The following is a 230,686-nucleotide window of genomic DNA, read 5'->3' on the forward strand; positions in this document are numbered from 1 at the left end:
GGTCAAGCTTGTCTGTCGCTGTTCGTTTTCGCCGCTCCATCGCCCGCACATCGCTGACCGGAGTCAGCCGGGTGGCACCCGCGCTGGTCGCGGTTGCCGCCGGTTCGCTGATCGCGGCCGGCACCGCGTACGCGGCACCGCCCGCCGCGGCACCACTGCCCTCGGCGAGTGAGCCGGTACCGGTCAGCGACGGCGAATACAGCTACCTCGCGACACGTGGCGTGACGAAGAACCTGGCCTCGATGAAGGCCCCCGAAGCGATCGCCTCGCTGCCGGTGCCCGCCCAGTACCGCCCCGCGAACATGGCGATGGCCGCACAGTTCGACCAGGCACTGTCCGCGGCGCTGAAGTCGCCCGGGGGCTGCCTGCAGGTCGTCGTGGACCCGCGCGCGAAATCCGGGAACCTCTTCAATTACGGCTTCTTCCCGGTCGCGGGGAAGTACTGTTCCTGACCCCGCCGGCTGGGTCGACGGCTCGACGCCCCGGGTCGCTACAGTGTGCTCGTGACTGAACGCACTCTCGTACTCATCAAGCCCGACGGCGTCGAGCGCGCCCTGATCGGCGACATCCTCGCCCGCATCGAGCGCAAGGGTCTGCGCATCGCGGCGCTGGAACTGAAGACCGCCTCGCTCGAGGTGGCCCAGGGCCATTACGCCGAGCATGAGGGCAAGCCCTTCTACCAGTCCCTCCTGGACTTCATCACCTCCGGCCCGCTGGTCGCGGCGGTGCTCGAAGGTGACCGGGCGATCGCCGCATTCCGGCAGATCGCAGGCGGTACGGACCCCGTCGAGAAGGCGACGCCCGGCACCATTCGCGGGGATTTCGCGCTGAGCACACAGAACAATCTGGTGCACGGATCCGACTCGCCGGAATCTGCGGCACGGGAAATCGCGCTCTGGTTCCCTGACCTGGGCGTCTGACACTCTCCGTCTTCCCGAGCCCGATCGCCGCGTCACGACAATGATGCATTGGATGCGGCGATCGAACCCGGGTGTGGGATACTTGCACAGTTGTCGGTGACACACTTTTGCCGCCGACGACACGATGACAGTCCGGCATTGGGTAATCCCCGAGTACTACGACTTCCCCATCGAAGTGCGGCTGCTGTGGGCAGCCGGACATGCCGATGGCGTGGATGTCGCGGCCGGATCAGGACATCGACAAACCGCAAGGCGTCACGCCGTGCTCCGGAGATCGTTCCGGAACGCGGTCGGACGCGAAGACCACATAACACCGGTCATCGACCGGAACACAGAGTGAAGCCCTCGCGTGGCCGCGTCAGCCCGACGCGCCCGGGGGCTCGAGGAGACTGAGTGACCGACAACGGGTCGCCGGTTGACGCAAACGCTGCGTCGGCACCGGCAGAAGAATTCCCCAGCAGACTTCGCGTGCACGCCCTGGCCCGGACCCTGGGCCTGACCAGCCGTCAGGTGCTCGAGCACCTCGCGGAACTGGGCGTCGAGACGCGCAGTCCGCAGTCCAGCATCGACCGTGAGGTCGCACAGGCCGTGGCGACGCGGGTCCGGGGTGACGCCGAGAGTGTCACCGAGGGACAGGCCGTTTCCGCCGAGGCCGACGGTGCCACGGACCACGACGCGTCCGCCGACGATCAGACGGAATCCGCTGACGCGGGTTCCGAGGCCGTCGTCGTGGCGGAGACCCATGTGGTCGAGGCGCCGACCCCGAGCGAGACGGCCGATGTGCCCGACGCCGGGATGCCCACGCTGTTCTCCGCCGTGGAAGAGGCGCAGCCCCAGCAGATCGCCCCGGCGGCCGAGGAGGTCGCGGGTCCGCTGTTCATCCAGCCGCAGACCGTGGAACCCGCCGCTCGGCCCTCCCGGACACGTCGCGCGACGTCCGACGACGACGGTGCGAAGGGACCTGCCGAGGACGGCGCGGACAAGCGGACCGACGACGCGGCGTCGACGGACACCTCCGCCGAGGACGAGTCCGGCGCCGACGACGACGGCACCGACGGCGAACGCAGCTCGCGGCGTCGTCGCCGCGGACGTCGCGGTCGTGGCCGCGGGCGTGGCGACCAGGGCGACTCAGGTGACGATTCGTCCGATGAGAACGGCTCCGCCAAGGACGACGGCGACGAGCAGTCGGGGACGAAGAACGACGACCAGCAGTCCGGCAAGAAGAACAAGGGCGGCAAGAACGGCGGCTCCGAGCAGGACGACAAGGCCGCCAAGGGCGACGACTCGGACGGCAACGGTTCCGACGGCGACGATTCGGATTCCGACGATGACGGCAACGATCAGTCGTCGTCCCGGCGCAGGCGGCGGCGTCGGCGTCGCAAGGGCGGCTCGGATTCGGACGACTCGTCGCCCGATGATCCACCGAACACCGTCGTGCACGAGCGGGAACCGCGCAGCAAGCGCGCCCGGGACGAGGTGCAGGGCATCTCAGGCTCGACGCGTCTCGAGGCGAAGCGGCAGCGGCGTCGTGACGGTCGTGACGCGGGGCGTCGGCGTCCGCCGATTCTGAGCGAGTCGGAATTCCTGGCGCGCCGCGAGGCCGTCGACCGTGTCATGGTCGTGCGCGAGCGTAGCGCGAACAGCAAGATCGCGATCGACGGAGACGGTGCCACCGACGGCGCCACGCACGTCGAGGACTACACGCAGGTCGCCGTCCTCGAGGACGGCGTGCTGGTCGAGCATTTCGTGACCACCGAGACCTCGTCGTCGATGGTCGGCAACATCTACCTCGGACGCGTGCAGAACGTGCTGCCCGGCATGGAGGCGGCCTTCGTCGACATCGGCCGTGGGCGCAACGGTGTGCTGTACGCGGGTGAGGTCAACTGGGATGCCGCGGGTCTGGACGGCGGTTCCCGGAAGATCGAGCAGGCGCTGAAGCCGGGCGACAACGTCCTGGTGCAGGTCAGCAAAGACCCGGTGGGCCACAAGGGTGCGCGTCTGACCACGCAGATCTCACTGGCCGGCCGCTACCTGGTGTACGTGCCGGGCGGTTCCTCCACCGGCATCAGCAGGAAACTTCCCGATGTCGAGCGCAAGCGACTCAAGGGCATCCTGTCGAAGCTGGTGCCCGACGACGCGGGTGTCATCATCCGCACCGCGTCCGAAGGGGTGAGCGCCGAGGAACTGGGCGCCGATATCGCCCGTCTCGAAGGACAGTGGAAAGAGATCGACGCCGCCGTCGCCAAGGCGAAGAGCGGGTCGGGAACCGGGCCGCAGTCGCTGTACGAGGAGCCGGACCTGCTCGTGCGAGTGGTCCGCGACCTGTTCAACGAAGACTTCAAGAAACTGGTCGTCGAGGGCAACAAGGCCTGGAATCTGGTCGAACGCTACATCAAGGCTGTGGCACCGGATCTGATGGATCGCGTCGAACAGTTCAGCAAGCCGAACGCCGATGCGCCGGATTCCTTTGTCGTGCATCGCATCGACGAACAGCTCGCCAAGGCCCTCGACCGGAAGGTGTGGCTGCCGTCGGGCGGCACGCTGATCATCGAGCACACCGAGGCAATGACCGTCATCGACGTCAACACCGGCAAGTTCACCGGGTCGGGCGGCAACCTCGAGGAAACCGTCACGCGGAACAATCTGGAGGCGGCCGAGGAGATCGTGCGCCAGATGCGGCTGCGTGACCTCGGCGGCATGATCATCGTCGACTTCATCGACATGGTCCTCGAGTCCAACCGGGATCTCGTGCTCCGGCGACTCACCGAGGCACTGGGGCGTGACCGCACACGTCATCAGGTCTCCGAGGTCACCTCACTGGGACTGGTGCAGATGACGCGAAAGCGTCTCGGCACCGGACTGCTCGAGGCGTTCTCGACCACATGCTCGCATTGCGCGGGTCGCGGGATCATCGTGCACGCCAACCCGGTCGAGGTCCGTCAGGACGATTCGTCGAACTCCGACGGTGGCGGTTCCCGTCGGTCGCGACGCAACCGGCGGAAGTCGGAGGCACCTGCCGCCGACAACACTGCGAAGCCCGCGCACAACCCGGCCGAGCACCCGATGTTCCGTGCCATGGCAGCCCACTCTCACGAGGACGAGGACGGCGACCACACGCACGAAACCGACGGCGAGCATGCCACCGCGGGTGACAAGCGCGCCGACGCCGGACAGCGCAACAGCAACCGCAAGCGCGGCGACGCGGAGCAGGGGAACGCCGGCGAGACGAAGCGAGACGATTCCGCCGATGAGCCCGAGGTCGCCGAGGCGGTCACCGCCGAGGACGCTCCGGCGGAGCCGGCCACCGCGGGCGCGACCGAAGCCGCGGAGGCCGAAGCCGTCGCAGAGACCGTGACACCGTCCGTCGAGTCCGAAGCCGGCACGGCAGCCGAGACCGCCGGTGCCGGCACATCGGCCGCGGCTGAACCGAAACGCCGTCGGCGTGCGGTCCGCCGCGCCGCCGCGGCGCCGGCGACCGAATCCGCCACGGACTCCGCGGTGGATGCCGAGCCGACCGCGCCGGTGACCACCTTCGGACCGGTGACCACCGTGACGTCGGTCGAGGCCGTCGTCGCAGTGCGTCGTCGGCCTCGGCGACGGACCGCGGGACGACCGGCCGGACCACCGCCCGGGGACGAGTGATCGCACGGTTGTGATTCGGCCCGCAACCCGCAGGTCGGATGCCATCCGACCGGTTTGACCCGACCGGTCACGGTCCCGTAACCTTGAACGGTCGCCTTCCGCGGAGGAGTCGTGCTGTGTCGAAAGACGCGCACGAACCCCGTCGGCAGGCATCTGGTGTGATCCGCAGTGACTCCCCGCCCGAGTGCAGGGTTACCGTGCGGTCCGCGCCAGGAGCAGCACCACCCACCACCCCCGGTGCCACAGCAGCGCCGTGGGTCCGACAGACGAGTTAAAGAGGACAGCTTCGATGGCAACGTACGCGATCGTCAAGACCGGCGGTAAGCAGTACAAAGTCGCTGAGGGCGACATTGTGAAGGTCGAGAAGATCGACAGCGAACCGGGCGCCACCGTGAGCCTGCCGGTCGCTCTCGTCGTCGACGGTGCGAACCTCACCACCGACGCGGACAAGCTCGCGAAGATCTCGGTGACCGGTGAGGTCGTCGAGCACGTCAAGGGCCCGAAGATCCGCATCCACAAGTTCAAGAACAAGACCGGCTACCACAAGCGCCAGGGCCACCGTCAGAAGCTGACGGTCCTCAAGGTCACCGGTATCAAGTAAGTCGACTTCCGCACATACCTCAGGAGGACTGCAGAGATGGCACATAAGAAGGGCGCGTCCAGCTCGCGCAACGGTCGTGATTCCAACGCCCAGCGACTCGGCGTCAAGCGTTTCGGTGGTCAGCAGGTCCTCGCGGGCGAGATCCTGATCCGCCAGCGCGGCACCAAGTTCCACCCGGGCGTCAATGTCGGCCGCGGCGGCGACGACACCCTGTTCGCCCTGGCTGCCGGCTCGGTCGAGTTCGGCACCAAGCGCGGACGCAAGACCGTCAACATCGTTCCGGAGACCGCGTCGGTCTGACCGGTCCCGCGACGAATCCCGACGGATTCGCGCACAACACAGCTCACACAGGGCGGGCCAGGGTCATGATGTACCCAGGCCCGTCCTGTGTTTGTTTTCGGTAGTCATTCGTCAGGAGAGGAAGTAGCCCCGATGTCCCGGTTCGTCGATCGCGTGACCATCCATGTCGCGGCCGGCAACGGTGGGCACGGCTGTTCGTCGGTGCACCGCGAGAAGTTCAAGCCGCTCGGCGGGCCCGACGGCGGCAACGGTGGCAACGGTGGAGCGGTCACGCTCGTCGTGGACCCACAGGTGCACACCCTGTTGGACTTCCACTTCCGGCCGCACGCCAAGGCGGGCAACGGCAAACCGGGACAGGGCGACAATCGCGACGGCGCATCGGGGGAGGATCTGGTCCTCAAGGTCCCCGACGGCACGGTGGTGCTCGACGCCGACGGCTCGATCCTCGCCGACCTCGTCGGAGCGGGAACCACATTCGAGGCCGCCCAGGGTGGCCGCGGGGGTCTCGGCAACGCGGCTCTCGCCTCCAAGGCGCGCAAGGCCCCGGGCTTCGCGCTGCTCGGCGAAGAGGGACAGCACCGCGATCTCGTCCTCGAACTGAAGTCGGTCGCCGATGTCGGCCTCGTGGGCTTCCCGTCGGCGGGCAAATCCTCACTGGTGTCCGTACTCTCGGCGGCCAAACCGAAGATCGCGGACTATCCGTTCACCACGCTCGCACCCAACCTCGGAGTGGTGCAGACCGCCGGTGACGTCTTCACGATCGCCGATGTGCCGGGCCTCATCCCGGGTGCGTCCACGGGCCGCGGGTTGGGCCTGGAGTTCCTGCGTCATCTCGAACGCTGCGCCGTGCTGGCGCATGTGGTCGACTGCGCGACCCTGGAGCCGGGGCGTGATCCGGTGTCCGACATCGATGCGCTGGAGGCGGAACTGGCGGCGTACACGCCGGCGCTCGACGCCGACCACGGCCTCGGGGATCTGGCGTCGCGCCCGCGCGTGGTCATCCTGAACAAGATCGATGTGCCCGATGCCGCGGAGCTCGCCGATCTCGTGGAACCCGAACTGGCAGAACGTGGCTGGCCGGTGTTCCGGATCTCCGCGGTGGCTCATCAGGGCCTCAAGGAGCTGACGTTCGCGCTGGCGGACATGGTTGAGGAGTATCGCGAGAGCCATCCGAAGCCGCAGCCGAAGCGACAGATCATCCGGCCCAAGGCCATCGACGAGGCCGAGTTCTCGGTTGCGCCGGATCCGGACAACGAGGGCGGCTTCGTCGTCCGCGGTACCCGTCCGGAACGCTGGATCGCCCAGACGCAGTTCGACAACGACGAGGCCGTCGGTTACCTGGCGGATCGTCTGAATCGGCTCGGCGTCGAGGACGAGTTGGTGAAGCAGGGCGCACAGCCCGGCGCACCGGTCACCATCGGCGACGTCACCTTCGACTGGGAACCGATGACGCCGATGGGTGACGAGGTGCCGATCACGGGCCGCGGCACCGACATTCGGCTCGATCGCACCGAGCGCGTGGGTGCGGCGGAGCGCAAGGAGGCGCGTCGGTTGCGTCGCGGGCGCTTCGACGGCGACGAGTCGTGAGCGAGGTCCGGCAGCAGATCGCGCGCGCCCGCAGCATCGTCGTGAAGATCGGATCGTCGGCGCTGACGGACCTGCACGAGGGGCTGGACCGCGAACGACTCGATCGGCTCGCGGACGCACTGGAAGCCCGGATGCGTGCGGGCACCGATGTGATCGTGGTGTCCTCCGGTGCCATCGGCGCCGGTATCGCGCCGCTCGGTCTGAAGAAGCGTCCGACCGATCTGGCAACGAAACAGGCCGCGGCGAGCGTCGGCCAGCTGGTTCTCGCGCACGCGTGGGGAACGTCCTTTCATCGCTACGGGCGGGTCGTCGGGCAGGTCCTGCTGACGGCCTCGGACTTCTCGAACCGGGCACATCACGCGAATGCCCAACGCACACTTGACCGTTTGCGGTCGTTGCACGCCGTTGCCGTGGTCAACGAGAACGACACGGTGGCGACCAACGAGATCCGCTTCGGCGACAACGATCGCCTCGCGGCGCTCGTCGCCCATCTCGCGGGCGCCGACGCCCTCGTCCTGCTGTCCGACGTCGACGGGTTGTACGACGGCGATCCTCGACGTGTCGGACCGTCGGGGGAGCGGGCCCGGTTCATTCCCGAGGTGCGCGGTCCGGAGGATCTGGACGGGGTGATCGCCGGCTCGGGCGGCGCGCTGGGCACCGGCGGTATGGCCTCGAAGCTCGCCGCTGCCCGGTTGTCGGCCGACGGTGGCGTGCCGGTGCTCCTGGCCGCCGCCGCGGAGGCCGACCGTGCACTGGTCGATGCCTCGGTGGGAACCGTGTTCGCCGGACGTCCGGAACGCCTGTCCGCCAGACGATTCTGGGTTCGTCACGCCGCGGACGCGGCCGGCCGGATCGTGCTGGACGCAGGGGCGGTGGACGCCGTCGCGCGCAGGCGTCGCTCACTTCTCGCGGCCGGGATCATCGAGGTGCGTGGCACCTTCCATGACGGTGACGTCGTTGAGCTTCTCGACGGGGGAGACGTGGTTCGGGCACGTGGTGTGGTCGCCTATGACTCGGATGAGATCGCACGGATGGCCGGTCACTCGACCGGCGAACTGGCGCCGGACGCCCGCCGGCCGGTGATCCACGCGGACGACCTCGTCGCGCTCTGATCGCGCTTTTCCTTCCGCGACCTCACTTCGTACACGCGACCTCGACCGAAGTCGCGTCTACGAAGCGAGGTCGCGGGAACCACGCGGGTGTGTCACGGTAGACCAATGTCTGCGATCGAACGTCTTCGCCCCGAAGGGCTCGTCCACAGTCCCGCGTTCAGCCATGTCGCGGTGGTGCCGCCGGGCGCGACGACCATCTACGTCGGTGGCCAGAACGGAGTTGACGCCGAGGGAACGGTGATCGGCACCGGAGACATTGCGACCCAATCGGTTCGGGCTCTGGAGAATGCGATCACCGCACTGGCCGCCGCGGGTGCGACCGTGGCCGACGTGGTGCAGTGGACCGTTCTTTTCGTCGACGGTGTCGACATCAACGCCGCGTACGAGGCGATCGGCCCGATGCTTGCGTCGCCGACGCCACCGCTGGTGACGGCCGCCCGCGTCGCGGGTCTGGGCGTGCAGGGCGCACTGGTGGAAATCGCCGCCGTCGCGGCGGTCATGCGCTGATCGAACTCGTGCCGTCGAAGGTGTTCCGCTGATCGAGTAGTGCGAGGCGCAAGCCGAGCGCGTATCGAGATCAGGCGCAACCGATCTCGATACGCAACCTCGCTTCGCTCGGCCGCTACTCGATCGACGAATGGGTCGGTCGCTACTCGATCAGCGAATGTGTCGGCGGCTACTCGATCAACGAATGGGATACGGCTACTCGATCAACGATCGGGTTGCGCCAGAGCGGTCAGCACCGTGGAGGCGAGGTGATCGATCTTGAGGTCCGCCAGGTGATCGGCGCGGGTGGCACCGCGGTTGATGATCACCAGTGTCTTGCCGCTGCGGTGGGCGTGGCGTGCGAACCTGAGTCCGCTCATCACCGTCAGCGACGATCCGACCACCACGAGTGCGTCGGCATCGTCGACGAGATCGAATGACTGTTGCACAACGGATTTCGGCACGCTTTCGCCGAAGTAGACGATGTCCGGTTTGAGGATGCCACCACAGCCGTGGCAATCCGCGACGACGAAGTCCGCGGTGTCGTCGAAGACGGCGTCCGCATCGGGTGCCACCTCGATGGCGCCCCGGCCCCGGACACGTTCGCTGAATCCGGGATTGCGTTCTTCGAGGATCTCCGCGAGGCGATGCCGTGAGATGACGCCATGACAGGACAGGCAGCGGATTCTGCCGTAGCAGCCGTGGAGTTCGACGACACGGCGCGTGCCGGCCTTGGTGTGCAACATGTCGACGTTCTGGGTGATCACGCCGGACAGCTGTCCCTGGCGCTGCAGGGTGGTGAGTGCGTGATGGGCGGCATTGGGGCGCGCGGCGTCCATGTGACGCCACCCCAAGTGATTGCGTGCCCAGTAGTGGCGCCGGAAGTCCGGGGAGGACAGAAAGGTCTCCAACGTCATGGGCGTCCGGGCCGGCGCGTCCGGTGAGCGGTAGTCGGGGATGCCGGAGTCGGTGGATATTCCGGCTCCGGTCAGCGCGGCGATCCGGCGGCCCGCAAGCATGTCGCGCATCCGCTCGACACGGTCATCGAGATCGTCGTCGAGAGGGGTGCGTTCAGCCGGTCCGGAACCGATCTGTAGCCGTGTACGCACCGTCCCGAGGATAGTCGCGACTTCCCGAGTATCGCTGCGGCGACAGAGTCCCCGGAGGTCAGAGAGGTTTGTTCGCCCGGGCCGCGCCGTTGCCGGGGTGGGAGGCCGACGCCTCGGCGAACGCGGCGCATTCGGCGCATTCGGTGACGATCGGGTGCGTGCAGGAGAGAACGTGAACGAGAAACGCATCGACGCGCTCCAGCGCGGTCACCCTGTCGGCGATCCGATCACGATGCCCGGCCAAGAGTGCGATACGTCCGTCGCGGTCCGTCGTGGCGAGTTCCCCGATCTCGGCGAGCGACAAACCGGCTCGCTGGCACATCAGGATCAATCGTCCACCGGCCACGGTCTCGGGGTCGTAGTGGCGTCGTCCGCCGCGATCCCGGGGTGGACGCAGCACGCCGACATCGTCCCAGTGCCGGAGCACATGGGGTGCCACACCGATCTGTGCGGCGGCATCGCCGATTCGCATCGCGTCCTTTACTTCAGGTCGACCTGAAGTCCTATCGTAGCGCCATGTCACGCGACGAGCCCGCTGCCCCTGACGCAGCGCCGACGACCGAAACCGCCGCCGATGTGCGGCCGCTGGGGGTGGCCCTGTGCTGCCGCGCCGCCTCCGGGATGGTCACGGGTCATCTCCGTCCGCGCCGACCCGATCCGGGACAGATTGCCGCACTGCGTGATTCGGCCGCACCGTTGCCGACGCCACGGGTTTCGGTGCGGTTGGTCGCGCTCCCGCAGGTTCCGCGCGAGGTGTGGACCGCAACCATCGCGGAGGGTGTACGGCGGCCTGCGAAGATCCGTATGGGATTGCGTACCTTCGTGATCGAGCATCCGAAGGCGCGACTGCTGCTCGATCCGTCGATCGGTTCGCAGGTACGTGAGAGGGTGCTGGCTCCGATGTCCGGCCCGCTGCGACTGGCGGTGACCCCGTCGGCGGACGTCCTCAGTACCGTGGAGGCGTTGTATCGGGGCGGATTCGATCCTGCGGCATTCGATGTCGCGATCCACACCCACCTGCATTGGGATCACGTGAGCGGGCTGCTCGACATGCCGTCTCTGGGGTCGATCGTGCACCGGCGCGAGTGGTCGTGGGCGATGACGGGCGATCGTGCGAGGGCCGCGGGAGTCCGCCCGGCGATGCGTGGCCGCGACGTCGACCTGCGAGACCTTGACGGGCCTCCGGTTCTGACTTTTCCGCGCAGCCATGACGTTCTCGGCGACGGATCGGTCGTTCTGGTGGATCTGGCGGGGCATACGCCGGGGAGCGTCGGCGTGCTTCTGCACACCGATGACGGTTGGGTGCTGGTTGCCGGCGATGCGGTCTGGCATCACGTACAACTCGATCATTCCGCCCAGAAGTCCGCGTTCCCAGGACTTTTGGTGGACGAAGACCGGGAGGACACCTATCGGAGCATCCTGCGGCTGGTGGCGGCCGCCGGGCAGGTGCGGATCGTGCCCTCACACGATCATGACCTCGCAGCCCGGTGGGCCGCGAGGTCATGAAGAAGGTGAAGCCGGTACGTCAGGCGTTGCTGTGTTGCCCGGTCGGTCCCGGAACAGCGACCAGCGGGTAGACGCCGTTCTCGTCGTGCACCTCGGTGCCGACGACCGGGGGATTGAAGACGCACAGCATGCGCAGCTGGGTCTTCGCGGTCACGGTATGACGCTCGTGGCCGTTCAGCAGGTACATGGTGCCCGCGGCGAGAGGGTAGGTCTCGCCGGTCTCCCGGTCGAGCAGTTCACCCTCGCCCTCCACCAGCCAGACCGCCTCGATGTGGTTGGCGTAGTGGAATTCGTTCACCGAACCGGCGTTGATGGTCGTCTCATGGAAGGAGAACCCCACTCCGTCGCCACCGAGCACGATGCGCTTGGACACCCAATTGCCCTTGGGGTCGGCGACCTCGCGGTCGGTTCCGGTGATCTCTTCTGTGGTGCGGACGATCATCCGATCACCTCCTCAACTGATGCGGCCAGGATGGCAAGACCACGATCCAGATCGTGCTCCGTGATGGTCAGCGGCGGAAGAAGTTTCACGACCTCGTCCGACGGGCCGGATGTCTCGGCCAGCAGGCCCGACTCGAACGCCGATGCGCACACCTTGCTGGCGGCGGTCGCATCCTCGAACACGAGGCCGCGCACCATGCCGCGGCCACGCGTCGACACGCCCTCGTAGCGGTTGGCGAGCGAGGTGAAGGACTCGTTGATCTGCTCACCCTTGACGAGCGTCTGCTTCTGCAAGGTGTCGTCGGACCAGTACTCCTCCAGCGTGCGGGTCGCTGTCACGAACGCCGGGTTGTTGCCGCGGAACGTGCCGTTGTGCTCACCCGGGGTCCACACGTCGAGGTCGCTACGGAACAGCGTGAGCGCCAGCGGAAGTCCGTAGCCGCTGATCGACTTGGACAGGGTGACGATGTCCGGCGTGATGCCTGCCTCCTCGAAGGAGAAGAAGCCGCCGGTACGGCCGCAACCCATCTGCACGTCGTCGACGATCAGCAGAATGTCGCGACGGCGGCACAGCTCCTCCAGTGCGCGAAGCCATTCGACGCGAGCGACATTGACGCCGCCCTCACCCTGAACGGTCTCCACGATCACCGCGGCGGGGCGGTTGAGACCACTGCCGGAGTCGTCGAGGACGCGCTCGAACCACGCGAAGTCCTCCATGACGCCGCCGAAGTAGTTGTCGAACGGCATCGGGGTCGCGTGCACGAGCGGGATGCCCGCGCCGGCGCGCTTCATCGAGTTACCGGTCACCGACAGCGATCCCAGCGTCATGCCGTGGAAGGCATTGGTGAAGCTGATGATCGATTCGCGACCGGTCACCTTGCGGGCCAGCTTCAGTGCCGACTCGACGGCGTTGGTGCCGGTCGGGCCGGGGAACTGGATCTTGTAGTCGAGTCCGCGGGGCTCGAGGATCTTCGAGGTGAAGGCCTCGATGAACTTGCCCTTCGCCACGGTCGCCATGTCCAGACCGTGGGTGATGCCGTCGTTCTCGATGTAGTCGAGCAGCGCCGCCTTCATGATCGGGTTGTTGTGCCCGTAATTGAGCGAACCGGCGCCTGCGAAGAAGTCGAGGTACTCGCGCCCGTCCTGGTTGGTGATCCAGGAGCCGCTGGCACGGGTGAAGACGGTGGGCCAGCTACGGCAGTAGCTGCGCACCTCCGATTCACGGCGGGTGAAGATCGAATCGTCGATCTTTTCGTCGAGCAGTTGCATGTCACTCCCTCGATTGGCGAACAGTTGTGGTCGTCCGTCGATCCGGCGTGGTGCCGGGTGCGGGGCGCGCTACCGGTGCCCCCTTCGCCGGTTGCGCGTGCGCTCCGCGGATCAACGGATGATGCTGGGGTGCTGTGGGTTTCCGCGTCAGGCTGGTGATGCCGGTGGCTCGAGGAGGTAGAGGTCCTCGGGCTGGTGCGCATCGGGGAACACTGAAGCAGGGAACAACTCGCGGCGGCCGAAAGTCAGGCCGCGCGCTTGCGCCACCGACTCGAAGAGTCGTTGTGACGCAACGTTATCCGGGCTGATGGTGGTGTGCATGGAAGTCACGCCGTCGGGTGCGGTCCGGTCGAGCAGCTCGTGCAGCATGGAACCCGCGACGCCTCGTCCGCGGCAGGAGTCGTCGACCGCCACCTGCCACACCATCAGGACCGACGGGTCCTGCGGGCGCCGATATCCGGTGACGAAACCGACTGGCCGCCCCTCGATTTCGGCCACCACCGAGGTGTCGGCGAAGTCGTGACACCACAACACATAGGCATAACTCGAGTTGACGTCGAGAACTTTTGTGTCCGAGGCAATTTCCCAGATGCGAGCGCCGTCGGACGGGCTCGGCTGCCGGTAGTTGACCGTGGGCTGAGAAGTCGGGGTAGTGCTTGTTTGAGGCTGGCTCATGACCTTTTCGAGGCTAACAATGTGCCCTGTGGAAGTCATGCGGCTCCGGAAATAGGCCGTGAGAAACCGCTCCTAAGCCCTGCTCAGGACAAGTATGTGAGGCGGGTCACATTGTCGGTCGATTGCTCGAAGCCGCGTGTGCCGTCCGGACCTCTGTCGGCCACCGTACGCGAAGCAGACGTTTCCGGCGAGGCGAAATTCTCGGACTGCTCGTTCGGTCAGGTGTGGATCGGCCTCGTCGGCGTCACCTCTCCGGGGTGAGGAACAATGGGGTCATCATGAGCAGCACGCGCCGAACGGCGGAGACGTACGAACCTCGGAGGCCGCGCCGATGACCCGGGTCATCGCCGGTGAACTGCGCGGACGACGATTGCGTGTGCCGGATGACGGCACCCGTCCCACCTCGGACCGCGTTCGGGAGGCCATCTTCAACATGCTCGATGCCCGCGTCGACCTCGATGGCGCGCATGTGCTGGATCTGTATGCGGGCTCCGGGGCGCTCGGCATCGAGGCGCTGTCGCGCGGGGCCGGGCGGGCGGTCTTCGTCGACCTGCGGCGTAAGGCGACGTCGGTGATCGATGCGAATCTGCGCGATTCGGGCGTGGCCGGCCGGTCGTCGGTGCTCACGCGACCGGTGGGCACGTTTCTGTCCGAAGCGAGCCCCGAGGCCTTCGACGTGGTGTTCCTCGATCCGCCCTACGATGTCGGCAACGCGGCACTCGGCGCGGACCTGTCCGCACTGATCGCCGGGTGGCTCGCCGAGGACGGCCTGGTCGTGCTCGAACGCGGGACGCGGTCGGCGCCGACGGTCTGGCCCGACGGCCTCACTGCGACCATCGACAAGAAGTATGGCGACACACGTGTGGAGGTGGCATTCCATGACCGCTGATGCAGCCCCGATTCCGGGCCTGCGAATCGGAACCCTCGCGACTCGCCTGCCCTTCCTCTGCGCTCCCATGGCCGGTGGGCCGACGACCCCGGCTCTGGTGGCCGCGGTGAGCGACAGTGGGGGTCTGGGCATGCTGGCCGCCGGTTACCTCACCCCGGACGCACTGGCGGATCTGGTCGTCGATGTCGAGCAGCGGACCCGGAATCCCTACGGGGTCAACATCTTTCTGTCGGGTCCGGATGCCCTGGCCGGGGATTCCGGCTCGGTGGGAGAGGGACTCGAGCGCTACCGCGGCGAGTTGGCGGTCGATGCCGAACGGCGCGGCGCGGAACTCGGCGAGCCACGTTTCACCGACGAGGACGTCGACGCGAAGATCGCGATGCTGGCCGATCATCGGCCCGCGATCGTCACCTTCACCTTCGGGGATCCCGGGCGCGAGCGGATCGATCGCATTCACGACACGCTGGGTGTTCCGGTCGCCGTGACCGTGAGCAATACGGCGGAGGCGGCGGCCGCAGTCGCGTCCGGGGCCGACGCGCTTGTCGCCCAGGGGCGCGAGGCCGGTGGTCACCGCGGACTGTGGCGCGACGATCCCGACGCTCCCTATGGTGGAATCGCCCTTGCGGCAACCGAACTCGTCCGCGCCATCCGCGAGTCGGATATCCCGGTCGACCTCCCGGTCATCGCGGCGGGTGGAGTGATGGACGGTGCCGCGGCAGCCTCGATGATCGCGCTCGGAGCAGACGGTGTGCAGATGGGCACCGCGTTCCTGTGCGTCGACGAGGCGGGCACGTCGGCGCCGCACCGCCGGGCGATCCTGGAACGGCTCTACACCGACACCGTCGTCACGCGGGCCTTCTCCGGCAGGCCCGCACGTTCGCTGCGTAATGGCTTCACGCAACGCCATACGGATGCCCCCGCGCTCTATCCCCACATTCATCACATGACCAAGCCGCTGCGTGCCGCGGCTGCCGCCGCCGACGACCCGGACGGCATCAATCTCTGGGCGGGCACCGGGTGGCGAGCCGCGGAGACGGGCGGTACCGCCGACCTGATGAGGCGTCTGGAAGCGGAGTTCATCGACGCCGCGTGATGCTCCGTCGGTAGATTCGCGGCATGACCTCTGCCGTTTTCCCCGGTTCCTTCGATCCGTTCACCGTCGGCCATCGCTACATCGTCGAGCGGGCCGCCGCCCGGTTCGACGAGTTGGTGGTCACCGTGGTGGTCAATCCCAACAAGCACGGGCTCTTCGGCGTCGACGAGCGGATCGAGCTGATCCGCGAGGACTGCGCGGATCTGCCGAATGTGCGCGTCGACCGCTGGACCGGATTGCTCGTCGACTACCTGCAACGCGAAGGCATCGACACCATGGTGAAGGGGCTGCGTTCGGCGACGGACTTCGACTACGAGGTGCCGATGGCGCAGATGAATCGCGACCTCGCCGACGTCGAGACGCTGTTCCTGCTGACCGATCCGCGGTACGCCCACGTGTCGAGTTCGCTCGTCAAGGAGGTCGCGAAACTCGGCGGGGACGTCGAACCCTTCCTTTCGCCGCATATCTACCAGCGCCTGCAGGCGGAACTGGCAGGCGAACGTCGGGTCTGACCCGATCTGCGACACGCCACATCCGCTTCACTAGTCACAAGCGCAACATTGGGCACAATGGTCACAGATGTTTCACCGCCGAAGGCATGTGCCGGATTGGGGTAGCTGTGTACCGGGTTTTTGAAGCGCTCGACGAGTTGGTCGCCATCGTCGAAGAGGCGCGAAGTGTCCCGATGACCGCGGGCTGCGTCGTTCCACGCGGCGATGTCCTCGAATTGCTCGACGACATCAAGGACTCCATCCCGGGTGAGCTCGACGACGCCCAGGATGTACTCGACCAGCGTGATTCGATGCTGGATAACGCGCGCCAGCACGCGGACTCGGTCATCACCAAGTCCGACGAGGAGTCCGAGTCGGTCCTCGCCCACGCGCGCGCCGAGGCGGATCGCATCCTGTCCGAGGCGAAGGCCCAGGCCGACCGTATGGTCGACGAGGCGGGCAATCATGGTCGTCAGCTCGTCGACGAGGCCTCGGGAGAGGCGCATCGCATCTCCACGAGTGCCGCTCGCGAGTACGAGGCCGTCACCGGCCGGGCGCGCGCCGAGGCGCAGCGGACCATCGACAACGCCAACAACACCTACGACAAGTCGGTCGCCGACGGCATCGCCGAGCAGCAGCGCCTGGTGTCCGAGGCCGAGGTCGTCGCCGCCGCGAAGTCGGAGGCCGAGCGGATCATCGATGCTGCGCACGCCGAGGCCGATCGCCTGCGCGGCGATTGCGATGTGTACGTCGACGAGAAGCTCGCCCAGTTCGAGGAGACCCTCACCGGAACCCTGCGTTCGGTCAATCGTGGACGCCACCAGTTGCGTACCGGTGCCGGCATGCACGACTACGTCGAGTATCCGCGTGCCGCCGAGGAGCCGGGTGCTTCCCGTTCCACCGTGGGCGACCTGCGTGACCGAGTGGCCGATCAGGGGTCACCGCTGGCCGTGTGAGTGTCCGTTCTGTGACCACTACGGCGTATCGTGCAACGTGTGGCTGATCAGGCAATGACACATCACGAGGGGAAGGCGAAGCGCGAGAAGACCCGGCAGGCGGGTGATGCGGTCGCCGGAGCCGGTGACTCGCAAGGCCGTGACCTGCAGGCGCGCGACCCGTTCGTCCTCGATGTCCGGTCACTTGGGCGTCGTCCCGGCACGATGCAGGAGGTGCATCGGACGGTCGTCGCGCCCGAACGCATCGGCGTCGAGATGATCGGCATCCCGGCCGGCTCGGAGATCGACCTCGACCTTCGCCTCGAGTCCGTCAGTGAAGGCGTGCTGGTGACCGGCACCGTCAGTGGTGAGACCGAAGGGCAGTGTGCGCGCTGTCTCGAACCGGTCGACGGCACCGTGACGATCTTCCTCACCGAACTGTTCGCGTATCCGGACAGCGAGACGGAGCAGACCACCGACTCCGAGGACGTGCACCGCCTCGTCGACGATCGCATCGACCTCGAGCAGTCGATCATCGACGCCGTCGCGATGGAATTGCCGCTGTCGCCGCTGTGCTCCGACGACTGCCCGGGGTTGTGTTCCGAATGTGGTGTCCGCCTGGCGGTTGCGGAGCCGGATCACGGTCACGACATTATCGATCCCCGCTGGGCGGGTCTTCGGGAGAAATTCGGCGGCTCGTCGGAGGCATCCGCCGATCCGCAGAACCCGGAATCCCGAGGCGGTGACTGAGTACCCGTGACCGACAACGACATCGTGACGTCGGCGGACTCCGCCGCCCCTGCCGACCGGGGACGTTTCGCCGACCTGCTCGAGGCCATGCGTGCCTCACTCAGTGACGACCTGCTGACCTTGGCGCTGACCCATCGGTCCTACGCGTACGAGAACGGCGGCTTGCCGACCAACGAGCGGCTCGAGTTCCTGGGCGACTCGGTGCTCGGCGTCGTCATCACCGAACGTCTGTACCTGCGTTATCCCGAGAAATCCGAAGGCGAGCTCGCGAAGATCCGGGCCAGCGTGGTCAACATGCACGCACTCGCGGACGTCGCGCGCGGACTCGGTGACGGCGGACTGGGTCGGCACCTCTTCCTCGGACGTGGCGAGGAGATGACGGGCGGCCGGGACAAGGACAGCATTCTCGCCGACGGACTGGAATCGCTGTTCGGCGCTCTCTACCTCGACCACGGGCTCGATGAGTGCAAGGTCATCATTCTCGGCCTTTTCGACGAGATCATCGGGCGCGCAGGTCATCTCGGCGCCGGACTGGACTGGAAGACGTCGCTGCAGGAGTTGTCGGCGGAACTCGGCTTCGGGCCGCCGCACTATCAGATCACTTCGACGGGTCCCGACCACAACAAGGAGTTCACCGCGGTGGCCGTGGTGGCGGGGGAGAGTCTCGGTGACGGTTCCGGCCGCACCAAGAAGGAGGCCGAGCAGAAGGCGGCCTCGCTCGCGTGGAAAGCCCTGACCGAGCGGAACGAGGCGAAGCCTGCCGAGCAGGCCGATGTGAGCTGACGTGCCCGAACTCCCCGAGGTGGAGACCGTTCGTCGCGGTCTCGCCGAGCATGTGCAGGGCCGCCGGATCTCCGCGGTTGAGGTGCTGCACCCGCGAGCCGTGCGGAGGCAGCCCGGCGGCGCGCCCGATCTCATCGGACGGTTGGCGGACGGACAGATCACCGGCGTGCATCGACGCGGCAAATACCTGTGGCTCGACATCCTGCCCGCAACCGCGGTCGATGAGCGGGACGTGGTCCCGCTGGTCGTGCACCTGGGTATGAGCGGTCAGATGCTCATCTCCGAGGCCGGCGCGGAGGATCATGTTCATCTGCGAATTCGTGCGTCCCTCGACGACGGCAACGAACTGCGCTTCGTCGATCAGCGGACCTTCGGTGGATGGCACGTCGACGAGTACCGCCACCCCGACAATCCGGAAAGTTTTGGCGCGGTATCGCTTCCGGAAACCATCGCCCATATCGCGGCCGACCCCTTCGATCCGGTGTACGACGCCGCGGCGACCAATGCGGCCATCCGCCGCCGCGACACCGAGATCAAGCGGGCGCTGCTCGACCAAACGGTCATCTCCGGCGTCGGAAACATCTACGCCGACGAGGCGTTGTGGCGCAGCAAACTTCACGGCACCCGATCCACCGCGCGCCTCAGCCGCGCCAAGGTCGCCGAACTGCTCGACGACGTGACGGCGGTGATGGGGGAGGCGCTGGTCGTCGGGGGCACATCCTTCGACGATCTGTATGTGAACGTGAACGGACAGTCGGGATACTTCAGCAGAGAGTTGCATTCATATGGCCGGGAGGGACAGCCCTGCCACCGCTGCGGTGCTGTGGTAGTGCGTGAGCAATTTATGAATCGGTCTTCGCACTTCTGCCCGAACTGCCAGCGTCGACCACGATGATCTGTACTTGCGATCGTCGAGCGGATCAAGCTTATTTACCAAGCTTGCCTGGGTTGGCCGTGCGTACCTGGAAGGATAAGTCCATGCAGATCAAGACGCGGCAGCGAGTCCGCGACCTTGCCGAGGTCTACACACACTCCCGCGAGGTCAACGCGATGCTCGATCTGGTTCCCGGCATGTTCCCCAGCGACGAGGACCCGAGCAACACCGACCGTAAGTTCTTCGAGCCCGCCGCTGGGTCGGGCAACTTCCTCGAAGAGATTCTGGTCCGCAAGCTAGCCTTCGTTACGCGCGAGCGGCACCAGACCGGACAGCAGTACGAGCACCGCATCCTTCGTGCACTGGCGTCGATCTATGCCATCGACATCGACGCGGAGAACGTCGCCGAGTCCAAGGATCGGCTGCGCAGCGTCATCATCTCGCATCTGGACCAAGACCTGAACACGCGAGAGGTCACTGCTGGCTTCGCTGGCGCGGTCGGGGCCATCCTGTCGACGAACGTCGTTCAGGCCGACACCCTCGCCGGCCTGAACTCAATCGAATGGATCGACTACCGGCCCGGTCGCAACGGGACCTTCATCCGAGAGTGGTCCACCGTCGCCGGCGAGCAGGACCAGCTCGACCTGTTTGCCCTGCCCAAAATCGACACCAAACCGGTACCTTACGCGCTACTGCAGGCTAACCCTGAGCCGGTCACCGGCCAGGTCCAAAGGATCGGCGCATGAGTCGATTCAACCAGCACGTCCCCGACATCCTCGACTGTCTGGCTCAGCTGTCGAACGACGAGGTGCCGACTTCGCCGAGGTTGGCCCGCGCCATGCTCGACCTGTTGCCCGAGCACGTCTGGCACGAGCCGAACTATCGCTGGCTCGATCCGTTCAGCAAGTCAGGGGTGTTCCTGCGCGAGATCGCCACGCGACTATTCGGCGGTCTGGCTGACTGGGAACCCGACTTCCTTGCCCGCCGCGACCACATTTTCCGCAACATGCTCTACGGTACCGCGATCACCGAGATGACTGGGATTATCTCCCGCCGCAGTGTCTACTGCGCCGCTGACGCCTCCAGCAGTTTCAGCGTAGTCCGCTTCGATGACGCGCAGGCGAACATTCCGTACGTCCCGTCTAAGCACGATTTCAACAACGACGGGCGTTGTCGCCGGTGCAACGCTCCTGAAGACCTTGAGCGCGGTGACACCCGCGAGAACTACGCCTACTCATTCATCCATGGCACATACCCCACCCAGGAGATGACCCACATGCAGTTCGACGTGATCGTCGGCAACCCGCCATACCAGATCGACTCAGACGGAAACACCCGCACAATGCCGATTTATCAGAAGTTCGTCGAGCGGGCAATTGACCTCGATCCACGCTACGTCCTGATGATCACCCCGTCGCGCTGGTTCACCGGCGGTCTCGGTCTCGACGAGTTCCGCACCCGGATGATTGCCGACCGGCGCCTGTCGAAGCTGGTGGACAACCCAAAGGTCTTCGACTGCTTCCCGGGTGTGAAGATCCGAGGCGGCGTATCCTACTTCCTGTGGGACCGTCAGCATGACGGAGACTGCGAGTTCTCGACCCGCATTGACGGCAAGGTCATCTCCACGATGACCCGCGACATCAGAGACGGCGACGGTGTACTCCTTCGCGACAACCGCGCCGCCTCGATCGTCGAGAAGGTCACATGCGCAGACTACGAAACCGTCGACAAAGCATTTGCGCCACAGGTGCCCTTCGGTCTGCGCACCAACTACAAGCATTCCGCTAACGCGCCGTTCCCGGACAGCATCCCCCTCATCTACGGCAACAAAGTCGGATACGTCCGCACTGACCAGCTTGAGCGTCTGCACGACTGGGTCGACCGATGGAAGGTACTGATCCCGAAGGCTGGCAGCGGCGATACGCCACTGAACGACGAGGGGCAGATCGCCGATGTCGTCACGGGAGCACCGATCGCTGTCGCTCCTGGCTCCGCTTGCACCCAGACGTACCTGATCGCTGCCTCGTTCGACACTCGCAGTGAAGCAGAGAACTACGCGAACTACATGGCGACGAAGCTTTACCGCTTCCTCGTGCTCCAGCGGAAAGTCACCCAGGATCTCACGCCTGATCGTTTCAGCTTCGTCCCGATGCTCGATATGACCCGTGCCTGGACCGACGAGGACCTCTACAACCACTTCAAGCTCTCCGAAAACGAGCGCGCCTACATCGAGTCATCGATCAAGCCTCGCTCAGTGAATCTCTCTCTCGACTCGGCGATCCCGGCCAGTCACCTTCCCGGCGGAGAAAAGTACCGTCCCGGCAAGGTCGAGGACGACGAATGACCAACCGCATCTACGCCTACACCGTCGTCGGCAAGGACTCCGAGCCCTGGGAGCGCGCCGAGGGGTCCGCGCTGGTGACCGGCGAAGGCCTCGTCAAGGTGGGCCAGACCACTAAGGGCACCGCCCGCGCGCGTATCAAGCAGCAGCTGAACACCGCCTATCCCGGCCTCAAAGGCGTCGAGATACTCCTCGACGAGCCGGCAGAGCGCCCAGATGGCACCGAGTTCTCCGACCACGACGTCCATGCGGCGCTGGTCGCTGCGGGCGTCAACCGCACCGGCGGTGAATGGTTCGAGGCCGCCCTCGACGAAGTCAAGGCCGCCATTGCTGTGGTGCGATCGGGCATCGCCTACCAACCCAAGCGCAACCAGACCTTCGACATGCGCCCAGAGCAGCGCAACGCCGTCGAGATGACCGCCGAATACTTCCGTGACCATAAGGATGACAACAGGCCGCCCAAGTTCCTTTGGAACGCCAAGATGCGCTTCGGGAAGACCTTCGCCACCTATCAGCTGGCCAAGAAGATGGGCTTCAAACGCGTCCTCGTACTGACCTTCAAACCGGCTGTGGCCACTGCCTGGCACGACGACCTCATCTCGCACGTCGACTTTGACGGCTGGCTGTACGTCGACAAGACCACCGACCCTGCTGAGCGCGACGCTGCCGCGGACTACGACGGTCCTGTCGTGTGGTTTGCCTCGCTGCAGGATCTGGGCGGCCGCGACGCCGACGGCAATATCAAGGCACACAACGAGGTCATCCACCTCATCGACTGGGACACCATCGTCCTGGACGAATACCACTTCGGCGCCTGGCGCGATTCGGCCAAAGCCCTGTACGACCCCAGCGATGCCGCCGAGGCCGAGCTGGAAGAGCCCGACGACGAGGTCACGGAGGAGGAGATCGCCGACGAACTCAACGTCAGTGCCGATCACTACCTGTACTTGTCGGGCACACCGTTCCGGGCGATCACCGATGGCGAGTTCACCGAGGACGCGACCTTCAACTGGACCTACGTCGATGAGCAGCGCGAGAAGGCCAACTGGGCCGACCCACTCCACCGGAACCCGTACCTATCGCTGCCTGGCATGGAAATGTACGCCTACGACATTGGCACCGGCGCGGCCGAGTACGCCGACGACGGGGAGTTCGACGGCTTCAGCCTCAACGGGACGTTTGCCGCCACCAAGAACCCCGACGGTACATGCGCCTTCGACCGGCCCGACGAGGTCGCCGAGTTCCTGGAGATGCTGCGCGGCAAGCTAAGCGAGCAGATGAAGCTGCAAGTCCAGGTCCAGGACAAGCCGCCGTTCCCATACGAGGCTTACCGCTTCAAAGAGGCCGTCAAGCACGCAGTTTGGTACATTCCCACCGTCGCTTCCTGCTTCGCTATGGCCGACATGCTCGCTGCCCACCCGTACTTCTCCCAGTTCGAAATCGTTTCCGCCGCCGGCGACAAGGCCGGACAGGGCGCCGCTGCGCTGCCTCCCGTCGAGCGCGCCATCACCGACGTCAAGCGCGGCGACGGTGTCGGATCGATCACTTTGTCCTGCGGCAAGCTGATGACTGGCGTGACCGTGCGCGAGTGGGGCGCGATCCTTATGCTCCGATCGCTCAAGAGTCCCGAGTCCTACTTCCAGGCCGCCTTCCGCGTGCAGTCCCCGTGGGCCTACCGCGACGCCGAGGGCAACCTCGACGTGCTGAAACCGACCTGCTACGTCTTCGAGTTCGACCCCAATCGGGCGCTGAGCCTGGTTGCCGAATACGGCAGCAAGCTGGCCGCGACACGGGACACCACCACTTCGCAGGCGATAGGCGAGCTGATCAACTACCTGCCGATCTACGGCTTCACAGGCGGGGCCATGAAACAGCTCGATGCCAGCGCCGTGCTCGAATGGGCCACCGCCGGCGTCGGGGCCACGGCTCTGGCGAGTCGATGGAATTCCCCGTTGCTCGTTGACGTAAACGAGCGAACCCTGGCCGCGGTGCTCGACCGTCCCGACCTGATCGAGACGCTGGAGAACATCGAGGACTTCCGAGCGCTGGTAGACAACGCCGAGCTGGTCATCACCAATACCAAGGACCTCAGGAAGGCCAAGCGCGAACAGGGCGGCAAGCTCGACGGCGACCAGAAGAAGAAGCAGACCGAGACCGCCAACCAGCGCAAGGAGATCCGGAAGAAGCTGCAGAAGTTCCTCGCCAAGATCCCGGTGTTCATGTACGTCACCGACTTCCGCGAGGAAGCCCTCAGGGACGTCATCGAGTCGCTCGACTCAGACCTGTTCGAGCGCGTCACCGGCCTGACCGTCGAGGACTTCAAGGTGCTCAACGACATCGGACTGTTCAACGCCCAGCACCTCAACCACGCGATCTACCAATTCAAGCGCTTCGAGTCGGCGAGCCTGGACTACGCCCTGACGCCCGAGGAGCGCGAGCATCGCCGCACCCATGAGCAGATCGGTCTGTGGGACACAGTCGAGACGGGAAGCCCTTCGTGAGCGCCCAGGTCATCGCGGTCAACGTCCAGATCCCGTCCGCGACCACCGCGCCGGTGGTCGCGGATTTCACGACCCACGCGGTGCGCGTGGGCTACTTCCATCGCCGGGACTGGCAGAACCTCCCGGCGGACGACTGGAACACTCCCGGCGTCTACGTCCTGATGACGGCCGACGGCTCAGGCGTCGTCTACGTCGGCAAGTCGGTCAAGCTCAGGGGCCGGATCAGCACGCACCACAGCGACCCGCAGATCGCCTGGCAGCGCGCCCTGGTGGTCAAGCGCGATACGAGTCACGGCTTTACCAGCGCCGACGTCGGCTACCTAGAAGGCCGTCTGGCCGCCGAGCTGGCCGCGATCCCTGGCATCACCGTGCACCGCGGCAAGGAAGATCGCGACGACACCCTGCCCCGGCACATGGAGCTAAGCTTGGACGAGCTGCTCGGATCGATCCTGTCGGCAGTCCGCCTGGCCGGCCTCGACGTGCACAAGCCTGCGGACCTACCTGACGAGGACGAGGAAGCTGACGACAACGTCCACGGAACTGCCGAGGTCTCACTGCGTAGCGGCGCGACCCGTCGGCGGCGCCGAACAAAGAAGGCCAAGCTGCCGGAGCTGGTGGCCGCCGGGCTGATCAGCGCCGGCACCGAGCTGCATCTGAGTCAGGGCGGTACGAGCGCGACCGGCACCGTGTCCACCCAGGGTGAGATCGTGGTCGACGGCGTCGCGTACAGCTCTGTCAGCAAGGCCGCTCAGACAGCCCTCAACAGCGGCAGGGACCAGACGACACAAGTACTCTCCTCGAATGGCTGGACTACCTGGCGCATCGGTGGTCCGGCCGGGCCGGTGCTGGACTCATTGCGCGACCAGTACACCGAGATTCAGTAGCGCTAACCCACGATATGTAGACCAGCATTGGCGGACCACCGAGGCCTTGCCGCCGAGCGATCGTGGTGCGCTAGCTTGAAGCATGAACGCAACTGAAGGTGCGTAGTCCGGTTACTTCGAGCGATCCCTGAATGCCTATGGGCGAGAACATGAACCGTGCCGCCGGTGTGGTGCGATCATGCGTCGCGAGCAGTTCATGAATCGTTCGTCGTACTTCTGCCCGAGGTGTCAGCGACGATCCCGGTAGTGGTGGCGGGTGGCGATGGCGTCAGGTGTGGCGTTCGAGGCGGTAGTGCAGACGAAGCGCCCGGAATCGTCCCACCTTCAGTTCGTGATCGGTGCGGAGAACGCCTTCGTCGTCGACATACACCCGGAAGGACTCGCGCAGCGGCGGCTGTGCCGAGTACCACTGATCGCCGAACAGCACCGACACGTAGGCGCCGTCAGCGCCGAACCGCTGGGAACGGGACGTCAACGTCAGAGCTCCGTCCGGTTCGGCGCGCGGCGCGAGAAACACGTGGATATTGCCCAGTTCGAGTGGAAAAGCAACGGCGACGTGCGGCTGGCTCAGCCCCGGCAGCACGGCGGACCGGTAGAACCCGCTGTACACCGCGGAATCGTCGAGGCGGAGGCGCCGTAACCATGCCGCACCTTCTCGGCGTCCTGCCTCGTCGGTGACGATCCGGATCTCGCTCGACATGCCACGGCTCACCGACAACGGTTCAGTCGGCAACGCGAGTTGTTCGACGCGCCGTCCGAACAACGCTGCGACTGCCATCCCGCCGGGAGCGAACATCGGGTTCCATTGTGACCACACCTCCATCCGCCACGATCCGGTCCGTTCATAGAAGTCACGCACCGTCGGGTGTAGCTCTGCCGCACGGAAATCCGGGCCATCGAGGGCTGCCATGTCGTCGAACAGTCCTGCAGCCGGCGATGGGGAAGCCACGCTTCCGCGCTGCTCGTAGTCGTGCAGCCAGGCGTCGCCGACCGCATGCCTCACGTTGTGCGGTGCGGCCAGGAATGCGAACTCCGCTGTAGACGGGTCGATTCGCCGGCCGACAGCTCGCCACCACTGACGGCTCAAGGGATCCAGCACGTGCATCATCGATCGGCGGGTCACCGTGTCGCCTGGTCATGTCGGTACGTGGAGCTTGCCAATATGCGAACCATGCGCAGACTCTAGCGAGCGATGATTCACGAGTTTTCGGTACCTTACCGACGAGATCCGAGTAGGAAACCTACCGGCGGTACAGCATAGGCAGTCACCTTCTTTCTGCGTGACCCAACGCGGCATATGTCATCGGAAGGTCCCGTATCGGCGCTCAGTCCTTGTTGAGTGGAGCCCAGCCTCATTCGTCAGTAGCCTGTGGGCATGTCGAGTCCCGAGTGGGACAGGTCACGGGTTGCCGGTCACACCGTCAGCCCGTAACCCAGTTCATAGATCCCGCCTGTGAAGCACTGACCAGGCGCCGTCCGCATATAGCGGACTGAGTTCGGCTCCCGTGGGGAGGCTGGCCGTGGTGACCGGAAGAGCCATCTTCTGACCACTCACCTCGGAGTATTCAATGCCTTTCGCTCTGTACGCCCTTGCTCTTGCGGTATTCATCATGGGTACCTCGGAGTTCATGCTTGCGGGTCTGCTGCCCGAAATCGCCGCCGATCTCGACGTCACCGTCGGCACAGCCGGCCTGCTGACCTCTGCATTCGCAATCGGGATGGTCGTCGGCGCTCCGCTGATGGCCGCGTACGCTCGCAGGCTGCCGTCGCGGGCAGCGCTCGGTGGTTTCGTGATCTTGTTCGCTGCCTGTCATGGAATCGCAGCATTGACACCGGACTTCGCAGTACTCCTCGCCGTCCGCGTGCTCAGTGCTTTCGCCAATGCCGGTTTTCTCGCCGTCGGTCTGGCCGTGGCGACAAGCCTTGTGCCAGCCGACCAAAAGGTGCGCGCTCTCTCTATCTTGTTGTCCGGCACGACGATTGCCATGATTGCGGGTGTGCCCGCAGGAGCGTTGCTCGGTACCGCGGCAGGATGGCGCGCCACGTTCTGGGTCGTCGCACTGTTATGTGATCCTGCGGCTGTCGCAATCCTCTGCGGCGTCACAGAGAGTCGCACACGGTCGGAGGCTGCCGCCGAGGCGCCGAGGCTGCGCGCCGAACTCGATCAGCTGCGGTCGCGCCGTCTGATCATCGCAATGATTCTCGGATCGCTGGTTAACGGAGGAACCTTTGCGGCCTTCACCTTCTTGGCGCCGGTGATCACCGACGTCGCCGGATTGGGGGAGGTGTGGGTCCCCGTCACGCTTGTCGTGTTCGGGGCCGGGGCATTCGCGGGTGTTACAGCGGCAGGCCGTCTCTCTGATGCCCGGCCGGGGCTCGTACTTGCCATCGGCGGCCCGCTGCTCGTGGCGGGATGGATCCTGTTCGCGGTAGTGGCGTGGCAACCTGTACTGCTCCTGATCGTGGTCTTCGTTCAGGGAATTCTGGCGTTCGGTGTCGGGGGCACTCTGGTCGCACAGGTGTTGTACGCGGCCGCCGACGCTCCGACGATGTCGGGCTCCTACGCCACCGCCGCGCTCAATCTCGGGGCGGCGGGAGGCCCCGTGCTCGGTGCGCTTGGTCTGGCGACAGGCGCCGGAGACCTGGCGCCGGTGTGGGTTGCATTTGCTCTTACCGTCGTGGCACTCATCGTGTTGGCCCTGTCACGGAGGACGTTGTTCTCGACTCGATACCCGGCGAAAGAAATCTCCGGAAGGATGTCGAATATCGGGGACTCCACACGTGTAGGTGGTGAGCGCGGCACTCAGGCCGGGCCACGACGAAGGAGAACGCCATGACTCAGTACATGCTCAGCAACATCACCCCGGCCGGCCGGACACTCGAGCCCGCGCAGCTTGAGCAGGTGATCGCGAAGGTCACCGCGGTGACACAGGAGATGCGTTCCGCGGGCGTGTGGGTGTTCGCGATGCCCCTGGCCGATCCCTCGTCGGCGACCGTCGTCTCCAGTCAGGGCGGCGACGTGACGCTGGCCGACGGACCGTTCGCGGAACTCAAGGAGTACGTCGGCGGCGTGACCGTGATCGACGTGACGGACCTGGATGCGGCGATCGGCTGGGCGGGCAAGGTGTCCGAGGCAACCGGGCTCACGATCGAGGTCCGTCCTGCACCGACCTTCGGGGCCTGAGTGTCGGCGACGGACGATGCGCAGGCAGCCGTACTCCGGGCATTTCGTTCGGAGTACGGCCGGACCGTCGCCATTCTGATGCGGACCCTGGGCGATCTGGCGGCGGCGGAGGACGCGGTGCAGGACGCTTTCACGGCGGCAGCGGAAAACTGGCCGGCACAGGGGGTTCCGCCGAATCCGCAGGCGTGGATCGTCACCACCGCCCGCAACCGGGCGATCGATCGCATTCGCCGGTCGCAGACCGAGGAGCGGTTCGCGCCTCAGCTGGCCCCGGATCCTCTTGTGCGGCAGAGCGATGACGACGATGAGCTCCGCATGATCCTCCTGTGCGCACACCCGAGTCTCTCGCCGGAAACGCAAGTGGCGCTGACGCTCCGGTTCGTCGGCGGACTGACCGCGGAGGAAATAGCGCGAGCGTTCGGTGCGGCGGAGTCGACCATTGCGCAGCGCCTGTCCCGGGCGAAGCGGAAGATCAAGGATGCACGCATCGGATTGCCGGATCCCGGTGCGATAGGGGACCGGTTGGGTGTCGTACTCGCCGTCGTCTATGCGATCTACAACGAGGGCTACGTGACGACCTCCGGACCGCTCAGTCGGGTCGACCTCAGTCAGGAAGGTGTCCGCCTGGCCCGTCTGGTCGTCGCTCATTCCCGAGGTTCCGTCGAGGCGAAAGGTCTTCTGGCGCTGCTGCTTCTCCTGCAGGCGCGCCGCCCTGCGCGTATCGGTCCGGACGGCGATCTCATTCCCCTGCCCGAGCAGGATCGCCGGGCGTGGGATCGCGCCATGATCGCCGAAGGCCATGCGCTGGTACAGGAATGTCTCGCCGTGAACCGGCCGGGCCCATATCAGCTGCAGGCGGCCATCCAGGCGGTGCACTGCGACGCCGAGACGGCCGCGGGCACCGACTGGCGGCAGATCGTCGCGCTGTACGACATGCTGGCACCGATGGTGCCCACGTCCGCGGTCCGCACCGCCCGGCTCGTCGCGGTGTCGCACGTCGACGGTCCCGAAGCCGCACTGGCCGAGGCCGACCCCGAGTCGACGGACCGGTACGACATGGCGGTCCGAGCCGACCTCCTGGCGCGCACCGGGCGGAGCGACGAAGCACGGACGCTATTCCTTCATGCCGCGGATGCCGCGACCAACGACGCCGAGGCACGTCATCTGCGGAGACGTGCGCGGGCAGCGGAGTCGCTGCAGAAGTAGAGTTCGAATGATCATTCGGTGTACTTGACCGGAGTCGTGTAGCGCGTGACGTACCAGCAGGCCCGAGGGGTGCTCGGGTGGCGACGTGCCGAGCATCGGGAACAATTCCTGGTGCAGCGGGCTTATAGGTTCCACGCTGCCCGACGACCTGATGGAGAGTGAGTTTCACCGTGACGACCCCAGAAGCCACCGCCCACACCGAACTCTGGGTGGAGCGGACAGGTACCCGCCGATACACCGGGCACAGTTCCCGTGGTGCCGAAGTCCTCGTCGGATCGCAGGATGTCCCAGGGGTTTTCACGCCGGGTGAGTTGATGAAGATCGCGCTCGCGGCGTGCACCGGGATGTCGTCGGATCGCCCGCTGTCGCGCCGGCTGGGGGATGAGTACGACGCGACGATCCGCGTCAGCGGTGAGGCCGATCGCGAGAACGAGGTGTACCCGCGGCTGTCCGAGGTCCTGGAACTCGATCTGTCGGAGCTCGACGAGGCCGCTCAGGAGCGTCTGCTGATCGTCGTGCAGCGGGCCATCGATGCGGTGTGCACCGTCGGTCGCACGCTGAAGGCGGGCACCGAGGTAGATCTCCGCATCGAGAAGGAGTGACGAGATGTCCGGGAACGACGACGTCCGGCTGACCGCGCACGTCCACGGTCACGTGCAGGGTGTCGGATTCCGGTGGTGGACGCGGTCACGTGCCTTGGAGCTGGGACTGGTCGGCTCGGCGACGAACCTGTCCGACGGCCGAGTCCTCGTCGTGGCCGAGGGGTCGCCGGCGGCCACCGACTCCCTACTGGCCGCCCTACGTTCCGGCGACACCCCCGGACGTGTCGACCTGGTCGTCGAGCGGATCGATCCGGCGCGCGGCGGTCTGACCGGGTTCATCGAACGTTAGCTGCACGGTCAAGCGGGTGACCGGACGGCGTAACCGGAGCCGGTATGCGCCGATCCCGCCACCACGGTGAGTATTCTGTACCGTCGTGCACCTCAAATCGTTGACCCTGAAGGGCTTCAAGTCCTTCGCGTCGTCGACGACTCTGCGATTCGAGCCGGGGATCACCTGTGTGGTCGGCCCCAACGGCTCGGGTAAGTCGAATGTCGTCGACGCGCTGACCTGGGTCATGGGTGAGCAGGGAGCGAAGGCGCTGCGCGGCGGCAAGATGGAGGACGTCATCTTCGCCGGCACGTCCGGCCGCCCGCCCCTGGGCCGCGCCGAGGTCACGCTGACCATTGACAACTCCGACGGCGCGCTCCCCATCGAATACTCCGAGGTGTCGGTCACGCGCCGGATGTTCCGCGACGGGGCAGGCGAATACGAGATCAACGGCAACTCCTGTCGCCTGATGGATGTCCAGGAACTGCTGAGTGACTCCGGCATCGGCCGTGAGATGCACGTCATCGTCGGTCAGGGTCGGCTGGCCGCGATCCTGGAATCCCGCCCCGAGGACCGGCGCGCCTTCATCGAGGAGGCGGCGGGTGTCCTCAAACATCGCAAGCGCAAAGAGAAGGCCGTCCGCAAGCTCGACTCGATGCAGGCGAATCTTGCTCGCCTCACCGACCTGACCGGCGAGCTGCGCCGACAACTCAAACCGCTGGGCCGTCAGGCCGAAGTCGCGCGACGCGCCCAGACCATCCAGGCCGATCTTCGCGATGCACGACTGCGCCTGGCCGCCGACGATCTGGTCACCCGGCGCACGGAAATGGCCGAGCACACCGCCGTCGAGGACGAGGTGCGCGGCCAGCAGGACGAGGTCACCGCGAGCCTCGACCAGGTGACGACCGAACTCGACGAACACGAACGACTGCTGGCCGAGGTCACACCGGCGGCGGCCGCGGCGGGACAGACCTGGTTCAAGCTGTCGGCACTGGCCGAGCGGGTCGACGCCACCTGCCGCGTCGCCTCCGAGCGCGGACGGTATCTGTCCGAGGCCACCACGCAGACGTCCGGGCTCGATCCCGAGGTGCTCGATCGGCAGGCCGAGGAAGCCGCCCTGACCGAGGCCGAGCTGGCCGAGGCCGTCGACGTCGCCGCCGAATACCTGGAGGCGGCGAAGGGCGAACTGACGCGCTGCGAATCCGAGGCGGCCGCGGCCGAACAGGCACATATGGCCGCGGTACGGGCCGTGGCCGATCGCCGCGAGGGCTTGGCGCGTCTCGAAGGTCAGGTCGACAATCTGCGCACGAAGTCCGAGTCCGTCGACGCCGAGGCGGCGCGTCTGACCGCGGCCATCGCCGCCGCGACCCAGCGGGCCGAGGAGGCGCAGGCGCGTCAGGATGCGACCGCGAAGACCCTTGGCGAATACGAAGCCGCCGAACAGGGCCTCGACGAACATCACGAGCGGTCGGTGACCGCTCTCAATCAGTCGAACGAGCGGGTGGCCTCCCTGCAGGCCGGGCAGCGCGAGGCCGAGCAGCGCATCGCATCGCTCACCGCACGCATCGAGGCGCTGTCGGTGAGCCTCGAGCGCAACGACGGCGGTGCGTGGCTCATGGACCACGCGCCCGACGGCCTGCTCGCCCCGATGTCCGAATTGCTGACGGTCGCCGACGGCTTCGAGACCGCGATCGCCGGCGCGCTGGGCCCTGCCGTCGACGCGATCGTCACCGTCGACGGTCTGGCCGCGGTCCGCGCGCTCGATGCGCTCAAGTCGGGTGACGGTGGTCGGGCCGCCCTGATCCTCGGAGGCCTGCCCACCGGTGCCGCGGCACGCCCCGGCATCGCCCTGCCGGACGGTGCCCGCTGGGCGTCGACGGTCGTCGAATGCCCCGATTCCGTTCGTGGCGCGGTCGACGTCGTGCTGGCGAACACCGTCGTCGTCGACTCCGCGCAGCTTGGACTGGAACTGGCACGAGCCCACGGTGTGTCCACGGTGACGCTCGACGGTGACCGGATCGGCCCGGCGTCGGTCGAAGGCGGATCGTCGCGGCGGCCTTCCACGCTTGAGGTGCAGTCGGCGATCGACACCGCGACAACGGAACTGGCTGCCGCGCAACGGAAAGCCGAGGAAACGGCGGCTGCCCTCGACGGTGCACTGAGCGATCAGGTGGACAGGCGAGAGGTGGCCGAGGAGGCGTTGGCCGCGCTTCACGAGTCGGATGCCAGCGTGGGCGGAACCTACGAACAGATGGCACGACTCGGGCAGGAGATCCGGGCGGCGGAGGCCGAATCCGGCCGGCTTGCCCGACAGCGGGACAAGGCCGAAGAGGGCCGCGCCGAGATGCTTGAGAAACTCCGTGAACTCGAGGAACGCCTGCGGTACGCGAAGGACGAGACGGACACCGAACCCGCCGCCACCGGGGACGATCTGACCAGGAGCGCGGCCGCCGAGGCCGTCGCCGCCGCACGCGCCACCGAGATGGAGGCGCGCCTGTCGCTGCGCACCGCGGAGGAACGGCTGGCGTCGGTGCGTGGCAAGGCCGACTCGCTGCGCCGCGCCGCCCAGCGGGAGCGCGACGCGCGCGTACGCGCCGAAGAGCAGGATCGCGCACGCCGGCATGCCGCATCGGTCGCGACGGCCGTGGCGACCGCGGGCGCGAAGGTCTCCGAACGCCTGGCCGTCGCCGTGCAGGCCGCGCAGGCCGGCCGCGACGAACTCGAACAGGTGCGTGTGGAACGCAGCGCGGGCCTCGACGATCTGCGCACCCGTTCGGCCGAGCTCACCAACCGGCTCAACATGCTGCGCGACGCGGTGCACCGCGACGAGGTCGCGCGCGCCCAATCCGCCCTGCGCATCGAGCAACTCGAGGAACAGATCCTGGAGTCGTTCGCCATCGCACCCGACGACCTGATCGCCGAGTACGGTCCCGACGTGCCGATGCCGCCGTCGGCGCTGGAGGTCAGCGAGTACGAGCAGGCCAAGGAACGTGGCGAGAGTGTGGTGGCGCCGGCTCCGGTGCCGTATGACCGGGCGACCCAGGAGTCGCGCGCCAAGAAGGCACAGAAGGACCTCAACACCCTCGGCAAGGTGAACCCGCTCGCCCTCGAGGAGTTCGCGGCGCTGGAGGAGCGATACAACTTCCTGTCCGCGCAGTTGGAGGACGTCAAGGCGGCCCGCCGCGATCTGCTGGCCGTCGTCGAGGAGGTCGACGCGCGGATTCTGCAGGTCTTCACCGAGGCGTACGCCGACGTCGAGCGCGAGTTCACGCAGGTCTTCGAGACGCTGTTCCCCGGCGGCGAGGGACGACTGGTGCTGACCGACCCGAACGACATGCTGACCACCGGCATAGAGGTGGAGGCGCGGCCGCCGGGCAAGAAGGTGAAGAGGTTGTCGCTGCTGTCGGGCGGGGAGAAGTCACTGACCGCGGTCGCGATGCTGGTCGCGATCTTCCGTGCACGGCCGTCCCCGTTCTATGTCATGGACGAGGTCGAGGCCGCGCTCGACGACACGAACCTGCGCCGGCTCATCGCGCTCTTCGAGCAACTGCGGGAACGTTCGCAGTTGATCGTCATCACGCACCAGAAACCGACCATGCAGGTGGCCGACGCGCTCTACGGCGTGAGCATGCGCGGCGACGGCATCACCACCGTCATCTCACAGCGCCTCCGGGGCGTCGACATACCGGTCAGCGCGGAGACGGACGCCGGGTGACCTCCCGGAAACCACGTGCCTGGTAATCATGGTTCAAGAGCACGGATCCCGTTGACGGACGAATCCGGCACGTCATTCAGCACGCAACAACGACAGGGGCATCGTCAGTGAACACCGGAATCATCATCGGGATCGTCGTCGCGGTGGTCGTCCTCGTCGCTCTGCTGGCGATCGGCATCGTGTTGTCGCGCCGCCGCCGGATCTCCCTGTCCGGTGATCAGCAGAAGCCGATCGACGGTACGACGCCGCAGGTCGAGAAGTCCGGTGGCTACCAGGCGGGTTCCGGCTTCACCTTCAGCCAGGGCGGATCGGTCGCGACGGCCGAGCCGCCGTCGCGACCGCGCGAGGAGATCCGTCGCGACGCCACCGCGTCCGCACCGACGACCGAGCCCTCGACCGATGAGGGACAGGAACCGGAGGCGCCGGCACCCGAGGCTCCGGGTCCGAAGGGGCCCGAGCCGGTGTCCCCGGCACCGGACGGTGTCGGTCTGGACATTCCCGGGGCCCAGACGCCGGAACAGGCGGCGCCCCCGGTCGAGACGCCGATCGAGAAGCCCGCCGAGGAGCCGACCCCCGAACCGGTCGTCGAATCCGAGGCTCCGGCAGCCGAATCCGCACCGGTCCTCGACGAGATCGCCCCGACCGCCGGACGTCTCGGACGTCTGCGCGGCCGGTTGTCGCGGTCCCAGGGCGCCATCGGTAAGAGCGTTCTCGGACTGCTGGGGGCAGGCGACCTCGACGAGGACAGCTGGGAGGAGATCGAGGACACCCTGCTGATGGCCGATCTCGGCACCGCGACGACCACGGCTGTGGTCGACCGCCTGCGCGAGGAATTGGCGACCAACAGCGTGCGCTCCGCCGACGACGCGCGGGCACTGCTGCGCCGCGTGCTCATCGAGCAGTTGCATCCGGAACTCGACCGATCCGTGAAGGCACTGCCGCACGGTGATCGCCCCGCGGTGATCCTGGTCGTCGGCGTGAACGGCACCGGCAAGACCACCACCACCGGCAAGCTGGCCCGCGTTCTGGTGGCCGACGGTCGCCGCGTGCTGCTCGGAGCCGCCGACACCTTCCGGGCCGCTGCCGCCGACCAGCTGCAAACCTGGGGTGAGCGCGTGGGCGCCGACGTGGTGCGTGGCAAGGAACAGGCCGATCCGGCGTCGGTGGCCTTCGACGCCGTCGTCGCGGGCGTGGACAACGGCGTCGACGTCGTCATGGTCGACACCGCCGGACGACTGCACACCAAGACCGGGCTCATGGACGAGCTGGGCAAGGTGAAGCGGGTCGTCGAGAAGAAGGCGCCCGTCGACGAGGTGCTCCTGGTCCTCGACGCAACCGTCGGCCAGAACGGGCTCATGCAGGCGAAGGTCTTCGCCGAGGTCGTCGACATCACCGGCGTCGTGCTGACCAAGCTCGACGGCACCGCCAAGGGCGGCATCGTCTTCAACGTCCAGGAACAGCTCGGCGTTCCGGTCAAGCTGGTCGGCCTCGGCGAAGGTGCCGACGACCTCGCGCCCTTCGAGCCGGAAGCGTTCGTCGACGCGCTGCTCTGACGGCGCGGATCTCGATACGCCCTCGGCTGGCGCCTCGTGCTACTCGATCAGCGGTTTGGTCGGGCCTCCCGCTGATCGAGTAATCGGCGAGCGCAGCGAGTCGATGTATCGAGATCACCTGCCGCGTTCCTCCCGACGAACAGGCGCGTTACGAACCGGAAATACAAACCCGTCATCGGTTCACATGCCTGAAACGCTTGCGCACCACTGCCGAAACCGCAGGCCGCGAAAGTTTCTCCAGGCGCTGAGAGGTCGGCGCATTCGAGGAGGTTTCAACAGTGGTTTCGGCACTGCCATCCGAGGTCTTCGGATCGGTCGACGCGGGTAATACCGCCTGGGTCCTCATCAGCGCATCACTCGTGTTGCTGATGACTCCGGCCCTGGCGTTCTTCTACGGCGGACTCTCGCGCGGCAAATCCGTCCTGAACATGATGATGATGTCCTTCGGCTCGCTGGCGACGGTCAGCGTCGTGTACGTGCTGTGGGGCTTCTCGATGTCCTTCGGCAACACGGTGACCGGGAAGGACGACATCGCCGGTCTCTTCTCCAACCCGTTCGAGCTGTTCGGCTCCAACCAGTTGATGGAAACCGCCGGCGACGGCGACGCCACCAAGTACGTGATGTGGACCGGTGTCGACACCGGTGTGCCCGCGGTGGTCTTCCTCGCCTTCCAGCTGACCTTCGCGGTCCTCACTGTCGCGCTCATCTCGGGTGCGGTGGCCGAACGCGTGAAGTTCTCGACCTGGCTGGTCTTCTCCGTGCTCTGGGCGACCATCGTCTACTTCCCGCTCTCCCACATGGTCTGGGGCGGCGGACTGATGTCGGGTGCCGAAAAGGGCTTCGCCGCGTGGATGTTCGGCACCGAGGACGGAGCCGCGAAGGTGGCGCCGATCGACTTCGCGGGTGGCACCGTGGTGCACATCAACGCCGGTATGGCCGGCCTGGTGCTGGCGGTCCTGGTGGGCAAGCGGCTGGGCTTCGGACGCACTCCGTACCGTCCGCACAACATCCCGTTCGTGATGCTGGGCGCCGCGCTTCTGTGGTTCGGCTGGTTCGGCTTCAACGTCGGCTCCGAACTCGCCGCCGACATGACCGCGGGCAAGGTCTGGGTGAACACCACCGTCGCCACCGCGGCCGCGATGATCGGCTGGCTCGGCGTGGAATGGGTCCGCGACCGTCATCCCACGAGCGTCGGCGCGGCCTCGGGTATCGTCGCCGGTCTCGTCGCGATCACCCCGGCCTGTGGGGCGCTCACCCCGGTCGGCTCGATCATCCTCGGTATCGTGGCCGGTGTGCTCTCGGCGCTGGCGATCGGTCTGAAGAACCGCTTCGGCTATGACGATTCGCTCGACGTCGTCGGCGTGCACCTGGTGTCGGGCCTGTGGGGCACTGTGGCCATCGGTCTCCTCGCCGAGGAGAGCGGCCTGTTCTACGGACACGACTACAAGCAGTTCGTCGTGCAGCTCGTGATCGCACTGTTCGCCCTGGCCTTCACCGGTGTGCTGACCGCACTGATCGTCCTGGTGCTCAAGCCGCTGGGCTGGCGCGTCAGCGACGAGGACGAGCACAACGGCATCGATGAGGCCGAGCACGCGGAGACGGCATATGAGATGGCGTGAATCCCCGCAGACCGACAACTACGCTCAATCCTGTGGAGAGGGATAACCGATGAAGCTGATCACCGCAATTGTGAAGCCGTTCACGCTCGAGGACGTGAAGGCCGGACTCGAGCAGGCGGGCATCCTCGGCATGACCGTCAGTGAGGTCCAGGGCTACGGCCGCCAGAAGGGTCACACCGAGGTGTACCGCGGCGCCGAGTACTCGGTCGATTTCGTGCCGAAGGTGCGTGTCGAGGTCGTCGTCGATGACGGGGCCGTGGACAAGGTCGTCGATGTGATCGTCGAGGCCGCCCGCACCGGCAAGATCGGTGACGGGAAGGTGTGGGTGTCGCCGGTGGAGTCGGTGGTTCGCGTCCGCACCGGTGAGCGTGGCGCCGACGCGCTGTAGCGGCCCGTGCCCTTTCAGAATCCAGGACCCGGCCCCGCACCCGATCATTCGGGAGCGGGGCCGCGTTCTTCCGCGAACATTCCCCCTTCGGTCAACGGCCCGGCGGGCCACATCGAGAGCCATACCGCAGCAAGTGATCTGGCGGCTGCCCGCAAGCAGCTGCTGACTCGAGGGCGATCTGCCAAGCTCGATGCCGCCGGCCTGCGCCAGGTGCTGGTGGACCTGCATGAGTTCTGGCTGACGAACAAGGCGAACGAGCTCGGCATCGGCCCGCACAGCGGATTCGCGATCGTCGCGGTCGGCGGGCTTGGACGTGGCGAGCTGCTGCCGTTCTCCGACCTCGATCTCATTCTGCTGCACGATGATCGGGCACCCGAGAAGATCGCCGGGATCGCCGACGGTCTGTGGTACCCGCTGTGGGACGCCAACATTCCGCTCGACCACAGTGTGCGAACGGTGCCGCAAGCCCTCCAGGTGGCCGGTGAGGACGTCACTGCGGCGCTCGGGTTGCTCGAGGCCAGGCATATCGCCGGGGACGAGGATCTGTCGAAACTTCTCATCGGTGGCGTCCGCCAGCAGTGGCGGACCGACGTGCGCACGCGCTTCCCCGAGGTTCTGGCGAACGCGCGTGACCGGTGGCGTCGGGGCGGTGACATCGCGCATCGTGCCGAGCCGGATCTGAAGAACGGCCGTGGCGGTCTGCGTGACGTGCAGTTGCTCGGTGCGCTCGCGATCGCGCATCTCACCGACGGCACGGCCGGGCTGCGCGCCGATTCCCCCGGGGCCGGTCCCCATCAGGCGTATCAGCGGCTACTCGACGTCCGGACCGAACTCCACCGCATCGCGGGCCGGCCTCGTGAGCAGGTTCGTGCGCAGGACGCCGACGAGATCGGGGCGGCGCTGCACATCGGAGACCGGTTTGACCTGGCTCGCGTCATCAGTGATTCGGCGCGGACCATCTCGTATGCGATCGACGTCGGTCTCCGGACGGCGGGCAACGCCATCCCGCGCAGGGGACTGGCCAAGCTGCGTCGCTCACCGGTCCGCAGGCCGCTCGATGAGGGAGTAGTGGCCCACGACGGTGAGATCGTGTTGGCGCGCAATGCGATTCCGAGTAAAGACCCCGGTCTCATCCTGCGGGTGGCAGCGGCCTCGGCCCGCACCGGACTGCCGATCAGTGCGTCGACGCTGGGCAGACTGGCCGACTATGCACCCGAGCTGCGTGAACCGTGGCCCGCCGAGGCGCTCGGTGAGCTTCTCGTCCTTCTGGGGTCCGGACATCACATCGTCGATCCCATCGAGGCCCTGGACCGGACAGGACTGTGGGGCAGGCTGATTCCCGAATGGGGTGCGGTACGGGATCTTCCGCCGCGCGATGCCGTGCACACCTGGACGGTGGATCGGCACCTGGTGGAGACGGTGGCCGTCGCCGGTTCGCTGACCACCCGGGTGTCCCGGCCCGATCTGCTGCTCCTCGGTGCGCTCATGCACGACCTCGGCAAGGGGCGGGGGACCGACCACAGCATCGTCGGTGCCGAATTGGCCATCCAGATCGGCAACCGGCTCGGCTTGTGGCCGCAGGATGTCACCGTGCTCTCGGAGATGGTTCGGCATCACCTTCTGCTCCCGAAAATCGCCACCCGGCGTGACCTCGCCGATCCGGCCACCGCGGAGCACGTGGTGGCGGTTCTCGGTGGAAACCGGGTGCTGCTCGAGTTGTTGGCCGCGCTCGCCGAAGCGGATTCACTCGCCACCGGCCCCGGCGTGTGGGGTGAGTGGAAGGCGTCGCTCATCAATGAGCTGGTCCGTGCGTGCCGTCTGGTGATGGACGGGACGTCCGAGGAGCAGGCGGCCCGAGTACAGACATCGGTGAGGCCAGGACCGCTGGCGGCCGACGAGATCGCACTCGCCGAGAACGGAGCCTATTCGGTGGGGCTCGCGCCGACCGACGGGCCACACACCTTCCGCGTCACGATGGTCGCCCCGGACGAACCGGGCGTCCTCTCCCGGATGGCCGGCGTGCTGGCCCTGAACGGCTTGCGCGTGAATTCGGCTGTCGTGCAATCGCATGCGGAAAACGCCATCAACACCTTCATGGTCTCTCCGGCCTTCGGGCCACCGCCGCAGGAAAGCCTCATGCGCCAGCAGTTGATGGCCGCGACCGACGGCACGATGGACGTCATCGCCCGGCTGGACGCACGCGAATCGGGCGCCTCGATCCCGACCGCTGCCTCGGTCGATCCGATGGTCGGGAACTCACCATCGACGGGCAACCCACTCGAATCCGCACTGGACGCCTCGGGCCGGCCACGGTCGGCGGTGCCCGCCTTGTTCGCGGTCGCGCCCCCGCGGGTGATCTGGTCGGTCAGCGGAGACGAGACCCTCATGGAACTGCGCGCCGACGACCGGGTCGGACTGCTCAGCAGGGTGACGGCGGTGATCGAACACCACGGGGGACAGGTGCGCTGGGCGACAGTGAACACGCTCGGCAACACCGTGGTCGACACCGTTGGGTTGGTTTTGCCGGCGAGTCTGGATCGCGCGAGCCTGGCCGACGCGGTGCTGGCCGTGTGTCCGCCCGAACCACCCCGTACCGATGCCATCGACCAGGACGGCGGGAGCACCGGCTCCGGTCGGTCGGGGGTGCCGATCAGCTGACGGGCCGAGTCCGCATCGGTGCCTCCCGCCGTGACAGCGACCGGTGCGGTACAGGTACGCGGCGACGACATGGAAGACTGGGGGAATGTTCGATTCGCTTTCCGATCGGTTGGCCGGTGCGCTCAAGGACCTGCGCGGCAAGGGCCGACTCACCGATGCCGACATCGACCGCACCGCGCGCGAGATCCGGCTGGCTCTCCTCGAGGCCGACGTGTCGCTGCCCGTCGTGCGCGGCTTCATCGCCAAGATCAAGGAGCGCGCCAAGGGCGCCGAGGTCTCCGGCGCGCTGAACCCGGCACAGCAGGTCGTCAAGATCGTCAACGACGAACTCGTCGGCATTCTCGGCGGTGAGACCCGCCGGATCACCTACGCCAAGAAGCCGCCGACGGTCATCATGCTCGCCGGTCTCCAGGGTGCGGGTAAGACGACCCTGGCGGGCAAGCTGGCGCACTGGCTCAAGGGACAGGGACACACGCCCATGTTGGTGGCGTGCGACCTCCAGCGTCCCGGTGCGGTGTCGCAGCTGCAGATCGTCGGTGAGCGGGCGGGTGTCAAGGTCTTCGCGCCGCATCCGGGCACCAGCATCGGTGGCGAGGGTGCGCTCGGGGTGACCGCCGGCGATCCGGTCGACGTGGCCCGCGCCGGTGTCAGCGAGGCCGTCGATCAGCATTACGACGTCGTCATCATCGATACCGCGGGTCGCCTGGGCATCGATGAGGAACTGATGCGTCAGGCCTCCGACATCCGCGATGCCACCCAGCCGGACGAGGTCCTGTTCGTGGTCGACGCCATGATCGGTCAGGACGCCGTGACCACGGCGGAGGCCTTCGCCGACGGTGTCGACTTCACCGGCGTGGTGCTCACCAAACTCGACGGCGACGCCCGCGGCGGTGCCGCATTGTCGGTCCGTGAGGTCACCGGCCGACCGATCATGTTCGCGTCGTCGGGCGAGAAACTCGAAGATTTCGACGTCTTCCACCCGGACCGGATGGCCAGCCGCATCCTCGGCATGGGCGACGTGCTCTCGCTCATCGAGCAGGCCGAGCAGCACTGGGACGAGAAGCAGGCCGAGGCTGCCGCGCAGAAGATCACCCAGGGTGAGCTGACGCTGGAGGACTTCCTCGAGCAGATGCTGATGATCCGCAAGATGGGGCCCATCGGCAACATCCTCGGCATGCTGCCCGGCGCCGGTCAGATGAAGGATGCGCTGTCGCAGGTCGACGACAAACAACTCGACCGGGTGCAGGCCATCATCCGAGGCATGACACCCGCCGAACGTGACAACCCCAAGATCATCAACGCCTCGCGTCGTCTGCGGATCGCCAACGGTTCCGGTGTGGCGGTGAGCGAGGTCAATCAGCTGGTCGACCGGTTCTTCGAGGCCCGGAAGATGATGGCCCACATGTCCGGCCGCATGGGTATGGGCGGCGGCGGACGCAAGAACAACCGCAAGAAGGGCAAGGGCAAGAAGGGCAAGGGGCGCGGACCGACGCCGCCCAAGGCAGCGCGCGCCGGAATGGGGATGCCGGGCATGCCGGGTATGCCTGCGGGATTCCCGGACCTGTCGAATATGCCTGCGGGCCTCGACGAGCTGCCCCCCGGTCTCGAGGGCATCGACATCTCGCAGTTCCAGCAGCCGAAGAAGAAGTAACCGATGTCCGGCGACGACCAGCGAGAGCCGGGTGACGCGCAGGTCCGGCACTACGGTGGCCGCGATCCCTTCACCGACAACCGGATTGATCTGTGGGTCGTCGGTGAGCGCATCTCACGCGAGCCGGTAGCCGGGGCTGTCACGGTCGTCGATGACGGCTGGATCATTCCGGGGCTGGTCGACGCGCACAACCATGTCGGAATCGCGCCGGGCCTCGGCGTCACCATTGAACAGGCCCGCGAGGCCGCCCATGCCGATGCGCGGGCGGGCACACTCCTGATCCGTGAGGTCGGGTCGCCGCTGGACACCCATCCACTCGACGACGACGCCCGGTCGCCGCGGTTCATCCGATCCGGCAAGCACATCGCCCGCCCCAAGCGATATATGCGCGACTACGGCGTCGATCTCGACGATCCCGATCAGCTGGCCGCCGAGGTCACCCGGCAGGCGGAGGCCGGTGACGGCTGGGTGAAGCTCGTCGGTGACTGGATCGATCGCGATGCCGGCGATCTCGCACCCCTGTGGACGCGGACCCAGCTCGATGACGCGGTCGCCGCGGCCCATGCCGCCGGGGCACGCATCACCGCCCACGTGTTCGGCGAGGACGCGCTGCCCGACCTCATCGATGCGGGAGTGGATTGCATCGAACACGGCACCGGCCTCACCCCGGACCTGCTCGACCGCATGGTCGAACGGTCGATTGCCTTGGTGCCCACACTGATTCAGGTCGAGAACTTCCTCGGGATCGCCGACGGCGCCGACCGTTTCCCGACCTACCAGTCGCATATGCGTGCGCTGCACGGTTCGGCGCCCGCGGTGTTCGCGGCCGCGCGGGAAGCCGGTGTCGCGATGTTCGCGGGGACCGATGCCGGCGGATTCGTCGAGCACGGCCGGATCGTCGACGAGATCGATGCGATGGCCGCCGTGGGCTTCGGTGCCCGTGACGCCGTGTACGCGGCGAGTGTCGCCCCACGCGACTGGCTCGGTGCGGACGGGCTCGGTGACGGTGCACGAGCGGACTTCCTCGTCCTCGACAGCGATCCCGGGCGCGACCTCTCGGCACTGCGGCGTCCCCGTGCGGTGATCTGCTCGGGCATTGCCATCGCGTGAACATTCGCTGTCGAAGCACGCAATACCTGTCACCGGAACTTACCCACTGGTAAAGTGGCATCCGCGTTGCACAGGGTTCGATGACGTCGGCGGGCCGCGATGATCCTGATTATGCGGGTGATCGCGAGGCCGGCGTGTGCGAGGGCCGGACAGTTGTTCTCAAGGTCGGACACTCGGTGTGTGGTTGCCTTCGCGGGGTGGCAACCGCATGCCGAACCGGACCTCCGTGCGGTCGAATAGCGACGCCACACTCGATGGTCGAGTAGCGACGAGCCACGCGTGGAAACCTACGCCATAGTCGATGGTCGAGTAGCGACGAGCGAGCGCAGCGAGTCCGACGCGTATCGAGACCCGGCGCCGCGATCACCGTCCAGGTCTCGTCACCGGTTTTGGCTCCACACCCGCCGATCTGGCAGAATGGCACGTCGGTTCGTCGGAACCGGTCACGTACCGGCCGACGGTCACACCGAAACAGATCGCAAAACCGGGTCCACCATTCCGGGTGGGCCGCTGAATTGCGCCGTGACCACCTCAAGGACATAGAAAATGGCTGTCAAGATCAAGCTCACGCGGCTCGGCAAGATCCGCAACCCGCAGTACCGCATCGTCGTCGCCGACTCGCGCACCCGCCGCAACGGCCGGGTCATCGAGACCATCGGCAAGTATCACCCGAAGGAAGACCCCAGCTTCATCGAGGTTGATTCCGATCGCGCGCAGTACTGGCTGGGCGTCGGCGCACAGCCGACCGAGCCCGTCGCCGCCATCCTGAAGATCACCGGAGACTGGCAGAAGTTCAAGGGCCTGCCGGGCGCCGAGGGCACCCTGAAGACCGCGGAGCCCAAGCCGTCGAAGCTGGACCTGTTCAACGCCGCGCTGGCCGCCGCCGACAGCGAACCCGCGGCCGCTGCCACCACGCCGAAGAAGAAGGCAGCCAAGAAGGACGAGGCCGCCGAGGCAGAGGCGCCTGCTGCCGACGCCGAGAAGGCCGAGAAGCCTGCCGGTGACGACGACTCCGCCAAGGCGGACGCGTGAGCGCAGTCGTCGCCGACGCGGTCGAGCATCTCGTCCGCGGGATCGTCGCCAACCCCGACGACGTGCGTGTCGAGATGATCACCGGTCGTCGTGGCCGGCTCGTCGAGGTGCATGTGAATCCCGAGGACCTGGGCAAGGTCATCGGACGTAACGGACGCACCGCGACGGCCCTGCGCACCCTGGTCACCGGCATCGGTGGCCGTGGCATGCGCGTGGACATCGTCGACACCGACCGCTGAGTCGCTGCCGCCATGGATCTCGTGGTCGGCCGTGTGGTGAAGTCCCACGGCATCCGCGGTGAACTGGTCGTCGATGTCCGCACCGACGACCCGGACGCGCGTTTCGCGAAAGGCACTGTCCTGCGCGGCAAGCTGCCGAAGGGTGGCGGCGAAAAGAATTTCACGGTGACAGCCGCCCGGAATCACTCCGGGCGGCTGTTGCTGTCGCTGGCCGACGTCGCCAGCCGCGACGCGGCGGACGCCCTGCGCGGCACTCTCTTTCTCATCGACAGCGCCGATGTCGATTCCGGTTCCGACCCCGACGAGTTCTATGACCATGAGCTCGAAGGGCTTTCGGTGACGACCGTGGACGGCCGTGAGGTCGGGTCGGTCGAGTCGGTGCTGCATCTGCCCGGCGGCGAGGTGCTCGCCGTGCGCGCACCCGACGGCCGGGAAATCCTGGTGCCGTTCGTGACCCAGATCGTCCCGACCGTCGCGGCCGACGGCATCGTCATCGACCCGCCCGACGGCTTGCTCGACGTCGCCGAATGACCGGCCGCGACGGAGTGACCATGCGCATCGACGTCGTCTCGATCTTCCCCGAATACCTGGAGCCGTTGCGGGTTGCCTTGCTGGGCAAGGCAATCGACGCCGGGCGAATCAGTGTCGACGTCCACGACCTGCGTGACTGGACGCACGATGTGCACCGCAGCGTCGACGATTCGCCGTATGGCGGTGGCCCCGGCATGGTGATGAAGCCGGATGTCTGGGGACCGTGCCTCGATGAGGTGTGCCCGGACGACGCGCTGCTGGTGGTGCCCACACCCGCGGGTGTGCCCTTCACGCAGGAGACCGCGCACAGGTGGAGTGCCGAATCACATCTGGTGTTCGCATGCGGGCGCTATGAGGGCATCGACCAGCGGGTCTTCGATGACGCGGCCCGTCGTGTGCGCGTCGAGGAGGTATCACTCGGCGACTTCGTGCTGATCGGTGGGGAAGTAGCGACGATGGCGATGGTCGAGGCGACCGTCCGGCTGCTGCCCGGCGTGTTAGGGAATCCTCGCTCCCACCAAGAGGATTCATTCTCCGACGGGCTGCTGGAAGGCCCCAGCTACACGCGACCCGAAGTGTGGCGTGACCTCGCGGTACCACCCGTCCTGCTGTCCGGCGATCACGGTAAGGTGGCCGCGTGGCGGCACGAACAATCGCTGATCCGAACGGCGGAACGTCGACCCGACCTGCTCCCCGATGAACCGGACGCCCGCTGAAGGACTGCCGCTAGGGCCATCCGGGACTGGATGGCACCGGAGTGAATGCTGGTGTGGGGCCGGTGATGTCACCGGTCCAGCCGTTGGGAACTTCCTTCGGGCGTTTCGCAACGCACTCCTTGATGTATGAGATGTCCTCGGGTTCGCCCATGGAGATCCACCTGTAGTCGTTCGCGTACCAGTACCCGAACGGGGAACGCGACGGCGCACGGTGTGGTCCGGTCATGTTCGTCGGGGGCGGAGAGCCTGCTCGGGTGTACTCAATGATGTGATGTGAGGTGCGAATACCGACTGATGTCCACTTTTCCGATGGGTTGGAGCGCCGATTCAATGCCTGTCGGGTGTACTCGCAGATAATAGCCCGTGTCGTATTTCTGTTCCTTCTGTGCTGTTTAAGTCCAGAACTTGGTTAGGTATCCATGTATATGACGTTTGATAGTCCGGAACCGGGGCGGTCGCCTTGTCATCGTGCGTCGGCGCAGGCGGATGGACGGCATGAGGAGTGCAGGCATAAAGCGAAAATAAGCACGCCGCAGCGGCCAGTGTTAGTCTCGCCATCGTCGATCCTGGCCTTTGGCGGCTTCGGACGTATCTTTGTTCTCTAGCATATAGAGGTTCATAAAGTCGTTGTCATACGATCCGAGCGCTTTCTGTAAGTACATGATCGCTTGTTTTGGAATAGCTCCCACTGGTACTTCGCCAGACCGAACATCCTTTTCAAACTCGGGTGATTGAAGGGCGTCGTCGCGGAAAATGGCTCGAAAATCGGGATCAGATAGCAGGGTAGCGCCGTGTCTCGCCACATATCCCTCAAGCATGTTCATGAGATGCGAGCCTGGGGCCATACTGACCTGCAAATCTCGTTGGAGATTGGTCATCTCTGTAGGAGTGTCGATGCTTGACGGGTCCGGAGGGAGCCCGGTGATGTCGAGTTTCGTTCCCGGCGTCACCATTTCCAGCATGGCGCGTGCTGCGGGGCCGAGTCCCGGTATTGCGGCAACGGCAGACTTCGCCGAGTCGAAGAGGGCACCATTCTTCTCGTAATCCGCTGCGGCGGCGTACTGGCGATCGTTCAGGTCCTCGGCGATTTGTGCTTCCAGCCCGGCAGTCATAGCGCCATGAATACGCCCGACGTAACGGCCGAGGTCGGTGGCGGAGGGATCGCTGCCGAAGATCTCCTCCAACCGCGCTGTCTGTGCTCCGGCCATGGTGTTCATGATGCGGCCCGCAGTGGGGTCGGAGTCGAGAACCTGGAAGAGGTCCTTAAGCTGACTGCCGTTCTCCAGCATGCTCACTCCATTGGTAGGGAAGATGTGGTCCGGTGCTCCCGCGAGTTCGGCGGTATACGGAGACATTGCTTTCGCAAGAGTCTGTGCTAGTTCAGGATTCAGCGCACCCAGAGATGTCGTGGTGCCTCCGATGTCGACCAGTTCGTCCTTGTTCATGGACATGATGCGAGCCATCTCGCTGGCGACCTCTCCCGCACGAGTGCTGTCGGCAAGCTGGCCGGGTGTGCTGCCCGGCGGCGCCTCAGCGTTCGACATCCAATCGAACAGATTATGAATACCGTGATTGTTGGTGCCGTTCTTGTCGTCGGTCCAGTCGAAAGTCATGAGGCTCTTCATCGCGGCCGAGGCATCGTATGTGTGGCGGTTGCCGGCAGCGTCGTAGACGTCGGGCATCGCGCTTGCCACTTCCGGACCACCGTGACGGCCGGTGATGGTTGCATCGCGAACGGCGATGTGATCGTCTTCGGCGACATCGAGCATACGGTTCATGAGACCTTCGACATCGCGGTGGTGATGATCGTACTGTCCGGTGATACCAGCGAGTCCTCGCTGGTGTTCGCCGCTTGCGATCTCGCTCGCCCGGGCTATCAGCGCTCGATTGACATCACTCCCTAACCGCTGACCGCGATCGCCGGGCTCCAGGATGTCCATCATCGAATTGAGCTTGGCGAATGTGGGCAAATCGGTCCGATAGGAGTTCGGTATCGCACCGCGTGCATCGCCCTGCCGGACGCCCTCGGCGCCGGTGCCCGACCGGACTGCCGATTGTTCGAGGGGGTCGCGAATCGATGTCGGTAATTCGCCGAGTCCGCCACCCCGAAAGATGGCGGGTGTCTGGCCGCCGGCGGTGAGCGTTGGCGACAGGACGCCGGGTTCAACGGTTTGGTCCGTGCGGACGTGTGGGTTCCCGAGTGTGGTGATCCCGTCCGCGAGCGCGCGTTTCAAGGACTGATCGTGACCACCGAATTCCCGCATACCGTCAAGGCCGCGGCGGCCCATCTCGTCGTAAAAGCCTTTGAGGTAGTCGAACTGGCCCTTGGGGATAACCACGTCTTTTCCGGCCAGCAGTTCTTGTCGTTGTGCATCCGTGAGATGCGTGGCGTTCTTGAAACGGGTCATCTGTGCCGCTGTCGCGGTCCCGTGGCGATATCGGCTGCATCGCGTACTGCTTGACTCGACGACTAGCCGCTTGACTCCGGAGCGTTGGCTGACGCGGAGCTGAGGGCTCCAGTGAGTGCCGCTGCACCTGCGCGTTCGTCCTCGCCCATCTGGTCTGCCAGGGCCTGGAGGGAAATTGTTGCGTTGGCCGCCTCGTTCTGCCGGGCCACCCGCTCTGCGTTGACTGCCGCCTCGGCGGCGCTCCCGGCCTCGATTCCGGCCAGCTGAGAGCGGTAATCGCGCGTATCGGTGACGTGCCAGTCATCACCGACGGCATAGCCATCGGTTTCCAGGCCCAATGCTCTGGCCAGCGACGTGGATCGGTTGGGCGCGAGGGCGTTCGCCGTATTGCGGAGAATCGCGCCGGCGTGATCGATGTCGTGACCGATCTTGTTGATCTCGGTGTGATCGGATCGAGTGCGATCCTCGCACGCCCGTTGCGACTCGCCCTGCCACGCTCCCGAGCCCCCTGCATCTGCCGGTGCGCGGGCTGCGACGCTCGTCGACTTGGTGAGAGCACTGACTGCTTGCTCGAGCGCGTTGGCCTGCGCATAGAGACTGGAGAGATCCCATCGCGTGACTGTTGCGCGAGACGGCCGCGTCATCAGAAGGTCCCGATTGCGCGGAATCCGCTCGCCAGCGATTCTTCGGTGCGGATCACTTCGTTGCCTGCCTGGTGGCACGACGCGGCGACTTCTTCGAGTCGGCCGGGCGCCCGTTCCAGTATCACGTCGAGGACGACATCTTTGCCGTGGCAGGCGGCGCCGATGGCCGACGAGGGCATGGCGGTGGCACATGAATCGAATCCGGGTGACGCGGAAATCGACCGGATCAGCTCGGCGTGCACCGCGATCTTGGCTCCGACCTCGTGAATGGTACCGACTTCTGCTACTACGAAAACGTCGCCCACGACTACCTCCGAAATCTCACGGCACCAGCGTGATGTGTGCCGTGCTCTCTAAGACTTGCAAGCTCAGACGATGGTGCACTGCAGCATGTTTGGTGATCATCCTCTTCTCGTCGAGCTTGTCGATGATCCGCAGGAGGAGGTCCGTGAGGTCAGCAAACCAACGGCGATACGGCCAGTCAAGAGTCCACGACTGACAACCATTCATATGGGATACGGGGGTGAGTCGAATGGAGAGGTGATGGCTGCCGGAACTTGTCCGATAGGCGTACACGAGAACGGTTCCGCGGGATGTCGTGTGCCGTCCCGGATAGGATCTGAGCACCGGGAGGAGGGGACGTGTCGGATCGATGGTCGGACATGCTGGAGGAGTTGGGCCGGCAGAGCGCAGAACTGGCGAGATTCGGTGAGGCGCTGAATCGGGTCACCGCGCATGCGGTGAGTCGCGACAAGCTCATCTCCGTCGCCGTGGATGCTCGCGGACTACTGACCGAGCTGACTGTCGACCCTTTGGCCATGAGGCGCTATCGGGCGGACCAATTGTCCGCGGCCATCACCGAATTGGTCGCTGAAGCCGACCAGCGGTTGCAGGACAAGCGGAACGAGATCTTCACCGAGACCGTCCAACTGTCGCCAGGATATGCCGATGTTCGACCGGACGAGGGGGAGGCATGATGGCTGACACCACGGCCGGGCACCCGCAGATTCAGGCTCACCTCGGAGCGCTCACCGAGCTTTCCACACGTCTGGCGTCGGTCGATGACGCCGTGGCCGCACTGACCACAGATGTGTCGACGCTGTCGAGCGGGATCGACTCGGTCATCGGAGTCGATGGTGCCGCCCAGGTGTTCCGCGCCGGGTTCTTCGGTCGGATCGACGACGTCACCGCTGCTGCCGACCACGCAGCCGCAGCGGTCAACGAGCATCGTGCCCGCATCGACCGTGGTCTTCGCGATATCGGCTCCGCCGACGCGGATTCCGCTCTCCGCCTGGGTCCGTCCTGATGGGTTCCGAGGATGCTGCCGTGGAGGCTCTGGTCGCCGTGCCTCCTGATGTCAGGGCGTACGCGGAAGAGCTCGTTCCCGGAATATGGCCCACCGCAGACGTTTCGGGGCTACGGGCCGAAGCCGCACGCTGCCGCGAATTATCGGTGAGGGCAACTGAATTGGCTTTCGATGTGGACCGAGCGCATCAGGCGGTGCCCGCCGGTGAGGGTGCATTCGCCGACGTGATCGATCGCTCGCGTGCGCAACTGACCGGTCTATCAGGTGGCGACCTGGGCCAATTGTCCGGCCGTCTGGAGGCTGCTGCCGGCGCGCTCGAGCTTTACGCCGACGCGACGACCCGCGCCCACAACGAGATGGCGGTGATTGCCGCCATCGCGAATCGTGACCGGCTGCGCGCCGAGGTTCTGGCGTCGATCGGCGACAACTCCGCCCGTGTGCACGCCGCCGCGGCAGGCAGGCTCGCGCTGACCGCGGCCGGTGAGGACTACACCGATGAGGCAGGGCGATCCACTCGGGATCGCGACGATACGAATCCGCCCGCCGCCGCGACCAGCGGCATGATGCCCTTCGCGGCGATGGGTGCCCTTGCCGGTGCCGGCGTCATGGCGCACGCGTTGTCGCCGTCGCCTTCGTCCGATGGCGTATCCGCGCTGAGCGACGCCGATGTCGATTGGCTGCAACGCAGGGCCGCGCAACTCCAGGCCGCCCTGCCCGCATCGGTCGCCGGATCGGTTCGGATGGCAGTCGGTCTGGGTGTCGCCCAGGACGGCACGCGATCGGTGGTCATCGGGACGAGCGATCCGTATCCCTATGAACGTCAAGGGGTTTCACTGGCCGACTACGAATCGATGGCCGGTAACGGTCGGCCCCCGGAACTGGCGGTGACCGACCATCTGACCGCGCTCGGGTTGTCGACGCAGGCGGTGGCGGTCGCGACACCCACCACACCCGAGATCGCTGCCATGCTGTCCGACATCGGTGCAGAACTGTTTGCGCCACGCGAGGTGTACGGCGCCGACGGGACGTGGGGCGACATGCCACTCGGTGACCACTCGTGAACGGCGCCTGCTGATGTCGGCACGCATCAACCGCGTCGGCGGTGGTGTCGCCGAACTCGTCGAACGCGTACCCGACGCCGATCTGTCCGGTTGCCTCTACTTCCTGGCGATCGCCGTCCTGTCGACGGCCGACCTGGAGGACAGTCCCGAACTGTCGGCCGCACTTGACGAGTTTCGTGAACGTGACTCCGTTTCAGTGACGATGCGGCTACAGGTCACGGCACTGCTCACACAATATGAACAGCGGGCCTTCGCGGCCGGGCGCCGTGGTGAACTCGACGCCCGCGACCGAGTGTTTTTCCAAGCCCGTGCCCTGAACTGTGTGGCGCACGTCCTCGGCGCCGATCCCGTAGCCGGATCGTCGGTAGCTGCACGCGACCGCCTCCGCGAGGCGGCTTATGAGGGGGTTGTCGCGTTGCGTGGGACGGGCGTAATCGCCGACATCGTGGGACGGTACGTCGGATGACGGTAGGCCCGGAGCGTCACGTCGAATCGCTTGCTTGATTGAGCAGAGCTTCGACCGTACGGGCAATTGCACGGGCCCTGGTGCTCGTGTTCACTAGATGCAGCAGTCGGCAGGGGAGGGACTCATGGCAGCCGGTATCGGTGAGGTCAGTCGAAGGGCGGTGCGGCGATGACGCCTGAGATCAAAGCAATGCCGCAGTGGGGCGATCCGCTGTTGTGCACTCCTGGGGATGCGCAGGTTGTGAGCGATGCTCAGCGGTGGAATGCGCGGGCCGCGGCGGCTGAAGAAACGGCAGAAAAACTAACTGACGTTGCGCGCAAGGTTGACACCGTGGTGTTCAATAACTACTTCGGGAATGGGTGTAGTGAGGGTGAAGCGCTCTATCTCCAACTGTCGGAATTTCTGCACGGTGGGGGTGGGTGGCGCGAACAGGTTCTTAAGCATGCTGATGCGTGTAAGAAGTATGCTGAGCAATGTCGGATGGCTGGCCAACAATTGGCTGGAGTCGATAAAGGCAGCGCGCACAATGTGGGCGGTCGCTAGCCTCTCGGGTGTAGTAGCGCTCGCTGGCTGCACTGAAGCGGACGTTCAACAGTCTCAGCAGTCTACGCCGATCGTCGCGTCATCTACCGGTGTCAGGCAAACTGATGATGAAGGACGGCGCTTGCCGTTTACGACTTCGTTTGATCGTCGGTGGAACCCTGGCAACGATGGCTCAGCTTATGAGCCATGCACTGCCCTAAGTGACGATCAACTCCGTCGACTAGGTGTGGATCCGAAGAGCGCTGAGGACGCGGCGGTAGTGTCAGGTCAGACTGCACGAGGGTGCGACTGGCGTCTACTCGTCGGCGACAATGCGATCTCTCAGACAGTCGGCAATTCGGCATCCTTGGAGGTGCATAAAAATAAGCATCGCAACAACATGTTTTTCCCCGATCAATACATTGACGGCAGGCAAGTTGCTGTCTCTAAAGCAGCTTCTGGATTGTGTGCCACGTATGTTCAATCCGGAAAAGCTGGAGTGTATACGATAGCGAATGATTTCTCCTGGCCGCCTGGGCCGATTGAACCCGTGTGTGAGCGTGCGCTGGCCTTTACGCGAGCCACGATCGGAAAGATTCCCCGCTGATTCGCAGAATTGCATACCGGGTTGGCGAATACCTTCAACGCGAAAGAAAGGTGCGCAGTCGTGGGTGACGGTGGGAGTGGCGCTGGATCGACGAACTGGCTCGTAGCGTTCCAGACGATGCTCGCCAGGATCGCGTCGATGGAGCCGGGCCAGGCTTCGGCAGACGCCGCGGCTTTGACGGAGTTGATTAACGAGGCAAATGCCGCCGTCGATGGCATGCGGAAGATCGGCCAGGACGGTCTTCAGGGGTCGGCAGCAGTCAGCAGCGCGAGTGCCGCGCAGGGGCTCTTCTCGGCAATTCGGTCGACGGCCGCGTCGGCAGCTCCGGCGACCGGTGCGCTATCGAGCGCGTCGGCAGTGATGGGTGCGGCGAAAGCGCAAGAACCGGTAATCACGGCGCTGCAAAACGAAGCAATCTTGAACTCATCGATGATAGTCCCGGGTGCTAACGCCTTTGGTCCAGCTGCAGCGCTCGAGCGTGCGTCATCACTGATGACGACGACGTACAACGGTCCGATGAGTTCGGCAGCGGGGCAGGCTCCTTCGGCACCCGCGGGCTCGCTGGGCGCTGACTCCGCATCCGGTGGAGGTGGTGGTGCGCCGGGTGGCGTCGCGGCCGGAACCGGAACGGTCGGCGCGGGGACGACGGTTCACTCGACGAGCGGCGGCAGTTCGGACCTGGGCGACTACGGCGGTGGCGATGGCCCGTCAGGCGGCGGTGCTAAGTCGGGCGGCGATGGGAGTGGCCCGACTCCGATGTCCGCGACGGCAGCGGATGGCTCGGGACAATCGTCGGCGGGCGGAGCATCGAGCCCGGGGACGGGTGGCTCCGGCGACGGGGGAAGTGGCCTGACGCGCGGCGGACTCGGTGATCCGAACGGAACGACCGCAAACACCTCACAGGGGGCGACCCCGGGCGGCGTAGCACCGGCGGGCGCTCTCGGCGCTCCGGGGTCTGCGGCGGCGCGCGGCCTTGGCAGCGCGGTCGGTGGAGGCATCGGGGGCGGGGCTGGAGGTTCGGGTGCCGGGGGAAGCGGCGGCGGCATGGGCGGTCCGGCGGGACGGCTGTCGGGTGCGATTCCGGCACCGATGTCGCCAACAGGAACCTCTGCGACAGCCGGCCCAGCGGGTGCCACGTCTCCCGGACGAACGGGCACGGGCCCGGCGGGAGCGCCCCACGGCGCACGCGGCCGTGCCGAGGACAAGGAACACCGGTCGGCCCACTATCTCCACAGCCGAACCAACGGCGAGGAGATCGTCGGCGACCTACCGCTCGTCGGGCCGCCGGTGCTGGGGGACTGGGCGCCGCCTGAACCCAAGGCGCACGACAACGCGGACAAGCACGACAGCAAGAACCTCAAGCTGGACTGACCGGGGAGAACCTGCCTCGGGCATGCACACCGACGATTTCGTCGAAGGCGGGTTGGTCTGGCACAATAGTCGGGTTGCCTGGCGACGACGACCCGTGTTCGGGACGCGCGCCGTGGCCACAACCAATGACTCGGAGCATGAACCGGTCGAACCTCGTGTGTGAGCGTCCGATACGTCGGGCGAATCGTATACGCGGCCGCCAGGTTCCTCTGTCCACGCGAAACGCCAGATTGGACCCACCATTATGAACACCCTCGATTTCCTCGACAAGCAGTCGCTGCGCGACGACATCCCTGAGTTCGGCCCCGGCGACACCCTCGACGTGCACGTCAAGGTCATCGAGGGCAGCAAGGAGCGCGTCCAGGTGTTCAAGGGTGTCGTGATCCGTCGCCAGGGCGGCGGCGTGCGCGAGACCTTCACCGTGCGCAAGGTGTCCTTCGGCGTCGGCGTGGAGCGCACCTTCCCGGTGCACAGCCCGAACATCGCGAAGATCGACGTCCTCACCCGCGGTGACGTCCGTCGCGCCAAGCTCTACTACCTGCGTGATCTTCGTGGCAAGGCCGCCAAGATCAAGGAAAAGCGCTGACGCGTCTACCCTGACGACGTGGCCGACTCTCATTCCTCGGGCAACGACCCGGACTGGACCGTCGACGACGAGTCCCGCAGCACTTCAGATGTCACCGATCGCAACTCCGATCGTGACGATGTCGACGGTGAGCGACCTTGGCGGACCAAGGACGACGAGCCGGAGAAGCGCGGAGGTTCGATCCTCCGCGAGGTCGTCATCATCGTCGCCTGCGTCCTGCTGCTGACATGGCTTCTCCAGACGTTCGTCGGTCGGCAGTACGTGATTCCATCCGAATCGATGGAGCCGACGCTCCACGGCTGTGTTGGCTGCACCAACGACCGCATCGTCATCGACAAGCTGTCCTATCGCTTCGGCGATGTGAGCCCCGGTGACGTCGTGGTGTTCAAGGTTCCGGAGAGCTGGAACGAGGGTTGGATGTCGCCGCGATCCAGCAATCCCGTGGTGCACAAGCTGCAGGACGGGTTGTCGTGGTTCGGGTTCGCCCCGCCGGATGAGAACAACTACATCAAGCGGGTGATCGCCGTCGGCGGGCAGACCGTGGGTTGCAAGAACTCCGACAACGTCGGCGTGACCGTGAACGGGAAGCCGCTGAAAGAGCCGTACGTCGACATGGATCTGCAGCGAAAGAATCTCGCCGCAGGCGCAGTCGATCCGCAGGCGGTCACCGAGCGCGGCGAGCTCAACAGTTGCCTCGGTCCCGACTTCGGGCCCATCACGGTGCCCGACGGTCACGTCTGGGTCATGGGTGACAACCGCACCAATTCGTCGGACTCGCGGTATCACACACCGTCGCCGGCCGATCCCGACTTCCAGGCGAAGCAGTTCGACGGCACGGTCCCGGAGTCCGACATCCGCGGGAAGACCCGATTCATCATCTATCCCTTCTCGCGGATCGGTGGTGTGTCCTCGACCAATCCGCAGGGATGAGGTCGAGCACGTTGTCCGAGATCACCGAACAATGGTGCGGAGCGGAGCGGTGAGTCGCTGGCCGCCGCGGTCCCCGGTTCGCCGGGCAGCCAGTCTGCGCACCTTCGAATTCGCGTTGCACCGCAGCGGACTCGGTCCGGTCGCCGGCGTCGACGAGGCCGGACGAGGCGCGTGTGCGGGTCCGCTGGTCGTCGCGGCCTGCGTGCTCAAACCGACGCAGCTCTCCTCGCTGGCCGAACTCGATGACTCCAAGCGTCTCACCGAAGCCGCGCGTGAGTCGTTGTACACAGCGGTCACCAAGTACGCGGCGAGCTGGTCGTCGGTGATCATCCCGGCCGAGGAGATCGATCGCATCGGTATCCACGTGGCCAACATCGAAGGGATGCGTCGCGCCGTCGCCGGGCTCGACCTGCCGCCCGGCTACGTGCTCTCCGACGGCTTCGCGGTTCCCGGCCTGACCGTGCCATCGTTGCCGGTGATCGGTGGGGACGGCGCGGCGGCCTGCATCGCGGCCGCCAGCATCATCGCGAAGGTCACCCGAGACCGCATCATGGTGGCCATGGACGACGACCTTCCCGGCTACGACTTCGCAGTGCACAAGGGTTACTCCACCGCGCATCACATGTCGCGCCTCGACGTACACGGGCCGTCGCCGCAACACCGGATGTCCTACCGGAACGTCGCCGCACGTGCCGCCTCCGCCACCACACGACCACGATAGGCTTGCCAGATGAGTGCAGAGGATCTCGAAAAGTACGAAACCGAGATGGAACTCTCCCTGTACCGCGAGTACAAGGACATTGTCGGTCAGTTCACCTACGTCGTGGAGACCGAACGGCGCTTCTACCTCGCGAACTCCGTCGACCTCGTACCCCGCAACACCGACGGTGAGGTCTACTTCGAGCTCCGCATGAGCGATGCATGGGTGTGGGATATGTACCGCCCGGCGCGCTTCGTCAAGCAGGTCCGCGTCATCACCTTCAAGGACGTCAACATCGAAGAACTCGAGAAGCCGGAACTGCGGCTGCCGGACGAGCCGTGATCGGTCGCCCCGCGGTCCGTCCCTGACCGATCGTCGGTGGCCGACGGCCGTGTGCGTGCGGCACCGCGCGTGTCATTCGAGGGACGTAATTGTTGTCCACATGACTGCGGTTATCCACAGAATTCGCTCTGTCCGGCCGTTTCCGAGGCCTGCTGTCCTGCCCGTGGGGTCAGACTCGTCCCATGAGCGACAACGCAGATCCCACCGCAGGGGGAGGTAACCCGCGCCTCGACATAGGACGGTTCGGCGAAGACATCGCGGCCGATCATGTGCGCGCGCTGGGCTGGACGGTCCTGGAGCGCAACTGGCGCAACCGGTTTGGCGAACTGGACATCGTCGCGACCGACGGCAGTGCCCTGGTCATCGTCGAGGTCAAGACCAGGGCCTCACGGTTCTTCATCGATCCCGCCGCGGCGGTGACACCGGTCAAGCTCGCGCGCATGCGGCGCCTGACGCGGATGTGGTTGGTGGACAACGGGAGTGGCTGGAGTCAGATCCGCTTCGATGTGGTCTCCATCCAGCTCGATCCGGGTTGTCCGGGAGACGCCGAGCGTGCGGTCATCCGGCACCACGAGGGTGTCGTCGAGTGAGCAGCACGATGCGGCAGACCGGGTTCGGCTGTACGCATTCGGTGGCCCTCAACGCCTTTGCCGCCTGCATGGTGGAGATCGAGGCCAACGTCGGACAGGGGCTGCCCGGGTTCTCGATGACCGGACACATCGACACCGCACTTCGCGAGGCGCGGGACCGTGTGCGCTCGGCGATCACCAACTCCACGTTCAAATTTCCGGAGATGAAGGTGACGGTGTCACTCGCGCCGGCCGATCTGCCGAAAGGCGGCTCGGTCTTCGACCTCGGCATGGCCGTCGCCATTCTCGCTGCCACTCACCAGGTGTCGACGACCCGACTGCGGCGCACGGTCTTGCTCGGTGAACTCGGACTCGACGGACGGCTGCGACCCGTGCGAGGAGTCCTGCCTGCTCTGGTCGAGGCCCGAACGCAGGGATACACGCACGCGGTCGTACCGATGCCGAACGTGACCGAGGCGGCGCTCGTGCAGGAGATCGAGATCGGCGGCGCCGCGTCGCTGTCGGAGGTGGTGCGGTGGCTGGATGGTGAGCTCGTCCTCGATACGGTTGACGGGCAGGACACGCCGCCGCCCGACGAGATCCCCGACATGGCCGACGTCGTGGGTCAGACCGAGGCGCGGCATGCGCTGGAGATCGCGGCCGCAGGGGCCCACCACGTCCTGATGGTCGGTTCGCCGGGAATCGGCAAAACGATGCTCGCCCAACGGCTCCCGGGGATACTTCCTGCTCTCGGCGATGATGAGTCACTGGAGGTGACCGCCATCCACTCGATAGCCGGAAGCCTGCGTGCCGGTCACCCGCTCATCACCGAACCCCCGTTCATCGCCCCGCATCACACCAGTTCGGTGACCGCATTGCTCGGCGGTGGCACAGGTTTCGCCAGACCGGGTGCGGTGTCACGGGCGCATCGCGGAGTACTGTTCCTGGACGAATGTGCGGAAATGGGACCGAAAGTCCTTGATGCACTTCGGCAGCCGTTGGAGGAAGGTGAGGTGCGGGTCCCTCGTCGGGACGGCGTCGCACGCTACCCGGCTCGATTCCAGCTCATCATGGCCGCCAATCCGTGTCCGTGTGCACCGGCGCTGGACGTCGATTGTGTCTGCACCGCGCTTGTGCGTCGACGCTATCTCGGGAAACTGTCCGGACCGTTGATGGACCGCGTGGACATTCGCGTCCAGATGGATCCGCCGGGGAACACCGCGCTCATGACGGACTCGGGGGAGTCCAGTGCCGCGATGCGGGAACGTGTGTCGGCGGCGCGGTCTGCGGCGATCGATCGATGGCAGGATGCCGGCTGGCTGACGAACTCCGAGGTTCCGGGATCGGCTCTACGGCAACGCTTTCGGCTTCCGGCGACGGACTTACGGCCAATCGAGCTGTTTCTCCGCGACGGCCGCGTCACCGCGCGCGGCGCAGATCGTGCGCTTCGTCTCGCGTGGACGCTCGCTGATCTGAAGGGACTCGACAGACCCGGCCAGGACGAGGTCGCCGAGGCTCTGCTGTATCGGGATCGGGGGAGCCACGGATGAGTGCGAACAGCGCGGAGCTGCGGGCGTGGGCGTATCTAGCCAGGGTGGCCGAACCGCCCTGTGCACCGGTGATCGATTTGTGTGCGGCGATCGGGCCGGTCGAGGCCGCTGCGGCGATTCGTGCCCGGTGCCTGCCAGCCGGGCACGATGCCGTCCTCGCGGCCACCGCGGCCCGCGCAGAGGTCGACCGGGCGGCGGAGGACCTCGAGGCAGCCGACCGTGTCGGTGCCCGGATCGTCACGCGCGACTGTGCCGAGTGGCCGGGGTGGTCGCTGATGGCGCTGGGCACGTCGGATGTGGCGGCGCGGGGCGGCGAACCACTGGTGCTGTGGGCACGCGGTCCACGACAACTCGATGACATCGCCGGCACCGGTATCGCGTTGGTGGGGTCGCGTGCGGCGTCGCGATACGGAGAACAGGTCACGGGGCAACTCGCCTCCGGACTGGTCCTCGACGACTGGTCGATCACGTCCGGTGGCGCCTACGGGATCGATGGTGCGGCACATCGCGCCGCGTTGGCCGCGGGGGGAGTGACCTCGGCCGTGCTGGCCTGCGGTATCGATCGCGACTATCCGGCGGGTCACGCGCGTCTGCTTGCGGAAATAGCCGACCGCGGAGTGCTGGTCTCGGAGTACGCACCCGGTACCACCGCGGCCAAGCACCGCTTTCTCACCCGAAATCGCTTGGTGGCGGCCCTGTCCGCAGCAGTGATCGTGGTGGAGGCGGGGCGACGGTCCGGTGCGGCGAACACCGCTGCATGGGCACGCAAGCTGGGGCGTCCGCTGGGGGCGGTACCGGGTCCCGTGACGTCGGCGACCTCGGTGGGATGTCATCGGATGATCGCCGATGATCTGGCCACACTCGTGACCGACGCCCGGTCGATCGGCGCTCTCGTCCACCCCGATGGCCACGACATCGGCAGGGGCACGTCGCGCCGCACCGACGGTCTGTCCGCCGACGATCAACGTGTCCACGACGCGTTGCCGAGTCGAGGTGCCATCCCGATCGCCGACATCGTCTTCTCGTCGGGATTACCTCTCGAAACGGTGCGCGGCGCGCTCGCCCGCCTGGACGTCGCCGGACTCGCCGCCCGCGCCGACGACGGCTGGGAACTGGCATGACACGTGCTCTGCCAGCGAAGATCTCGGTACGACGGTCGTTGCGCCGCACCAGGTTCGGGAAGCCCGGGATGGTGACGACGTGCGTCACCGCGTCACGCCTCGTCGTGAATCTCGTTGAGCCCCTGGCGATATGTCGTCACCGGGAACTCCGGGAACCGCGTGGCGAACTTGGTCGAGTCGAAGATGTTGTCGTGCGCGTAGCGGGGCAGCAGTTCGCGGATCTCCCGGGCCTGGCCGTTGACCATCCCGGCCGCGGTAAGGGCCCACTTCGGGATCACGGTGTACGAGTCGTCGGTGCCGAAGGCATCCGCCGCAGTGGTGACGAACTCGCGATAGGTCGGACGCTGATCGTCGACGGGCAGGTGCCAGGTCTGCCCGTAGGCGTCGGGGGTTGTCCCGAGAGTGGCGAGCGCACGGCTCGCGTCCGGGGTCCAGATGAGTGTGCGGCGAACGTCGTCGCGCACTGGTACCAAAGGACGCTTTCCGGCCTTCAGCCGATCGATGACGAGCGACGTGGTGAAACCTTGAGTGCGTCCGGGGCCGTAGAACTCCGGTGCTCGGCCGATGAGGACGGGGATGTCGCCCTTGGCCATCTCGTCGAGCACCATCGTCGCCATCTCCGCGCGCACGTGACCTTTACGGCCCACCGGGGCGAACTGGGTCTCCTCGGTCTGTACGCGATCATCCTGCGGATACATGTACGTGTTGTCGAAGTACGCGAACTTGGCACCGGCCGTGCGGGCGGCGTCGAGCGCATTCCTCAGCATCGTGGGGAACTGCGCCTCCCACTGCTCGGCGTTCGCAGGCAAACCTGCGGTGAAATAGACGACGTCACTGCCTTCGACCGCGGCACGGGTCTGGTCGGAGTCGAGAAGGTCGGCCGCCTTCAGGTCATCGGTGTCGTTCACTTTCTGCGGGTGCCTGCTGACGAGCCTGACGTCATCGGTGTGGGTCTTGTTCAGCTCGCGCGCCAACTCGACCCCGATCTGACCGTTCGCTCCAAGGATGGTCTGCACCATCGATCGTCCTCTCGTGTCCGGCCACCTGGCTCTCCGGCCGGTGGAGCAGTGCCCGCCGCAAGCGATGTTTACGACGCTTACATTGACCGTAACGGAGAAAGTGAGCAGCGTCAACATTCGCTGCGCGGACCATCGGTGAATGGATGTGTCAGGGGGTGGTCAGAAGTTCGACGAATATCCGGCGATCATTTTCGGACTCTGTGGAGGGCTGAGTGTGGCTGTGGAGATATCCGATTCCGGCGTAGAGGGCGGTCACCGCCCGGACGCGGGCCTGCGACTCGTCGAAGCCCAGCTCGCGGAGAGCCTCGCTCGTGACCGCGATGGTCAGTTCGTCAAGTGCGGCAACCGATTCGGCGAGGCATGGTTCGGTGGCCGCCCATGATCGCGCCGCTCGTTCGAGTGCCCGCCGCGCTGGTTCCGCCGACATTTCGATCAGCGTTTCGATGCGTTGCCTCGGTGGTGTACCGGCCAGGTCGGTCAACTGATTGCGAAAGTTCTCGTACATGTGATGGCAGCGCTCCATGAGGGCCGCCATCAGATCGGAGGTGTCGATGAAGTGCCAGTAGAAGCTGCCCTTGGTCACTGCGAGTCGATCGCACAGTCGCGACACCTTGACCGCGTTCGGCCCCTCTTCGACGAGCAGGTGCAGGGCGGCGTCGACCCAGTCGTCGCCTGTCAGGCGCGAGCCACGACGGTGTGATGGATCCGGCATGGCGTCCTCGGTGGTGCGCGGTATTCAGGGAGGTGAACGATCAAATTAGCGTACTTGACCGGAGTCACGCATCTGGAAGAATTACTTAGGCTTACCTAATTCACGTAGGGTGGTGCCGGAGAGGAGGCCACATGGCCAAGACGGTGAACACGATGACTGTGCTGCGGCGGGAGCAGGTCGGGCCCCACTTCGTGCGGTTGTACCTCGGGGGAGACGGATTCGACGGATTCGTGCCGGTGGGTGGCACCGGTGTTCCCGGCGAGTGGGACACGGACATGTACGTGAAGTTCGTGTTTCCGGCGCCGGGCGTGACGTATCCGGAACCATTTGACCTGCAACAGGTTCGCGCGACGATGGCGCCCGAGGAGCAGCCCGTGCTCCGGACCTACACGGTGCGCAGCGTGGATACGGTCAACAGGGAACTCGCGGTCGACTTCGTGGTGCATGGCGACGAGGGAATCGCCGGTCCGTGGGCGGCTGCCGTCGAACCCGGTACCGCGGTGCGGTTCATCGGTCCGGGCAGCGGGTACCGCCCGAAGGCGGATGCCCCCTGGCATCTCATCGCGGGGGATGAGGCTGCGTTGCCGGCGGTCACGGCCGCGATCGAAGCGTTGCCCTCCGACGCGATCGCCAAAGTCTTCATCGAGGTCGCCGACGCCGACGACGAGATGGCGATCGATGCGCCCGCGGGTGCCGAGATCACCTGGCTGCACCGGGGCGCGCCGGCGGGTGAGGTCGGCGACGACCTCGCCGGCGACAACGCGCCACTGGTGGCGGCCGTGCGTGGCGCCGAATGGCTGGACGGTGAGCCGCATGTGTTCATCCACGGGGAGGCTCAGGCGGTGATGCACAACCTCCGTGGTTACATCCGTAAGGAACGCGGGGTGAGTGCGGCGAACGCCTCGATCTCCGGCTACTGGCGACGCGGACGCACCGAAGAGGGCTTCCGGCAGTGGAAGTCGGACCTCAAGGCCTCCGAAGAAGCGGCAGGCGTCGCACTGTAGGCGTTGGTGCTGCAGGGCACGCAACGATCCGGCAACACCCCGCGTGGCCGGTTGCCGAGGGAGTGGCCGCACGGTTGGCTCATGGCATGACCCACGCCGACACGAGCGACGCCGACGGGGGAGTGCTGGACGACTTCGCCTCCTTCCTGACGTTCGAGAAGGGGCACAGCGACCACACCGTCCGCGCGTACACCGGCGATGCACGCGGACTTGTCGCCTACGCCGGGGCACGCGGTGTCGCCGTCGGAGACATCGACCTGCCGCTGTTGCGTTCGTGGCTGGCCGACCATACGCGGCGGGGTGCGGCGCGAGCATCGATCGCACGGCAGGTGTCGTCGGCGAAGACCTTCTGCGCGTGGGCAACACGTGAAGGTTTCCTCGCCAACGATCCGGCGGTACGCCTCCAGGCCCCCAAGGCGCATCGCACACTCCCGGCCGTGCTCAGCGCCGAACAGGCCGCCGCGGCGGTCGCGGCGACGAGTCCCGCGGCGGACCAGGAAGCGGGGTCCTCAGTCGACGACCCCATTGCCCTGCGGGACCGCCTTATCCTGGAACTGTTGTACGCCAGTGGAATTCGCGTCGGAGAACTCTGCGGGTTGAACCTCGGCGACGTCGACGCCGATCGTCGTGTTCTGCGAGTTATCGGGAAGGGCGACAAACAGCGGTCGGTGCCGTACGGGCAGCCTGCGGCAACCGCGCTCGCCGCGTGGCTCACCCGCGGACGCCCGGCGCTCATCGCCGATCGCGCCGACGCCTCCGACGCGCTGCTCCTCGGCGCCAAAGGGGGCAGACTCAATCAGCGCATGGCCCGGACGGTCGTGCAACGTGCCGTGGCGGCGGCCGGTGGTCCCGCCATGGGACCGCACGGCCTGCGGCACAGCGCCGCGACGCACCTCCTCGAAGGTGGTGCGGACCTGCGTGTAGTTCAGGAATTGCTCGGGCATTCGTCGCTCGCGACCACACAGATCTATACGCACGTCAGCGTCGAACGTCTGCGTGCGGTGCATCGTCAGGCCCACCCGCGGGCCTGACGGCGCACCGGCTCAGCCGTCGAGTGGTTTGAGCCGCACCCGCACCGCGCCGAGGAGTGCTCGCGGATCGAGATAAACGGCGTCACGACCGCTGCCTCGGCGGGCACCCCAGTGCAGGCAGGCCGGTGAGCAACCCGGATGTCCCGCCTCGAGAGTGCCGATCACGTCTCCACGCCGGACGCGTTGGCCGCGCCCCACCGACGCGCGAACCGGTTCATAGGTGGTGAGCAGGCCATCGGAGTGCCGGATCGACACGACAGGACGGCCCGCGACCACGCCGACGTGATGCACGATGCCGTCACCGGCGGCGTGGACCGGGGTCCCGGGCGGCGCTCCGAGATCGACACCGCGATGGCCCGGCTTCCACCGTTGCTCGGGTAGATCGAAGGCGCGGACCGTCGACGCTCCCGGAATCGGCAGGCGATACCGTCCCGGCTCGGCACCGACCGGCGCACTGACCAGCACGAATGATGGAACGAGGAGACAGAGCAGAAGTATCGGGACCACACCCCCCGAAGACCGTGTCATCCACTTCTGACGCATCGGGTCGCCGATCGGCTCCCGGCGGGCCGCGATCGGACTCGTCGGTTTTGGTCATCGGGCCGTGACCGGCGTAAACTCGCCGATGCACTTCATCTCTTCGGATGGAGTGACTTCGCGCGTCCGCGCTCGGATGGCCTCTCACTCAACGTGAGGCGTACCGAAAACGGCTGCGGTGGGCGGTCCCGGGTCACCGGGTCCACCACAGCGGCGGGCGCCAGGATCGATACCACCGGTATCGATGTCAACTGCACACAAAGGAAAGAAATCATGGCAGTCGTGACCATGAAGCAGCTGCTGGACAGCGGCGCGCACTTCGGTCATCAGACCCGTCGCTGGAACCCGAAGATGAAGCGTTTCATCTTCACCGACCGCAACGGCATCTACATCATCGATCTGCAGCAGACGCTGACCTACATCGACAAGGCCTACGAGTTCGTCAAGGAGACCGTTGCCCACGGCGGCACCATCCTGTTCGTCGGCACCAAGAAGCAGGCGCAGGAATCCATCGCCGCGGAGGCCACCCGCGTCGGCATGCCCTACGTGAACCAGCGCTGGCTGGGCGGCATGCTCACCAACTTCTCGACCGTTCACAAGCGCCTGCAGCGCATGAAGGAACTCGAGACCATGGAGCAGACCGGCGGCTTCGAGGGACGCACCAAGAAGGAAATCCTCATGCTCACGCGTGAGAAGAACAAGCTGGAGCGCACCCTCGGTGGTATCCGGGATATGGCCAAGGTGCCATCTGCCGTTTGGGTTGTCGACACCAACAAGGAGCACATTGCGGTGGGTGAGGCGCGCAAGCTGAACATCCCCGTGATCGCGATCCTGGACACCAACTGCGACCCCGACCTCGTCGATTACCCGATCCCGGGCAACGACGATGCGATCCGCAGTGCCGCACTCCTCACCCGCGTGGTGGCCTCGGCCGTCGCCGAAGGTGTGCAGGCGCGTGCCGGTCAGGCCGCGGGCGATGCCAAGCCGGAGGCCGCGGGCGACGGCGAGCCGCTGGCCGAGTGGGAGCAGGAACTGCTCACGCAGGCCGCCTCGGGAACCGAGGTCGCAGCGGCCGCCGGTTCCGCCACCGAGCCGCCCGCGTCCGCCCAGTAATTCGGCCGAGCACCACGGGCCGGCGTATCACCACAGTGATGTCGCCGGCCTCGTCCGGCCCTAGTCATCCGACAACTCTTCGAAGGAGGCTCGCCACCGATGGCGAACTACACCGCAGCCGACGTGAAGAAGCTTCGCGAGCTCACCGGCTCAGGAATGCTGGACTGCAAGAAGGCTCTCGAGAACAACGACGGCGAGTTCGACAAGGCCGTCGAGGAACTCCGCATCAAGGGCGCCAAGGATGTCGGCAAGCGCGCTGAGCGGTCGACCGCCGAAGGCCTGGTCGCCGCCAAGGACGGCGTGATGATCGAGCTCAACTCGGAGACCGACTTCGTCGCCAAGAACGCCGAGTTCCAGGAACTCGCCGACAGCATCCTCACCGCAGCCGCGGGTGCCAAGACCAACGACGTCGAGGCACTCAAGGCGACCGCACTCGGCGACGGCACCGTCGCCGATGCCGTGCAGGCACTCTCGGCGAAGATCGGCGAGAAGCTCGAACTGCGCCGTGTCGTCTCCTACGACGGCCCGGTCGCCATCTACCTGCACAAGCGCGCATCGGACCTGCCGCCGTCGGTGGGTGTCCTGGTGTCCTACGAGGGCGAGGGCGACGCTGCCGCCGAGGCGGCACGCAACGCCGCTCAGCAGGTTGCCGCGCTGAAGGCCACCTACGCCACCGAGGCCGAGGTCCCAGAGGACGTCAAGGCCAACGAGCGTCACATCGCGGAAGAGACCGCGAAGGCCGAGGGCAAGCCGGAGGCCGCACTGCCGAAGATCATCGAAGGCCGCCTGAAGGGCTTCATGAAGGACGCGGTGCTGGTGAACCAGCCGTTCGTGAAGGATTCGAAGAAGACGGTCGGCGCCGTACTCGACGAGGCCGGCGCGACCATCAAGGGCTTCACCCGTTTCGAGGTCGGACAGTCCTGACAAAGTCGGGGCCATTCGCCCACGCATTCGACGCACCCCGCGTCCGCTCCGGCGGACGCGGGGTGTTTGTCATCTATGAGGCGCCCGCATGGTGAGTGCCAGCAGCGCGATGCCCGCCGCAAGTCCGGCCAGCACCCAGAGCGTGATCCGGAACGCGGCAAGGAATGTGCGGGCGGCGACCGCCCGGGCCGCCTCGGCGAGTTCGCCGGACGCCTGAGCGGCAACACGGGAGGCGAGGTCCCCCGACGTCGTCGAGGCCGAGCATCCGGCCACCGGACGATCCGGGTGTGCCGATGTCAGCTGTGCGTGGGCGCAATACGCGAATCGATCGGCGACGGCTGACCGGAACATGGGATCGACAGACGAATTCTCCAGGGCTGCAACGAGTTCGGCGCGCACCGAAGTGACGGCGGGGGTGGTCTGGCCTGCTACCTGGCCGAAGAAGAAGATCGTGACCACGGCGAGTCCGAGTGAGGCGCCGATCTGTTGCACGGTCGGTATGCAACCGGACGCCGAGCCGATGTTCTCGGGGGTCGTGTCGGCGAGAATGGCCGTCTGGAGCGGCGCGACGAACAGTCCCGTGCCGACGCCCCCGATCACCAGCGGTGTGAGAACCGCGGGCACCGCCAGTGCGGCGGACGACGGTGTCAACGCGACCGCGAGCCATGCGAAACCCGTTGCGAGCGTCACGGATCCGAGGGCCAGGACTCGAGCGGCACCGATGCGGGCGACCACCAGCGGCGAGCACAGCGAACCGATCGCAGCCCCGATCGCGAAGGGCAGGGTCAGCAAACCGGCACGCAATGCCGAATAGCCGAGTCCGAACTGGGTGGAGACCGAGATCGTGAAGAAGAATCCGGCGAAGACACTGAAGAAGAGGAGCGAGAGCACCAGCCCCCGCGCGAAGCGTCGCGAGGCGAACAGCCCGAGACGCAGGAGGGGAGCGCCGCCACGTGCCTCCAGACGTCGCTGATGCCGGATGAATACCCCCAGCATCACCACCGCCGCGGCCGCCATCGCCCAGAGATACGGCGGCCAGCCCTGTTCGCGGCCGACCGCCAGTGGATACAGAAGCAGGAACAATCCGCAGGCCGACAAGACCATGCCGACGATGTCGGGCCGGGCGGGCGCCGGATCGCGGGCGACGGGCAGGTGCCGCCGCGCCACAAGCACCGCGAGGATGCCGAGCGGGACGTTGATGAGGAACACCATTCGCCATCCCCACCCGAACACGTCGGCAGAGACCAGCACGCCACCGACGACCGGCCCCAGCATCGCCGCGAGACCTGCGACCGCGCCGTAGACGCCGAACACCAGTCCGTGCCGTGACGGGGGAAACAGGGCGGCGATGAGCGCGAGCGTCTGCGCCGACATGGCCGCTGCACTCACGCCCTGGGCGCCACGGAAGATGATCAGCGACAACGGATCCTGCGCCAGCCCGCACAGGATGGAGAACACCGTGAACAGAAGCATCGCGACGATGAACATGCGTCGCCTGCCGACGCGTGCGCCGACGGTGGCCGCGGTGAGCAGGGTGCATGCGAAGGCCAGCGTGTAGACCGCGAGGACGAGCAATTGTTCCGAGGTGGAGGCGCCGAGATCAACGGTGAGGCCGGGTAGCGCGATGTTGACGACCGTGGTGTCCAGCATCTGCATGAACAGGCCGATCAGGCATCCGGCGAATGCCGCCCAGGTGCCGCGGTCGACATGCGCGGTGTGATCTCGATACGCCTCCTCGCCTGGCGGCTCGGTGGCTACTCGATCAGCGGGAGGGGGTGGCTCGGTGGCTACTCGATCAGCGGGAGGGGGTGGCTCGGTGGCTACTCGATCAGCGGGAGTGGGCGGCTCGGTGGCTGCCCGATCACCGGGGAGGGGCGGCTCGGCTGCCGGTCGATCGGCAGGGCCGGCTCGGTTCCGGGAGTAGGTCACGAAGTGAGCGCCGGAACCGCGAGTCGGTAGTCGCCGTGCAGCGCGATGGACGTGAGGACCTCGATGAACCGGGCGATGTAGCGCTGGATCGATTCCGTGGCGATGTCGGTATGCGGATACAGCAGTGTCGCCGACGTCGAGTCGCTGAAACGGTTGATCCAGAGATACACCTCCTCGCTGCTGCCGCGGTTGCCGAAGAGGCAGCCGTTGCTCGCGTCGAAGATCTCGATGCCGGGCAGTTTTCGGACATCGATGTAGGAGATCATCGGAACCGTCCAGCCCGGCGCAACACTCAGTCCGTCGTCGGGCCGCGCGAGTTCGAGAACTCGGTGGAAGGACACGTCCGTGAGTTCCTTGCCCGCGAGGTAACTGCGGGACGCCTGCGCGGCAACCGACCCGAAGGTCGCGTCCTCGGCGATCGTGAGGGGAACCGGGATCAGGCTGGTGAACCAGCCGACCGCCCGCATCTCCTCCGGGCCGCTCCGGGTGCTCTTCGGCGTCATGCCGAAATACTCTGTCTCGCCGGTGAATTCGGCGTACAGCAGGCCAGCGACCGCCATGATGCCCGCGATCATGTTGGCACCGTGGGCGCGGCACGCATCATCGAATCGCTGGGCGGTGGCTTCGTCGAAGACCGTCGTCGACAGGTGCGCGCTGCGCGTATGGCCCTCCGGTTCATTGCCCAGAGGCAATGGAAACCGGGGCAGTTCACCGTTGTTGGCCTGCACCAGGTCGATCCAGCGCTGTACATGCGGCGACTCGCGCGTCAGTGCCCGAGAGACCGTCCGTTCACGATCGCAGTAGTCGACGTAGCTGCTGACGGGACTGAGTGGAGCATCGGTGCCGAATGCCGCGTTCATGTACAGCGTCGACAGATCCAGACAGGTCATCGCCTGTGACATGCCGTCGGTATTGAGGTGATCGACGGCGCTGTAGAGGGTGAAGCCGCCATCCCACTCGATGGTCCCGAAGGTGAAGCAGTCCCAGTGCGATGGTCCGGAGGTGTCCTCCTGGACGTGTGCACGGATCTCCTCGGCGCTGTCGCGCGGACCGTGATCCACCTGGATGAACTCGATGATGTCCGGGTCGACGACGCGCCGGACGACGGCGCCGTTCTCATCGACGGAGAACCATGAACGAAAGGTGTCGTGGCGACGAAGAAACTGGTTGATGGCCGTGGTCATCGCCGAATGATTCAGGGGCGCTTGGATATCGAATGCCATCAGGCAGAGTCGGGAGAATCGGAACCCCGCGGACTCGTTGCGCGCGGCGGCCTGCAGGTACGCCTCCTGCTGGTGGGAAGCCTGCACCGGATGGGCGGGTGCGCGGTCGGCTTGTGTGACAGAGGCGAGTGAGGCAACCCAGCTGGTCAGATGACCGGGGCGGGGATCCCATTCCTCGATGAGTCCGAAACTGACCAAGGTCGGCTACCTCAATTCGCCTGTCGGGTGGTGATGGTGTGGTCGCGGTCATGCATGAGACGCCGGTGTGATGCGCGCCGCCAACGGGAAGCGAACCTATCAGTGATTCACAATCGCCCGCAACGTTTTCACGATCACGGAACATGAATTCATTATTCATGCGCAACGCTAAACATGTTGGCATGCAATTGTATTCGCTACTCCAAAGTGGGTCGAGAGTCCCACTTCGTGCATTGAGGCTATACCGAAATGGCCGGCTCCGCAGCACTGGACATGGCGTGTTCGGTGAGGCACACTCCCTCCCATTCCCGACGCCGTGATGGCACGCACCTGTGATCGCGCACCCCCAAGACGAGAGTGAGTGGATGAACAATCCCGGTCCGACGCATGGCATTTGCCGATCACTGATCCGTCGCGGCGGAATCGCCACAGCCGCAACGATTGTCGCCGCTGCCGGCGTTGCCGCGGTCTCGGCACCTGCCGTCTCGGCGCCGACCGGCGCGCGGATTCTGGCGGAGCGAACATTGCCCGCAGGTGAGATCGGTGTGTCGATCAGATCTCGCTCGATGCGAGATACGTTGACCGTCAAGGTTATCCCCGCGTCAGGTGGTGAAGGGCCCGCCCCGACCCTCTACTTGTTGAACGGTGCCGCGGGCGGCGAAGGTGGTAGCAGCTGGCTGGAACGGACCGACGTGCGGACGTTCTTCGCCGGCCAGCACGTGAATGTCGTCGTCCCCATGGGCGGCGCGGCCAGCTACTTCACGGACTGGCAACGCGCGGACCCGAAACTGGGGGTGCAGAAATGGGCCACATTCCTCACCTCGGAGCTTCCGGACGTCATCGACGAACGCTTCGATGGTAACGGCCGCAACGCGATTGCGGGCATCTCCATGGCCGGAACCTCGGTCTTCCAGTTGTCGTTGCACGCCCCCGGGCGGTATCAGGCGCTCGGCTCGTTCAGCGGCTGCGCGCAGACCAGTGACACCGCCGGGCAGGCGATGGTACGCATGGTCGTCGAGGGGCGGGGAGGCGGAAGCACTCTCAATATGTGGGGTCCGCCGTCGGACCCGCGGTGGCGCGCCAACGATCCGTACGTGCACGTCGACGCGTTTCGGGGCAAGTCGATCTACGTCTCGAACGGTTCCGGCATGCCGGGAAGGTACGACACCATCGACGGGCCGGGCATCGACGGGAACGGTAGCAAGTTGTTCGATCAGATCGCCGTCGGTGCGGTGATCGAGACCGCAACCGCCGAATGCACGCGAAACCTGCAGCGCCGCATGGCACAACGACGGATCCCGGCGACTTTCCACCTGTATCGGGGCGGCACGCACGCCTGGCCGTACTGGCAGGACGAACTGCATCGCGCGTGGCCGCAGTTCAAGGCGGTGTTGAACCGGTGATGCCGGATTCGGGGTGGCTGACATCCAACACGTGGGCGGCTCCCGGATGGACCGTCGATGAACTCGTGAAAAACAAGGGGGCGCACACGATCTCCGTGGTGCTGCCGGCACTGGACGAGGCGGCCACCATCGGTGCGGTGGTGAAAAGCGTTGTGCCCCTGAGAGGTGGCCTGGTCGACGAGATCGTCGTGGTGGATTCCGGATCGACGGACGACACCATTGCGGTGGCCGCGGCCGCCGGAGCCGACGTGCACACCCGCGAATCCGCGTTGCCCGGCATCGGGATCCGGGGTGGCAAAGGTGAGGTGCTGTGGCGATCACTCGCGGCGACACGGGGCGACATCGTGGTCTTCGTCGACAGCGATGTGGTCGACCCCGACCCAATGTACGTTCCGCGCCTCGTCGGGCCGTTGCTGGCGCGGCCGGACATCCACCTGGTCAAGGGGTATTACCGACGACCGCTGCTCGGTCCCGACGGTGTGGATCCGGCAGGCGGAGGACGCGTGACCGAACTGCTGGTCCGACCTCTGCTCGCGGCATTGTGTCCGGAACTCGCCGGACTGATCCAGCCACTCGCCGGGGAGTACGCGGGCCGCCGCGACCTGCTCACGTCCATCCCGTTCGCCCCGGGATACGGGGTGGAGATCGGCATCCTGTGCGACGCGGTGGCCCGGGAGGGGATCGACGCCATCGGACAGGTGGACCTCGGCACCCGGATTCACCGCAACCGGCCGATGGCCGAGTTGGGGCCGATGGCACGGCAGATCGTCGCGACGCTGTTGGCGCGACTCGGCATCGACGACACCGGCTCGCCGCTGGTCCAGTTCGAGATGAACTCCGGCGGGCACACCGTCCACCGAACCGATCCGTCCCTCGAGGATCGTCCGCCCATGTGCACGGTGGACGAGGTCCTCGCCCGATCCTGACCGGCGTAGCCGGAGGCGGACGCCCGCCTCAGGAATAGTGCGGGTTGTTCGTGGTCGGGATGGTGATGTTCACCGGCCGGAACTCGCCGAGATAGAGATACTGCATGGCCTTCGCCAGCTCGTCGAAGGTGTGATAGACGTTCGGGGCCAGTGACGAGACCGGCAACACACCTTCACGGATCTTGATGAAGATCGGCCATGACACGTCGAACAGGGCCTCCCACGCCGGCTGCCGCGGCAACCCCATCCAGTCGGTGAGCTTGTCGCCCACGGAGAATCGGGTGAAGGCCTCCAGTACCGGACGCGTCAGGAGGGTCAGATCCAGCTCCTGGCCGAGATCGACGAGCATGTCGGCGAGCTTCTTGCCCTCCGGGGTCGGGCCCATGATCGGGTCGAGATCCCGCCGCGCCTGCGTCTCGGCCTGTTCCCAACTGGCGGGCAGGTAGGCCGCGTCGATGCCGAGCATGTGGCCGTGCAACTGCCACGAATGCAGCAGCCCGGCACGCTCATTCGCCGGGAGTCGGACACCCCAGTTGCGCATGACCCGCATGCCCATCGTGGCAAGACTGTGCCAGGTGCGCATCATGTCGGCCTGCGAGATCGGGATCGTCTCCGTCGCACCATGTTTCCAGTACGGAGATTGGGGCAGCAGGTGGCGAACGGCGCCGTGGACCATGCGGGTCTTCACCGCGGTGACGGCCATGCGGCCACCGGGCCGGTAGGCGTCGACGGCGACCGAGTCGTACACGAGCTTGTACGTCTTGGCGATGCGGACCTTCATGTCCGAACCGCCCTTGGACCAATACACCGCGCGTGCCTCGCGGGGGATGACCGTCAGCATCAGCCCACCGGTGAAACCGATGATCCACGACAGGTACCAGCTACGCGACGTATAGAACGCATTCGCGTGCCGCATGAGGTCCGGGTCGAGCCACGACGGCATCCGCCGGGCATCCTCGATGAAGTCATGGACATCGCCGGGCAGGCCCGCGGGCAGGCGTTGCCCGTTTGTCGTCCAGTCGGCCAGCAGACGGTTGATCTTCTCCGCGTCACCACGCTCGAGGACGGATTTCATCAACGCGTCGCCGGACGGATCCCACCGCACACTCGGATCCGGCCCGATCCCGCTGCCGAGCGGGGCTGTCGCCGGGACGCCGGGAACCGTTCGTCGCGGTCGGGCTCCCGCAGGGGCCGCTCCGAGCGTGGACATCGCCCCGGTCACACCCATCGCACCGGCAATACCGGCAGCTTTCAGTACATCCCGTCGATTCGGGTTCACAGCATGCTCCATCCCCACCGGGCCGTCCCTCCCCGGACGGCATACGAATGGCGAGCCGTCGACATCTCCGTCGGACACAGACCCTGAAAGTCGAGGCCTACGAGTGGATGTCGGGCTCGCCGCGCTCAGATTAACAAAGGTTCGCGCGTCCTTTGCCGTCCGCGGTCACGGACCGCGACCAGGACGGTCCGAGCAGCTCAGACGCAGGTCATCGACTGGTCACGTCGGCAAGTACCATGTTCAGCGAAGCCGAACGAGTGAGGAAGTAGATGAGCGAATCGCCGCAATCCCGCCCCTCCGCACGCCACGGTTACCGCCGGGTGCTGCTGAAGCTGGGTGGTGAGATGTTCGGCGGCGGCAAGGTCGGACTCGATCCCGACGTCGTCGCGACGGTCGCCGATCAGATCGCCGACGTCGTCGAATCCGGGGTGCAGGTCGCCGTCGTCATCGGCGGTGGCAACTTCTTCCGGGGAGCCGAACTGCAGCAGCGAGGCCTCGATCGCGCTCGCTCGGACTACATGGGCATGCTCGGCACCGTGATGAACTGCCTTGCGCTGCAGGATTTTCTCGAGAAGCGCGGCATCACGACCCGTGTGCAGACGGCCATCACGATGGGGCAGGTCGCCGAGCCCTACATCCCGCTCCGCGCCATCCGCCATCTCGAGAAGGGGCGTGTGGTGATCTTCGGTGCGGGTATGGGTATGCCGTACTTCTCCACCGACACCACCGCCGCCCAGCGGGCGCTCGAGATCAAGGCCGAGGTGGTCCTGATGGCCAAGGGGGTCGACGGCGTGTACGACTCCGACCCGCGCGACAACCCGGATGCCGAATTGTTCACCGAGATCACCCACCGGGATGCGCTGGAGAAGGAACTGAAGGTCGCCGACGCGACGGCGTTCAGTCTCTGTATGGACAACAAGATGCCGATGCTCGTGTTCAATCTTCTGGAGCAGGGAAATATCGCACGCGCGGTCGCCGGTGATCCCATCGGCACGCTGGTCAGCACCGAGTGATCGGCGACGACCACCCGTTACGCAGGCTTCGAGAACCACATCCACGAACACCCACGAGAAAAGTAGGACGACGATGATCGACGATGCGCTCCTGGACGCCGAAGAGAAAATGGAGAAGGCGGTCAGCGTCGCCAAGGAGGACATGGGGTCCATCCGCACCGGCCGCGCGAACCCCGCGATGTTCAGCAAGATCGTGATCGACTACTACGGTGCGATGACCCCGATCACGCAGGTCGCGGGTATCACGGCCACCGAAGCGCGTCTGATCGTCATCAAGCCGTACGAGGCATCGAGCCTTGGTGACATCGAGACCGCGATCCGGAATTCGGATCTCGGCGTGAATCCGACGAACGACGGATCGATCATCCGTGTCGCGATCCCGCAGCTCACCGAGGACCGGCGCAAGGAACTGGTGAAGCAGGCGAAGAGCAAGGGCGAGGACGCGAAGGTCGCGATCCGTAACGTCCGCCGCAAGGCCGTCGACGAGCTCAAGCGCATCCAGAAGGATGGCGAGGCGGGCGAGGACGAGGTGACGCGCGCCGAGAAGGAAATCGACAAGACCACCGCGGGTTATGTCGCGCAGGTGGATGAATTGGTGACTCGCAAAGAGAACGAATTGCTCGAAGTGTGAGCGACGAACCCTCAGGCGCGGCTATACCGGAACCGATGGCCTCCGACGAGACGGGCACCGACGCCGCTGCGGTGCCGCCGCCCAAGAAATCCCGCGCCGGCCGCAATCTTCCCGCGGCGATCGGCGTCGGCGTGACGCTGGGCGTCAGCATCATCGCGATTCTGCTGTTCGCACCCAAGGCCTGGTATGTGCTCGTCGCCGTGGCATTCGCGATCGCGACGTGGGAGGTCACCAAACGTCTGCGGGACGGCGGCTATCAGGTCGCGCTGTGGCCCCTGCTCATCGGTGGGCAGGCGATCATCTGGTCCGGATGGCCGTGGGGGCCCACGGGAATTCTGACGGCCTTCGTCGGCACCGTTCTGGTCCTGATGGTCTGGATGTTGCTGGCGCAGGGGATCAATCGCGCGCCGGAGAATTACCTGCGCAACCTCGCGGCCAGTGTGTTCGTGCTCGCGTGGCTGCCGTTGCTGGCATCGTTCGGTACGTACATGGTGATCCAGGATCACGGTGCCGCACGCGTCGCGACGCTGATGATCGTCGTGGTCTGCTCCGACGTCGGCGGTTACGCCGCGGGAGTGTTGTTCGGCAAGCATCCGATGGCCCCGGCGATCAGTCCGAAGAAGTCGTGGGAGGGTCTCGCCGGTTCGCTCGTGGTCGGCACCGCGGGCGCGGTCTTCTCGGTGGTGTTCCTCGTCGACAGTCAATGGTGGATCGGCATGATCCTCGGCCCGGTGCTCGTCGTCTGCGCGACGCTCGGCGACCTGGTCGAATCTCAGGTGAAACGCGACCTGGGGATCAAGGACATGGGGACTCTGCTGCCCGGACACGGCGGCATCATGGATCGGCTCGACTCGCTGCTGCCGTCGGCCTTCATCGTGTGGGCGGTGCTCACCGCGCTGCTGTGAGTTCTCGGTCCCGCCCCTGGTTCGCAGAGGCGGGACATCGGTCGGCTGCTACTTCTTGGCCCGCTTGAGGGCCCGGTTCAGTTGGAGCATGCGAAGGCCACCGGCGAGCGCTACCAGCAGAGCGCCCGCGATCGCGGCGATGAGAAGGCTCACACCGAGCGGCAGATTCACGTCCCAGAAGATCAGGGTGATGCGCTGTGACGCCGTGTTCTGCAGGATGAACACCAGCAGCAGGATCAGGATGATCGCACCGATGACCAGTCCGAAGAAGGTCGCCCGGGTACGGGTGTGCTCGACGCCTCTGACCTGCTCGCGCAGCTCGTCCCGTTCGGCCAGCAGAGCCTTGTGCTCGCGATCCATGTCGGCGTAGGCGTTGGGATCGCTTGTCTCGCTTCCCACGGGGAGTGGCGCGTCGGCGTCGAACGGCTCCCGAGGATCTCGTGTCGTCATGTGCCCATCATGACATGCGACAATGGCACCATGTCGTCGTTGCCGCTCGTGTTCGATGCCCCGAAACGTGGCCTTCCGCCGAAGCATTTCGCCGACCTCGACAGCGAGGGGCGGATCGCCGCGCTGGCCGAACTCGGCCTGCCGAAATTCCGCGCCAATCAGCTGGCCAAGCAGTACTACGGCAGGCTCAACGGAGACGTGCGCGAGATGAGCGACGTGCCCGCCGGATCGCGGGAAGCACTCGGCGAGAAGCTGTTCCCGCCGCTGCTGACGCCCGTCCGGCACATCGCCTGCGACGACGGCAGCACCCGCAAGACACTGTGGCGCCTGCACGACGGCACCCTGCTGGAAAGCGTGCTGATGCGCTACACCGACCGCAACACCCTGTGCATCTCCAGCCAGGCGGGCTGCGGCATGGCGTGCCCGTTCTGCGCCACCGGTCAGGGCGGTCTGGACCGCAACCTGTCGACCGCGGAGATCGTCGATCAGGTACGCATGGCGGCCCGGGCTCTGCGCGACGGCGAATTCGGTGAGCCGGGCCGACTGTCGAACGTGGTCTTCATGGGCATGGGGGAGCCGCTGGCCAACTACAAACGAGTGGTGTCGGCGGTCCGGCAGATCACCGCACCGGTGCCCGACGGCATGGGGATCTCGGCGCGGTCGGTCACGGTGTCGACGGTCGGTCTGGCGCCGTCGATCCGCCGTCTCGCCGACGAAGGGCTGGCGGTCACTCTGGCCGTGTCGTTGCACACACCGGACGACGAACTGCGCGACACGCTCGTGCCGGTGAACAACAGGTGGTCGGTGGCCGAGGTCCTCGACGCCGCGCGCTATTACGCGGACACCACCGGTAGGCGCGTCTCCATCGAGTACGCGCTCATCCGGGACGTGAACGATCAGCCCTGGCGTGCCGACATGCTGGGGGAGAAGCTGCATCGTGCGCTCGGCTCACGCGCGCACGTGAATCTGATCCCGCTGAATCCGACGCCCGGTTCCGAATGGGATGCGAGCCCCAAGCCCGTCGAACGCGAATTCGTGCGACGCGTCCGGGAACAGGGGGTGTCCTGCACGGTGCGTGATACCCGCGGTCAGGAGATCGCCGCGGCCTGCGGACAGCTGGCCGCCGAGGAGAAGTAGCGCGTCAGCGGTTGCGCTGCCAGCGACCGCGCTTGCCGATGAGGCCCTTCACCAGGAAGTACGCGAGACCGGCGGCCATCACGATCAGCCAGATGTCCTCGACGCGGCCGTGGTGGTTGCCGATGAGCATCGCCAGCAGGGCGATGACGCAGAACCAGCCCGCGATCTGGAACGTCTTGTTGGCCTGGCCGTGCCAGCCGAAGCGGGCGGAGGGAGCGTCGACGGGCTCGCGCACCCAGCCGGTGTCGACGGTGGTGTGCTCAACCTCGGTGGTGGCCACGGGCTGCTCCTCACTGTGGTGACGTCGGAACGTCTGACTCTGACGGCCGGTAGTAGTTCCCGATCAGCATAGCGGTACGGGTCGTCGGCGGTGCCGCGACATCCGCAACCGGGTCGCGGCCGGGGTCCGCCGAGCGCATGTGACCATCCCGGGGCCGATGCGGGACACTGGACGGGTGACGACTCGTGTACTCATTCTCGGCTCGACCGGCTCCGTCGGCGTCCAGGCCCTCGAGGTGATCTCCGAACATCCCGAACTCTTCGAGGTAGTCGGACTCGGAGCCGGTGGCGGCAACCTCGATCTGCTGCGTGCGCAGGCGCGGACCTTCGGGGTTCCGGCATCGGCGCTCGCGGTCGCCGATGCCGCCGCCGCGGCCACCCTCGCCGACGACCTGGGCGCGCCGGTACTGGGCGGACCGGACGCCATGTGCGACCTCGTCGAGGCCGTCGGCGCCGACGTGGTACTCAACGCCGTGGTCGGTTCCATCGGTCTGCGGCCGAGTCTGGTGACCCTGAAGTCGGGTGCTCGTCTGGCGCTCGCCAACAAGGAGTCGCTGGTCGCCGGCGGCTCCCTGGTGCTCGATGCCGCCGCGCCGGGACAGATCGTCCCGGTGGACTCCGAACACTCGGCGATCGCGCAATGTCTGCGCGGGGGGAGTGCCGAGGAGGTGGACCGTCTGGTCCTGACGGCTTCGGGCGGACCGTTCCGCGGGTGGACACGTGCCGCGCTCGAGGATGTGACGCCGGAACAGGCGGGCCGTCACCCGACCTGGTCGATGGGACCGCTGATCACACTCAACTCGGCCACCCTGGTGAACAAGGCGCTCGAGGTGATCGAGGCACACCTGCTGTTCGGTGTCGACTACGACCACATCGATGTGACCGTCCACCCGCAGTCGATCGTGCACTCGATGGTCACCTTCGTCGACGGCGCGACCATCGCCAAGGCGTCGCCGCCCTCGATGAAGCTGCCCATCGCACTGGCGCTGGGCTGGCCGGACCGTGTCCCGGGTTCGTCGGCGGCCTGTGATTTCTCGACGGCGTCGGAGTGGACCTTCGAACCGGTCGACGACGAGGTGTTCCCGGCCATCGCGCTGGCCCGCGAGGCGGGGACCGCGGGCGGTTCGCTGACCGCCGTCTACAACGCCGCGAACGAGGCCGCGGCCGAGGGATTCTTCTCCGGCGCCATCCGCTTCCCGCGGATCACCGAGATCATCGGCCAGGTGCTCGGCGACGCCGATCAGTGGCGTGCGCAGCCGGGTACTGTGGAGGACGTTCTGGCTGCTGACAGGTGGGCGCGCGAGCATGCGGCACGCCTGGTCGCGGCCTCTGCGGATGGAGTACGTCAGTGAGTTTTGCCCTCGGGGTGGTGCTGTTCGCCGTGGCCCTATTGCTGTCGGTGGCATGGCACGAATGCGGGCACATGTGGGCGGCCCAGGCCACCGGAATGAAGGTGCGGCGCTACTTCGTGGGCTTCGGTCCGACGATCTGGTCTACGCGCCGGGGCGAGACGGAGTACGGCTTCAAGGCCCTGCCCCTCGGCGGTTTCTGCGACATCGCGGGCATGACGCCCTACGACGAGATCTCCGACGCCGACCGGCCGCGGGCCATGTATCTACAAAAGCCGTGGAAACGCCTGGTCGTCCTGTTCGCCGGACCCGCGCAGAACTTCATCCTCGGCTTCGTGCTGGTCGTCCTCGTCGGGGCGATCTGGGGACTGCCGAACCTGAGCAAGGACCCGGTACCGGCCACCGTCGCCGAAGTCTCCTGTGTGCCGTCGTCGACGACCTACTCGGATTCGGCGAAGCCGGTGTCCACGCCGTGTACCGGCAACGGTCCCGCAGGTGCCGCAGGACTCCGGCCCGGAGACACGATCGTCGCCGTGAACGGCACCGCGGTCGCCGACTACGCCGAGGTGTCCACGATCATCGGCAAGACCTCCGACCCGGCGACCGTCACGGTGGATCGCGCCGGCGTACGGCAGGACTTCACCATCACGCCCGCCCCGGCCACGGTGACGATCAACGCCGACGGAAAGTCGAAGACCGAACAGACCCACAAGATCGGAATCGCCTTCGATCCGCCGCCGGCCATCACGACCTACGACGGGCTGGCGGTGATACCCGGCTCGGTCGCCTTCACCGGTGACCTCTTCGTGGCCACCTGGGACGCACTGATCTCGTTGCCGTCCAAGGTGAGTGCGCTGTGGACCTCCGTCACCGGAGGTGAACGTGCACAGGACACCCCGGTCAGCGTGTACGGCGCATCGGTGATCGGCGGTCAGGCCGCCGAGCGGGGCGCCTGGAGCATGTTCCTGATGCTGCTCATCAGCGTCAACTTCTTCCTCGGTCTCTTCAACCTGGTGCCGCTGCTCCCGCTCGACGGCGGACATATGCTGATCGTGGGTTACGAGAAGGCGCGCAACACCGTTCGGCGCTGGTTCGGCAAGCAGGCCGGCGGGCCCGTCGACTACCTGAAACTTATGCCCGTCACGTACGCGGTGGTGCTGGTGATGGGCGCCTTCATGGTGCTCACCCTCACCGCCGACATCATCAACCCCATACAGGTGTTCTGATGGATTCGCCTGCGCCCGCGGATCGTCGGAACACGGTGAACCACACAGCCATTCGTCAGATGAGGGAATCGAAATGAACGACCGTTCGGAAGCCCTGAGCATTGGCCTCGGTATGCCTGAGGCCCCACCGCCGGTGCTCGCACCGCGTCGCGTCACCCGCCAGATCCAGGTCGGCTCGGTGGGCGTGGGCAGCGATCATCCGATCTCGGTGCAGTCCATGTGCACCACCAAGACCCACGACATCAACGCGACGCTCCAGCAGATCGCCGAACTCACCGCGTCGGGCTGCGACATCGTGCGCGTCGCCTGCCCGCGTAACGAGGACGCCGAGGCGCTGCCGATCATCGCGAAGAAGTCCAAGATCCCGGTGATCGCCGACATCCACTTCCAGCCGAAGTACATCTTCGCGGCGATCGATGCCGGTTGTGCGGCGGTGCGCGTGAATCCGGGCAACATCAAGGAATTCGACGGCCGGGTGAAAGAGGTCGCGAAGGCGGCGGGCGATGCCGGCATCCCGATCCGTATCGGCGTGAACGCGGGCTCGCTCGACAAGCGCATCATGCAGAAGTACGGCAAGGCCACCCCGGAGGCGCTCGTCGAATCGGCACTGTGGGAGGCGGGTCTCTTCGAGGAGCACGGCTTCGGCGACATCAAGATCTCGGTCAAGCACAACGACCCGGTGATCATGGTCGAGGCGTACCGGCAGCTCGCCGCGCAGTGCGACTATCCACTGCATCTCGGGGTCACCGAGGCCGGACCGGCCTTCCAGGGGACCATCAAGTCGGCCGTCGCTTTCGGTGCCCTGCTCTCCGAGGGGATCGGCGACACGATCCGCGTGTCGTTGTCGGCGCCGCCCGCCGAGGAGATCAAGGTGGGCGACGCCATCCTGCAGTCGCTCAACCTGCGGCCCCGCAAGCTGGAGATCGTGTCCTGCCCGTCCTGCGGACGCGCCCAGGTCGATGTCTACAAGCTGGCCGACGAGGTGACCGCGGGCCTCGACGGCATGGAGGTGCCGCTGCGCGTGGCCGTGATGGGCTGCGTCGTCAACGGTCCGGGCGAGGCGCGCGAGGCCGATCTGGGCGTCGCGTCCGGCAACGGCAAGGGCCAGATCTTCGTCAAGGGCGAGGTCATCAAGACCGTGCCCGAATCGCAGATCGTGGAGACCTTGATCGAAGAAGCGCTGCGGATCGCGGGTGAGTCGGGTGACACTGGTGACACGGAAGTCGGGCCGCCTGTCGTCACGGTCAGCTGACCGTCTCGAACGGCAGCTCGTCGGCACGGGTGGTCGCGTCGTGGGTGGCGTGGCATCGGGGTGTGAGGAGCGATGGTGCTGAAGCTGCTGGGGGATCGGCCGCTGGGGGCGCGGGACGCGCCGGTCGTCGAACGTGTCCTGACGACCGACCCGATCGCGATGTGCATGGTCGCCGCCCGTTTCGAGAGCCACGGCATTCTCCCCAGACTGCTGGGCGGGCAGATGTGGACCGTCGACGACCCGACCACCTCGCTCTGCTTCTCCGGCGCGAATCTGATTCCTCTGCTCGGTAATTCCGCGGACATGGAGACCTTCGCGGACCGGGCCGCGGCGGTGCCGCGTGTCTGTTCGTCGGTGGTGGGGCGCGCCGAACTGGTGCTGCCGCTCTGGGAGCGGATCACACCGGTCTGGGGGCCGCCGCGTGCGGTCCGCGACAATCAGCCGCTGATGGCGCTGTTGGATGCACCCGCGATGGCGCCGGATCCGGCGGTGCGGCTGGTCACGCTCGACGACCTCGATGTCTACCTGCCCGCGGCCGTCGACATGTTCATCGGCGAGGTGGGAGTCGACCCGTGCGCCGGCGACGGAGGTCGTTCCTACCGTCGTCGGCTGGCGTCCCTCGTCAGCGCGAATCGGGTGTTCGCCCGGTTCGACGACGGCGAGGTGGTGTTCAAGGCCGAGATCGGTTCGCTGTCCCGGAAAGTCGGGCAGATCCAGGGCGTGTGGGTCTCACCGGATCGTCGCGGTGAGGGACTCGGCACGGCGGGCACCGCCGCGGTGGCGGCAGCCGTGCAGCGGCTGGGGCGTACGCCGAGCCTGTACGTGAACTCCTTCAATGTCGCCGCGCGCGAGGCCTATCGGCGAGTGGGTTTCGCCGAGGTCGGTACCTTCGCGACGATCCTGGTGGACTAGGGCGCCCGATCCCCGCGTGGCGCAGAGGTTTCTGCTGTTGCGCGCCATATCATCGGGACCGATGGTGCAGATGAGGCGGCGATTTATCAGCGGTGCATGTGTGGCGGTGAGTGCTGCCGTCGTGCTGGGCGTCGCGGGCTGCACCTCCGTGGACGACGGACCCCGGCAGGCCGTCGACCGCTTCATGTCGACCCTCGGAGACCGCGACATCGCGGGAGCCGCCTCACTGACCGACGATCCGGCGACCGCCGAGACCGAGTTGGAAGGCGCATGGTCGGGACTGGCCGCGGAGAAGCTCGACTACTCGACCGGAGTCGCCCGCGTGTCCGGTGACACCGCCGACATCGACGTCACGTACAAGTGGGGCCTGCCCAACGGTCGCACCTGGAGCTATCCGACACGCGTGAAGCTGGCCCGCACCGACTCGAGCGGCTGGGAGGTTCGCTGGACGTCCACCGACATCCATCCGGAACTCGGTGCGCACCAACGACTCGCGCTGAAAACGATGACGCCGCCGCGTGCCACGGTGCACGAGGCCGACGGCTCGCAGGTGATGGTCAACGGGACGGTCGTCGGCATCAATTTCGATGCGAAGGCCGCAGCCGCGGGCGGGTCGGTCGCCGACTCGGTGACGAGTCTCGTCTCGGTGCTCAAGCCGTTCGCGCCGACGTTGTCCGCGCAGCAGATCGCCGAGGGGGCGACCGCGTCCGACGGACCGTATCCGATCACCCGGCTGTCCCAACGCGACTTCGACCGTCTGCGCGACCGGCTCGCGATTCCCGGGGTGACGCACAACGAGCAGGCCGAACTGGTCCCGAAGGATCCGGACTTCGCGCCGGCGCTCCTCAGCGAGGTGAAGAAGGTCGTCGCGGCCGAGGTCGACGGCCGCGCCGGATGGCGTGTGGTAACCGTCAATCCGAACGGTCTCGACGCCGACGTGCTCGCCGATCACGCGGGTGACCCGGCGCCAGCGGTACCGCTGAGTCTGTCGCGGGTGGTGCAGAACGCGGCGCAACGTGCCGTCAATGCGACCGACCGCTTCCAGGTGGCCATGGTCGTGGTGCAGCCGTCGTCGGGCAACATATTGGCGATCGCGCAGAACAAGGCGGCGGACCGGGACGGCCCGATCGCGACGAGCGGCCTGTATCCGCCCGGGTCCACGTTCAAGATGGTCACCGCGGCCGCTGCGATCAGTGGCAATCTGGCGCACCCGGGGTCGATGGTGCCGTGCCCGGGCGAGATCGAGATCGGGCCGCGCCGCATCCCCAACTACGACCGCTTCTCCCTGGGTACCGTGCCGATGCTGTCGGCCTTCGCCAGTTCGTGCAATACGACCTTCGCGAAACTCGCCAGTGAGATGGGGCCGTCGGACCTGGCTCGCACGGCTGCGGCGATGGGAGTCGGGCAGCGGTATGACATCGCGGGCCTCGACGCGGTGTCCGGCTCGGTGCCGATCGCTCCGGAGCTCGTGGCACGCAGTGAGGACGGATTCGGGCAGGGGCGCGTCCTGGTCAGCCCGCTCGGTTTGTCGCTGGTCGCGGCAACCGTCGCGAACAACGGCAAAGCACCTGTGCCGCAACTGATTCTGGGCAAGGAGACGAAGGTCACCGGCCCCCGGCCGACACTCGACCCGGCGGCGGTGGCCGAACTCCGGCCGATGATGCGCGCCGTGGTCACCGAGGGGACGGGTACCGCGATCGCCGGGCAGGGTGCGGTTTTCGGGAAGACCGGTGAGGCCGAGTTCGACGGTGGTTCGCACGCCTGGTTCGCCGGCTATCGCGGGGATCTCGCGTTCGCGACGCTCGTGGTGCGCGGCGCCGACTCGAACAACGCCGTCGGCGTCACCCGAGATTTCTTCTCGTTCCTGCCGCCCGGTTACGCGACCGGCGGCCGATCCTGACCGGACCGTCGACGATAGGGTGGCGCGCGGCTCAGGTGCGGCGCGGAATGACGATCGGCTGTCCCGATTCCGGGTGATCCCAGATCTCCACGGGATGGTCGTACGTATCGGAGAGTCGTTCGGCGGTCATCACCTCGCGGGCCGGTCCCTCGGCGAGGATGCGTCCGGATTTCATCAGCGCCACGCGGTCGGCATAGGCCGCGGCAAGGGAAAGGTCATGGACGACAAGCAGTACCGCGGTACCGGCGTCCCGCGCGGACCGCAGGATGTCGAGGACGGCCTCCTGGTGGTGGATGTCGAGCGCGGCGGTGGGTTCGTCGAGCAGCATCACCGGTGTCCGTTGCGCCAGTGCGCGCGCCAGCGACACCCGGGCCTGCTGACCGCCGGACAACTGCGCGAACGGCCGATCCAGGATGTCGGTGAGATCGCATGCGCGGATGGCGGATTCGATGATGGCGGGTGATTCCCTCGCCGAGTCGGTGCGCAACCACGGATAGCGACCCATTTCCACCACATCGGCGACGGTGAACGGGGTGTCGGTGCGATTGTGCTGTGTGACGAATGATCGGTGACGGGCCAGTAGGCGGGACGGCACGGAGGTCACATCGAGGCCGTGGATGTGCACGCTGCCGTGATCCGGCGTCCGGAGACCGGCCAGGACCGACAGCAACGTCGACTTGCCGCAGCCGTTCGGGCCGACGAGCGTCATCAGCGTGCCCGGTTCGACGCGGAGCGACACCTCGCGCACCACGTCGCGGTCGCCCAGTCGCACCGTGATCTCTTCGGCGACGACTCCGGTTCGATCGCCGATGTCGTTGTTCACCATCCGGCCCCCGCGTGGCGGCTGCGGCGCAGCAACCAGAAGAACACCGGACCGCCGACGAGTGAGGTGAATACACCGAGCGGCAGGTCGGCGTCGCCGACGACGGTCCGTGAACCCAGGTCGGCTGCCGCCAGTACGATCGCGCCGCCGATGATGCTGGTGGGCAACAGGATTGCGTGCCGTGGGCCGACAATCAGCCGAAGCAGATGCGGCACGACCAGGCCCACGAACATGATGATGCCGGCGAATGCGACGGCGGCGGCGGTCAGCAGCGCCACCAGAACGATGACCTGACGGCGGACACGCTCCACATCCACACCGAGCGACGACGCCTGCACCTCGCCGAGGGCGAGGATGTCGAGCTTGCGGGTGAGCAGCATCGCCCAGCCGATGCCCACGACGACCAGGGGAAGCACCGTCCACACCGAATTCCAGTTGGCCCCGGCCAGCGAACCGAGCTGCCAGAACACGATCTGCTCGCGGGCTGCCGTGGACGCGACGAAGGTCAGGAACGCGATGAGGCCGAGTGCGAAGGCGTTGACCGCGATTCCGGTGAGCACCAACATGATCGCCGACGACGACCCGTCCCGCAGCGACAGCAGATACACCGCGGCCGCGGTGATCAGACCGGCGACGAACGCGGCACCCGCGAGGGCCCAGCCGTTGACGCCGACACCGCCGATGACGATCACCAGACAGGCGCCGACCGCGGCGCCCGACGACACCCCGATGACGCCGGGTTCGGCGAGTGGGTTCGCCAGCACACCCTGCAACAGGCAGCCCGCGGCGCCCAGCGCGGCGCCAACGAGCAATCCGAGGACGATGCGCGGGAAGCGGACCACCCACAGTGTGTGCTCGCCCTGCGGGTGCGACGGCATCGGACCGATGTCGAGGTGCCAGTGATGGGCGATGCTGCCCAGCACTTCCAGAGGCGGGATGGACACCTTGCCGACCGCGGCGGAGATCACCACGGTCACGAGCATGACGGCGACCATGATCGCCAGTACGGTCACCGCGCGCAGCGGTCCGCGAGCCGCCGTGGCGGCACCGGTGTGGGTCATGCGTAGATCGACTTTCCGAGCGCACTCAGCACCAGGCCGATGTCCGGGCCGAAGGAGAGGAGTTGGGTCTGTTCCATCTCGACGACCCGGCGGGCACGTCCCGCGCTGGTGTCGTCGATGCCGGGCAGTGCGAGGACACCGTCGAGACCGCCCACACTGTCGGCGCCCTCGGTCATCACCAGCACAACATCGGGATCGGCCTTCAGCAAGGCCTCGTTGCTGACCGCGGTGAACGCGCCCGTGAGATCCGCGGCGGCGCCGGCGTCGCGGCCGCCGACCGCCTTGATGAGTTCGTCCGCTCCCGAGCCGGGGCCGGCCAGGAGAATCAGACGCGGACCCCGGATGTAGAGGAACGCGATCGTCGGATCACCCGTCGGTTTCGGGAGAGACGCCCGCGCGGCCGCGATCTCGGACTCCGTCCGGTCCACCAGGGCCTCGCCGGCGTCGCGCACACCGAGTGCGGCTGCGACGGACCGGATCAGGGTCGGTGTGGAGGCGACCGACCGGGTCCGGTCGAACACCACGACGGGTATGCCGGAATCGCGGATGTGGTCGACGGCCTGCGGTGGGGTCGTCTCCTGATCGACCAGGACGACGCTCGGATGCAGGGCGAGCGACGCCTCCGAGTTGAGGGCGTGGCCACGGTCGGTGACGACCGGCAGACGGACCGCCGCCGGGAAGGCCGTCGATGTATCGCGACCCACCACCCGTGAGCCGAGGCCGAGGGAGAACACGATGGCGCCCAGCGTGCCGTTGCGGTCCACGGTGAGGATACGGCTGGTGTCGGAGACCGTCACGGGACCGTGGCCGACGGATTCGACGGTCGTCGGGAGCCGCGGCACCGGGTTGTTCGCGACGGGTTCGACGTCGCGCCGGTCGATGGTCGCCGTCGACGGACCGTTGCGCAGATGGGCGGTGGCGGCACCGGATTCGGACGAATCGCCCTGGTCGAGCGGTTCGGTGGTGCAGGCGGCCCCCGCGATCACCAGGACCACGGCTCCGACAAGCGGAACGATCGTCGTCCGGACCCATCCGTTCACGCCGCGTCGCTCCGCGGTCCGGCTCCGAGGCCGCACACGTTCTCCCATCACCGAGCCGGTTCGGCGCGCCGCGCCGTCCTTCTTAGTCTCACCTTAGTCACGTCCGCGAACCGCTCGTCCCTCGCGCCCACCCGATGCATTGGGCCCGCGCCCCGTCGGTGGGGCATCCGGACCGGTGGGGCATACAGTGGGTATATGACTGTTCGTGCTGCATTGCGGCCCGGCACCCCGACGCCGATCCGTACCGTTCCCGATTCGATCGAGCGCCCGGAATATGTGTGGAAGCCCACCGTGAACGAGGGGCACGAGCCGTGGGTACAGACCCCGGAAACGATCGAGAAGGTGCGCATCGCGGGCAAGATCGCCGCGAATGCCCTTGCCGAGGCGGGCAAGGCCGTCGCCCCCGGAGTCACCACCGACGAGCTCGACCGGATCGCCCACGAGTACATGGTCGATCACGGTGCGTATCCGTCGACCCTGGGCTACAAGGACTTTCCGAAGTCCTGCTGCACGTCGCTGAACGAGATCATCTGCCACGGCATCCCCGACTCGACCGTCATCGAGGACGGTGACATCGTCAACATCGACGTCACCGCCTACATCGACGGTGCACACGGCGACACCAACGCGACCTTCCTCGCCGGCGACGTGTCCACCGAGGCGGCCGATCTCGTCGAACGCACCCGCATCGCCACCGAGCGGGCGATCAAGGCCGTCAAGCCGGGTCGCGAACTGAACGTCGTCGGGCGCGTCATCGAGGCGTATGCGAACCGCTTCGGTTACAACGTGGTCCGCGACTTCACCGGCCACGGCATCGGGGAGACCTTCCACAATGGGCTCGTCGTCCTGCACTACGACCAGCCGAACATCGACACCGTGCTCGAGCCGGGCATGGTGTTCACCATCGAACCGATGATCAACCTCGGCGGCCTCGAATACGAGATCTGGGACGACGGCTGGACCGTGGCCACCACCGACAAGAAGTGGACCGCGCAGTTCGAGCACACCCTCGTGGTGACGGAGAACGGCGCGGAGATCCTCACACTGCCGGACTAGCGTGCGCGGCGCACTGCTCGTCGGCGGCACGAGTTCGGACGCGGGCAAGAGCCTGATCGTCGCGGGCCTGTGCCGGTTGCTCGCCCGCGACGGCGTGCGGGTGGCGCCCTTCAAGGCGCAGAACATGTCGAACAACAGTGCCGTGACCGTCGACGGCGGGGAGATCGGGCGTGCCCAGGCCTTGCAGGCATATGCGGCCGGTCTGGAGCCGTCGACCCGGTTCAATCCGGTGCTCCTCAAGCCCGGCAGCGACCGGCGTTCCCATGTCCTCGTCCGTGGCCGTCCGGCAGGCGATGTCGGTGCGCGCGACTATCAGGACCGCAAGCGCGAACTGGCCGGTGTGGTGCAGGCCGAATTGACCGCCCTGCGGGACGACTTCGACGTGGTGATCGTCGAGGGCGCCGGTTCCATCGCCGAGATCAATTTGCGCGCAGGCGATCTGGCGAATATGGGGCTGGCCCGTGCGGCCGGTCTGCCGGTCGTGGTGGTGACCGATATTGATCGCGGCGGATCCCTGGCGAGCCTGTTCGGCACGACCGCGATTCTCGACGCCGACGATCAGGCGCTCGTCGCGGGGTACCTGATCAACAAGTTCCGCGGTGACCCGTCCATCCTGCAGCCGGGTCTGGACCGGCTGCGGGAGCTGACCGGCCGACCCACTCTCGGCGTGGTGCCGTTCGCCGACGACCTGTGGATCGACGCCGAGGATTCCCTCGCCGTACCGGTGGGCAGACGGGTGGGGCCACCGGGACCGGATTGTGCGCCCGGGGAACGGCTCACGGTCGCCGCGATCCGGCTGCCACGGGTCTCCAACACCACCGATGTGGAGGCACTGGCCTGCGAGCCGGGAGTGGACGTCACCTGGGTCGACGACGCGGCCTCGGTGCGCGCGGCCGACCTGGCCGTGGTGCCCGGCACCCGCGCCACGGTCGGCGACCACGAGTGGATGCGCGCCCGGGGCATCGGTGAGGCTTTGGTCGATCGTGCGCGGCGAGGTGCGCCCGTCCTCGGGATCTGCGGTGGGTTCCAGATGCTCGCAGCGCAGATCGACGACCCGGTGGAGTCCGGCGCCGGGATCGTCGAGGGACTCGGACTGTTCGACATGCGCATCGTCTTCTCCCCGGACAAGACGGTGCGGCAGGTGTCCGGGACCGGTGCCGGCCAACCGATCCACGGTTATGAGATCCACCACGGTCGCGCGACGGATTCGGCGGAGACCCCGTGGATCGTCGACGACGAGTACGGCGCGGAGGGAGCCGTGCGCGGTGCCGTATTCGGTACGCACTGGCACGGGCTGCTGGCTTCCGACGCGTTCCGCCGGGAATTCCTGCGCACCGTCGCAGGGCAGGCCGGTGTTCGCGGCTTCACGGTGTCGGCGGACACCGTGGTCGATGATGTCCGGCGCGCCCAGGTGGATGCGATCGCCGACCTGCTGGCCGCCTCGGTGGACGTCGACGCGCTGACCGGCATCATCGAACGGGGTGCCGACCCGGCACTGCCGACGATCGTGCACGAACTGCGCTGATCGGCCGACCCCGGCGACTGTCTATCGCGCGGGAGTTTGTTCTTCGCATACCCTGGGCCCGTGGACACCGAACAGCGCGCGGTAACGGTCGGCGATCTCACCTTCGACGTGCGAATCGGCGGACCCGACGGGGGCACCTGGGTGCTGTTGCTGCACGGATTCCCGGTGAACAGCTCCTGCTACGACGAGGTGGTACCCCGGCTCCACGAAAGCGGATTGCGCACAATCGTTTTCGACCAGCGGGGCTACAGTCCGGGTGCCCGGCCGCCGGAGGTGTCGGACTACTCGCTCTCGAATCTCACCGCGGATGCCATCGGGGTCCTCGATGCGCTCGGAGTCCACTACGCGCTCCTGGTGGGACACGACTGGGGCGGGATCGTCGCATGGCATCTCGCCGCGAAGCATCTCGACCGCTTCACCGGCCTCGTCGCGGTGAGCACCGGGCATCCGTCCGCGATGCGGGATGCCCTCGCCGACACCGATCAGCGTGAGCGTTCGTCCTACATCAAGGACTTCGTCGCCGACGACGCCGAGGGGAAACTGCTCGCGCGGAACGGGGTGCTGCTCCGTCGTGCGGGCGTCACCGAGGAGGAACTGAAGCCGCTCGGCGAGCCGGGTGCCCTGACCGGGCCGCTCAACTGGTATCGGGCCAACTTCACCGGAGACATCGCGGCCACCCTCGCGTGCCCGGCCGTGGAGATCCCGACCACCATGGTGTGGGGTGACGCCGATCCCGCCCTCGGACGCGAGCAGGCCGAGATGTCGAGCCGGTACGCCTACTCCGATTACCGGTTCTGTGAACTTCCCGGCGTCGATCACTGGATTCCGCAGCACGCCGCACCGGCCCTCGCGAGCGAGATCGCACTGCGTTCCGCCGTCTTCTGAGGCGCGATCTCGATACACGCTCGGCTGGCGCCTCGCGCTACTCGATCATCGGCTGGCCGACGCCTCGCGCCACTCGACCACGCGGTCCGCTGCGACGAGCGGTGCGTCGACCGCCGATCGAGTAGCGTGCGAGCGGAGCGAGCCCGCGTATCGAGATCACCTATGCGGCATCAGATGTCGAGTCCGAGGAGCGCGTTCTCCAGCACCTCCGGCATCGCGGGGTGAATCCAGTACTGGCCACGAGCCATCCGTGCGGCGTCGAGGCCGAAGGACATGGCCTGGATCGCGGGCTGGATGACGGTCGGCGCCTGTGGTCCGATGATGTGGCAGCCCAAGAGTTTTCCGGTGCCGCGTTCGGCGATCACCTTGCAGAAGCCGGTGGTGTCCTCCATTGCCCAGCCGTAGGCGACGTCGGCATAGGCCTGGATCTTCACCGTGATGTCGAGGCCGGCCGCCCGGGCCAGATCCTCGGTGAGGCCGACACCGGCGATCTGCGGGTGGGTGAACACCGCCGCGGGAACGAACTGATGCGCGAACTCATCGAGATCCGTTGCGTCCCAGCCCTTGAGGAGATTGGCCTGGACGGTGCGCTGTTCCTGATTCGCGACATGCTTCAGTTGATACGGCGAGCTCACGTCGCCGAGGGTCCACACGTTGGTCGCCCCGGTCCGGCCGTGTGAATCGCAGGGGACCCGGCCCGCCTCGTCGAGTTCGATGCCGATCGACGACAGATTCAGGCGGTCGCCGTTGGGGATCCGGCCCGTGGCGACGAGCAGGATGTCGCCGTCGATGTGGTCGCCGTCGGCGGTAGTCAAGCGGATCCCGCCGTCCGGCAGGTTTTCCGCAGATGTGACGTCGGTGTCCAACCGGACGTCCCACTTACCCTGCGCGATCTCGGTGAAGCGGCCGGACACGTCGGAGTCGAGTTTGCGTAGCAGCGCCGGACCCCGGGCGACGACGGTGACGTCGCTGCCGAGTGAGCCGAAGACGTGCGCGAATTCGGCTGCGATGTACCCACTTCCGAGTATCACCAGGCGCCGGGGGACTTCCGGAAGTCGCATGATGTCGTCGTTCGTGTGATAGCGCACGCCGCTGTCCGCGATCACCGGCGGGATGTCCGGCCGCGACCCCGCGGCGATGACCACCTCGGACGCGAGCACCACGCCCTCGGCGGTGAGCAGTCGGTAGCGGCCCTCGTCGTCACGCCCGTCGAAGGAGACATGCGTGGAGTAGACGGTGATGTTCGGGCACCGGTCGACCCGGTATTCCTTGCCGCCCGCCGAGATCGGATCGATGCGGCCGAAGACGCGGGTCACGATGGCAGGCCAGTCGACGGCGGTGAGCGTCGAGTCCAGCCCGTATTTCCCGGACTCGTTGATGATGTCGGCGACGTCGGCGGGGTAGACGAACATCTTGGTCGGGATGCAGCCGACGTTCAGGCAGGTGCCGCCGTAGACACCCTCCTCGAAGATCGCGATCGATCGGTCGTCGAAGCGTTCGTCGGGAATGGAGTTGCCGCTCCCGGAGCCGATGATCGCCAGGTCGACTTCCTGGATGGTCGATGTGGTCATGGGCGAGTCCGTTCCGGTTGTGCGACAACGTTGTTCACCCAGTCCGAGACCTCGCGGTAGGCGGCCTCACGTGCGTGTGCCGTGGAGAGGAAGACGTCGTGCAGGGCATCGGCGATGGGCACGCAACTGACGCGGTCACCGAGACAGCCGCACCAGCGGGCCATGTGCCGGACGTCGAGCACCACGTCCGAGTTGTCCAGTGAACCCGGGGTGTCGTCGAAGATGGACTTGTCGGAGCGCAACACCAGCGATGGCGCGCCGACATCGATACCGCGGTGCAGCGCGGCATGTCCCGATCGCACGGCGCTCAGCGTCCCGAAGGTCATCGGGAATCCGCCGAGAGGTTTGAGGCCCAGATCGAAGGCCCATTCGCCGTGACCGCTCTGGTGGATGCTCCGGCCGTACCCGTCGGCATCCTCCACCGGGACAGGCATTTTCGGCCGCACCCGGCCCAGCGCGCGCAACGCGAGTGAGGTGGGGAGTGACCTCAGGATGGGGCTGCCCTGCAGATCGAACCACGGACTGTTCAGGAACAGACCGCCGATTCGCTCGTGGCGTCCCGAATCGGTCGCGCGGAGCCGGTCGAGCCACAGCGGTGTGATGATGCCGCCGGTGGAGTGGGCACCGACGACGACCGGGCCGTCGATATCGGCGGCGATGATGTCGAGGGCGGCGGTCAACTCCACGTCGTAGAACGCGAGATCCGACGTGTAGTGAGGGGTGTGGTGCGGCTCCCGGGAGCGCCCGCATTTGCGGAGATCGAGTGCGTAGAACGCGTACCCCAGGTCGTCGAAGAAGTCGGCCAGCGGCTCGTGGAAGAAGTAGTCGCTGAAACCGTGCACGTAGAGCACCGCGCCGCGGGTCGCGGCGTCCGCCGCGCGCGGCTTGCGGACCAGCGTGGCGGAGATGGGGCCTTCGTCGTCCGGATCGTCGCCGAGTGGGATGGTGCGACTCTGGTAGCGGTCGAGGTAACGATCCGGCTCCCAGCGGCCGTCGACGGCCTTGCTGTTCGCCGAGGTGGGGGTATCGGTCACGCGCTCCACTCTAGAGAAGAGAATCGGCTGATCGTCGCCCGACGAGTGTCGTCCAGCGCACAATTGCGCGACGCGATTATTGGCTCGTCGGCCACATGGGGAACAATGGCCGTTGACAAGACGATCGGCATCGGGATCGGTGCCGGCCGGTCGTCCACAGCAGCCTGAAGGGGAGATGCTCGGTGTCTCAGACGGAGATCAAGACGGATGTCGCGCTGGTCGGCGCGGGAATCATGAGCGCCACTCTCGGTGCCCTGCTGCGAAAGCTCCAGCCCGATTGGTCGATCAGCCTGTTCGAGCGCCTCGATGCGGCCGCCGCCGAGAGCAGCGACCCGTGGAACAACGCGGGTACCGGACACTCGGCGTTGTGCGAGCTCAACTACACACCGAAGACCGCCGACGGCGACGTCGACATCACCAAGGCGCTCGCCATCAACGAGCAGTTCCAGGTATCCCGGCAGTTCTGGGCGTACGGCGTGGACAACGGCATCCTCGGTGACCCGACCGAGTTCATCAATCCCATCCCGCACGTGTCGTTCACGCACGGGCCGGACGGGGTCGAGTACCTGCGCAAGCGGCATGAGCGGCTGTCGTCGCACGTCCTGTTCGAGGGCATGGAGTTCATCGACGACCCGGCGACGTTCAGCAGCCGCCTCCCGCTGATGGCCGCCGGCCGCGATTTCTCGGACCCGGTGGCCCTCAACTGGTTCACCGACGGCACCGACGTCGACTTCGGTGCGCTCACCCAGCAGTTGCTCAATTACCTGGGCGAGAACGGCGCCGACATCTACTTCGGCAACAGCGTCACCAATCTGACCCAGCAGTCCGACGGCAGTTGGAAGCTGAAGGTCCGCAACCTGCGCACCCACGAGAAGTACACCGTGCACGCGAAGTTCGTGTTCGTCGGCGCGGGCGGCGGTGCGCTGCATCTGCTGCAGAAGTCGGGCATCAAGGAGGCCAAGGGGTTCGGCGGCTTCCCGGTGTCGGGCGAGTTCTTCCGCTGCACCAACCCCGAGCTCATCGGCGAACATCACGCCAAGGTGTACGGGCAGGCCGCGGTGGGGGCGCCGCCGATGTCGGTGCCGCACCTCGACACCCGCGTCATCAACCACAAGCCGGGTCTGCTGTTCGGCCCGTATGCGGGCTGGTCGCCGAAGTTCCTGAAGAGCGGCAAGTTCACCGACCTCCCGTTCTCGGTCAAGCCGAACAATCTGCTGCCGATGCTGTCGATCGCGCCCCAGGAATTCGGTCTGCTCAAGTATCTGATCAGTGAACTCGCCGCCAGCCGCGGCGATCGCGTCGACACCCTGAGCGAGTTCGTCCCGCGTGCCGACGGCGCCGACTGGGAGATGATCACCGCGGGCCAGCGCGTACAGGTGATCCGGAAGACCGGAGTGGGCGGCAGCCTCGAATTCGGCACCGCCGTCGTCGCGGCCGAGGACGGCACCATCGCCGGCCTGCTCGGTGCGTCGCCCGGTGCGTCCACCGCGGTCCCGGCGATGATCCAGGTACTGGAGAAGTGCTTCCCGCAGCAGTACGGCGGATGGACGTCGACGCTGACCGAGATGATTCCGTCCTTCGGACACAAGCTCGACGACAACCGCGAACTGTTCACGCAGGTGTGGGACTGGTCGGGCAACAGCCTGCGTCTCAAGCGCGGCGGCAACGTCACCCCGCACACCGGGGACCGGGCGCCGTCCGCGGCCGTCTGAGTGCCGGCCGGACACACGACGATGATCCGGCGTTGGTCACCGGCGTCGACTCTGTGATAGTCACGAGACCATGACTCCGGTTGGGCAGCTTCATCAACGGCGGGCAACCGATCTGGATCCGGACACGCTGTACCGGATCCTGCGGCTGCGGGTCGATGTCTTCGTCGTCGAGCAGGCGTGTCCCTATCCGGAACTCGACGGACGGGACATGGATTCCTCGACACGGCAGTTCTGGATCGCCGATGACGACGACAACGTCCTCGCGACCCTGCGGGTCCTCGCCGATCAGCCCGACGCCGACGGTCGGCCGGTGTACCGCATCGGACGGGTGTGCGCCGATCGGGCCCATCGCGGACAGGGCCTGACCGCGCGCCTGCTGACCGCGGCGCTCGACGACATCGGTCCACACACCTGCGTGATCGACGCGCAGACCTACCTGGTCGACATGTACGGGAAGTTCGGGTTCGTCGCCGACGGCGGCGAGTATCTGGAGGACGGCATCCCCCATGTGCCGATGCGGCGCGACGCAGGTGCGCAGCCGGTTCCGGACGTGACCCGATGAGTCCCCGAATCCCCGGCGACACCGAACTCCTGGTCCGCTATCCCTTCAGCGCCGTGGTGGGGCAGGAGCGTCTCAAACTCGCTCTGATCCTGTCGGCCATCTCACCGGGGATCGGTGGCGTGCTCATCCGCGGGGAGAAGGGCACCGCGAAGTCGACGATCGTGCGCGGCCTGGGACCGCTGCTCGCCGGACCGGACAACCGGACCGACACGGCGGGTTCGGCGACAACCGGCCGCGTCGTGGAACTGCCCATCGGAGCCACCGAGGACCGGGTGGTCGGGTCCCTCGACCTGACGGCGGTGCTCAGCGAGGGGCGTGCGGAGTTCACTCCCGGTCTGCTCGCGCGGGCCGACGGCGGCGTGCTGTACATCGACGAGGTCAATCTGCTCGCCGATCACCTCGTCGACGTCCTCCTCGATGCCGCGGCCAGCGGTCGGGTCACCATCGAGCGGGATGGTGTGTCCCACACGCAATCCGCGGATTTCGTGCTCGTCGGGACGATGAACCCGGAGGAGGGCGAGCTGCGACCGCAACTCCTCGACCGGTTCGGTCTCGCGGTGGACGTCAACGCCGGTCGCGACATCGACGAGCGCGTCGCGGTTGTGTCGCGCCGGATGGCATTCGATGCCGATCCCGCGGGTTTCGTCGCCGATTATCGTGCGGCCGAAGAGGAATTGACACAGCGGATCGCGGTCGCCCGCATGGGTATCGGCGATGTGGTCCTGCCGCCCACGGAACTGCGTCGCATCGCGGCGATCTGCGCGCATCTCGACGTCGACGGTCTGCGTGGGGACATCGTGGTCGCCCGCACCGCCGTAGCACACGCCGCCTGGCGCGCGGCCTCGATGCCGGATACGAGACCGGCAGAGGTGACCGAGGACGATGTGCGCGTCGCGGTCGAATTGGCGCTCCCACATCGGCGCCGTCGCAACCCCTTCGACGAATCCGGGCTCACCGACGAACAACTCGACGAGGCCATGGAGGCGGGCGAGGAGGCCGCCGACGACGGCCCGGACGATCCGGGACCGGATGATCCGGGACCTCAACCCGACGGCGACGGCGACGCACACGACGCCGAGCAGGCCGCCACCGACGTCGGGGGACCCGAGGCGTCGTCGAGCGACGCCACCACCGAGCCGGACGCCGGTGACACCCGGCAGCCATCGGAAAGTCCTTCGCGCGGTGTACGTTTCGGCGCGCCGTCGACCTCGACGGCGACACCCCGGATGCGGAGGCTCCGGGTGGAGGGCGTCGGCGACGGTGAACCCGGACGGCGATCGCGTGCGCGGTCCCATCGGGGCCACACCACGCACGCGACGAGCTACGCCGACGGCAGGCCGCTCCATTTGTTCGGCACCATCCTGGGTGCCGCCGAACGGCATTCGGCGGCAACGACTTCCGTCGTGTCCGGCCTACGGCCGCAGGCCGAGGATCTGCGTGGTGCGGTACGGATCGGCCAGGAGAGCAACCTCGTGGTCTTCGTGGTGGATCTGTCCGGGTCGATGACCGCGCGGAAACGGCTTGCCGCCGTCAGTGAGATCTGTGTCGACCTGCTGCGCGACTCGTACACCCGCCGGGACCGCGTGGCCGTGGTCGTCGCACGCGGCACCGCCGCCGAGGTGGCGGTGCCACCGACCCGATCGGTGGACATCGCGGTTCGCCGCCTCGCCGAGATCCGCACCGGTGGACGCACCCCGCTCGCCGAAGGTCTGCATGCCGCGGCCGACCTCATCGACACGGCCCGTCGCCGTGAACCGACGCGGCGCCCACTGCTGGTCGTGCTGACCGACGGTCGTGCTACCGCGGGCCCCGACGCCGCGGCCCGTGCCGCCGGCGCCGCCGGGCACATCCGTCGGCGCGGTATCGATTCCGTGGTCGTCGACTGCGAGCAGGGCATGATCCGGCTCGGTCTGGCGTCCTCGCTGGCGGGCGCACTCGGCGCACCCTGTCTGCCGATGGCGCAGCTCAGCGTCGGCGCACTGCGCGGACGAGAGCGGCCCGCCGCCTGACGTACGTCCCCGTCCCCCGAACAGCCAGGAGAGCAGATGCCGCAAGGAGTTCCGCAGTCGGTGCCCGATGACGGCCTCACCACCCGGCAGCGCCGCAATCAGCCGGTGCTCGCCGTTCACACCGGTGACGGCAAAGGAAAATCCACCGCGGCCTTCGGCATGGCGATGCGCGCGTGGAATGCCGGTATGCGGGTGGCGGTGTTCCAGTTCGTCAAGAGCGCCAAGTGGCGCGTCGGGGAGGAAACCGCGCTCACCGCACTCGGCGACCTGCACGAGCAGACCGGCGTCGGCGGGCCGGTCGAGTGGCACAAGATGGGACAGGGCTGGTCGTGGCTGCGCGCCAGCACCGAACACGCCGACGACCACGCCGCGGCCGCGGCCGCCGGGTGGGCGGAGATCCGTTCGCGGATCGCGGCGCAGGCACACGACTTCTACGTGCTCGACGAGTTCACCTATCCCTTGGACTGGGGCTGGGTGGACACCGACGAGGTGATCGAAACGCTGCGCGACCGCCCCGGCCGGCAGCACGTCGTCATCACCGGGCGCCGTGCCCCGCAGTCGCTCATGGATGCCGCCGATCTGGTCACCGAGATGCGCAAGGTCGCCCACCCCATGGATGCCGGCCGGAAGGGCCAGAAGGGCATCGAGTGGTGAACACGCCCGCGGTGGTCGTCGCGGCACCGTCGTCGGGGAGCGGGAAGACGACCGTGAGCACCGGATTGATCGGGGCGTTACGCGCGGCAGGCCATCGGGTGGCGCCGTTCAAGGTGGGGCCCGATTACATCGATCCCGGCTACCACGCGGTCGCCGCGGGGACCGTCGGACGCAACCTGGATCCGAATCTGGTGGGTGAGGAGCTCGTCGGTCCGCTGTTCCGCGCGGGCTGCGCGGGCGCCGACATCGCCGTCGTCGAAGGTGTGATGGGTCTGTTCGACGGTCGCATCGCGGACGGGGACGATGCCGGGGCGGCCGGGCCCGCGGCCTTCGGGTCGACCGCGCATGTGGCGCGACTGCTCGGTGCGCCGGTCGTCCTGGTCGTCGATGCGGCGGGGCACAGCCAGTCGGTGGCGGCGCTGCTCCACGGCTTCATCGGTTTCGACCCGTCGATCCGGATCGCCGGGGTCATCCTGAACCGCGTCGGGTCGCCCCGGCACGAAACGGTACTCAGGCAGGCATGTGCCCGCGTCGGACTGCCGGTGCTCGGCGTGCTGCGACGGGATCCGTCGCTGCAGGTGCCGTCCCGCCACCTCGGGCTGATCCCGGCGGCCGAACGCCGTGCCGACGCCGTGCGTGCGGTCGATGCGATGACCGCGACGGTCGGTGCGGCACTGGATATCCCGGCGATCGTCGCCGCAGCGCGTACGTCCACCGGTCCGTCTGCCGGGGCGTGGTCGCCGGACGATGCGATCGCTGCGGCCGACGACCACCACGGCGCGGCCGCGGGGGACCGTCCGTTGATCGCCGTGGCTGGGGGAGCGGCCTTCACCTTCGGCTACGCCGAGCACCTCGAGCTCCTGGCATCCGCGGGCGCCGACGTCGCCGGTTTCGATCCGCTCACCGACCGTCTGCCGGCCGGCGCGGCGGGTGTGGTGATCGGCGGCGGGTTCCCCGAGGAACACGCCGAATCGCTGTCCGGCAACGAGCATCTGCGTGCAGACCTTCGCGCCCATGTGGCGGCCGGCCGGCCGGTCGTCGCCGAATGTGCCGGGCTGCTCTATCTCGCGACCGAACTCGACGGCCACCCGATGGCCGGGGTGATCGACGCCGTGGGCACCTTCGGTCCGGCGCTGACCCTCGGCTACCGGGATGCGGTCGCGCTCGCCGATTCGGTCGTCCACTGCACCGGGGCACGGGTGACCGGACACGAATTCCATCGGTCGACGATCACGCGGACCGCGCCCGGGCAGGCGGCCTGGGCGTGGCGGGATCACGCCGGACGCCCCGGGGAACACGGCATCGTGTCGGGTTCGGTCCATGCCTCCTACCTTCACGTCCACCCCGCCGGATATCCTTCCGCCGTGGCGCGGTTCGTCCGTGCCGCGGGCCGCGCGGGAGGCCAGGGGCGGGGATCGGAACCAACGGAAGCCAAGGAGCGGCTCGGATGACCAGCCCACGACTCAGCGACGCGCTCGACGCACTCACCCGGCACGGCGTCGACGACCCCAGCATCCTGCGCGATCTGCTCGAGGCGGTTCTCGTGGTCGGGCAGGGCGTTGAGCTGGATCAGGCGTTGCAGCGCATCGTGGAGGTCGCGGCCGACGTCCTCGGTGCCCGGTACGGCGCGCTCGGAGTGCGCGCACCGGCGGGTGGTCTCAGCGAGTTCGTCCACATCGGCATCGACGAGGCCGAGCGCGCGAAAATGGGACACCTCCCCGTCGGGCACGGCGTGCTCGGAGTGCTCATCGAGCAGGAGGACGTCCTGCGCATCACCGACCTCGCCGATCATCCGGCGTCGGTCGGCTTCCCGGCCAATCATCCGCCGATGAGCACCTTCCTCGGGGCGCCGATCATCATCCGCGGTGCGGTCTTCGGCAGTCTGTATCTCACCGAGAAGCGTTCGGCCGACGAGTTCAGCGAGGTGGACGAGGCGCTCGTGGCGGTGCTCGCCACGGCGGCGGGGATCGCGGTGGACAACGCCCGGCTCTTCGAACGTGCGCGGGTACGCCACCGGTGGATGCAGGTGATCGCCCGCCGGGGTTCCGAGCCGCTCGCGGGAATCGCCTTGTCGGACACCCTGTTCCGGCTGTGTGTCGACGTGGCCGACCTCGCCGACGCCGTCGACGTCTTTCTCCTGACCGACGAATCGGGTGACCTCTCGGTCGTGGCACACACCGGAGGCGAACTCTCCGATGCCGAGCCCGCGGTGCCGACCGTGTCGAGCCGGACCGTGCTGCCCGCCGCCGAGATGCCCGGTGATCTGGTGCGCGGCGGTGCCCGCTGGGTGACCATCCAGCCGATGTCGCGGGCCTCGGGTTCCTTCGGGTCCATCATCATCACGCACACCACGCGCCCGGCGTGGGAGGAGGAGGACGCATCGGGCCTCGCCGGTGTCGCCGAGGTGGCCTCGCTGGCCGTGGCATACGCCGCGCAACAGCAGTTGGCCCGCGACCTCGAACTGCTGGAGGATCGTCACCGCATCGCGCGGGATCTGCACGACCATGTGATCCAGAGACTGTTCGCGATCGGGATGTCGGTGCAGACGATGATGGCGGCCCACGCGGCGGGACAACGCGTGGACCGCTCGGAGGCCGACAAGGCCACCTCGGCCCGGCTCGAGCAGGTCGTCGTGGATCTCGACCGCACCATCGCACAGATCCGCACGTCGATCTTCGACCTGCAGACCACCGGGGCCGCACACAACGACACCACGACGCTGCGCCGCCGCGTGCTCGACATCGTCACCGAGTTGGCGGCACACGCACCGATCGCCCCGGGCGTGCAATTCGCCGGTCCGGTCGACACCGTGGTCCCGAAATCCCTTGACGCCCATATCGATGCGGTGATCCGCGAAGGTCTCTCCAACGCCCTGCGTCACGCCGACGCCCAGCACATCGACATCGCGGTCGCCGCCGACGACGACGTGTTGTCGGTGGAGATCACCGACGACGGCGCGGGCATCGGCTCCGACGTCGTCTACAGCGGGCTCGACAACCTCACCCGCCGCGCCGACCAGTGCGACGGCACCTTCTCGGTGACGACCTCACCGAAACGCGGCACCACCCTCACGTGGTCGGTGCCGCTCACCGGCTGACCGGTCTGATTCCCTGCTGCCGACCTGCTGATCGAGTAGGCGGCGAGCGCCGCGAGCCGCCGTATCGAGATCTCCTGCGCCGGATCTCGATACGCTGCCTCGCCTGGCGGCTCGGCGGCTACTCGATCAGCGGGAGAGGGTGGCGCGGCGGGATGTTCGTGGGATGCTGGTCGCGGTCTGTGACCGTCGTCGGGGTTGTTCGCGCGCTGCTCGGCGTCCGCTGATCGAGTAGGCCGCGAGCGCCGCGAGCCGCCGTATCGAGATCTCCTGCGCCGGATCTCGATACGCTGCCTCGCCGGGCGGCTCGGCAGCTACTCGGTCAGCGGGAGAGAGAGTTCAGGAGCGGCCACCCCGGAGCTTGGTGGCCATCACGGCCACTTGCGTGCGGCGCTGCATGTCGAGCTTCGACAGGATGCGCGACACGTAATTCTTGATGGTCTTCTCCGCCAGGAACATTCGCTCCGCGATCTGCCGGTTCGTGAGGCCCTCGCCGACGAGGTTGAACACCTCGCGCTCCTGATGGGTGAGTTCGGCGAGCGGATCGGCCGCGGAGTTCTTGTCGTCCCGCAGACGCGCGAGCAGCGCCGCGGTGCTGCGATCGTCGAGCAGTGATCCGCCCCGGCCGACCGTGCGCACGGCCGCGACGAGATTGTGCCCGAGGATCTGCTTGAGCACGAAGCCCGATGCCCCGGCCAGGACAGCGGCGAGCAGCGCGTCGTCGTCGGCATAGCTGGTCAGCATCAGGCAGCGGACCGAGGGCTCGACGGCCCGGACGTCGCGGCACAATTCGACGCCGTTGCCGTCCGGCAGACGCACATCGAGCACCGCCACATCGGGTTTCGTCGCGAGAATGCCGACCCGGGCCTCACCGACCGAGGCGGCCTCGCCGATCACCTCGATGTCCTCCGCGGTACCGAGGAGATCGCGCAGTCCTCGCCGCACGAGTTCGTGATCGTCGACGAGATAGACGCGCACCGGCGCGGCGTCGGGATCCGCGGGCATCGGTTCGGGGGCGTTGGGGCCGGCATCGGACATGACGCAGACGCTACCGCAGTGCGGGCCTCCTGAGCAGCAACTACGTCGCATCGTCGCAGGTCGTCGGTGATAACGCGGAAATTCACGACCTGAGACCCATCGCCCACGGGACTTTCGGCTCACGCCGGGACAACGGTTGCGGGGCAGGGTTGGTGGAGCGTCAGTACCGCTAGTGGAGGAGAACGATGACCAGCCTGATCGGTTCGCCAATGACCGGCTCGGACCTGCTCCGGGAACTGCTCCCGGTGTGCGAGACCGAGGTCGAGCGTCACATGAAGATGACCAAGGACTGGCATCCGCACGACTACGTGCCGTGGGATGACGGCCGCAACTTCGCCGCCCTGGGCGGAATCGACTGGGATCCGGAGCAGTCGCAGCTGTCGGAAACGGCCAAGGCCGCGATGATCACCAACCTGCTCACCGAGGACAACCTGCCGTCGTATCACCGCGTCATCGCCGAGAACTTCTCGCTCGACGACGCATGGGGTTTCTGGGTCGGGCGGTGGACCGCCGAGGAGATGCGGCATTCGATCGTGATGCGCGACTACCTCGTGGTGACGCGCGGTGTCGATCCGGTGGAACTCGAGGACATCCGGATGCAGCACATGACGCACGGCTTCAACCCGCTGCCCGAGGACGACGGTCAGCGTGACCACAGCTTCGACATGCTGTTCGCGGTCAGCTATGTGAGCTTCCAGGAACTCGCCACCCGCGTCAGCCACCGCAACACCGGCAAGGCCTGCGGCGATCCCATCGCCGATCGCATGCTGCAGCGTGTCGCCGCCGACGAGAACCTGCACATGCTCTTCTATCGGAACGTGGTGGCCGGCGCGCTGGATCTGGTGCCCGACGAGGCGATGGCCGCGATCTACGGCATCGTCTCCAACTTCCAGATGCCCGGCGCGACGATGCCGAACTTCCGTCGCAACGCGGTGCTCATCGCCAAGAGCGGCATCTACGACCTGCCTCAGCACATGTCCGAGGTCGTGATGCCGGTGCTCCGCAAGTGGCGGATCTTCGAACGTGACGATTTCGGCCCGCTCGGCGAGCACTACCGAGATCTGCTCGCGTCCTTCCTCGAGGACATGAATGTGAAGGTCACGAAGTTCGAGGAATCCCGTGACCGTGCGCTGGCGCGTGCCCGCGCCAAGGGCAAGGCCGAATCGGAGTTGTCATGACCGTCATCGATGATCCCCGATTCAACCCCCTGTCCCGGTCCCGATCGTCCGGGACCGTCATGAACCTGGCTGTCGGGGGCCCCACGTCCGCCGGCCAGGCATCGGGTGGGTGTGGTGACTGTGAGTCCTGCGCCTGCTCCGATGCCGACGACACCGCCGCCGACCGTCCGGTCCCGGACGGCGGTGTCGTCGGGGACGAGCGGATCCCCGGTTTCGACACCGCCATCGCGATGGCCGAGGCGGCCAGTTGCGGAAACGTCACCTGGTGGAACGAGATCCGCGCACACGCCGACGATCCGGCCGAGGGGGAGTATGCCGCGTCGGTGTTGCTCGCCACGCTGATCAAGTCGTCGGCCCACCGGTTCGGCGTCCCCACCGCCGACGTCTGGTCGGTGCTGCGCCGTCTCGGACATCTGCCGCTCTAAGACCGCCTGGCCGTCCGTGACCGCGTCCGACGGCCGTGACCCGGGTCGGTAGGCTCTTATCCCATGTCAGAAGTGACCGAGGGCCGCTCAGTGGAGGACGCCGCAGGCGGCCACTATCTGGCGGGCCTGGATCTGCGGGGACGTCCGGTCGTGGTGGTGGGCGGTGGTTCCGTCGCCCAGCGGCGAATCCCCAATCTGCAGGCCGCAGGTGCCGACGTCCGGGTGATCGCGGTCGACCCGACACCCGCGGTGGAGTCCACACCGGGCATCACGGTGCTGCGGCGCGCCTACGCCGACGGTGATCTGGACGGCGCCTGGTACGTCATCGCCTGCACCGACGATCCGGTCGTCAACGCCCAGGTCGTCGCGGATGCCGAAGCGCGCCATACCTTTTGCGTGCGTGCCGATGACGCGCGCCGGGGCACCGCGGTCACTCCCGCCACCGGTCGCCACCGTGATCGCCGCGACGGGACCGAGTTGCACTACGGCGTTCTCGCCGGAGGCGATCATCGACGGTCCGCGGCGTTGCGTGCCGCGATCGGCCGCGCACTGGCCGAGGGCACCGCGCTCGACCTCGACGATGCCCCGCACCCACCCGGGGTGGCGCTCGTCGGCGGCGGTCCCGGCGATCCCGACCTGATCACGGTGCGCGGATTGCGCCTCCTGCAGGCCGCGGACGTGGTGGTCGCCGATCGCCTGGCCCCACCGCAACTTCTGGCGGAGCTGGCGCCGCAGGTGGAGATCATCGACGCGGCGAAGGTGCCCTACGGGCGCGCGATGAAGCAGGAGGCCATCAACGCGGTACTCGTCGACCGCGCCACCGAGGGGAAGTTCGTCGTCCGCCTCAAGGGCGGCGACCCGTACGTCTACGGTCGCGGCTTCGAAGAACTGCAGGCGTGTGTCGAGGCGGGGGTGCCGGTCACCGTCGTCCCCGGCATCAGCAGTCCGATCGCGGTACCCTCGTCCGCCGGGATCCCTGTCACCCACCGTGGGGTGACGCATGAGGTGGTCATCGCATCGGGGCACGTAGCTCCGGGCCACCCCGATTCGCTCACCGACTGGGCGGCCCTGGCCCGGCTGCGGGGCACCCTGGTGCTGATGATGGCGGTCGAGCGGGTCGACGCGTTCGCGAGCGCGCTTCTGGAGGGCGGCAAACCGGCCGACACCCCGGTCGCGATGATCGAGAACGGTTCGCTGCCGAGTCAGCGTGTGCTGCGCAGTGATCTCGCCGGTGCCGCGGCCGCCGCGCGTGACAACGACCTGCGTCCCCCGGCGATCGTGGTGATCGGGGCGGTGGCCGGTTTCACCGATGCCGACGTGTGATCGGGCCCGTGCGGGCCGCGGGCCAGGGCGATCGGCGGAACCCGATCCGACCAACGGGGATTGGCACATGAGTCCATCCGGCCGGTAGCGTCGATCACTATGTCCGCACCCGAAACGTCGAGCAGCGCCGCCGGCGCCGGAACGCCCTACGCACGCGTTTTCGGACCCGCGATCCTGGTGCTCAGCGGAATGCAGTTGCTGATGGTGCTCGACGGCACCGTCGCCGCGCTCGCCCTGCCGAAGATCCGCGAGGCGCTCACCCTGTCCGAGTCGAGTGCGAACTGGATCATCACCAGTTACGTGCTGGCCTTCGGCGGGCTGATGCTCCTGGGCGGGCGACTGGGTGACACCTTCGGCCGCAAACGCATGTTCGTTCTCGGTGTCGGCCTGTTCACCGTCGCATCTCTGTTCTGTGGTCTGGCCTGGAACGAGCCGACCCTGATCCTCGGGCGTGCCCTGCAGGGCGTGGCGGCCGCGATCGCCGCGCCGACCGCGATGGCGCTGGTTGCCACGACCTTCGCTCCGGGTAAGCCGCGCAGTCAGGCCTTCGCCATCTACGCGGCGATGACCGGTATCGGCTCGGTCGCGGGTCTGATCCTGGGCGGTGTCCTGGCCCAGGTGCACTGGCGACTGGTCTTCCTGATCAACGTGCCGATCGGCGTGCTGGTGGGCGTCGGCGCGTTGCTGGTGCTCCGCGAATCGCAGGGCGACCGGTTGTCGCTCGACGTGCCGGGCGCGATCCTGGGAACCGTGGGCTGCACACTGTTGGTGCTGGCGGTCAACGAAGGCCCGAACGGCTGGACCAGCCCGGTGGTGGTCGTGTCCTTCATTCTGGGTGCCCTCGCGCTGCTGGCCTTCATCGTGGTCGAGCGCCGGGCGAAGAACCCGATCCTCCCGTTCTCCCTCTTCGACAATCCCAGTCGGGTCGCGGCACTCACGGCCATCCTGTTCGCCAGCATGATCATGATGTGCATGGCCGTCTTCATCTCCCTCTACCTCCAGGGAATCCTGAAGTACACGCCCTTCCAGAGCGGTATGGCCGTGGTCCCGTTCGCCTTCGGCCTCGGCATCGCCGCGGCGATCAGCTCGAAACTGGCGCTGATGATGCAGCCGCGGTGGCTGGTGTTGTTCGGTGGTGCGGTCATCCTGGCGGGGTGTCTGTACGCCTCGGCCATCGCCACGGAATCGCCGTCGTACTTCCCGAGCATCGCCATCCCGGTGGTCGTGATCGGTTTCGGTGTCGGCTTCGCGGTCATCCCGCTGACCCTCTCGGTGGTCGCAGGTGTCGGTCCGAACGAGATCGGTCCGCTGACCGCGCTGGCGCAGGTCGCGCAGCAGCTCGGTGGTGCGATCGGCCTCGTCGCGGTGGGTGCCGCGGTCACCTCGCGCGCGCTGTCCAGGGGCGGCACCACCGGTCCCGTCGAGGACATGAATCCCGCGCAGCTGGCGGCTCAGGCCGACGGCTACGGTCTGGCGTTCGCGAGTTGCGCGGCGATCGCGGTCGTCGCCGCGGTGGTCGTGCTGTTCATGCGCTTCACACCCGAGGAAGTGGCCGAAGGGCAGGCCGCCCAGGAAGCGGCCAATGCGTCGCTGGAACTGGACGAGCAGCGCTCCTGAGCCGCGGCCGGATCAGGTCGCGTTCCAGAGTTCCTGGTAGTACGCGATGCGGTCGCGATCGGGTGCGACGCCGTAGCCCTCGATGAGGGCGTCCTGCCACCCGGCACCGAAGTTCCACTCCGTACTGAGCGCGGCGACCGCGATATCCGCCCACCGGTCGGCCACGCCCAGCCATCGGAGGTCGACGTGTGCGAAGGCCTCACCGTCCGCATCGAGCAGTGTGTTGGGACAGCAGGCGTCGCCGTGGCAGACCACCGGACGATCCGCGGGAGGAGCGTCGGCGAATGCCGCGGGCACCCGTATACCGCGGGATTCCGCGTCCGCGATCCGCTCGGCCGGTGACCAGGTCCACGGACACGTGTCGACCGGAAGCCGGTCATGCAGCATGCGCAGACCGCGGCCGACGGCGCGCACCGCGACCTCCGGTCGGTCGAGCCACGGGTCCTGCACCGCGGACACCCCGGGCAGACCGGCGGTGATCAACCAGGCGGCGTCACCGTCGGTGCCGAGGGCCAGGACGCGCGGCACCGTCGTGAAGGGTGCGGCCCACGTGAGTCGCCGGGCCTCTTCGGCGAGATCGATTTCCGGATGCGGCGGTTGCCATTTCAGATAACGGTCGGTCGCCCCGGTGCCCAGACGATAGGTGATCCCGCCTGCCTCATTCGCCCATACCGGCGTGATCGGATCGTTGCCCGCCAGCTCGATCACCCGGGCGGGGATGGCGTGATCGGGTATCGCGCTCGTCACTGTCCTGCTCTCGGTAGATGGCGATGACTGGGATCAGAAGTGGATGTGCTTGATGCCCACCGAGATTCGCCTGAGCTGGTATCGGAACGGCCGTAGACGCGGGCGGACGAGCGGGAGTCCGGTGCGGTCGGCGATGTCCTCGACGACCTCGTCGATGGTGTGATCGTCGGTCGGAATGTGTTCGGCGAAGCGGGATTCGGCGAGCGCGGTCGTGCACCGGTCGATCTGCTGCACGGCCCAGCTCTCGTTCCGGCCGAGCCACGCCGCGGACCTGGTGCCCAGTCTCCGGCGAAGGGTGTCCGGCGTCGCGGCGAGCGTGACGTGCCGGACATCCACATCGCGTGCGGCGAGGCCGCCCATGATCTCGTCGAAGTACGCGGGGTCGACGAGAGTCATCGGCACCAGGACGGGGCCGTCGGTGGCCTCCACCGCATCGGCCAGGGTTGCGACGACCGCCGAACGCCATTGCGGCCGGTCCTGGAAGTCGGCGCGCGCGTGCTTCGGCAACATGCGGTGAATGCCGTAGCCGATGAGTTCGGGGTCGGCGACATGCGCGCCGTCGAGGCGACGCTGCAGTTCGAAGGCGGTCTGTGTCTTGCCCGCGCCGAAGGCGCCGTTGATCCAGACGAGCATTGCGCCCAGGGTAGCGGCGATCAGTCGGTGAGCACGACGATCCGGTCGGACTCCGGGATCTCCACACGCTGACCGGCGTCGGAGAGCACCGCCGCCAGACCGTTGACGTCGCGCACGGTGCGGCGGGTGCGCACCAGTTCGCGTGCCATCAGACCCTTGTAGTGCTTGTTGAAATGGCTGACAACCTTGCGGGTCCCGTCGGCCGCCTCGGTCATCACCGTCGCGGTCACGGCGCCGGCCACCGGTCCCAATTGCTGATAGCTGCCCGACCGGAGATCGACGACGAAATCATCAACCGCGTCAAGGCTTTTCGAGAGATCCGGCTTCCACATCGACGCCAGTGTCGGCAGGCCGGGCAGCGACGATCCGCCGGACAGCCGATAGGCCGGGATCGCGTCGGCGGCCCGCACGACGCCGAACAGCGCCGAGCCGACGGCCAGACGGTCGGCCGCCTTGGTCTTGCCCGCGCGCGTCAGGGACCCGTGGTCGAGGGCGTCGTAGAGCACGCCGGTGTAGCGCTCGATGGCCGGCCGGGTCGGCGACTCCCACAGGTCGGCGTTGCGGTCGATCTCCGAGAGCTGGGTGCGGCCGAGCCCGAGCGCCTCGCGGCTGGCATCGAGGTCGGCGGAGAGTTCGACGATCGCGTCGGCGATCCGCTGCCGGATCGGGTTCAGCTCCGGGAACGACAGTGTCGCGATATCGAGCGGAGCACCGCGTCCGCCGTCGGACTTGGTCTCGGAGGGAGGGAGGATGACGAGCACGGCATCACCATAACTAAGCTGGGGAATCGTGATCACACGGATGTCGACCCTGTTCCTGCGGACCCTCCGCGACGACCCTGCCGATGCCGAGGTGCCCAGCCACAAACTGCTGGTGCGCGCGGGTTATGTGCGGCGGGTGGCGCCAGGTGTCTACAGCTGGCTGCCCCTCGGGCTGAGGGTGTTGCGGGCCGTCGAAGAGGTGGTCCGTCAGGAGATGGACGCGATCGGCGCGCAGGAGATCCTGCTGCCCGCGCTGCTGCCCCGGGATCCGTACGAGACGACGAACCGCTGGTCGGAATACGGCGACAACCTCTTCCGGTTGCAGGACCGCAAGGGAGCCGACATGCTCCTCGGCCCCACGCACGAAGAACTGTTCGCGCAACTGGTGAAGGGCGAGTACTCGTCGTACAAGGATCTGCCGGTGATCCTGTACCAGATCCAGACCAAATACCGCGACGAGGAGCGTCCGCGTGCGGGCATCCTGCGCGGTCGCGAGTTCGTGATGAAGGACGCCTACTCCTTCGATCTCGACGACGACGGACTGAAGGCCGCCTACAACGCGCACCGTGAGGCGTATCAGAACATCTTCCGCCGTCTGGAGGTCCGCTACGTCATCGTCTCGGCCACCTCGGGTGCCATGGGCGGAAGTGCGTCGGAGGAATTCCTCGCCGAGAGCGAGGTCGGTGAGGACACCTTCGTCCGGTGCCTCGATTCCGGATACGCGGCCAATGTCGAGGCCGTGATCACCCCGGCGCCGGAGCCCATTCCGTTCGACGACGCGCCGGCCGCGCAGGTCTACGACACCCCGGACACCTCGACCATCGAGAAGCTGGTGCAGTGGGCCAACGCGACCTTCGAGCACACCTACATCGGCGCGGACACGCTGAAGAACGTGATGGTCAAGGTGCGCGACGCGGGTGCGGAGGACTGGGAGATCGTCGGCGTCGGAGTGCCCGGTGACCGGGAGGTCGACGTCAAGCGGCTCGAGGCATCACTCGAGCCTGCCGAGGTCGCACTCCTCGACGACGCCGACTTTGCCGCCAATCCCTTCCTCGTCAAGGGGTACATCGGACCGAAAGCGCTCGCCGCCAACGGTATCCGCTACCTGGTCGATCCCCGTGTGGCGGACGGCACCTCCTGGATCACCGGCGCCGACGAGTCCGGCAAGCACTACGTCGGTCTGATCGCCGGACGCGATTTCACACCGGACGGCACCATCGAGGCCGCCGAGATCCGGGACGGCGATCCGTCACCCGACGGCAAGGGGCCGCTGGTGAGCGCCAAGGGCATCGAGATCGGCCACATCTTCCAGCTCGGGCAGAAGTACACCAACGCCTTCGAGGTCGACGTGCTGGGGGAGAGCGGCAAACCGGTACGACTCACCCAGGGCTCCTACGGCATCGGCGTGTCGCGGCTCGTCGCGGTGATCGCGGAGCAGAGCCACGACGAGAAGGGCCTGCGGTGGCCGAAGTCCGTGGCGCCCTACGACGTTCACCTGGTGATCGCCAACAAGGATCAGACCGCGATCGACGGTGCCGAACGACTCGCCGCCGACCTGGACGCGGCCGGATTGTCGGTGCTGCTCGACGACCGCAAGGCATCTCCGGGTGTCAAGTTCAAGGACGCCGAGCTGTTGGGGATGCCGACGGTCGTGGTCGTCGGGCGCGGTTACGCGGCCGGAACCATCGAACTCCGCGACCGGTTCACCGGCGAGGCAACCGAGGTCCCGGTCGACGATGCCGTGACCGCGGTGACGGCCGCCGTGCGCGGCTGATCGCGGGGCGACCGTCAGCGCGGTGACGGTTCAGGCGACGGTCACCGCCTCCGCATCGGGGTCGTCGAGTTCGGCCGTGGTGTCCTCGGCGCCGGGACTCTCCGCGCCCGGCTTGCCGCGGTCGACCAGTTCACCGATCGCGTTGCGCGCGAACACCTGCTGCTCGGTGACGGCCAGCTGATTGCGGCTGCGACTGGTGAACGCGAATGTCCAGTCGACGAACGTGATGAACCGGTTGCGGTGCCCGACGAGGTACATCAGGTGCAGGAACAGCCAGCCGACCCAGGCCAGGAAACCCGACATCTCGATGCTGCGCTTGGTACCGGGGATGGGGATCTTCGCGACCGCGCTGAACCGCGAGATCGTCGCCATCGACCCCTTGTCCCAGTAGGAGAACGGCTTTCGCTCCGACGGCTGCGCGCCGCGCAGCCCGTCACGGATGGCACTCGCGGCATACTTGGCGCCCTGGATCGCGCCCTGCGCCATACCCGGCACTCCGTCGACGGCGGCCATGTCGCCGATCACGAAGACCTCGGGGTGATCGTCGATGGTCAGGTCGGAGCCGACCTTCACGCGTCCCGCGCGATCCAGCTCGACACCGCTCTGCTCGGAGAGCTGCTGTCCGAGTGGGCTCGCCGAGACGCCGGCCGACCACACCTTGCACTGGCTCTCGATGCGACGGGTGGTGCCGTCGGGGTCCTTCACCATCAGGCCGTGGTAATCCATGTCGACGACCATCGCGCCCAGTTGGACATCGACGCCCTGCTTCTCGAGGCGCTTCTTCGCCCGGGCGCTGAGCTTTCCGCCGTAGGGCGGAAGCACGACATCGGCGGCGTCGAGCAGGATGACCTTGGCCTCGGTGGGATCGATCGACCGGAAGGCGCCCTTCAGGGTGGTGCGCGCCATTTCCGCGATCTGCCCGGCCATCTCCACACCGGTGGCGCCCGCGCCGACGACCACGAAGGTCAGGAGCCGGTCACGTTCGGACGGATCGTCGGAGAGTTCGGCCTGTTCGAAGGCGCCCAGGATGCGGCCCCGGAGTTCGAGGGCGTCGTCGATGGTCTTGAGTCCGGGCGCGAATTCGGCGAAGCGGTCGTTGCCGAAGTAGGACTGGTCGGCTCCGGCGGCCACGATCAGGCTGTCGTACGGAGTCTCCGTCACACGGCCCAGTAGCCGGGAGGTGACCGTCCGGGACGTGACGTCGATGTTCTCGACGTCGCCGAGTACGACACTGGTGTTCTGCTGGCGACGCAGCACCACACGCAGCGCGGGCGCGATCTGGCCCTCGGAGATCAGACCGGTCGCCACCTGATACAGCAGTGGCTGGAACAGATGGTGGGTGGTGCGGGCGACCACCGTGACGTCGACATCGGCCTTGCGAAGCTTGCGGGCCGCGGTGAGTCCGCCGAATCCCGATCCGATGATGACCACGCGATGACGGTGCGTGGCTGATGAGCGTGTGGCTGCGTTGTCCATGCGACAGTCCTCCGGAAGCATTCTCTCGGGACACCCAGGCGGTCGATGCCTCGGACTTGTGCTCCACGCCGGTTCATTCCGGCCTCGCCAGTCGCAGTTACCGATACTAACCAACGACATCGCGGCGGTGGCGATTCCCCACGCGCGTCCTCGTCGGCAGATGATGCCGTCTGTTCGGTCACACCGTCGATACGACGGCGATGCCGGTCGCGGTCAGCGAATGCCGGGGAAGGCGACCGTTGCCGGACTGATGCGCAGAAGCGCACGCCAGGATGCCGCGCGCACGGTGGTCTCGGTCAGACCGTCGAGACCGAGGCGGCGGATCCGCGCGTCGTCCGCGCGCTCGAGGAGCGAGCGGTATGCGACCGCGCAATCCTCCTCCGCCGCGAGGACGGCCTGGGTGGCGGTCGTCGTGTCACGCACGGTCACCGGCAGGGTGTAGCCGGGCGCGGGAGGGGGTACGTCGGCTGTGGCCGCGCGCAGGGCCGACGCCAGGGCATCTCGCCGAACTCGATGTGCCGCAATGTATTCGGCAACGGTGTCGCGTCGTTTCGAGGTGACGAACGCCGTGCTCACGCCGTAGGTGAAGATCGCGGCGTTCTCGGCCTCGACGGCCTTCGCGAGTGCGTCGGTGGTGTCGCTCATGCCAGTTGGACCTCCACCATCGAGGTGATCGACGCGCTCACGGCGCCCGCCAGCCCGGCCGCGTAGCCGTTCAGATCGGCGGCCGCGTCGCCGGCAGTGCGGGCCGACCGGGTGAGACGCTGACGGAAGTCGGCCATCGCCGCGGTCGCCGAGGCGTCGGCCGACGGCGCTCCCGGAGTGGGTGAGGCCGGTGAGGGGGTGGTGATGCGGTCGGCCGTGCGCTGGTCGAGGCGAATGATCTCCTCACGGAAGCCGCGGGCGTGCTGCCCGCGTTGTTCGCCGATGACCTGCAGCGCCCTGCCGTATTCCGTGGCCTGCGCGGCCAGTGTCCGCGCGGCTTCCTGGTCGGCCAGTGCGGCGTCGACCAGTGGCAGCAGCGCGGCCGCGGTGATCTGTTCCGGGGTGGGGCCGCGGTCGCAGGAGGAGAGCAGCGCCGTCGCAGCGGCCCCGCCGGCCACCGCGAGCCCGCCGCGCAGCACCGTGCGCCGAGTCAGGGGAGAGGTCACCCGACACATGATGCCAGCCGCGACCGCCGATCCGCCGGACCGGCGACCGCGGCTGCGTTTTCCGCCGCGACCGCCGCGACCGCCGCGACGCGGCGATTGGGGCGGTTTCGGGTGATCCACTACGATGATGGTTCCGTTGAGGGCAGTAACGACGGGAATGACCGGGAGTGGCACGGTCATCGGGGCCATCACATCCGGGGCGACGAAAGGTCATCGTGCACGTCACCAGTGAACAGGTACGAGACATCGTCGAGCCGGTTGTCGCCGCCCGTGGATTCGATCTGGAAGAGGTGCGGGTCAGCGGACCGCGCGACGATGTCTCGGTGATCGTCGACCGTGACGGCGGCAGTGATCTCGACGTGCTGGCCGACCTGAGCCGCGAGGTCTCCGAGCGTCTCGACGAGGCCGACGTCTTCGGATCCGAGCCCTACACGCTCGAGGTCACGTCGCCCGGCGTCGGCCGCCCACTCACCGAACCCCGTCACTGGCGCCGCGCCCTCGGTCGCAAGGTGGCCGTCCGATACTCGGCCGAGGACGGAGAACAGACGTGGAACGGGCGCGTCGGGCAGCTCGACGGCGATCGGATCCGGCTGGTGCGCAACGATCGTGGACGCATCGCGACCGTCGACATCCCTCTCGACGCGGTCCTCGAGGCCGCCGTGCAGGTCGACTTCTCACGTCCCGGCCCCGCCGAACTGGCGGCGTGCGGACTCGACGAGGCAGAGATCGCGCGACGACGATCCGACGGCTGACCGAGGTCCTACCGGCCGAGGCGCTTCCGGCGCACAATCAATACTATGACAAATGAATAGGAGCGACAAGTGAATAGGAGCACACCGCGATGAACATCGACATCAACGCACTGCGGATGATCGAGGCCGACAAGGGCATCTCGATCGACACCGTGATCACGGCCATCGAGACCGCACTGCTGACCGCGTACCGGCACACCGACGGTTTCGCGCCCCACGCCCGCATCGACGTGAACCGCAAGAGCGGAGCGGTGCGTGTGATGGCGCAGGAGCTCGACGAGCAGGGCGAGGTCGTCCACGAATGGGACGACACCCCCGAGGGCTTCGGGCGCATCGCCGCCACCACCGCGCGGCAGGTGATCCTGCAGCGTCTGCGGGATGCCGAGAACGAGAAGAACTTCGGCGACCTGGTGACGCACGAGGGGGAGATCGTCGGCGGCGTCGTCCAGCAGGACGCGCGGGCCAACGCCAGGGACATGGTCGTCGTCGCGATCGGCAGCGACGCCAACAGCACCGAGGGCGTCATCCCGCCCGCCGAGAAGGTGCCCGGCGAGACCTACACGCACGGCGACCGCATCAAGTGCTATGTCGTCGGCGTCTCCCGCGGGGCGCGCGGACCGCAGATCACCCTGTCGCGAACGCATCCGAATCTGGTGCGCAAACTGTTCTCGCTCGAAGTGCCGGAGATCGCGGACGGAAGCGTGGAGATCGTCGCGGTCGCCCGCGAGGCCGGGCACCGATCGAAGATCGCGGTCCACACCGGCGTCGCGGGGCTCAACGCCAAGGGGGCCTGCATCGGTCCGATGGGTCAGCGGGTGCGCAACGTGATGAGCGAACTCGCCGGGGAGAAGATCGACATCATCGACTACGACACCGACCCGGCGGTCTTCGTCGGCAACGCCCTCTCGCCGGCGAAGGTCGTCTCGGTGGAGATCATCGATCGGGAGGCTCGCGCGGCGCGCGTCGTCGTCCCCGACTATCAGCTGTCGCTCGCCATCGGCAAGGAAGGGCAGAACGCCCGTCTGGCGGCACGTCTGACCGGATGGCGGATCGACATCCGCTCCGATGCCGACCCGGAGGTGGCATCCGCTGCGACGGGCAGTTCTGAGGCGCCCGCGGGCGGCGGCACCGAAGCCGTACACACCGAGTGACCGGCCGATTGTCCATGGCGAGTCGTCGCGCGCTAGACTGATCGATGGTTCAGCGAACGCTGTCGACACCGGCGAATCCGGCGATGTCCACCGACGTCAACGGTCACCGCATTCCGGTCCGCATGTGCATCGGATGTCGACAACGAACCGAAGCAACAGGACTGGTCCGACTCGTCGTCCGCAAGGATGCCGAACCGCCGGAACTGGTCGTCGATCTCGCGAAAACCATGCCGGGACGGGGCGCCTGGCTGCACCCGGACAGTGACTGTTTGGCACTGGCGGTGCGGCGCAGGGCGTTTGGCCCGGCACTTCGGGTGTCCGGCCTCGCCGTGTCACCCGACGACCTCGGCGAATCGATCGACGAGATCACGAAGAAGATGGCCGAACGGCCAGAACAGGTAGCAGAAGACATGAGCACACCGTGAAGAACCCACGATGAGCACGTTTCGGAAGTAAACCGAGGTCGTAGCGGGCAGCCCGCTCGACCTCCGAGTGAGGAGAGCAGTGGCAGGCAAGGCCCGCGTTCATGAACTGGCCAAAGAACTCGGCGTGACGAGCAAACAGGTGCTCGAGCGTCTGAAGGAACAAGGCGAGTTCGTCAAATCCGCGTCGTCGACGGTGGAGGCCCCCGTGGCCCGTCGACTGCGTGAATCATTCCCCCAGGCCGGCGGCGCAGAGTCCGGCGGCAAGAGCACCGGCGCGAAGCCGTCCGGTGGCACCTCGGCCAAGCCGGGTGCTCCCAAGCCCGGTTCGCCCAGTGCGGGCGCCAAGCCGGGTCCGGCGCGTCCGGGCCCCAAGCCGTCCGCGCCGGCCGCACCCGCTGCCGAGCAGGCTCCCGCGCCCACCCCGGCTCCGGCGGCTCCCGCACCGACTCCGCAGGCACCCGCTGCGGCCGCCAAGCCGGCCGAGGCCCCCCGTGCCGAGGAACAGGCTGCTCCGTCCCGTCCGGGTCCCCGGCCCGGCCCGAAGCCCGGCCCGCGTGCCCCGCGCGTCGGCAATAATCCGTATTCGTCGGCTCCCACGCCGGCTCCGCGTCCGCCTGCAGCGCGTCCCGGACCCGGCCAGGGCGGACCGCGCCCCGGCGGCGGCGGTGCCCGTCCCGGCGGTTCCGGACGTCCCGGCCCCGGTCAGGGCGGTCCCCGTCCCGGTCCGGGTCAGGGCGGTCCCCGTCCGAGCCCCGGCAGCATGCCCCCGCGCCCGAACCCGGGTGCCATGCCCAGTCGTGCCGCACGGCCCGACGCGCGTCCCGGCGGCCGTGGCGGCCCCGGCGGCGGTCGCGGCGGCGGTGGCGGAGGCTACCGCGGCGGCGGTGGCGGTGCGCCCGGTGCCGGTGCTCCCGGTGGCTTCCGTGGTCGCCCCGGTGGCGGCGGCGGTCGTGGACGCGGTGGCGCCGCGGGTGCGTTCGGTCGTCCCGGCGGTGCTCCGCGCAGGGGTCGCAAGTCGAAGCGGGCGAAACGCGCCGAGTACGAGAACATGCAGGCGCCGGTCGTCGGTGGCGTGCGGTTGCCGCGTGGCAACGGCGAGGTCATCCGCCTCGCCCGCGGTGCGTCGCTGTCCGACTTCGCCGACAAGATCGATGCCAACCCGGCGTCGCTGGTGCAGGCGCTGTTCAATCTCGGTGAGATGGTCACGGCGACCGAGTCGGTCAACGACGAGACGCTGGAGCTGCTCGGTTCCGAGATGAACTACACCGTCCAGGTCGTCAGCCCGGAGGACGAGGATCGTGAGCTCCTCGAGAGCTTCGACCTCACCTACGGCGAGGACGAGGGCGGCGAGGACGATCTCGAGCAGCGTCCGCCGGTGGTCACCGTCATGGGTCACGTCGACCACGGCAAGACCCGCTTGCTCGACACGATTCGCAAGGCGAATGTCCGCGAGGCCGAGGCCGGTGGCATCACCCAGCACATCGGTGCCTACCAGGTGAACACCCACCTCAACGGCGACGACCGGTTGATCACCTTCATCGACACCCCGGGTCACGAGGCGTTCACCGCCATGCGTGCCCGTGGTGCGAAGGCCACCGACATCGCGATCCTCGTGGTCGCGGCCGACGACGGTGTCATGCCGCAGACGGTCGAGGCGGTCAACCACGCGCAGGCCGCGGACGTGCCGATCGTGGTCGCGGTCAACAAGATCGACAAGGAAGGCGCCGACCCGGCGAAGATCCGCGGACAGCTCACCGAATACGGGCTGATCCCCGAGGAATACGGCGGCGAGACGATGTTCGTCGACATCTCGGCCAAGCAGGGCGAGAACATCGACGCATTGCTCGAGGCGGTCCTCCTGACCGCGGACGCCTCGCTGGACCTGCGGGCCAATCCGGACATGGACGCACAGGGTGTCGCCATCGAGGCGCATCTCGACCGCGGCCGTGGACCGGTGGCGACCGTGCTGGTGCAGCGCGGCACGCTCAAGGTCGGCGACTCGATCGTCGCGGGCGACGCCTACGGACGTGTCCGTCGCATGGTCGACGAGCACGGCGACGACGTCGACGAGGCACTGCCGTCGCGTCCGGTGCAGGTCATCGGCTTCACGTCGGTGCCCGGTGCCGGCGACAACCTGCTGGTCGTCGAAGAGGACCGGACCGCTCGGCAGATCGCCGACCGCCGCAATGCGCGCAAGCGCAACGCGCTGGCCGCGCGCAGCCGCAAGCGGATCAGCCTGGAAGACCTGGATTCGGCTCTCAAGGAGACCAGCCAGCTCAACCTGATCCTCAAGGGCGACAACTCGGGTACGGTCGAGGCCCTCGAGGAGGCGCTCCTCGGCATCGACATGGGCGACGAGGTGTCGTTGCGCGTCATCGACCGTGGTGTCGGCGGCGTCACCGAGACCAACGTCAACCTGGCGGCGGCCTCGGATGCGATCATCATCGGCTTCAACGTCCGTGCGGAGGGCAAGGCCACCGAGCTGGCCAACCGCGAGGGTGTCGACATCCGGTACTACTCGGTGATCTACCAGGCCATCGACGAGATCGAGAGCGCGCTCAAGGGCATGCTCAAGCCGGTCTACGAAGAGGTGGAGCTCGGCCGCGCCGAGATCCGCGCGATCTTCAAGTCGTCGAAGGTCGGCAACATCGCCGGTTGCCTCGTCCAGTCGGGCATCATGCGTCGCAACGCCAAGGCGCGACTGCTGCGCGATAATGTCGTGATCGCGGAAAATCTGACGATCTCGTCGCTGCGACGCGAGAAGGACGATGTCACCGAGGTCCGCGAAGGCTACGAATGTGGCCTCACGGTCACTTACAGCGACATCAAGGTCGATGATGTGATCGAGAGCTACGAACTGCAGGAGAAGGCTCGCGACTGAGACTGTGGAACCTATGGTTCCGCATACTCGGATCATGCCCCCTTCGCGGTCACGGCACCGCGCACCGCAGAGTGCGCACCGTGCGGTGATCGCGAAGGGGGCGAGCCCGTCTCATCTCGAAAGGAACGAGTAGATGGTTGATTCGGCGCGGGCCGCACGACTGGCCAAGCGCATCTCGTCGATTGTCGCCTCGGCGATCGGGACCGAGATCAAGGATCCGAGGCTTGCCGCGGTGACGATCACCGATGCCCGGGTCACGAACGACCTCCATGACGCGACGCTGTTCTACACCGTGATGGGTGAATCAGTCGACGCCGAGCCGGATTACGCGGCGGCGGCCGCCGGACTGACCGCGGCGACCGGCATCCTTCGCTCGAAGGTCGGCGCCGGCACCGGGGTCCGGTTCACGCCGACACTGACCTTCGTGCTCGACACGGTTCCCGACGCCGCCCGGCACATGGAGGAGCTGGTCGCCCGGGCCAGGGCGAACGACGAGATGGTCGCCCGGCAGGCGCAGCAAGCCACACCGGCGGGCGACGCCGATCCCTATCGCAGCAGCGACGACGATGGTCCGTCCGACGGCCCGTCGGACGGTTCGTCGCGCCCCGAGAGCACCGGCGAGTGAGTCCGTCAACGAGCGTCGAGGTGGCCTCGCTCCTGTCCGGGGCATCCGCGGTCACCATTCTCTGCCACGTGCGACCCGACGCCGACACGATGGGCAGTGGCCTGGCACTCGGTCAGGCACTCGATCAGCTGGGTGTGGACGTCGAGGTGTCCTATCCGGCCAGCTCGCCGCTTCCGGACAATCTGTACGACCTGCCCGGCAGTAAATTGCTCGTGCCGGCGGCGAAATTGGCCGGGCACCCGATCGTCGTGTCCGTCGATGCCGCAGGTCTGAGCCGTCTCGATGATCTGGCCGATGTGATCTCGTCCGCGCAGAGAACGGTGACCATCGATCATCATGCGTCGAACGAGGGCTTCGGCGATCTCGATCTCATCGATCCGAACGCCGACTGCACCACGGTGCTCGTTCTCAATGTCCTCGACGCGATGGGGGTCTCGATCGACGTCGACATCGCCACCTGCATCTATGCCGGTCTGGTCACCGACACGGGATCGTTCAAATGGGCGCGGCCCGAATCCTTCCGGGTGGCCGCACGCCTGCTGGACATGGGTGTCGACGGCCGCACGTGGAGCAGGACGCTCATCGACACCCATCCGTTCCGGTGGTTCGGCATGGTCGCCACCGTCCTCGACGGTGCACAGTTGGTACCGACGGCCTGTGACGGTGAGGGACTCGTGTACGCGGTCGTCGAGCACTCCGTCCTCAAGGGCATGAGCTGGGCGGAGTCGGAGAGTGTCATCGACATCGTCCGAACTGCCGACGAGGCACAGGTGGCCGCCGTCTTCAAGGAGATCGAACCGGGATCCTGGACAGTGTCCTTGCGTTCGAAGGACAGCGTCGACCTGGTGCCCATCGCGGCCGCACACGGCGGCGGCGGTCATCGCCATGCCAGCGGGTACGGCGATCAGGGCACCCCGGACGAGGTCATCGCGCGACTCGTGGAGTCGCTCTGACACAGTCCGTCGACGCCGGTACCCGCCGGATCGCCACGCTGACGATCTCGGCTCTGGCCGTGCTTATCGCGCCGCCGCTGTATCTGCTTCTGGATCTGGCGGTCGTGGGTCGGCTGGGCGGACAGCAGTTGGCGGCACTGACCGTCGCCACGCTCGTCCTTTCGGTCATCAGCACACAGCTCACGTTCCTGTCGTACGGCACCACGGCGCGCTCGGCCCGGCGTTTCGGTGCCGGAGACCGTCGCGGAGCGATTTCCGAAGGCGTCCAGGCGAGTTGGATCGCCGTCGGGGTCGGGTTGCTGATCGTCGCGGTCATGTATCCGTTGGCGCCCGTGGTGTTACGCGTGCTCGTCGGCTCGGGGACCGAGCAGGCGCAGGTGGCGACCGATGCCGTCGGCTGGGTGCGGATCGCGGTCTTCGGGGTGCCGTTGATCCTGCTGTCGATGGCGGGCAACGGATGGATGCGTGGCGTGCAGGACACCCGGCGCCCGGTCGTGTACGTGGTCGTGGGTCTCGGAGTCGCCGCCGTGCTGGTAGTCGGACTGACGCACGGGGTGCTGGGCATGCCCCGACTGGGCCTGAACGGCAGCGCCGTCGCCAATCTGGTGGGGCAGGGGATCACCGGAATCCTGTTCGCCGGCAGGGTGATCGGCGAGTCCCGGCGGGCCGGCGTCGCCCGGCGGCGTCCCGATCCCGGGGTGATCCGGTCACAGCTGGTGCTCGCACGCGACCTGGTGGTCCGGAGTCTGTCCTTCCAGATCTGCTTCCTGTCCGCCGCCGCGGTGGCCGCGCGCTTCGGGGTGGCGGCCGTCGCCGCGCACCAGGTGGTGCTGCAGCTGTGGGAGTTCATGTCGCTGTTCCTCGACTCGCTGGCGATCGCCGCCCAGGCACTCGTCGGCGCCGCGCTCGGGGCAGGCTCGGCGACGGTCGCGAAACGGGTCGCCCGCCGGGTCACCGTGGTGTCGGTCGCCGCTGCCGCGGTGGCGGCGGTGTGTTTCGCCGTCGGCTCCGGTCTGATCCCACGGATCTTCACCGCGGATCCCGATATCCTGCAGGCGATCTCGGTGCCCTGGTGGTTCTTCGTCGGCATGCTGCCGGTGGCCGGTGTCGTGTTCGCCCTCGACGGCGTGCTGCTCGGCAGCGGCGACGCGGCGTACCTGCGGACGGCCACGCTCATCGGAGCCCTGGTCGGGTTCCTACCGCTGATCTGGTTGTCGCTGGTATTCGACTGGGGGCTGGCCGGGATATGGAGCGGCCTGATGACCTTCATGCTGATACGGCTGGCGACCGTGGCCTGGCGCATACGATCCGGGCGATGGGCCCGGGAAGGGGTGTGAGCCGGCATAACCGTCACCGAATCGCAGTGGAATCACCGGATTCGCGGGTGTCGGGGCCGGAGCGGTGACGGTTACGCCGCGTCCGTTCCGGATGGCCACACCGATCGCATCGGCAGCCCAGAAGATGAGGATGCCGCCGAGGATGAAGGCGACATCGATCGAGGCCGTGACGATTGCGGTCACGATGAGGTTGCCGTAGTTCGGGGGATGCACAGTCAGCACCCAGGTGGCCAGTGCGATCCAGGCGGCCGCAGGGAGTACACCCAGTAGGGTCCACCACGTACGGCGGCGTGCAATGGACCAGACGCCGATGGCGGCCACGAAGTACAACGGGATCACCAGCCACGGCGAGAAGGTCGGCTCGACGTCTGCCGAGTGCACTCTCACCACATTGACCGCGACGAACAGCCGGGCAAGTCCGTAGACCAGCACACCCCACGCGATGGCGGTGAGCCCCTGCCACAGTCGCCGTGCCCACAGACCCGCACCGACAGTGAAGACGAGGGTTATCACGGTGAAGATGGCAAAGAACACCCAGACGTTGCCCTTCGTCTGCCACGAGGCGGCGGTAATGGCAGCGTTGACGAGCCAGAAGCTCACGAAGACCACTGTGCCGACGAGCAAGTGCACCCAGGTCGGTCCGCGTGACCCCGGAGCAGGTCGATCTGCCGGGGAGGCGGATGCCGGTGCCGGAACGTTCATGCACCGAAGCATCGCACGTCTCGAGTGCCGGGGTCGGCTCTGTCATCTGCCCGGACGACACCGCTCGGGCGGGCTGTTCCCGGCGTTCTGGCACGATGGATCCCTGTGGCAACTCTCTGGGCGATCAGCGATCTGCATGTGGCGCACCGCGGCAACGAGCACATCATCGATGAGATCCGTCCCTCATCCGCCGACGACTGGCTGATCGTGGCGGGAGACGTCGCCGAACGCACCGACGACATCATCGACACGCTGCGCCGTCTGCGCGCCCGCTTCCACACGGTGATCTGGGTGCCCGGGAATCACGAGCTGTACACCACGGCGAAGGACCCGCTGCAGATCTTCGGGGTGGCGCGCTACGACTACCTCGTGCAGGCGTGCCGCGACATCGGCGTGATCACGCCCGAGGACATCTACCCGCTGTTCGACCCGGGGGACGGGACGCCGCCGGTGCGGGTGGTGCCGATGTTCCTCCTGTACGACTACACCTTTCGTCCCGAGGGCACCACGACGAAGCTGACCGCGCTGGCGCTGGCACGCGAGCGAAACGTCGTCGCCACCGACGAGTTCCTGCTGTCGCCGGAGCCGTTCGGGACCCGCGATGCCTGGAGTCGCGCGCGGATCGAGGCGACGCGTGCCCGCCTCGACGACCTCGATCCGTCGGAGCAGACGGTCCTCATCAACCATTGGCCGTTGCGCCGGGAACCGACGGATGCGCTGATCTATCCGGAGTTCGCGCTCTGGTGCGGCAGTGAGCTCACAACGGATTGGCACACCCGCTATCGCGCGGCCTGCTGTGTGTACGGCCACCTCCACATTCCGCGGACCACCTGGTACGACGACGTGCGGTTCGAGGAGGTGTCGGTCGGTTATCCCCGCGAGTGGAAACGTCGCGGTCTTCCGGAACCGTTGCTGCGGCCCATCATTCCCGACCCGGGCCTGCGCGCCGACGACCTGCCGGGGCACGGGGTACGCTTCGATCTCCCGCCCGATTACGCGGAGCGGGCCGAGGAATTCGCGCGCCGCCTCCGTGAGCGCCGCGAACGACGCGGTTCGGCGACACCCACCGACGGGCCTCGTGAAGGAGAGTCATGATCGAGCGATTGCTGCCCACCGGTGTGGCGGCGTCGGAGGCCTTCGAGGATCCGCCGGGCATCGAGTTGCTGCCGGCGGAGCGCGGGCTCGTCGAGCGGGCGGTGGAGAAACGTCGTCGTGAGTTCACGACTGCGAGATATTGTGCGCGGCAAGCCATGTCGCAGCTGGGTGTGGAGCCCGCCCCGATTCTGCGTGGTGAACGGGGCATGCCGCTGTGGCCGGAGCGGGTGGTGGGCAGCCTGACGCACTGTGACGGCTACCGGGCCGCAGTGGTGGCGTATTCGCTGCAGGTGCGCTCGCTCGGTATCGACGCCGAACCGCACGAGGCTCTGCCCGACGGCGTGCTGGACCACACGAGCATCGCCGAGGAGCGTGACGTGCTGGCCGGTCGCCCGGATGACGGACTGCATTGGGACCGACTTCTGTTCTGCGCTAAGGAGGCCACCTACAAGGCATGGTTTCCGCTGACCGAGCGCTGGCTGGGATTCGAGGACGCACACATCACCTTCGAGCAGACCGGTCCGTCGTCGGGAACGTTCACCTCGCGCATCCTCATCGACGGCAGGACACGTGACGGTGGTGCACCCCTGGCAGAGCTGCCGGGCCGGTGGATCGTGGATCGCGGTCTCATCGTGACGTCGATTGCGCTGGTGTGACATGGCGGATGCATCGATCGAGAACGCCGGGCTGCTGATCGTCGACAAGGACGCCGGTATGACGAGCCACGACGTGGTGTCGCGGTGCCGGAAGTTGTTCAACACCAGGCGAGTCGGCCATGCCGGGACGCTCGACCCGATGGCGACCGGCGTGCTGGTCGTCGGTGTCGAACGGGCCACCAAGCTGCTCGGGCTGCTGTCGCTGACCACGAAGTCCTACACCGCGACGATCCGGCTGGGTGCCGCCACGACCACCGACGATCGCGAGGGTGAGGTGATATCCCGAACGGACGCAGCACATCTCACCGACGATCAGATTGCTTCCGGCGTCGCCGCACTCACCGGCGACATCGAGCAGGTGCCCGCCAGGGTCAGTGCCATCAAGGTCGACGGCCGGCGTGCGCACGCGCTGGCCCGCAGCGGTGCCGAATTCGATCTGGCGCCGCGACCGGTTACGGTGTCACGGTTCGATGTCCTGGGCATCCGCTCAGTGGTCGACACCGAGTCGCCCGGATGGCGGTTCACCGACGTGGACGTCGAGGTCGACTGTTCGTCCGGTACCTATATTCGTTCGCTGGCAAGGGATCTCGGCGCCGCATTGGAGGTGGGCGGACATCTCACCGAGTTGCGCCGGACCGCGGTGGGGCCGTTCACGCTCGACCATGCACGGCGCCTCGACGACCTGACGGACGGTCCCGAACTCTCGCTGACGATCGACGAAGCGGTACGGCTGTCGTTCCCGCACCGCGACATAGATGCCGACGAGGCCGAGTCGATCAGCCAGGGACGGTGGCTGGAGCCGGTCGGCCGTAAGGGCATCTACGTGGTGATCGATCCCGGCGGGCAGGCGATAGCGCTGGTGCAGGAGAAGGGCCGCCGCGCCAGTTCGGTGATGGTGGTCCGCCCGGCCACCCTGCGCTGACGGCCGGCGTGGCCTCAGCCGCGTTGCCCGGTGCCCCGGTGAGGTGTCACCGCAGGCGTCTCCGGCGTACGGATCACCGCAGCGGTGACGAGGTCGGCGACGTCGTCGTCGCACATCCGTGACGAGGGCACCAGAAGGTGCGCGAAGACCACCCGCACAATGTGCTCCACGGCGCGCTCGGGCGTCGGCGACAGGTGATCGGCCAGGGAAGTGCCCTGGACGTGCGGCAACGTCGCCCCGGTGACGGCCTCGATGAGAGTCGGATGGCCGTCGCCACGCTCGACCAGCCAGGGGATCACGTCGGCAGCGTCATGGGTGAGAACGGCGCGTAACGCTCGGTGACCACCCAGATAGTCGAGAACCTCGCGAACCAGCAGTCGGACCGTGTGGCGCGGGTCGTCGAAGATGCTGATGCGCTCGAAGACGATGGTCTGCATCGTCTGGATCTCACGTTCGATGACGGCGTTGATCAGTGCCGACCGGTTCCCGAACTGCCGGTACACGGTGGCCCGGCTGACGCCGGCGTGTTTGGCGACAGCGGCCAGGGTGAGGGAGGAAAGACCACGGTCGGCGATCGCCTCGATGGCGCCGTCGATCAATCGCGTGTCCTTCACGGCGACAACTGTAACCCGTGACGACCTCGCGATTTCTGCCTCTGCCACGTATTTGAGACACAAATCGCGTCACTTGTCTCATCGTGTGCGAGACTGATCGCATGGCACCGTCTCAGCATGCGGCCGAGGCCGCTCTCGGGGGATCGTCCGGCCAGTCGCCGTGGGATGCGTTGACGTCGGAGTACGACTATCGCGTGGAGGACATCGACGGGCGGTTGCCCGACGGACTGTCCGGCGTCCTCTACCGCATCGGTCCGGGACGTCTGGAGGTCGCGGGGCAGCGTCTCGGACACATCTTCGACGGTGACGGCATGGTGTCCCGCTTCGAGATCGGCGCCGGCGGTGTCGGATTCCGGAACCGCTATGTCCGCACGCGGCATTTCCGCAACAGCGCCGACGGGACCATCGGCCGCGGCATCGGCACGCTGCGCCCGGGAGGCGTGCCGGCCAACGCTGTCCGGCTTCCGTCCAACGTGTCCAACACCAACGTGGTGGCGCACGGGGACGGACTGTTCTCCCTGTGGGAGGGCGGCAGGCCGCACCGTCTCGACCCGGAGACGCTCGCGACCATCGGCGTGGAGGACTTCGGTGGCGCCCTCAAGTTGCTGGGTGCGTTCTCCGCGCATCCGAAGATCGATCCCCGCACCGGCGAGATGTTCAACTTCGGCATCGAGTTGGTGCCCCGCCCCATGATCCGTTGCTACCGACGCGCGCCGTCGGGGCGTATGGACCGGTTCGCGACCTTCCCGCTCGCCCGGCCGACGTTCTGCCACGACTTCGCGATCACCGACCGCTACCTGGTCTTCATCGTCGACCCGATTGTGGTGAACCGGCCGATACGCGCGGCGCTCGGCCTGTCGTCGATCGACCGATGCATGACCTTCGACGAATCGCTGGGTTCGCGGGTGGCCCTCGTGCCGCGCGATGGTGGCCGGCCACGGATATTCGACACGGATGCGCTGTTCCACTTCCATGCCAACAACGCCTTCGACGACGGTGACGACGTGGTGGTGGAGATCGTCGCGCACGACGCGTCGACGGGATGGGCCGGCTGGAATCAGCACCTGCGCGACTATCACGAGGACTCCGGAGGCGCGTTCGGCGGTCGTCTGGAACGGGTGCGCATCTCGGGGACGACGATGGTCCGCGAACCGGTCGCCGAACTCGGCTGCGAGTTCCCGCAGATCGACCACCGCTACGAGAGTCGGGACAACGCAGTGAGTTTCGCGGCCGCCGCGTCATTGCCGAAGGGGGATCCGGATTCGATCATGGTGTGTGATCACCGCACCGGTGAGAACCGGATCTTCACGGTGGCGACGGGGAACAGTGTGTGCGAGCCGGTGTTCGCGCCCGATCCGGCCCGGGGAGCCGAAGGCGCGGGGTGGCTGCTCTCGGTCGAACATCAGCCCGCGGAGTCGACGTCGCGCCTGATCGTCCTCGACTCCGAACGGGTGCCCGACGGTCCGGTAGCGACAGCTCAACTGGCCCACCATATTCCGATGGGGTTCCACGGCACCTATGTGCCCGCGACTGTGCCCGCGTGACGACGGTCAGGGCGTGCGCACGACGAAGATCGCGCGCGCGGCGATATCGCCGAGATCGATGTTCGCACCTCCGACGGACACGGTGATCGTGCCGGCGAACGGTCGCTTCTCGACGACTGTGACCGTGCAGTCGAGCGCGACGCACACCTCGTCGAAGTAGCGCAGCATGTCCGGATCCGTGTCGGAAATCCGTGCGACACGGCCGGATTCACCGACCTCGAGGTCGGACAGGAGAGTGACGTCGGGGCTCGGCACCGACCCGTCGAGTGCCGGGATCGGGTCACCGTGCGGGTCGCGGTCCGGATGTCCGAGCTTGGCGTCGAGGCGCGACATCAGCCGGTCGGACACGGCGTGTTCGAGGATCTCCGCCTCGTCGTGGACCTCGTCCCAGCCATAGCCGAGTTCGCGCACCAGGAATGTCTCGAGCAGCCGGTGGCGCCGCACCATCAGGATCGCGGCGTTGTTGCCCTCGTCGGTCAACGTGACGGCACCGTACTTCTCGTGGGAGACCAGTCCCTGGTCGGCGAGTTTCCGGATGGCCTCGGACGCGGTGGACGCGGACACTCCGAGCCGTTCGGCGAGCATCTTGGTGGTCACCTTGACCTCTGCCCATTCCTGGCTGGTCCAGATCACCTTCAGATAATCCTGGGTGACCGTGGACAACTCGGTCACGGGCCGCTCGGTGGGGGCGCCGGTCGTGTCATCGGCGTCCGGGCGCGACGACGTGCCGGCCGCGGATGAGGTGCCGGAAGTGGAGCGCGAAGGCGACATGATGCGAGCTTAGCCGTCGGCCGCACGCGTCCGGAATCGTCGGACGACCGGGCCACGCACCGTAACGGCCGACGTGCGGGGTGTGCGGAGGCGTCGACGGAAGCGGCGCGATCGGCGTCCGAACCGCGGGATGTGATGGGGGCACGGAGGATCCGTGGCGCCGTGGATGGTGGATTGCCGGCCATCGCGTCGACATCGGGCGTTCACCCTCGGTGCGACACGCCGTGCGGCCCTCGCCGGTCGCGGTGGTCTGCCCGGTCCGCACCTCGTAGGCTGGTGCGCGTGTTGCGTTGGCGCGGTCTCGAGGACATCCCGGCGGACTGGGGCAGATGTGTGGTCACCATCGGAGTATTCGACGGTGTCCATCGAGGTCATGCCCAGCTGATCCATGCCGCGACGAAGGCGGCGGCCGAGCGCGATGTGCCCTCGGTCCTGATGACATTCGACCCGCATCCCGCCGAGGTGGTGCGGCCCGGGTCGCATCCGCCGCAATTGTCGACGCTGACCCGGCGAGCCGAACTCGCCGAAGAACTCGGCATCGATGTCTTCTGCGTCATGCCGTTCACTCCCGAACTGATGTCGAAGTCGCCCAAGGACTTCGCGCACGACATGCTCGTCGAGCAACTGCACGCCGCCGAAGTCGTCGTCGGCGACAACTTCACCTTCGGCCGCAAGGCCGCGGGTGATGTGGCGAAGCTGACCGAACTGGGCGGGAAGTTCGGGTTCGAGGTACAGGCCATCTCCCTGTTCGGCGAACACGCGGTGACCTTCTCGTCGACCTACATCCGTTCGTGCGTGGCGGCCGGCGATGTGGAGCGCGCCGCCGAGGCGCTCGGGCGACCCCATCGCGTGGAGGGTGTCGTGGTCCGCGGCGACGGTCGCGGACGCGAACTGGGCTTCCCGACCGCCAACGTCGCGCCGCCCATGCACGCCGCCATCCCCGCGGACGGCGTCTATGCCGCCTGGTTCACGGTTCTCGGGCCGGGACCGGTCGTCGGTCAGGTGGTGCCGGGGGAGCGCTATGAGGCGGCGGTCTCCGTCGGCACCAATCCCACGTTCTCCGGGCGCACCCGGACCGTCGAGGCCTTCGTCCTCGACACCACCGCCGACCTCTACGGCCAGCATGTGGCCGTCGACTTCGTCGGACGCATCCGCGGCATGGCCAATTTCGCCAGCATCGACGATCTCATCACCGCGATGGATGATGACGTCGCGAAGACCCGCACCATCCTGGCGGACGCCGAGTAGCACCGACGGTCACGGTCGACCGCGACCGAGGGGTCCGCATTTGGGGGGAGCCCATCCAGCCTGGTAGATTGGATCGTCGGCGTTGCTGCGGTCCGCGGTGGCACGCCCGAGTTTGTGAACGCGGCACTGAGATCAGGGAGTATCCCCATGGCATTGACTGCCGAGCAGAAGAAGACCATTCTCGCCGAGTACGGGCTGCACGAGTCCGACACCGGTTCGCCGGAGGCCCAGGTGGCGCTGCTGACCAAGCGCATAACCGACCTCACCGAGCACCTCAAGACCCACAAGCACGATCACCACAGCCGTCGTGGCCTGCTGCTGCTGGTCGGCCGCCGTCGCCGCCTTCTGAAGTACGTCGCCAAGGTCGACATCAACCGCTACCGTTCGCTGATCGAGCGTCTCGGCCTGCGTCGCTGACCTGCACCTGATCCTTCAGGTCCCGGCCGCCCCACCGTTTCCCGGTGAGGGCGGCCGAGTCGTATGCGGCGCTCTTCGGCCGGAATGCTAAACTTCAGCTTGACTGCTGCCGCGAAGGTCGCGTTGGACATCTCGAATCACGTCAGATCGGTCCTCGGTAGTGGCCGCCGGAACATTCGGTTCCGGCCGCTTCGATCGAAGGCCGTCTGAGCACCTCCGGAGCGCGAATCGTGCGCCCGGTTCGTCCAATCATCTCTCGGCGGGTCACCGCATAAAGCCGGCATCGGCCTGCTCATGCATGCGCATGAGACCTGGCAGCTGTCCGCGCCCGCATAGTCACACACCGGTTCCCTCACGGAGGGAACCGCCACGAAGGGAAATACGTCACCACATGTCAGATGTGACCACTGTTGTCGAAGAGGACTTCGACGACGCCATTACCGAAGCCACCGCCGTCATCGACAATGGCAGCTTCGGTACCCGCACCATCCGTTTCGAGACCGGACGCCTCGCCCTGCAGGCCGCCGGTTCCGTCACCGCGTACCTCGACGACGAGACCATGCTGCTGTCGACCACCACGGCGTCGAAGCAGCCGAAGGAGCACTTCGACTTCTTCCCGCTGACGGTCGACGTCGAGGAGCGGATGTACGCCGCCGGCCGCATCCCCGGCTCGTTCTTCCGTCGTGAGGGCCGTCCGTCCACCGATGCGATCCTCACCTGCCGTCTCATCGACCGGCCGCTGCGTCCGTCCTTCGTCGACGGCCTCCGCAACGAGATCCAGGTCGTCGTGACCGTCATGAGCCTCGATCCCAAGGATCTGTACGACGTCGTCGCGATCAACGCAGCGTCGGCATCCACCCAGCTCGCCGGACTGCCGTTCTCGGGCCCGGTCGGTGGCGTGCGCATCGCGCTCATCCCGACCGAGGAGAACAAGGCGGGCCAGTGGGTCGCCTTCCCGACCGTCGAGCAGCTCGAAGGCGCGGTCTTCGACATGGTCGTCGCCGGCCGCATCGTGTCCGGCTCCGGTGACAACGCCGACGTCGCGATCATGATGGTCGAGGCCGAGGCCACCGAGAACGTCATCGAGCTCGTCGCCGGTGGCGCGCAGGCTCCGACCGAGGCGATCGTCGCCGAGGGCCTCGAGGCCGCCAAGCCCTTCATCGCCCGCCTGTGCGAGGCGCAGAAGTCGCTCGCCGAGTCCGCGGCCAAGGAGACCGGCGACTTCCCGCTGTTCCCGCCGTACGAGTCGGATGTCTATGACGCCGTCGCCGACGCCGCGACCGATCGCCTCTCCGAGATCCTGACCATCCCGGGCAAGCAGGAGCGCGACGACAAGACCGACGAGCTCAAGGCCGACATCCTCGAGCAGCTCGGACCGAAGTTCGAGGGTCGCGAGAAGGAGATCGGCGGCGCCTACCGTGCGCTGACCAAAAAGCTTGTGCGCCAGCGCATCCTGACCGACCACTTCCGCATCGACGGTCGTGGCATCACCGATATCCGCGCGCTGTCGGCCGAGGTCGGCGTGATCCCGCGGGCGCACGGTTCCGCACTCTTCGAGCGCGGCGAGACCCAGATCCTGGGTGTCACCACCCTCGACATGGTCAAGATGGCCCAGCAGATCGACTCGCTCGGACCGGAGACCTCCAAGCGGTACATGCATCACTACAACTTCCCGCCGTACTCGACCGGTGAGACCGGCCGAGTCGGATCGCCGAAGCGTCGCGAGATCGGTCACGGCGCCCTCGCCGAGCGTGCCCTGGCACCGGTCATCCCGAGCGTCGAGGACTTCCCGTACGCCATCCGTCAGGTCTCGGAAGCGTTGGGCTCCAACGGTTCCACCTCGATGGGTTCGGTGTGCGCCTCGACCATGTCGCTGCTGAACGCCGGCGTGCCGCTGCGCGCCCCGGTCGCGGGCATCGCCATGGGTCTGGTGTCCGACGAGGTCGATGGCGAGACCCGCTACGTGGCACTCACCGACATCCTCGGCGCCGAGGATGCCTTCGGCGACATGGACTTCAAGGTCGCGGGCACCAAGGACTTCGTGACGGCTCTGCAGCTCGACACCAAGCTCGACGGCATCCCGTCGAAGGTGCTCGCGGGTGCGCTGAGCCAGGCCAAGGATGCCCGGCTGACGATCCTGGACGTGATGGCCGAGGCCATCGATGAGCCGGACGAGATGAGCAAGTACGCGCCGCGGATCACCACCATCAAGATCCCGATGGACAAGATCGGTGAGCTGATCGGCCCCAAGGGCAAGACGATCAACGGCATCACCGAGGACACCGGCGCCAACATCTCCATCGAGGACGACGGCACCGTGTTCATCGGCGCCTCGGACGGCGAGTCGGCACAGGCCGCGATCGACAAGGTCAACGCCATCGCCAACCCGCAGCTGCCGAAGGTCGGCGAGCGTTTCCTCGGCACCGTCGTCAAGACCACCGCGTTCGGTGCGTTCGTGTCGCTGTTGCCGGGACGTGATGGCCTGGTGCACATCTCGAAGCTGGGCAACGGCAAGCGCATCAACAAGGTCGAGGACGTGGTCAACGTGGGCAGCAAGCTCCGCGTCGAGATCGCCGACATCGACGAGCGCGGCAAGATCAGCCTCGTGCCGGTCGCCGAGGAGGGTGCTGCCACCGGCGGCGACAAGCCCGCCGAGGAGAAGACCGAGAAGACCGAGGAGAAGGCCGAGGCCTGATTATCAGCAGATCTGACATGATGACCCGCCACCGGAAGATCGGTGGCGGGTCTCGTGTTTCCCGGTGAGTGGATACCGGCGACGACAAGAGCGCGGCGACGACCAGCAGTGAGGGACAAGCAGTGAGGGACAAGCAGTGAGGGAGGACCACATATGTGTCTCATCCTGTTCGCCTATCGGGCGCATCCGGATTTCCCGCTGATCGTCGCGGCCAACCGGGACGAGTTCCGGCGCCGTCGGACACGCGCTCTGGCGCGCTGGGACGATGCCCCGATCATCGGCGGACGTGACGCGGAGGCGGGCGGTACGTGGATGGCGGTCCGCGCCGACGACCCCGCACGGGTCGGCATGGTCACGAACGTGCGGATGGGCAAACCGGAAGGTGTCGGTCCGCGGTCCCGGGGTGCGCTGCCCGTCGACTTTCTCCTCGGCTCAGATGCTCCGCAGGCCGCCGCCCGCCGGCTCGTCGCCCACGCCGACGACTATCAGCCGGTGAACTTCCTCGCCTACGCCTGGGCGTCCGACGGTGGCGAGATGTGGTGGGCGACAAACCGTCCCGAACCACTCGCACGGGCCGTCGTGCCCGGGGTACACGGACTGTCCAACGGTGCGCTGGACAACGATTGGCCGAAGGTCGTCGACGGGCGGGGTGCCTTCGAGCGGATCGTCGAACGCGATGCTCCCGGTCGATCCGTGGAGCCGTACCTGCAGCTCCTGACCGATGATCGCCCCGCAGCCGATGACCGGCTGCCCGCGACCGGGGTGTCCCACGACCGGGAGCAGCAGTTGTCGTCGTTGTTCATCAACATGCGCGGATACGGCACGCGGGCGTCGACGGTGCTGCGCATCGGGTACGACGGACACGGCGACATCACCGAGCGACGGTACGGCTGGCGCGGCAGGCGTAAGGGCACCACGACGCTCCGTTTCTAGCCCCTGGGTTCCGGGCGTGTGCCGGGACGCCGAATAGACTCAACAGAAATCGATCGGCTCCAACGAAAGGTTCTCCACGATGTCACGTGATATCCGGGTCGGTGTGCTGGGCAGTGCGGGCAAGGTCGGCCAGGCGATCGTCGCGGGTGTGGAGGCCGCCGACGGCGTGACCTACACCGTGGGCGTCGACAAGGACGATTCGCTGGATGCGTTCGTCGACTCGTCGACCGAGGTCGTCGTCGACTTCACCCATCCGAGCGCGGTCATGGGCAATCTGGAGTTCCTCATCCGCAACGGGATCAACGCCGTCGTCGGCACCACCGGCTTCACCGAGGAACGCCTCGACCAGGTGCGCGGCTGGCTCGCCGACAATCCCGGCGTCGGTGTGCTCATCGCGCCGAACTTCGCGATCGGCGCGGTGCTGTCGATGCGGTTCGCCGCTCAGGCCGCCCGCTTCTACGACTCCGTGGAGGTCATCGAACTGCATCATCCGCACAAGGCCGATGCGCCGTCGGGCACCGCCTATCGAACGGCCGCGCTGATCGCCGAGGCACGCGAGGCCGCCGGGGTCGGAGCGAGCCCGGATGCCACGACGGACGAACTCGACGGTGCCCGCGGTGCCGACGTCGACGGTGTGCGTGTGCATTCGGTACGCCTGGCCGGTCTGGTCGCGCACCAGGAGGTGCTGCTGGGAACGCAAGGGGAGACCCTGACCATCCGCCACGACTCGCTCGACCGCACCTCCTTCGTCCCCGGGGTGCTGCTGGGGGTGCGCGAGATCGGTGGTCGTCCGGGACTGACCGTCGGCCTCGAAGAGCTCCTGGATCTCTGAGATGAGTGCCGAGTCGTCTGCTCCGAAGCAGCGTGATGCCCGTCCGATCGTGTGGATGATCGGCTTCCTGGTGGTCGCGCTGATCGTCTACTTCGTCATGCTCGGGAAGCGGGGCGTCGACCTCATCTCGGAGGGTTCGGTCGCCGGCGTCGGACTCGGCATCGGGGTGCTCATCCTGCCGCTGATCGGTGCGTGGCTCGTCTACGCCACCCTGCGCGCCGGTCTCGAACACCAACGGCTGGCGCGAGCCATGGCGGAGGAGGGGCGCGAACTCGATGTGTCTGCCCTGCCGCGCAGGCCGTCGGGACGCATCGAGCGCGACGCCGCCGACGAACTCTTCGCACAGGTCAAGGACGAGTGGGAGGCGAACCCGAAGGATTGGCACAACACCTACCGGATAGCGCGCGCCTACGACTACGCCGGCGACCGCAGTCGTGCCCGACAGATGATGAAACGGGCCGTCGAGCAGTACCACGGACGCGAGTCGTGAGGTCTCCGTCATGAGTCGGCTGCTGATCGTCCACCACACGCCGTCGCCGCACTGCCAGGCGATGTTCGAAGCGGTGATCAGCGGTGCGACCGATCCCGAGATCGAGAGCGTCGAGGTGATTCGCCGTGCGGCCCTTGAGGTTTCGGCCACCGACTTCCTTGAGGCCGACGGCTACGTGCTGGGCACACCGGCGAACCTCGGGTACATCAGCGGCGCCCTCAAACACGCCTTCGACACGTGCTACTACCAGATCCTCGATTCGACACAGGGCCGCCCGTTCGGGCTCTACCTGCACGCCAACGAAGGCGGCGAAGGAGCCGAACGCGCCGTCGACTCCATCACCGCCGGGCTCGGCTGGGCGAAAGCCGCCGAGTACGTCGTGGTATCCGGAAAACCGGACAAGGCGGCGCTCGAGAAGTGCTGGGAGCTGGGCGCCTCGATCGCCGCCGGACTGATGGATGACTGACGGGGGACCGATGTTCGACGACGACCGCGACGAGTCGGTGTTCGAGCTCGGGCACTACTTGCCGAGGGAACCCGTCCAGGTGTGGCGAGCGCTCACCGATCCGGACCTCGTGGAGCAGTGGTTGTGTCGATCGACCGGGATGGTGGCCGAGGTCGGCGCGTCATTCATCTTCGAGATCCCCGCCGAACCGCCGGCCGAGGTGGCGTGCGAGGTGACCGCCGTGGAGGTGAACGAGCGGTTTACGCATACGTATGTCGACCTACGCGGGACGCCACCTGCTCGCTGGTACGTGGACTGGCGACTGCTCCCGCACGGTCGCGGGACGCGGGTGTTGTTGTGCTTCGGTGGATTCGACGTGGACGACCGTCGGCAGAAGTTCGCGCGCAACGGTATGGAACGCAGTTGGAAGCGAACCCTGTTCCCGAAGCTGGAACAGCTCGTTCAGACGATGTGAGGTAGGCGGCCGGTCGCTGTGCGCGCCCCGTGGTGTTTATGTCCCGTGGTGTCGATGTGCCGAGCGTGGGCCGTCAGGTTTGTCGGTGGTGGCTTGTAGGGTCGCAGACAACAGGATGAGATGAGTCGAACCGGCGCTCCGCCGGGCCGTTTCGGTTCCTCGCTGATGATGCACTTCCCGACGATGACGATGTCCTGTCCCGACTCCGTCTCGCGGAAGGTGTCTCGTGTCCTCGCTGCTCCCGGAGCCCACGCCGTGGGTTCGTCTGCCGTCGGACTATGTGGGTGGTGTCGACGTGTCGCACCCCGATGACTCGTTGACCAACGACCTGCTCTGCGCCATGACCGAGGTCGACAGGGGGCGATCGTATCTGATGTATGCCGATTATCGCTGCGCGGCAACGCTATTCGATCGTCTCGTCAAGGACCGGGGGGAGTCGGACAACCGCATCGTCGATGCGTTCGCCGACTGCGCCGCACGGATTTCGCGTGCGCGCGGCATCCGTCAGTACGAGGCGGAGCGGCTGCTCGACGAAGCCGTCGCATTGCGTGATCGGCTGCCTCAGGTGTTCGAGTGCCTCCGTGACGGGATCATCGCGACATGGCAGGCAAAATCTGCCGTCACCCGCACAGACCTTCTGGATCCCGGCTCGGCCGCAACGCCGATCATCGATGCCGAGGTGGCCGAGATCCTGCGTACCAGGCCAGGTGTCTGGTCGCGGCGCCGATTCCGGGACATGGTGGACCGCATCATCTTTCGGCATGATCCCGATGCGGTGCGCGATCGCCGCCGGGATGCGATGAATGCCCGCGGAGTGTGGACGGAGCCGCGCGGCGACGGCATGGCGGAGATCGTCGGAGTCATGTCGGCGGAGAACGTCCGGATCGCAGCCGGTGCGGTGACGTCACTCGCGGACGCCGCCTGCACCGACGACGGCCGTACGCCACAGCAGCGCCGCTCCGACGCGATGTTCGCGCTGTTGTCCGGCACGCCGTTCACCTGCGAATGTGCTCGGGCGCAGTGCCCGGCCGTCATACCGACACCCTCGACTCTTCCGCCGGCGGACGCGAAGGTCGTGATCCATGTCGTCTGCGACGAGGGCACGCTCAACGGGACCGCCGCCAACGCCGGTTTCGTCGACGGTCACGGTCTCGTCTCCGATGAGCACGTGCGCGACCTCGCTGCGCGCCCGGATGCGACGATCCGTCCGCTGGTGCCGGGCAACGCGGTGCACAACGCCGACGGGACGATCACGCTCCCGGCGCACCTACCGTCGGACCCGTACCGACCCTCGGCCTTTCTCGACAGTTTCATCCGCGTCCGGGACGGCTACTGCGCCGATCCCGGATGTGATCAGTCGGCGTGGGTCTCGGATCTCGATCACGTGCAGGAATATGACCACGATGATCCCGGTGCGGGCGGCCGGACAACAGCAGACGGCATGAATGCGAAATGCCGGTTCGGTCACCTGCTGAAGACCTTCGGTGCATGGATCGACGACCAGTTCCGCGACGCCCTCGGCCGTTTACGGACGGAGTACACCACACCGGAGGGACTGGTTCTGCCCGGCGAGGCCGAGACGAACGAGGACTTGTTCCCCGGACTGCGGCGACTCCGGTTCGCCGCACCCACCGAACCGGAGCCGCTGCCCGATGAATCCGCTCCTCGCCGTGCCCGGACGCGGCTCGCGGCGAAGCACGCCCGCAGGCAGGCGGAACGCGCAAACAATCGCCGGCGGCGCGAGGCAGATCCGCCGCCGTTCTAGAATCGATGACGTGCGCACGGCCATCATCGATTCGACCTCGACAGACACGATCCCGACCCCGTATGAGGAACTGTTGCGGCTGGTCATGGACAGCGGAACGCCGAAGGCCGATCGGACCGGAACCGGAACCCGAAGCATCTTCGGTCACCAACTCCGCTACGACCTCTCCCAGGGCTTCCCGCTGATCACCACCAAGAAGGTGCACCTGAAGTCGATCATCTACGAACTGCTCTGGTTCCTGCGTGGCGATTCCAACGTCCGATGGCTTCAGGAGCGGGGCGTCAGCATCTGGGACGAATGGGCCGACGCGAACGGTGAGCTCGGGCCGGTCTACGGCGTGCAGTGGCGAAGCTGGCCGACACCCTCGGGTGAGCACATCGATCAGATCGCGAATGCGCTCGAACTGCTGAAGTCCGATCCCGACTCGCGTCGCAACATCGTCTCCGCCTGGAACGTGGGGGAGATCCCGCAGATGGCGTTGCCGCCCTGTCATGCGTTCTTCCAGTTCTACGTCGCCGACGGCAAACTCTCGTGCCAGCTGTACCAGCGCAGTGCCGACCTGTTCCTCGGGGTGCCGTTCAACATCGCGTCGTACGCGTTGCTCACCCACATGATGGCGCAGCAGGCGGGCCTCGACGTCGGTGACTTCGTGTGGACTGGTGGCGACTGCCACATCTACGACAACCATGTCGACCAGGTGCGGTTGCAGCTGTCGCGCGATCCGTATCCGTACCCGAAACTCGAACTGCGCAAGGCGGATTCGATCGTCGATTACGACTTCGACGACATCGAGATCGTCGGATACCAGTCGCATCCCGGGATCAAGGCCCCCGTAGCGGTATGAGTGCACAGCGCGTGATCGCTTTGGTGTGGGCACAGGACCGTGCGGGCGCCATCGGCCGGGACAACGGCATTCCGTGGCGGGTTCCGGAGGACATGGCTCGGTTCCGGGAGATCACCGCGAGCGACCCGGTGGTCATGGGGCGCAAGACCTGGGATTCGCTACCGGCGAAGTTCCGGCCTTTGCCGAAGCGGCGCAACATCGTCATCACGCGATCGGCCACGTTCGTCGCCGACGGCGCGGACGTGGTGCACAGCCTGGCCGACGCTTTGGAGCTGGTGGGGGAGACGGTGTCGATCATCGGCGGGGGCGAGATCTATGCGGCCGCCATGGACGCCGCCACTCATCTGCGTCTGACCGAGATCGATGTCCTCATCGACGGTGCCGATGCGTTCGCTCCGGAGATCGACCCGTACCGCTGGGACACCGAGGCAACCGGTGACTGGCTCGTCTCGTCGACCGGTATCCGGTACCGGTTCGTCGACTACCAACGGCACGCGACGACGGAGCCCGGCACCGCCGGATCATGACGCGGCGTACCGACCTGTCCGCAGCGCAGGCCCGCCGGACGGCGCTGGCCGCACAGGGATTCACCGACCGGATGCCGAGCGGCGTTCCGACCCGCGCGCATCTGCGTCGCGTCATCGGGCGGACCAAGCTGTTGCAGATGGATTCGGTGAACATCGCCGTGCGCGCCCACTACATGCCGTTGTTCAGTCGCCTCGGCCCCTATGACCGCGGACTGCTCGACCGCGCCGCCTGGCCCGTCCGCGGAGATCGGCTACTCGTCGAGTACTGGGCCCACGAGGCGGCCCTGATTCCCATCGACGACTGGCCGCTGTTCGGTTGGCGCCGTGACGAATTCCGGGACGGACGCTATCGGTACACGCGTGAGGTGATGCGGCGCAACCGGTCGCTGGCGCGCGACGTCCGGGAGGTCATCGCCGCCGAGGGGCCGAGCACACCGCGGCAGATCGAGGAACGACTGGGCATCGAGCGTGAACCGGGCCGGGCGGGAAGTTGGTGGCAGCGCGGCGAGGTCAAGCATGTGTGCGAGGCACTGTTCGCGTCCGGAGACCTGTCGGCCACGCGCAACGGGAATTTCGTCCGGCACTACGCGCTCACCGAGGAGATCGTCGGCGCGGACAACGTAGAGACGCGGATCGACCGCGCCGACGCCCACCGCGAACTCGCGGCCCGCGCGTCGCAGGCACTGGGGGTCGCGACGGTCACTGACATCGCCGACTACTACCGCACCAAGACCGTCGACACGCGGGCCGCCGTCGCGGATCTCGTCGACGACGGCACGCTGTTGCCGGTGCGGGTCGGTGAGGACCGTGACGAGGCCTATCTCCATGCCGATGCCGCGGTACCCCGCACGGTCGACCGCAGTGCTCTGCTGTCGCCGTTCGATCCCCTGGTCTTTTACCGGCCGAGGGCCGAGCGGCTCTTCGACTTCCACTACCGCATCGAAATCTATGTGCCCGCCCACAAGCGGGTCCACGGGTATTACGTGCTGCCGTACCTCATGGGAGACGAGATCGTCGCCCGCGTCGATGTCAAAGCCGATCGCGCCGCGAGTGTGTTGCGTGTTCCTGCGGCTTATGTCGAGGAGCACGGTGACGACACCGCCGTCGCCGCGCGTCTTGCTCTCGACCTGCGTGCGATGGCGGACTGGCTGGGATTGGAGAACGTCGAGGTCGGGGACAGGGGCTCGCTGGCACCGGCGGTGAGTCGGTCGATCGGGGTAGGACGGCCGACCGTATGAGTGGGTGCGGTCGTCCTCACGGATCAGATGGTTCCGTTAGGGTGGGCAACGATCCGACCCGAGGATGACTCGCTGACGATGACTCCGCCGGGAACGAATCCCGCGAAAGAGGTGTCGTCGTGCAGATCCTGGGACCGACCACTGATGTGTCGACGTTGTCGAGGCTCGGTGGCGGGAAGGGCCGTGGGCTGGGGATCCTTCACCGGCAGGGGCTTCCGGTTCCCGACTGGGCGGTGATCGGCACCGACGTCTTCGAAAGGTTTCTCGCCGGGGCCGGGCTCGAGTCGCTCGTCGGTGACTTCGTCGAGGCCGTTGACGAAGGTCAGGCCCTCGAGCGGGCGGCGTCCGTGCGTGCCGCGATCCTCGAGGCCACACCTCCCGATGAGATCGCGGAGTTGATCACCGACGCATACGCGCGCATCGGTGGTGGCGCGGTCGCCGTGCGGTCGTCGATCGCCGCAGAGGACGGGCCGGAGTCGTCCTATGCCGGCCAGTTCGACACCTTCCTCAACGTGAACGGTGTCGACGAGGTGTGCGACAAGGTCCGCGCGTGCTGGGCCTCGGCCTTCTCTCCCCGCTCGGTGAGTTACGGATTCGCTCGTGGTCGCCGCGACATCCCGGTGGCCGCCGTCGTCGTGCAACGTCTGGTGGACGCACAGGTCAGTGGCGTCGTGTTCACCGCGAACCCGATGTCGGGTGCCACGAATGAAGCAGTGGTCAGCTCCGTCTACGGGCTGGGTGAGGGGCTGGTCTCGGGATACGTCGACGCCGACACCGTGGTGGTCGATCACGACGGCGCGATCGTGGACACGATGATCGGGGACAAGGAGGCGCAGTTCCGGCCGGACGGGGAGTCGGGTGCCGCGACCCGACCTGTCGATGACAACGACCGCGGACGACTTGCCCTCTCGCCCACCCAGGTGATCGAACTCGTACGCGCCGCGCGGGACGTTGCCGAAAGCCTCGATGCCCCACAGGACATCGAGTGGGCGTTCGCCGACGACCAATTCTGGTTCCTGCAGACCCGGCCCATCACGGCCGCGGCAGCCGGTCCGCCCCCACCCACGCCGGCGATCGACGCACTGGTCGGGGCGGGCGAAACGGTTCGCGACGGTGAGATCCGTATCTGGGACAACTCGAACATCATCGAGAGCTTCAGCGGTATCACCTCGCCGCTGACCTACACGACCGCGGCCGACATCTACGGGCGTGTCTACCGCGGCTATGCGGAGTCGCTGCGTGTGCCGAAAAAGCAACTGGCGCAGACAGATCAGTGGACACCGGTGATGCTCGGTTACTTTCACGGCCGGGTGTACTACAACCTCATCCACTGGTATCGCATGGTCGGCATCGCTCCCGGCTACCCGCTCAATCGCAAGGTGCTCGAGGCTGCGCTGGGCGTCGCCGAACCTCTGGACGACACGTTGGCAAAGTCGTTGAGGCCGTTCACCTTCGATAACCGGCTGACCCGGTTTCGGTCGCGACTGGTCACCACGGTCACCTACGTGAACCGGCTGCGCCACATCGACGCGATCGTCGACGAATTCCTGCGCGAGTTCTATCGGGTGTACGACGACTTCGAGAAACTCGATCTGGATGCGATGTCCGGCCCCGAGGCGTATCGCGCCTACCGCGAGGTCGATCGCGACCTGGTGGCACGCTGGGGACCGCTGATGGTGCTCGACGCGATCCTGCTGACCCTGACCGGCAGCATGTACATCCTGACCAAGGTGTTGTTGCCACGCGCGCCCGAGTGGTTCCTGTACGCGGTGGTGGGCCCGGGCGCCGGTATCGAGAGCGCCGACCCGGCACGGGCCATGACCGAACTCGCCCGGCTCGCACATCGGGATCCCGACCTACGGAAGGCCATCGACGAGATCGCAGTGACCGAGCTGCACGAGGAATTACTGCGCCTCGGGCACACCGAGTTCCGCGCCGAAGTGGATCGGTACCTGACGGACTACGGCTACCGCAGCCTGGACGAGCTCAAGCTCGAGGTCCCCGACCTGCGGGAGGATCCGTCATCGGTGTACCTGATGATCCGCAGTGCATTAGCGAAAGTGGGGTCGTCGGTACCGGCCGCCGACGGTGAGTCGACCATCCCCACCGAGTCGGCACAGGAGTACCTCGACGAACACCTGAGCGGAATACGCCGCCGCATCTACGACCGTCTGCGCGACCGGACGGCCCGCTGCGCCGCCCAGCGCGAGCAGTTGCGATTCTGCCGCACAAGGGCTTTCGGAATGGTCAAACGACTCATCCGGCAGATGGGCCGCGATTTGCGGCACCGCGGTGTCATCGACGAGTTCACCGACGTGTTCGAGTTGACCATCGACGAACTCCGCGACTGTTACACGCAGGCGTCGCCGGACGATATGCGGGACGTGGTCACCTCACGTCGCGTTCAGCGAGCGCATGACGCGACCCTCGTCGCGCCCGAGAGATTTGTGACGAGCGGCGCCGATTTCGGCGACGCGCAACTCGCCGAGCAGGGCTGGGTGCCGATCGCCGACCTGCCCGCCGCGGCCGAAGGACATGTGCTCACCGGTACACCGTCGGCGGCCGGGGTCGTCGAGGGCACCGCCGTGGTGGTCGCGGAACCGCACGGGGTGGACGGCGGGATTCTGGTCGCCTATCGCACCGACCCGGGCTGGGTGGCCGCGCTGCCCTCGGCATCGGCGCTGATCATCGAGCGTGGCAGCCCACTGACCCATGTCGCGATCGTCGCCCGCGAACTCGGGATTCCGACGGTGGTCCAACTCCGCGACGCCACTTCCCAACTCCGGACGGGCATGCGGATCCGGGTGGACGGGACGCGGGGAACCGTGACGATCCTGGCCACGGAGACCTCTGAAAGCGAGAGCAATGCGGTCGCGCACTGAACTGACTGCCCCGGAGATCATCCGTGGCTGGCTGTCCGACGCCGATCCCTCGACGGGTATCGCCTTCGCCGACGAGCAGGGTGGGTGGACCCATCACACCTACCGTGACGTCGCCGGCGTCAGTCTGGCGATCGCCGATGTGATGCGTGCCCGAGGCGTCCGTGAGGGTGATGGGGTGTGCGTCGTGATGCCGACCGACATCACCTGTGCGGCAGCGTTTTACGCCGTCTGGGCCTGTGGGGCCGTCTTCACCCCGATCACCCCGCCCACCTTCGGTGACCTCGACGAGTACATCGAGCATGTGGCCGCGATCCTCGTGCAGGCGCAGCCACGCGTGGTACTGACCATCCCCGGTCTGGCCGACGTGGTACAGAGCGCGGCCCGGCGTGCGGGCGGCACCGCCGAGGCGCTGGCCATCGATCCCGATCGGATTCCGGCGCCGCCCGAGATGTTCGAATTCGGTGAGCCGGGACGATGCGCGCTGCTGCAGTTCACCTCGGGTTCCACCGGATCGCCACGCGGCGTGCAGATCTCGTGGGAGAGCCTGGCCACGAACACCTCCATGATCACCGACCTGTTGCGGTGGCGGCCGGGTGAGGCGATGTCGTCGTGGCTTCCGCTCTACCACGACATGGGACTCGTGGGCGGCTTCCTGACCACCGTCACCAACCAGGAGAACCTGTACGTGATGCGTCCCGACCAGTTCATCCGGGATCCCGCCCGGTGGCTGCGATCGATGACGCTCGCCCGTCACACGCCGTCGCCGTCGTTCGCCCTCGGCTATGTCGCCCACCGGGTGTCGCCGGAATCGATCGCGGACCTCGACCTGTCGGGTTGGCGCACCCTCGCAGTCGGTTCGGAGCCGGTGGAGATCGCCGACCTCACGGCATTCACCGACCTCGTCGGCCCGCTCGGATTCGACGTCGAGGCGTTCACCCTGGCCTACGGTTTGGCCGAATCGACACTGATGGTGTCGTCGTCGCGACGTGACCGGCCGATATCCCTGGTGCGCCCCGTCCCGTCGACCATGCAGTTCGCCACGCCCGTGGAGATCGCCGAGACGCGTCCGTTCATCGCCGGAGACGAGTATCCGGGGACGGGCTGGATTGCGGGACTGGGGGTCTCGACCGAGGACTCGTCGGTGCGGGTCGTCGATGACGAAGGACGCCCGTTGCCGGACGGCACCCTCGGGGAGGTCGTCGTGACGGGCGAATCGGTCGCGATGGGGTACTCCGACGACTCCGGGCGGGCCGAGGGCAGCACCCGGATCGTGGACGGTGAGTTGTTCACCGGCGATGCCGGATTCCTGTGGAACGACGAGGTGTTCGTGCTGGGCCGCATGGGTGCCAGCCTGAAAGTCCGTGGACGATCGGTGTTCATGGAGGACATCGAGTCCCGCGTGTCCGCCGAATGCGGCATCACCAAGGGAAAGCTGGCCGCGGTGGCGATCACCGACGCCGGTGCCACCGGGATCGCGCTGTTCGCCGAGGTCGAACCCGGCGACTGGATCGCGCGGGCCCGCACCATGCTTCGTGCCGAACTGGGGCCGGCGCAAACGGTCACGGTGATCACCGGTCCGCGTGGCCTGATCCGCCGGACGTCGAGTGGGAAACCACGACGTCGGCATATGTGGCAACTGTTCGGCGACGGCGCGCTCACGGACGCGCAGGCGCATGAGGCGGACGGCACGGCGAGCGCCGCCGCTGCCGGCCGGAGCCCGGCGCTGACCGCGGACCGGATCGGCGACCTCCTGGATCACGCCTTGGCCGAGGTCACGGTCCCCGACGACTGTGCGGTCGTCTTCGAGGGATCGCTGGCGGAGGGCTTCGGCAACGAGGGCTCCGACGTCGACTTCCTGGTGATCGTCGGGGGAGACGAGGAGATGCCCACACTGCCGTCCGTGCTCTTCGCCGACGGTCGGCGAGTGGAAATCCGGACGCGGTCGGTCACACAGTTGCGTGCGCAGCTGACCGCGGTGGCGGATGCGGTGGCGGCCAACAGGATCGGCGATCTGAGCGAGGACGTCCTCAACCGCTGCCAGCGATTCCTGCGCTCGACCCCGGTCCGCGACAGCGCGGCCGTGGACCTCGGTGAACTGAGGTCGGCGATCCCGTACGGCGACTTCGCCGACGTCGTCGACCGGTGGTGGACCGGACGTGCCGTCGCCGCCGTTCGGTATGCCAACGCGATGCGCGTACTCGGACAGACCGATGACGCCGTCGAATGGGCCGCCGACGGACTGGTGCAGGCGGCGAAGGCGTGGTGCGCCCGACGAGGCGAGACCTATGTGGAGACCAAATGGCTTCCGCACCAACTGGATCGGCTCCGTGCATCCGATCAGTACGCCGCTGTGGTCGACCGGTACCGGGAGGTCGGCGACGATCTCCGGCAGTGGGGGTCGTCGTCGGCGCAGTGCCCGGACACCTGGTGGGACGTTGTGGTGACCGCGCTGTCGGAGCTGCTCGGTGCGCAGACCGCGGAGGATGCGGCGTTCGGGACCTCGCCCGATTCCATCGTTCTGTCCCGCGTTCCGGGAGTGACGACCTGGAAGATCGGTGGGCGGCTCCATGTCATCCGTTCCGGCCGTGACGTTTTCGCGCTTTCCGAATCCGGTGGCGCGCAGTGGCGGCAGGTGGTGTTCCGCCAGTCGATCGTCGACGTGGTCACCCGGAATCCGGATATCGGCGACTCTTTGGCCGAATTCGTGCGACTCGGCCTGGTGGGGCTGGATGTTCGCGGCGAGGGGCCCATCGCCCCGGCCATGGCGATGTGCCCGGTGGTTGAGCCTTACACTCCTGCCCCGTACCCGGGCCGCCCCGTCCTGGGCCTGACCGGCGCGATGCGACCGGCGGACGACGGTGAGATCGCGAGTCTGTGCCCGCTGCCCGCCGACCGATTCGCCTCCGCGGGGCTCGATCTCACATGGGCCAACGTGGTCGCCGAGAACGCCCGCGAAGACCTCGCCGGCGCGGTGAAGAGCGGGCAGGGCGCGGTGGCCGAGGTGGCCGCGCACCGTCTGATCGCGATGGTCACGCGAATGATGCTGTCGTCCTTCGGGGTTCACCCACTACCGCCCGACATCGCCCCGGTGACGACCCTGCGCCGGGTGGTTCCGGAACTCGTGGCGGACGACAATTTCCGGTCCGCCTTCGACGCCGCACGTGCCGCGCGCTTCTCGTCGGGGGACGAGCCGGGGGACGATCCGTATCAGGCGTTCGAGGCCGTGGACCGGCTGCTCGAACGAGCACGCCGCGTACTGATCGACAATGCCTTCCCGTCGTCGTTCGATTCCCGGCAGCAGTGGCGCCGCACGCTGGAGATCAGTTACGACTGGGTGCGCCTGGGTAATCATCTGGGCGTGCGACTACCACTGGCGGAGGCCGAGGATCTGCTGAACTCCGGTGGTGCTCAACCACATACATCGACACCCGAGCGAGGTGGGCACTGATGGCGAACACCGACCGTCCGGAGCAGGACGTCGAGGACACGGTGCACCGGGTGATCGCCGCGATGGCTCCCGCCGCGCCGGACTCCCCGTTGGCGTCGACCGACCGCCTTCGTGAAGACCTCGCCTTCGAGTCGGTACGGCTGATCGAACTGACGATGGTGCTGGAGGAGACGTTCCGGCTGGCGCCGTTTCCGCCGGAGCAACTCGCCGGCGTGTTGCGCGTGGGCGATGTCGTCGACCTGATCAACCGGCACCGGGTGGTGAGCGAGTGACCGACCACGTATTGCTCACCGGCGCTTCGGGACTGGTCGGAGCCGAAGTCGCCGCACGCCTGCAGGACGCGGGGCGGCCCGTCGTCGCACTCACGCACCGGGCGTCCGAACTGATCCGGAACGACGGTTCCCCGGTCTCGGTCGCGGGGTGGTGTGCCGGTGACGTGAGCGCACCGGGATTCGGGATCGACGCACCGGATGCGGTGCGCGACATCGGGACCATCGTGCATTGCGCGGCCACCACCGCCTTCGACGCCCCGGACGACGACTATCAGCGGCTGAACGTCGACGGCACGGCGCACGCGATCGACCTGGCCCTGCGATGGGATGTGCCGCTCGTCCATGTCAGTACCGCTTACGTGTGCGGTATGCGCGGCGGGACCGTGTACGAGGGTGACCTCGACGCAGGACAGCGGTTCGGCACGCGATACGAACACAGCAAGTTCACGGCCGAGAAGCTGGTGGAGGAGGCGCGGGCTTCCGGTCTACGGGTCGTCACCGTCCGCCCCGGCATCGTCACCGGAGCGCGGTCGGACGGCGTGATCCGCGACTACAAGAACCTCTACACCGTGGTCAAGCTGATGGTCGAGGGGAAGCTGCGCACCCTGCCCGGCCGCTACGACGCGACGATCTCGCTGGCCCCGGTCGATCACGTCGCCGATGTGATCGCCGCAGCGGCGCAACGGTGTGCCGATCTCGACGGAACGACCTTCCACGCGGTGGGTGCCCACGCCCTGACCCTGCGTGAGCTCTCCGATGTTCTCGCCGAGTATCCGTCGTTCGAGGTGGCCACCTTCGTTCCCGAGTCCAGCTTCGACGAGATGGCACTCGACCCGGTCGAACGTGCCTACTTCCGGCGGGTCGGATCGCTCTACACCAGTTACTTCGCCCGCCGGATCGGCTTCGCGACAGCGCACACCGACGACCTGCTGGGTGCGCCGGCTCCGGAATGCGGCACCGACTATCTCCGGCTGTTGCTCGACCACTGCCTCGAATCGGGCTATCTCGGCAGCCCGCTGCCGTCCGTGCAGCAGGTGCTCGCCGGGCTGCGGGGAGCGTCGTGATGTCCGCTCCCGCAACGACGGTCCGCGATCTCCTCGCCGAACTCGGCGTGCCCGCCGAGAGGTTCTCCGACTATCTCGGCGACACGTACTTCCTGGAGGCCGTCGAACACCTCGATCGCCGGGGCGTCGATCCGGTGGCGTTCGCTCGACGGACGTCACTGTTGCTCGTCAAGCCGGATGCGATCGTCGCGCGGGCGGTCGACCCCACGCTGACGTGGCTGACCGGCGCGGGCTGGCGTCTGATCCACAGCGCCTCGGTGCCCGCCGAACGTCATCTCGCGCGCGCCCTCTGGCGGACGTCGTGGGCGACGGCATCGCCGGAACGGCGACGGCTCGCCGATCTGCTCGTCGGAATCTGCGATGCCCTCGTGCTGGTCGTCGCCGATGACTCCCCGGAGACGGTGACCGGTGGCGAGTCGGCCACGGTTCGCCTCACCCGGGAGAAGGGGCCGACCGATCCGTCGAAACGCCGGGAGGGGGAACTCCGGCACGCCCTCGGCCGCCACAGCTATCTGCTGAATCTGGTGCATACGCCGGATGATCCGGCCGATGTGCTCCGGGAGTTCGCGATCCTGTTCGACGAGTCCGGCCGCGACCGGTGTCTGACCGCGATGACCGTCCCGTCGCGGGCCGGCGATATCGGCAGGCACGCACATGATCTGGCGCGGGCGGCGTACGACTCGGTACCGCCGTACAGCTTCGACCGCGGCGACGCACTGGAAAGAATCGTGGAGGATCTGACCCGGGCCGGTGTCGACGTGGAGAGCCCGGAGACCTTCGACGACGCGGATTGTGCCGCACTGATTCGTGATTCGTGGTCGAAGGGGCGGATGCTCGATCCGTGGTCGGTGATCGTGCTCGGTTCCTACGTGCTGCCCATGACTGTCGACCCCGACGTTCGGAGGACCTCATGACCACACACACCGCAGCAGGCACCCACCAGCAGACCGTCCCGCGGGAACTGGTACACCGGTGCGCGATCTCCGAGGTCTTCGTGACGTCGTTGCGGCGAGCCACAGGTGTGTCCGGCGCCGACGACGACCGCTTCGTCATCGGGGCCCAGTTGCCGCGCATGCATGGTTACTACGGCGACCACACCGGAGCCCAGGCAGACCACCACGATCCGCTCGTCGTCATGGAGGCCGCCCGCCAGGCGGCGATCGCGGTGTCCCACGAATTCTGTGCGGTTCCGCTGGACAGTGCGTTCCTGGTGCGGACGTTCAACGGCATCGCGTCCGGGGGACGCGGGTGGCTCGTCGGGAACGAACCGGCGAATCTCGACGTGGCCATGCACATCGCCCGGCGTCACGTCGTGGGCGGAACGGTGTGCGGAATGGACGCCGTACTCGACATCGCCTGCGACGGCGAGACTCTGATGGTCGTCGACGGCTCGTTCTCCTGGACCTCGCCACCACAGTGGCGCGCCATCCGCGAGCAGGCGCGCGGTGGGGTACCCGTCGGGGAGCAGATCCGGTCGGGGCCGCGGGCACTGCCGGGCACCGTCGGTCGGGAGAATTCCCGCAACGTCGTCATCGGTGATCTCGACGACGACGGGACCGCCGTGCGGGCCGAGATCATCGTCGATCCGACCCATCCCGCACTCTTCGATCATGTCCTCGATCACGTCCCGGGCAGTCTGCTGCTCGAGGCGTGCCGACAGGTGGCGACTGCCGCATTCGGGTCGTCGCGCCGTCGTGTCGGCTCGATACGGAGCACCTTCCAGAGATTCGTCGAGCTCGATCGTCCGGCCCACTGCGTGGTGCGGGCGGGTTCCGGCGACGAGGTCACGGTGGTGGTGGAACAAGGCGACGAGCCACGGGCGGAAGTCGCCATCGGTTTCGTGAGCACCGGCGAATCCCCGGTCACCGAACTCGCGCAGGCGATGCGGGGGTGATCGAGGCGTCGGCACGGCCATCGGCGGTGTCCCTCCGCCGGATTCTCGGGTTCACCGCGGTGATGTACAAGCCGCAGTACCTGCTGTACGGCGTGCTGTGGACACTGGCGCTCGAGGGCACGGCAGCGCGACTGAGCGGTGAGACACACTGGCGCCCGGGACTCGACACCGCGGCCCGGATCGTCACGATCGTCATCGTGCTGCTGTACCTGCGCATGGTCGACGAGCAGAAGGATCTCGACTACGACCGCGTGCACAACCCGGACCGGCCACTGGTGACCGGTGCCGTGACGCCCCTCGATCTACGGGTGGCCATGGCTGCCATCTCCGTTGCCGCGGTGGCGATCTCGGCAACACTCTCGCCGGGATCGGTGGTCGCGATCGTCGCGGTACTGCTGTACGGGATCGGCTTGTGGGGCCTGGAGGCGGCGTGGGTGCGCATGCGGGAATCGATCCTGCTGAATCTCGCGCTGACCTACCCGGTGCAGATCCTGATCACCGTGTACGTGCTCGTCTCGTCCATCGACACCGGACAGGTGCAGGCGACCTGGTCACTGGCTTGGCTGATCGTCGTATTCGCGGGTGCCTTCCTGCAGTTCGAACTGGCGCGCAAGATCTCTCGCCGGCATCGTCCGGGGGAGATGTATTACACGAACGTCCTTCCGGTCGCGGGCGCGGTGGCGTTCTCGCTCGGCGCCGCGGTCGTGGCGGTCGTCGTGGCGACGGCGGTCATCGCGCCCTGGGATCGTGCGGGCGCAGGCATGGTGATCGGATGGCTGCCCGTGGCCCTGCTGCTCGTGCCGGTGGGCGGTGCGATCGCGTTCGCCCATCGCCGGTCCACGGACTATCCGGTCGTCCCCGCAGCCCTGTTCGTGCTCGCCCTGTACCTCGTTCTAATAGCGGCAGCAGTGGCGTCGTGATGATGTCAGCGTGGTCCCACGGTGGCCGGAAGGCGCGAGGGCGAGGCGACGAAGTCGGTGGTCGACGGCGTGACGCGCCGACGACCCGCAGGGCGCGGCGTGCGATGAGCGAACAATGCGGCGGTGGCGAGCATGATGGTGTTGACGGCGAAGTTGCTTCCCGGACAGTGCCGTTCGCCGACACCGAATGCCAGGTTCGCCTGTTTGTCGATGTCCTCGACGCGGCCGGGTGCCCACCGGTCGGGATCGAAGCGTTCCGGATCGGTGAAGTACTGCGGATCATGCAGGACGAGATAGGGGCTGTACACGATCATCGACTCGGCCGGAAGAGTCAGGCGGCCGTTGTCGTCGTCCCCGAAAGTGACTGCGCCGTCGGCGGTTTGACTGCTGATCCAGGGACCCCACATGCGCAGCGTCTCGAGGACCACGCGCCGCAGGTAGGGCAGATCCGCCAGGTGCCGGGGCTCGACCGGCCCGTCGCCGATGACGCGCCGGATCTCGGTGACGACCGCGTCCGAGACCTCCGGATTCGCCATCACCTCGTGCCAGACCCACGCCAGGATGGACGCGGTGGACCCCACGCCCGCGGCCACCATGAGGAGGAGTTCGTCGACGATCTCGTCGTCGGTGAGTCCTACACCGGTCTCCGGGTCCGTATGGCGGACCAGGACCGACAGGACATCGTTGTGGTCACGATCGTCGGCCCGATACCGGGTGACGACGGCCCCGATGGCGGCGCGCAACTCGGCCGACTGTTGGGCGAAACGCCGATTCGCGAGCAGACGGAACCGTTGAACCGACGCGGGAAGTGCGCCCCGGATGATCACCTGCCCGAGCAGCCACGGGACGGTCTCGCGGATACGTTCGGTTGCCTCCCTACCGAATTCGGCGGTGAACAGCGTGGAAGTGATCGTCCGCAGGATGAGTCCGTGGGCCTCGGTTTTCAGGTCGATGACCCGGCCGGAGGGCAGCTCGCGCGACCAGTGGTCGGCGATCCGCGCGGTGGTTGCGGCGTAGGTCATCAACCGTCGTTGCCGCAGTGCGGGCGCCATCTGCCGCCGGCGGAGTTCGTGGCGCGGTCCGCTGAGCACATTGGAGGCCTCACGGATCGCCTCGTGCATGGCCTCACGGAGATCGTCGCGATGGAAGCGGCCCGCGGTCCCGAAGCCGACCTGCCGGATCAGGTCGGGAGTAGTGAGCACATAGGCGCTCCGGGGGCCGAGATCGAGACGTACGACGGGGCCGATGGTGCGCAGCGATCCGACGAAGTGAAGGCCGCGTCGCAACGCGATCACGCTGTGCCCCAGGACCGGAACCCGGCCCGGCGCCACCGGTACCTCCGACGCACCGCCCGGGAGGGTGCGGCGCCGGACCGCAGCCGAGTCGGTCAGTCCGCGGTACAGCTCCACGGTGCGGTCCGTGAGGGCTGCTTGCCCGTACTCGGCGGCGATGTCGCTGTCGCGCAATACGGTGCGTGCGTACTCCAGCACGGACGGCTGATCGCGAACATCGCGCAGCGCCGAGGCGATGGCGGCGGCCGAATCGTCGGCGGCGCAGATGCCTGCTCCGGCGGGCACGGTCTCGCCCAGTGCCGGATCGCAGTAGATGACGGGCAATCCGAGGGCCGCGGCTTCGAGCAGGACCAGACCCTGCGTGTCGAAATCGGTCGACGTGAACAGCAGCACGTCATGCTGCGACATCTGCGCGAGAGTGTCTGTGCGACTGAGGCGTCCGTGCACCGTGATGCGGTCCTGCGCACCGAGTTCGGTGACGAGCGCGTGAGCGGCGTCGAGTTGGTCGCCGTCCCCGACGAGATCGAGCGTGCATCCGGGGGTCATGGCGACCGCGCTGATCGCCGGGAGCGGACGCTTCTCCGCGGAGACACGGCCGCACCACAGCACCCGCACCGGCCCCGTCCCGCCCGCCGGGGCGTTGCCGACCGGCGCCGCCGTGTTCGCCGCCGCACTGAGCACGGTGTCGTCGATTCCGTTGGAGATCACGGTGATCGGGGTGCTCAGCCCGTGACGACGCAGTTGACCGGCGAAGTGCTCGGTCGGTGCGATGACGGCGTCCGCCGCGCGCGCCTGCGCGATCATCACGCTCCACGCGTGCCGTGCCGCGGCGGATTCGTCGACGCGCGGACGGGGGGACCGGTGAGAGATGAAGGCGCTGTGGAGAAGACGCATCGCGGCGGCCGACACCGCCGGTACCGGCGACGTGTTCTCGATGAACGTGTCGTCGCGGCTGTGCATGGTCTGTACCAGCGGAATACCGTGTCGCCGAGCGGCTTTGGCCCCGATGACGCCCGCTCCGTACGTCGTGTGCACGTGCACGACGTCGACGGGGCCGCGCCGGGTCAGTTCGGTATCGACCCGCCGGGTGTTGGCGGGGGTCGGCAGCACCGCGGGATATCCGTTGACCGACATGCCCAGCAGTCCCGTGAGACCGACGATCTCGCCGTCCGACGGTCCGTCGGGGGCGAAGAACGTAACCCGGTGGCCGCGCCGTTCGAGTTCGCGGCGCTGATCATTCACCGAATGCTGGATCCCGCCGAGCGTCGACGGGTGAAAGTCGCTGAACATGGCGATATGCATCGATCCAGAGCGTACCGCTGACAACGCAATTCAGGGAAGACGAACGAAAGGGGAACAAGAGTGAAGGTCGCGATCCCGCTGACGGGTACCCGGGGAGATGTCCAGCCGGCGGTGGCGCTGGGCCTGGAGTTACGGCGTCGCGGTCACGACGTCCTGGTCGGTGCGCCCCCCAATCTCGTGGATTTCACCAGGGACGCGGGCCTCGAGGCCATACCCTGCGGACCCGATGTGGCAGCGCTCTACTCGTCGGAGGAGGGGCAGCGGGCACTCGCCGCCGGGAGCAGCCTGCAACTGATGCGGCTGGTCGGTAAGCAGATGTCGGACTACGCCGATCAGATGAACCACGAGGTGATCGACGTGTGCCGGGGAGCCGACGTCGTCGTGTCGACACTGCTCACCGAAGATCGTGCCGCCTCGGTGACCGAGGCGACCGATACGCCGATCCTCACCATGCACGGGTTCCCCGGACGCGCCAGCCGCACCTATCCGTTCCCCGGCGCCCTGCCACCGCACCGCAGGCCGCCAGCCCTGGTCAACCGGATGACCTGGGCGGTGGCCGAGAACCTGCGGCGCATGGTCTTCCTGCCCTACCTGAATCGGTTGCGGTCCGATCTCGGACTGTCGCGATCGTTCGCCACGCCCGGCGAGATGTTCGCCCGCCGTGGCGTTCCCGAGGTGCAGATCTACGACCCGGCGCTGGTCCCCGGGCTCGCCGAGGAATGGGGTGAGCGACGTCCCCTCGTCGGTTTCCTCCCGCTCGAACGGTCCGCCCGGGAGGCCATCGGGGAGATGGCCGACGATCACGCGGACATCCTGGCGTGGATCGAGGCCGGGGATCCGCCGCTGTACTGCGGATTCGGCAGTATGCCGATTCAGGATGCCGCGTCCACGACGGCGATGGTCGAGGCGGTTGCCGAGGCGCTGGACCTGCGAGTCCTGGTGAGTGCCGGATGGAGTGATCTGGCGGCAGGCGCCGCCGGTTCCGGCCGGGTGAAGACCGTCGGCGCCCTCGCCCACGACGTCGTCTTCCCGCGATGCCGTGCCGCCGTGCACCATGGCGGAATCGGCACCACCTTCGAGAGTCTGCGGGCCGGTCTGCCGACCTTGATCTGCTCGGTGTCCTTCGATCAACCGATGTGGGGAGCGCAGGTCACCCGCCTCGGCGTCGGAGCGCACGTGCCGTTCCGGGACATGACGGTCGAGACGCTCACCGCCGGCATCCGGCAGCTACTCGACGGCGACACCGTCGCCCGGACCGCCGAGCTCGCCGGTCGGCTCGATCGGCATTCCGACGCCCTGACGCGCACGGCCGACCTCGTCGAACGGACGGCGCGGTGAGCAACCCGTCGACGGCCCAATAGACTGCCCGCGGAGACCCGCACGGCGCGGGAGGAGAAGGTGGAGGATGACGGTCTCGTACCAGGGGCATGACTACCGACTGGTCATGTTCGATCTCGACGACACACTGGCACCGTCCAAGAGCCCGCTGGCCGACGAGATGGTCGCGGTACTGCACACGTTGCTCGACCGCAGCCTGGCGTGCATCATCTCCGGTGGCCGTTTCGAACAATTCTCCAGCCAGGTGCTCGATCGTCTCGGTGACGTCGAGTCCGCGGGCAACCTGCACCTGATGCCGACCTGCGGCACGCAGTACGTGCGCTGGTCCGGCGACGACTGGGAGACCGTCTACGCCGAGTACCTCACCGACGACGAGAAACAGCGCACCCTCGACGTGCTCGAGACCGGTGCGCGTGAACTCGGCCTGTGGGCGTCGGAGACATGGGGGCCGATCCTCGAGGACCGCGGGAGCCAGATCACCTTCAGCGCACTGGGCCAGGCCGCCCCCGTCGATGCCAAGGCGGCGTGGGATCCGGACGGCAGCAAGAAGGAGGCGCTACGCGCCTACGCGGCCGAGCGTCTGCCGGATCTCGAGGTGCGCAGTGGCGGGTCCACATCGGTGGACGTCACCAAGAAGGGCATCGACAAGGCCTACGGCACCCGGCGGCTGATGGACATTCTCGACCTCGGTACCGAGGACATCCTGTTCTTCGGCGACCGCCTCGACGAGGGCGGAAACGACCGGCCGGTCAAGGATCTGGGCATCGAATCCATCGCCGTGCACGGCTGGGAGGATACGCACGCCCGTCTGTCGGCGATTCTCGACTCGGATCAGTAGCCCCTGCCGGTCAGCGTTTGACGAGCAACGCCTTCTTCAGACCGGCGATGTCGGTCGGCGTCAAGCCGAGTCCCTTGCGGACGTAGTTGTCGAAGCTCCCGTAGGTCGTGGTGGCCGCGGCGAAGGAACTGCGCAGCCACGCAATGTTCACACCGTTGAGCGGATCGTTGGGGCTCGCATGCCGAAAGCGGTTGCTGGCCAGGAAATCCCGCTCGACAGTCATGCGGTCGACACCGAGGATCGTCAGGAGCACGGCCGACTGCCATCCGGTCCGGTCCTTTCCGGCGGTGCAGTGATACAGCACGGTGTCGCCCCGGCCCGCGACACGCTTGATCTCCAGCAGGGTGTTCCGGAACGCCTGTCGCGCGCCGGGATCCGTCACGAATGCCCGATAGGCGCTCGGCAGATCGACGAGCACGGTGGGCGGCAAGGAGCCGAGGACGTCGAAGGCATGCACCCGGGCGGCGGGGACCTGCCGGTTGGGCTGCACCGTCTGCTCCAGCCGGGTACGGAAATCGATCACCGACGACACCCGCAGGGAACGTAGCGTGCGCTGATCGGCCGGGGTCAACTTCGACAGATTGTCGCTGCGGATCACGCGTGGGCTGATCGAATCACCCGATGTGGTGCGGTAATTCGCGAAGGTCCGGGTGTTGTCGGTGCCCTGGAGGTCGACGACGGCCGGTGCGGCCGGAGCCGGGGCGACACGCGGTGCGGCGATCGCCGGACCAGCCACCGTGGTGGTGATCGCCGGTGCGCCGAGCATCGCCGCGGTGAGGATCGACACGACCAGTCGGCGACGGACGGGGTGATGGAGAGCTTTCATGATGGAACCTTTCTGGGATCCCGAGGGGAATGGTGGGGGTCAGTCGACAGGGGCGGTCACGGCTCGGGCGCGCTGCGAACCGGATCGGACGCGGAACGACCGGGCGTGGTAGCGGGCGGTGCGGGGATCGGCCTTGTCGACGAGGAAATACCAGTCCATCTGTGCCGCCGCCGGGGTCACCGTCAGCACCCCGTATCCGTGGGCGTCGAAATCGTTCCATCGCACATGATGATTCGCTGCTGTGATCGCAGCGGGAACCGCGTTGCCCACGGTGTGTTCGGGCACCTTGAGAATGTCGTCGATGTTCGACGATGTCACCGATGGCACCACGAATTCGGTGGCGACCGAGGCGCCGGAACCCGTCGGCGAGTAACGGGCCGGGTTCGCCGGAACGTCGCAGGCCCATGAGGAGTGGATGTCGCCGGTGAGGAACACGACGTTGTCGACGCGCCGGCGGGTGATGGCGTCGAGGAGTCGCTTGCGGTCCGCCCGGTAGCCGTCCCATTGATCGGCGTTGAAAGTGGCTCCGGCGGACGGCAATCCCATGGTCTCGGTCAGGGCGGCGGTCATGGTCGGATCGAGCGGGGGGATGAGAACCGGTGCGATCATCACCGAGTTGCCGACGATCCGCCACCGCGTCGGTGAGGACGTCAGACCGTCGGTGAGCCAGCGCATCTGGGCTGCGCCGGTGATGGTCCGCGACGGATCGTCGACCCGGGACGACGTCGGCGACACCTCCCGGTCCCGATACGTGCGCAGGTCGAGCATCGACAGTTCCAGCAGATTGCCGAAACGCAGACGCCGGTACAGGTGCCGTCCGCTGTCGACGGCGTTGGGGCGTACGGGCATCCACTCGAAATAGGCGCGCTCGGACGCCGCTTTGCGGGCCGCCCACGAACCCTCCCGGGCCGAATGGTTCTCCGCGCCACCGGACCACGAATTGTCGGCCGACTCGTGATCGTCCCAGGTGCAGATCCACGGCAGCGCCCGGTGCAGAGCCGCGAGGTCGGGATCCGTCTTGTACTGGGCGTGCCGAATCCGGTAGTCGCGCAACGTGATCGTCTCGTGCGTGGGCTCGGTGCGCCGCACCGGGCCGGTCTTGCCGGTGTAGCCGCCCGCCTCGTACTCGTAGATGTAGTCGCCGAGGTGCACGATGGCGGTGAGGTCGCGGTGGTTCCGCAGATGACGGTATGCGCCGAAGTATCCCGCCTCCCAGTTCGCGCACGACACGACGCCGAAGCGCACCCGATTCACCGCGGCGCGGTCCGACGGTGCGGTCCGCGTCCGTCCGACGGGCGATACGGCCCCCGACGCGGGGCCGGAGACGACGCGAAAACGGTAGGCGTAGGCGGTGTTCGGTGTCAGACCGGACGCGTCGACCTTGACGGTGTGGTCCGTTGCCGTCGTCGTGCGCACGGTGCCGGAGGCCACCGTCGTGGCGAAGGTGTCGTCGTGGGCCACCTCCCACAGCACGTCGGTGTCGGGGCCGCGTCCGGAACCCGGGGCGGCGGCCGCGGTCGGTGTCACGCGGGTCCAGAGGATGACCGCATCGGGCAGCGGATCACCGGATGCGACCCCGTGGGCGAAGACCCGGGACGACCCGCGATCGGGCGCGGCCTCCGCCTGCGTCCGGATACGACCCGTCGTGGCGAACGTCGCGGTGGCCCCTGCCGCCACCGCACCCGCTCGTAGCGCGGACCGGCGTGTGACACCGGAAGCGGGGGTGATCGTGGGCACGGGTGGGCGGGGCGACGTGGGATGTTGCTGCGGCACGCTTGTCATCATGCGGTACCGACACAACATGCGGACACCATTGGGTGAATAACCGGTGTCCGGCAGGGATCGCCGGGTGAATCGCCTGTCCGGAGGGGATGCACACGCTTCGGGGGTGCCTGGGGGACAATCACGGGCGACGCCAGATATGAACTGGTCGGATATGAAGTGGTCGGGCATGAACTGGTCGGGCATGGACAGGTGAGGAGACCGCAGTGTCGGAATTGGTGCCGTTGCGGGTGCAGTTGGTGGCCGCGACAGAATTCACCGCACCCCCCGACATCGACTGGGACACCGATGCCGACGGCGGAGAGGCGCTCATCGAGTTCGCCGGCCGGGCCTGCTACCAGAGCTGGGACAAACCGAATCCGCGGACCGCGACCAACGCAGGCTATCTGCGCCACATCCTGGAGGTCGGTCACACGTCGCTGCTCGAACACGCGTCGGCGACCTTCTACATCACCGGCATCTCCCGGTCCTGCACCCACGAACTGATCCGGCACCGTCACTTCTCGTACTCCCAGCTGTCACAACGCTTTGTGCCCGAACATGATTCGAATGTGGTGGCACCACCGGCCATTCGCGGGGACGCCGAACTCGAGGAACTGTTCACCGCGGCGACCGACGCCAGCCGTGCCGCCTACACCGAGTTGCTGGCCGCACTCGAGGCGAAATTCGCCGACGTGCCGAATGCGATCCTGCGGCGGAAGCAGGCCCGCCAGGCGGCACGTGCCGTGCTGCCGAACGCGACCGAGACCAAGATCGTGGTGACCGGCAATTACCGTGCGTGGCGGCATTTCATCGGTATGCGCGCGACCGAGCATGCCGACGTCGAGATCCGGCAACTGGCCGTCGAGTGTCTCCGGCGGCTCGTCGAGGTGGCCCCGACGGTCTTCGGCGACTTCGAGATCAGCACCCTGTCCGACGGCACCGAGGTAGCCACCTCTCCGTTCGTTCTGGAAGGGTGAGGAAGGTAGCCTTGAGCACCATGAACGCAGGCGTGGACCAGTCGCAGACGCATCCCTTCGGGACCATTGGCGTGGCCATGGTCACCCCCTTCCGTCCGGATGGCTCACTGGACCTCGACAAGGCCGCCGAACTGGCCGATCACCTGGTCTCCAAGGGCTGCGACGGGCTGGTCGTCTCGGGGACGACCGGTGAGTCGCCGACGACCACCGTGCAGGAGAAGCTCGAATTGCTGCGCGTCGTGCTCGACGCCGTCGGCGACCGTGCCCGGATCACGCAGGGCGCCGGGAGCTATGACACCGCCGAGAGCATCCGGTTCGCCTTGGCCTCGGAGAAGATCGGCGCACACGGACTGCTCGTCGTCACCCCGTATTACTCGAAGCCGCCGCAGGCCGGCGTCCTCGCGCATTTCCGTGCGATCGCCGATGCGACCGACCTTCCGGTGCTCGTCTACGACATCCCGCCGCGGTCGGTGATCCCGATCGCCGACGACACGATGCGTGCGCTGGCCGAACACCCGCGGATCGTCGGTGTCAAGGATGCCAAGGGGGACCTGCACTCCGCGGCACGGATGATCGCCACCACCGGGCTCGAGTTCCTCTCCGGCGAGGACGCCCTGAACCTGCCGTGGCTGTCCATCGGTGCCACCGGCTACGTCAGTGTCATCGGTCACCTGGTGCCGGATCGCCTGCGTGACATGCAGATCGCCGTCGAGAAGGGGGACCTGGTGACCGCCAGGGAACTCAGCCAGTCCATGGCTCCTCTCGTTGACGCGATGGGCCGATTGGGAGGAGTGACCATGGTGAAGGCTTCGCTGCGCATTCTGGGTATGGATGTCGGTGATCCGCGGCTTCCGCAGGTGCCGGCCGACGGGCCGCAGATCGAGGCGCTGCTCTCGGATCTGCGTGCCGCGGGGCTCGTCTGATGACGGGGCCGGGCAGGCGTCGTCGCTCCGCGAGCCGGAAGGCCGGACCGCCGACACTGACGCCGCCGCGCGACACCGGCACCGATGCACGGTCGGAGGGCACTGCGTCCGCGGACGCACGGCCGGAGCATGACGCACAGCCGGCGAACGCCGACAAGAAGCAGACGGACAAGAAGCAATCGGCGGGCGCGCAGCAGGGTTCGTCGCCGAAGCGTTCCGCCAAGGGACGGGAGTCGCGGGGCGGCAATCAGCAAGCGCGCGGCCAGCAGTCCCGTGGCCAGCAGTCGCGTGGGCAACAGTCACGCGGACAAGGCGATTCGGCGAAGGTCGGCACCGATCGCCTCGGCCCGCCGCCGAAGCTGCCGCGTAACGGCCTGCGCGTCGTTGCGCTCGGCGGTATCGGCGAGATCGGCCGGAACATGACCGTCTTCGAGTACGACGGTCGCCTGCTCATCGTGGACTGCGGTGTGCTGTTCCCCGAGGACGCACAGCCCGGCGTGGATCTGATCCTGCCGGACTTCACCTACATCGAGGACCGCATCGACGACGTCGACGCCATCATCCTCACGCACGGCCACGAGGATCACATCGGTGCCGTGCCGTTCCTCCTGCGCCTGCGGTCCGACATCCCGGTCGTCGGTTCGAAGTTCACGCTCGCCCTCGTCGAGGCGAAGTGCCGCGAGCACCGCCTGCGGCCCAATCTGGTGCAGGTCTCCGAGGGTGACACCGACGACTTCGGGCCGTTCGAGTGCGAGTTCTTCGCGGTCAACCACTCGATCCCGGACGCGCTCGCGGTGGCCATTCGCACGCCGGCCGGCGTGGTGCTGCACACCGGCGACATCAAGCTGGATCAGCTGCCGCTCGACAATCGGCTCACCGACCTCGCCGGATTCAGTCGCCTCGGTGACGAGGGGGTCGATCTCTTCCTGGTCGATTCCACCAACGCCGAGGTGCCCGGATTCGTCACACCGGAGCGGGAGATCGGCGCCGTCCTCGACCAGGTCATCGGCCGGGCCAAGCAGCGTGTGATCGTCGCGTCCTTCGCCAGCCACGTGCACCGCATCCAGCAGATCGTCGACGTGGCGTACGCCCACAACCGCAAGGTCGCGTTCGTCGGCCGGTCGATGGTCCGCAACATGCAGATCGCGCAGGACCTCGGCTATCTGTCCGTGCCCGACGGTGTGGTCGTCGATCTCGACACCGCGGCGACGCTCCCGGACGACCGGCTGGTCCTGATCTCCACGGGGTCGCAGGGCGAGCCGCTGTCCGCACTGTCCCGGATGGCGCGGGGCGAGCACCGTCAGATCAACATCCGCGAGGACGACCTGGTCGTGCTGGCGTCCTCGCTCATCCCGGGCAACGAGAACTCGGTGTTCGCCGTCGTCAACGGACTGGCCAAGCGGGGTGCCACCGTGATCACGCAGCAGAACGCGAAGGTGCACGTGTCCGGGCACGCGTCGGCGGGGGAGCTGCTGTACCTGTATAACGCGGTCCGGCCGTCGAACGCGATGCCGGTGCACGGCGAGTGGCGGCATCTGCGCGCGAACGCCGCGCTCGCGGTCGCGACCGGTGTGCCCGAGGACCGGGTGGTCCTCGCCGAGGACGGTGTGATCGTCGACCTGGTCGACGGTCAGGCCTCCATCGTCGGCCGGGTGCCGGTCGGGCACGTGTACGTCGACGGCCTGTCCGTCGGCGACGTCGGCGAGTCCACCCTGTCGGAGCGCTTGGTGCTGGGGGAGGGCGGATTCATCGCGATCACGGTCGCCGTGGACCCGGAAACGGGGCGTGCGGTGAGCGCACCCGAGGTGTCCGGTCGTGGTTTCTCCGACGATCCGGACGCGTTGAAGGCCGCGGCCGATCTCGTCGATCAGGCACTCGATTCGCTGGCGGCCGAGGGCATCACCGACACCCATCGCATCGCACAGACGATCCGGCGTGTGGTCGGACGCTGGGTGGCCGACACCTATCGCCGCAGGCCGATGATCGTGCCGACGGTGCTCGCCGTGGGAGCCTGACCGAGGTCCTCCGGTCTAGGGTGGGAGACGTGACTCTCGCTCAAGACGAACGTGCCGCCCTGGTCGACACCCTGCGGGCCGTCGGTCCCGATGCTCCGACGCTATGCGACGGCTGGACCACCAAGGACCTGGTCGCGCATCTCGTGGTGCGCGAGCGGCGACCCGACACCGGGCCCGGCATCATGCTGAAGCCGTTCGCCGGCTACACGGAGCGGGTGCGGGCGTCGACCGCGACGAAGCCATGGACGGAGTTGCTGGATCAGTTGGCGTCCGGTCCTCCGGTGTACTCGCCGTTCTTCCTGGTCGACCGATGGGCGAATCTCGCCGAGATGTTCGTCCACCACGAGGACGTGCTCCGTGGTGCGGCCCCCGCCGATGCGACGTGGACGCCACGCGAACTGTCGCCCGAGATGGAATCAGCCCTGATCACCCCGGCGAAGACCATCGGCCGGATGTCGCTCAAGAATTCGCCCGCGACGACCACGCTGCGTACCCCGGACGGCACCGACGTCGTGTCCGGTGGTCAGGGAGCACAGGTCAATGTCACCGGAACGCCGGGTGAGCTGGTGCTCTTCGCGTTCGGGCGGGAGCCCGTCGCCGTGGAATTCGCGGGAGACGAGGCAGCGGTCGGTGCGGTGAAATCCGCGAAACGCGGCTTCTGACCCCCGCGTCGAGGCCGTACGGTTACGAATCCGACACATACCGCGCGTTGCCAGTGTTGCCTGTGTGACTGACGGGACGCCGGGAGACTAGTCTGTCCGCATGGCTTCGAAAGCAACCACGGGTGCCCGGAAGACGTCGGCGCGTACGTCGTCGACGCGTTCGGCGGGCTCGACCACGAAGTCCGGGGCGCGGGGGACACGCACGTCGAGTGGCCGGACGGGTACTTCTCAGCGGAAAAAGACATCGGCCCGGCAGAGTGCGGCCCGTCAGGGTTCGCCCCAGCGGGCGAGTGCGGGGCGGACGCGGACGGGTTCGTCGCGCGGCTCCGGCTCACGCGCCGTGGAGTCGGCAGATCTGCATCGCAAGTCGCTGGCGGGCAGTGGTGCCTCGGCGGTGGGGCGTGGTCTCGGCGCCGGCTGGTCGCTGATGGCCCGAGGTGTGGGCAGCCTGGCGCGAGCCGGCGGCGGTCGCCCGGACGGACACGATGTGCGCGTGGTCGGCGAGGACGATCAGGCCGACGATCTCGGGGACGAGGGTTTCGATCTCGACGGTCCACTCCTCGAGGAGGACGACGCCGCCGAGGACGGGCGCCCGCGACGGCCCGCCCCCCGGCAGCCACGTGATCTGTCCGGTCATACCCATCGGCGTGACGGCGTCGCACTCGCCGTGCTGGCCCTCGCGCTGCTGGTGGCCGCGAGCGTGTGGTTCGGTGCGGCGGGGCCGGTCGGTGCGTTCATCGATGCCCTGTTCCGGGCGATCGTCGGTGTCGGGGCGGTGGTTATGCCGCTCGCACTGGTCGCGCTCGCCGTCATCCTCATGCGTCGTCCGCCGAACCCGGAGCGCCGCGCACGCTACCTCGGTGCCGGTCTGTTGCTGGTGCTGCCGATCCTCGGACTGGTGCATCTCGTCGCGGGGGCGCCGGTCGACTTCCCCGAACGCTCGCGCGCGGGCGGGTTCCTCGGATTCGCGGTGGGTACACCCCTGACGAATGGCGTCACCGCGTGGATCTCCGTCCCGGTCCTGGTGTTGTGCATCGCCTTCGGAGCCCTCATCCTCAGCGGCCGGACGGTCCGCGAGGTCGCCGATCTGACCGCCGGATATCTCGGGCTCGGCGTTGCCCGCCCCCGGTACGACGACGCCGACGAGGACGAGGCTGCGCCCTGGGATGACGAGTACGCCGCGGACTACGACGACTTCGACGACGCCGGCGGTTACGGCCGTCGTGGCCGGGACGACGCGGATGCGCCCACCGAGGTGTTCGATCGTCGCTCCGGCTACTCGGCCGACCCCTACGACAACTACCCACCCGATCCCGAGCCGTCGCGGCGCCGACGTCGCCGTCCGCCCGTCGATGTCGATGCCGCCGAGTTCGCGGCCGCCGACACGGTGTCCTTCGACGACGAGGTCACCGAACAACTCGGCGACCTCGACGATGCCTCCGGTGCAACGGAATCGGCCGCCCCGAAGCGTGCCACCGCCGGGCGGGTCGCCGCCGCGGCGAAGACGACGCCCCGCGCATCGTCGGCGAAGAAGACGCCGTCCGCCGAGACCACCGATGTCGCAGCGGCCGCCGACGTCTCTCGTCCGGCCGCCGAGGGCGACTACCAGTTGCCGCCGACGACCTTGCTCGTCGACGGTGAGCCGCCGAAGACCGGCGGGCGCTCCAACGACGAGATGATCGAGCGCATCGGGGAGGTGCTGGAGCAGTTCAAGATCGACGCGGCGGTCACCGGCTACACGCGCGGTCCGACCGTCACCCGTTACGAGGTCGAACTCGGGCCGGGCGTCAAGGTCGAGAAAATCACTGCGCTGCAACGCAATATCGCGTACGCGGTGGCCACCGACAACGTCCGGCTGCTCGCGCCGATTCCCGGGAAGTCGGCCGTCGGCATCGAGGTGCCGAACTCCGACCGCGAGATGGTGCGCCTCGCCGATGTGCTCAACGCGCCGAAGACTCGCAAGGACCATCATCCGCTGGTCATCGGTCTCGGCAAGGACATCGAGGGCGACTTCGTCAGCGCGAATCTGGCGAAGATGCCGCACCTGCTGGTCGCGGGTTCGACGGGTTCGGGTAAGTCGAGCTTCGTCAACTCGATGCTGGTGTCGTTGCTGACCCGCGCGACACCGGACGACGTGCGGATGATCCTGATCGACCCGAAGATGGTGGAACTGACTCCCTACGAAGGGATTCCGCATCTGATCACACCCATCATCACCGAGCCGAAGAAGGCCGCCGCGGCGCTGGCGTGGCTGGTGGAGGAGATGGAGCAGCGCTACCAGGACATGAAGGCGTCCCGGGTGCGGCACATCGACGACTTCAACACCAAGGTCCGCACGGGCGAGATCACCACGCCGCTGGGCAGCGAACGCGAGTACAAGCCGTACCCCTACATCCTGGCGATCGTCGACGAGCTCGCCGACCTGATGATGACCGCGCCTCGCGACGTCGAGGACGCGATCGTCCGCATCACCCAGAAGGCCCGCGCGGCAGGTATCCACCTGGTGCTCGCGACGCAGCGACCGTCGGTGGACGTGGTCACCGGTCTGATCAAGACCAACGTGCCGTCGCGACTGGCGTTCGCCACGTCGTCGCTCACCGACTCGCGCGTCATCCTCGATCAGCCGGGCGCCGAGAAACTGATCGGCATGGGCGACGGTCTGTTCCTGCCGATGGGGGCGGGCAAGCCGATCCGCATGCAGGGCGCGTTCATCACCGACGAGGAGATCTCCGCGGTCGTCGACTACACGCGCGACCAGGGAGAGCCGGAGTACACCGAGGGCGTCACCGCGGCGAAGGCGGGCGACAAGAAGGAGATCGACGGCGACATCGGCAACGATCTCGACGATCTGCTGCAGGCCATCGAACTCGTGGTGTCGAGTCAGTTCGGCTCCACGTCGATGCTGCAACGCAAGCTCCGGGTGGGCTTCGCCAAGGCGGGCCGCCTGATGGATCTGATGGAGACGCGGGGCGTCGTCGGCCCGAGCGAGGGGTCGAAGGCCCGCGAGGTGCTGGTGAAGCCCGACGACCTGGCGGGCGTCATCACCTCGATCACCGGTGGTGGCGCCGACGCCGGCGACGCCGCCGACGACCTGTGAGAGCGGTCGGGCGCCTCATGCGGACTCCGGGAGGATCGTCGCGACCAGCGCGTCGATGAGTTGCTGCTCGTCGGCCGGTTCCGCGGGCCACAGCAGCAGGCTCAGAAACGACCGGATGGCGAGGTGGATCGATACCGTATCGGCGGCGTCGATCCCGATCAGCCCGGCCGCGAGAGAGGCGACGGTGGACGAGGCGAGGACGGCCGGAGCGGTGCGCGTCAGCTGACTCGGGCGCAGGAACTGCCGGGCCACCCGGTCCCGTCGGAGTTCACGGAGCGCAACCGAGATCGCGGTGTTCGCCCTGTGGCGCCCCGTCATGCCGTCCGTGGCGTGTCGGACGGCGTCGGCCACATGAGCCGAGGTGGCGGCCAGGACTGCGTCGATGATGTCGCCTCGGCCGCCGGCATGCCGGTAGACGGTCGCGCGTGAGCAGTGCGCGTACCGGGCGAGATCGTCGACGGTGAAGTCCTCCACGCCGTGCCCGGCGATCATCTCCGTCGCCCGGGCAACGAGACGGGCCCGAGCCGCGTCGGAACGATTGCCGTCGACGAGCCAATCCGCGGTCACGATCTCAGTGTGAGACATCAGTGCCCTCGGAGTCCGGAGAACCGTGCAGGTCATCACGCTGACCTGAGACAAGCGTGCAGGAACACGACATGACGGCGTATCGACTTCGCGCCGGGGGATTGTCAGGCGCCGGTCCGGCACTACACGCTCGACGGCGTGCATGATCTCGACAACCCGTACCCGTATCTCGCGCAGCTACGGAGCCGCGACCCCGTGCATCGGCTCGGGGATTCCGGCTTCTACCTTGTGACGTCGTGGGATCTGGTCGCGGAAGCGGTCGGACGGCCCGAGGACTTCTCGTCCAACCTCACCGCGACGATGGTGTGGGGTGCCGACGGCTCCATCTCCGGTTTTCCCATCGCCGAACCGGGTTCGCCGCTGCATGTGCTGGCGACCGCCGACGATCCGGTGCATCGGAGTCACCGGGCGATGGTGATGCCGTCGCTGACGGCCAAGAACATCAGCCGACTCGAACCCTTCATCGCGAAGACTCTGCGCTCGGTGTGGGACGAGGGCCTTCGAGACGGGGGAATCGACTGGGTTCGCTCCGTCGCGCAGCGTGTACCGATGCGGGTGATCGCCGAGCTGCTCGGATTCCCCGCCTATGACGTCGACGATCTCGTGCGCTGGTCCTTTGCCGCAACCGTTCTTCTCGACGGCGTGGTCACCTCCGACCAGCTCGACTCGGCTACGCGGGCTGTCGGTGAACTCAGCGACCACCTTGACCGGGCGTTCGCTGCCGCCCGTGCGGTCCCGGGGGAGCACGTCATGGGTGATCTGGCGCGGATGGTCGACGACGGTGCCCTTGAGCGCGGCACCGCCGTGTTGATTCTTCTCCAACTGGTTGCGGCGGGCGCCGAGTCCACCGTGAGCCTCATCGGCAGCGCGGGGTGGCTTTTGGGCACGCACCCCGACCTGCAACGCCGGCTACGGTCCGAGCCCGGGCTGGTCCCGCGATTCATCGAGGAGGTCGCGCGACTCGAGTCGCCCTTCCGTGGTCACTACCGGCATGTCGTTGCCGACACCGCCCTCGGGGATGTCGCTCTGCCCGGCGGCTCCCATCTGTACCTGTCGTGGGCGGCGGCCAATCGGGACCCCTCGCACCACGAGGCGCCGGACTCGGTCGATCTCGACGTCGCCTCGCGTCGTCCACATGTGGCGTTCGGCAAGGGGATTCACCTCTGTGTCGGAGCGGCGCTCGCGCGGCTCGAAGGACGCCTCGCGGTCGAGTGGCTCATGGATGCCACGACCGAGCTCACCGTCGATCCCGAGGAAGCCGACTGGGAACGCAGTCTGCTGGTCCGGCGTCTGCGGTCGCTGCCCCTGACGGTCACATGCTGATCGGCGATGTCAGTCCCGGAGGTCGTGCTCGTCCAGCCACACGCGGGCGCGACGCGCGGACGCGCGACTGAGCCAGGCATCCTGGATGACCTCGGTCAGTTCGTCGACCGTCAGTTCGCCGATCCGTGAGGTGCGCAGCAGCACCGACGGATGGCCGTCGAAGTGCGCGGTGGTGAAGAACGGTGAGTGCCGGTCCCGGACGAGCGCCAGCTTGTCGGATTCGGACGGAACCCAGAACACGACGACATCGTCGTACCGCTCCCCGGTGTCGGGGTCGACCGCATCGGGCCGGGCGGTGCGGAAGAAGACGAAGGACTTGCCGCCCACCTGGTAGACCGGTCGCTCGGGCGTCGAACCGGCGTCGGTGACGTGCGGCATGCCCCGGGCGACATCGTGGATGTCGGTGGCCCGTGCGCGCCGGTTCCGATTCGCCATGTGGCTCACCGTAGTGTGCCAAATCGGGATATGTGCACTAGTCTGGCCCCTGATCGAAGAGGGGAGTATCCCTTCTCGCGGCGTGTTCGTCAGTACGGTCGCGGATTCCGTTGGTGCCTATCGCCATCGGCCCGCCACCCGGATGCGCCGGTCGCCGGAGGCATCACGCTCCCGGTCGGCGGGAGAGACCTCTGGCATCGCAAGCTTGTGCTGCGCGCTGGAGGAGATCCGTCTGATGCATGTGTCCCCAACCGTCTGGATCATCACCTGTCTGGTGATCCTGGCGCTGTTCGTCTTCGACTTCTTCGCCCATGTCCGGGTGCCGCACGCACCCAGCCTCAAGGAATCGGGTACCTGGTCCGCGATCTACATCTCGATCGCGATCGTCTTCGGCGGCTTCGTCTGGTGGAAGTGGGGCAGTGGCTTCGGTGGTGAGTACTTCGCCGGTTACGTCACCGAGAAAGCCCTCTCCGTCGACAATCTCTTCGTCTTCGTCATCATCATGTCGAAGTTCGCGGTGCCCAAGGAATACCAGCAGAAGGTGCTGCTCCTCGGCATCGTGATGGCGCTGGTCATGCGTGGCGCGTTCATCGCCGTCGGCGCCGCCGCGATCAATGCGTACAGCTGGGTGTTCTACCTGTTCGGTGCGTTCCTGATCTTCACCGCGGTGAAACTGCTGCGGGAGAGCGACGACCCGGTCGAACACGAGGAACAGCGCGAGAGCCGCCTGGAGCGCTTCGTCAAGAAGGTGCTCCGCACCCATGACGAGTACAACGGCGACAAACTGTTCACCCGCGTCAACGGCAAGCGCCTCGCGACGCCGATGCTGATGGTGCTGATCGTCATCGGCTTCACCGACGTGCTCTTCGCCCTCGACTCGATCCCGGCCATTTACGGCCTCACCCAGGAGCCGTACCTCGTCTTCACCGCGAACGCCTTCGCGCTCATGGGTCTTCGTCAGCTGTACTTCCTGCTGGGTGGGCTGCTCGATCGCCTCGTCTACCTGTCGTACGGCTTGTCGTTCATCCTCGCCTTCATCGGTGTGAAGCTCGTGATGCACGCCCTGCACGAGAACACGCTGCCGTTCATCAACGGCGGCGAGCATGTCAGTGTCCCGGAGATCACCACACCGCTGTCCCTGGGCGTCATCATCGGCACCCTGGTGGTCACGACGGTCGCCAGCCTGCTGCGGACCGCGAAATCGAGCGCCGACGACCCGACGGGGTGACGCCGTTCAGACGCTGAACGGCCCGTAGACCTCGGTCCACTCGACGACCCGTACACCGTCCACCGCCTGGTGGGCGATGAACGGGTCGTTGGCGAGGAACGCCTCCGAACCGTCGAGGCTGTCGGCGCGCACCAGGATCAGCGCGCCGCTGCCATCGGGGTAGGGGCCGCAGGCGATGACATTGCCCGTACGGTGTTCTTCGCCGAGCCATTCACGATGCATCGGCCGATGCTCGTCGCGGAGCGCGGCCTTGGCCGGCTCATAGGTGTAGTGCACGGCGAAGATCTTCCGGTCGTCGGACGCCATGAGAGTGACTCCTGTCGAATCAGTTGAGAGTGGCCAACATTCGGGTGTTGCCCAGGGTGTTGGGCTTCACGTAGCTGAGGTCGAGGAATTCCGCGACGCCGGTGTCATAGGAGCGGCACATCTCCTCGAAGACCTCGCGGGTGACCGGGGTGCCGTCGATCTCGACGAAACCGTGCCGGCCGAAGAACTCGGTTTCGAAGGTGAGCACGAAGACCCGGGAGAGCTGGAGTTCGCGGGCCACCTCCATCAGGCGGGCCACGAGGAGGTGGCCGTATCCGCGGCCCGAATGGGCGGTGTCGACGGCAACCGTGCGGACTTCGCCGAGGTCGGCCCACAACACGTGCAGCGCACCGCATCCCACGACGGCGCCGTCCACCTCGGCCACCCAGAATTCCTGGACGGCCTCGTACAGCGTGACCAGATTCTTCTCCAGCAGGATGCGACCGGCGTACTGGTCGATCAATTCCTTCACGCGCGGGATGTCCGAGGTGCGGGCACGGCGGACGGCAACGGTGTCCCCGGTGTCGACCGTGGGTGCGGTGGTGCTGCCGTCGTCGCGTGTCATGTACTCATCTTGCCCTGCGGGTGCGGTCGGCCGGAACGGGCGTGCGGTTGTGCCACATGCGAACAGCGGCGCCGAACCGACCCGCTCACCGACGATCCACGCCGTGCGCCGACCCTCGGCGCGGAGGCGTCCGGAAAGAGCCGATAGGCTGGCAGTGTGCGTCACCAGCAATTCCGCGTCGGAACCCCACAGGTCGTGTCATGACCGATGGCGCGTCGCGTCGGCTCGGTGCACCTGAGGACTCCGGGCGTCTGCCGATCACTCCGCGGCCCGACCCCATCGCCCATCCGGTCGACGAGGTCCCGGTGGTGAATATCGCCAACGCGCTCACCGTCTTTCGGATCGTGCTCATCCCGTTCTTCGTGGCTGCGCTGTTCATCGGCGGCGGTGACGACACCGCATGGCGGATCACGGCCGCGGTCATCTTCGCCGCGGCGGCCATCACCGACCGCTTCGACGGCAAGATCGCGCGTCAGCGTGGACTGGTCACCGACTTCGGCAAACTCGCCGACCCCATCGCGGACAAGGCACTCATCGGCGCCGCACTGATCGGCCTGTCGGTCCTCGGCGATCTGCCCTGGTGGGTGACCGCGGTGATCCTGGCGCGCGAATTGGGTGTGACGGCTCTGCGCTTCTGGGTGTTGAGGCACGGGGTGATCCCGGCGAGCCGCGGCGGCAAGCTCAAGACCCTGCTGCAGGCCATCGCCATCGGACTGTTCCTCCTGCCGCTGTCGGGGCCGTGGCATGTCGCCGCGGCGGTGGTGATGGGCCTTGCGGTCGTCGCCACGGTGGTCACCGGGCTCGAGTACGTGTGGCAGGCGATCCGGTTGCGTCGCCGCGCCCGCCCGAACCGGGTCTGACCGGGGGACGCGCGGTCGCCGATCTTCGACTACTGTCGTCGTCACGGTTCGTCGTGGGAACCATGTGTGCCGTCCCCGCGTTGACCAGACGAGATCGGGTGTCTGCCCGGTCCGTGGACACGAGTGCCAGTGAGGAGGACACGCGATGGCGATACTGCTGCGTGAAGCGCTCGGCGACAGCTTGCGGCGGGTTCGCACCGAGCAGGGCAGGACACTGCGCGAGGTGTCCACCGATGCCCGGGTGAGTCTCGGATATCTGTCCGAGGTCGAACGCGGACAGAAAGAGGCGTCGAGCGAATTGCTCGCATCGATCTGCGATGCACTCGATGTGGAGATCGCGGACCTTCTGCTGGACGTAGGACACGCGTTGCGCCCCGATGTGGTCCATGCGGAACCGGTCGCTGCCGTCGACGGAGACGTGGGGTCGCTGGACGCGAAGCTGGTCATCCCGGCTCCCGGCGCGCACCCCGCACCGACGACCCTCGCGGCTGCGTGATCGGGGTTCGGCCGCGTACCGCATCCAGCGCCCATACCCGCTAGATTGGGTACAGATCCCGGGCTGACTCCCGGCGTGGACAATTGTTGTGGACATAGATGAATGGAGTTGACTTCAAGCATGGCGAATCCGTTCGTGAAGTTGTGGCGCTACCTGATGGCACTCGGCAACGCGAAGATCGACGAGAACGCAGATCCGAAGATTCAGATCCAGCAGGCGATCGAGGACGCCCAGCGTCAGCACCAGGCGTTGTCCCAGCAGGCTGCCTCGGTCATCGGTAATCAGCGCCAGCTGGAGATGAAGCTCAATCGTCAGCTCGAGGAGATCGAGAAGCTGCAGGCGAACACCCGCCAGGCGCTGACGCTCGCCGACCAGGCCACCGCCGCCGGCGATGCGGCCAAGTCCGCGGAGTACACCAATGCGGCCGAGGCCTTCGCCGCACAGTTGGTGACCGCCGAACAGAGCGTCGAGGATCTCAAGGGTCTCCACGATCAGTCGCTGCAGGCGGCCGAGCAGGCGAAGCAGGCCGTCGAGCGCAACGCCATGATGCTGCAGCAGAAGCTCGCCGAACGTTCCAAGCTGCTCAGCCAGCTGGAGCAGGCCAAGATGCAGGAGCAGGTCAGCGCCTCGCTGAACCAGATGAGCGAGCTGGCCGTACCGGGCAACACCCCGAACCTCGATCAGGTACGGGACAAGATCGAGCGGCGGTACGCGAACGCGCTCGGGCAGGCCGAGCTCGCCAAGAACACCGTTCAGGGACGCATGCAGGAGGTCGAGCAGGCAGGCGTGCAGATGGCCGGACATGCCCGTCTCGAGCAGATCCGTTCCAGCATGCAGGGATCGCTGCCGGCATCCGGCAACACCGCGGCGCCCAACCCGGCGGCCCAGCCGTCGCAGCCGACCACCGAGCCCCCGCAGTCGACGAACTGACGGATATCGATCGGACCGAGCAAGGCCCGCAGTCACGCCCGGCGTGCTGCGGGTCTTCTCGTCGGCGGGCGGACAACTGATGGCACTCATTGCGATTGTGGCGGGACCCGATGCGGGACATGCGTTTCCGGCGTTCGCGCTGGGGGAGCGACTTGTCGGTGCGGGTCACCGCGTCGTGGTCTACACCGGAAGCCGCTGGGCGGATGCCGATGTCGGGGACGTCGACGTGGCGGTGTTGCCGGGCCTTGATGCCCGGCTCGGTGACGACGACGCGGACGCGGGCGACAAGCTCAGTGCGCGGGCCGCACGTATCGCGCAGGCGCTGGCACCCGAACTCGCCGACCGCGCCGTCGATCTCGTCGTCTCCGATGTCATCACCGTCGGAGGTGCGTGGGCGGCCGACCTGGCCGGCGTGCCATGGATCGAGTTGTCCCCGCATCCGCTCTACCGTCCGTCCCGCGGGCTGCCGCCGATCGGCGCGGGCCTGGCGCGCGGCGAGGGATGGCGCGGACGACTCCGTGACCGCCTCATGCGGGCCGCGACGGGGCGATCACTGCGCCAGGGTGAGCGCCAGCGTCGCGCCGCGCGCATGTCGATCGGACTGACCGGCGACACCGCGCCGGCCGAGCGGTTCGTGGCAACGCTGCCGGCGCTGGAGGTGCGCCGGCCGGACTGGCCCGCGTCGACCCATCTCATCGGGCCGCTGCTCTGGGAGCCGACCGACGAGACGTTCCGCCGTCCCGGAGGAGCCGGTCCGCTGGTGGTGGTCGCCCCGTCGACCGCGGAGACCGGAGCACCGGACATGGCGCGTGTCGCGCTGTCGGCCCTGGCCGAGGAATCGCTGGGATTCCCGGTGCGCGTGGTGGTTTCGGCTCTCCATCCGCCCGAGGGCGTGGTGGCCGACGACCGGGTGGTCGTCGGCACGGGTCGTCAGGACGAACTCCTGCCGGAGGCCGATCTGGTGATCTGTGGAGCAGGCCACGGCATGCTGGCGAAGGCGTTGTCGGCGGGGGTGCCGGTGGTGACGGTCCCCGGGGGCGGCGATCAGTGGGAGTTGGCCAATCGCGTGCAACGGCAGGGCGCGGGCCGTCTCGTTCGGCCCGTCGACACCGTCCGCCTGGCCGACGCCGTGCGGCAGGTGCTCACCGACCCCTCGCATGCCGCGGCCGCCCGTTCGGCGGCACGCTCGGTCACCCAGGTCGCCGATCCCGTCGAGATCGTCGAGCGGCGATTGGCTGCGGGTCGCGGGTAGCCTCGGAATCATGCGCCTGACCGAATTCTCCGAACTCGTCACCACCGAATTCGGTGAGACATCGGCGGATTCGATGCTCGTCGACCATGTGCTCACCGCATTCGGCGGACGTACCGCAGCCCAGGCCATCGACGACGGCGTCGATCCCCGTGACGTCTGGGTCGCGCTGTGCCGGGACTTCGATGTCCCCCGCGAGCGCTGGTGACCCGGCCGAAGCGGATCCACCGGTCCGTCCCGGGCCCATGTGGTCGCCGTCGGCTCGATCGGTGTCCTCGCCCGCGTGTCGGGCTTGCCCTCGAACACATGTTCGTTCATTGTTGATGGGAACCGGCCGCGAGACGGACGCGTCCAACAGAACAGCAGACGATCAGCACGTACCGAAACTTGTCGGACCGTCCCGATAGCGTGCCGAGCACAAGATCAAACGACCGACACAGACCCCACCTGCCGGACCGCCGGCAGACGACTCGGAGGAGAAACCGATGGCAGCAGCGCCGCAGGATCGCGAGAAGGCACTCGACCTCGCCCTCGCCCAGATCGACAAGAACTTCGGCAAGGGATCGGTGATGCGTCTCGGTGAGGAGACGCGGCAGCCGATCGAGGTCATCCCGACCGGCTCCATCGCACTGGATGTCGCGCTCGGCATCGGCGGTCTGCCGCGCGGCCGCGTCGTCGAGGTCTATGGTCCGGAATCCTCGGGTAAGACCACCGTCGCGCTGCATGCCGTGGCCAATGCGCAGGCGCAGGGTGGCATCGCGGCGTTCATCGATGCCGAGCACGCGCTCGACCCGGATTACGCGGCGAAGCTCGGTGTCGACACCGACGCCCTGCTGGTGTCGCAGCCCGATACCGGTGAGCAGGCGCTGGAGATCGCCGACATGCTGATCCGCTCCGGCGCCCTGGACATCCTCGTCATCGACTCCGTCGCCGCGCTCGTGCCGCGCGCCGAGATCGAGGGTGAGATGGGCGACAGTCACGTCGGCCTGCAGGCCCGCCTGATGAGCCAGGCGCTCCGCAAGATGACCTCGGCGCTGAACAATTCGAAGACCACCGCGATCTTCATCAACCAGCTCCGCGAGAAGATCGGCGTCATGTTCGGCTCGCCGGAGACCACCACCGGCGGTAAGGCGCTCAAGTTCTATTCGTCCGTGCGACTGGATGTCCGGCGTATCGAGACCCTCAAGGACGGTACCGACGCGGTCGGCAACCGCACCCGCGTCAAGGTCGTCAAGAACAAGGTCGCGCCGCCGTTCAAGCAGGCCGAGTTCGACATCCTCTACGGCCAGGGCATCAGCAAGGAGGGCTCGCTGATCGACATGGGTGTCGCCGAGGGCTTCATCCGTAAGTCCGGTTCATGGTTCACCTACGAGGGCGACCAGCTGGGGCAGGGCAAGGAGAACGCCCGGAAGTTCCTGCTGGAGAACGACGACATCCGGGATGAGATCGAGAAGAAGATCAAGGAGAAGCTGGGGATCGGTGCGGTCGTCGATGCCGACGAGATCGCGCCGGCACCGGTCGAGTTCTGACCGCCGCTCCCGATCTGTTCATGAGTAGCTCGACAACGAACCCCGAGGAGGAGCGGTCCGGTCCCAGCGCCTGGGATGCTGCGCTGCGACTCCTCGGGGTTCGTGCTCGCTCCCGCAGTGAAATCCAGGACCGTCTGTCCCGCAAGGGATTCGACGCCGACACCATCGATGACGTGATGGCCCGCCTGGACCGGCACCATCTTGTCGACGACGCCGAGTTCGCATCCGAATGGGTGCGTTCGCGTCACACCTACTCCGGGCGTGGGCGTGTTGCCCTCCGTCAGGAACTGAAGGCGAAAGGGGTTTCGGCCACCATCATCGCCGAGGCTCTCGACGAGGTGGATCCCGATGCCGAGCGCGGCGTCGCGGCAGAGTTGGTGTCGCGCAAGCTCACCCCGATGCAGCGGGAACGTCTGCAGGAGGACCCGGCCATGCGCGACACCCTGTTCCGGCGTCTCACCGGGATGTTGCTGCGCCGCGGCTACCCGCAGGCGATGGCCATCTCGGTGGTCACCGAAGCACTCGACGCGGCCGCCGATCGATAATCGATCAGCAGCCGCGTCGGGATAGCCTGATTTAGCGTCCGCCCATACCGGGCATGTTCTCCTCGACCATCTCGAGTTCGTCGATGGGTGCGACGGCCGACTTGCGGCGCCCCTGGCGGAGACGTCGTTCGAGATACGTTGCCAGCGAAGACAATCCGAAGTTGATGAGGATCATCACGATGGCGACCACGATCAGCGCCGGCAGATAGTTGCCGTAGTACGAGGCCGACTGGATGCCGGAGCGCACGACCTCGACGTAGCCGATGGCGTAACCGAGAGCGCTGTCCTTGAGGGCGATCACCATCTGTGACACCAACGCCGGCAACATCGCGGTGACGGCCTGCGGCAGCAGGATCATGCGCATCATCTGGCCCTTGCGCAGGCCGAGAGCCATGGAGGCCTCGGTCTGCCCCTTCGGAAGCGAGTTGATACCCGATCGAAGGATCTCCGCGATGACCGATCCGTTGTAGAGCGTCAGACCGGTGACGACCGCCGCGAACGCCAGCTGCGACGACGGGAACACCGCATACTGCGCGAACAGGTAATACGCGAAGATCATCAGGATCAGCACGGGGATCGCGCGGAACACCTCGATGAACACCGCCGAGATGCCGCGCACCCATGCATGGTCGGAGAGCCGGCCGATGCCGAGGACCGCGCCGAGGACGAGCGCCAGCACGATCGAGAGGATCGCCGCCTTCAGCGTTCCCCACAGGCCGGGCAGGATGTAGGTGGTCCAGGTGGTGCCCTTGACGAAGGGATCCCATTTCTCGGCCGTCAGCTGATCGTTGCCGGCGAGGGCGACGATCACATAGGCCAGGACCGCCACGACGATGGCGATGAACACCACCGCGGTGATCCGGTTGCGTATGCGCGCCCGGGGCCCCGGAGCGTCATAGAGAACGGTCGCATCGGCACTCATCGCTTCACCGCCAGTCGCTTGGCCAGGTAGCCGAAGATGAACCCTTCGGCCAGTGTGATGATCATGAATCCGACCGCGATGATCACGAAGATCGGGACGATCTGGTCGGCGAAACTCTCGATCTCCTCCTTCATCAGGAGCGAGGCCTCGGCAACACCGATCACCGACGCGATGGTGGTGTTCTTCGTCAGTGCGATCAGCACACTGCCCATCGGGCCGATCACGGCACGCAGGGCCTGTGGCAGCACCACGATGCCGAAGACCTGCGGGAAGGTGAGGCCCAGGGAGCGTGCGGCCTCGGCCTGACCCAGCGGCACGGTATTGAAACCGGAACGCAGGGTTTCGCAGACGAAGGTGGCGGTATAGAGGACGAAGGCGAGAACGGCGAGCCAGAAGTTGTTGTTCTCGATGAAGTTCTCATTGTCGGGTGCCAGGGCGAGACCCAGATTCTGGTAGAGGCCCACCGAACAGAAGATGACGATCAGCGTGAGCGGCGTGTTGCGCACGATGTTCACGTAGAGCTCGCTGAACTTCCGCATCACCGGAACGGGCGACACCCGCATGCCGGCGAGGATGGTGCCCCAGATCAAGGCGCCGATGGCGGAGAAGAAGGTGAGTTTCAGCGTCACCCAGAACGCGGGCCACAGCTCGGGCCCCATGCTTTCCCAGAGTTCACTCATTGTCGGCCTCCTTCCTCATCACTTCAGGCCCGGCGGGCAGGGCGTGGATTTCGAGTCCAGGAACGACAGATCCCCGGGCTTCGGCATGAACTTGTACTTCGAATCGGGGGTCTCGGCACGCGCGGCCATCTCGTCGACCGTCTTGTTGCCCAGGGCGTCGCGTAATGCCTTGTCCCAGGGAGACTTACCGTCGGGTCCCTTGGTGAGCATGGCATCGAGGGCGCCGTTGACCTTGGCCACGGCGGCGGGATACTCCTTGGCCATGCCGATGCCGTAATACTCGGTGGAGAACGGTGTGCCCGCCTTCTTCAGGGCGTCCTTCACGCAGGCGTCCTTCGGATACGTCATGCTGACGAGCTTGAACTCGCCCGGGAAGAACGCGGCGTATCCGGCCAGGATCACCTCGTCGGTGGTCAGCGCGTCGACCTTGCCCCGGCGGAGCGCCTCCACACACGACGAGTACGAGTCATATTCCTGCAGCTGAACATTCGGGAGCTGAGCCTTTACATTCTGCGCGGGCGTCGAACCGGTCACCGAGCACAGCTTCTTGCCCTTGCTGAGATCGGTGAGGGTGTTGATCGAGTTGTCGTCCTCGCGGACGAGCAGTCCCTGATAGTTGACGAGGTACGGGCCGGCGAAGTCGACCTTCTTCTTGCGGGCCGAGGTGATCGAGTACGTCGCGGCGATCATGTCGACCTCACCGTTGTTGATGAGTGTCTCGCGCTGCGCCGAGGGGGTTTCGCGCCAGGTGATCTTCGGGTGCTTCACACCCAGTTCGTCGGCGATGTGATTGACGACGAATGTCGACACCGACGGGTCGAAACCGGTCACCGACTTGTCCGGGTTGCGGATGCCGAGCCCGGGCTGGTCGTATTTGGTGCCCAGCACGACCGAGCCGTTACGAATCGACTCGATGAGATTGCGTGGATCGGTGTTGCCGCAGGCGGTCACGGAGGCGGCCAGGAGTGCGACCACCGCCGCCACCATGCCGACGCCGAATCTGGTTTTTCGCATATCAGTGCCCCAGGATCTTGCCGAGGAAGTCACGCGCACGGTCGGATTCGGGATTGGCGAAGAACGACTCCGGATCGGAATCCTCGACGATGGCGCCGTCGGCCATGAAGATGACGCGATCGGCTGCCTTCTTCGCGAAGCCCATCTCGTGGGTCACGACGAGCATGGTCATGCCCTCCTTGGCGAGGGAGACCATCACGTCGAGGACTTCGTTGACCATCTCGGGATCGAGGGCCGACGTCGGCTCGTCGAACAGCATGATCTTCGGGTTCATCGCGAGAGAGCGCGCGATCGCCACGCGCTGCTGCTGTCCGCCGGAGAGTTGCGCCGGATACTTGTCCTTCTGGCTGGCGATGCCGACCCGGTCGAGCAGTTCCATCGCCCGCTTGGTGGCCTCGTCCTTGCTGGTGCCCCGCACCTTGGTCGGCGCGAGGATCACGTTGTCGAGGATTGTCTTGTGCGAGAACAGGTTGAACGACTGGAAGACCATGCCGACATCGGCACGCAGCCGTGCGAGGTCGCGACCTTCCTCGGGAACGGGCTTGCCCTCGATGCGGATCTCGCCGCTGTCGATCGGCTCGAGTCGGTTGATGGTCCGGCAGAGAGTGGACTTGCCGGAGCCCGACGGGCCGAGCACCACCACCACCTGTCCCGCCGGGACTTCCAGATTGATGTCACGCAGAACGTGCAGCGAGCCGAAGTGCTTCTGGACGTCCTTCATCTCGATCATCGGCTGTGACCCGGATGCCGAGGAGCGAGCGTTGGTCGAATCGGTCATAGTGGGAAACACTAGTGCTGCCGCACGTACACGTCTCGTTTCGGCAGGAAACAATTGCGCGACAGTTTGTCACGACATGAGCCGGGAAGAGCCGCGCACGGGGATGCCGAGCCGATTTGCGCAGGCCAGTACCCTGGATGGAGTGAGTATCGAGTTGCCCGTCCATGACGACACGCCGGTCCGGAGCTATCAGGTCCGGACCTACGGCTGTCAGATGAATGTGCACGACTCGGAACGGATCTCGGGCCTTCTCGAGTCCGCCGGATATGTGCCCGCCGACGAGGATGCGGAAGCGGATCTGGTCGTCTTCAACACCTGCGCGATCCGGGAGAACGCCGACAACAAGCTCTACGGCAATCTGTCGCATCTGGCACCGGTCAAGAGTCGGAAGCCGGGCATGCAGATCGCGGTCGGCGGCTGCCTGGCGCAGAAGGACAAGGACACGGTGCTGAGCAAGGCACCGTGGGTCGATGTCGTCTTCGGCACCCATAACATCGGTTCCCTGCCCGCGCTGCTGGATCGGGCCCGCCACAACGAGGCGGCGGAGGTGGAGATCCTCGACGCGCTCGAACGGTTCCCGTCGACGCTCCCGGCCAAACGGGACTCCGCCTACTCGGGCTGGGTGTCGGTGTCGGTGGGCTGCAACAACACGTGCACGTTCTGCATCGTGCCGTCGCTGCGTGGAAAAGAGGTCGATCGCCGGCCGGGTGATGTGCTCGCCGAGGTCCAGGCACTCGTCGACCAGGGTGTGCTCGAGGTGACTCTGCTCGGTCAGAACGTGAACGCCTACGGCATGTCCTTCGCCGATCCGGACGAGCCGCGCAATCGCGGGGCCTTCGCCGAGCTGCTCCGGGCGTGCGGAACCATCGACGGACTGGAACGCGTGCGGTTCACGTCGCCGCATCCGGCCGAGTTCACCGACGACGTCATCGAGGCGATGGCGCAGACACCGAACGTCTGCCCGCAGTTGCATATGCCGCTGCAGTCCGGTTCGGACCGGGTGCTGCGGGCCATGCGGCGCAGCTACCGGCAGAGCAAGTTCCTGGGCATCCTCGACAAGGTGCGTGACGCCATGCCGCACGCCGCCATCACCACCGACATCATCGTCGGATTCCCCGGTGAGACCGAAGAGGATTTTCAGCAGACCCTCGATGTGGTTGCGGCAGCGCGATTCTCGAGTGCGTTCACGTTCCAGTACTCGCCGCGGCCGGGAACACCCGCGGCCACCATGGAGGACCAGGTGCCACCCGAGGTGGTCGGGGAGCGTTATCAGCGGCTCATCGCGTTGCAGGAGGATATCTGTCTCACCGAGAACGAGCGGCTCGTCGGCACCCCGGTGGAGTTGCTGGTCGTGGCCGACAGCGGCCGTAAATCGGCGGAGACCCGGCGGATGACCGGACGCGCCCGCGACGGTCGGCTGGTTCACTTCGCTGTCGACCGGTCGGCGGAAGGTGTTGAGTCCCGGAGCATCGGTGAGTCACGGCCTATTCGGCCCGGTGACGTGATCACGACGACGATCACCGGGGCGGCGCCGCACCATCTGGTCGCCGATGCCGGGGTGAACTCACATCGACGTACCCGTGCCGGAGACGCGCACGAGGCTAGTCAACTCCCCACGACGGCCCCTGTCGGGGTCGGCCTGGGAATGCCGACGATCGGCGCCGCGCCCGCGGCGCCCGAGGCGAATGCATGTGGAGCAGGAGGGTGTCAGTGATGGCCGAGTCGGACCGGTTCGCCGCATTCGAGGGCGATCTGAAGAAGGCCGAGCGCAAGGTCGCCGGGGAGATCGATCCGGGTCTGCGCGGTGTCGTGGTGGCGGTCGCGGTGCTGCTGGCGATGTTGTCCTTCGTCTTGCCGCACACCGGATCCGCGTCCGGTATCGATGTGCTCACCTCGTCGGCCGCCGCCGACGCGGAACGCATCGCGATTCCGTCGCGGGTGTTCGTCTACCTGGTGCTGATCTTCGGCATCGGTGCGTCGACGCTGGCCCTGCTGAGTCGACGCTGGGTGCTGGCCTGGGTCGCCCTGTGCGGCTGTGCCGTGGCCTGCGTGGCGGGACTGCTGTCCTGGTGGAGCCGCAACACCCCGGGTGTCGGCGGTGTGGAGCCGCCCAGCGGTGTCGGCATCGGCCTCATCGTCGGCTGGCTTGCGGTGTTCGTCCTGAGCTTCCACTGGGCGCGACTGGTGTGGGCCCGTTCCACCTACCAGTTGGCGCTGGAGGAGGAGCGGCGCGCCGAGGCGGCCGCCCGCGAGGACTTCGCACGGTCGTTGCAGCGACTGCCCGGCCACGACGACGACCCGAAGGCCGGTGCGGACGACTGAGACGTTCGGCGGGTCAGCGGTCGGTCAGGGCGTTCTCGGCCGCGCTGGCCCATTCGCGCCACTGAGCCGCCTGCTCCCGGAGGGCTGCCGCATCCTTGGCCTTACCGCGCTCCTCGGCCTTGATCGCCTGTTCCTCGAACTGGGCCGCACGATCGGCGAATTGCGCCGCCCGTGCCTGGGCTTCCGGATCGGTGCGCTGCCACTGCGCGTCCTCGGCGTCGCGGACCCGCTTCTCCAGCGATCGGACGCGCGCCTCCAGCGCACCCATCTGCTCGCGCGGAACCTTGCCGAGTTCATCCCACTTGTCGCGGAAGTTCCGGAACTCGCGCTTCGCGCCGTCGAGATCGGTGGACGGATCGATCGCCTTCTCGGCGGCCTCCAGCAGCGCGACCTTCGCCGCTGCGTTCGCGGCGTACTCGTTGTCGCGCTCCGTTGTCGCCGCATTGCGGGCGGCGAAGAACACGTCCTGCGCTGCCTTGAACCGTTGCCACAGGGCCTCGTCGGCATCGCGGGGCGCCCGGCCCGCGGCCTTCCACTCCACGAGCAGCTCGCGGAAGCGAGCCGAGGTGGGTCCCCAGTCGGTGGAGCCGGACAACTCCTCGGCGCGGGTGATCAGTTCTTCCTTGCGTGACTTGGCGCCGGCCCGCTCACGGTCCAGTTCGGCGAAGTGCGCGCCACGACGGCGATTGAAGGCGTCCCGCGCCTTGGCGTAGCGCTTCCAGAGCGTGTCGTCGGTCTTGCGATCGACACCCTTGATCGTCTTCCACTCGTCGAGAATGGCGCGCAACCGGTCGCCGGCCGCCTTCCACTGCGTTGACTCCGCCCCGATCTGTTCGGCCTCGGCGGCGAGCTCCTCCTTGCGGGCGGTGGCCGCCGTGCGGGCCGCGTCGCGTTCGGTCCGCAACGAGTCGGCCACCTCGTCGGCGCTCTCCACGATGACCGTGAGACGGGCGTGCAGGGCGTCGACGTCACCGATGACCGCGGCCTCGGGCAGTTGCTCCAGGAGGTGACGTGCCGCGGTCTGCGTCTTGCGTGGGTCACCGGACCGCGCGGACAGGCGTTCCTCGAGGATCTCGACCTCGGTGGCCAGGTCGTCGAACTTGCGGGTGAAATGTGCGAGTCCGGCCTCGGTGCCGCCCGCCTGCCACGAACCGATCTGTCGTTCACCGGACGAGGTGATCAGCCACACGCAGCCGTCGGAGTCGATCCGGCCGAAGCGGTGCGGGTCGCCGTGCGGTACCGGCGCCGGGGTCGACACGGCATCGGTCGGGCGGGGGCCCGGACGCGGTCCGGGGCGGGGACCGGGTTTGGGGCCCGGTTTCGCAGCGGTTGCCGGCGCGGTGTTCGCGGGTGGTGCAGGCACTGCCGATTCTGCTGGCCCAGTGGTGGTTTCGGCGGTCTGATCGTTCTCGTTCGTCATGTGCAGGGGCCCCTTCTCCCGCAGGTTGGTGCCGCGCGTCACGGCTGCCGGTCCATCGATTCCCCTGCCGTTTCACGAGGTGATCGGCACGGGTTCCCACCATTCAAGCAGGTCAGGCCGGACCGTGGGGAGTGTGCGAGACATTCGGCGTAGTCCGCCCGCTCCGCGGGACATGCGTTCGGCTAGCGTCGTACACCGTGCTGGCGTCCGTGGTATTCGTGCCGAGTGCGCCCCTGCTGGTGCCCGAACTAGCCGGTCCGGGCGCGTCCGACACCGAGCCCGTGCGGGTCGCGGCGCTGACCGCCGCGGCCGGTCTGCGGTCGCTTGCCGACCGGTGGGTCGCCATCGGTATCCGCGACGCGCAGACCGGTGAGGAGTCCGGCGGGGTCTGCCCGTCGACGGGCAACTTTGCGCGTTATGGCGTGGATGTCCGGGTCGCACTCGGCGAGCGAGCCGTCCGGTTCGCCGACGATCCGGAGTTGCCGCTGTCGATGCTGATCGCCGCGTGGCTGCGCGGACAGACCGGAGCCGGTGAGGTGACGCCGTTGCTCGTCGACGCCGACGCCGCCACCGCCGACTGCCTCGAGGAGGGAGCGCGATTACGGGCGCGGATCGAGGCCGACGTCGATCCGATCGGCGTTCTGGTGGTCGGTGACGGCGCCATCTCTCTGTCGCCGCGCGCCCCCGGCGGGGGACTGGTGACCGCGGCGGTCGAACTGCAGGAACACGTGGATACGGCCCTGAACTCCGGTGACGTCGCCGCTCTGCGGGCACTGGATCCGGTGACCTGCGCGCGGCACGGTGTGTCGGGTCGCGCCCCGTGGCAGGTCGTCGCGGGCCTGTGCGCGGACGATCAGATCGGCGTCGAAACACTCTATGCGGCAGCACCTTTCGGTGTCGGCTACACGGTCGCGAGATGGTCGGTCCGATGATCGCGGAACGACCCGTGCCGGTGGCGATCGTCGGCCCCACCGCAGGTGGCAAATCGGATCTGGCACTGGACATCGCGGAACGACTCGGCGGCGAGATCGTCAATCTCGACGCGATGCAGCAGTACCGGGGGATGGACATCGGGACCGCCAAGGTACCGCCCGCCGAACGACGCGGGATCCCCCACCACCAATTCGATGTGCTCGACGTGACCGAGACGGCCACGGTGGCGCGCTATCAGGCCGCGGCCGGGGCGGATGTCGAGCACCTCCTGGCAGCGGGCGTCACGCCGGTGCTGGTCGGCGGCTCGATGATGTACTTCCAGGGGCTGCTGGACAACTGGCGGTTCCCCGCGACGGACCCCGAGGTGCGCGCACGGTACGAGGCGCTGCTCGCCGAGGTCGGGGTGAGCGAACTCCACCGGCGTCTCGCCGCGGTGGATCCCCAGGCGGCCGGCACCATCCTGCCGAAGGACGGCAGACGGATCGTCCGTGCCCTGGAGGTCGTCGAACTGACCGGCGAACCGTTCGCGGCATCCGCCCCGGTCATCGGTGAGCCCCGCTGGTCGACGCGGATCATCGCACTGGACCGCGACACGGAACTCCTCGACGAACGGATCCGCCTCCGCACCCGGCAGATGTTCGCCGACGGTTTCGTCGACGAGGTCCGTGCGCTCTGCGACGTCGGATTACGCGAGGGGGTGACCGCCTCGCGGGCCATCGGCTACGCACAGGTGCTGGCCGCACTCGACGGCGACCACGACCTGGCGACCGCGGAGGAGCTGACCTTCATCGGAACGCGGCGCTACGTCCGGCGGCAGCGCTCCTGGTTCCGGCGGGATCATCGGATCACCTGGCTCGACGCCGGTACCGATGACCTCGTCGATGCGGCGATGCGGGTGCTCGGCGCTCCCACCTCGTAGTCTGGTCACGTGGACAGACTGCGCTTCGTCAAGGGACACGGCACCCAGAACGACTTCGTGATCGTCACCGACCCGGCGGCGACCATCGACCTCACCGACGATCTGGTCGCCGCCCTGTGCGATCGGCAGCGCGGCATCGGTGCCGACGGACTGCTGCGTGTCGTCCGGGCCGGCGCACTCGTCGCGCAGGGGGTTCTCGACGCACTGCCCACCGGGGTCTCACCCGACGACTGGTTCATGGATTACCGCAACGCGGACGGATCGATCGCCGAGATGTGCGGCAACGGGGTCCGGGTGTTCGCCCACCATCTGCGCGCGTCCGGTCTGGTCACCGACGATCAGTTCACGGTCGGCTCCCGGGCCGGGGCGCGCCCCGTGGTCGTGCACCGCTTCGACGACGTGTCCGCCGACGTCACCGTCTCGATGGGGCCGGTGCGCATCGACGGCACGTCGGTCGTCGAGATCGCGGGCACCGAGTACGGCGGCATCATGGTCGATGTCGGGAACCCGCACCTGGCCTGCGTCGTCACGGATCTCACCGAGTCCGGACTCGCCGACATCGACTTCACCGGTGGAGTGGCGATCGACGCGGCGGCGTTCCCGAACGGTGCCAACGTCGAGATCATCACGCCCGCGGGAGACGCCGACGAAACCGGGCGGCTACCGGCGGCGATGCGGGTGTTCGAGCGCGGGGTCGGGGAGACCCGGAGCTGCGGAACCGGATTGGTCGCGGCCGGCGCCGCCGTCCTCGCGGCGCGCGCACGTGACACCGGGGTCCTCCACATCACCATCCCCGGTGGTGCGGTCGAGGTCGGCATCGATGCCTCCGGCAGCTATTTGCGCGGACCGTCGCGGCTGGTCGCCGACGGCGAATTCCGCGTCGGCTGGAACGCCTGACGCCGTCACGGGGTCTCCGGCCGCCGGGTAATTGAGGTGACCTGCGATTCGCCGGCGTGACATCATGGATCCTGTATGACCAAATCAGCAGCAGTGTCCGTGACCGAGACCGAACGGCCGTCCGTGCCCGGCTCCGATGACGACACCATTTTTCCGACCGCACCCGCCGCGACTCCCGGACGCACCACCCCCGAGCCGACGACCGGTGAACTTCAACTATCCGAGCGTGCATCCCTGCAACGCGTTGCCGGGTTGTCCACCGAACTCACCGACGTCACCGAGGTCGAGTATCGGCAGCTCCGCCTCGAACAGGTGGTGCTCGTCGGTGTATGGACCGAGGGCAGCGCCGCCCAGGCCGAGGCCAGCATGGCCGAGCTCGCGGCCCTCGCCGAGACCGCGGGCTCGCAGGTCCTCGAAGCACTCATCCAGCGCCGATCGAAACCGGACCCGGCGACGTACATCGGCTCGGGCAAGGCAGAGGAGTTGCGCGAGGCGGTTCTCGCCTCCGGCGCCGACACCGTGATCTGCGACGGCGAACTGACCCCGGCTCAGCTCACCGCTCTGGAACGGGTGGTCAAGGTCAAGGTCATCGACCGGACCGCACTCATCCTCGACATCTTCGCCCAGCACGCGACCTCGCGGGAGGGCAAGGCCCAGGTCTCGCTCGCGCAGATGGAGTACATGCTGCCGCGTCTGCGTGGCTGGGGTGAGTCGATGTCCCGGCAGGCCGGTGGTCGTGCGGGCGCCAACGGCGGCGTCGGTCTGCGCGGCCCGGGTGAGACGAAGATCGAGACGGATCGTCGGCGCATTCGTGAGCGGATGGCCAAGCTGCGCCGCGAGATCCGCGGGATGAAGAAGTCACGCACGGTGAAGCGCGCGGCCCGCGAACGCAATGCGGTCCCGCGGCTCACGGTCGCCGGATACACGAACGCCGGCAAGTCGTCCTTGGTCAACGCGATGACCGGTTCCGGTGTGCTCGTGCAGGACGCCCTGTTCGCCACCCTCGATCCGACGACGCGACGGGCCACCCTCGATGACGGACGAGCGGTGGTCTTCACCGACACCGTCGGATTCGTGCGGCATCTGCCGACCCAGCTCGTCGAGGCGTTCCGGTCCACGCTCGAAGAGGTCGTCGACGCGGACCTCGTCCTGCACGTGGTCGACGGTTCGGATCCGTTTCCCACCGAGCAGATCTCGGCGGTTCGTCAGGTCATCAACGAGATCGTCGCCGAGGAGGGGGTCGCCCCGCCGCCGGAGTTGCTCGTGGTCAACAAGATCGACGCGATCGATGCCGTGCGCATGACGGAACTGCGTGGCGCTCTCGGCGATGCGGTGTTTGTGTCCGCGCGGACCGGCGAAGGCCTCGACGAACTCTTCGAACGGGTTCGGGAGTTCATCGGGCGTTCCGACGTGGAACTCACCCTCGAGGTGCCGTTCACACGCGGAGATGTCGTGTCGCGCATCCACTCCGAGGGGGAGGTGCTGTCGGCCGAGCACACGGCGGACGGCACTCTCATGCGTGTTCGCGTGCCCTCGGCCCTCGCGGGTGCACTCGCCGATCTCGAGGTATCACCCGCCGGCTGACCGTCGGTGAGCTCGATACGCGGCGTAGACCGCGTATCGAGTCCGGTCCTATTCGGCGTCGAGGTCCTTGGCGACGAGCGCCGCGATCCGGTCGACGGTGTCCTGGTCGTCGGCGGTGACGACGACGTTGGTGCCCTTTTCGGCGCCGAGCGTCATGATCATCAGCGCCGAACCGGCGTCCACCGGCTCACCGCCCTCGACGGCCAGGGTCACCGGGCTGTCCTCGGCGGCCGCGGCCTCGGCGATCAAGGTGGCGGGTCGGGCGTGCAGTCCGACGGCGGAGCCGACGGCGACGGTGGTGCTGGGCATTTTCTCTCCTCTTGTGGGGGTTGGGTTTTCGGGTGACTTGATGGATGCCGGCTCAGGCCGGAACCGCCGCCGGTGCGGGAGTCGCGACCGGTTGCTTCGTCGTCCACTGCTTGGCGGCCACCACGATCAACGCGCTCAGTACCGTTCCGGCAGCGAGTGCGACGAGGAAGAGCAGCCAGTTGTTCATCGCGAAGAACACGAAGACGCCACCGTGCGGTGCACGCAGTTCGACACCGAAGGCCATGATCAGCCCGCCCGTCAAGGCGCCGCCTGCCATCATCGACGGGATCACGCGCAGCGGGTCCGTCGCGGCGAACGGGATGGCGCCTTCGGAGATGAAGGATGCGCCGAGCAGCCAGGCCGCCTTGCCGTTCTCGCGTTCCGGTGCGGTGAACAGGCCGGGACGGATCACCGTCGCCAGCGCCATGGCCAGTGGCGGCACCATGCCCGCGCACATCACCGCCGCCATGATCTCCAGCTGTGCCGGTGTGCCGCCGGCGAGACCCGCTGTCGCGAACAGGTAGGCGGCCTTGTTGACCGGCCCGCCGAGGTCGAAGCACATCATCAGGCCGAGGACGATCCCGAGGACGATCGCGGAGCCACCGGACATGCTGTTGAGGCCGTCGGTCATCTGATCGGTGAGCCATGCGAGGGGCTTGCCGAGCAACATGAACAGGATTCCGCCGACGACCATGCTGCCCAGCAACGGGATGATGACCACGGGCTGCAGGCCACGGGCCCACTGCGGCAAGGGGATTCGTGAGATCCAGAGTGACGCGACACCGGCGATGAGACCGCCGACCAGACCACCGATGAAGCTGGCGCCGACGGCCACGGACACCAGGCCCGCCACGAATCCGGGAGCGATACCGGGCCGGTCGGCGATCGCGAAGGAGATGTAGCCGGAGAGCACCGGCACGAGCATCGTCATGGCCAGGGAGCCGACGGCGAAACTCACCGCGCCCAGGTACTGCAGCAGGCCGCCCGACGGAAGATCCCAGAGGGTGTTCTGCAAGGCGATGAACGACCCGTCGCTGAGGGCGCCGTCCTGGTCGAGCGTCGTGTTGGCGATCTCGTACCCGGCGAGCAGGAAGCCCAGAGCGATCAGCAGCCCGCCGGCCGCCACGAAGGGGATCATGTAGCTCACGCCGGTCATCAGGGCCTGACGGATCTGACCGCCGATCCCGACGCCGCCGCCGGAACCGGTGCTCTCGGTGTCGGCTCCGCTGCCCGCGTCGACGATCGAGGCTTTCGGATCATCTGCGGCGGCAACGGCTTCGGCGATCATGGTGTCGGGTTCGTTGATCGCCCGCTTCACCCCGGAAGCGATCACGGGCTTCCCGCGGAAGCGATCGCGGCCCTTCACGCCGACGTCGGTCGCGAAGATGACGGCGTCGGCGTTCGCGATGACGTCCGAGGCGAACGGCGTGGTCGCCGACGAGCCCTGGGTTTCCACCGCGAAGTCGACGCCCGCCCGTTCCGCCGCATACTTCAGGGCGTCGGCGGCCATGTAGGTGTGTGCGATGCCGGTGGGGCAGGCCGTGATCGCGACGATCGACGGGCGCTTCGACCGGGAGTCCGCCGATTCCGCTGTGGCGGGCCCGGACGGGGCTTCGGCCGCCGCCGCGGCTGCCGGCGGTGCCGCGCCGGCCGCGGCACCGGAACCGCCGGCCGGAGCGGGGGAGATGACCTCGTCGACCAGTTCGACGATGCGCTCCGGTGTTTCGGCGGATCGGAGGTCGGCGACGAAGTCCGGGCGCACCAGCGCGCGGGCCAGCGAACTCAGCAGCTTCATGTGCTCGCTCGCGGCGCCGTCGGGTGCCGCGATCAGGAACACGATGTCGGCCGGTCCGTCGGGGGCGCCGAAGTCCACCGGCCTCGACAGCCGTGCCATCCCGAGCCCGGCGCGTGACACGGCCGCGGTGCGCGCGTGCGGGATCGCGATACCGCCGGGCAGGCCGGTCGCCGACTTCGCCTCGCGGTCCATGGCCGCGCGGGTCAATTGGGCGGCGTCATCGGTGTATCCCGCATCGGCGAGTGCCTCGGCGAGATGGGCGATCACCGCGGCCGGGTCGTCGCCGGCATCGACGTCGAGGCTCACGGTCTCGACGGAGATGATCCGTTCGGTCATCGGGACTCCTTAGGCCAGGCGGTCTGTTCGGTGATCTGGGCGTCGTCGGGACGCAGATGTTCGGGGCCCGGTGGCTGGGTACCGGGCAGGCCTGCGGCGGCCGAACCGTAGGCGACCGCGAGGCGGAGTCGCTCCGGTTCGCTCGCGCCGGCCGATTCCGCGAGCAGGTAGCCGGCGAGGGAGGCGTCACCGGCACCGACGGTGCTCCGCGGGGTGACCGGCGGTGGCGTGGCGAACCAGGTGCCCGACGACGTGACCAGGAGCGCGCCCGCGGCGCCGAGCGTCGCGAGGATCGCGGCACCGGTCCGCTCGACCAGTACGCGGGCCGCATCGATCAGGGGTTCGTGGTCACCGCGGTCGATAGCGGACGCGAGGACGGCGGGATCGGCGCCGGTCGCCTGCGCCAGCTCCTCGTCGTTCGGTTTCAGGAGGTCGACGCGGCCGGTGACGGTTGCCGACAGCGGTGCACCCGAGGTGTCGACCGCGACGCGGCATCCGAGCGCGGCGCTCGCGTCGATGACGGTGCGGTACCAGTCGTCGGGCAGACCGGGCGGCAGTGAGCCGCACAGTGCGATCCACCGGGCACCGCGCGCGGACTCCACCACGAGATCGACGAGGTCGTCGGCCTGGGCGGTCGTCATCGGGGCACCGGGTGCGTTGACCTTGGTGGTGGTGCCGTCCGGATCGACGAGGGTCAGATTGGAGCGCACCGCATCGGCGACGGGGACCGTGCGGTGATCGAGTCCCACCGAGTCGAGCGTGCGGAGAAGGGGATCCCCCGCGGATGCCGGGAGGAGTGCGAGAGTCGGCATCCCGGCGCGGGACACGGCACGCGCAACGTTGATGCCCTTGCCGCCCGCCTCGGCGCGGACCGCCACCGCACGCTGCACCGCATCGTGCCGGAGCGGTGCCGACAGTTCCATGGTCCGGTCGATACTCGGATTCGCCGTGACGGTGACGATCACCGGCGTGGTGGACGAGGTCGTCATGCGATCACCACCTCGATTCCCCGCGCGTCGAAGGCTTTCGCCGCAGCCGGATCGGGCACCGCATCCGTGACGAGGACGTCGACGCGGTCGAGCCCGGCGAAGGACGACAGTTCCTCACGATCCACCTTCGACGAATCCGCCAGTACGACAACACGTTCGGCTGCACGGACGATGGCGCTCTTGACGGCTGCCTCCTCAGGATCGGGGGTGGACAGTCCGTGTCCCGAACTGATGCCGTTGGTACCGACGAAAGCCGTCGTGACGCGGAGCCGGCGCAGTGCGTCGACGGTGTCGGTGCCGACCATCGCCTGCGTGATGCCTCGGACGCGGCCGCCGATCACATGGAGGCTGATCGTCGGGTGCACGGCGAGAACGGCCGCGATCGGAATGGCGTGCGTCATGACGTTCAGATGACGGTCCCGAGGGATCTCGAGCGCGGCCTGGTAGGTGGTGGTGCCGGCATCGATGAGCAATGACCCGCCGTCGGACGGCAGGAACCGCATCGCCGCCCGGCCGATGGCGGCCTTCGCGATCGGGTTCTCCACCGTGCGCTCGTCGACACCGAGTTCACCGATTGACGGAGTGGTGCCCGAGCGCACCGCACCGCCGTGTACGCGTTCGAGATGTCCGCCTCGCTCGAGGACCGCGAGATCGCGGCGAACCGTTTCGCTGGTGACCGCGAAGGCGTCGGCCAATCCGGACACCGACACCCGGCCGTGGGTGCGGACCTGATCGGCGATCGCCTGCTGCCGCTCCTCGGCGTACATGGGCGCCTCCTCGGGGTCGGGGACCGGCATAGTGGACTCAAACCGTGTGTTCGTGTGGGTTTGAATGTTGATACCTCTGTGTTTACGCCTGTCTATGTGGATTCGTCAAGGATTATCTGTAAGCTGGATCACGATTGGTCGTATCTCGGAGGACGGCGCGGACGCGGAGGCGCGTGTGCAGGTCACCGGGGCGGGAACGGGTCGGGAGATAGGGTGTGCTGTGGCTGCGAAGCATGTGCTGAACGGGACTCCGGTCGTCGGCGGGAAGGCCTACGGGCCTGCGGTCCGGCCGGGGGTCCGCCCGACCTATGACCCCGAGGGTGCACCGGAGGTCGCCGAGGATCAGCGGGACGCGGAGGCGGAGCGGTTCACGAGCGCCGCCGCAACGGTGGCCTCCCGGCTGCGTGACCGTGCCAGCAGCACCACGGGTGCGGCGAGCGAGGTTCTCGCGGCCACCGCCGGACTTGCCGAGGATCGGGGCTGGGTGGGTGCCGCGACGGCCCTGATCGCGAAGGGCACGCCGGCGCCCGCCGCGGCAGCCGCCGCCACCGAACAGTTCGCCGCCATGTTCACCAAGCTCGGCGGGCTGATGGCCGAACGCGTCACCGACCTCAACGACGTCCGTGACCGAGTGATCGCCGAGCTGCTCGGTGAGCCCGAACCCGGTGTGCCCGAACCGGATCAGGCGTCGGTGCTGCTCGCTGACGACCTCGCGCCCGCCGATACCGCCGGATTGGATCCGGCGGTCATCATCGCGTTGGTCACCCGGCTCGGCGGACCGACCAGCCACACCGCCATCATCGCGCGGCAGCTCGGCATCCCCTGTGTGGTGGCCGTGGCCGGGCTGTCCGAGATCCCCGCGGGAACACCGGTTCTCGTCGACGGCACCGAGGGCACGGTGGAGACCGGCGTCGATCCGGCGACCGCCGCGGAGGCGATCGAGGAGAGCCGCCGGAACGCCGAGAAGATCGCCGCGTGGTCGGGGCCCGGACGCACCGCCGACGGCCATGAGGTGGCGATCCTCGCGAACGTCGCCGACGGCAAGTCCGCGCGTGCGGCGACCGACCGTCCGGTCGAGGGGATCGGGCTGTTCCGTACCGAGCTGGCCTTCCTCGACCGTGCGGAGGCGCCGACGGTGGACGAGCAGGCGTCGCTGTACCGCGAGGTGATCGACGCCTTCGACGGTCGCAAGGTCATCATCCGCACGCTGGACGCGGGTTCGGACAAACCCCTCAAATTCGTGGATCAGCCTCGTGAGGAGAACCCGGCGCTGGGTGTCCGCGGCGACCGGATCGCGCTGGCGCACCCCGAGATACGCGCCACCCAGCTCGATGCCATCAAGGCCGCTGCCGAGGGTGCCGCGTCGGCGCCGTGGGTGATGGCCCCGATGATCGCGACACCGGCCGAGGCCGCGGCGTTCGCGACCGAGGTCCGCGCCCGGGGACTGGTACCCGGCGTGATGATCGAGATTCCGTCGGCCGCGATCATGGCGCAGCAGATTCTCGCGGAGGTGGACTTCGTGTCGATCGGCACCAACGATCTGACGCAGTACACGATGGCGGCCGATCGGATGTCCGCGGACATGGCCACTCTGACCGATCCGTGGCAGCCCGCGGTGCTCCGGCTTGTGGCGGAAGTGGCGCAGGCCGGAAGCGCTGCCGGCAAACGCGTCGGTGTCTGCGGCGAGGCGGCCGCCGATCCCGTCCTGGGCTGCGTGCTGGTCGGTCTCGGTGTGTCGTCGCTGTCCGCGGCCCCCACCGCGGCCGCCGCCGTGGGGGCGAGGCTCGCCGAGGTCACCCTCGATCAGTGCCGAGCGGCCGCGACGGCGGCGCTCCCGGCGGCGTCGGCCGCCGAGGCCCGCGCCGCCGCGCGAGACGCTCTGGGCTGAAAGGGTCTGTCAGATCCGGCGCATCACGGTGACGACCTTGCCGAGTACGGCAGCGTCATCACCGGGGATCGGGTCGAACAGAGGGTTGTGCGGCATCAGCCACACGTGACCGTCCTTGCGCTTGAACGTCTTGACCGTCGCCTCGCCGTCGATCATCGCCGCGACGATGTCGCCGTTGTCGGCGACGCTCTGCTGACGGACGACGACCCAGTCGCCGTCGCAGATCGCCGCGTCGATCATCGATTCGCCGACGACCTTCAACAGGAAGAGTGACCCCTCGCCGACGAGTTCACGGGGGAGTGGGAACACGTCCTCGACGGCTTCCTCGGCCAGGATCGGGCCGCCCGCGGCGATCCGGCCGAGCACCGGCACGAACGTCGGGGTGGGCAGCTCGGCTCCGGTGGACGAATCATCGGGCGGCGTGGTGTCGCCGTCCTGGATGTTCACCGCGCGTGGCCGGTTGTGGTCGCGTTTGAGCAGCCCCTTGCGCTCCAGGGTGCGGAGCTGGTGTGCCACCGAGGACGTGGAGGTGAGCCCGACCGCGTCGCCGATCTCGCGGATGCTCGGTGGGTAACCGCGCTCGCGAACCGACTTGCGGATGTAGTCGAGCACCCCGCGCTGGCGGGGGGTCAGCGCGGCCTCGGCGGCCTCCGGGTCGGCGATCGGGGCGTCCGGGCTCGTGTCGGAATCGCGTCCTCCGCGACTCCGGCCGCCGGTTTTGTCGGTCATCGTGTTCAGTCCCTTCTCGGACGATTCTGCAGGTCTGACGGGTCTGGAAAGTCGGTCTGCGCAGGTGATCGGGGTCGTCCCCGAGCTCCCGGTGTGCCCGAGAGTAGCCGAACGAACGACCGTCTTCAAACATTTGTTCGACGTGTTGCGGGACTTTGTCGGTGCCGCGTGCTACAAATCGAACATAGGTTCCATCGACCAGATGTTCGATAAGACGTTTGTTCGACCGGACATCATCGACCCGAGCACAGGAGAGCACGATGAGCACCGCAACGCTGATGAGCCCCGCAGCCCCGTCCGGCGCACGACGCGTCCCGGCGTCGCCGGTACGGACGGCCGAGTTCGAGATCCCGGCACCCGCCTCGCGGACGCGGCGCGCCCCGTCGACCTTCGTGCCCGCGGGGCCCTCGGTCCGTCCGCGCGGCAGCGCTCGTACCGAGGCCCGGCGTCCGGACGACCGCCGCCCGGTCGGCGCATCGCCCGCCGTGGCGCGGCGTCCGGCGGGCACGCGCTGCGCCGCACCGGCGGTCGATCGGCGCGTCGTCGCACGCCGTCGTGCCGCCGCGGTGGCCGTGCTGGTCGGCGTGGGCCTGGCTCTCATGGTGTGGGTCGTGGGCATCGTCGGCTCGAACTATGCGGCCTCGGTGGCCCCGGCTCCGGCCGGCACCGAGGTGGTGCATGTGCGGCAAGGGGATTCGCTGAGTTCGATCGCCGACCGGGTGGCGCCGGACATGCCCCGCCAGACCGTCATCGAGGAGATCATGGCGCGCAACGACCTGTCGTCCTCCGGTCTGCGTGTCGGACAGGCGCTGGTGACTCCCGCATACCACTGAACGGAGACCACTGAGGACGGAGCGGAACCGATAGGACGGTAGTCTCGTGACAGAGGGCCCAGCCGGAAACCGGCACGGCGCACCGTCGATTCGCTGCGCCGGCGTGTCCCGAGATGTGCGTGAGGACGACATGCGCTGTCCGTTTTGCAAGAACGACGACACGAAGGTCGTTGATTCGCGAGTCACCGATGAAGGTCAGGCCATCCGCCGGCGTCGGGCATGCGCGCAATGCGGCCGGCGCTTCTCCACCGTGGAGAGCGCCGTGTTGTCGGTGGTCAAGCGCAACGGCGTGACCGAGCCGTTCAGCCGGGAAAAGGTCATGCGAGGCGTGCGTCGTGCCTGCCAGGGTCGGGACGTCGAAGAGGGCGCACTCGCCCTGCTCGCCCAGCAGGTGGAGGACACCGTCCGGGCGTCGGGATCGGCCGAGATCCCGAGCAACGAGGTCGGATTGGCGATCCTCGGGCCTCTCCGTGATCTCGACAAGGTCGCGTATCTGCGATTCGCGTCGGTGTACCGCTCGTTCGAGTCGGTCGAAGACTTTCAGCGCGAGATCGACGACCTCCAGACGGAGTCGGCTCCGGCCGGCGACTCCGTCCACTGAGGCGGGCGCGGCGGTCCGCCGCGATTCCGTCAGCGAAACTGCTCGAGGGCACGTAGGGCGCGCTTCTCCGAGATCGGATACGCGGTGCCCAGACGCTGCGCGAAGAGGCCGACGCGAAGTTCCTCCACCAACCACTGCGCGAAGTCGTTGAACGCGTCGCGACGTGCCGCGGGGAGCTGTGCAAGGCGCTGATTCCAGTACGCGATGACCCGGTCGACGGCATCGAGGCCGGCCCGATCCCGGGCGGGGGCGAGTGGCAGATCGTCGAGGCGTGACGTCGCGGCGTCGAGGTAGCGCGGCAGTCGCTCCAGATGTGTGCGTGCGGTGTCGCGTACGAAACCGTCGAAGATCAGGTGATCGAGCTGCTCGGCCACATCATCGGCGGCCACGGTGCCGGTCTGTTCCTCGATGGCGGCACGGACCGGCGACACGCGCCGCAGGGCGTCGATCGCGGCGGTGAAGTAGGCCGGCGCGGCATCCGACACCTCGTCGCGCACCGAATCGGTCAGCGCGCGAAATGATTCCGGAGATCGCACGCCGGACAGGTCGCGGCCCGCGAGGGCGTCACGAATGGCGCGGCGGGTGCAATCGGCGACGAGATCGTCGACGCTGCCATAGGGGCTCTGGCTCAGCGCGAGACGTCCGGCGGGGTCCAGGGTGGACACGATCTTCTTCGGCAGCACGGGCAGAGCGCGATCGAGCAGGACCACGATCGCGTCGGCGATACGCCGGTCCCGGTCGGCGGCCGATGTGGCCTCCGCGAGACTCACGGCGGGGGCGCCACCGGGACCCGGGACGACATCGAGCGTGGGATAGCGGGTGACCTGTTGCCCGGCGACCGTCAGTCGACGCTCGGCGGGCAGTGTGCCGATGCCGTCGGCGGTCCAGGAGGTGTGGACCGAACGAGTCCGCTCGCCGGTGGCCGGGGCATCGGTGAAACGTGCGCGGAGCTCGGTCAGCGACGATGCGCTGGCGATGATCTGTCCGTCCGTGTCGGCGACGGCGAAGGTCATCGTCAGATGCGGCGGCACTTTGTCGATATCGAAGTCCTTGGGGGACACCGTCATCGTGGTGATCGCCGACAGTTCACGTGCCAGACCTGTGGTGAGCGGTTCGGCCCGCGGTGTGAGGCGCGACAACGCCAGATCGGCGAATCGCTGTGCGGGGGCCATTGACTTGCGCAGCGATTTCGGCAGTGACCGGATCAGTTCGGTGGCGAGTTCGGAACGCAGGCCGGGGACCGACCAGTCGAAGCCAGCGGGACGGACGTGATCGACGAGGGGGCGCGGGATCACCACGGTGACACCGTCGTCGGGGGCGCCCGGTTCGAATCGGTAGCGCAGCTCGAGCCGTGTGTCGCCCTGCTGCCAGACGCCGGGGAAGTCGGTGTCCGCGACGCTGATGTCCGCTGCGACGTCCTCGGGCGTCAGGTCGAGCAGGTGGGGTTGCGTGCGTCGAGTCTTCTTCCACCATGTGTCGAAATGGCGTGCGGAGGTGACGTCGGCGCCGACCCGTTCGTCGTAGAAGTCGAAGAGCTGGTCCTCGGTGATCACCACGTCGCGGCGTCTGGCCCGGTGTTCGACCTCCCCGGCGGCCTCGAGCAGTTCCCGATTGTGTTCGAAGAAGGCATGATTGGTCCGCCAGTCGCCTTCGACCAGTGCGTGCCGGATGAACATGTCGCGTGCGGTGACCGGATCGATCGAGCCGAACGGCACGCGACGCTGCGCGACCAGCGTGACTCCGTAGAGGGTCACCCGCTCGTAGGCCATCGCCGAGCCACGTTTGCCCGACCAGTGCGGTTCACTGTACTGACGCCGTACCAGATCGCCCGCCAGTTTCTCGACCCACAGCGGATCGACGGCCGCCACCGTATGGGCGAACAACCGTGCGGTCTCGATGATCTCGGCGGCCATGATGAATGCCGGGGGCTTCTTGGCCAGTGCCGATCCCGGGAAGATCGCGAGCGTGGTGTTGCGGGCACCGGTGTACTCGCGGCTGTCACCGTTGCGCACCGCGATATTGGACAGCAGACCGGACAGTATCGATCGGTGGATCGCGTCGGCGTCGCGCTCGGTCTCGGTGACCGGCCAGTCGAGGTCGGTGACGATCCGGGTGAGCTGGCGGTGGAGCTCCTGCCACTCCCGGATGCGCAGGAAATGCAGGAATTCCTTCTCGCATTGACGCCGGAAACGGTTGCCGGACAATGTTGCTCGCTGCTCTGCGAGATAGTCCCAGAGTTCGAGGTAGGAGAGGAATTCCGATCCCGGAACGGCGAACCGGCGATGGGCCGCATCGGCCGCCTCGCGATGCTCGGCCGGTCGTTCGCGGACATCGGGCACCGACAACGCGGCCGCGATCACCAGCACGTGATCGAGGCAGCCGAGTTCGCGGGACGCGATGAGCATCCGGGCGAGACGGGGATCGACGGGCAGGCGCGCCATGTCTCGGCCGACGGGCGTGAGGACGGGTTCATGGTCGTCGCGGGCGGATGGCCGGATCGCGCCGAGCTCGGTCAGCACAGCCATACCGTCGCGGATCGCGCGCGCGTCCGGTGGCTGCACGAACGGGAATTCCGCGATGTCGCCGAGTTTGAGCGACGCCATCTGCAGGATGACCGCCGCCAGGTTGGTGCGCAGGATTTCCGGATCGGTGAACGCGGGCCGCTGCTCGAAATCGTCCTCGCTGTAGAGACGGATGCAGATGCCCGGCGCCACACGACCGCATCGGCCGGCCCGCTGCCGGGCGCTCGCCTGCGAGATCGGTTCGATCGGCAGGCGGTTCACCTTGGTACGGGTCGAGTACCGCGAGATGCGGGCGGTGCCGGTGTCGATGACGTACCGGATGCCCGGGACGGTCAGCGAGGTCTCGGCGACATTGGTGGCCAGCACGATGCGGCGGCCGTTGGACGGCGAGAACACCCGCTGCTGGTCGGCGATGGACAGCCGCGCGTACAGCGGCACGATCTCGGCCCCTTGTGCCACATGCCGTTTGAGCGCGTCGGCCGTCTCGCGGATATCGCGTTCGGTGGGCAGGAAGACCAGGATGTCGCCGGTGGCGCGATTGGCCCACAGTTCGGAGATCGCACGTTCGATGCCCTGGATCTGATCGAGATCGCGATGGTCGGAGCCGGCATCCGGATCGTCGAGAGGCCGATAGCGGATCTCCACGGGGTACGTCCGTCCGGAAACCTCGAGGATGGGTACCTGGGCGTCGGCGCCCGGGTCTCCGGTCGCGAAGTGCCGGGCGAATCTGCCGGGTTCGATGGTTGCCGAGGTGATGATGAGTTTCAGGTCCGGTCGCCGGGGGAGCAGCCGTTTCAGATAGCCGAGCAGGAAGTCGATGTTGAGACTGCGCTCATGTGCCTCGTCGATGATGAGGGTGTCGTACTGGCGGAGCAGCGGATCGGTGGCGATCTCACGCAGCAGGATGCCGTCGGTCATCACCTTCACCAGGGTGTCGGCACCCGATCGATCGGTGAAGCGCACCGAATACCCGATCGCCTGGCCGAGTTGGGTGCCCGTCTCGTCGGCGACGCGGCGCGCGACCGAACTCGCCGCGATGCGGCGTGGCTGGGTGTGACCGATGGCGCCTCGGATGCCACGCCCCAATTCGAGAAGGATCTTCGGGAGTTGGGTGGTCTTGCCGGAACCGGTCTCCCCGGCCACCACGACGACCTGGTGGTCGCGGATGGCGTCCGCGATCTCCTCGCGGGCCGCCGACACCGGTAGCTCCGGCGGATACTCGATGACCGGGACCGCCGCGCGCCGCGCGGTGAGGCGGGCTTCCGCGGCGTCGACATCGGCCACGAGTTTCGACCACGCGCGGTCGGATTCGCCGGTGTCCGACGACTTCCGGTCCCGGGTCTCCCGCAACCGATCGAGCCTGCGCCGGAGGCGATGCTCATCGGCGATGGACACATCGGAGAGCCGGTCGATGACTGCTCTGCGGTCCTCTGCGGTCGGGGCGGGCATGATGAGTCCAGGATATGGGGTGGCCGCCACCGGATTGTTCGGGGGCGGAGCGGGGTCGTTCGGCAGACGAAACGGAGGACCGGCATGATGGGGCGTATGGCAGGTTCACTCTGGCACGGTTTCGCCGACATGGGTTCAGTTACGTCCAACGGTCCGTTCGTGGTCGCACGAGGATCGGGCGCGCACATCTGGGACACCGAAGGCCGCGAATATCTCGACGCGACCGCGGGTCTCTGGTTCACCAACATCGGGCACGGCCGCACCGAGGTGGCGCAGGCCGTGGCCGACCAGTTGGGCACGCTGGCCCACTTCTCCAACTTCGGGGACTTCACCTCGGACATCACGATCGAGCTCGCCGACCGGCTCGCGTCGTTGGCGCCGGTACCCGGTTCGAAGATCTTCTTCACCTCCGGTGGCAGCGACTCGATCGACACCGCGGCCAAGCTCGCCCGCCGCTACTGGCACGAGGTGGGCAAGCCCGAGAAGACCATCATGATCAAGCGCACCAAGGCGTATCACGGGATGCACGTCGCCGGGACGTCGCTGGCGGGGATCCCGGTCAACCGCGAGGGTTACGGCGAGCTCATGGTCGACACCGAGACCGTCGAGTGGGACGACGCCAAGAGCCTCCTCGGCCTGATCGAGCGGATCGGCGCGGATCGTATCGCCGCATTCTTCTGCGAGCCCATCATCGGCGCAGGCGGCGTGTACCCGCCGCCCGAGGGGTACCTGGCCGAGGTGCGGCAGATCTGCCGTGATCATGACGTGCTGTTCGTCGCCGACGAGGTGGTGACCGGATTCGGGCGCATCGGTGGTGACTCGTGGTTCGCGTCGACCCGCTTCGATCTGCAGCCTGATCTGATGACCACGGCGAAGGGCCTCACCTCCGGCTACGTGCCGATGGGCGCGGTGTTCGTCGCCCCGCAGATTGCCGAACCCTTCTGGGGCGGCGGCGTCTGGTGGCGCCACGGCTACACCTATGGCGGTCACGCCGGTGCGGCCGCGGCCGCGATGGCGAACCTCGACATCATCGAGTCCGAGAATCTGCTCGCCTCGGCCACCCGCCTGGAAGGCGAACTCGCCGAGGCGTTGTCGCCCCTCGCCGAACTCGACGCGGTGGAGGAGGTGCGGACCGGCCTGGGTGCCGTCACCGGTATCCAGCTGGCCGATCCGGCCAAGGCATTGCCGATGGTCGGCATCATGCGGGAGCACGGGGTCAGCGGTCGCGCGGCCGGACAGGGTGCGCTGCAGATCTCGCCGGCCTTCGTGATGACGACCGACGAGGTCGGTGAGCTGGCCGACCGTCTGCGTGCCGCTCTGCTGAGCTGAGTGAAAGCGCACGTCCTCTGACAAGGATTCTGCCCCCGTCACGTCCCGGATCGCGGGAGTGACGGGGGCAGAAATCTGTTGCGGTGTCTCGATACCGGTCAGGCCGGTGCGAGCACCTCGGTCGTGGCGATCGCCTGGCCGACGCCCGCGATGATCGATGCGACCTTGAGTGCCTCGAAGATGGCCTCGCGCTCGACACCGGCTTCGCGCAGGACGTTTTCGTGTGCGCCGACGCAGTGCTCACAGCCGTTGATGGCGGAGACCGCGAACGACCACAGCTCGAACAGTGCCTTGTCCACGCCCGGATTGCCGATGATGTTCATCCGCAGCCCCGGACGCAGGTCGTCGTACTTGCCGTCGAGGAATCCGCGACCACGGTAGAACACGTTGTTCATACCCATGATCGACGCCGCACCGAGGGCGGCGTTATAGGCCTCGGCCGACAGGGTGTCGGCGGCCTCGTCGGAGATCTCGGTGAGCACCTTGGCATTTCGCGTCGCGGCGGCGCTCGCCAGGAGGGTGCCCCAGAGCTGTTCCTCGTTCAGCGCCGTCGTGCGGCTGATCGTGCCCAGGTTGAGCTTGAGGTCCTTCGCGTATTCGGGAAGGGCTTCTTTCAGATTGTCGATGCTCATGGGATACCTCAGACGCTCGCGGTGAGGAGTTCACCGGCGTCGATGGTCGGATCACCCTTGCGCCAGTTGCATGCGCACAGCTCGTCGGATTGCAGTGCGTCGAGGACACGCAGGACCTCGCCGACGTTGCGGCCCACGGAGCCCGCGGTGACCGAGACGAACTGGATCTCGTTGTTCGGATCGACGATGAAGGTGGCGCGGTCGGCCACTCCGTCGGCGTTCAGAACGCCTGCGGCCGAAGCGAGTTCACGCTTGAGGTCGGAGAGCATGGGGAAGGGGAGGGTCTTGAGGTCCTCATGCTGTGCGCGCCACTGGAAGTGGACGAACTCGTTGTCGACGGAGGCGCCGAGCACCTGCGCGTCACGGTCGGCGAACTCGTCGTTCAGCTTGCCGAAAGCGGCGATCTCCGTCGGGCACACGAAGGTGAAGTCCTTGGGCCAGAAGAAGATAATGCGCCACTTGCCGGGGTGGTCGTCGCTGGTGATGGTGGTGAAGTAGTCGTCGGGCTGCTTCGCGTCGACCTTGCTCAGATCACCGCCGATCACCGCGGTGAGGTTGTAGGCCGGGAACTGGTCGCCGATGGTCAGCAGAGCCATGATGTGCGTCGCTCCTTCAGATTTCGTGAATGGTTGTCGCGCCGCGGGTGTCGCGGTAGGCGAACTGTCTTCCATCATGCCGAAGATTCAGTGAAAGCGAAACGTGATGATAGGCACTATATTGATAGGTATGTCCAATCGAAGTAATCAGCCGTCGCTGCCCGCACTGAGGGCCTTCGTGGCGATCGCACACCGTCGCCATTTCGGTTCTGCCGCAGAAGATCTCGGAATCAGTCAACCATCGCTGTCGCAGGCTCTGTCCGGCTTGGAGGCTGCTGTCGGCTGCCAGCTGGTGGAGCGATCGACACGGCGTGTCTTCTTGACTTCCGAAGGTGAGGCATTGCTGCCCCGCGCCATCGCGGTGGTGGACGCCGTCGACGAGTTGCTCGCAGAGGCCCGCGGCAACACCGATCCGCTGTCCGGCACGATCCGGTTCGGACTCATTCCGACGGTGGCGCCCTACATTCTGCCGACATTGCTGCGCGGCCTGCCGGAGCGCCTGCCCGACCTGCACCTGCAGGTCGTCGAGGATCAGACCACGCGGCTCATCCGTCTGCTCCGCGAGGGGTCGCTGGACGTCGCGGTGATGGCGTTGCCCAGCGGGGAGCGGGGCCTCGTCGAAGTGCCCATGTATGCCGAGGATTTCGTGTTGGCCCTGCCCGGCGATCATCCGCTGGCCGGCCGGCGCCGGGTTCAGCCGGATGCCCTGCAGGATCTGCCGCTGCTGCTCCTCGACGAAGGGCATTGTCTGCGGGATCAGGCGCTGGAGGTGTGCCGGCTGGCGGGCGCGCAGCCGCAGATCGGGCGTACCCGTGCCGCGTCGCTGGCGACGGCCGTCCAGTGCGTCGAGGGCGGGCTTGGGGTGACCCTCATCCCGCGTACCGCGGTGACCGTCGAGACCGGCGGCGGATCGCTGGGGCTCGCCGAGTTCGCGACGCCGCGGCCCGGCAGGCGGATCGGCCTGGTCTTCCGTGAGTCGACCCGGCGCACCGAGGCCTATCGCACGCTGGCCGCCACCATCGCCGAACTGGTGGCCGCGAGCGGCGACGTCCGCGTCGAGAAGGTGGCCTGACGGGCGCGACGGTCCCGATACAGAACATCGCCGGCCGGATCATCGGCCGGCGATGTTCTCGAACAGTGGTGCTTGTGAGCGAGTCAGTTCTTGGGTTCGAGCACGAAGACCGGGATGACGCGATCGGTCTTCGTCTGATAATCGGCGTAATCGGGGAATGCCGCGACCGCGCGATCCCACCAGGCGGCGCGCTCGTCGCCGGACACCTCGCGGGCGACATAGTCGCCGACATGCGTGCCGTCGCGAACCTCGACATTCGGATCGGCCTTGAGGTTGTAGTACCAGACCGGGTTCTTCGGTGCGCCGCCCAGAGAGGCGACCGCGGCGTAATCGCCGTCGTGCTCGACCCGCATCAGCGGGGTCTTGCGCAGCTTGCCCGACCGGCGGCCGACCGAGGTCAGCAGGATGACGGGCATGTCGCGCATCGATGTGCCCTCGGTGCCGCCCGAGGCCTCGATCTTTTCCGCCTGATCGGCCGACCAGTCGGAACTTCCGCGTGCATATTCTCCGGTAAGTGGCATGTGAGGTGTAACACCACGTGGTGTCCGGGCTATTCCGGTACCGCCAGCGTGAGTTGTTCCCACTCGTCGAGGAGACTCGAGTCGACCTCACGGACCATGGCGCCCACCTTCTCGGTGATGGCGTCGATCTCGGGTGTGTGTACCGCGTGGGGCAGCCCCTGTCGCAGCACGCGATAGCAGTCGGAGAGGTACCTCAGCACCACGCCCTCGCTGCGGGCGAGACCGTAGACCGAGATCAGTTCGGTGAAGGTCATCGCCTTCTCGAGCATGTCCCGGAGCACCGATTTCGGCGACGGTGGGAACGAGGACACCCACGGATGTCCGCGGCGGTACACGCCGAAGGCGTACTCGATCTCCTCGGCGAGCGGTCGGGGCCAGGTGATCTCCTCGAGGCGCGCCATGCGCTCCTCGTACTCCACGCCGTCGGCCTTCATGTCCGCGATGGCGGCGTCGCGAGCGATCTTGCGCTGCGCGAACAGCAGAGGGCGCGGATCGTCGAGGGTGGATTCGAGCACCGACACCACATCGAGGGCATACGTCGGGGACTCCGGATCGAGAATCTCGAAGGCCGCCAGCGCGAATGCCGAGAGCGGGTTGGTCAATGCGAAATTCTCCGGCATGTCCACCGACAGCGCGACGTTCTTCCCGTCGGCGTCGGGCTCGTCGAGTTGTTCGACGATGCCGGACTCCCGCAATCCGCGGTAGAGCTCGATGGTGTGCCGGATATGGCGCAGCTGCCGGTTGCGCGGCTCGTGGCTCTCCTCGAGGAGATGACGCACGGCGGCGAAGCAATCACCCGGCCGCGCAATGACTTCCATCAGGATGGCGGTGGTCATCCGGAAATGCGAACGCAGTGGCTCGTCGGGCGCGTCGACCAGTTGACGGAAGGTCTGCTCGCCCCAGGAGACGAATCCCTCGGGAGGCCGTTTCCGGACGATCTTCCGCAGCTTCTTCGGATCGTCGCCGGCCTTGGCCACCGCCCGGGCGTTCTCGACGTCGTGGTCGGGAGCCTGCGCGACGACGTAACCGATGGTGTCGAAGCCCGCGCGGCCGGCACGCCCGGCGATCTGATGGAATTCGCGGGCCCGCAGGCGGCGGACGCGTACACCGTCGTACTTGCTGAGCCCGGCGAACAGCACCGTCCGGATCGGCACGTTGATGCCCACGCCCAGAGTGTCGGTACCGGCGACGACCTTCAGTAGTCCTTGTTGCGCAAGCCGTTCCACGAGCCTGCGGTAACGGGGCAGCATGCCCGCGTGGTGGACGCCGATGCCGGCCCGCAGCAGCTTCGACAGCGTTGCGCCGAAACCGGTCGCGAAGCGGAAGTCGCCGATGGCCTCGGCGATCGCGGCCTTTTCGGCCTTGTCGGTGATCTTCGCCGACAACAGGGCCTGCGCTCGCTCCACCGCCGACGCCTGCGTGAAGTGGACCACGTAGATCGGGGCGCGGCCGGCGGCGATCAGTTCCTCGATCGTCTCGTGGACCGGGGTCATCGCATACGAGTAGTCCAGCGGCACCGGTCGTTCCGCACCGGTGACGGCGACGGTCTCGCGCCCGGTGCGCCGGTGGAGGTCGTCGACGAAGAAGGACACGTCGCCGAGGGTCGCGGACATCAGCAGGAACTGTGTGTGGGGGAGTTCGATGAGCGGCACCTGCCACGCCCAGCCGCGATCGGGTTCACCGTAGTAGTGGAATTCGTCGGCGACGAGCACACCGATGTCGCTGTCCGGACCGTCCCGAAGGGCGAGGTTGGCGACGATCTCGGCGGTCGCGCAGATGATCGGCGCATCGGCGTTGACCGCCGCGTCGCCGGTCAGCAGGCCGACGGACTCGGCACCGAAGATGTCGCACAGGTCGAAGAACTTCTCGCTGACCAAAGCCTTGATCGGCGCCGTGTAGTAGGCGCGGACACCGCGGCACCGGGCGAAGTAGATCGCACCGGCGGCGACCAGGGACTTTCCCGATCCGGTCGGGGTCGCGAGTATCACGTTGGCGCCGGAGATCAGTTCGAGGAGCGACTCGTCCTGATGCGGGTACAAGTCGATCCCGCGATCGCGCCACCACCCGGTGAACGCGTCATAAGCTGCGTCCTCGTCACCTGCGGACGCCACCGTCACGGGCACGAGCGGACCCGGCGAGGCCACGGAATCGTCGGGTCCCGCCTCGGTCACATCGGTGATGGGGGACCGCCCGTGCCGTCGTCTCCCGGTGTGTCGGGATCATCGCCGCGCGCCTGCTCGGCGAGGAAGCGTTCGAGTTCCGCGCCGAGTTCGTCGCCCGTCGGCAGGTCCTCCTCGGCTGCCAGCAACGACGCGCGGTCGGTCTGGGCCTGCGTGAACGCGTCGTATTGCGCCTCGAGGGCCTCCACGACCGACTCCACCTCGGAGTTCCCCGAGACCTCGGAGTCGACCTGCACACGCACCTTCTCCGCCGCGGATTCGAGTTCCGCGACCGGCAGCGACAATCCGGTCAGCTCGGTCACCGCGGTCAGCAGACGTGCCGACGCCGACGGGTAGTCGGTCTGCGACAGGTAGTGCGGGACGTGCACCGCCAGGCCGGCAGCCCGGTAGTCGTGCTCGGTCATACGCAATTCGAGCAGCATCGACGCACTGGCCGGCAGACGCATCTGCGAACCCCACCGCGGCAGATCACCGAGCCGCTCGGGATCACTGCCGTGGGCGGTCACCGCGGCGGGCCGCGTGTGGGGGACCGCCATCGGGATGGCGTTCAGCCCGATCACGTCGGTGACGCCGAAGTGCTCGGCCAGACCGCGTACCGCCTCGACGAACTGCTCCCAGCGAAGATCGGGCTCGGCGCCGGCCAGCAGTAGGAACGGCCTGCCCGCGGCATCGCGGAGCGCATGCATCGTCAGCGACGGCATGTCGACCTCGGTGAAACGATTGTCGTCGAAGGTGATGGTCGGCCTGCGTGACCGGTAGTCGATCAGTTCGTCGGTGGAGAATGTCGCCACCAGTTCGGATTCCAGTGTGTCCTGGAGATGTCCGGCGGCCAGGGCCACCGCGTGACCCGCATCGGCGAAGCCGTCCAGCGCATGAATCAGCACCGGCCCGGTGCCCTCGTTGTTCGACACCTGGGGTGCGGGGAATTCCAGCGAGTACAGAGAGCTGTGCTCGGCGGACCGCTCGTCCATAGGGCGTCCCTTCTTCTCGGTTCCGTCGATTCTCGCGTATCGACGGCGGGAGGTGTGAATTTCCGGCGTATGTGGGCGGAACCCGTGCCGGTCTCCCTTTTCTCAACACCGTCCGCCCTGATGCGATTCCCCGGGCACTGTGAGATGCACCGGGTGTCGGTCCACGGCGCGTGGTCGGGTGCGTGGCAAGGTGAACCGCGTGATCGACAGCTCAAGCCGCACACGACGCCGCTGGTCCCTGGTCGGACCGATCCTGTTGGCCACCACGTTGATGTCGTTATCGGCGTGCGGTGTCGACGGCGAGGCGACGGCTGCCGATCTGAGCTCCCGGGCGGTCGACGCATCGGACTTCCCCGGGGGACCGGCGAGCCGGGTGCCCGCACCCGCGGTCGGGGATGCTCTCGCCGACCTCACGGGCCGTCCGGTGCGCGGAAATGTGCTGCCGCCGGAGTGCACGCCCTCGGCCGTATCGGCCGACGGCGCGGTCGTGATGGTGCGGATCGCACAGGGCGGCGGCCCCGGCGGAAGCTCTGCGTACACCTCGGCTCTGGTGCACGCCGACCACGATCTGAAGTCGGTCCTCGACAAGGCGCGGCGCTGTCCGGCCACGACGTCGGGAACAGTGCCCACCGCGATGTCGCTGGTCCGCACCGAGGTCCTGAAGCGTCCGTCGACAGCGGTGTCCGGCGTGAGCACCGGCGCCCTGCGGCGACTGGTCACCACCGGTGGGCCGGGTCCGTCGGCCCTCACCACGACGACCGCCCTCCGGATGGCGCAGAAGGACGGGGTGCGGGTGCTCGTCGAATTCCGGCACCCCGGTGACCGTGCGGAGTCGCCTGCCGAGCTCGGGCATCTGAACACGTTGTTCGACAAGGCAATTCGCGCAGCCTTCGGTCGATGACGCCGGGTCCGTGGACCATTCGGACACCCCCGCGGCGGGACGGACCTGTGGATCGGCGGCCCGCTGTGGACAAGTTCGCGCCGACCAGGGTTTTCGCGGTCCGACGCGGCGCCGGCCGCGACGCGACGGGGCCACGATGGGCCCATGTCAGCTACCCGCCGCGCTCGCGGCCAATCCCCGTCCGTCATCCTCACCGCGATCCCCGGCCTGATCGGCTTCATCCCGGAGCGCTCGCTCGTGCTGGTGGGCTTCGGCGACCAGCCCGGCCTCATCCGGTTCACCGCCCGTCACGATCTGGTGCTCGACGACGGCGGTGATCTGGTGCCGGAGGTCCTGCACCTGCTCGACGGTCTCGACTCGATGTGCGAGCGCGAAGACGTCCGGGGCGCGATCGCCGTTCTCGCCGACGATCGGTTCGCCATCACCGATCCGCGCTACCGGTCGATGGCGGAGACCATCGACGACGGACTTGAGCGCATCGGTGGGCTCGCCGCCGCATTCGTGGTCCCTGATTTCGTGGAGGGCGGTCGCTGGCGGACCGTCTGGGAGGGACGACACGACCTGTCCCGGGCCGCTGTTCCGGTGTCCCGGACCGCTCCGACCCAGGGACGGCTGTCCGACCCGAACACATGCGCCACGGCGGTGGGGCGGGTGGTGCAGACCGGGCGGCCCGTCCTGGCCCGCCGGTCCGATATGACGGCGATGTTGACCTCGCTCGATCACTGTGCGGGCCCGCACCGGGAACCCACCCCGGACGGCTCGGATCTCGATGACGCGGCATTGCTCCGAATGATCGTCGAACAGGTCACCCGCACCGATCACCCCGGCGATCTGGACTGCGCGACGGTCACGATGCTCGGCGAGGCGGTCACCAGGCTGCCGGTGCGTGACGCCGCTTTCGTGTTGGCGGGCACCGCATTCCGCGGCCCCGCGGAACGCCTGTGGCGCGAGCTGGCGAGGCGGACGCGGGGTAGTCGTCGGGCCAGCGCGGCGACCCTGCTCGCTCACCTGCACTACATGGGTGGCGAGGGTGCGTACGCGGGCGTCGCACTCGAGCACGCGCTGGACGCGGATCCGAACTGGTACATGGCCCAACTGCTGGACACCGCGTTGCGCAATGGCCTCGCGCCACGCGAACTCGATGTGGTGATCGACTGCGGCTACCGGGCGGCCGACGAACTGGGGGTACGCATTCCGCAGCCACTGCCGGAGAGCAGCACCGGATGAGGAGGTATCGCTCAGACCTTGTCGACGAACACCGCGTGCGCGATGTCGTCGGACAACTCGAGGCCCTCGTGTCCCGGCGAGCTGATCACGACCTTCTGCGGCGACACCGTGACCGTGACACGGGCATTGGGGACGACGCCCGCCTCACGCAGCTCGGTGATCAGCGACTGATCGGACTGCGCATGTTCGGACAGGCGACGGACGATCACCGCAACCGGCTCACCCTGCGGGAGATCCGCGATCCGTGCCGCGCCGTCGGGACTCGCCGGGTGATCGGCGCCGAGCAATTCGAGGCCGGGGATCGGGTTGCCATAGGGCGAGGTCGTGGGATTGTCGAGCACCGCGAGCAGGCGACGCTCCACGTTCTCGCTCATCACGTGCTCCCAGCGGCAGGCCTCGTCGTGGACCTGCTCCCAGGGCATTCCGATGATGTCGACGAGCAGGCGCTCGGCCAGGCGGTGCTTGCGCATGACGGCCACCGCCAGTTCGCGGCCCTTCTCGGTGAGTTCCAGATGCCGGTCACCGGCGACCCGCAACAGTCCGTCGCGTTCCATCCGGGCGACGGTCTGAGACACGGTCGGTCCGCTCTGCTCGAGCCGTTCCGCGATGCGTGCCCGCAGTGGGACGATCCCTTCCTCTTCGAGGTCGTAGATCGTCCGCAGGTACATCTCGGTGGTGTCGACAAGATCGTTCACGATGCGCAATCCCTTCGGTTGTCTCAAGGGTACCTTGACCAGCGCACGGACAATGCCAGGGCGCACAGCAAGCCGTGGTGGGCCGCGTTCGGCAACACTGCCTCGCTCGTCGGCGCCCGGTCGGGCCACCGCGCAACCCGCCCCCGAGTCGGCGCGCGGGCTCTAATCTGGTGTCGTGGCACCGAGTACGAGCGAAACGGGCAACGACGACGAGGCTGCGGCTGTCATCTGGAGCGAGGACTTCCTGTCCTACAAGTGGGCGCACACCCACCCGATGAATCCGGTACGCCTCGCGCTGACGATGACACTGGCCCAGAGCCTCGGCATCCTCGACGGCGTGGACACGTGGGCCCCGCTCGCCATCGACGACTCGGCGCTCACCACAATCCATTCCCAGGACTACATCGACGCCGTCCGAGCGGTGGGTTCGGGAACCGCGTCCCTGTCGGGTCCACTTCTGGAACGGCTCTTCGGACTCGGGGACGCCGACAATCCGGTGTTCGACGGCATGCACGAGGCGAGTCGGCTGTTGGTCGGCGGGACGCTGGCCGCGGCGCAGGCCGTCGCCAACGGTTCCGTGCGCCGTGCGGTCAACATCGGCGGCGGAATGCACCACGCGATGAAGGCCAGAGCCGCCGGGTTCTGTGTCTACAACGACTGTGCCGTGGCCATCAAATGGTTGCTGGACAACGGATATGACCGGATCGCCTACATCGACGTCGATGCCCATCACGGCGACGGTGTCCAGGTCGCATTCGACGCGGATCCGCGGGTGCTGACCATGTCCATTCACCAGCATCCGGCAACGCTGTGGCCGGGCACCGGATGGCCGACCGAGGTCGGTGCGGACACCGCTCACGGAGCCGCGGTCAACATCGCGGTAATGCCGGACATTACCGATCGACTGTGGCTGCGCGCGTTCCACGCGGTGGTGCCCTCGGTGCTCGAGCAGTTCCGCCCGCAGATCCTCATCAGCCAGTGCGGCGCCGACAGTCACCGTGCCGATCCGCTGACCGACCTGTCGCTTACCGTGGATGGGCAGCGCACCGCGATGCAGGCCATGCGCGGATTCGCCGACAAGTACTGCGATGGCAAATGGATCGCGGTGGGCGGCGGCGGTTACGGCGTCGTCAACGTGGTGCCACGGAGCTGGGCACACCTGATCGGCGTGGCGCTCGGCCGGGATGTCGACCCCGCGACCGAGATCGACGAATCCTGGTGCACGACAGCCGAACAGATCGCCGAGCAGGTACACACCGAGTACTCAAGTCCACCCGTGCGGGTCATGGGGGACGGTGGCGATGTCGGCTACGTTCCGTGGGACGGAGACGCCGGAACCGAACCACCGCCGGGGATCTCCGAATCCGCACAGCGCCAGACGGACCGTGCGATCCTGGCGACCCGCCGCGCCGTCTATCCGCTCCACGGACTCGACCCGGAGGATCCCCGTGACTGACCAGTCCCCGAACCCCGACGTCGCGACGATCGAGGACCGTCCGGCCGGTGATCCGGACACACCGACCACCGAGGGGACCGACAGCGCGGTGCGCGAGCCCTGGGATTATCCGCGGCACTGGACCGCCGACGTCCTGGCCTCCGACGGCGGCGTCGTGCACCTGCGCCCCATCGTCCCCGACGACGCCGACCGCATCGTGCGATTCCATTCCGGATTGTCCGAGCGGACCCGGTACATGCGGTACTTCGGCCCGACACCGACGTTGCCGCCGCGCGAGGTCGCGCGGATGACGACCGTCGACTACAAGAATCGCGTGGCGCTCGTCGCCGTACTGGGCGGGGAGATCATCGCGGTCGGTCTGTACGAGGGCCTCGACTTCGACGGAAAACCGGACACCGCCGAGGTGGCCTTCGTGGTCGCCGACGAACATCAGGGCCGCGGTCTGGGGCCGATCCTCCTCGAACATCTTGCCGGTGTCGCCGCGGAGAACGGCTTCACCAAGTTCGAGGCGGAGGTGCTCAGTGAGAACCCGAACATGGTCGCGGTCTTCCGTGACGCCGGCTACCAACTGTCGCGCAGTTTCGACGGTTCGACCGTGCACGTGGAGTTCCTGATCGACCCGACCGAGGCGCTGCTGTCGGTCCGGAACGACCGGGAACGGGCCTCGGAGGCGCGCAGTGTCGCGAACTTGCTGCGACCGTCGTCGATCGCCGTCATCGGTGCGTCGAATGACCCGAAGAAGGTCGGTAATGCGTTGCTGGCCAACATTGTTGCGCGCGGTTTCACCGGACCCGTGTATCCGGTCAACGGTCCGCGGCGCGGAGACGCCGAGGAGGAGGCAGCCGACAGCGCGGCCGCGCAACCGGCGACGCGGGCCGGCGCGCACAGTCCGGCGCATCGCCGGAATCAGCCGAAACCCGCATCGGTGCGGGGCATCCGCGCGTACCGCACGGTGCGGGACATCCCCGACCCGGTCGACCTCGCCGTCGTCGCGGTGCCCGCCGCGATCATCGACGAGGTTCTCGACGACTGTCTCGTCAAGGGCGTCCGGGCGCTGGTCGTGGTGTCGTCCGGCTTCGGCGACCTGGGGGAGGAGGGACTGGAGAGCGAGAACCGGCTCGTCGATCAGGTCCGGGAGCACGGGATGCGCCTGGTCGGACCGAATGCGTTGGGGGTGGCGAACAACGACCCGGCCGTCTCGCTGAACGCGACACTCGCACCACGAATCCCGGCGGCCGGCCGGGTCGGCTTCTTCTGCCAGTCCGGCGCGCTCGGCATCGCCATCCTGGACACGGCGGCGCGCCGCCAGATCGGTCTGTCCACGTTCGTGTCGGCCGGCAATCGTGCCGACGTCTCCGGCAACGATCTCCTGCAGTACTGGGACACCGACCCGGCGACCGATGTGGTGCTGCTCTACCTGGAGAGCTTCGGTAATCCCCGCAAGTTCTCCCGCATCGCGCGCAGGTTGTCGCGGTCGAAGCCCATCGTCGCGGTGAAGTCGGGCCAGGGAGCACTCACCGCGGTCCGTGCCGCGCGCTCGGCGGGCGCCGGGCTCGACGACCGGATCGCCCAGATGGTCCTGGCTCAGGCCGGTGTGATCCAGGTCGACACGATCTCCGAGCTCTTCGACTGCGCAACCATTTTCGCGTATCAGCCGCTGCCGCGGGGGCCGCGGGTACGGATCATCGGGAACTCCTCGGTGCTCGGGAGTCTGGCCGCGGACACCGCGCGCAGCGGCGGTCTCGACGTCACCGATGTCATCGACCTCGGTGCCGGTGCCACGGAGGACGAGTTCGAGGCCGTGGTCACCGAGGCGATGGCCGACGACGACGTGGATGCGGTGCTCGTGGTCTTCGTGCCGCCGGTGGCCGTCGACGCCGATTGGCATGCCCGTGCACTCATGGCTGCCGCCAACACGCAGAACCCCGATGCGCCGAAGCCGATCGTGACCACCTTCCTCGCCGTGGAGGGCATTCCTCCGGGGCTCATGAAGCCGGGAAAGAACGGCCTGCCCGAGGCGGGTTCGATTCCGTCCTACGGCAGTCCCGAACGTGCTGCGACCGCGTTGGCGCGGGCCTGGCAGTACGCGCGCTGGCGGCAGCGCCCCGAATCCGAACTGCATCGGCCCGAGGGCACCGATCCGGAGGCGGCCCGCACGTATGTGCGCGAGATCCTCGCCGACCTCGACGATCCCGCGCAGGGGGTGACCCTCGACCATGTCCAGTCGGCGACTCTCCTCGGCTGGTACGGCATCCCGGTGGTGCCCTTCCGTGAGGTGCGGACGATGCACGACGCGTCCGCTGCGGCGCGAGAGCTCGGCTTCCCGGTGGCGGTGAAGGCGACCTCGGCCGGCTGGCGTGGGCGGCTCGACCGTGAGGGAGCGCGACTCGACCTGCCCGACGCGACCGCGGTCGTCACCGCGTTCACCGAACTCGTCGACCTCACCGGCGACACGGTGCTGCACGTGCAGCGGATGGCGCCCAAGGGAATCGGGACCGTGATCCGTGTCCGCGACGACCGGTCATTCGGCTCGGTCGTCTCGTTCGGGCTGTCCGGGCGGACCTTCGAACTGCTCGGCGATCACGGATACCGGGGTATCCCGCTGTCGCCGACGGATGCGGCCGATCTGCTCGACGAACCCCGTTCCGCTCCGCTGCTCGCCGGCTACCGGGGCGAGGCACCGGTCGACCGGGAGGCCCTGATCGATTTGCTGGTCCGTATCTCCACGCTGGTCGACGACATCCCCGAGGTCCGCGAGGTGCTGTGCGATCCGATCCTGGCGTCCCCCGAGGGCGCCGCGGTGCTCAACACGCAGATACGGGTCGGTCCGGTGCCCACCAAGGCGGACACCGGACCGAGACGTCTGGGATGAGATCGGGCGCTATGCCCGCGGATCAGCTCGCGTAGGCGCGCAGCCGCTCGGCGCGATCACCCTGGCGCAGCTTGCCCATGACCTCGCGCTCGATCTGCCGGACCCGCTCCCGGGACAGGCCGAACATGCGGCCGATCTGGTCGAGCGTGCGCGGCTGGCCGTCGTCGAGGCCGTAGCGCATGCGGATGACCTGCTGTTCCCGCTCGTCGAGCGTGGAGAGCACTGAGCGGATATCCGAGTGCAGCAGACCGGCGATCACCGCGTTCTCCGCCGAGGTCGCCTCGGCGTCCTCGATGAAGTCGCCCAGCGGGGCCTCCTCGTCGCTGCCGACCGGCATGTCCAGGCTCACCGGGTCACGGCTGTGGTCCAGCAGGTCGGCGATCTTCTCCGCCGGGATACCGGACTCGGCGGCCAATTCGTCGTCGGTGGCCTCACGCCCGAGCTGCTGATGCAGCTCGCGCTTGATGCGGGCCAACTTGTTGACCTGCTCCACGAGGTGGACGGGCAGACGGATCGTGCGGCTCTGATCGGCCATGCCGCGCGTGATGGCCTGCCGGATCCACCAGGTGGCATAGGTCGAGAACTTGAAGCCCTTGGCGTAGTCGAACTTCTCCATCGCCCGGATCAGGCCCAGGTTGCCCTCCTGGATCAGGTCGAGGAGCGGCATGCCGCGTCCCGTGTAGCGCTTCGCGAGCGACACGACGAGGCGAAGGTTGGCCTCGAGGAGATGGGACCTGGCCGCCTCACCCTCACGCACGATGACCGCGAGGTCGCGCTTCTTGGTGGCGGACAGACGCTTCTTCGTCGCGAGGACGTGCTTGGCGAAGAGACCCGCCTCGATCTGCTTGGCCAGCTCCACTTCCTGTTCGGCATTGAGGAGAGCGGTGCGGCCGATCCCGTTCAGGTAGACGCGGACGAGGTCCGCGGCGGGGGACTGTGCGTCGAGATCCTGCTCGGTCATCGCGGGGCGCGTCGGGGACTCGGTCTCGTCGACATATCGTGTCGCGGCGGTGGTGCGTGCATTGGTCGGGCGTGCAACTGTCGAACGTGACATTCGGCCTCCTGACTTGAAGTGCATTCACCCGGTTAAACGCGCTTAGCGTGCCGAAAGTTCCCGGCGTCATTGACCTGCGAGGACTTCGGCGTGGCGATGACCTGCGGGTTCGGCGCAACGGCGAACCTCGGTAAATGAGAAGTTGCTGAGAGTGTGGAGTGCCGGGAACGGTCGGTCGGCTCAGCGCGCCCGGTGTTCGGTGTCGACGGTCGTCGAATCGATGACACGGTGGTCGTCGTCGCGACGACGATCGGTGAGCGCGGGGGTTGCGAGTACGTCGTAGTCGGAGCCGTACTTGTAGCGCGGTCTCTCACCACGCTTGCGTGGCGGACGGTCGTTGGCCATCAGCACCGCGACCCAGGGCAGCGGGATGGACAGGACGACGATGCCCAACGCGATCCACCCGTTGCCGGTGATGCTGAAGACGATGCCCGCGATGACGAGGGCAGGGACGCGAAAAGCCATGAGCGACAGATACCTTCGCACGCGGGCGCGATGTTGCTCGTCGAGCGCCTCCTGTGCGTCGGTGATGAGGACCGCCTCGCGCAGGGCCCGGTGATCCGCCCGTTCGCCGCTGCCGGCGCCGGTACTCGCATCGTGGGCACGTTCGTGCCACGTCACGCGATCACCGTTCATCTCGTCGCCGGTCATACTCTCAACTGTCCCACTTTCATCCGTCGAATGCAGCCCCGCCCCCCGGTCGCATATCGGGCATCGCGGGGATGTGGCGCACAATGGTCGGTATGGGAACAGAGACGATCGAACGACCGGACGTCGATGAGCGGACCGACGTCGACGAGCGGCCGGACGCCGATGCCACCGACAGGGGCGACGACGACCGTCCGAAGTTTTTTCACTACGTGCGCAAGGATCGCATCGCGGAGAGCGCCGTGATGGGCAGCCATGTCGTCGCGCTGTGCGGTGAGACCTTTCCGGTCACCCGCTCGGCGAAGCCGGGCTCACCGGTGTGCCCGAAGTGCAAGAAGATCTACCAGAAGATGAAGAAGGACTGATCGGGCGTCAGTGCTGTCGCCGGTCGGGTCGCCGACCCTCCGGTGGCGCACCTGATCCCGGATCGTCCGGCGGGTGCTGCTCTCCGTCGGTCGGCCGCGTCCTCCGTATCGGGCCCGACGCCAACCTGTCCGGCAGGGTCTTCAGCTGACCCGTGATGTCGGAGGTCTGCGTGTGCACCCAGTCGCGGACGTGTGCGGTGGCGGCCGGTTTGGCGGGCCAGATGGATTGCACCGCGGCGTTGAACTCGGCACCCACCACGATGGCGAAGCCGAGGAAGAACGTGAAGAGCAGGAACGCGATCGGCGTCGCGAGCGCCCCGTAGGTGTAGCCGGCACGCGTCACCGCGGTGAGGTAGATGCGCAGGATGTAGCTGGCCACCCAGAAGAACACGCCGGCCACCACGGCACCGCCCACGAGACGATGCCACGGCAGCGGGTTGGGCAGCGCCAGGTGATACAGCGTCGTGAGGACGACCAGCATCAGCACCGCGACGAACGGGAAGTACCCGAAGTCGATCAGGTTGCTGACCGTCGGGTCCCACGATTTGGGCACGATCTCGTGCAGGTAGTTGGGGCCGAGTGCGACGAGCGGCAGCAACGGCACCGACACGGCCGGGAACGCGATGTAGAGGAACAGCGCGAAGAAGCGCTGCCACACCGGGTTCCGCACCTCGTGCTGGTCGTGGGCGCGAACGATCGACGCGACGAAGCAGGACACGGCCGACGAGCCGGCCCACAGCGACAGCACGAAGGCGACCGAGACGACCCCGACGCGTCCCTTGCCGAGGACATTGTCGACGGTCGGTTCGATGAGGTCGGTGACCACGCTCTCGGAGAACGTGCGGTTAGCGAACGAGATGATCCGCTCCGAGATCACGTTGACCGTGTCGGGGCCGAACCACCCGGCCACGTAGCCCACACTGCCGAGTACCCCGAGCAGCAGTGGCGGCAGGGACAGTGCCTGCCAGAACGCGGCCTGTGCGGCCCAGCCGACGATCCCGTGGTCCCAGGCGTTCTTGATCGTCTGCCAGACCAGCCGGGGAAGATTGCGCAGAACCGGCTCGCGTGGCCCGGCGGCCTCCGCTTCGATGGCGGGATCGGCCTCGCCCTCGTCGTGCAGGTGTTCGCTGGCGGTGGCGGGAGCCGGGGGAGTCGGTATCGGCTTCCGGGGACCGGGCATCTCGTGGCCGGCGGGCGCGGGCCGGGCCGGGATCGGCACGGTCGGTTGGGCATCGGGGGCATCGCCGGACGACCTGGAGGAGTCGGTCACCGGTAGCGGTACGGGGTTTCTCGGGCGGGTGGCGATGTCTCCATCGTCCACGATCGTGAACCGGAATGTGTCATTGGGCTCGTCGCGGTGAGTCGCACGACACTCCGGCGGACACGCCGATGTGGCCGAGGCGACGGTGTCGCGTCACGTGGCGGTCGGTGGGCGCCGGTACGATGAGTCGTCGGGTCCACCGCAGACGCGGAGCGTGCGGATGCCCGTATACGGGGTCTTCCCACCGTGGACGAATCAACTCTCGACCGAGGCAGGAGCGGGTCACAGGTGTCTTCAGTGGTTGATGAGGTCGTCGTCCCTGCCGGGCCGCCGCTACGAGCCTGGCAGCGTCGCGCTCTCACCAAATACCTCACGCAACGGCCCCTGGATTTCCTCGCGGTCGCCACCCCGGGCGCGGGCAAGACCACTTTCGGTCTCCGCGTGGCGCGGGAACTGCTCGACGACCGGACCGTGGACCAGATCGCCGTCGTCACGCCCACCGAACATCTCAAGCATCAGTGGGCCGAGGCCGCTGCCCGCGTCGGGATCGCGCTCGACTCGCGTTTCAGCAACTCCACCGGACAGACCAGCTCCGACTATCACGGCGTCGCGCTCACCTACGCACAGGTCGCCGCCCACCCGACACGCCATCGCGTGCGGACGGAGAATCGTCGCACTCTCGTGATCCTCGACGAGATCCATCACGGCGGCGACGCGAAGTCCTGGGGCGAGGCGATCCGGGAGGCGTTCTCCGATGCCACCCGCAGGCTCTCGTTGACCGGGACGCCGTTCCGGTCCGACGACTCACCCATCCCGTTCGTGACGTACGAACCCGAGGGCGGCGGCGTCCTGCGCTCGAAGGCCGATCACACCTACGGTTACGCGGACGCGCTCGCCGACGGTGTCGTCCGTCCCGTCGTGTTCATGGCGTACAGCGGCCAGGCCAGCTGGCGGACCAGCGCGGGCGAGGAGTTCACCGCTCGCCTCGGCGAACCGCTCTCCGCCGAGCACACCGCCCGCGCCTGGCGTACCGCACTCGATCCGCACGGCGACTGGATTCCCGAGGTGCTCGGGGCCGCGCACAAACGGCTGCAGCGTCTCCGTGCCTCCGGGGTGCCCGACGCCGGCGGACTCGTGATCGCGACCGACCAGACGACCGCCCGCGACTACGCGGAGTTGCTCGAGGCGATCACCGGCCGACGACCCACACTCGTGCTGTCCGACGACCCCAAGTCGTCGTCGAGGATCGCGGAATTCGCCGCCTCCGACGATGAATGGATGGTCGCGGTGCGCATGGTGTCCGAGGGGGTCGACGTACCCCGGCTGGCGGTCGGCGTGTACGCCACGAGTTCATCGACGCCGCTGTTCTTCGCCCAGGCGATCGGCCGATTCGTGCGGTCACGACGACCGGGGGAGACCGCGAGCGTCTTCCTGCCGTCGGTGCCCGTGCTGCTTGACCTGGCCAGTCAGATGGAGGCCGAACGTGATCACGTGCTCGGCAAGCCGCACCGGGAGAGCGACGGTCTCGACGACGCGCTGATCGTCGACGCGAACAAGCAGAAGGACGAGGAGGGCGAGGAGGATCGGGCATTCCATTCGCTGCACGCCGATGCCGAACTCGACCAGGTCATCTTCGACGGTGCGTCGTTCGGTACCGCTACCTTCAGCGGCAGCGACGAGGAGTCCGACTATCTCGGACTGCCCGGTCTGCTCGATGCCGAGCAGGTTCGGGAACTTCTTCGAAAACGCCAGACCGACCAGGTGACCAAGCGGTCGGCGGCGGCCACGGAACCCGCGCCCGCGCCGTCACCATCCGCGGGGGAGAACCTCCACGCGTTGCGCAAGGAACTGAACACGCTGGTGGCCCTGCATCATCACCGGACCGGAAAACCCCACGGCATGGTCCACAACGAGCTGCGTACGCGGCTGGGTGGCCCGCCGACGGCCATGGCGACCGCCGAACAACTGCGCGAACGCATCGCGGCGTTGCGCGAGTGGCGCTGACCGCCGACGTTCGGAACGACGTGAACGACGAACGGCCCGGCCATGATGGCCGGGCCGTTCTTGTCGTTGTGTCTATGTCGTAGTGGCCGATCAGACCAGTTCGTCCGCGGACTCCTCGATCACCGTGGCGGACATCTCGACGAGCTTCGCCTCGTGCTCGTTGAAGTGATGACGGCAGAAGAGAAGTTCACCGCCGGCGGGCAGCACTGCCCGTACGCGTGCGGCCGCGCCGCAGCGGTCACAACGATCGGCAGCGGTGAGCGGCAGGTAGATCGGGGGTGTGGTGGCGGTATCTGACATGGTTCCTCCGTCCCGGTCCGGCGTTGGTCGCTGACCGATCGCCTTTCCCTTCGTGAGCCGACACATCGGTCTGATGCGTCGCCCTCACTCTGTCAGACGTTTGGGGGTTTCGTATTGTTCCGCGACCCTTCCGGGTGTGTCGTCACTCACCCGTTACGGGAGACAACAGGACCGTCATCTGCGCCGGACGTCACCTGGTCGGCACCGGCTCCGTGGACGGGGTTCGCGCATCGGACTGCTCCTGCTGTTCGCGTACACGGCTGACGGCGTCGGAGGACTCGTTCTCCCGGTCCCGGAGATATTCGCGCAACGAGTAGGCGAATGCCGATGCCCACAGGGCCACGATGAGGACGTAGATCGTCGTCTGCGCGGCCGGAGGGACATCGACGAGGTCGCTGCGCAACAGGCTGCGGACGTTGGTGAGCACGATCAGGCCGCCCACCGACGATCCGAGTAGGCGCGGCGGGATGTGGCGGACGAGCCACGCCGCGATCGGTGCCGCGAGCACACCGCCCACGAGGATCGCCGCCACCCATGCGAAGTTGATGCCCTGCGATCCGAGGCTGAACAGGAAGCCCAGGCTGGCCGCCACGGCGATGATGAACTCGCTGGTGTCGACGGAGCCGATGACCTTGCGCGGCTCGAGTCGGCCGCTGGCAAGGATCGCCGGGGTGCCGACCGGCCCCCAGCCTCCGCCGCCGGTGGCGTCGACGAACCCGGCGACGAACCCGAGCGGCCCCAGGAACCGCTTGCGGAGCGGCTTGCCCAGGTGATGTCGCGGGATGCCCTGGAAGGTGAAGCGCAGAAGGATGTAGAGGCCGAGCAGCAACAGGATGATCGCCATGACGGGGGCCGCGGCCTCGGTCGACAACTTGGACAGGATCGTCGCACCCAGGAACGCGCCGATCGCGCCGGGAACGGCGATCCTGCGGACCACCTTCCAGTCGACGTTGCCGAACTTCCAGTGCGAGGCGCCGGACACCAGCGTGGTGCCGATCTCGGCGAGATGGACGGTGGCCGAAGCGGCCGCGGGGTTGGTGCCGATGGCCAGCAGCAGCGTGGTCGTCGTCACGCCGTAGGCCATGCCAAGGCTGCCGTCGACCAATTGCGCCGCGAAGCCGACGAGACCGATCAGGACAAGGGTTTTCATGTGGTGTGTAGGTGCTTTCCGGGAGGGCGCGCCGACCGTCGCGCGGTGTACGTACGCGCCGAGATGGGAGTGGAGGAACACTGATCCGGGCGCCCCGACGCGACCGGTCCTGTCAGCGACAGAGCATGGAGGCGACGCGCAGCAGATCGACGGCACGACGGGACACCAGACGCGGGTCCACGGGCCGGGCGGGGAAAGTCACGGGCGTCATCGTACGGACCGGGAGACGCCCGGTTCCACTTGCCGCGGGGTCGGAATCCGCCCGCGCACATGGGTTGACAGCCACACCACAGTTGGTGGAAAGACGACGGCGGCGGCTCCCGGGTGGGAGGCGCCGCCGTTTGACGTCGGTGTCGAGTCAGTCCAGGTAGTCGCGCAGTACCTGGGACCGGCTCGGGTGGCGGAGCTTGGACATCGTCTTCGACTCGATCTGCCGGATGCGCTCACGGGTCACCCCGTACACCTGACCGATCTCGTCGAGTGTGCGCGGCTGACCGTCGGTCAGACCGAAGCGCAGACGGACCACGCCGGCCTCGCGCTCGGACAATGTCTCGAGGACCGACTGCAGCTGATCCTGCAGCAGCGTGAAGCTGACGGCGTCGACCGCGACGACAGCCTCGGAGTCCTCGATGAAGTCGCCGAGCTGGCTGTCGCCCTCGTCGCCGATCGTCTGATCCAGGGAAATGGGTTCCCGGGCGTACTGCTGGATCTCCAGCACCTTCTCCGGCGTGATGTCCATTTCCTTCGCGAGTTCCTCGGGCGTGGGTTCGCGACCCAGATCCTGAAGCAGCTCGCGCTGGATACGGCCCAGCTTGTTGATGACCTCCACCATGTGCACCGGGATACGGATGGTGCGGGCCTGGTCGGCCATGGCGCGTGTGATGGCCTGACGGATCCACCAGGTGGCATAGGTCGAGAACTTGTAGCCCTTGGTGTAGTCGAACTTCTCGACCGCGCGGATCAGGCCGAGGTTGCCCTCCTGGATGAGGTCCAGGAAGGCCATGCCGCGGCCCGTGTAGCGCTTCGCGAGGGAGACCACCAGGCGCAGGTTGGCCTCGAGGAGATGATTCTTGGCGCGGTTACCGTCGCGGGAGATCCAGTTCAGGTCACGCTTGGCCGCCGTGCTCAGCTTCTCGCCGGACTCGACGATGCGGCGCAGACGTTCGGTGGCGAACAGGCCCGCCTCGATGCGCTTGGCGAGTTCGACCTCCTCCTCCGCGTTGAGGAGCGCGACCTTGCCGATCTGCTTCAGGTACGCGCGTACCGAATCGGCTGATGCCGTGAGCTCGGCGTCCTTGCGGGCCTGCCGCAGTGCCTCGGACTCCTCCTCGTCCCAGACGAAGTCACCCGCGGTCTTCTCTTTCTCGTCGGGTTCCTTGGCGTCCTTGCCCTTGGCGGACTTCGCGGCGGTCTTGGCCTTGGGGCTGTCGCCGTCGTCCTCGGACGACTCCTCGTCGGCGGGCTCGGCATCCTCGTCATCGACGTCGAGGTCGTCGGTGTCGATGACGACGTCCTCGTCGAGTTCGGCGTCGGGGCCGTCGATGTCGTCGATCGAGCCGGCTTCGCCGTCGAGATCCTCGGGTTCGGCCGCGTCACCCGCGGCCTTCGTGGCTGCCTTCTTCGCGGCGGCCTTGCGCGGGGCCTTCTTGGCCGTGGCCTTGCGCGCCGGGGCCTTCTTGGCGGCGGCCTTCTTGGCCGCCTTCTTCGCAGGCTTCGGCGCGTTCTCCGTGGCGCTTGTCGCGTCGGTCGTTTCCTCGACGTCGGACTGCTGTGTCTTGGTGGCTGCCACGTACAACCTTTCGAACGGCTCGTGAGATCACGCACGGCGCCAGGCGCCGGCGGGAGATGGGGGCTTGGTTTTCGGCGACCGGGTCACCGAGCGTGTTCCATTGTAACGACACCCTCCGGCCGGTTGTGACAAAGCCCAGGTCAAACTGGGCGGCGCCCCTGCTGGTCGGGCGCGGAGAGTGCAGAGACGGCCATTGCGGCGCCGACGATTCCCGCGGTGTTGCGCAATGTCGCCGGGACAACCGGGGTGTCATTGGTCAGCAACGGGATCCATTTGTCGGATTTTCGGCTGATACCACCGCCGACGATGAAGAGCTTCGGCCAGAACAGCGCCTCGTAGGTCTGCAGCACCTTCGACACCTCCTTGGCCCATCGCGCATAGCTCCAGTCCTTGTCCTCCTTGACCTTCGACGACGCGCGGTGCTCGGCTTCCTTGCCGTCGATCATCAGGTGACCGAGCTCGGTGTTGGGCACCAGGGTGCCGTCGATGAGGATCGCCGATCCGATGCCGGTTCCGAGGGTCAGGAGGATGACGACGCCGTCGACATCGGCTCCACCGCCGTGCCGGTCCTCGGCGATACCGGCCGCATCCGCGTCGTTGAGAACCGTCACCAGCCGTCCACCGAGATGCCTGCCGAACAGTTCCTCGACATCGGTGCCGATCCACGCCTTGTCGATGTTCGCGGCGGTACGCATCGTGTGCTCGGTGACGACACCGGGCAGGGTGATGCCGACCGGCCCCTCCCAGCCGAAGTGATCGATGACCTCGGCGATGGCCGCGCCCACGGCTTCCGGATGGGACGGCTGCGGCGTCAGCACCTTGTACCGGTCGCCCACGAGTTCGCCGGTGTCGAGGTTCACGATCGCGCCCTTGATGCCGGACCCGCCGACGTCCACGCCGAACCCGAGATTCGTGCTCGCCGAATGATTGTCGCCGCCTGCGGATGCCCCTTGTCGGGTCATGGACCGTCCTCCTCGTGCGTTCGTGGCAGACCGGGTGCCATTGCCGGGCCTGGTCGGACCCGGCCGTCCATCGCCGGAACCGGACGATGTGCGTCTCAGGCTATCGGGCGACCGGTACGTGTGCCCGGCATCGGCGATCGGCCCGTCACGGTCGGTCCCCGGACGACATGGACAATGGTGTGGTGACCGAACAAGTCGATGTGGAACAGCTGGAACGGGTTGCGATCGAGGTGGCCGAACGGGCGGCCGAGCACGTCGCTCGGCGGCGTCCGGAATTGTTCGGACCTCGTCCCGGACATGCCCCGTCGTACGAATCGGAGGGGCCGGTGACCACCAAGTCGACGCCGACCGACCCGGTGACCGTGGCCGACACCGAGACCGAGCATCTGATCCGGGCGGAACTGCGCGCCCGGCGGCCCGACGACGAGGTGCTCGGCGAAGAGGCGGGCGGTTCGGTGGCCGTGCCGAGCGGTGTGCGGTGGGTCGTCGACCCGATCGACGGCACGGTCAACTTCCTGTACGGGATCCCCGCCTACGCGGTGTCGGTGGCTGCGCAGGTCGACGGCCGCTCGGTGGCGGGGGCGGTGGTCGACGTTGCGCGGGGAATCACTTATTCGGCGGCGTTGGGGCACGGGGCCTGGCTACACCGTGACTCCGAGCGGATGCCCTTGTCGTGCAATCCCATCGACGAACTCGGGCTCGCACTGGTGGCCACCGGTTTCGCCTACGATGCGGAGCGCCGGAGGGCGCAGGGTGCGCTGGCCGCGGAGATGCTGCCGCGGGTCCGGGACTTCCGCCGTATCGGTGCCGCCGCCCTGGACCTGTGCATGGTCGCCTCCGGAGCCGTCGACGCACACTTCGAACACGGTCTGAGTCCGTGGGATTGGGCCGCCGGGGGACTGATCGCCGCCGAGGCGGGGGCGGTGGTGGAGTTGCCGCCCGCGAGCTCACGGTCCGAGGACGGCCATATCACGGTTGCCGTCGCCCCCGGAGTCGCCGACGATTTCTTCGCCCTGCTGGACGAACTGGGAGGCCGCGACCCCCTGCGGTGACGGAGTTCGGGTCAGCAGCCGCGTTCGTGGACGGCCCTGACCACTCCGGGATCGGCGCCCGCCTTGGGATCGTCCTTCGGGTTCGCGGTGCGCAGCGAATCGAGTGCGGCCTTCGCGTCCTGGGACTGCTCGAGTTGTTTGTGGTGTTCGCCGAGCACGAGGTCGACACCGGTACCGCGTCGTCCGTCATCGATGAGCTGGACGCAGGGTGCGGCCAGCCAGACGGCCGCCGCGGCGGCCTTGCCACCCGGGCCGAAGCGGATCTGGCCGACGCAGTCCAGGTCACGGTTGGCGTAGACGGTGTCGTCGGCGGCCGGATCGGTGGGCACCGGATTGAAGCCCTGCCCGATCAGGTCATCGGCGACCGAGCGTGCGGCGCCCCGATGCGACGACGCGTTGAGCACCCGCACCTGGAACGTCGACAACGGGGCGGGCGCGACCTTCAGCATGTCGTCGCGACTGACGACGTCAAAGGTCGGTGGGGCGGGCGGGGCCGCACCGGGTGCGGCATCCGGTGTGCCGGACGGCGCTGCGGCGGAGGGCTTGTTGCAGTCGGTGGGCACCGCCTCGGCGCCCGACCCGCTGAGTGCGACGGCCCAGGCGACCGCACCCACGACGAAGAGCAGAACCGTCAGGATGATCACCGGCCGGGGGCGGCGGCGCAGGAACGGGCGACCCCGGCGATCGACTGCGCTGCCCGGGGCAATCTGTGACACCACCTGCACCGACTCCTTGCTGCGTCAGGGCCTTCGGGGGAGGCCGCGGAACCTGCGCCCACTGTAGAGGGTGAGCGGCGGCCTGCCTCGCGACGCGCGAGTGAATCCGTGCCCGAAGGCAGTCGGAACCATCGGCAGGGTAATCCTCGACACGCCCGGGAATGCTTCACCGGATTGCATCGTTGACGCTGGGACGCCGGTGCACTAGTCTTCGGGCGCCCGGTCTCCATAGCACTCGGAGATCGAGCGGCTGAATGTGATCAAGGTCACATAAGCCGACAGGGTTATGGGTACGAATTGCACCGGTCCGGACGTTGTGGGAACGCCGCCGGCAAGACAATCCCGGCGGAACCCCGCGCAACCCTACGTTTGTTCGGCCACAAGCCGACATCCGAGAGCGCCCTCCACACTCTCAACAAGGTAAGGCACACAATGGCTACTGATTACGATGCGCCACGGCGCACCGATACCGAGGAAATGAACGAGGACTCCCTCGAGGAGTTGAAGGCGCGACGCAGTGAAGCGCAGTCCTCGGCGGTCGACGTCGACGAAACCGACACCGCCGAGTCCTTCGAACTGCCGGGTGCCGACCTCTCCGGCGAGGAGCTGTCGGTGCGGGTGATCCCCAAGCAGGCCGACGAGTTCACCTGTACCAGCTGCTTTCTCGTCTACCACCGCAGTCGGCTGGCCCGTGAGAACGGCGCCTCCATGATCTGCGTCGACTGCGCCTGATCCGCGGATCGCGGTGATGCCGGGCCCCCGTGGCCCGGCCCGCGATCAGTCGGTGGAATCCGAATTCTTTTGCGGCGCATTCCGTTGCGCCGCGTCACCATCCTTGTCCGATGGTTCCGGCCGCGCCGGTGGGGTGTCGGCGGCGTCGTCCAATCCCAGTGCCGCCAGCAGCGCGCCCGGATTACGTGTGGAGACAAGCCAATACGGTGTCGGGTCGTCCGGGTCGTCGAGCACCAGCAAAACCATCGTCTTCACCCATGCGCGGTGGACCAGGAACGCGGCCGGGTCCAACTGCCTGCCGAGCGCGGCGCTCTTCGCCGTCGCGGGGACGGTGGCGCCCCGGGCGATCACCGAGGTCGGCAGGGTGGCCCGATTGGCGTGCAGCACACCGTCGGACGTCACCCGGACCGGAACGCGTCCGAGCGACCACAGCATCCAGGCGCAGAGAAGTCCGATGACGACGTAGCCCACCGGACTCCAGGCCGCGCGATGTGCGGAGAGCTGGATCTCGTACCCGAGCACACCGGTCAGGACCGCCGCGGCGAGCCACCACCACAACGGCACGGTCAGCCGTTCGGTGTAACGGTCGGCGCCCGAGTTCGCCTCGGACGCGGGCACATCCGTGTGCCGGTCACCGCCGTTCGCATCGGGGGACGGACGACCGGCGGGATTGTCGGGTGATGCGGGGGGAGTCACGCAACCAGCGTAGTCTGCGTTCGTGGCAACGAATTCTCCCGGCGCCGGGAGTGAAGCGAGCGGGCCGGTGACACGGCTGGCCGTTCGGCGGCTGGATCCCGATCTTCCGCTGCCGGTGCGTGCGCACCCCGGCGACGCGGGGGTGGATCTCTGCTCGACGATCGACGTGGAACTGCAGCCCGGTCGCCGCCAGTTGGTCGGTACCGGCATCGCGATCGCTCTGCCGGTCGGGACCGTCGGTCTCATTCATCCGCGATCCGGGCTTGCCGCGCGTGCGGGCCTGTCGATCGTCAACGCACCGGGCACCGTCGATGCGGGATATCGCGGCGAGATCAAGGTGTGTCTGATCAATCTGGATCCCGCGGAGGCGATCAGCATCTCGCGCGGTGACCGGATTGCCCAGCTCGTGGTCCAGAGGGTGGAGTTGCCGGAGATCATCGAGGTCGACGAACTCGACGACACCAGCCGTGGTGCGGGCGGCTACGGGTCCAGCGGCGGGCACGCCATCCTGGACGGCACGAACAGCGAAGGTACGAACACAGGAGAGCATCGCTGATGGCACGTGACGAGGCGACCGGCGCGACGATCGGGTCGGCGAGCGGGCCCTATGACATCGGAGGTCTGTCGACACCGGTCGAGGAGCTGGAGAACTCTCATCTCGACCTGGGATCGGTGCTGGTGCCGGTCGTCGAGGGCGGGCAGGTGACAGTCGACCTGACTCCCGATCATCAGCCTGCCGCCGTTTATCTGCTGACTCCGCACGGCCGCATCGGCGTGACGGCCTATGCCGCGCCGAAGGCCGCCGGGCTGTGGCGGGAGGTCGTCACCGAGTTGGCCGGGTCGTTGCGCGACGACGGCGCGACCACCTCGATCGAGGACGGACATTGGGGTCGCGAGATCGTCGCGCGGGTTCCGGGGGTCGTGCATCGGCTCATCGGTGTCGACGGGCCGCGGTGGATGGTCCGCTGTCTGGCGAGCGGTCCCGACGAGACGATGGACGAGTTGGGCCAGTTGGCGCGCGCAGTGCTCGCCGAGACCGTCGTCCGGCGGGGCAGCGACCCGGTGCCGCCCAAGGAGGAGTTGCCGATCGTTCTGCCGCCCGTTCTCGCCGATCAGGTGACGGCGGCGCAACAGCAGATCGTGGCCACCGAGGAACTCGATCCGGAGGAGCGTGCCCGCCTGCAGCAGCATCTGGCGGAGCAGCAGGCCGCGGCGACCCCGGACGGGTACGTTCCCGGTGGGGCGCAGGAACAGATCGCGTCGGCGACGGTCGTCGGCGAGCGAGTGGAGACCGCGGAGCCGGAGGTCGTCGAGGACGCACCGGAGGACGAGCCACTGCCTCCGTCGCAGGGATCCGCGATGCAGCGGCTACGTCGCCGCAGGCGTTCCTGAGCGCACGGACGACCATCCGCGCGCACACCCGGCCCCGAGTACCGACGGGTTGTGCCCCCAGGCGTCGAGGCTCACCTCGGTGAGCACGGCGCGGGGTGCGGCGGATACCCAGTCGCGGCCGATCTGCAGGGGGTGAACGGGGTCGTCCACCGCAGCCGTCACGGCCAGCGGGGGACGGAGGCGGCGAATATCCGCGGGTTCGGGAGCGTGGTACCCGGCCGCCCGGCGCAGCTGTGCGATCAGGTCCGGATACAACGCTCGCCACGACCTGGTGAGTTCGTCGGCGAGCCACGCCGGACTCGTCGACCGCATCGTGGCGAGGGTCGCCTCGAGGCCGTCGGATTCGAGGGCGTCGGCGGTGGCGGTCGCGCTCCACGCGGCAGGTGCGTCGGCGGGGTTGCCACTCCACGCGGGCAGCGCTGCCCACACCCCGGCGCATGCCGTGGGCGCCTGCAGCGCCCAGTCGAGCGCGATGGCCGCTCCGATGGAGATGCCCGCGACGAGGAGGGGCCCGCCGGTGCGTCCGGCGATGTTGTCGAGCGCGCGCAGGTGTCCGCCGACCAGATCGGCGTCGGGTTCCAGTGCGATGAGTTCGAGGCCGAGCGAGTCGGCGGCCGGACCGAACGCACGCCGGACATAATCGGCATCGGAGCCGGTCCCGGGCATTCCGACGAGCAACGCCGGGCCGGGTTCAGGAGTCCTCGGGGTGTCGGGCATACGACGATCATGCACCGGCGTTGTAGGAGATGAGCGGCGAGGTTTACGCTGGCGAGAACGCGGGTCACAAGGACCCGGAGGTCTCGGAATGTGGCCCGCCCTGACACGGGTTGGTGTGCACAGGAGGATGAGATGCCGACAGCCGGTTATCTGAAGCGGTTGACCCGACGGTTGACCGAAGAACTGGACGACGCCGATGCGGTCCAGATCGCGGAGGAGTCGAAGGCGACAGGCGCCCAGCGGGCGGCCGAGTGTTGCCGGGGTGACGAGGTCACCATGCATGGCGAGCTCCGCTCGGTGGAGACCTGCTCCAAGGCCGCGAACATCGGAGTGAAGGCGGAATTCTTCGACGGTTCCGACACGGTGCTCCTGAAATGGCTGGGCCGCAAGCGGATTCCCGGTATCGAGCCGGGTCGCAAGCTCACCGTACGGGGCAGGCTGGCCGAGCACGACGGGCTCAAGGTCATCTACAACCCGTATTACGAGCTGTATGGCGAAGACGACTGATCACGGCGATTCCTCGGCGGACGCCGACGGTCGCGACGCCGTACCCGATTCCGTCGACCCCGATTCCGCCGACCCCGATTCCGTCGACCCCGACGAGGACGCGAACATACCGACGTTGCTCGAGCAGATGGGCGGCGTCTCGGGCCTGATCTATTCGACCGTTCCGATCGTGGTGTTCGTCCCGGTCAATTCGGTGTGGGGGCTGGGCCCCGCCATGATCGCCGCGCTGTGCGCGGCACTCGCGATCTTCGTGCTCCGGATGGTGCGCCGGGAAAAGCTGACGCCCGCGGTGTCCGGACTGATCGGTGTCGCGATCTGCGTCTTCATCGCCAATCGCGTCGGCGATGCCAAGGGCTACTTCCTGTTCGGGATCTGGACGACCCTCGTCTACGCGGTGGTGTTCGTCCTGTCGATCGTGGTGCGATGGCCGATCATCGGGGTGGTCTGGAATCTGGTGAGCGGCGAGGGCATGGCGTGGCGCAAGCATCGCCGGACACTGATCGCCTACGACGTCGCCACGGCGTTCTGGGCGCTGGTCTTCGTCGCGCGGTACCTGACGCAGTCGGAGCTCTATGACAACGGCAGCACGGGTTGGCTTGCCGTGGCGCGGATCGGCATGGGCTGGCCGCTCACCGCTGTCGCGGTACTCGCGACGGTGTTCCTGGTGCGGCGTGCCGGCCGGGAGGAAGAGATCATCGCCGAGCACGATGACGATCCGCCGGTCTCCGCTCGCTGACCGGCCTGTCCGCGGCGGCTCAGGGCAGCTGTAGGGCGGCGTGGAGTTCCGGTTCGATCTCGGCTGCCGCGATGAAGATCAGTTCGTCGCCGCCCTCGATCGGGTCGTCGGGCTCGGGGACGATGACGCGCCCCCCTCGCAGGATGGTCACCAGGGCGGCGTCGCGGGGGAGTGACAGCTTCCGCACGGGCTTCCCGGCGAGCGGGGTGTTGGCCGGCAGGGTGAGTTCGACGAGATTGGCCTGGCCCTGACGGAACGTCATGAGACGGACGAGATCGCCCACCGAGACCGCCTCCTCCACCAGTGACGCGAGGATGCGCGGCGTGGACACCGCGACGTCGACACCCCAATCCTCGCCGAAGAGCCACTCGTTGCGGGGATCGTTCACTCGCGCGACGACGCGGTTCACCGCGAACTCTGTCTTGGCGAGAAGGCTGACGACCAGGTTGGCCTTGTCGTCGCCCGTCGCGGCGATCATCACGTCGTAGGTCTGCAATCCCGCGTGCTCGAGATTGCTGAGCTCACATGCGTCGGCCATGACCCAGTGGGCGCCGGGTACCGCCGCTTCGTCGATGTGGCCCGGATTGCGTTCGAACAGTGTGACCTCGTGGTGATTGAGGAGCAGTTCGCGGGCGATGGAGCGGCCGACGGCCCCGGCCCCGGCGATGGCGACTTTCATCAGCGTCCTTCGGTGTCAGTCGTCCGCGTCGTGCGGTGAGGAGGCGAGCTGGCGGGCGTTGGGCAGATTGTCGATGAGGACAGCGGCGAAAACGATGTCATCCTGCTGCAGAACGGTTTTCACGTCCGGGATGATGGGGTGCCCGACCCGGTTCAGGAAGGCCACGCGAGCTCCGGTGTGTTCCTGGAACTTACCGACCGTCACGCCGATCCAGCTCTCGTCGATGTCCAGCTGGGCGATCGCGATGGTGCCCGACGGATCACGCCATTCGGTCGTCGTCGACGCCTCTCCGAGGGCCGACACGAATCGCTCGGTGGTCCACGGCACCGTTGCCACCGTCGGGATGCCGAGACGCTCGTACACCTCGGCACGTTTTGCGTCGTAGATCCGCGCGACGACCCGCTCCACGCCGAACGTCTCGCGGGCCACCCGCGCCGAGATGATGTTGGAGTTGTCGCCGGAGGACACCGCGGCGAACGCGTCGGCGGATTCGATGCCGGCACGTTTGAGAACGTCGCGATCGAATCCGACCCCGACGAC

General features: G+C 67.3%; 214 protein-coding genes and 2 pseudogenes (1 of these 216 only partly in view). 149 read left to right on the plus strand and 67 right to left on the minus strand.

Going from position 1 to position 230,686, the window contains the following annotated elements:
• Positions 1-8: 8 nt before the first annotated feature.
• The 8 genes from AC4JJG_RS07980 (at position 9) to AC4JJG_RS08015 (ending at position 8,669) form a co-directional block, all read left to right on the plus strand.
• A complete protein-coding gene (locus AC4JJG_RS07980) occupies positions 9-452 on the plus strand; it encodes a hypothetical protein (RefSeq protein WP_495400994.1) in 444 nt (147 codons plus the stop codon).
• A gap of 51 nt (positions 453-503) precedes the next feature.
• Positions 504-920 carry a nucleoside-diphosphate kinase gene (gene ndk / locus AC4JJG_RS07985; RefSeq protein WP_495400993.1) on the plus strand — a complete coding sequence of 139 codons (417 nt, stop codon included), beginning with the start codon at positions 504-506 and terminating at the stop codon, positions 918-920.
• Between the two features lie 393 nt (positions 921-1,313).
• A complete protein-coding gene (locus AC4JJG_RS07990) occupies positions 1,314-4,562 on the plus strand; it encodes a translation initiation factor IF-2 N-terminal domain-containing protein (RefSeq protein ID WP_495400992.1) in 3,249 nt (1,082 codons plus the stop codon).
• A gap of 289 nt (positions 4,563-4,851) precedes the next feature.
• Positions 4,852-5,163, plus strand: coding sequence for a 50S ribosomal protein L21 (gene rplU, locus AC4JJG_RS07995; protein ID WP_495400991.1), 312 nt, complete (start codon positions 4,852-4,854; stop codon positions 5,161-5,163).
• Positions 5,164-5,199: 36 nt separating this feature from the next.
• The gene (rpmA, locus tag AC4JJG_RS08000; protein WP_495400990.1) at positions 5,200-5,463 is read left to right on the plus strand and encodes a 50S ribosomal protein L27; all 264 of its coding nucleotides are present in this window, start codon (positions 5,200-5,202) and stop codon (positions 5,461-5,463) included.
• 132 nt (positions 5,464-5,595) lie between these two features.
• Positions 5,596-7,050: a GTPase ObgE gene (gene obgE, locus AC4JJG_RS08005; RefSeq protein WP_495400989.1), complete on the plus strand. Its 1,455-nt coding sequence runs from the start codon at positions 5,596-5,598 to the stop codon at positions 7,048-7,050.
• A complete protein-coding gene (proB, locus tag AC4JJG_RS08010) occupies positions 7,047-8,162 on the plus strand; it encodes a glutamate 5-kinase (protein ID WP_495400988.1) in 1,116 nt (371 codons plus the stop codon). The genes obgE and proB overlap by 4 nt, the downstream gene beginning before the upstream one ends.
• A 105-nt stretch (positions 8,163-8,267) precedes the next feature.
• Positions 8,268-8,669, plus strand: coding sequence for a RidA family protein (locus AC4JJG_RS08015; RefSeq protein ID WP_495400987.1), 402 nt, complete (start codon positions 8,268-8,270; stop codon positions 8,667-8,669).
• A gap of 203 nt (positions 8,670-8,872) precedes the next feature.
• Here AC4JJG_RS08015 and AC4JJG_RS08020 read toward each other — a convergent pair whose 3' ends face one another.
• Positions 8,873-9,757, minus strand: a complete 885-nt coding sequence (locus AC4JJG_RS08020) for a Sir2 family NAD-dependent protein deacetylase (RefSeq protein ID WP_495400986.1) — start codon at positions 9,755-9,757, stop codon at positions 8,873-8,875.
• Between the two features lie 58 nt (positions 9,758-9,815).
• The gene (locus AC4JJG_RS08025; RefSeq protein WP_495400985.1) at positions 9,816-10,229 is read right to left on the minus strand and encodes a helix-turn-helix domain-containing protein; all 414 of its coding nucleotides are present in this window, start codon (positions 10,227-10,229) and stop codon (positions 9,816-9,818) included.
• A 44-nt stretch (positions 10,230-10,273) separates the two neighbouring features.
• Here AC4JJG_RS08025 and AC4JJG_RS08030 point away from each other — a divergent pair, with 44 nt between their 5' ends.
• Complete coding sequence (locus AC4JJG_RS08030) at positions 10,274-11,263, plus strand: MBL fold metallo-hydrolase (RefSeq protein ID WP_495400984.1); 990 nt, start codon at positions 10,274-10,276, stop codon at positions 11,261-11,263.
• 19 nt (positions 11,264-11,282) lie between these two features.
• On the opposite strand, the gene AC4JJG_RS08035 is transcribed toward AC4JJG_RS08030, so the two are convergent.
• The 3 genes from AC4JJG_RS08035 to ectA form a co-directional block, all read right to left on the minus strand.
• Positions 11,283-11,705, minus strand: coding sequence for an ectoine synthase (locus AC4JJG_RS08035; RefSeq protein ID WP_495400983.1), 423 nt, complete (start codon positions 11,703-11,705; stop codon positions 11,283-11,285).
• The gene (ectB, locus tag AC4JJG_RS08040; RefSeq protein ID WP_495400982.1) at positions 11,702-12,973 is read right to left on the minus strand and encodes a diaminobutyrate--2-oxoglutarate transaminase; all 1,272 of its coding nucleotides are present in this window, start codon (positions 12,971-12,973) and stop codon (positions 11,702-11,704) included. The genes AC4JJG_RS08035 and ectB overlap by 4 nt, the downstream gene beginning before the upstream one ends.
• Before the next feature lie 147 nt (positions 12,974-13,120).
• Positions 13,121-13,648, minus strand: coding sequence for a diaminobutyrate acetyltransferase (ectA, locus tag AC4JJG_RS08045; protein WP_495401038.1), 528 nt, complete (start codon positions 13,646-13,648; stop codon positions 13,121-13,123).
• A gap of 331 nt (positions 13,649-13,979) precedes the next feature.
• Between ectA and rsmD the strand changes: the two genes are divergently transcribed.
• The 12 genes and pseudogenes from rsmD to AC4JJG_RS08105 form a co-directional block, all read left to right on the plus strand.
• Positions 13,980-14,537, plus strand: coding sequence for a 16S rRNA (guanine(966)-N(2))-methyltransferase RsmD (gene rsmD / locus AC4JJG_RS08050; RefSeq protein WP_495400981.1), 558 nt, complete (start codon positions 13,980-13,982; stop codon positions 14,535-14,537).
• Complete coding sequence (locus AC4JJG_RS08055; RefSeq protein WP_495400980.1) at positions 14,527-15,630, plus strand: NAD(P)H-dependent flavin oxidoreductase; 1,104 nt, start codon at positions 14,527-14,529, stop codon at positions 15,628-15,630. Before rsmD ends, AC4JJG_RS08055 begins: the two co-directional genes overlap by 11 nt.
• Before the next feature lie 23 nt (positions 15,631-15,653).
• Complete coding sequence (coaD, locus tag AC4JJG_RS08060) at positions 15,654-16,142, plus strand: pantetheine-phosphate adenylyltransferase (protein ID WP_495400979.1); 489 nt, start codon at positions 15,654-15,656, stop codon at positions 16,140-16,142.
• A gap of 107 nt (positions 16,143-16,249) precedes the next feature.
• Positions 16,250-17,077, plus strand: a complete 828-nt coding sequence (locus tag AC4JJG_RS08065; RefSeq protein ID WP_495400978.1) for a DivIVA domain-containing protein — start codon at positions 16,250-16,252, stop codon at positions 17,075-17,077.
• Positions 17,078-17,116: 39 nt separating this feature from the next.
• Complete coding sequence (locus AC4JJG_RS08070) at positions 17,117-17,806, plus strand: YceD family protein (RefSeq protein ID WP_495400977.1); 690 nt, start codon at positions 17,117-17,119, stop codon at positions 17,804-17,806.
• 87 nt (positions 17,807-17,893) lie between these two features.
• Positions 17,894-18,589, plus strand: coding sequence for a ribonuclease III (rnc, locus tag AC4JJG_RS08075; protein ID WP_495401037.1), 696 nt, complete (start codon positions 17,894-17,896; stop codon positions 18,587-18,589).
• A gap of 1 nt (position 18,590) precedes the next feature.
• Positions 18,591-19,484 (plus strand): bifunctional DNA-formamidopyrimidine glycosylase/DNA-(apurinic or apyrimidinic site) lyase, encoded by an 894-nt coding sequence (gene mutM / locus AC4JJG_RS08080; RefSeq protein ID WP_495400976.1) that lies wholly within the window; start codon positions 18,591-18,593, stop codon positions 19,482-19,484.
• An 83-nt stretch (positions 19,485-19,567) separates the two neighbouring features.
• Complete coding sequence (locus AC4JJG_RS08085) at positions 19,568-20,209, plus strand: type III restriction endonuclease subunit M (RefSeq protein ID WP_495400975.1); 642 nt, start codon at positions 19,568-19,570, stop codon at positions 20,207-20,209.
• Positions 20,206-21,807, plus strand: a complete 1,602-nt coding sequence (locus AC4JJG_RS08090) for an Eco57I restriction-modification methylase domain-containing protein (protein ID WP_495400974.1) — start codon at positions 20,206-20,208, stop codon at positions 21,805-21,807. Before AC4JJG_RS08085 ends, AC4JJG_RS08090 begins: the two co-directional genes overlap by 4 nt.
• Complete coding sequence (locus tag AC4JJG_RS08095) at positions 21,804-24,305, plus strand: GIY-YIG nuclease family protein (protein ID WP_495400973.1); 2,502 nt, start codon at positions 21,804-21,806, stop codon at positions 24,303-24,305. The genes AC4JJG_RS08090 and AC4JJG_RS08095 overlap by 4 nt, the downstream gene beginning before the upstream one ends.
• Positions 24,302-25,189, plus strand: coding sequence for a restriction system modified-DNA reader domain-containing protein (locus tag AC4JJG_RS08100; protein ID WP_495400972.1), 888 nt, complete (start codon positions 24,302-24,304; stop codon positions 25,187-25,189). Before AC4JJG_RS08095 ends, AC4JJG_RS08100 begins: the two co-directional genes overlap by 4 nt.
• Positions 25,190-25,295: 106 nt before the next feature.
• Positions 25,296-25,436 (plus strand): annotated as a pseudogene (locus tag AC4JJG_RS08105) (zinc finger domain-containing protein); the annotation flags it as partial.
• Positions 25,437-25,457: 21 nt separating this feature from the next.
• Here the strand turns inward: AC4JJG_RS08105 and AC4JJG_RS08110 are convergent.
• The gene (locus AC4JJG_RS08110) at positions 25,458-26,312 is read right to left on the minus strand and encodes a hypothetical protein (RefSeq protein ID WP_495405752.1); all 855 of its coding nucleotides are present in this window, start codon (positions 26,310-26,312) and stop codon (positions 25,458-25,460) included.
• A gap of 445 nt (positions 26,313-26,757) precedes the next feature.
• Here AC4JJG_RS08110 and AC4JJG_RS08115 point away from each other — a divergent pair.
• The 16 genes and pseudogenes from AC4JJG_RS08115 to trmD all read left to right on the plus strand — a co-directional run.
• A pseudogene (locus AC4JJG_RS08115) lies at positions 26,758-27,915 on the plus strand (Cmx/CmrA family chloramphenicol efflux MFS transporter); the annotation flags it as partial.
• 107 nt (positions 27,916-28,022) lie between these two features.
• The gene (locus tag AC4JJG_RS08120; RefSeq protein ID WP_495400970.1) at positions 28,023-28,373 is read left to right on the plus strand and encodes a YciI family protein; all 351 of its coding nucleotides are present in this window, start codon (positions 28,023-28,025) and stop codon (positions 28,371-28,373) included.
• The gene (locus AC4JJG_RS08125) at positions 28,374-29,579 is read left to right on the plus strand and encodes an RNA polymerase sigma factor (RefSeq protein WP_495400969.1); all 1,206 of its coding nucleotides are present in this window, start codon (positions 28,374-28,376) and stop codon (positions 29,577-29,579) included.
• Between the two features lie 170 nt (positions 29,580-29,749).
• Positions 29,750-30,181 carry an OsmC family protein gene (locus tag AC4JJG_RS08130; RefSeq protein ID WP_495400968.1) on the plus strand — a complete coding sequence of 144 codons (432 nt, stop codon included), beginning with the start codon at positions 29,750-29,752 and terminating at the stop codon, positions 30,179-30,181.
• Between the two features lie 4 nt (positions 30,182-30,185).
• Positions 30,186-30,470, plus strand: coding sequence for an acylphosphatase (locus AC4JJG_RS08135; RefSeq protein ID WP_495400967.1), 285 nt, complete (start codon positions 30,186-30,188; stop codon positions 30,468-30,470).
• 85 nt (positions 30,471-30,555) lie between these two features.
• Entirely contained in the window at positions 30,556-34,164 is a 3,609-nt protein-coding gene (smc, locus tag AC4JJG_RS08140; RefSeq protein WP_495400966.1) for a chromosome segregation protein SMC, read from the plus strand.
• A 107-nt stretch (positions 34,165-34,271) separates the two neighbouring features.
• Positions 34,272-35,717: a signal recognition particle-docking protein FtsY gene (ftsY, locus tag AC4JJG_RS08145; protein WP_495400965.1), complete on the plus strand. Its 1,446-nt coding sequence runs from the start codon at positions 34,272-34,274 to the stop codon at positions 35,715-35,717.
• A gap of 278 nt (positions 35,718-35,995) precedes the next feature.
• Positions 35,996-37,336, plus strand: coding sequence for an ammonium transporter (locus tag AC4JJG_RS08150; protein ID WP_495400964.1), 1,341 nt, complete (start codon positions 35,996-35,998; stop codon positions 37,334-37,336).
• Between the two features lie 49 nt (positions 37,337-37,385).
• Positions 37,386-37,724 carry a P-II family nitrogen regulator gene (locus AC4JJG_RS08155; protein WP_495400963.1) on the plus strand — a complete coding sequence of 113 codons (339 nt, stop codon included), beginning with the start codon at positions 37,386-37,388 and terminating at the stop codon, positions 37,722-37,724.
• A gap of 6 nt (positions 37,725-37,730) precedes the next feature.
• On the plus strand, positions 37,731-40,382 hold the full coding sequence (locus AC4JJG_RS08160; RefSeq protein WP_495400962.1) for a [protein-PII] uridylyltransferase: 2,652 nt from the start codon (positions 37,731-37,733) through the stop codon (positions 40,380-40,382).
• A gap of 85 nt (positions 40,383-40,467) precedes the next feature.
• A complete protein-coding gene (ffh, locus tag AC4JJG_RS08165) occupies positions 40,468-42,033 on the plus strand; it encodes a signal recognition particle protein (protein WP_495400961.1) in 1,566 nt (521 codons plus the stop codon).
• Between the two features lie 3 nt (positions 42,034-42,036).
• The gene (locus AC4JJG_RS08170) at positions 42,037-43,143 is read left to right on the plus strand and encodes an amidohydrolase family protein (protein ID WP_495400960.1); all 1,107 of its coding nucleotides are present in this window, start codon (positions 42,037-42,039) and stop codon (positions 43,141-43,143) included.
• Between the two features lie 546 nt (positions 43,144-43,689).
• Entirely contained in the window at positions 43,690-44,175 is a 486-nt protein-coding gene (gene rpsP, locus AC4JJG_RS08175) for a 30S ribosomal protein S16 (RefSeq protein WP_495400959.1), read from the plus strand.
• The gene (locus AC4JJG_RS08180) at positions 44,172-44,414 is read left to right on the plus strand and encodes an RNA-binding protein (protein ID WP_495400958.1); all 243 of its coding nucleotides are present in this window, start codon (positions 44,172-44,174) and stop codon (positions 44,412-44,414) included. The genes rpsP and AC4JJG_RS08180 overlap by 4 nt, the downstream gene beginning before the upstream one ends.
• A 12-nt stretch (positions 44,415-44,426) precedes the next feature.
• Positions 44,427-44,945 (plus strand): ribosome maturation factor RimM, encoded by a 519-nt coding sequence (rimM, locus tag AC4JJG_RS08185; protein ID WP_495400957.1) that lies wholly within the window; start codon positions 44,427-44,429, stop codon positions 44,943-44,945.
• Between the two features lie 20 nt (positions 44,946-44,965).
• Positions 44,966-45,661 carry a tRNA (guanosine(37)-N1)-methyltransferase TrmD gene (gene trmD / locus AC4JJG_RS08190; protein ID WP_495400956.1) on the plus strand — a complete coding sequence of 232 codons (696 nt, stop codon included), beginning with the start codon at positions 44,966-44,968 and terminating at the stop codon, positions 45,659-45,661.
• A 545-nt stretch (positions 45,662-46,206) separates the two neighbouring features.
• Here trmD and AC4JJG_RS08195 read toward each other — a convergent pair.
• The 3 genes from AC4JJG_RS08195 to AC4JJG_RS08205 all read right to left on the minus strand — a co-directional run bounded on the left by AC4JJG_RS08195 (position 46,207) and on the right by AC4JJG_RS08205 (position 49,018).
• Positions 46,207-48,069 (minus strand): TPR repeat domain-containing protein, encoded by a 1,863-nt coding sequence (locus AC4JJG_RS08195; RefSeq protein WP_495400955.1) that lies wholly within the window; start codon positions 48,067-48,069, stop codon positions 46,207-46,209.
• 62 nt (positions 48,070-48,131) lie between these two features.
• Positions 48,132-48,713, minus strand: coding sequence for a hypothetical protein (locus AC4JJG_RS08200; RefSeq protein WP_495400954.1), 582 nt, complete (start codon positions 48,711-48,713; stop codon positions 48,132-48,134).
• Positions 48,713-49,018 (minus strand): hypothetical protein, encoded by a 306-nt coding sequence (locus AC4JJG_RS08205; RefSeq protein WP_495400953.1) that lies wholly within the window; start codon positions 49,016-49,018, stop codon positions 48,713-48,715. The genes AC4JJG_RS08200 and AC4JJG_RS08205 overlap by 1 nt, the downstream gene beginning before the upstream one ends.
• 336 nt (positions 49,019-49,354) lie before the next feature.
• Between AC4JJG_RS08205 and AC4JJG_RS08210 the strand changes: the two genes are divergently transcribed.
• The 14 genes from AC4JJG_RS08210 to dprA all read left to right on the plus strand — a co-directional run bounded on the left by AC4JJG_RS08210 (position 49,355) and on the right by dprA (position 59,844).
• Entirely contained in the window at positions 49,355-49,690 is a 336-nt protein-coding gene (locus AC4JJG_RS08210; protein WP_495400952.1) for a YbaB/EbfC family nucleoid-associated protein, read from the plus strand.
• On the plus strand, positions 49,690-50,019 hold the full coding sequence (locus AC4JJG_RS08215) for a hypothetical protein (RefSeq protein WP_495400951.1): 330 nt from the start codon (positions 49,690-49,692) through the stop codon (positions 50,017-50,019). The genes AC4JJG_RS08210 and AC4JJG_RS08215 overlap by 1 nt, the downstream gene beginning before the upstream one ends.
• A 173-nt stretch (positions 50,020-50,192) precedes the next feature.
• On the plus strand, positions 50,193-51,080 hold the full coding sequence (locus AC4JJG_RS08220) for a hypothetical protein (RefSeq protein ID WP_495400950.1): 888 nt from the start codon (positions 50,193-50,195) through the stop codon (positions 51,078-51,080).
• A complete protein-coding gene (locus AC4JJG_RS08225) occupies positions 51,067-51,546 on the plus strand; it encodes a hypothetical protein (RefSeq protein ID WP_495400949.1) in 480 nt (159 codons plus the stop codon). Before AC4JJG_RS08220 ends, AC4JJG_RS08225 begins: the two co-directional genes overlap by 14 nt.
• A gap of 168 nt (positions 51,547-51,714) precedes the next feature.
• Complete coding sequence (locus tag AC4JJG_RS08230) at positions 51,715-52,089, plus strand: hypothetical protein (protein ID WP_495401040.1); 375 nt, start codon at positions 51,715-51,717, stop codon at positions 52,087-52,089.
• The gene (locus AC4JJG_RS08235; RefSeq protein WP_495405763.1) at positions 52,073-52,675 is read left to right on the plus strand and encodes a DUF3558 domain-containing protein; all 603 of its coding nucleotides are present in this window, start codon (positions 52,073-52,075) and stop codon (positions 52,673-52,675) included. Before AC4JJG_RS08230 ends, AC4JJG_RS08235 begins: the two co-directional genes overlap by 17 nt.
• Before the next feature lie 1,044 nt (positions 52,676-53,719).
• The gene (locus AC4JJG_RS08240; RefSeq protein ID WP_495405753.1) at positions 53,720-54,046 is read left to right on the plus strand and encodes a hypothetical protein; all 327 of its coding nucleotides are present in this window, start codon (positions 53,720-53,722) and stop codon (positions 54,044-54,046) included.
• 244 nt (positions 54,047-54,290) lie between these two features.
• Positions 54,291-54,632: a 50S ribosomal protein L19 gene (gene rplS, locus AC4JJG_RS08245; RefSeq protein ID WP_005176683.1), complete on the plus strand. Its 342-nt coding sequence runs from the start codon at positions 54,291-54,293 to the stop codon at positions 54,630-54,632.
• 18 nt (positions 54,633-54,650) lie between these two features.
• The gene (gene lepB, locus AC4JJG_RS08250; RefSeq protein WP_495400946.1) at positions 54,651-55,562 is read left to right on the plus strand and encodes a signal peptidase I; all 912 of its coding nucleotides are present in this window, start codon (positions 54,651-54,653) and stop codon (positions 55,560-55,562) included.
• 49 nt (positions 55,563-55,611) lie between these two features.
• Complete coding sequence (locus tag AC4JJG_RS08255) at positions 55,612-56,283, plus strand: ribonuclease HII (RefSeq protein WP_495400945.1); 672 nt, start codon at positions 55,612-55,614, stop codon at positions 56,281-56,283.
• A 9-nt stretch (positions 56,284-56,292) separates the two neighbouring features.
• Positions 56,293-56,604 carry a DUF2469 domain-containing protein gene (locus AC4JJG_RS08260; RefSeq protein ID WP_495400944.1) on the plus strand — a complete coding sequence of 104 codons (312 nt, stop codon included), beginning with the start codon at positions 56,293-56,295 and terminating at the stop codon, positions 56,602-56,604.
• A 182-nt stretch (positions 56,605-56,786) separates the two neighbouring features.
• The gene (locus AC4JJG_RS08265) at positions 56,787-57,194 is read left to right on the plus strand and encodes a YraN family protein (protein WP_495400943.1); all 408 of its coding nucleotides are present in this window, start codon (positions 56,787-56,789) and stop codon (positions 57,192-57,194) included.
• An 8-nt stretch (positions 57,195-57,202) separates the two neighbouring features.
• Entirely contained in the window at positions 57,203-58,723 is a 1,521-nt protein-coding gene (locus tag AC4JJG_RS08270; RefSeq protein WP_495401036.1) for a YifB family Mg chelatase-like AAA ATPase, read from the plus strand.
• Positions 58,720-59,844, plus strand: a complete 1,125-nt coding sequence (gene dprA / locus AC4JJG_RS08275; RefSeq protein WP_495400942.1) for a DNA-processing protein DprA — start codon at positions 58,720-58,722, stop codon at positions 59,842-59,844. The genes AC4JJG_RS08270 and dprA overlap by 4 nt, the downstream gene beginning before the upstream one ends.
• A 92-nt stretch (positions 59,845-59,936) precedes the next feature.
• Here dprA and AC4JJG_RS08280 read toward each other — a convergent pair whose 3' ends face one another.
• Together AC4JJG_RS08280 and AC4JJG_RS08285 are read right to left on the minus strand one after the other, a co-directional pair.
• Positions 59,937-60,863 carry an NAD-dependent epimerase/dehydratase family protein gene (locus tag AC4JJG_RS08280; protein WP_495400941.1) on the minus strand — a complete coding sequence of 309 codons (927 nt, stop codon included), beginning with the start codon at positions 60,861-60,863 and terminating at the stop codon, positions 59,937-59,939.
• A gap of 148 nt (positions 60,864-61,011) precedes the next feature.
• Positions 61,012-61,575, minus strand: a complete 564-nt coding sequence (locus AC4JJG_RS08285) for a TetR/AcrR family transcriptional regulator (protein ID WP_495400940.1) — start codon at positions 61,573-61,575, stop codon at positions 61,012-61,014.
• 131 nt (positions 61,576-61,706) lie between these two features.
• Here AC4JJG_RS08285 and AC4JJG_RS08290 point away from each other — a divergent pair, with 131 nt between their 5' ends.
• Together AC4JJG_RS08290 and AC4JJG_RS08295 are read left to right on the plus strand one after the other, a co-directional pair.
• Complete coding sequence (locus AC4JJG_RS08290; protein ID WP_495400939.1) at positions 61,707-62,579, plus strand: siderophore-interacting protein; 873 nt, start codon at positions 61,707-61,709, stop codon at positions 62,577-62,579.
• A gap of 86 nt (positions 62,580-62,665) precedes the next feature.
• A complete protein-coding gene (locus AC4JJG_RS08295) occupies positions 62,666-63,610 on the plus strand; it encodes a tyrosine recombinase XerC (RefSeq protein WP_495400938.1) in 945 nt (314 codons plus the stop codon).
• 12 nt (positions 63,611-63,622) lie between these two features.
• Here the strand turns inward: AC4JJG_RS08295 and AC4JJG_RS08300 are convergent, their stop codons facing one another.
• Positions 63,623-64,153, minus strand: coding sequence for a M23 family metallopeptidase (locus AC4JJG_RS08300; RefSeq protein WP_495400937.1), 531 nt, complete (start codon positions 64,151-64,153; stop codon positions 63,623-63,625).
• A gap of 267 nt (positions 64,154-64,420) precedes the next feature.
• On the opposite strand from AC4JJG_RS08300, the gene rpsB reads away from it, so the two are divergent.
• A complete protein-coding gene (gene rpsB / locus AC4JJG_RS08305) occupies positions 64,421-65,260 on the plus strand; it encodes a 30S ribosomal protein S2 (RefSeq protein WP_495400936.1) in 840 nt (279 codons plus the stop codon).
• A 99-nt stretch (positions 65,261-65,359) separates the two neighbouring features.
• Positions 65,360-66,184 (plus strand): translation elongation factor Ts, encoded by an 825-nt coding sequence (gene tsf / locus AC4JJG_RS08310; RefSeq protein WP_495400935.1) that lies wholly within the window; start codon positions 65,360-65,362, stop codon positions 66,182-66,184.
• Between the two features lie 69 nt (positions 66,185-66,253).
• Here tsf and AC4JJG_RS08315 read toward each other — a convergent pair whose 3' ends face one another.
• Positions 66,254-67,834: an MFS transporter gene (locus AC4JJG_RS08315; protein ID WP_495405754.1), complete on the minus strand. Its 1,581-nt coding sequence runs from the start codon at positions 67,832-67,834 to the stop codon at positions 66,254-66,256.
• Between the two features lie 275 nt (positions 67,835-68,109).
• Complete coding sequence (locus AC4JJG_RS08320; protein ID WP_495400933.1) at positions 68,110-69,534, minus strand: condensation domain-containing protein; 1,425 nt, start codon at positions 69,532-69,534, stop codon at positions 68,110-68,112.
• A 365-nt stretch (positions 69,535-69,899) separates the two neighbouring features.
• Here AC4JJG_RS08320 and AC4JJG_RS08325 point away from each other — a divergent pair, with 365 nt between their 5' ends.
• A complete protein-coding gene (locus AC4JJG_RS08325) occupies positions 69,900-70,937 on the plus strand; it encodes an alpha/beta hydrolase (protein WP_495400932.1) in 1,038 nt (345 codons plus the stop codon).
• Entirely contained in the window at positions 70,937-71,863 is a 927-nt protein-coding gene (locus tag AC4JJG_RS08330; RefSeq protein WP_495400931.1) for a glucosyl-3-phosphoglycerate synthase, read from the plus strand. Before AC4JJG_RS08325 ends, AC4JJG_RS08330 begins: the two co-directional genes overlap by 1 nt.
• A gap of 28 nt (positions 71,864-71,891) precedes the next feature.
• On the opposite strand, the gene AC4JJG_RS08335 is transcribed toward AC4JJG_RS08330, so the two are convergent.
• On the minus strand, positions 71,892-73,142 hold the full coding sequence (locus tag AC4JJG_RS08335; protein WP_495400930.1) for an oxygenase MpaB family protein: 1,251 nt from the start codon (positions 73,140-73,142) through the stop codon (positions 71,892-71,894).
• A 269-nt stretch (positions 73,143-73,411) separates the two neighbouring features.
• Between AC4JJG_RS08335 and pyrH the strand changes: the two genes are divergently transcribed.
• From pyrH to AC4JJG_RS08350, 3 genes are all read left to right on the plus strand, one after another.
• The gene (gene pyrH / locus AC4JJG_RS08340; RefSeq protein WP_495400929.1) at positions 73,412-74,155 is read left to right on the plus strand and encodes a UMP kinase; all 744 of its coding nucleotides are present in this window, start codon (positions 73,412-73,414) and stop codon (positions 74,153-74,155) included.
• Between the two features lie 73 nt (positions 74,156-74,228).
• Positions 74,229-74,786 (plus strand): ribosome recycling factor, encoded by a 558-nt coding sequence (gene frr, locus AC4JJG_RS08345; protein WP_495400928.1) that lies wholly within the window; start codon positions 74,229-74,231, stop codon positions 74,784-74,786.
• Positions 74,787-74,821: 35 nt separating this feature from the next.
• On the plus strand, positions 74,822-75,691 hold the full coding sequence (locus AC4JJG_RS08350) for a phosphatidate cytidylyltransferase (protein WP_495400927.1): 870 nt from the start codon (positions 74,822-74,824) through the stop codon (positions 75,689-75,691).
• Positions 75,692-75,739: 48 nt separating this feature from the next.
• On the opposite strand, the gene AC4JJG_RS08355 is transcribed toward AC4JJG_RS08350, so the two are convergent.
• Positions 75,740-76,051 (minus strand): LapA family protein, encoded by a 312-nt coding sequence (locus tag AC4JJG_RS08355; protein ID WP_495401035.1) that lies wholly within the window; start codon positions 76,049-76,051, stop codon positions 75,740-75,742.
• A gap of 120 nt (positions 76,052-76,171) precedes the next feature.
• On the opposite strand from AC4JJG_RS08355, the gene rlmN reads away from it, so the two are divergent.
• A complete protein-coding gene (gene rlmN / locus AC4JJG_RS08360) occupies positions 76,172-77,278 on the plus strand; it encodes a dual-specificity RNA methyltransferase RlmN (RefSeq protein WP_495400926.1) in 1,107 nt (368 codons plus the stop codon).
• A gap of 4 nt (positions 77,279-77,282) precedes the next feature.
• Here the strand turns inward: rlmN and AC4JJG_RS08365 are convergent, their stop codons facing one another.
• Entirely contained in the window at positions 77,283-77,558 is a 276-nt protein-coding gene (locus AC4JJG_RS08365) for a DUF2631 domain-containing protein (RefSeq protein ID WP_495400925.1), read from the minus strand.
• Positions 77,559-77,733: 175 nt separating this feature from the next.
• On the opposite strand from AC4JJG_RS08365, the gene dxr reads away from it, so the two are divergent.
• From dxr to AC4JJG_RS08390, 5 genes are all read left to right on the plus strand, one after another.
• Complete coding sequence (gene dxr / locus AC4JJG_RS08370; RefSeq protein WP_495400924.1) at positions 77,734-78,909, plus strand: 1-deoxy-D-xylulose-5-phosphate reductoisomerase; 1,176 nt, start codon at positions 77,734-77,736, stop codon at positions 78,907-78,909.
• Positions 78,906-80,132: a M50 family metallopeptidase gene (locus AC4JJG_RS08375; RefSeq protein ID WP_495400923.1), complete on the plus strand. Its 1,227-nt coding sequence runs from the start codon at positions 78,906-78,908 to the stop codon at positions 80,130-80,132. Before dxr ends, AC4JJG_RS08375 begins: the two co-directional genes overlap by 4 nt.
• 73 nt (positions 80,133-80,205) lie before the next feature.
• Complete coding sequence (gene ispG, locus AC4JJG_RS08380) at positions 80,206-81,384, plus strand: flavodoxin-dependent (E)-4-hydroxy-3-methylbut-2-enyl-diphosphate synthase (protein WP_495400922.1); 1,179 nt, start codon at positions 80,206-80,208, stop codon at positions 81,382-81,384.
• Between the two features lie 72 nt (positions 81,385-81,456).
• Positions 81,457-82,296, plus strand: coding sequence for a GNAT family N-acetyltransferase (locus AC4JJG_RS08385; protein WP_495400921.1), 840 nt, complete (start codon positions 81,457-81,459; stop codon positions 82,294-82,296).
• A 61-nt stretch (positions 82,297-82,357) separates the two neighbouring features.
• Positions 82,358-84,196, plus strand: coding sequence for a penicillin-binding transpeptidase domain-containing protein (locus AC4JJG_RS08390; RefSeq protein WP_495400920.1), 1,839 nt, complete (start codon positions 82,358-82,360; stop codon positions 84,194-84,196).
• Positions 84,197-84,227: 31 nt separating this feature from the next.
• Here AC4JJG_RS08390 and AC4JJG_RS08395 read toward each other — a convergent pair whose 3' ends face one another.
• The 3 genes from AC4JJG_RS08395 to AC4JJG_RS08405 are packed head-to-tail and all read right to left on the minus strand — an operon-like array spanning position 84,228 to position 87,120.
• On the minus strand, positions 84,228-85,022 hold the full coding sequence (locus AC4JJG_RS08395) for a heme ABC transporter ATP-binding protein (RefSeq protein ID WP_495400919.1): 795 nt from the start codon (positions 85,020-85,022) through the stop codon (positions 84,228-84,230).
• Positions 85,016-86,080 carry a FecCD family ABC transporter permease gene (locus AC4JJG_RS08400; RefSeq protein WP_495400918.1) on the minus strand — a complete coding sequence of 355 codons (1,065 nt, stop codon included), beginning with the start codon at positions 86,078-86,080 and terminating at the stop codon, positions 85,016-85,018. The genes AC4JJG_RS08395 and AC4JJG_RS08400 overlap by 7 nt, the downstream gene beginning before the upstream one ends.
• A complete protein-coding gene (locus tag AC4JJG_RS08405; RefSeq protein ID WP_495400917.1) occupies positions 86,077-87,120 on the minus strand; it encodes a heme/hemin ABC transporter substrate-binding protein in 1,044 nt (347 codons plus the stop codon). The genes AC4JJG_RS08400 and AC4JJG_RS08405 overlap by 4 nt, the downstream gene beginning before the upstream one ends.
• 195 nt (positions 87,121-87,315) lie before the next feature.
• Between AC4JJG_RS08405 and map the strand changes: the two genes are divergently transcribed.
• From map to AC4JJG_RS08420, 3 genes are read left to right on the plus strand one after another with little or no spacing between them, the layout of a single operon-like run.
• Positions 87,316-88,176, plus strand: a complete 861-nt coding sequence (gene map / locus AC4JJG_RS08410; protein WP_495400916.1) for a type I methionyl aminopeptidase — start codon at positions 87,316-87,318, stop codon at positions 88,174-88,176.
• Position 88,177: 1 nt separating this feature from the next.
• Positions 88,178-89,701, plus strand: coding sequence for a cobyric acid synthase (locus AC4JJG_RS08415; protein WP_495400915.1), 1,524 nt, complete (start codon positions 88,178-88,180; stop codon positions 89,699-89,701).
• A gap of 60 nt (positions 89,702-89,761) precedes the next feature.
• On the plus strand, positions 89,762-90,586 hold the full coding sequence (locus tag AC4JJG_RS08420; RefSeq protein ID WP_495400914.1) for an alpha/beta fold hydrolase: 825 nt from the start codon (positions 89,762-89,764) through the stop codon (positions 90,584-90,586).
• Between the two features lie 170 nt (positions 90,587-90,756).
• Here the strand turns inward: AC4JJG_RS08420 and mtr are convergent, their stop codons facing one another.
• Complete coding sequence (gene mtr / locus AC4JJG_RS08425; protein ID WP_495400913.1) at positions 90,757-92,157, minus strand: mycothione reductase; 1,401 nt, start codon at positions 92,155-92,157, stop codon at positions 90,757-90,759.
• Complete coding sequence (locus AC4JJG_RS08430) at positions 92,154-93,191, minus strand: alpha/beta hydrolase (protein WP_495400912.1); 1,038 nt, start codon at positions 93,189-93,191, stop codon at positions 92,154-92,156. Before AC4JJG_RS08430 ends, mtr begins: the two co-directional genes overlap by 4 nt.
• A 182-nt stretch (positions 93,192-93,373) precedes the next feature.
• Here AC4JJG_RS08430 and mqo point away from each other — a divergent pair, with 182 nt between their 5' ends.
• The 6 genes from mqo (at position 93,374) to AC4JJG_RS08460 (ending at position 101,225) form a co-directional block, all read left to right on the plus strand.
• On the plus strand, positions 93,374-94,903 hold the full coding sequence (gene mqo / locus AC4JJG_RS08435; RefSeq protein ID WP_495400911.1) for a malate dehydrogenase (quinone): 1,530 nt from the start codon (positions 93,374-93,376) through the stop codon (positions 94,901-94,903).
• Between the two features lie 70 nt (positions 94,904-94,973).
• A complete protein-coding gene (locus tag AC4JJG_RS08440) occupies positions 94,974-95,465 on the plus strand; it encodes a GNAT family N-acetyltransferase (protein ID WP_495400910.1) in 492 nt (163 codons plus the stop codon).
• Positions 95,462-97,474, plus strand: coding sequence for a VWA domain-containing protein (locus AC4JJG_RS08445; protein ID WP_495400909.1), 2,013 nt, complete (start codon positions 95,462-95,464; stop codon positions 97,472-97,474). The genes AC4JJG_RS08440 and AC4JJG_RS08445 overlap by 4 nt, the downstream gene beginning before the upstream one ends.
• A 36-nt stretch (positions 97,475-97,510) precedes the next feature.
• A complete protein-coding gene (cobO, locus tag AC4JJG_RS08450; RefSeq protein WP_495400908.1) occupies positions 97,511-98,128 on the plus strand; it encodes a cob(I)yrinic acid a,c-diamide adenosyltransferase in 618 nt (205 codons plus the stop codon).
• The gene (locus AC4JJG_RS08455) at positions 98,122-99,579 is read left to right on the plus strand and encodes a cobyrinic acid a,c-diamide synthase CobB (protein ID WP_495400907.1); all 1,458 of its coding nucleotides are present in this window, start codon (positions 98,122-98,124) and stop codon (positions 99,577-99,579) included. Before cobO ends, AC4JJG_RS08455 begins: the two co-directional genes overlap by 7 nt.
• On the plus strand, positions 99,576-101,225 hold the full coding sequence (locus AC4JJG_RS08460) for a GAF domain-containing sensor histidine kinase (protein WP_495400906.1): 1,650 nt from the start codon (positions 99,576-99,578) through the stop codon (positions 101,223-101,225). The genes AC4JJG_RS08455 and AC4JJG_RS08460 overlap by 4 nt, the downstream gene beginning before the upstream one ends.
• A gap of 336 nt (positions 101,226-101,561) precedes the next feature.
• Here the strand turns inward: AC4JJG_RS08460 and AC4JJG_RS08465 are convergent, their stop codons facing one another.
• On the minus strand, positions 101,562-102,260 hold the full coding sequence (locus AC4JJG_RS08465; protein WP_495400905.1) for a response regulator: 699 nt from the start codon (positions 102,258-102,260) through the stop codon (positions 101,562-101,564).
• A 185-nt stretch (positions 102,261-102,445) separates the two neighbouring features.
• On the opposite strand from AC4JJG_RS08465, the gene AC4JJG_RS08470 reads away from it, so the two are divergent.
• From AC4JJG_RS08470 to AC4JJG_RS08485, 4 genes are all read left to right on the plus strand, one after another.
• The gene (locus AC4JJG_RS08470; RefSeq protein WP_495400904.1) at positions 102,446-103,438 is read left to right on the plus strand and encodes an acyl-ACP desaturase; all 993 of its coding nucleotides are present in this window, start codon (positions 102,446-102,448) and stop codon (positions 103,436-103,438) included.
• Positions 103,435-103,863, plus strand: a complete 429-nt coding sequence (locus AC4JJG_RS08475) for a hypothetical protein (RefSeq protein ID WP_495400903.1) — start codon at positions 103,435-103,437, stop codon at positions 103,861-103,863. The genes AC4JJG_RS08470 and AC4JJG_RS08475 overlap by 4 nt, the downstream gene beginning before the upstream one ends.
• 63 nt (positions 103,864-103,926) lie before the next feature.
• Complete coding sequence (gene cobA, locus AC4JJG_RS08480) at positions 103,927-105,186, plus strand: uroporphyrinogen-III C-methyltransferase (protein ID WP_495400902.1); 1,260 nt, start codon at positions 103,927-103,929, stop codon at positions 105,184-105,186.
• A gap of 99 nt (positions 105,187-105,285) precedes the next feature.
• The gene (locus tag AC4JJG_RS08485) at positions 105,286-106,803 is read left to right on the plus strand and encodes a DHA2 family efflux MFS transporter permease subunit (protein WP_495400901.1); all 1,518 of its coding nucleotides are present in this window, start codon (positions 105,286-105,288) and stop codon (positions 106,801-106,803) included.
• Between the two features lie 12 nt (positions 106,804-106,815).
• On the opposite strand, the gene AC4JJG_RS08490 is transcribed toward AC4JJG_RS08485, so the two are convergent.
• From AC4JJG_RS08490 to yaaA, 3 genes are read right to left on the minus strand one after another with little or no spacing between them, the layout of a single operon-like run.
• Positions 106,816-107,550, minus strand: coding sequence for a phosphotransferase (locus tag AC4JJG_RS08490; protein WP_495400900.1), 735 nt, complete (start codon positions 107,548-107,550; stop codon positions 106,816-106,818).
• 33 nt (positions 107,551-107,583) lie between these two features.
• Positions 107,584-108,183 (minus strand): AAA family ATPase, encoded by a 600-nt coding sequence (locus AC4JJG_RS08495; protein WP_495400899.1) that lies wholly within the window; start codon positions 108,181-108,183, stop codon positions 107,584-107,586.
• Positions 108,184-108,203: 20 nt separating this feature from the next.
• Positions 108,204-108,944: a peroxide stress protein YaaA gene (yaaA, locus tag AC4JJG_RS08500; RefSeq protein ID WP_495400898.1), complete on the minus strand. Its 741-nt coding sequence runs from the start codon at positions 108,942-108,944 to the stop codon at positions 108,204-108,206.
• 40 nt (positions 108,945-108,984) lie between these two features.
• On the opposite strand from yaaA, the gene AC4JJG_RS08505 reads away from it, so the two are divergent.
• The gene (locus AC4JJG_RS08505) at positions 108,985-110,718 is read left to right on the plus strand and encodes a proline--tRNA ligase (RefSeq protein ID WP_495401034.1); all 1,734 of its coding nucleotides are present in this window, start codon (positions 108,985-108,987) and stop codon (positions 110,716-110,718) included.
• Between the two features lie 30 nt (positions 110,719-110,748).
• On the opposite strand, the gene AC4JJG_RS08510 is transcribed toward AC4JJG_RS08505, so the two are convergent.
• The 3 genes from AC4JJG_RS08510 to AC4JJG_RS08520 form a co-directional block, all read right to left on the minus strand.
• Positions 110,749-112,194 carry an NAD(P)/FAD-dependent oxidoreductase gene (locus AC4JJG_RS08510; RefSeq protein ID WP_495400897.1) on the minus strand — a complete coding sequence of 482 codons (1,446 nt, stop codon included), beginning with the start codon at positions 112,192-112,194 and terminating at the stop codon, positions 110,749-110,751.
• Between the two features lie 213 nt (positions 112,195-112,407).
• A complete protein-coding gene (locus AC4JJG_RS08515; RefSeq protein ID WP_495400896.1) occupies positions 112,408-112,839 on the minus strand; it encodes a ferritin-like domain-containing protein in 432 nt (143 codons plus the stop codon).
• Positions 112,836-113,354, minus strand: coding sequence for a hypothetical protein (locus AC4JJG_RS08520; protein ID WP_495400895.1), 519 nt, complete (start codon positions 113,352-113,354; stop codon positions 112,836-112,838). The genes AC4JJG_RS08515 and AC4JJG_RS08520 overlap by 4 nt, the downstream gene beginning before the upstream one ends.
• A gap of 206 nt (positions 113,355-113,560) precedes the next feature.
• Here AC4JJG_RS08520 and rimP point away from each other — a divergent pair, with 206 nt between their 5' ends.
• From rimP to truB, 10 genes are all read left to right on the plus strand, one after another.
• The gene (gene rimP, locus AC4JJG_RS08525) at positions 113,561-114,097 is read left to right on the plus strand and encodes a ribosome maturation factor RimP (protein ID WP_495400894.1); all 537 of its coding nucleotides are present in this window, start codon (positions 113,561-113,563) and stop codon (positions 114,095-114,097) included.
• A gap of 89 nt (positions 114,098-114,186) precedes the next feature.
• A complete protein-coding gene (gene nusA / locus AC4JJG_RS08530) occupies positions 114,187-115,248 on the plus strand; it encodes a transcription termination factor NusA (protein ID WP_495400893.1) in 1,062 nt (353 codons plus the stop codon).
• A 44-nt stretch (positions 115,249-115,292) separates the two neighbouring features.
• Positions 115,293-115,673, plus strand: coding sequence for a YlxR family protein (locus AC4JJG_RS08535; RefSeq protein ID WP_495400892.1), 381 nt, complete (start codon positions 115,293-115,295; stop codon positions 115,671-115,673).
• 79 nt (positions 115,674-115,752) lie between these two features.
• On the plus strand, positions 115,753-118,554 hold the full coding sequence (gene infB, locus AC4JJG_RS08540; protein ID WP_495400891.1) for a translation initiation factor IF-2: 2,802 nt from the start codon (positions 115,753-115,755) through the stop codon (positions 118,552-118,554).
• Between the two features lie 133 nt (positions 118,555-118,687).
• Positions 118,688-119,179 carry a 30S ribosome-binding factor RbfA gene (rbfA, locus tag AC4JJG_RS08545; RefSeq protein WP_495400890.1) on the plus strand — a complete coding sequence of 164 codons (492 nt, stop codon included), beginning with the start codon at positions 118,688-118,690 and terminating at the stop codon, positions 119,177-119,179.
• Positions 119,176-120,132, plus strand: coding sequence for a DHH family phosphoesterase (locus AC4JJG_RS08550; RefSeq protein ID WP_495400889.1), 957 nt, complete (start codon positions 119,176-119,178; stop codon positions 120,130-120,132). Before rbfA ends, AC4JJG_RS08550 begins: the two co-directional genes overlap by 4 nt.
• On the plus strand, positions 120,129-121,469 hold the full coding sequence (locus AC4JJG_RS08555; RefSeq protein ID WP_495401033.1) for an MATE family efflux transporter: 1,341 nt from the start codon (positions 120,129-120,131) through the stop codon (positions 121,467-121,469). Before AC4JJG_RS08550 ends, AC4JJG_RS08555 begins: the two co-directional genes overlap by 4 nt.
• A gap of 807 nt (positions 121,470-122,276) precedes the next feature.
• Entirely contained in the window at positions 122,277-123,266 is a 990-nt protein-coding gene (locus AC4JJG_RS08560) for a metallophosphoesterase family protein (protein WP_495400888.1), read from the plus strand.
• On the plus strand, positions 123,263-123,922 hold the full coding sequence (locus tag AC4JJG_RS08565) for a 4'-phosphopantetheinyl transferase family protein (RefSeq protein WP_495400887.1): 660 nt from the start codon (positions 123,263-123,265) through the stop codon (positions 123,920-123,922). Before AC4JJG_RS08560 ends, AC4JJG_RS08565 begins: the two co-directional genes overlap by 4 nt.
• 1 nt (position 123,923) lies before the next feature.
• Entirely contained in the window at positions 123,924-124,844 is a 921-nt protein-coding gene (gene truB, locus AC4JJG_RS08570; protein ID WP_495400886.1) for a tRNA pseudouridine(55) synthase TruB, read from the plus strand.
• Positions 124,845-124,858: 14 nt separating this feature from the next.
• Here the strand turns inward: truB and AC4JJG_RS08575 are convergent, their stop codons facing one another.
• Positions 124,859-125,458 carry a TetR/AcrR family transcriptional regulator gene (locus tag AC4JJG_RS08575; RefSeq protein ID WP_495400885.1) on the minus strand — a complete coding sequence of 200 codons (600 nt, stop codon included), beginning with the start codon at positions 125,456-125,458 and terminating at the stop codon, positions 124,859-124,861.
• A gap of 101 nt (positions 125,459-125,559) precedes the next feature.
• Here AC4JJG_RS08575 and AC4JJG_RS08580 point away from each other — a divergent pair, with 101 nt between their 5' ends.
• The gene (locus AC4JJG_RS08580) at positions 125,560-127,002 is read left to right on the plus strand and encodes a carotenoid oxygenase family protein (protein ID WP_495400884.1); all 1,443 of its coding nucleotides are present in this window, start codon (positions 125,560-125,562) and stop codon (positions 127,000-127,002) included.
• 6 nt (positions 127,003-127,008) lie between these two features.
• On the opposite strand, the gene AC4JJG_RS08585 is transcribed toward AC4JJG_RS08580, so the two are convergent.
• Positions 127,009-127,773, minus strand: coding sequence for a metal-dependent transcriptional regulator (locus AC4JJG_RS08585; RefSeq protein ID WP_495400883.1), 765 nt, complete (start codon positions 127,771-127,773; stop codon positions 127,009-127,011).
• 282 nt (positions 127,774-128,055) lie between these two features.
• Here AC4JJG_RS08585 and AC4JJG_RS08590 point away from each other — a divergent pair, with 282 nt between their 5' ends.
• The 19 genes from AC4JJG_RS08590 to AC4JJG_RS08680 all read left to right on the plus strand — a co-directional run bounded on the left by AC4JJG_RS08590 (position 128,056) and on the right by AC4JJG_RS08680 (position 150,162).
• A complete protein-coding gene (locus AC4JJG_RS08590; protein WP_495400882.1) occupies positions 128,056-129,021 on the plus strand; it encodes a bifunctional riboflavin kinase/FAD synthetase in 966 nt (321 codons plus the stop codon).
• A gap of 147 nt (positions 129,022-129,168) precedes the next feature.
• The gene (rpsO, locus tag AC4JJG_RS08595) at positions 129,169-129,438 is read left to right on the plus strand and encodes a 30S ribosomal protein S15 (RefSeq protein ID WP_495400881.1); all 270 of its coding nucleotides are present in this window, start codon (positions 129,169-129,171) and stop codon (positions 129,436-129,438) included.
• 391 nt (positions 129,439-129,829) lie between these two features.
• Complete coding sequence (locus tag AC4JJG_RS08600) at positions 129,830-132,133, plus strand: polyribonucleotide nucleotidyltransferase (RefSeq protein WP_495400880.1); 2,304 nt, start codon at positions 129,830-129,832, stop codon at positions 132,131-132,133.
• Between the two features lie 153 nt (positions 132,134-132,286).
• Positions 132,287-133,066, plus strand: coding sequence for an NRDE family protein (locus AC4JJG_RS08605; RefSeq protein WP_495400879.1), 780 nt, complete (start codon positions 132,287-132,289; stop codon positions 133,064-133,066).
• 79 nt (positions 133,067-133,145) lie between these two features.
• Positions 133,146-133,898 (plus strand): 4-hydroxy-tetrahydrodipicolinate reductase, encoded by a 753-nt coding sequence (gene dapB / locus AC4JJG_RS08610; RefSeq protein WP_495400878.1) that lies wholly within the window; start codon positions 133,146-133,148, stop codon positions 133,896-133,898.
• A 1-nt stretch (position 133,899) separates the two neighbouring features.
• Positions 133,900-134,388: a hypothetical protein gene (locus AC4JJG_RS08615; RefSeq protein WP_495400877.1), complete on the plus strand. Its 489-nt coding sequence runs from the start codon at positions 133,900-133,902 to the stop codon at positions 134,386-134,388.
• Positions 134,389-134,398: 10 nt separating this feature from the next.
• Positions 134,399-134,854, plus strand: coding sequence for a flavodoxin family protein (locus AC4JJG_RS08620; protein ID WP_495400876.1), 456 nt, complete (start codon positions 134,399-134,401; stop codon positions 134,852-134,854).
• Positions 134,847-135,308 (plus strand): SRPBCC family protein, encoded by a 462-nt coding sequence (locus AC4JJG_RS08625; protein WP_495400875.1) that lies wholly within the window; start codon positions 134,847-134,849, stop codon positions 135,306-135,308. Before AC4JJG_RS08620 ends, AC4JJG_RS08625 begins: the two co-directional genes overlap by 8 nt.
• Before the next feature lie 226 nt (positions 135,309-135,534).
• Entirely contained in the window at positions 135,535-137,073 is a 1,539-nt protein-coding gene (locus AC4JJG_RS08630) for a DUF222 domain-containing protein (protein WP_495400874.1), read from the plus strand.
• 10 nt (positions 137,074-137,083) lie between these two features.
• Positions 137,084-137,917 carry a thymidylate synthase gene (locus tag AC4JJG_RS08635; RefSeq protein ID WP_495400873.1) on the plus strand — a complete coding sequence of 278 codons (834 nt, stop codon included), beginning with the start codon at positions 137,084-137,086 and terminating at the stop codon, positions 137,915-137,917.
• The gene (locus tag AC4JJG_RS08640; RefSeq protein ID WP_495400872.1) at positions 137,914-138,444 is read left to right on the plus strand and encodes a dihydrofolate reductase; all 531 of its coding nucleotides are present in this window, start codon (positions 137,914-137,916) and stop codon (positions 138,442-138,444) included. The genes AC4JJG_RS08635 and AC4JJG_RS08640 overlap by 4 nt, the downstream gene beginning before the upstream one ends.
• Positions 138,441-139,682, plus strand: a complete 1,242-nt coding sequence (locus AC4JJG_RS08645) for a winged helix-turn-helix domain-containing protein (RefSeq protein WP_495400871.1) — start codon at positions 138,441-138,443, stop codon at positions 139,680-139,682. Before AC4JJG_RS08640 ends, AC4JJG_RS08645 begins: the two co-directional genes overlap by 4 nt.
• A gap of 119 nt (positions 139,683-139,801) precedes the next feature.
• Positions 139,802-142,564 carry a phosphoenolpyruvate synthase gene (locus AC4JJG_RS08650; protein ID WP_495400870.1) on the plus strand — a complete coding sequence of 921 codons (2,763 nt, stop codon included), beginning with the start codon at positions 139,802-139,804 and terminating at the stop codon, positions 142,562-142,564.
• Positions 142,548-146,012, plus strand: a complete 3,465-nt coding sequence (locus AC4JJG_RS08655; RefSeq protein ID WP_495400869.1) for an AMP-binding protein — start codon at positions 142,548-142,550, stop codon at positions 146,010-146,012. The genes AC4JJG_RS08650 and AC4JJG_RS08655 overlap by 17 nt, the downstream gene beginning before the upstream one ends.
• Positions 146,012-146,284: an acyl carrier protein gene (locus tag AC4JJG_RS08660; protein WP_495400868.1), complete on the plus strand. Its 273-nt coding sequence runs from the start codon at positions 146,012-146,014 to the stop codon at positions 146,282-146,284. Before AC4JJG_RS08655 ends, AC4JJG_RS08660 begins: the two co-directional genes overlap by 1 nt.
• Positions 146,281-147,348 carry an SDR family oxidoreductase gene (locus AC4JJG_RS08665; protein ID WP_495400867.1) on the plus strand — a complete coding sequence of 356 codons (1,068 nt, stop codon included), beginning with the start codon at positions 146,281-146,283 and terminating at the stop codon, positions 147,346-147,348. The genes AC4JJG_RS08660 and AC4JJG_RS08665 overlap by 4 nt, the downstream gene beginning before the upstream one ends.
• The gene (locus AC4JJG_RS08670) at positions 147,348-148,262 is read left to right on the plus strand and encodes a nucleoside-diphosphate kinase (protein WP_495400866.1); all 915 of its coding nucleotides are present in this window, start codon (positions 147,348-147,350) and stop codon (positions 148,260-148,262) included. The genes AC4JJG_RS08665 and AC4JJG_RS08670 overlap by 1 nt, the downstream gene beginning before the upstream one ends.
• Positions 148,259-149,242, plus strand: a complete 984-nt coding sequence (locus AC4JJG_RS08675) for a ScbA/BarX family gamma-butyrolactone biosynthesis protein (protein ID WP_495400865.1) — start codon at positions 148,259-148,261, stop codon at positions 149,240-149,242. Before AC4JJG_RS08670 ends, AC4JJG_RS08675 begins: the two co-directional genes overlap by 4 nt.
• Positions 149,239-150,162: a UbiA prenyltransferase family protein gene (locus tag AC4JJG_RS08680; RefSeq protein ID WP_495400864.1), complete on the plus strand. Its 924-nt coding sequence runs from the start codon at positions 149,239-149,241 to the stop codon at positions 150,160-150,162. The genes AC4JJG_RS08675 and AC4JJG_RS08680 overlap by 4 nt, the downstream gene beginning before the upstream one ends.
• 5 nt (positions 150,163-150,167) lie before the next feature.
• On the opposite strand, the gene AC4JJG_RS08685 is transcribed toward AC4JJG_RS08680, so the two are convergent.
• Positions 150,168-152,756: a cytochrome P450 gene (locus AC4JJG_RS08685; RefSeq protein WP_495400863.1), complete on the minus strand. Its 2,589-nt coding sequence runs from the start codon at positions 152,754-152,756 to the stop codon at positions 150,168-150,170.
• A gap of 60 nt (positions 152,757-152,816) precedes the next feature.
• On the opposite strand from AC4JJG_RS08685, the gene AC4JJG_RS08690 reads away from it, so the two are divergent.
• Complete coding sequence (locus AC4JJG_RS08690) at positions 152,817-154,094, plus strand: glycosyltransferase (RefSeq protein WP_495400862.1); 1,278 nt, start codon at positions 152,817-152,819, stop codon at positions 154,092-154,094.
• Positions 154,095-154,161: 67 nt separating this feature from the next.
• Entirely contained in the window at positions 154,162-154,932 is a 771-nt protein-coding gene (locus AC4JJG_RS08695) for an HAD-IIB family hydrolase (protein WP_495400861.1), read from the plus strand.
• A 10-nt stretch (positions 154,933-154,942) separates the two neighbouring features.
• Here AC4JJG_RS08695 and AC4JJG_RS08700 read toward each other — a convergent pair whose 3' ends face one another.
• Both AC4JJG_RS08700 and AC4JJG_RS08705 read right to left on the minus strand, forming a co-directional pair.
• On the minus strand, positions 154,943-155,758 hold the full coding sequence (locus AC4JJG_RS08700) for a tyrosine-protein phosphatase (RefSeq protein WP_495400860.1): 816 nt from the start codon (positions 155,756-155,758) through the stop codon (positions 154,943-154,945).
• A 39-nt stretch (positions 155,759-155,797) separates the two neighbouring features.
• Positions 155,798-157,540, minus strand: coding sequence for an alkaline phosphatase D family protein (locus AC4JJG_RS08705; RefSeq protein ID WP_495400859.1), 1,743 nt, complete (start codon positions 157,538-157,540; stop codon positions 155,798-155,800).
• A gap of 206 nt (positions 157,541-157,746) precedes the next feature.
• Between AC4JJG_RS08705 and thyX the strand changes: the two genes are divergently transcribed.
• The 5 genes from thyX to AC4JJG_RS08730 all read left to right on the plus strand — a co-directional run bounded on the left by thyX (position 157,747) and on the right by AC4JJG_RS08730 (position 165,196).
• Positions 157,747-158,499, plus strand: a complete 753-nt coding sequence (gene thyX / locus AC4JJG_RS08710) for an FAD-dependent thymidylate synthase (protein WP_495400858.1) — start codon at positions 157,747-157,749, stop codon at positions 158,497-158,499.
• 20 nt (positions 158,500-158,519) lie between these two features.
• Positions 158,520-159,422 carry a 4-hydroxy-tetrahydrodipicolinate synthase gene (dapA, locus tag AC4JJG_RS08715; RefSeq protein WP_495400857.1) on the plus strand — a complete coding sequence of 301 codons (903 nt, stop codon included), beginning with the start codon at positions 158,520-158,522 and terminating at the stop codon, positions 159,420-159,422.
• The gene (locus tag AC4JJG_RS08720) at positions 159,422-161,437 is read left to right on the plus strand and encodes a ribonuclease J (protein WP_495400856.1); all 2,016 of its coding nucleotides are present in this window, start codon (positions 159,422-159,424) and stop codon (positions 161,435-161,437) included. The genes dapA and AC4JJG_RS08720 overlap by 1 nt, the downstream gene beginning before the upstream one ends.
• Positions 161,438-161,466: 29 nt before the next feature.
• Complete coding sequence (locus AC4JJG_RS08725) at positions 161,467-162,099, plus strand: TIGR03085 family metal-binding protein (RefSeq protein WP_495400855.1); 633 nt, start codon at positions 161,467-161,469, stop codon at positions 162,097-162,099.
• 100 nt (positions 162,100-162,199) lie between these two features.
• Positions 162,200-165,196: an FtsK/SpoIIIE family DNA translocase gene (locus tag AC4JJG_RS08730; protein ID WP_495400854.1), complete on the plus strand. Its 2,997-nt coding sequence runs from the start codon at positions 162,200-162,202 to the stop codon at positions 165,194-165,196.
• 15 nt (positions 165,197-165,211) lie between these two features.
• Here the strand turns inward: AC4JJG_RS08730 and AC4JJG_RS08735 are convergent, their stop codons facing one another.
• Positions 165,212-165,763, minus strand: coding sequence for a TetR/AcrR family transcriptional regulator (locus AC4JJG_RS08735; protein ID WP_495400853.1), 552 nt, complete (start codon positions 165,761-165,763; stop codon positions 165,212-165,214).
• A gap of 156 nt (positions 165,764-165,919) precedes the next feature.
• On the opposite strand from AC4JJG_RS08735, the gene AC4JJG_RS08740 reads away from it, so the two are divergent.
• Positions 165,920-167,104, plus strand: a complete 1,185-nt coding sequence (locus AC4JJG_RS08740; RefSeq protein ID WP_495400852.1) for a cytochrome P450 — start codon at positions 165,920-165,922, stop codon at positions 167,102-167,104.
• 9 nt (positions 167,105-167,113) lie between these two features.
• Here the strand turns inward: AC4JJG_RS08740 and AC4JJG_RS08745 are convergent, their stop codons facing one another.
• Positions 167,114-167,539, minus strand: coding sequence for an MmcQ/YjbR family DNA-binding protein (locus AC4JJG_RS08745; RefSeq protein ID WP_495400851.1), 426 nt, complete (start codon positions 167,537-167,539; stop codon positions 167,114-167,116).
• Between the two features lie 235 nt (positions 167,540-167,774).
• On the opposite strand from AC4JJG_RS08745, the gene AC4JJG_RS08750 reads away from it, so the two are divergent.
• Complete coding sequence (locus tag AC4JJG_RS08750; protein WP_495400850.1) at positions 167,775-168,767, plus strand: TerC family protein; 993 nt, start codon at positions 167,775-167,777, stop codon at positions 168,765-168,767.
• Between the two features lie 6 nt (positions 168,768-168,773).
• On the opposite strand, the gene AC4JJG_RS08755 is transcribed toward AC4JJG_RS08750, so the two are convergent.
• On the minus strand, positions 168,774-169,073 hold the full coding sequence (locus AC4JJG_RS08755) for a YciI family protein (RefSeq protein WP_495400849.1): 300 nt from the start codon (positions 169,071-169,073) through the stop codon (positions 168,774-168,776).
• A gap of 19 nt (positions 169,074-169,092) precedes the next feature.
• Positions 169,093-169,638 (minus strand): amino-acid N-acetyltransferase, encoded by a 546-nt coding sequence (locus tag AC4JJG_RS08760; RefSeq protein ID WP_495400848.1) that lies wholly within the window; start codon positions 169,636-169,638, stop codon positions 169,093-169,095.
• A gap of 200 nt (positions 169,639-169,838) precedes the next feature.
• On the opposite strand from AC4JJG_RS08760, the gene pgsA reads away from it, so the two are divergent.
• The 7 genes from pgsA (at position 169,839) to AC4JJG_RS08795 (ending at position 175,247) form a co-directional block, all read left to right on the plus strand.
• The gene (pgsA, locus tag AC4JJG_RS08765; protein WP_495400847.1) at positions 169,839-170,498 is read left to right on the plus strand and encodes a CDP-diacylglycerol--glycerol-3-phosphate 3-phosphatidyltransferase; all 660 of its coding nucleotides are present in this window, start codon (positions 169,839-169,841) and stop codon (positions 170,496-170,498) included.
• Positions 170,499-170,643: 145 nt separating this feature from the next.
• Positions 170,644-170,994: a helix-turn-helix domain-containing protein gene (locus AC4JJG_RS08770; protein ID WP_495400846.1), complete on the plus strand. Its 351-nt coding sequence runs from the start codon at positions 170,644-170,646 to the stop codon at positions 170,992-170,994.
• A 120-nt stretch (positions 170,995-171,114) separates the two neighbouring features.
• Positions 171,115-171,924, plus strand: coding sequence for a phage shock protein PspA (pspA, locus tag AC4JJG_RS08775; RefSeq protein ID WP_495400845.1), 810 nt, complete (start codon positions 171,115-171,117; stop codon positions 171,922-171,924).
• Between the two features lie 79 nt (positions 171,925-172,003).
• Positions 172,004-173,176 (plus strand): glycosyltransferase, encoded by a 1,173-nt coding sequence (locus AC4JJG_RS08780; RefSeq protein ID WP_495400844.1) that lies wholly within the window; start codon positions 172,004-172,006, stop codon positions 173,174-173,176.
• A 10-nt stretch (positions 173,177-173,186) separates the two neighbouring features.
• On the plus strand, positions 173,187-173,381 hold the full coding sequence (locus tag AC4JJG_RS08785) for a DUF3046 domain-containing protein (protein ID WP_495400843.1): 195 nt from the start codon (positions 173,187-173,189) through the stop codon (positions 173,379-173,381).
• A gap of 277 nt (positions 173,382-173,658) precedes the next feature.
• Positions 173,659-174,702 (plus strand): recombinase RecA, encoded by a 1,044-nt coding sequence (recA, locus tag AC4JJG_RS08790; RefSeq protein ID WP_495400842.1) that lies wholly within the window; start codon positions 173,659-173,661, stop codon positions 174,700-174,702.
• 20 nt (positions 174,703-174,722) lie between these two features.
• Positions 174,723-175,247: a regulatory protein RecX gene (locus tag AC4JJG_RS08795; RefSeq protein ID WP_495400841.1), complete on the plus strand. Its 525-nt coding sequence runs from the start codon at positions 174,723-174,725 to the stop codon at positions 175,245-175,247.
• Positions 175,248-175,278: 31 nt separating this feature from the next.
• On the opposite strand, the gene AC4JJG_RS08800 is transcribed toward AC4JJG_RS08795, so the two are convergent.
• Genes AC4JJG_RS08800 through AC4JJG_RS08815 form a run of 4 tightly spaced genes read right to left on the minus strand, consistent with a single transcriptional unit; the run spans position 175,279 to position 178,593 of the window.
• Positions 175,279-176,169 (minus strand): amino acid ABC transporter permease, encoded by an 891-nt coding sequence (locus tag AC4JJG_RS08800; protein WP_495400840.1) that lies wholly within the window; start codon positions 176,167-176,169, stop codon positions 175,279-175,281.
• On the minus strand, positions 176,166-176,849 hold the full coding sequence (locus tag AC4JJG_RS08805; protein WP_495400839.1) for an amino acid ABC transporter permease: 684 nt from the start codon (positions 176,847-176,849) through the stop codon (positions 176,166-176,168). Before AC4JJG_RS08805 ends, AC4JJG_RS08800 begins: the two co-directional genes overlap by 4 nt.
• Before the next feature lie 18 nt (positions 176,850-176,867).
• Positions 176,868-177,863, minus strand: coding sequence for a glutamate ABC transporter substrate-binding protein (locus AC4JJG_RS08810; protein ID WP_495400838.1), 996 nt, complete (start codon positions 177,861-177,863; stop codon positions 176,868-176,870).
• 1 nt (position 177,864) lies between these two features.
• Positions 177,865-178,593, minus strand: coding sequence for an amino acid ABC transporter ATP-binding protein (locus AC4JJG_RS08815; RefSeq protein WP_495401032.1), 729 nt, complete (start codon positions 178,591-178,593; stop codon positions 177,865-177,867).
• A 151-nt stretch (positions 178,594-178,744) separates the two neighbouring features.
• On the opposite strand from AC4JJG_RS08815, the gene miaB reads away from it, so the two are divergent.
• Positions 178,745-180,355, plus strand: coding sequence for a tRNA (N6-isopentenyl adenosine(37)-C2)-methylthiotransferase MiaB (gene miaB / locus AC4JJG_RS08820; protein ID WP_495401031.1), 1,611 nt, complete (start codon positions 178,745-178,747; stop codon positions 180,353-180,355).
• Positions 180,331-180,963 (plus strand): Rv2732c family membrane protein, encoded by a 633-nt coding sequence (locus AC4JJG_RS08825; RefSeq protein ID WP_495400837.1) that lies wholly within the window; start codon positions 180,331-180,333, stop codon positions 180,961-180,963. The genes miaB and AC4JJG_RS08825 overlap by 25 nt, the downstream gene beginning before the upstream one ends.
• Before the next feature lie 13 nt (positions 180,964-180,976).
• Here AC4JJG_RS08825 and AC4JJG_RS08830 read toward each other — a convergent pair whose 3' ends face one another.
• The gene (locus AC4JJG_RS08830) at positions 180,977-182,383 is read right to left on the minus strand and encodes a DUF349 domain-containing protein (RefSeq protein WP_495401030.1); all 1,407 of its coding nucleotides are present in this window, start codon (positions 182,381-182,383) and stop codon (positions 180,977-180,979) included.
• A 197-nt stretch (positions 182,384-182,580) separates the two neighbouring features.
• On the opposite strand from AC4JJG_RS08830, the gene AC4JJG_RS08835 reads away from it, so the two are divergent.
• The 4 genes from AC4JJG_RS08835 to hflX all read left to right on the plus strand — a co-directional run bounded on the left by AC4JJG_RS08835 (position 182,581) and on the right by hflX (position 186,716).
• The gene (locus AC4JJG_RS08835) at positions 182,581-183,315 is read left to right on the plus strand and encodes a class III extradiol ring-cleavage dioxygenase family protein (RefSeq protein ID WP_495400836.1); all 735 of its coding nucleotides are present in this window, start codon (positions 182,581-182,583) and stop codon (positions 183,313-183,315) included.
• Entirely contained in the window at positions 183,312-184,235 is a 924-nt protein-coding gene (gene miaA / locus AC4JJG_RS08840; protein ID WP_495400835.1) for a tRNA (adenosine(37)-N6)-dimethylallyltransferase MiaA, read from the plus strand. Before AC4JJG_RS08835 ends, miaA begins: the two co-directional genes overlap by 4 nt.
• 9 nt (positions 184,236-184,244) lie before the next feature.
• Entirely contained in the window at positions 184,245-185,132 is an 888-nt protein-coding gene (gene dapF / locus AC4JJG_RS08845) for a diaminopimelate epimerase (protein ID WP_495400834.1), read from the plus strand.
• Positions 185,133-185,207: 75 nt separating this feature from the next.
• Positions 185,208-186,716, plus strand: coding sequence for a GTPase HflX (gene hflX, locus AC4JJG_RS08850; RefSeq protein ID WP_495400833.1), 1,509 nt, complete (start codon positions 185,208-185,210; stop codon positions 186,714-186,716).
• 48 nt (positions 186,717-186,764) lie between these two features.
• On the opposite strand, the gene AC4JJG_RS08855 is transcribed toward hflX, so the two are convergent.
• Genes AC4JJG_RS08855 through AC4JJG_RS08870 form a run of 4 tightly spaced genes read right to left on the minus strand, consistent with a single transcriptional unit; the run spans position 186,765 to position 190,912 of the window.
• Positions 186,765-187,025 (minus strand): HPr family phosphocarrier protein, encoded by a 261-nt coding sequence (locus AC4JJG_RS08855; RefSeq protein ID WP_495400832.1) that lies wholly within the window; start codon positions 187,023-187,025, stop codon positions 186,765-186,767.
• Between the two features lie 52 nt (positions 187,026-187,077).
• Positions 187,078-189,156, minus strand: a complete 2,079-nt coding sequence (locus tag AC4JJG_RS08860; RefSeq protein ID WP_495400831.1) for a PTS fructose transporter subunit IIABC — start codon at positions 189,154-189,156, stop codon at positions 187,078-187,080.
• The gene (locus AC4JJG_RS08865; protein ID WP_495401029.1) at positions 189,153-190,121 is read right to left on the minus strand and encodes a 1-phosphofructokinase family hexose kinase; all 969 of its coding nucleotides are present in this window, start codon (positions 190,119-190,121) and stop codon (positions 189,153-189,155) included. Before AC4JJG_RS08865 ends, AC4JJG_RS08860 begins: the two co-directional genes overlap by 4 nt.
• Positions 190,122-190,141: 20 nt before the next feature.
• Positions 190,142-190,912, minus strand: a complete 771-nt coding sequence (locus tag AC4JJG_RS08870) for a DeoR/GlpR family DNA-binding transcription regulator (protein ID WP_495401028.1) — start codon at positions 190,910-190,912, stop codon at positions 190,142-190,144.
• Positions 190,913-191,132: 220 nt separating this feature from the next.
• On the opposite strand from AC4JJG_RS08870, the gene ptsP reads away from it, so the two are divergent.
• Entirely contained in the window at positions 191,133-192,800 is a 1,668-nt protein-coding gene (gene ptsP, locus AC4JJG_RS08875) for a phosphoenolpyruvate--protein phosphotransferase (protein WP_495400830.1), read from the plus strand.
• Positions 192,801-192,809: 9 nt separating this feature from the next.
• Here the strand turns inward: ptsP and lexA are convergent, their stop codons facing one another.
• Positions 192,810-193,529 carry a transcriptional repressor LexA gene (gene lexA / locus AC4JJG_RS08880; protein ID WP_495400829.1) on the minus strand — a complete coding sequence of 240 codons (720 nt, stop codon included), beginning with the start codon at positions 193,527-193,529 and terminating at the stop codon, positions 192,810-192,812.
• A 260-nt stretch (positions 193,530-193,789) separates the two neighbouring features.
• Between lexA and AC4JJG_RS08885 the strand changes: the two genes are divergently transcribed.
• The gene (locus AC4JJG_RS08885; protein ID WP_495400828.1) at positions 193,790-194,362 is read left to right on the plus strand and encodes a LysM peptidoglycan-binding domain-containing protein; all 573 of its coding nucleotides are present in this window, start codon (positions 193,790-193,792) and stop codon (positions 194,360-194,362) included.
• Positions 194,363-194,492: 130 nt separating this feature from the next.
• Positions 194,493-194,963, plus strand: coding sequence for a transcriptional regulator NrdR (gene nrdR, locus AC4JJG_RS08890; protein WP_495400827.1), 471 nt, complete (start codon positions 194,493-194,495; stop codon positions 194,961-194,963).
• A 29-nt stretch (positions 194,964-194,992) separates the two neighbouring features.
• Here the strand turns inward: nrdR and hrpA are convergent, their stop codons facing one another.
• Positions 194,993-198,934, minus strand: coding sequence for an ATP-dependent RNA helicase HrpA (gene hrpA / locus AC4JJG_RS08895; RefSeq protein ID WP_495400826.1), 3,942 nt, complete (start codon positions 198,932-198,934; stop codon positions 194,993-194,995).
• A 96-nt stretch (positions 198,935-199,030) separates the two neighbouring features.
• On the opposite strand from hrpA, the gene AC4JJG_RS08900 reads away from it, so the two are divergent.
• Positions 199,031-200,263: an aminotransferase family protein gene (locus AC4JJG_RS08900; protein ID WP_495400825.1), complete on the plus strand. Its 1,233-nt coding sequence runs from the start codon at positions 199,031-199,033 to the stop codon at positions 200,261-200,263.
• Positions 200,264-200,361: 98 nt separating this feature from the next.
• On the opposite strand, the gene AC4JJG_RS08905 is transcribed toward AC4JJG_RS08900, so the two are convergent.
• Positions 200,362-200,895 (minus strand): alkyl hydroperoxide reductase, encoded by a 534-nt coding sequence (locus AC4JJG_RS08905; RefSeq protein WP_495400824.1) that lies wholly within the window; start codon positions 200,893-200,895, stop codon positions 200,362-200,364.
• An 8-nt stretch (positions 200,896-200,903) separates the two neighbouring features.
• On the minus strand, positions 200,904-201,491 hold the full coding sequence (locus AC4JJG_RS08910; RefSeq protein ID WP_495400823.1) for a peroxiredoxin: 588 nt from the start codon (positions 201,489-201,491) through the stop codon (positions 200,904-200,906).
• A 130-nt stretch (positions 201,492-201,621) separates the two neighbouring features.
• On the opposite strand from AC4JJG_RS08910, the gene AC4JJG_RS08915 reads away from it, so the two are divergent.
• Entirely contained in the window at positions 201,622-202,563 is a 942-nt protein-coding gene (locus AC4JJG_RS08915; protein ID WP_495400822.1) for a hydrogen peroxide-inducible genes activator, read from the plus strand.
• A gap of 83 nt (positions 202,564-202,646) precedes the next feature.
• Here AC4JJG_RS08915 and AC4JJG_RS08920 read toward each other — a convergent pair whose 3' ends face one another.
• From AC4JJG_RS08920 to AC4JJG_RS08930, 3 genes are read right to left on the minus strand one after another with little or no spacing between them, the layout of a single operon-like run.
• The gene (locus AC4JJG_RS08920; protein ID WP_495400821.1) at positions 202,647-203,084 is read right to left on the minus strand and encodes a nitroreductase family deazaflavin-dependent oxidoreductase; all 438 of its coding nucleotides are present in this window, start codon (positions 203,082-203,084) and stop codon (positions 202,647-202,649) included.
• A 29-nt stretch (positions 203,085-203,113) separates the two neighbouring features.
• Positions 203,114-205,228 carry a DEAD/DEAH box helicase gene (locus AC4JJG_RS08925; protein WP_495401027.1) on the minus strand — a complete coding sequence of 705 codons (2,115 nt, stop codon included), beginning with the start codon at positions 205,226-205,228 and terminating at the stop codon, positions 203,114-203,116.
• Between the two features lie 23 nt (positions 205,229-205,251).
• The gene (locus AC4JJG_RS08930) at positions 205,252-206,235 is read right to left on the minus strand and encodes a proteasome assembly chaperone family protein (RefSeq protein WP_495400820.1); all 984 of its coding nucleotides are present in this window, start codon (positions 206,233-206,235) and stop codon (positions 205,252-205,254) included.
• 199 nt (positions 206,236-206,434) lie between these two features.
• Here AC4JJG_RS08930 and AC4JJG_RS08935 point away from each other — a divergent pair, with 199 nt between their 5' ends.
• Complete coding sequence (locus tag AC4JJG_RS08935) at positions 206,435-207,136, plus strand: hypothetical protein (protein ID WP_495400819.1); 702 nt, start codon at positions 206,435-206,437, stop codon at positions 207,134-207,136.
• A gap of 144 nt (positions 207,137-207,280) precedes the next feature.
• Positions 207,281-208,363, plus strand: a complete 1,083-nt coding sequence (locus tag AC4JJG_RS08940; protein WP_495400818.1) for a DUF4192 domain-containing protein — start codon at positions 207,281-207,283, stop codon at positions 208,361-208,363.
• 11 nt (positions 208,364-208,374) lie between these two features.
• Here AC4JJG_RS08940 and AC4JJG_RS08945 read toward each other — a convergent pair whose 3' ends face one another.
• A complete protein-coding gene (locus AC4JJG_RS08945) occupies positions 208,375-209,058 on the minus strand; it encodes an iron-dependent transcriptional repressor DtxR (protein WP_495400817.1) in 684 nt (227 codons plus the stop codon).
• Positions 209,059-209,233: 175 nt separating this feature from the next.
• On the opposite strand from AC4JJG_RS08945, the gene AC4JJG_RS08950 reads away from it, so the two are divergent.
• Positions 209,234-210,514 carry an acetoin utilization protein AcuC gene (locus tag AC4JJG_RS08950; RefSeq protein WP_495400816.1) on the plus strand — a complete coding sequence of 427 codons (1,281 nt, stop codon included), beginning with the start codon at positions 209,234-209,236 and terminating at the stop codon, positions 210,512-210,514.
• Positions 210,515-210,602: 88 nt separating this feature from the next.
• Complete coding sequence (locus AC4JJG_RS08955) at positions 210,603-213,386, plus strand: bifunctional acetate--CoA ligase family protein/GNAT family N-acetyltransferase (RefSeq protein WP_495401026.1); 2,784 nt, start codon at positions 210,603-210,605, stop codon at positions 213,384-213,386.
• A gap of 22 nt (positions 213,387-213,408) precedes the next feature.
• Here the strand turns inward: AC4JJG_RS08955 and AC4JJG_RS08960 are convergent, their stop codons facing one another.
• Complete coding sequence (locus AC4JJG_RS08960; RefSeq protein ID WP_495400815.1) at positions 213,409-214,440, minus strand: sigma-70 family RNA polymerase sigma factor; 1,032 nt, start codon at positions 214,438-214,440, stop codon at positions 213,409-213,411.
• A 180-nt stretch (positions 214,441-214,620) separates the two neighbouring features.
• A complete protein-coding gene (locus AC4JJG_RS08965) occupies positions 214,621-215,076 on the minus strand; it encodes a DUF3099 domain-containing protein (RefSeq protein WP_495401025.1) in 456 nt (151 codons plus the stop codon).
• A 107-nt stretch (positions 215,077-215,183) separates the two neighbouring features.
• On the opposite strand from AC4JJG_RS08965, the gene AC4JJG_RS08970 reads away from it, so the two are divergent.
• A complete protein-coding gene (locus tag AC4JJG_RS08970) occupies positions 215,184-215,453 on the plus strand; it encodes a DUF3039 domain-containing protein (RefSeq protein ID WP_495400814.1) in 270 nt (89 codons plus the stop codon).
• A gap of 7 nt (positions 215,454-215,460) precedes the next feature.
• Here AC4JJG_RS08970 and AC4JJG_RS08975 read toward each other — a convergent pair whose 3' ends face one another.
• Positions 215,461-216,633, minus strand: coding sequence for a YihY/virulence factor BrkB family protein (locus AC4JJG_RS08975; RefSeq protein ID WP_495401024.1), 1,173 nt, complete (start codon positions 216,631-216,633; stop codon positions 215,461-215,463).
• A gap of 369 nt (positions 216,634-217,002) precedes the next feature.
• Here AC4JJG_RS08975 and AC4JJG_RS08980 point away from each other — a divergent pair, with 369 nt between their 5' ends.
• Complete coding sequence (locus AC4JJG_RS08980; RefSeq protein ID WP_495400813.1) at positions 217,003-218,718, plus strand: DEAD/DEAH box helicase; 1,716 nt, start codon at positions 217,003-217,005, stop codon at positions 218,716-218,718.
• 90 nt (positions 218,719-218,808) lie between these two features.
• Here the strand turns inward: AC4JJG_RS08980 and AC4JJG_RS08985 are convergent, their stop codons facing one another.
• The 4 genes from AC4JJG_RS08985 to ppgK form a co-directional block, all read right to left on the minus strand.
• Positions 218,809-219,018, minus strand: coding sequence for a DUF7455 domain-containing protein (locus tag AC4JJG_RS08985; RefSeq protein WP_495400812.1), 210 nt, complete (start codon positions 219,016-219,018; stop codon positions 218,809-218,811).
• Between the two features lie 190 nt (positions 219,019-219,208).
• A complete protein-coding gene (locus AC4JJG_RS08990; RefSeq protein WP_495400811.1) occupies positions 219,209-220,168 on the minus strand; it encodes a sulfite exporter TauE/SafE family protein in 960 nt (319 codons plus the stop codon).
• Between the two features lie 358 nt (positions 220,169-220,526).
• Positions 220,527-221,957, minus strand: coding sequence for an RNA polymerase sigma factor (locus AC4JJG_RS08995; RefSeq protein ID WP_495400810.1), 1,431 nt, complete (start codon positions 221,955-221,957; stop codon positions 220,527-220,529).
• A 140-nt stretch (positions 221,958-222,097) separates the two neighbouring features.
• Positions 222,098-222,919, minus strand: a complete 822-nt coding sequence (gene ppgK, locus AC4JJG_RS09000; RefSeq protein WP_495400809.1) for a polyphosphate--glucose phosphotransferase — start codon at positions 222,917-222,919, stop codon at positions 222,098-222,100.
• A gap of 167 nt (positions 222,920-223,086) precedes the next feature.
• On the opposite strand from ppgK, the gene AC4JJG_RS09005 reads away from it, so the two are divergent.
• Positions 223,087-223,971, plus strand: coding sequence for an inositol monophosphatase family protein (locus AC4JJG_RS09005; RefSeq protein ID WP_495405755.1), 885 nt, complete (start codon positions 223,087-223,089; stop codon positions 223,969-223,971).
• 11 nt (positions 223,972-223,982) lie between these two features.
• Here AC4JJG_RS09005 and cei read toward each other — a convergent pair whose 3' ends face one another.
• Positions 223,983-224,690: an envelope integrity protein Cei gene (gene cei / locus AC4JJG_RS09010; RefSeq protein WP_495400807.1), complete on the minus strand. Its 708-nt coding sequence runs from the start codon at positions 224,688-224,690 to the stop codon at positions 223,983-223,985.
• 429 nt (positions 224,691-225,119) lie between these two features.
• On the opposite strand from cei, the gene AC4JJG_RS09015 reads away from it, so the two are divergent.
• Entirely contained in the window at positions 225,120-225,419 is a 300-nt protein-coding gene (locus tag AC4JJG_RS09015) for a DUF4193 domain-containing protein (protein WP_495400806.1), read from the plus strand.
• Between the two features lie 45 nt (positions 225,420-225,464).
• Here AC4JJG_RS09015 and AC4JJG_RS09020 read toward each other — a convergent pair whose 3' ends face one another.
• Positions 225,465-226,115, minus strand: a complete 651-nt coding sequence (locus AC4JJG_RS09020) for a DUF3093 domain-containing protein (RefSeq protein WP_495400805.1) — start codon at positions 226,113-226,115, stop codon at positions 225,465-225,467.
• A 67-nt stretch (positions 226,116-226,182) separates the two neighbouring features.
• Between AC4JJG_RS09020 and dut the strand changes: the two genes are divergently transcribed.
• Positions 226,183-226,671, plus strand: coding sequence for a dUTP diphosphatase (dut, locus tag AC4JJG_RS09025; RefSeq protein ID WP_495401023.1), 489 nt, complete (start codon positions 226,183-226,185; stop codon positions 226,669-226,671).
• Entirely contained in the window at positions 226,671-227,507 is an 837-nt protein-coding gene (locus AC4JJG_RS09030) for a DUF3710 domain-containing protein (protein ID WP_495400804.1), read from the plus strand. Before dut ends, AC4JJG_RS09030 begins: the two co-directional genes overlap by 1 nt.
• Here AC4JJG_RS09030 and AC4JJG_RS09035 read toward each other — a convergent pair.
• Entirely contained in the window at positions 227,484-228,224 is a 741-nt protein-coding gene (locus AC4JJG_RS09035) for an alpha/beta hydrolase (protein WP_495400803.1), read from the minus strand. The two genes, AC4JJG_RS09030 and AC4JJG_RS09035, sit on opposite strands and share 24 nt — an antisense overlap.
• A gap of 132 nt (positions 228,225-228,356) precedes the next feature.
• Between AC4JJG_RS09035 and AC4JJG_RS09040 the strand changes: the two genes are divergently transcribed.
• Both AC4JJG_RS09040 and AC4JJG_RS09045 read left to right on the plus strand, forming a co-directional pair.
• Entirely contained in the window at positions 228,357-228,731 is a 375-nt protein-coding gene (locus AC4JJG_RS09040) for an OB-fold nucleic acid binding domain-containing protein (protein ID WP_495400802.1), read from the plus strand.
• On the plus strand, positions 228,715-229,467 hold the full coding sequence (locus AC4JJG_RS09045) for a DUF3159 domain-containing protein (RefSeq protein ID WP_495400801.1): 753 nt from the start codon (positions 228,715-228,717) through the stop codon (positions 229,465-229,467). Before AC4JJG_RS09040 ends, AC4JJG_RS09045 begins: the two co-directional genes overlap by 17 nt.
• A 19-nt stretch (positions 229,468-229,486) precedes the next feature.
• On the opposite strand, the gene AC4JJG_RS09050 is transcribed toward AC4JJG_RS09045, so the two are convergent.
• Complete coding sequence (locus tag AC4JJG_RS09050; protein ID WP_495400800.1) at positions 229,487-230,146, minus strand: potassium channel family protein; 660 nt, start codon at positions 230,144-230,146, stop codon at positions 229,487-229,489.
• A 15-nt stretch (positions 230,147-230,161) separates the two neighbouring features.
• Positions 230,162-230,686 carry the 3' portion of a potassium channel family protein gene (locus AC4JJG_RS09055; RefSeq protein ID WP_495401022.1) on the minus strand. Its footprint extends 141 nt past the window's final position, so only the last 525 of its 666 coding nucleotides appear in the window; the start codon falls outside the window, past its right edge; its stop codon occupies positions 230,162-230,164.

It is taken from the genome of Gordonia sp. B8661-1, from assembly GCF_059427765.1.

Bases quoted from the DNA above. Each gene is read 5' to 3' on its own strand.
- rplU (WP_495400991.1), top strand. From the start codon at position 4,852: ATGGCAACGTACGCGATCGTCAAGACCGGCGGTAAGCAGTACAAAGTC.
- rpmA (WP_495400990.1), top strand. From the start codon at position 5,200: ATGGCACATAAGAAGGGCGCGTCCAGCTCGCGCAACGGTCGTGATTCC.
- obgE (WP_495400989.1), top strand. From the start codon at position 5,596: ATGTCCCGGTTCGTCGATCGCGTGACCATCCATGTCGCGGCCGGCAAC.
- AC4JJG_RS08015 (WP_495400987.1), top strand. From the start codon at position 8,268: ATGTCTGCGATCGAACGTCTTCGCCCCGAAGGGCTCGTCCACAGTCCC.
- AC4JJG_RS08025 (WP_495400985.1), bottom strand. From the start codon at position 10,229: ATGCGAATCGGCGATGCCGCCGCACAGATCGGTGTGGCACCCCATGTG.
- AC4JJG_RS08030 (WP_495400984.1), top strand. From the start codon at position 10,274: ATGTCACGCGACGAGCCCGCTGCCCCTGACGCAGCGCCGACGACCGAA.
- AC4JJG_RS08035 (WP_495400983.1), bottom strand. From the start codon at position 11,705: ATGATCGTCCGCACCACAGAAGAGATCACCGGAACCGACCGCGAGGTC.
- ectB (WP_495400982.1), bottom strand. From the start codon at position 12,973: ATGCAACTGCTCGACGAAAAGATCGACGATTCGATCTTCACCCGCCGT.
- ectA (WP_495401038.1), bottom strand. From the start codon at position 13,648: ATGAGCCAGCCTCAAACAAGCACTACCCCGACTTCTCAGCCCACGGTC.
- rsmD (WP_495400981.1), top strand. From the start codon at position 13,980: ATGACCCGGGTCATCGCCGGTGAACTGCGCGGACGACGATTGCGTGTG.
- AC4JJG_RS08055 (WP_495400980.1), top strand. From the start codon at position 14,527: ATGACCGCTGATGCAGCCCCGATTCCGGGCCTGCGAATCGGAACCCTC.
- coaD (WP_495400979.1), top strand. From the start codon at position 15,654: ATGACCTCTGCCGTTTTCCCCGGTTCCTTCGATCCGTTCACCGTCGGC.
- rnc (WP_495401037.1), top strand. From the start codon at position 17,894: ATGCGTGCCTCACTCAGTGACGACCTGCTGACCTTGGCGCTGACCCAT.
- AC4JJG_RS08085 (WP_495400975.1), top strand. From the start codon at position 19,568: ATGCAGATCAAGACGCGGCAGCGAGTCCGCGACCTTGCCGAGGTCTAC.
- AC4JJG_RS08090 (WP_495400974.1), top strand. From the start codon at position 20,206: ATGAGTCGATTCAACCAGCACGTCCCCGACATCCTCGACTGTCTGGCT.
- AC4JJG_RS08095 (WP_495400973.1), top strand. From the start codon at position 21,804: ATGACCAACCGCATCTACGCCTACACCGTCGTCGGCAAGGACTCCGAG.
- AC4JJG_RS08120 (WP_495400970.1), top strand. From the start codon at position 28,023: ATGACTCAGTACATGCTCAGCAACATCACCCCGGCCGGCCGGACACTC.
- AC4JJG_RS08135 (WP_495400967.1), top strand. From the start codon at position 30,186: ATGTCCGGGAACGACGACGTCCGGCTGACCGCGCACGTCCACGGTCAC.
- AC4JJG_RS08155 (WP_495400963.1), top strand. From the start codon at position 37,386: ATGAAGCTGATCACCGCAATTGTGAAGCCGTTCACGCTCGAGGACGTG.
- ffh (WP_495400961.1), top strand. From the start codon at position 40,468: ATGTTCGATTCGCTTTCCGATCGGTTGGCCGGTGCGCTCAAGGACCTG.
- AC4JJG_RS08170 (WP_495400960.1), top strand. From the start codon at position 42,037: ATGTCCGGCGACGACCAGCGAGAGCCGGGTGACGCGCAGGTCCGGCAC.
- rpsP (WP_495400959.1), top strand. From the start codon at position 43,690: ATGGCTGTCAAGATCAAGCTCACGCGGCTCGGCAAGATCCGCAACCCG.
- rimM (WP_495400957.1), top strand. From the start codon at position 44,427: ATGGATCTCGTGGTCGGCCGTGTGGTGAAGTCCCACGGCATCCGCGGT.
- trmD (WP_495400956.1), top strand. From the start codon at position 44,966: ATGCGCATCGACGTCGTCTCGATCTTCCCCGAATACCTGGAGCCGTTG.
- AC4JJG_RS08195 (WP_495400955.1), bottom strand. From the start codon at position 48,069: ATGACCCGTTTCAAGAACGCCACGCATCTCACGGATGCACAACGACAA.
- AC4JJG_RS08200 (WP_495400954.1), bottom strand. From the start codon at position 48,713: ATGACGCGGCCGTCTCGCGCAACAGTCACGCGATGGGATCTCTCCAGT.
- AC4JJG_RS08215 (WP_495400951.1), top strand. From the start codon at position 49,690: ATGGCTGACACCACGGCCGGGCACCCGCAGATTCAGGCTCACCTCGGA.
- AC4JJG_RS08230 (WP_495401040.1), top strand. From the start codon at position 51,715: ATGACGCCTGAGATCAAAGCAATGCCGCAGTGGGGCGATCCGCTGTTG.
- AC4JJG_RS08235 (WP_495405763.1), top strand. From the start codon at position 52,073: ATGTGGGCGGTCGCTAGCCTCTCGGGTGTAGTAGCGCTCGCTGGCTGC.
- AC4JJG_RS08240 (WP_495405753.1), top strand. From the start codon at position 53,720: ATGGGCGGTCCGGCGGGACGGCTGTCGGGTGCGATTCCGGCACCGATG.
- rplS (WP_005176683.1), top strand. From the start codon at position 54,291: ATGAACACCCTCGATTTCCTCGACAAGCAGTCGCTGCGCGACGACATC.
- AC4JJG_RS08260 (WP_495400944.1), top strand. From the start codon at position 56,293: ATGAGTGCAGAGGATCTCGAAAAGTACGAAACCGAGATGGAACTCTCC.
- AC4JJG_RS08265 (WP_495400943.1), top strand. From the start codon at position 56,787: ATGAGCGACAACGCAGATCCCACCGCAGGGGGAGGTAACCCGCGCCTC.
- AC4JJG_RS08270 (WP_495401036.1), top strand. From the start codon at position 57,203: ATGCGGCAGACCGGGTTCGGCTGTACGCATTCGGTGGCCCTCAACGCC.
- dprA (WP_495400942.1), top strand. From the start codon at position 58,720: ATGAGTGCGAACAGCGCGGAGCTGCGGGCGTGGGCGTATCTAGCCAGG.
- AC4JJG_RS08280 (WP_495400941.1), bottom strand. From the start codon at position 60,863: ATGGTGCAGACCATCCTTGGAGCGAACGGTCAGATCGGGGTCGAGTTG.
- AC4JJG_RS08285 (WP_495400940.1), bottom strand. From the start codon at position 61,575: ATGCCGGATCCATCACACCGTCGTGGCTCGCGCCTGACAGGCGACGAC.
- AC4JJG_RS08290 (WP_495400939.1), top strand. From the start codon at position 61,707: ATGGCCAAGACGGTGAACACGATGACTGTGCTGCGGCGGGAGCAGGTC.
- AC4JJG_RS08295 (WP_495400938.1), top strand. From the start codon at position 62,666: ATGACCCACGCCGACACGAGCGACGCCGACGGGGGAGTGCTGGACGAC.
- AC4JJG_RS08300 (WP_495400937.1), bottom strand. From the start codon at position 64,153: ATGCGTCAGAAGTGGATGACACGGTCTTCGGGGGGTGTGGTCCCGATA.
- rpsB (WP_495400936.1), top strand. From the start codon at position 64,421: ATGGCAGTCGTGACCATGAAGCAGCTGCTGGACAGCGGCGCGCACTTC.
- tsf (WP_495400935.1), top strand. From the start codon at position 65,360: ATGGCGAACTACACCGCAGCCGACGTGAAGAAGCTTCGCGAGCTCACC.
- AC4JJG_RS08315 (WP_495405754.1), bottom strand. From the start codon at position 67,834: ATGCTGGACACCACGGTCGTCAACATCGCGCTACCCGGCCTCACCGTT.
- AC4JJG_RS08325 (WP_495400932.1), top strand. From the start codon at position 69,900: ATGAACAATCCCGGTCCGACGCATGGCATTTGCCGATCACTGATCCGT.
- AC4JJG_RS08330 (WP_495400931.1), top strand. From the start codon at position 70,937: ATGCCGGATTCGGGGTGGCTGACATCCAACACGTGGGCGGCTCCCGGA.
- pyrH (WP_495400929.1), top strand. From the start codon at position 73,412: ATGAGCGAATCGCCGCAATCCCGCCCCTCCGCACGCCACGGTTACCGC.
- frr (WP_495400928.1), top strand. From the start codon at position 74,229: ATGATCGACGATGCGCTCCTGGACGCCGAAGAGAAAATGGAGAAGGCG.
- AC4JJG_RS08350 (WP_495400927.1), top strand. From the start codon at position 74,822: ATGGCCTCCGACGAGACGGGCACCGACGCCGCTGCGGTGCCGCCGCCC.
- AC4JJG_RS08355 (WP_495401035.1), bottom strand. From the start codon at position 76,051: ATGGATCGCGAGCACAAGGCTCTGCTGGCCGAACGGGACGAGCTGCGC.
- rlmN (WP_495400926.1), top strand. From the start codon at position 76,172: ATGTCGTCGTTGCCGCTCGTGTTCGATGCCCCGAAACGTGGCCTTCCG.
- ispG (WP_495400922.1), top strand. From the start codon at position 80,206: ATGAACGACCGTTCGGAAGCCCTGAGCATTGGCCTCGGTATGCCTGAG.
- AC4JJG_RS08385 (WP_495400921.1), top strand. From the start codon at position 81,457: ATGGTGCTGAAGCTGCTGGGGGATCGGCCGCTGGGGGCGCGGGACGCG.
- AC4JJG_RS08390 (WP_495400920.1), top strand. From the start codon at position 82,358: ATGGTGCAGATGAGGCGGCGATTTATCAGCGGTGCATGTGTGGCGGTG.
- AC4JJG_RS08395 (WP_495400919.1), bottom strand. From the start codon at position 85,022: ATGGTGAACAACGACATCGGCGATCGAACCGGAGTCGTCGCCGAAGAG.
- AC4JJG_RS08400 (WP_495400918.1), bottom strand. From the start codon at position 86,080: ATGACCCACACCGGTGCCGCCACGGCGGCTCGCGGACCGCTGCGCGCG.
- map (WP_495400916.1), top strand. From the start codon at position 87,316: ATGACTGTTCGTGCTGCATTGCGGCCCGGCACCCCGACGCCGATCCGT.
- mtr (WP_495400913.1), bottom strand. From the start codon at position 92,157: ATGACCACATCGACCATCCAGGAAGTCGACCTGGCGATCATCGGCTCC.
- AC4JJG_RS08440 (WP_495400910.1), top strand. From the start codon at position 94,974: ATGACTCCGGTTGGGCAGCTTCATCAACGGCGGGCAACCGATCTGGAT.
- AC4JJG_RS08445 (WP_495400909.1), top strand. From the start codon at position 95,462: ATGAGTCCCCGAATCCCCGGCGACACCGAACTCCTGGTCCGCTATCCC.
- cobO (WP_495400908.1), top strand. From the start codon at position 97,511: ATGCCGCAAGGAGTTCCGCAGTCGGTGCCCGATGACGGCCTCACCACC.
- AC4JJG_RS08460 (WP_495400906.1), top strand. From the start codon at position 99,576: ATGACCAGCCCACGACTCAGCGACGCGCTCGACGCACTCACCCGGCAC.
- AC4JJG_RS08465 (WP_495400905.1), bottom strand. From the start codon at position 102,260: ATGTCCGATGCCGGCCCCAACGCCCCCGAACCGATGCCCGCGGATCCC.
- AC4JJG_RS08470 (WP_495400904.1), top strand. From the start codon at position 102,446: ATGACCAGCCTGATCGGTTCGCCAATGACCGGCTCGGACCTGCTCCGG.
- AC4JJG_RS08475 (WP_495400903.1), top strand. From the start codon at position 103,435: ATGACCGTCATCGATGATCCCCGATTCAACCCCCTGTCCCGGTCCCGA.
- cobA (WP_495400902.1), top strand. From the start codon at position 103,927: ATGTCAGAAGTGACCGAGGGCCGCTCAGTGGAGGACGCCGCAGGCGGC.
- AC4JJG_RS08485 (WP_495400901.1), top strand. From the start codon at position 105,286: ATGTCCGCACCCGAAACGTCGAGCAGCGCCGCCGGCGCCGGAACGCCC.
- AC4JJG_RS08495 (WP_495400899.1), bottom strand. From the start codon at position 108,183: ATGCTCGTCTGGATCAACGGCGCCTTCGGCGCGGGCAAGACACAGACC.
- AC4JJG_RS08505 (WP_495401034.1), top strand. From the start codon at position 108,985: ATGTCGACCCTGTTCCTGCGGACCCTCCGCGACGACCCTGCCGATGCC.
- AC4JJG_RS08510 (WP_495400897.1), bottom strand. From the start codon at position 112,194: ATGGACAACGCAGCCACACGCTCATCAGCCACGCACCGTCATCGCGTG.
- AC4JJG_RS08515 (WP_495400896.1), bottom strand. From the start codon at position 112,839: ATGAGCGACACCACCGACGCACTCGCGAAGGCCGTCGAGGCCGAGAAC.
- AC4JJG_RS08520 (WP_495400895.1), bottom strand. From the start codon at position 113,354: ATGTGTCGGGTGACCTCTCCCCTGACTCGGCGCACGGTGCTGCGCGGC.
- nusA (WP_495400893.1), top strand. From the start codon at position 114,187: ATGAACATCGACATCAACGCACTGCGGATGATCGAGGCCGACAAGGGC.
- AC4JJG_RS08535 (WP_495400892.1), top strand. From the start codon at position 115,293: ATGGTTCAGCGAACGCTGTCGACACCGGCGAATCCGGCGATGTCCACC.
- rbfA (WP_495400890.1), top strand. From the start codon at position 118,688: ATGGTTGATTCGGCGCGGGCCGCACGACTGGCCAAGCGCATCTCGTCG.
- AC4JJG_RS08565 (WP_495400887.1), top strand. From the start codon at position 123,263: ATGATCGAGCGATTGCTGCCCACCGGTGTGGCGGCGTCGGAGGCCTTC.
- truB (WP_495400886.1), top strand. From the start codon at position 123,924: ATGGCGGATGCATCGATCGAGAACGCCGGGCTGCTGATCGTCGACAAG.
- AC4JJG_RS08580 (WP_495400884.1), top strand. From the start codon at position 125,560: ATGGCACCGTCTCAGCATGCGGCCGAGGCCGCTCTCGGGGGATCGTCC.
- AC4JJG_RS08585 (WP_495400883.1), bottom strand. From the start codon at position 127,773: ATGTCGCCTTCGCGCTCCACTTCCGGCACCTCATCCGCGGCCGGCACG.
- rpsO (WP_495400881.1), top strand. From the start codon at position 129,169: ATGGCATTGACTGCCGAGCAGAAGAAGACCATTCTCGCCGAGTACGGG.
- AC4JJG_RS08600 (WP_495400880.1), top strand. From the start codon at position 129,830: ATGTCAGATGTGACCACTGTTGTCGAAGAGGACTTCGACGACGCCATT.
- AC4JJG_RS08605 (WP_495400879.1), top strand. From the start codon at position 132,287: ATGTGTCTCATCCTGTTCGCCTATCGGGCGCATCCGGATTTCCCGCTG.
- dapB (WP_495400878.1), top strand. From the start codon at position 133,146: ATGTCACGTGATATCCGGGTCGGTGTGCTGGGCAGTGCGGGCAAGGTC.
- AC4JJG_RS08615 (WP_495400877.1), top strand. From the start codon at position 133,900: ATGAGTGCCGAGTCGTCTGCTCCGAAGCAGCGTGATGCCCGTCCGATC.
- AC4JJG_RS08620 (WP_495400876.1), top strand. From the start codon at position 134,399: ATGAGTCGGCTGCTGATCGTCCACCACACGCCGTCGCCGCACTGCCAG.
- AC4JJG_RS08625 (WP_495400875.1), top strand. From the start codon at position 134,847: ATGACTGACGGGGGACCGATGTTCGACGACGACCGCGACGAGTCGGTG.
- AC4JJG_RS08640 (WP_495400872.1), top strand. From the start codon at position 137,914: ATGAGTGCACAGCGCGTGATCGCTTTGGTGTGGGCACAGGACCGTGCG.
- AC4JJG_RS08645 (WP_495400871.1), top strand. From the start codon at position 138,441: ATGACGCGGCGTACCGACCTGTCCGCAGCGCAGGCCCGCCGGACGGCG.
- AC4JJG_RS08655 (WP_495400869.1), top strand. From the start codon at position 142,548: ATGCGGTCGCGCACTGAACTGACTGCCCCGGAGATCATCCGTGGCTGG.
- AC4JJG_RS08660 (WP_495400868.1), top strand. From the start codon at position 146,012: ATGGCGAACACCGACCGTCCGGAGCAGGACGTCGAGGACACGGTGCAC.
- AC4JJG_RS08670 (WP_495400866.1), top strand. From the start codon at position 147,348: ATGTCCGCTCCCGCAACGACGGTCCGCGATCTCCTCGCCGAACTCGGC.
- AC4JJG_RS08675 (WP_495400865.1), top strand. From the start codon at position 148,259: ATGACCACACACACCGCAGCAGGCACCCACCAGCAGACCGTCCCGCGG.
- AC4JJG_RS08685 (WP_495400863.1), bottom strand. From the start codon at position 152,756: ATGCATATCGCCATGTTCAGCGACTTTCACCCGTCGACGCTCGGCGGG.
- AC4JJG_RS08695 (WP_495400861.1), top strand. From the start codon at position 154,162: ATGACGGTCTCGTACCAGGGGCATGACTACCGACTGGTCATGTTCGAT.
- AC4JJG_RS08700 (WP_495400860.1), bottom strand. From the start codon at position 155,758: ATGAAAGCTCTCCATCACCCCGTCCGTCGCCGACTGGTCGTGTCGATC.
- AC4JJG_RS08705 (WP_495400859.1), bottom strand. From the start codon at position 157,540: ATGACAAGCGTGCCGCAGCAACATCCCACGTCGCCCCGCCCACCCGTG.
- dapA (WP_495400857.1), top strand. From the start codon at position 158,520: ATGAACGCAGGCGTGGACCAGTCGCAGACGCATCCCTTCGGGACCATT.
- AC4JJG_RS08720 (WP_495400856.1), top strand. From the start codon at position 159,422: ATGACGGGGCCGGGCAGGCGTCGTCGCTCCGCGAGCCGGAAGGCCGGA.
- AC4JJG_RS08730 (WP_495400854.1), top strand. From the start codon at position 162,200: ATGGCTTCGAAAGCAACCACGGGTGCCCGGAAGACGTCGGCGCGTACG.
- AC4JJG_RS08745 (WP_495400851.1), bottom strand. From the start codon at position 167,539: ATGGCGAATCGGAACCGGCGCGCACGGGCCACCGACATCCACGATGTC.
- AC4JJG_RS08750 (WP_495400850.1), top strand. From the start codon at position 167,775: ATGCATGTGTCCCCAACCGTCTGGATCATCACCTGTCTGGTGATCCTG.
- AC4JJG_RS08755 (WP_495400849.1), bottom strand. From the start codon at position 169,073: ATGGCGTCCGACGACCGGAAGATCTTCGCCGTGCACTACACCTATGAG.
- AC4JJG_RS08760 (WP_495400848.1), bottom strand. From the start codon at position 169,638: ATGACACGCGACGACGGCAGCACCACCGCACCCACGGTCGACACCGGG.
- pgsA (WP_495400847.1), top strand. From the start codon at position 169,839: ATGACCGATGGCGCGTCGCGTCGGCTCGGTGCACCTGAGGACTCCGGG.
- AC4JJG_RS08770 (WP_495400846.1), top strand. From the start codon at position 170,644: ATGGCGATACTGCTGCGTGAAGCGCTCGGCGACAGCTTGCGGCGGGTT.
- pspA (WP_495400845.1), top strand. From the start codon at position 171,115: ATGGCGAATCCGTTCGTGAAGTTGTGGCGCTACCTGATGGCACTCGGC.
- AC4JJG_RS08780 (WP_495400844.1), top strand. From the start codon at position 172,004: ATGGCACTCATTGCGATTGTGGCGGGACCCGATGCGGGACATGCGTTT.
- AC4JJG_RS08785 (WP_495400843.1), top strand. From the start codon at position 173,187: ATGCGCCTGACCGAATTCTCCGAACTCGTCACCACCGAATTCGGTGAG.
- recA (WP_495400842.1), top strand. From the start codon at position 173,659: ATGGCAGCAGCGCCGCAGGATCGCGAGAAGGCACTCGACCTCGCCCTC.
- AC4JJG_RS08795 (WP_495400841.1), top strand. From the start codon at position 174,723: ATGAGTAGCTCGACAACGAACCCCGAGGAGGAGCGGTCCGGTCCCAGC.
- AC4JJG_RS08800 (WP_495400840.1), bottom strand. From the start codon at position 176,169: ATGAGTGCCGATGCGACCGTTCTCTATGACGCTCCGGGGCCCCGGGCG.
- AC4JJG_RS08805 (WP_495400839.1), bottom strand. From the start codon at position 176,849: ATGAGTGAACTCTGGGAAAGCATGGGGCCCGAGCTGTGGCCCGCGTTC.
- AC4JJG_RS08810 (WP_495400838.1), bottom strand. From the start codon at position 177,863: ATGCGAAAAACCAGATTCGGCGTCGGCATGGTGGCGGCGGTGGTCGCA.
- AC4JJG_RS08815 (WP_495401032.1), bottom strand. From the start codon at position 178,593: ATGATCGAGATGAAGGACGTCCAGAAGCACTTCGGCTCGCTGCACGTT.
- miaB (WP_495401031.1), top strand. From the start codon at position 178,745: ATGCCGAGCCGATTTGCGCAGGCCAGTACCCTGGATGGAGTGAGTATC.
- AC4JJG_RS08825 (WP_495400837.1), top strand. From the start codon at position 180,331: ATGTGGAGCAGGAGGGTGTCAGTGATGGCCGAGTCGGACCGGTTCGCC.
- AC4JJG_RS08830 (WP_495401030.1), bottom strand. From the start codon at position 182,383: ATGACGAACGAGAACGATCAGACCGCCGAAACCACCACTGGGCCAGCA.
- miaA (WP_495400835.1), top strand. From the start codon at position 183,312: ATGATCGCGGAACGACCCGTGCCGGTGGCGATCGTCGGCCCCACCGCA.
- hflX (WP_495400833.1), top strand. From the start codon at position 185,208: ATGACCAAATCAGCAGCAGTGTCCGTGACCGAGACCGAACGGCCGTCC.
- AC4JJG_RS08855 (WP_495400832.1), bottom strand. From the start codon at position 187,025: ATGCCCAGCACCACCGTCGCCGTCGGCTCCGCCGTCGGACTGCACGCC.
- AC4JJG_RS08860 (WP_495400831.1), bottom strand. From the start codon at position 189,156: ATGACCGAACGGATCATCTCCGTCGAGACCGTGAGCCTCGACGTCGAT.
- AC4JJG_RS08870 (WP_495401028.1), bottom strand. From the start codon at position 190,912: ATGTACGCCGAGGAGCGGCAGCAGGCGATCGCCGATCAGGTCCGCACC.
- lexA (WP_495400829.1), bottom strand. From the start codon at position 193,529: ATGACCGACAAAACCGGCGGCCGGAGTCGCGGAGGACGCGATTCCGAC.
- AC4JJG_RS08885 (WP_495400828.1), top strand. From the start codon at position 193,790: ATGAGCACCGCAACGCTGATGAGCCCCGCAGCCCCGTCCGGCGCACGA.
- nrdR (WP_495400827.1), top strand. From the start codon at position 194,493: ATGCGCTGTCCGTTTTGCAAGAACGACGACACGAAGGTCGTTGATTCG.
- hrpA (WP_495400826.1), bottom strand. From the start codon at position 198,934: ATGCCCGCCCCGACCGCAGAGGACCGCAGAGCAGTCATCGACCGGCTC.
- AC4JJG_RS08900 (WP_495400825.1), top strand. From the start codon at position 199,031: ATGGCAGGTTCACTCTGGCACGGTTTCGCCGACATGGGTTCAGTTACG.
- AC4JJG_RS08905 (WP_495400824.1), bottom strand. From the start codon at position 200,895: ATGAGCATCGACAATCTGAAAGAAGCCCTTCCCGAATACGCGAAGGAC.
- AC4JJG_RS08910 (WP_495400823.1), bottom strand. From the start codon at position 201,491: ATGGCTCTGCTGACCATCGGCGACCAGTTCCCGGCCTACAACCTCACC.
- AC4JJG_RS08915 (WP_495400822.1), top strand. From the start codon at position 201,622: ATGTCCAATCGAAGTAATCAGCCGTCGCTGCCCGCACTGAGGGCCTTC.
- AC4JJG_RS08920 (WP_495400821.1), bottom strand. From the start codon at position 203,084: ATGCCACTTACCGGAGAATATGCACGCGGAAGTTCCGACTGGTCGGCC.
- AC4JJG_RS08930 (WP_495400820.1), bottom strand. From the start codon at position 206,235: ATGGACGAGCGGTCCGCCGAGCACAGCTCTCTGTACTCGCTGGAATTC.
- AC4JJG_RS08940 (WP_495400818.1), top strand. From the start codon at position 207,281: ATGTCAGCTACCCGCCGCGCTCGCGGCCAATCCCCGTCCGTCATCCTC.
- AC4JJG_RS08960 (WP_495400815.1), bottom strand. From the start codon at position 214,440: ATGTCACGTTCGACAGTTGCACGCCCGACCAATGCACGCACCACCGCC.
- AC4JJG_RS08965 (WP_495401025.1), bottom strand. From the start codon at position 215,076: ATGAACGGTGATCGCGTGACGTGGCACGAACGTGCCCACGATGCGAGT.
- AC4JJG_RS08970 (WP_495400814.1), top strand. From the start codon at position 215,184: ATGGGAACAGAGACGATCGAACGACCGGACGTCGATGAGCGGACCGAC.
- AC4JJG_RS08975 (WP_495401024.1), bottom strand. From the start codon at position 216,633: ATGCCCGGTCCCCGGAAGCCGATACCGACTCCCCCGGCTCCCGCCACC.
- AC4JJG_RS08985 (WP_495400812.1), bottom strand. From the start codon at position 219,018: ATGTCAGATACCGCCACCACACCCCCGATCTACCTGCCGCTCACCGCT.
- AC4JJG_RS08990 (WP_495400811.1), bottom strand. From the start codon at position 220,168: ATGAAAACCCTTGTCCTGATCGGTCTCGTCGGCTTCGCGGCGCAATTG.
- ppgK (WP_495400809.1), bottom strand. From the start codon at position 222,919: ATGACCCGACAAGGGGCATCCGCAGGCGGCGACAATCATTCGGCGAGC.
- AC4JJG_RS09005 (WP_495405755.1), top strand. From the start codon at position 223,087: ATGGACAATGGTGTGGTGACCGAACAAGTCGATGTGGAACAGCTGGAA.
- AC4JJG_RS09015 (WP_495400806.1), top strand. From the start codon at position 225,120: ATGGCTACTGATTACGATGCGCCACGGCGCACCGATACCGAGGAAATG.
- AC4JJG_RS09030 (WP_495400804.1), top strand. From the start codon at position 226,671: ATGGCACGTGACGAGGCGACCGGCGCGACGATCGGGTCGGCGAGCGGG.
- AC4JJG_RS09035 (WP_495400803.1), bottom strand. From the start codon at position 228,224: ATGCCCGACACCCCGAGGACTCCTGAACCCGGCCCGGCGTTGCTCGTC.
- AC4JJG_RS09040 (WP_495400802.1), top strand. From the start codon at position 228,357: ATGCCGACAGCCGGTTATCTGAAGCGGTTGACCCGACGGTTGACCGAA.
- AC4JJG_RS09045 (WP_495400801.1), top strand. From the start codon at position 228,715: ATGGCGAAGACGACTGATCACGGCGATTCCTCGGCGGACGCCGACGGT.
- AC4JJG_RS09050 (WP_495400800.1), bottom strand. From the start codon at position 230,146: ATGAAAGTCGCCATCGCCGGGGCCGGGGCCGTCGGCCGCTCCATCGCC.